Source organism: Paenibacillus sp. J31TS4, assembly GCF_018403265.1.
Lineage (GTDB): Bacteria > Bacillota > Bacilli > Paenibacillales > NBRC-103111 > J31TS4.
This window is the reverse complement of record NZ_BOSI01000003.1, coordinates 173,015-403,700: the sequence shown is the minus strand read 5'-3', so window position 1 is coordinate 403,700 and position 230,686 is coordinate 173,015. Positions and strand designations below refer to the sequence as shown.

At 59.1% G+C, this 230,686-nt stretch carries 203 protein-coding genes, 2 pseudogenes and 3 riboswitches (2 of these 208 cut by a window edge); of the genes and pseudogenes, 139 read left to right on the top strand and 66 right to left on the bottom strand.

The window, feature by feature from the left end:
- The 6 genes from KJS47_RS16730 to KJS47_RS16710 all read left to right on the top strand — a co-directional run.
- A protein-coding gene (locus KJS47_RS16730; RefSeq protein WP_213526202.1) for a lamin tail domain-containing protein crosses the window boundary here: on the top strand, positions 1-2,858 show its 3' portion. The gene continues 1,531 nt to the left of window position 1, outside the view; only the last 2,858 of its 4,389 coding nucleotides appear in the window; its start codon lies beyond the left edge, outside the window; it ends in the stop codon at positions 2,856-2,858.
- A 362-nt stretch (positions 2,859-3,220) separates the two neighbouring features.
- Positions 3,221-3,460 (top strand): zinc ribbon domain-containing protein, encoded by a 240-nt coding sequence (locus tag KJS47_RS16725; protein ID WP_213526345.1) that lies wholly within the window; start codon positions 3,221-3,223, stop codon positions 3,458-3,460.
- A gap of 84 nt (positions 3,461-3,544) precedes the next feature.
- Positions 3,545-3,670, top strand: coding sequence for a hypothetical protein (locus KJS47_RS24280; RefSeq protein WP_283772089.1), 126 nt, complete (start codon positions 3,545-3,547; stop codon positions 3,668-3,670).
- Positions 3,663-4,091, top strand: a complete 429-nt coding sequence (locus KJS47_RS16720; RefSeq protein WP_213526201.1) for a hypothetical protein — start codon at positions 3,663-3,665, stop codon at positions 4,089-4,091. Before KJS47_RS24280 ends, KJS47_RS16720 begins: the two co-directional genes overlap by 8 nt.
- 137 nt (positions 4,092-4,228) lie before the next feature.
- Positions 4,229-5,119: a phosphotransferase family protein gene (locus KJS47_RS16715; RefSeq protein WP_213526200.1), complete on the top strand. Its 891-nt coding sequence runs from the start codon at positions 4,229-4,231 to the stop codon at positions 5,117-5,119.
- A 163-nt stretch (positions 5,120-5,282) separates the two neighbouring features.
- On the top strand, positions 5,283-5,798 hold the full coding sequence (locus tag KJS47_RS16710) for an HIT family protein (protein ID WP_213526199.1): 516 nt from the start codon (positions 5,283-5,285) through the stop codon (positions 5,796-5,798).
- Between the two features lie 151 nt (positions 5,799-5,949).
- Here the strand turns inward: KJS47_RS16710 and KJS47_RS16705 are convergent, their stop codons facing one another.
- On the bottom strand, positions 5,950-6,306 hold the full coding sequence (locus tag KJS47_RS16705) for a spore coat protein (protein WP_213526198.1): 357 nt from the start codon (positions 6,304-6,306) through the stop codon (positions 5,950-5,952).
- A 14-nt stretch (positions 6,307-6,320) separates the two neighbouring features.
- Positions 6,321-6,671, bottom strand: a complete 351-nt coding sequence (locus tag KJS47_RS16700; protein ID WP_213526197.1) for a hypothetical protein — start codon at positions 6,669-6,671, stop codon at positions 6,321-6,323.
- Between the two features lie 354 nt (positions 6,672-7,025).
- On the opposite strand from KJS47_RS16700, the gene KJS47_RS16695 reads away from it, so the two are divergent.
- A complete protein-coding gene (locus KJS47_RS16695; protein ID WP_213526196.1) occupies positions 7,026-7,214 on the top strand; it encodes a hypothetical protein in 189 nt (62 codons plus the stop codon).
- Positions 7,215-7,488: 274 nt separating this feature from the next.
- Positions 7,489-8,463 (top strand): diaminopimelate dehydrogenase, encoded by a 975-nt coding sequence (locus KJS47_RS16690; RefSeq protein ID WP_213526195.1) that lies wholly within the window; start codon positions 7,489-7,491, stop codon positions 8,461-8,463.
- 427 nt (positions 8,464-8,890) lie between these two features.
- Here the strand turns inward: KJS47_RS16690 and KJS47_RS16685 are convergent.
- A pseudogene (locus tag KJS47_RS16685) lies at positions 8,891-9,833 on the bottom strand (MFS transporter).
- Between the two features lie 208 nt (positions 9,834-10,041).
- Between KJS47_RS16685 and KJS47_RS16680 the strand changes: the two are divergent.
- The 6 genes from KJS47_RS16680 (at position 10,042) to KJS47_RS16655 (ending at position 15,375) form a co-directional block, all read left to right on the top strand.
- Entirely contained in the window at positions 10,042-10,413 is a 372-nt protein-coding gene (locus KJS47_RS16680) for a winged helix-turn-helix transcriptional regulator (RefSeq protein ID WP_213526194.1), read from the top strand.
- A 259-nt stretch (positions 10,414-10,672) separates the two neighbouring features.
- The gene (locus KJS47_RS16675) at positions 10,673-11,278 is read left to right on the top strand and encodes a TetR/AcrR family transcriptional regulator (RefSeq protein ID WP_213526193.1); all 606 of its coding nucleotides are present in this window, start codon (positions 10,673-10,675) and stop codon (positions 11,276-11,278) included.
- Between the two features lie 48 nt (positions 11,279-11,326).
- Positions 11,327-13,549, top strand: a complete 2,223-nt coding sequence (locus KJS47_RS16670; RefSeq protein WP_213526192.1) for a YhgE/Pip domain-containing protein — start codon at positions 11,327-11,329, stop codon at positions 13,547-13,549.
- Positions 13,550-13,835: 286 nt separating this feature from the next.
- Positions 13,836-14,603 carry a sugar phosphate isomerase/epimerase family protein gene (locus tag KJS47_RS16665; protein ID WP_249716461.1) on the top strand — a complete coding sequence of 256 codons (768 nt, stop codon included), beginning with the start codon at positions 13,836-13,838 and terminating at the stop codon, positions 14,601-14,603.
- Positions 14,604-14,861: 258 nt separating this feature from the next.
- Positions 14,862-15,062 carry a cold-shock protein gene (locus tag KJS47_RS16660; protein WP_213526190.1) on the top strand — a complete coding sequence of 67 codons (201 nt, stop codon included), beginning with the start codon at positions 14,862-14,864 and terminating at the stop codon, positions 15,060-15,062.
- Between the two features lie 82 nt (positions 15,063-15,144).
- The gene (locus KJS47_RS16655) at positions 15,145-15,375 is read left to right on the top strand and encodes a cold-shock protein (protein ID WP_249716459.1); all 231 of its coding nucleotides are present in this window, start codon (positions 15,145-15,147) and stop codon (positions 15,373-15,375) included.
- A gap of 202 nt (positions 15,376-15,577) precedes the next feature.
- Here the strand turns inward: KJS47_RS16655 and KJS47_RS16650 are convergent, their stop codons facing one another.
- The 4 genes from KJS47_RS16650 to KJS47_RS16635 all read right to left on the bottom strand — a co-directional run bounded on the left by KJS47_RS16650 (position 15,578) and on the right by KJS47_RS16635 (position 19,330).
- The gene (locus tag KJS47_RS16650) at positions 15,578-16,024 is read right to left on the bottom strand and encodes a GyrI-like domain-containing protein (RefSeq protein ID WP_213526189.1); all 447 of its coding nucleotides are present in this window, start codon (positions 16,022-16,024) and stop codon (positions 15,578-15,580) included.
- A gap of 192 nt (positions 16,025-16,216) precedes the next feature.
- The gene (locus tag KJS47_RS16645) at positions 16,217-17,896 is read right to left on the bottom strand and encodes a CotH kinase family protein (RefSeq protein ID WP_213526188.1); all 1,680 of its coding nucleotides are present in this window, start codon (positions 17,894-17,896) and stop codon (positions 16,217-16,219) included.
- Positions 17,897-17,913: 17 nt separating this feature from the next.
- Positions 17,914-18,612 carry a DUF4956 domain-containing protein gene (locus KJS47_RS16640; RefSeq protein ID WP_213526187.1) on the bottom strand — a complete coding sequence of 233 codons (699 nt, stop codon included), beginning with the start codon at positions 18,610-18,612 and terminating at the stop codon, positions 17,914-17,916.
- Positions 18,613-18,616: 4 nt separating this feature from the next.
- Positions 18,617-19,330, bottom strand: a complete 714-nt coding sequence (locus KJS47_RS16635) for a polyphosphate polymerase domain-containing protein (RefSeq protein WP_213526186.1) — start codon at positions 19,328-19,330, stop codon at positions 18,617-18,619.
- 640 nt (positions 19,331-19,970) lie between these two features.
- Between KJS47_RS16635 and KJS47_RS16630 the strand changes: the two genes are divergently transcribed.
- The 5 genes from KJS47_RS16630 (at position 19,971) to KJS47_RS16610 (ending at position 24,989) form a co-directional block, all read left to right on the top strand.
- The gene (locus KJS47_RS16630) at positions 19,971-21,026 is read left to right on the top strand and encodes an ABC transporter substrate-binding protein (protein WP_213526185.1); all 1,056 of its coding nucleotides are present in this window, start codon (positions 19,971-19,973) and stop codon (positions 21,024-21,026) included.
- A 376-nt stretch (positions 21,027-21,402) separates the two neighbouring features.
- Complete coding sequence (locus tag KJS47_RS16625; RefSeq protein WP_213526184.1) at positions 21,403-22,341, top strand: ABC transporter permease; 939 nt, start codon at positions 21,403-21,405, stop codon at positions 22,339-22,341.
- Positions 22,341-23,135 (top strand): ABC transporter ATP-binding protein, encoded by a 795-nt coding sequence (locus KJS47_RS16620; protein WP_213526183.1) that lies wholly within the window; start codon positions 22,341-22,343, stop codon positions 23,133-23,135. Before KJS47_RS16625 ends, KJS47_RS16620 begins: the two co-directional genes overlap by 1 nt.
- A 161-nt stretch (positions 23,136-23,296) precedes the next feature.
- Entirely contained in the window at positions 23,297-23,848 is a 552-nt protein-coding gene (locus KJS47_RS16615; RefSeq protein ID WP_249716457.1) for an RNA polymerase sigma factor, read from the top strand.
- On the top strand, positions 23,835-24,989 hold the full coding sequence (locus KJS47_RS16610; RefSeq protein WP_213526182.1) for a hypothetical protein: 1,155 nt from the start codon (positions 23,835-23,837) through the stop codon (positions 24,987-24,989). Before KJS47_RS16615 ends, KJS47_RS16610 begins: the two co-directional genes overlap by 14 nt.
- Positions 24,990-25,085: 96 nt before the next feature.
- On the opposite strand, the gene KJS47_RS16605 is transcribed toward KJS47_RS16610, so the two are convergent.
- On the bottom strand, positions 25,086-25,946 hold the full coding sequence (locus tag KJS47_RS16605) for an EamA family transporter (protein WP_213526181.1): 861 nt from the start codon (positions 25,944-25,946) through the stop codon (positions 25,086-25,088).
- 255 nt (positions 25,947-26,201) lie between these two features.
- On the opposite strand from KJS47_RS16605, the gene KJS47_RS16600 reads away from it, so the two are divergent.
- From KJS47_RS16600 to KJS47_RS16580, 5 genes are all read left to right on the top strand, one after another.
- Complete coding sequence (locus tag KJS47_RS16600; protein ID WP_213526180.1) at positions 26,202-27,128, top strand: GNAT family N-acetyltransferase; 927 nt, start codon at positions 26,202-26,204, stop codon at positions 27,126-27,128.
- A gap of 146 nt (positions 27,129-27,274) precedes the next feature.
- Positions 27,275-27,619, top strand: coding sequence for a YojF family protein (locus KJS47_RS16595; protein WP_213526179.1), 345 nt, complete (start codon positions 27,275-27,277; stop codon positions 27,617-27,619).
- A 95-nt stretch (positions 27,620-27,714) separates the two neighbouring features.
- On the top strand, positions 27,715-28,371 hold the full coding sequence (bshB2, locus tag KJS47_RS16590; protein WP_213526178.1) for a bacillithiol biosynthesis deacetylase BshB2: 657 nt from the start codon (positions 27,715-27,717) through the stop codon (positions 28,369-28,371).
- A 278-nt stretch (positions 28,372-28,649) separates the two neighbouring features.
- Positions 28,650-29,366 (top strand): DsbA family oxidoreductase, encoded by a 717-nt coding sequence (locus KJS47_RS16585; RefSeq protein ID WP_213526177.1) that lies wholly within the window; start codon positions 28,650-28,652, stop codon positions 29,364-29,366.
- Positions 29,367-29,614: 248 nt separating this feature from the next.
- A complete protein-coding gene (locus KJS47_RS16580; protein WP_213526176.1) occupies positions 29,615-30,481 on the top strand; it encodes a metallophosphoesterase family protein in 867 nt (288 codons plus the stop codon).
- 307 nt (positions 30,482-30,788) lie between these two features.
- On the opposite strand, the gene KJS47_RS16575 is transcribed toward KJS47_RS16580, so the two are convergent.
- Entirely contained in the window at positions 30,789-32,855 is a 2,067-nt protein-coding gene (locus tag KJS47_RS16575; RefSeq protein WP_213526175.1) for a sensor histidine kinase, read from the bottom strand.
- Positions 32,836-33,525, bottom strand: coding sequence for a response regulator transcription factor (locus KJS47_RS16570; RefSeq protein WP_213526174.1), 690 nt, complete (start codon positions 33,523-33,525; stop codon positions 32,836-32,838). Before KJS47_RS16570 ends, KJS47_RS16575 begins: the two co-directional genes overlap by 20 nt.
- A 384-nt stretch (positions 33,526-33,909) precedes the next feature.
- On the opposite strand from KJS47_RS16570, the gene KJS47_RS16565 reads away from it, so the two are divergent.
- Positions 33,910-35,316: an MATE family efflux transporter gene (locus KJS47_RS16565; protein WP_213526173.1), complete on the top strand. Its 1,407-nt coding sequence runs from the start codon at positions 33,910-33,912 to the stop codon at positions 35,314-35,316.
- Positions 35,317-35,475: 159 nt separating this feature from the next.
- Entirely contained in the window at positions 35,476-36,522 is a 1,047-nt protein-coding gene (locus KJS47_RS16560; protein WP_213526172.1) for a DMT family transporter, read from the top strand.
- A 290-nt stretch (positions 36,523-36,812) separates the two neighbouring features.
- Here the strand turns inward: KJS47_RS16560 and KJS47_RS16555 are convergent, their stop codons facing one another.
- Both KJS47_RS16555 and KJS47_RS16550 read right to left on the bottom strand, forming a co-directional pair.
- Entirely contained in the window at positions 36,813-37,355 is a 543-nt protein-coding gene (locus KJS47_RS16555; protein WP_213526171.1) for a DoxX family membrane protein, read from the bottom strand.
- Between the two features lie 298 nt (positions 37,356-37,653).
- Complete coding sequence (locus KJS47_RS16550; RefSeq protein WP_249716455.1) at positions 37,654-38,124, bottom strand: CHRD domain-containing protein; 471 nt, start codon at positions 38,122-38,124, stop codon at positions 37,654-37,656.
- 340 nt (positions 38,125-38,464) lie between these two features.
- Between KJS47_RS16550 and msrA the strand changes: the two are divergent.
- The 5 genes and pseudogenes from msrA to KJS47_RS16525 form a co-directional block, all read left to right on the top strand.
- A pseudogene (gene msrA, locus KJS47_RS16545) lies at positions 38,465-38,974 on the top strand (peptide-methionine (S)-S-oxide reductase MsrA); the annotation flags it as partial.
- Positions 38,971-39,984, top strand: coding sequence for a TRM11 family SAM-dependent methyltransferase (locus KJS47_RS16540; RefSeq protein ID WP_249716453.1), 1,014 nt, complete (start codon positions 38,971-38,973; stop codon positions 39,982-39,984). The pseudogene msrA and the gene KJS47_RS16540, both read left to right, overlap by 4 nt.
- A 323-nt stretch (positions 39,985-40,307) precedes the next feature.
- Positions 40,308-42,176, top strand: coding sequence for a discoidin domain-containing protein (locus KJS47_RS16535; RefSeq protein ID WP_213526168.1), 1,869 nt, complete (start codon positions 40,308-40,310; stop codon positions 42,174-42,176).
- 110 nt (positions 42,177-42,286) lie between these two features.
- A complete protein-coding gene (locus KJS47_RS16530; protein WP_249716451.1) occupies positions 42,287-43,906 on the top strand; it encodes an extracellular solute-binding protein in 1,620 nt (539 codons plus the stop codon).
- Between the two features lie 161 nt (positions 43,907-44,067).
- Positions 44,068-46,434, top strand: a complete 2,367-nt coding sequence (locus KJS47_RS16525) for a helix-turn-helix domain-containing protein (protein ID WP_213526166.1) — start codon at positions 44,068-44,070, stop codon at positions 46,432-46,434.
- A 247-nt stretch (positions 46,435-46,681) separates the two neighbouring features.
- Here KJS47_RS16525 and KJS47_RS16520 read toward each other — a convergent pair whose 3' ends face one another.
- Positions 46,682-47,044 (bottom strand): helix-turn-helix domain-containing protein, encoded by a 363-nt coding sequence (locus KJS47_RS16520; protein WP_213526165.1) that lies wholly within the window; start codon positions 47,042-47,044, stop codon positions 46,682-46,684.
- A 1,047-nt stretch (positions 47,045-48,091) separates the two neighbouring features.
- On the opposite strand from KJS47_RS16520, the gene sipW reads away from it, so the two are divergent.
- The 10 genes from sipW to KJS47_RS16470 all read left to right on the top strand — a co-directional run bounded on the left by sipW (position 48,092) and on the right by KJS47_RS16470 (position 59,586).
- A complete protein-coding gene (gene sipW, locus KJS47_RS16515; RefSeq protein ID WP_213526164.1) occupies positions 48,092-48,667 on the top strand; it encodes a signal peptidase I SipW in 576 nt (191 codons plus the stop codon).
- A gap of 95 nt (positions 48,668-48,762) precedes the next feature.
- On the top strand, positions 48,763-49,278 hold the full coding sequence (locus tag KJS47_RS16510) for a TasA family protein (protein WP_213526163.1): 516 nt from the start codon (positions 48,763-48,765) through the stop codon (positions 49,276-49,278).
- Between the two features lie 98 nt (positions 49,279-49,376).
- Entirely contained in the window at positions 49,377-50,672 is a 1,296-nt protein-coding gene (locus KJS47_RS16505) for a M73 family metallopeptidase (RefSeq protein ID WP_213526162.1), read from the top strand.
- Positions 50,673-50,767: 95 nt separating this feature from the next.
- Positions 50,768-51,889 (top strand): M73 family metallopeptidase, encoded by a 1,122-nt coding sequence (locus KJS47_RS16500; protein WP_213526161.1) that lies wholly within the window; start codon positions 50,768-50,770, stop codon positions 51,887-51,889.
- 212 nt (positions 51,890-52,101) lie between these two features.
- Positions 52,102-52,269 (top strand): hypothetical protein, encoded by a 168-nt coding sequence (locus KJS47_RS16495; RefSeq protein ID WP_213526160.1) that lies wholly within the window; start codon positions 52,102-52,104, stop codon positions 52,267-52,269.
- 145 nt (positions 52,270-52,414) lie between these two features.
- Positions 52,415-52,604, top strand: a riboswitch (Lysine riboswitch).
- 122 nt (positions 52,605-52,726) lie between these two features.
- Positions 52,727-54,163, top strand: a complete 1,437-nt coding sequence (locus KJS47_RS16490) for an amino acid permease (protein WP_213526159.1) — start codon at positions 52,727-52,729, stop codon at positions 54,161-54,163.
- A 96-nt stretch (positions 54,164-54,259) separates the two neighbouring features.
- The gene (locus KJS47_RS16485; protein WP_213526158.1) at positions 54,260-55,093 is read left to right on the top strand and encodes a DMT family transporter; all 834 of its coding nucleotides are present in this window, start codon (positions 54,260-54,262) and stop codon (positions 55,091-55,093) included.
- Positions 55,094-55,614: 521 nt separating this feature from the next.
- Entirely contained in the window at positions 55,615-57,594 is a 1,980-nt protein-coding gene (locus KJS47_RS16480) for an LTA synthase family protein (RefSeq protein ID WP_213526157.1), read from the top strand.
- 190 nt (positions 57,595-57,784) lie between these two features.
- The gene (locus KJS47_RS16475) at positions 57,785-58,498 is read left to right on the top strand and encodes a PilZ domain-containing protein (protein WP_213526156.1); all 714 of its coding nucleotides are present in this window, start codon (positions 57,785-57,787) and stop codon (positions 58,496-58,498) included.
- Positions 58,499-58,761: 263 nt separating this feature from the next.
- Entirely contained in the window at positions 58,762-59,586 is an 825-nt protein-coding gene (locus tag KJS47_RS16470) for a methyltransferase domain-containing protein (RefSeq protein WP_213526155.1), read from the top strand.
- Between the two features lie 95 nt (positions 59,587-59,681).
- On the opposite strand, the gene KJS47_RS16465 is transcribed toward KJS47_RS16470, so the two are convergent.
- Positions 59,682-60,998, bottom strand: coding sequence for an S-layer homology domain-containing protein (locus KJS47_RS16465; RefSeq protein WP_213526154.1), 1,317 nt, complete (start codon positions 60,996-60,998; stop codon positions 59,682-59,684).
- A 207-nt stretch (positions 60,999-61,205) separates the two neighbouring features.
- Here KJS47_RS16465 and nagZ point away from each other — a divergent pair, with 207 nt between their 5' ends.
- Both nagZ and KJS47_RS16455 read left to right on the top strand, forming a co-directional pair.
- Positions 61,206-62,513 carry a beta-N-acetylhexosaminidase gene (nagZ, locus tag KJS47_RS16460; protein ID WP_213526153.1) on the top strand — a complete coding sequence of 436 codons (1,308 nt, stop codon included), beginning with the start codon at positions 61,206-61,208 and terminating at the stop codon, positions 62,511-62,513.
- Positions 62,514-62,739: 226 nt separating this feature from the next.
- Positions 62,740-64,986, top strand: a complete 2,247-nt coding sequence (locus tag KJS47_RS16455; protein WP_213526152.1) for a helix-turn-helix domain-containing protein — start codon at positions 62,740-62,742, stop codon at positions 64,984-64,986.
- Positions 64,987-65,008: 22 nt separating this feature from the next.
- On the opposite strand, the gene KJS47_RS16450 is transcribed toward KJS47_RS16455, so the two are convergent.
- The 4 genes from KJS47_RS16450 to KJS47_RS16435 all read right to left on the bottom strand — a co-directional run bounded on the left by KJS47_RS16450 (position 65,009) and on the right by KJS47_RS16435 (position 69,124).
- Positions 65,009-65,872, bottom strand: a complete 864-nt coding sequence (locus KJS47_RS16450; protein ID WP_213526151.1) for a carbohydrate ABC transporter permease — start codon at positions 65,870-65,872, stop codon at positions 65,009-65,011.
- A gap of 18 nt (positions 65,873-65,890) precedes the next feature.
- Positions 65,891-66,808 carry an ABC transporter permease gene (locus KJS47_RS16445; RefSeq protein WP_213526150.1) on the bottom strand — a complete coding sequence of 306 codons (918 nt, stop codon included), beginning with the start codon at positions 66,806-66,808 and terminating at the stop codon, positions 65,891-65,893.
- A 143-nt stretch (positions 66,809-66,951) separates the two neighbouring features.
- Complete coding sequence (locus tag KJS47_RS16440; protein WP_213526149.1) at positions 66,952-68,472, bottom strand: extracellular solute-binding protein; 1,521 nt, start codon at positions 68,470-68,472, stop codon at positions 66,952-66,954.
- Between the two features lie 337 nt (positions 68,473-68,809).
- Entirely contained in the window at positions 68,810-69,124 is a 315-nt protein-coding gene (locus tag KJS47_RS16435) for a hypothetical protein (protein WP_213526148.1), read from the bottom strand.
- A 214-nt stretch (positions 69,125-69,338) separates the two neighbouring features.
- On the opposite strand from KJS47_RS16435, the gene KJS47_RS16430 reads away from it, so the two are divergent.
- The gene (locus KJS47_RS16430; protein WP_249716449.1) at positions 69,339-69,623 is read left to right on the top strand and encodes a hypothetical protein; all 285 of its coding nucleotides are present in this window, start codon (positions 69,339-69,341) and stop codon (positions 69,621-69,623) included.
- Positions 69,620-69,967 (top strand): spore coat protein, encoded by a 348-nt coding sequence (locus tag KJS47_RS16425; RefSeq protein WP_213526147.1) that lies wholly within the window; start codon positions 69,620-69,622, stop codon positions 69,965-69,967. Before KJS47_RS16430 ends, KJS47_RS16425 begins: the two co-directional genes overlap by 4 nt.
- Before the next feature lie 251 nt (positions 69,968-70,218).
- On the opposite strand, the gene KJS47_RS16420 is transcribed toward KJS47_RS16425, so the two are convergent.
- Entirely contained in the window at positions 70,219-70,983 is a 765-nt protein-coding gene (locus tag KJS47_RS16420) for a tryptophan-rich sensory protein (RefSeq protein WP_213526146.1), read from the bottom strand.
- Between the two features lie 210 nt (positions 70,984-71,193).
- Here KJS47_RS16420 and KJS47_RS16415 point away from each other — a divergent pair, with 210 nt between their 5' ends.
- Together KJS47_RS16415 and KJS47_RS16410 are read left to right on the top strand one after the other, a co-directional pair.
- Complete coding sequence (locus tag KJS47_RS16415; protein WP_213526145.1) at positions 71,194-73,674, top strand: EAL domain-containing protein; 2,481 nt, start codon at positions 71,194-71,196, stop codon at positions 73,672-73,674.
- Between the two features lie 161 nt (positions 73,675-73,835).
- On the top strand, positions 73,836-74,516 hold the full coding sequence (locus tag KJS47_RS16410) for a uracil-DNA glycosylase (protein WP_213526144.1): 681 nt from the start codon (positions 73,836-73,838) through the stop codon (positions 74,514-74,516).
- Here the strand turns inward: KJS47_RS16410 and KJS47_RS16405 are convergent.
- Together KJS47_RS16405 and KJS47_RS16400 are read right to left on the bottom strand one after the other, a co-directional pair.
- Positions 74,513-75,514, bottom strand: coding sequence for an SPL family radical SAM protein (locus tag KJS47_RS16405; protein WP_213526143.1), 1,002 nt, complete (start codon positions 75,512-75,514; stop codon positions 74,513-74,515). The genes KJS47_RS16410 and KJS47_RS16405 overlap by 4 nt on opposite strands.
- Positions 75,515-75,826: 312 nt before the next feature.
- A complete protein-coding gene (locus tag KJS47_RS16400) occupies positions 75,827-77,200 on the bottom strand; it encodes a hypothetical protein (protein WP_213526142.1) in 1,374 nt (457 codons plus the stop codon).
- Between the two features lie 319 nt (positions 77,201-77,519).
- Between KJS47_RS16400 and KJS47_RS16395 the strand changes: the two genes are divergently transcribed.
- The 3 genes from KJS47_RS16395 to KJS47_RS16385 all read left to right on the top strand — a co-directional run bounded on the left by KJS47_RS16395 (position 77,520) and on the right by KJS47_RS16385 (position 80,027).
- Complete coding sequence (locus KJS47_RS16395; RefSeq protein WP_213526141.1) at positions 77,520-78,197, top strand: phosphatase PAP2 family protein; 678 nt, start codon at positions 77,520-77,522, stop codon at positions 78,195-78,197.
- Positions 78,198-78,398: 201 nt separating this feature from the next.
- Positions 78,399-78,713, top strand: a complete 315-nt coding sequence (locus tag KJS47_RS16390; protein ID WP_213526140.1) for a hypothetical protein — start codon at positions 78,399-78,401, stop codon at positions 78,711-78,713.
- Between the two features lie 354 nt (positions 78,714-79,067).
- The gene (locus KJS47_RS16385) at positions 79,068-80,027 is read left to right on the top strand and encodes an MraY family glycosyltransferase (protein ID WP_213526139.1); all 960 of its coding nucleotides are present in this window, start codon (positions 79,068-79,070) and stop codon (positions 80,025-80,027) included.
- A 123-nt stretch (positions 80,028-80,150) separates the two neighbouring features.
- Here the strand turns inward: KJS47_RS16385 and KJS47_RS16380 are convergent, their stop codons facing one another.
- A complete protein-coding gene (locus KJS47_RS16380; RefSeq protein ID WP_213526138.1) occupies positions 80,151-80,984 on the bottom strand; it encodes an HD domain-containing protein in 834 nt (277 codons plus the stop codon).
- A 107-nt stretch (positions 80,985-81,091) separates the two neighbouring features.
- Between KJS47_RS16380 and KJS47_RS16375 the strand changes: the two genes are divergently transcribed.
- The 5 genes from KJS47_RS16375 (at position 81,092) to KJS47_RS16355 (ending at position 86,525) form a co-directional block, all read left to right on the top strand.
- Entirely contained in the window at positions 81,092-81,706 is a 615-nt protein-coding gene (locus tag KJS47_RS16375) for a DUF2238 domain-containing protein (protein ID WP_213526137.1), read from the top strand.
- An 84-nt stretch (positions 81,707-81,790) separates the two neighbouring features.
- Positions 81,791-82,999, top strand: coding sequence for an MFS transporter (locus KJS47_RS16370; RefSeq protein ID WP_213526136.1), 1,209 nt, complete (start codon positions 81,791-81,793; stop codon positions 82,997-82,999).
- Positions 83,000-83,340: 341 nt separating this feature from the next.
- A complete protein-coding gene (locus KJS47_RS16365; RefSeq protein WP_213526135.1) occupies positions 83,341-84,555 on the top strand; it encodes an HD-GYP domain-containing protein in 1,215 nt (404 codons plus the stop codon).
- 177 nt (positions 84,556-84,732) lie between these two features.
- Positions 84,733-85,959, top strand: coding sequence for a hypothetical protein (locus KJS47_RS16360; protein WP_213526134.1), 1,227 nt, complete (start codon positions 84,733-84,735; stop codon positions 85,957-85,959).
- A gap of 128 nt (positions 85,960-86,087) precedes the next feature.
- Positions 86,088-86,525 (top strand): hypothetical protein, encoded by a 438-nt coding sequence (locus KJS47_RS16355; RefSeq protein WP_213526133.1) that lies wholly within the window; start codon positions 86,088-86,090, stop codon positions 86,523-86,525.
- A 243-nt stretch (positions 86,526-86,768) separates the two neighbouring features.
- Here the strand turns inward: KJS47_RS16355 and KJS47_RS16350 are convergent, their stop codons facing one another.
- The gene (locus KJS47_RS16350; RefSeq protein ID WP_213526132.1) at positions 86,769-86,990 is read right to left on the bottom strand and encodes a DUF378 domain-containing protein; all 222 of its coding nucleotides are present in this window, start codon (positions 86,988-86,990) and stop codon (positions 86,769-86,771) included.
- 141 nt (positions 86,991-87,131) lie between these two features.
- On the bottom strand, positions 87,132-88,877 hold the full coding sequence (locus KJS47_RS16345) for an ABC transporter ATP-binding protein (protein WP_213526340.1): 1,746 nt from the start codon (positions 88,875-88,877) through the stop codon (positions 87,132-87,134).
- 358 nt (positions 88,878-89,235) lie between these two features.
- Here KJS47_RS16345 and KJS47_RS16340 point away from each other — a divergent pair, with 358 nt between their 5' ends.
- Positions 89,236-89,733, top strand: coding sequence for an LURP-one-related/scramblase family protein (locus KJS47_RS16340; protein WP_249716447.1), 498 nt, complete (start codon positions 89,236-89,238; stop codon positions 89,731-89,733).
- Positions 89,734-89,831: 98 nt separating this feature from the next.
- On the opposite strand, the gene KJS47_RS16335 is transcribed toward KJS47_RS16340, so the two are convergent.
- The 3 genes from KJS47_RS16335 to KJS47_RS16325 form a co-directional block, all read right to left on the bottom strand.
- Positions 89,832-90,020 (bottom strand): hypothetical protein, encoded by a 189-nt coding sequence (locus tag KJS47_RS16335; RefSeq protein WP_213526131.1) that lies wholly within the window; start codon positions 90,018-90,020, stop codon positions 89,832-89,834.
- Between the two features lie 237 nt (positions 90,021-90,257).
- Positions 90,258-90,395 carry a hypothetical protein gene (locus KJS47_RS16330; RefSeq protein WP_213526130.1) on the bottom strand — a complete coding sequence of 46 codons (138 nt, stop codon included), beginning with the start codon at positions 90,393-90,395 and terminating at the stop codon, positions 90,258-90,260.
- Positions 90,396-90,410: 15 nt separating this feature from the next.
- Complete coding sequence (locus KJS47_RS16325; RefSeq protein WP_213526129.1) at positions 90,411-90,647, bottom strand: hypothetical protein; 237 nt, start codon at positions 90,645-90,647, stop codon at positions 90,411-90,413.
- Positions 90,648-90,991: 344 nt separating this feature from the next.
- Between KJS47_RS16325 and KJS47_RS16320 the strand changes: the two genes are divergently transcribed.
- Positions 90,992-92,008 carry a cation diffusion facilitator family transporter gene (locus KJS47_RS16320; RefSeq protein WP_213526128.1) on the top strand — a complete coding sequence of 339 codons (1,017 nt, stop codon included), beginning with the start codon at positions 90,992-90,994 and terminating at the stop codon, positions 92,006-92,008.
- A gap of 128 nt (positions 92,009-92,136) precedes the next feature.
- On the opposite strand, the gene KJS47_RS16315 is transcribed toward KJS47_RS16320, so the two are convergent.
- From KJS47_RS16315 to KJS47_RS16305, 3 genes are all read right to left on the bottom strand, one after another.
- Positions 92,137-93,438: a nucleobase:cation symporter-2 family protein gene (locus KJS47_RS16315; protein ID WP_213526127.1), complete on the bottom strand. Its 1,302-nt coding sequence runs from the start codon at positions 93,436-93,438 to the stop codon at positions 92,137-92,139.
- A gap of 110 nt (positions 93,439-93,548) precedes the next feature.
- Positions 93,549-94,151: a xanthine phosphoribosyltransferase gene (locus tag KJS47_RS16310; RefSeq protein ID WP_213526126.1), complete on the bottom strand. Its 603-nt coding sequence runs from the start codon at positions 94,149-94,151 to the stop codon at positions 93,549-93,551.
- A gap of 163 nt (positions 94,152-94,314) precedes the next feature.
- Positions 94,315-94,414: riboswitch (purine riboswitch) on the bottom strand.
- Positions 94,415-94,592: 178 nt separating this feature from the next.
- Entirely contained in the window at positions 94,593-95,354 is a 762-nt protein-coding gene (locus tag KJS47_RS16305; protein ID WP_213526125.1) for an IclR family transcriptional regulator, read from the bottom strand.
- 208 nt (positions 95,355-95,562) lie between these two features.
- On the opposite strand from KJS47_RS16305, the gene KJS47_RS16300 reads away from it, so the two are divergent.
- The 13 genes from KJS47_RS16300 (at position 95,563) to KJS47_RS16240 (ending at position 110,808) form a co-directional block, all read left to right on the top strand.
- Complete coding sequence (locus KJS47_RS16300; RefSeq protein WP_213526124.1) at positions 95,563-96,672, top strand: ABC transporter substrate-binding protein; 1,110 nt, start codon at positions 95,563-95,565, stop codon at positions 96,670-96,672.
- A gap of 11 nt (positions 96,673-96,683) precedes the next feature.
- The gene (locus KJS47_RS16295; protein ID WP_213526123.1) at positions 96,684-97,778 is read left to right on the top strand and encodes an ABC transporter ATP-binding protein; all 1,095 of its coding nucleotides are present in this window, start codon (positions 96,684-96,686) and stop codon (positions 97,776-97,778) included.
- A 4-nt stretch (positions 97,779-97,782) separates the two neighbouring features.
- The gene (locus KJS47_RS16290; RefSeq protein WP_213526122.1) at positions 97,783-98,652 is read left to right on the top strand and encodes an ABC transporter permease; all 870 of its coding nucleotides are present in this window, start codon (positions 97,783-97,785) and stop codon (positions 98,650-98,652) included.
- Positions 98,649-99,452 carry an ABC transporter permease gene (locus tag KJS47_RS16285; RefSeq protein WP_213526121.1) on the top strand — a complete coding sequence of 268 codons (804 nt, stop codon included), beginning with the start codon at positions 98,649-98,651 and terminating at the stop codon, positions 99,450-99,452. The genes KJS47_RS16290 and KJS47_RS16285 overlap by 4 nt, the downstream gene beginning before the upstream one ends.
- 15 nt (positions 99,453-99,467) lie before the next feature.
- On the top strand, positions 99,468-100,610 hold the full coding sequence (locus KJS47_RS16280) for a M20 family metallopeptidase (RefSeq protein ID WP_213526120.1): 1,143 nt from the start codon (positions 99,468-99,470) through the stop codon (positions 100,608-100,610).
- A gap of 403 nt (positions 100,611-101,013) precedes the next feature.
- On the top strand, positions 101,014-101,715 hold the full coding sequence (locus tag KJS47_RS16275; protein WP_213526119.1) for a GntR family transcriptional regulator: 702 nt from the start codon (positions 101,014-101,016) through the stop codon (positions 101,713-101,715).
- A gap of 62 nt (positions 101,716-101,777) precedes the next feature.
- Positions 101,778-102,488 (top strand): HoxN/HupN/NixA family nickel/cobalt transporter, encoded by a 711-nt coding sequence (locus tag KJS47_RS16270; protein WP_213526118.1) that lies wholly within the window; start codon positions 101,778-101,780, stop codon positions 102,486-102,488.
- 358 nt (positions 102,489-102,846) lie between these two features.
- Positions 102,847-103,641: a gluconate 2-dehydrogenase subunit 3 family protein gene (locus KJS47_RS16265; RefSeq protein ID WP_213526117.1), complete on the top strand. Its 795-nt coding sequence runs from the start codon at positions 102,847-102,849 to the stop codon at positions 103,639-103,641.
- A gap of 14 nt (positions 103,642-103,655) precedes the next feature.
- Positions 103,656-105,380: a GMC family oxidoreductase gene (locus KJS47_RS16260; RefSeq protein WP_213526116.1), complete on the top strand. Its 1,725-nt coding sequence runs from the start codon at positions 103,656-103,658 to the stop codon at positions 105,378-105,380.
- A gap of 37 nt (positions 105,381-105,417) precedes the next feature.
- Positions 105,418-106,167, top strand: coding sequence for a twin-arginine translocase subunit TatC (gene tatC, locus KJS47_RS16255; protein WP_213526115.1), 750 nt, complete (start codon positions 105,418-105,420; stop codon positions 106,165-106,167).
- A gap of 19 nt (positions 106,168-106,186) precedes the next feature.
- On the top strand, positions 106,187-106,381 hold the full coding sequence (gene tatA / locus KJS47_RS16250) for a twin-arginine translocase TatA/TatE family subunit (protein ID WP_213526114.1): 195 nt from the start codon (positions 106,187-106,189) through the stop codon (positions 106,379-106,381).
- A 184-nt stretch (positions 106,382-106,565) separates the two neighbouring features.
- Positions 106,566-109,934, top strand: coding sequence for an efflux RND transporter permease subunit (locus KJS47_RS16245; protein WP_213526113.1), 3,369 nt, complete (start codon positions 106,566-106,568; stop codon positions 109,932-109,934).
- Complete coding sequence (locus tag KJS47_RS16240) at positions 109,927-110,808, top strand: TetR/AcrR family transcriptional regulator (protein ID WP_213526112.1); 882 nt, start codon at positions 109,927-109,929, stop codon at positions 110,806-110,808. The genes KJS47_RS16245 and KJS47_RS16240 overlap by 8 nt, the downstream gene beginning before the upstream one ends.
- A gap of 463 nt (positions 110,809-111,271) precedes the next feature.
- On the opposite strand, the gene KJS47_RS16235 is transcribed toward KJS47_RS16240, so the two are convergent.
- The 3 genes from KJS47_RS16235 to KJS47_RS16225 form a co-directional block, all read right to left on the bottom strand.
- Complete coding sequence (locus KJS47_RS16235) at positions 111,272-112,132, bottom strand: MetQ/NlpA family ABC transporter substrate-binding protein (RefSeq protein WP_213526111.1); 861 nt, start codon at positions 112,130-112,132, stop codon at positions 111,272-111,274.
- A 434-nt stretch (positions 112,133-112,566) separates the two neighbouring features.
- A complete protein-coding gene (locus KJS47_RS16230; RefSeq protein ID WP_213526110.1) occupies positions 112,567-113,235 on the bottom strand; it encodes a methionine ABC transporter permease in 669 nt (222 codons plus the stop codon).
- 1 nt (position 113,236) lies between these two features.
- Positions 113,237-114,268, bottom strand: a complete 1,032-nt coding sequence (locus KJS47_RS16225; protein WP_213526109.1) for a methionine ABC transporter ATP-binding protein — start codon at positions 114,266-114,268, stop codon at positions 113,237-113,239.
- A gap of 200 nt (positions 114,269-114,468) precedes the next feature.
- Positions 114,469-114,591, bottom strand: a riboswitch (SAM riboswitch).
- A 205-nt stretch (positions 114,592-114,796) separates the two neighbouring features.
- On the opposite strand from KJS47_RS16225, the gene KJS47_RS16220 reads away from it, so the two are divergent.
- The 7 genes from KJS47_RS16220 (at position 114,797) to egtB (ending at position 123,778) form a co-directional block, all read left to right on the top strand.
- Positions 114,797-116,659, top strand: a complete 1,863-nt coding sequence (locus KJS47_RS16220; RefSeq protein WP_213526108.1) for a sigma-54-dependent Fis family transcriptional regulator — start codon at positions 114,797-114,799, stop codon at positions 116,657-116,659.
- Positions 116,660-117,112: 453 nt separating this feature from the next.
- The gene (locus KJS47_RS16215; RefSeq protein WP_213526107.1) at positions 117,113-118,087 is read left to right on the top strand and encodes a 2-keto-3-deoxygluconate permease; all 975 of its coding nucleotides are present in this window, start codon (positions 117,113-117,115) and stop codon (positions 118,085-118,087) included.
- Positions 118,088-118,170: 83 nt separating this feature from the next.
- Positions 118,171-119,481: a four-carbon acid sugar kinase family protein gene (locus KJS47_RS16210; RefSeq protein WP_213526106.1), complete on the top strand. Its 1,311-nt coding sequence runs from the start codon at positions 118,171-118,173 to the stop codon at positions 119,479-119,481.
- Positions 119,471-120,475, top strand: coding sequence for a 4-hydroxythreonine-4-phosphate dehydrogenase PdxA (pdxA, locus tag KJS47_RS16205; RefSeq protein ID WP_213526105.1), 1,005 nt, complete (start codon positions 119,471-119,473; stop codon positions 120,473-120,475). Before KJS47_RS16210 ends, pdxA begins: the two co-directional genes overlap by 11 nt.
- Positions 120,476-120,575: 100 nt before the next feature.
- Positions 120,576-120,824: a hypothetical protein gene (locus tag KJS47_RS16200; RefSeq protein WP_213526355.1), complete on the top strand. Its 249-nt coding sequence runs from the start codon at positions 120,576-120,578 to the stop codon at positions 120,822-120,824.
- Between the two features lie 472 nt (positions 120,825-121,296).
- Positions 121,297-122,319 carry an FUSC family protein gene (locus tag KJS47_RS16195; RefSeq protein WP_213526104.1) on the top strand — a complete coding sequence of 341 codons (1,023 nt, stop codon included), beginning with the start codon at positions 121,297-121,299 and terminating at the stop codon, positions 122,317-122,319.
- 178 nt (positions 122,320-122,497) lie between these two features.
- Positions 122,498-123,778 (top strand): ergothioneine biosynthesis protein EgtB, encoded by a 1,281-nt coding sequence (gene egtB / locus KJS47_RS16190; RefSeq protein ID WP_213526103.1) that lies wholly within the window; start codon positions 122,498-122,500, stop codon positions 123,776-123,778.
- Between the two features lie 218 nt (positions 123,779-123,996).
- Here the strand turns inward: egtB and KJS47_RS16185 are convergent, their stop codons facing one another.
- Positions 123,997-125,448, bottom strand: a complete 1,452-nt coding sequence (locus KJS47_RS16185) for an NAD-dependent succinate-semialdehyde dehydrogenase (protein WP_213526102.1) — start codon at positions 125,446-125,448, stop codon at positions 123,997-123,999.
- 241 nt (positions 125,449-125,689) lie between these two features.
- Here KJS47_RS16185 and KJS47_RS16180 point away from each other — a divergent pair, with 241 nt between their 5' ends.
- From KJS47_RS16180 to KJS47_RS16145, 8 genes are all read left to right on the top strand, one after another.
- Complete coding sequence (locus tag KJS47_RS16180; protein ID WP_213526101.1) at positions 125,690-127,063, top strand: hydroxysqualene dehydroxylase; 1,374 nt, start codon at positions 125,690-125,692, stop codon at positions 127,061-127,063.
- A gap of 105 nt (positions 127,064-127,168) precedes the next feature.
- Positions 127,169-127,588, top strand: a complete 420-nt coding sequence (locus KJS47_RS16175) for a YflT domain-containing protein (RefSeq protein WP_213526100.1) — start codon at positions 127,169-127,171, stop codon at positions 127,586-127,588.
- A 232-nt stretch (positions 127,589-127,820) separates the two neighbouring features.
- A complete protein-coding gene (locus KJS47_RS16170; RefSeq protein ID WP_213526099.1) occupies positions 127,821-128,021 on the top strand; it encodes a cold-shock protein in 201 nt (66 codons plus the stop codon).
- Positions 128,022-128,397: 376 nt separating this feature from the next.
- Positions 128,398-129,555: a SpoIIE family protein phosphatase gene (locus KJS47_RS16165; RefSeq protein ID WP_213526098.1), complete on the top strand. Its 1,158-nt coding sequence runs from the start codon at positions 128,398-128,400 to the stop codon at positions 129,553-129,555.
- 24 nt (positions 129,556-129,579) lie between these two features.
- On the top strand, positions 129,580-133,257 hold the full coding sequence (locus KJS47_RS16160) for a response regulator (RefSeq protein WP_213526097.1): 3,678 nt from the start codon (positions 129,580-129,582) through the stop codon (positions 133,255-133,257).
- A gap of 15 nt (positions 133,258-133,272) precedes the next feature.
- A complete protein-coding gene (locus tag KJS47_RS16155; protein ID WP_374707042.1) occupies positions 133,273-134,136 on the top strand; it encodes a CheR family methyltransferase in 864 nt (287 codons plus the stop codon).
- Between the two features lie 23 nt (positions 134,137-134,159).
- Complete coding sequence (locus tag KJS47_RS16150; RefSeq protein ID WP_213526096.1) at positions 134,160-136,223, top strand: hybrid sensor histidine kinase/response regulator; 2,064 nt, start codon at positions 134,160-134,162, stop codon at positions 136,221-136,223.
- A gap of 288 nt (positions 136,224-136,511) precedes the next feature.
- Positions 136,512-137,048: a YflT domain-containing protein gene (locus KJS47_RS16145; protein WP_213526095.1), complete on the top strand. Its 537-nt coding sequence runs from the start codon at positions 136,512-136,514 to the stop codon at positions 137,046-137,048.
- A gap of 117 nt (positions 137,049-137,165) precedes the next feature.
- On the opposite strand, the gene KJS47_RS16140 is transcribed toward KJS47_RS16145, so the two are convergent.
- Positions 137,166-138,692 carry a hypothetical protein gene (locus tag KJS47_RS16140; RefSeq protein WP_213526094.1) on the bottom strand — a complete coding sequence of 509 codons (1,527 nt, stop codon included), beginning with the start codon at positions 138,690-138,692 and terminating at the stop codon, positions 137,166-137,168.
- 421 nt (positions 138,693-139,113) lie between these two features.
- Between KJS47_RS16140 and KJS47_RS16135 the strand changes: the two genes are divergently transcribed.
- Positions 139,114-140,313 (top strand): glucose-1-phosphate adenylyltransferase, encoded by a 1,200-nt coding sequence (locus KJS47_RS16135; RefSeq protein ID WP_213526093.1) that lies wholly within the window; start codon positions 139,114-139,116, stop codon positions 140,311-140,313.
- Between the two features lie 210 nt (positions 140,314-140,523).
- On the opposite strand, the gene KJS47_RS16130 is transcribed toward KJS47_RS16135, so the two are convergent.
- Complete coding sequence (locus KJS47_RS16130; protein WP_213526092.1) at positions 140,524-141,336, bottom strand: SDR family oxidoreductase; 813 nt, start codon at positions 141,334-141,336, stop codon at positions 140,524-140,526.
- A 246-nt stretch (positions 141,337-141,582) separates the two neighbouring features.
- Here KJS47_RS16130 and KJS47_RS16125 point away from each other — a divergent pair, with 246 nt between their 5' ends.
- A complete protein-coding gene (locus tag KJS47_RS16125; protein WP_213526091.1) occupies positions 141,583-141,837 on the top strand; it encodes a GlsB/YeaQ/YmgE family stress response membrane protein in 255 nt (84 codons plus the stop codon).
- A 40-nt stretch (positions 141,838-141,877) separates the two neighbouring features.
- Entirely contained in the window at positions 141,878-142,465 is a 588-nt protein-coding gene (locus KJS47_RS16120; protein ID WP_213526090.1) for a hypothetical protein, read from the top strand.
- 219 nt (positions 142,466-142,684) lie between these two features.
- On the opposite strand, the gene KJS47_RS16115 is transcribed toward KJS47_RS16120, so the two are convergent.
- The gene (locus KJS47_RS16115; RefSeq protein WP_213526089.1) at positions 142,685-142,849 is read right to left on the bottom strand and encodes a hypothetical protein; all 165 of its coding nucleotides are present in this window, start codon (positions 142,847-142,849) and stop codon (positions 142,685-142,687) included.
- 235 nt (positions 142,850-143,084) lie between these two features.
- Between KJS47_RS16115 and KJS47_RS16110 the strand changes: the two genes are divergently transcribed.
- Genes KJS47_RS16110 through KJS47_RS16100 form a run of 3 tightly spaced genes read left to right on the top strand, consistent with a single transcriptional unit; the run spans position 143,085 to position 145,284 of the window.
- Positions 143,085-143,435, top strand: a complete 351-nt coding sequence (locus KJS47_RS16110; RefSeq protein ID WP_213526088.1) for an STAS domain-containing protein — start codon at positions 143,085-143,087, stop codon at positions 143,433-143,435.
- Positions 143,432-143,869 (top strand): anti-sigma B factor RsbW, encoded by a 438-nt coding sequence (gene rsbW, locus KJS47_RS16105; protein WP_213526087.1) that lies wholly within the window; start codon positions 143,432-143,434, stop codon positions 143,867-143,869. Before KJS47_RS16110 ends, rsbW (KJS47_RS16105) begins: the two co-directional genes overlap by 4 nt.
- Before the next feature lie 23 nt (positions 143,870-143,892).
- Positions 143,893-145,284: a class II fumarate hydratase gene (locus KJS47_RS16100; RefSeq protein WP_213526086.1), complete on the top strand. Its 1,392-nt coding sequence runs from the start codon at positions 143,893-143,895 to the stop codon at positions 145,282-145,284.
- A gap of 232 nt (positions 145,285-145,516) precedes the next feature.
- Here KJS47_RS16100 and KJS47_RS16095 read toward each other — a convergent pair whose 3' ends face one another.
- Positions 145,517-145,993 carry a Dps family protein gene (locus KJS47_RS16095; RefSeq protein WP_213526085.1) on the bottom strand — a complete coding sequence of 159 codons (477 nt, stop codon included), beginning with the start codon at positions 145,991-145,993 and terminating at the stop codon, positions 145,517-145,519.
- Positions 145,994-146,208: 215 nt separating this feature from the next.
- Between KJS47_RS16095 and KJS47_RS16090 the strand changes: the two genes are divergently transcribed.
- From KJS47_RS16090 to KJS47_RS16070, 5 genes are all read left to right on the top strand, one after another.
- Positions 146,209-146,667 (top strand): DUF948 domain-containing protein, encoded by a 459-nt coding sequence (locus KJS47_RS16090; protein ID WP_213526084.1) that lies wholly within the window; start codon positions 146,209-146,211, stop codon positions 146,665-146,667.
- A gap of 220 nt (positions 146,668-146,887) precedes the next feature.
- Positions 146,888-147,238, top strand: a complete 351-nt coding sequence (locus tag KJS47_RS16085) for an STAS domain-containing protein (RefSeq protein WP_213526083.1) — start codon at positions 146,888-146,890, stop codon at positions 147,236-147,238.
- The gene (rsbW, locus tag KJS47_RS16080) at positions 147,235-147,687 is read left to right on the top strand and encodes an anti-sigma B factor RsbW (protein ID WP_213526082.1); all 453 of its coding nucleotides are present in this window, start codon (positions 147,235-147,237) and stop codon (positions 147,685-147,687) included. Before KJS47_RS16085 ends, rsbW (KJS47_RS16080) begins: the two co-directional genes overlap by 4 nt.
- Positions 147,684-148,460, top strand: a complete 777-nt coding sequence (locus KJS47_RS16075) for a sigma-70 family RNA polymerase sigma factor (RefSeq protein WP_213526081.1) — start codon at positions 147,684-147,686, stop codon at positions 148,458-148,460. The genes rsbW (KJS47_RS16080) and KJS47_RS16075 overlap by 4 nt, the downstream gene beginning before the upstream one ends.
- Before the next feature lie 217 nt (positions 148,461-148,677).
- Positions 148,678-148,995 carry a hypothetical protein gene (locus KJS47_RS16070; protein WP_213526080.1) on the top strand — a complete coding sequence of 106 codons (318 nt, stop codon included), beginning with the start codon at positions 148,678-148,680 and terminating at the stop codon, positions 148,993-148,995.
- A 664-nt stretch (positions 148,996-149,659) separates the two neighbouring features.
- On the opposite strand, the gene KJS47_RS16065 is transcribed toward KJS47_RS16070, so the two are convergent.
- Together KJS47_RS16065 and KJS47_RS16060 are read right to left on the bottom strand one after the other, a co-directional pair.
- On the bottom strand, positions 149,660-150,067 hold the full coding sequence (locus KJS47_RS16065; RefSeq protein ID WP_213526079.1) for a YtxH domain-containing protein: 408 nt from the start codon (positions 150,065-150,067) through the stop codon (positions 149,660-149,662).
- 69 nt (positions 150,068-150,136) lie between these two features.
- The gene (locus KJS47_RS16060; protein ID WP_213526078.1) at positions 150,137-150,400 is read right to left on the bottom strand and encodes a GlsB/YeaQ/YmgE family stress response membrane protein; all 264 of its coding nucleotides are present in this window, start codon (positions 150,398-150,400) and stop codon (positions 150,137-150,139) included.
- Positions 150,401-150,661: 261 nt separating this feature from the next.
- Here KJS47_RS16060 and cls (KJS47_RS16055) point away from each other — a divergent pair, with 261 nt between their 5' ends.
- Both cls (KJS47_RS16055) and KJS47_RS16050 read left to right on the top strand, forming a co-directional pair.
- Positions 150,662-152,092, top strand: a complete 1,431-nt coding sequence (gene cls / locus KJS47_RS16055; protein ID WP_213526077.1) for a cardiolipin synthase — start codon at positions 150,662-150,664, stop codon at positions 152,090-152,092.
- A gap of 135 nt (positions 152,093-152,227) precedes the next feature.
- Positions 152,228-152,515 carry a hypothetical protein gene (locus KJS47_RS16050; protein WP_249716445.1) on the top strand — a complete coding sequence of 96 codons (288 nt, stop codon included), beginning with the start codon at positions 152,228-152,230 and terminating at the stop codon, positions 152,513-152,515.
- Positions 152,516-152,580: 65 nt separating this feature from the next.
- On the opposite strand, the gene KJS47_RS16045 is transcribed toward KJS47_RS16050, so the two are convergent.
- Entirely contained in the window at positions 152,581-153,243 is a 663-nt protein-coding gene (locus KJS47_RS16045) for a thiamine diphosphokinase (RefSeq protein ID WP_213526075.1), read from the bottom strand.
- A gap of 309 nt (positions 153,244-153,552) precedes the next feature.
- Here KJS47_RS16045 and dgoD point away from each other — a divergent pair, with 309 nt between their 5' ends.
- The 3 genes from dgoD (at position 153,553) to KJS47_RS16030 (ending at position 157,002) form a co-directional block, all read left to right on the top strand.
- Complete coding sequence (dgoD, locus tag KJS47_RS16040; RefSeq protein ID WP_213526074.1) at positions 153,553-154,701, top strand: galactonate dehydratase; 1,149 nt, start codon at positions 153,553-153,555, stop codon at positions 154,699-154,701.
- A 194-nt stretch (positions 154,702-154,895) separates the two neighbouring features.
- Positions 154,896-155,423, top strand: coding sequence for an NfeD family protein (locus KJS47_RS16035; RefSeq protein ID WP_213526073.1), 528 nt, complete (start codon positions 154,896-154,898; stop codon positions 155,421-155,423).
- Positions 155,424-155,451: 28 nt separating this feature from the next.
- Positions 155,452-157,002 (top strand): flotillin lipid rafts scaffold protein FloT, encoded by a 1,551-nt coding sequence (locus KJS47_RS16030; protein ID WP_283772087.1) that lies wholly within the window; start codon positions 155,452-155,454, stop codon positions 157,000-157,002.
- Between the two features lie 261 nt (positions 157,003-157,263).
- Here the strand turns inward: KJS47_RS16030 and KJS47_RS16025 are convergent, their stop codons facing one another.
- Positions 157,264-157,941, bottom strand: coding sequence for an oxidoreductase (locus tag KJS47_RS16025; RefSeq protein ID WP_213526072.1), 678 nt, complete (start codon positions 157,939-157,941; stop codon positions 157,264-157,266).
- Positions 157,942-158,125: 184 nt separating this feature from the next.
- Here KJS47_RS16025 and KJS47_RS16020 point away from each other — a divergent pair, with 184 nt between their 5' ends.
- A complete protein-coding gene (locus tag KJS47_RS16020; RefSeq protein WP_249716487.1) occupies positions 158,126-160,009 on the top strand; it encodes an ATP-binding protein in 1,884 nt (627 codons plus the stop codon).
- Between the two features lie 120 nt (positions 160,010-160,129).
- The gene (locus KJS47_RS16015) at positions 160,130-160,708 is read left to right on the top strand and encodes a TetR/AcrR family transcriptional regulator (RefSeq protein WP_213526336.1); all 579 of its coding nucleotides are present in this window, start codon (positions 160,130-160,132) and stop codon (positions 160,706-160,708) included.
- A 55-nt stretch (positions 160,709-160,763) separates the two neighbouring features.
- Here KJS47_RS16015 and KJS47_RS16010 read toward each other — a convergent pair whose 3' ends face one another.
- From KJS47_RS16010 to KJS47_RS15990, 5 genes are all read right to left on the bottom strand, one after another.
- On the bottom strand, positions 160,764-161,444 hold the full coding sequence (locus KJS47_RS16010; protein WP_213526070.1) for a hypothetical protein: 681 nt from the start codon (positions 161,442-161,444) through the stop codon (positions 160,764-160,766).
- A gap of 124 nt (positions 161,445-161,568) precedes the next feature.
- Positions 161,569-162,339, bottom strand: coding sequence for an ABC transporter permease (locus tag KJS47_RS16005; protein ID WP_213526069.1), 771 nt, complete (start codon positions 162,337-162,339; stop codon positions 161,569-161,571).
- On the bottom strand, positions 162,339-163,262 hold the full coding sequence (locus KJS47_RS16000; RefSeq protein WP_249716444.1) for an ABC transporter ATP-binding protein: 924 nt from the start codon (positions 163,260-163,262) through the stop codon (positions 162,339-162,341). Before KJS47_RS16000 ends, KJS47_RS16005 begins: the two co-directional genes overlap by 1 nt.
- A gap of 262 nt (positions 163,263-163,524) precedes the next feature.
- Positions 163,525-165,144: a polysaccharide deacetylase family protein gene (locus KJS47_RS15995; protein WP_249716443.1), complete on the bottom strand. Its 1,620-nt coding sequence runs from the start codon at positions 165,142-165,144 to the stop codon at positions 163,525-163,527.
- 27 nt (positions 165,145-165,171) lie between these two features.
- Positions 165,172-166,383 carry an MGDG synthase family glycosyltransferase gene (locus KJS47_RS15990; protein ID WP_249716438.1) on the bottom strand — a complete coding sequence of 404 codons (1,212 nt, stop codon included), beginning with the start codon at positions 166,381-166,383 and terminating at the stop codon, positions 165,172-165,174.
- 638 nt (positions 166,384-167,021) lie between these two features.
- On the opposite strand from KJS47_RS15990, the gene KJS47_RS15985 reads away from it, so the two are divergent.
- Entirely contained in the window at positions 167,022-168,182 is a 1,161-nt protein-coding gene (locus KJS47_RS15985; protein ID WP_213526067.1) for a Gfo/Idh/MocA family protein, read from the top strand.
- 182 nt (positions 168,183-168,364) lie between these two features.
- Here KJS47_RS15985 and KJS47_RS24275 read toward each other — a convergent pair whose 3' ends face one another.
- Positions 168,365-169,156, bottom strand: coding sequence for a hypothetical protein (locus KJS47_RS24275; RefSeq protein WP_213526066.1), 792 nt, complete (start codon positions 169,154-169,156; stop codon positions 168,365-168,367).
- 336 nt (positions 169,157-169,492) lie between these two features.
- On the bottom strand, positions 169,493-170,620 hold the full coding sequence (locus KJS47_RS15975) for an MGDG synthase family glycosyltransferase (RefSeq protein ID WP_213526065.1): 1,128 nt from the start codon (positions 170,618-170,620) through the stop codon (positions 169,493-169,495).
- Positions 170,621-171,063: 443 nt separating this feature from the next.
- Here KJS47_RS15975 and KJS47_RS15970 point away from each other — a divergent pair, with 443 nt between their 5' ends.
- From KJS47_RS15970 to KJS47_RS15960, 3 genes are all read left to right on the top strand, one after another.
- Positions 171,064-172,134: a glycoside hydrolase family 15 protein gene (locus KJS47_RS15970; RefSeq protein ID WP_213526064.1), complete on the top strand. Its 1,071-nt coding sequence runs from the start codon at positions 171,064-171,066 to the stop codon at positions 172,132-172,134.
- Positions 172,135-172,333: 199 nt separating this feature from the next.
- Entirely contained in the window at positions 172,334-173,524 is a 1,191-nt protein-coding gene (locus KJS47_RS15965) for a YhcN/YlaJ family sporulation lipoprotein (protein WP_213526063.1), read from the top strand.
- Positions 173,525-173,888: 364 nt separating this feature from the next.
- Positions 173,889-175,109, top strand: a complete 1,221-nt coding sequence (locus tag KJS47_RS15960) for an MFS transporter (protein WP_213526062.1) — start codon at positions 173,889-173,891, stop codon at positions 175,107-175,109.
- Between the two features lie 164 nt (positions 175,110-175,273).
- Here KJS47_RS15960 and KJS47_RS15955 read toward each other — a convergent pair whose 3' ends face one another.
- From KJS47_RS15955 to KJS47_RS15945, 3 genes are read right to left on the bottom strand one after another with little or no spacing between them, the layout of a single operon-like run.
- Positions 175,274-176,020, bottom strand: coding sequence for an ABC transporter ATP-binding protein (locus KJS47_RS15955; RefSeq protein ID WP_213526061.1), 747 nt, complete (start codon positions 176,018-176,020; stop codon positions 175,274-175,276).
- Position 176,021: 1 nt separating this feature from the next.
- Positions 176,022-176,867, bottom strand: a complete 846-nt coding sequence (locus KJS47_RS15950; protein WP_213526060.1) for an ABC transporter permease — start codon at positions 176,865-176,867, stop codon at positions 176,022-176,024.
- 18 nt (positions 176,868-176,885) lie between these two features.
- Positions 176,886-177,962: an ABC transporter substrate-binding protein gene (locus KJS47_RS15945; protein WP_213526059.1), complete on the bottom strand. Its 1,077-nt coding sequence runs from the start codon at positions 177,960-177,962 to the stop codon at positions 176,886-176,888.
- Between the two features lie 249 nt (positions 177,963-178,211).
- Here KJS47_RS15945 and KJS47_RS15940 point away from each other — a divergent pair, with 249 nt between their 5' ends.
- Positions 178,212-179,420, top strand: a complete 1,209-nt coding sequence (locus KJS47_RS15940; RefSeq protein ID WP_213526058.1) for a class I SAM-dependent methyltransferase — start codon at positions 178,212-178,214, stop codon at positions 179,418-179,420.
- Positions 179,421-179,522: 102 nt separating this feature from the next.
- On the opposite strand, the gene KJS47_RS15935 is transcribed toward KJS47_RS15940, so the two are convergent.
- From KJS47_RS15935 to KJS47_RS15910, 6 genes are all read right to left on the bottom strand, one after another.
- Positions 179,523-180,218, bottom strand: coding sequence for a response regulator transcription factor (locus tag KJS47_RS15935; RefSeq protein WP_213526057.1), 696 nt, complete (start codon positions 180,216-180,218; stop codon positions 179,523-179,525).
- Positions 180,215-181,492 carry a sensor histidine kinase gene (locus tag KJS47_RS15930; protein WP_213526056.1) on the bottom strand — a complete coding sequence of 426 codons (1,278 nt, stop codon included), beginning with the start codon at positions 181,490-181,492 and terminating at the stop codon, positions 180,215-180,217. Before KJS47_RS15930 ends, KJS47_RS15935 begins: the two co-directional genes overlap by 4 nt.
- 111 nt (positions 181,493-181,603) lie before the next feature.
- Positions 181,604-183,292, bottom strand: coding sequence for a GerAB/ArcD/ProY family transporter (locus KJS47_RS15925; protein WP_213526055.1), 1,689 nt, complete (start codon positions 183,290-183,292; stop codon positions 181,604-181,606).
- Entirely contained in the window at positions 183,273-183,524 is a 252-nt protein-coding gene (locus KJS47_RS15920; RefSeq protein WP_213526054.1) for a hypothetical protein, read from the bottom strand. Before KJS47_RS15920 ends, KJS47_RS15925 begins: the two co-directional genes overlap by 20 nt.
- A 6-nt stretch (positions 183,525-183,530) precedes the next feature.
- On the bottom strand, positions 183,531-184,715 hold the full coding sequence (locus KJS47_RS15915; protein WP_213526053.1) for a Ger(x)C family spore germination protein: 1,185 nt from the start codon (positions 184,713-184,715) through the stop codon (positions 183,531-183,533).
- 2 nt (positions 184,716-184,717) lie between these two features.
- Positions 184,718-186,343: a spore germination protein gene (locus KJS47_RS15910; protein ID WP_249716436.1), complete on the bottom strand. Its 1,626-nt coding sequence runs from the start codon at positions 186,341-186,343 to the stop codon at positions 184,718-184,720.
- 126 nt (positions 186,344-186,469) lie between these two features.
- Between KJS47_RS15910 and cls (KJS47_RS15905) the strand changes: the two genes are divergently transcribed.
- The gene (gene cls / locus KJS47_RS15905; RefSeq protein WP_213526052.1) at positions 186,470-187,885 is read left to right on the top strand and encodes a cardiolipin synthase; all 1,416 of its coding nucleotides are present in this window, start codon (positions 186,470-186,472) and stop codon (positions 187,883-187,885) included.
- Between the two features lie 203 nt (positions 187,886-188,088).
- Here the strand turns inward: cls (KJS47_RS15905) and ligD are convergent, their stop codons facing one another.
- From ligD to ku, 3 genes are read right to left on the bottom strand one after another with little or no spacing between them, the layout of a single operon-like run.
- On the bottom strand, positions 188,089-188,973 hold the full coding sequence (ligD, locus tag KJS47_RS15900; RefSeq protein WP_213526051.1) for a non-homologous end-joining DNA ligase: 885 nt from the start codon (positions 188,971-188,973) through the stop codon (positions 188,089-188,091).
- Entirely contained in the window at positions 188,970-189,899 is a 930-nt protein-coding gene (locus KJS47_RS15895) for an ATP-dependent DNA ligase (RefSeq protein ID WP_213526050.1), read from the bottom strand. The genes ligD and KJS47_RS15895 overlap by 4 nt, the downstream gene beginning before the upstream one ends.
- Before the next feature lies 1 nt (position 189,900).
- Positions 189,901-190,743: a non-homologous end joining protein Ku gene (gene ku, locus KJS47_RS15890; RefSeq protein WP_213526049.1), complete on the bottom strand. Its 843-nt coding sequence runs from the start codon at positions 190,741-190,743 to the stop codon at positions 189,901-189,903.
- Between the two features lie 225 nt (positions 190,744-190,968).
- Between ku and KJS47_RS15885 the strand changes: the two genes are divergently transcribed.
- The 7 genes from KJS47_RS15885 to tsaD all read left to right on the top strand — a co-directional run bounded on the left by KJS47_RS15885 (position 190,969) and on the right by tsaD (position 196,380).
- The gene (locus KJS47_RS15885; protein WP_213526048.1) at positions 190,969-191,163 is read left to right on the top strand and encodes a hypothetical protein; all 195 of its coding nucleotides are present in this window, start codon (positions 190,969-190,971) and stop codon (positions 191,161-191,163) included.
- A 185-nt stretch (positions 191,164-191,348) separates the two neighbouring features.
- Complete coding sequence (locus tag KJS47_RS15880) at positions 191,349-192,137, top strand: class I SAM-dependent methyltransferase (protein ID WP_213526047.1); 789 nt, start codon at positions 191,349-191,351, stop codon at positions 192,135-192,137.
- Between the two features lie 57 nt (positions 192,138-192,194).
- Positions 192,195-193,340, top strand: a complete 1,146-nt coding sequence (thiL, locus tag KJS47_RS15875) for a thiamine-phosphate kinase (RefSeq protein ID WP_213526046.1) — start codon at positions 192,195-192,197, stop codon at positions 193,338-193,340.
- A gap of 19 nt (positions 193,341-193,359) precedes the next feature.
- Positions 193,360-193,845: a tRNA (adenosine(37)-N6)-threonylcarbamoyltransferase complex ATPase subunit type 1 TsaE gene (gene tsaE / locus KJS47_RS15870; RefSeq protein WP_213526045.1), complete on the top strand. Its 486-nt coding sequence runs from the start codon at positions 193,360-193,362 to the stop codon at positions 193,843-193,845.
- On the top strand, positions 193,842-194,777 hold the full coding sequence (gene tsaB / locus KJS47_RS15865) for a tRNA (adenosine(37)-N6)-threonylcarbamoyltransferase complex dimerization subunit type 1 TsaB (RefSeq protein WP_213526044.1): 936 nt from the start codon (positions 193,842-193,844) through the stop codon (positions 194,775-194,777). Before tsaE ends, tsaB begins: the two co-directional genes overlap by 4 nt.
- A complete protein-coding gene (gene rimI / locus KJS47_RS15860) occupies positions 194,774-195,271 on the top strand; it encodes a ribosomal protein S18-alanine N-acetyltransferase (RefSeq protein WP_283772086.1) in 498 nt (165 codons plus the stop codon). Before tsaB ends, rimI begins: the two co-directional genes overlap by 4 nt.
- A 17-nt stretch (positions 195,272-195,288) precedes the next feature.
- Entirely contained in the window at positions 195,289-196,380 is a 1,092-nt protein-coding gene (tsaD, locus tag KJS47_RS15855; protein WP_213526043.1) for a tRNA (adenosine(37)-N6)-threonylcarbamoyltransferase complex transferase subunit TsaD, read from the top strand.
- A gap of 697 nt (positions 196,381-197,077) precedes the next feature.
- On the opposite strand, the gene KJS47_RS15850 is transcribed toward tsaD, so the two are convergent.
- Positions 197,078-199,054 (bottom strand): ABC-F family ATP-binding cassette domain-containing protein, encoded by a 1,977-nt coding sequence (locus KJS47_RS15850; RefSeq protein WP_213526042.1) that lies wholly within the window; start codon positions 199,052-199,054, stop codon positions 197,078-197,080.
- 256 nt (positions 199,055-199,310) lie between these two features.
- Here KJS47_RS15850 and KJS47_RS15845 point away from each other — a divergent pair, with 256 nt between their 5' ends.
- The 9 genes from KJS47_RS15845 (at position 199,311) to KJS47_RS15805 (ending at position 207,707) form a co-directional block, all read left to right on the top strand.
- On the top strand, positions 199,311-199,964 hold the full coding sequence (locus KJS47_RS15845; RefSeq protein ID WP_213526041.1) for a 5-formyltetrahydrofolate cyclo-ligase: 654 nt from the start codon (positions 199,311-199,313) through the stop codon (positions 199,962-199,964).
- A complete protein-coding gene (gene moaC / locus KJS47_RS15840) occupies positions 199,961-200,449 on the top strand; it encodes a cyclic pyranopterin monophosphate synthase MoaC (protein WP_213526040.1) in 489 nt (162 codons plus the stop codon). Before KJS47_RS15845 ends, moaC begins: the two co-directional genes overlap by 4 nt.
- 76 nt (positions 200,450-200,525) lie before the next feature.
- Positions 200,526-201,017: a MogA/MoaB family molybdenum cofactor biosynthesis protein gene (locus KJS47_RS15835; RefSeq protein WP_213526039.1), complete on the top strand. Its 492-nt coding sequence runs from the start codon at positions 200,526-200,528 to the stop codon at positions 201,015-201,017.
- Positions 201,014-202,039: a molybdopterin-binding protein gene (locus KJS47_RS15830; protein WP_213526038.1), complete on the top strand. Its 1,026-nt coding sequence runs from the start codon at positions 201,014-201,016 to the stop codon at positions 202,037-202,039. Before KJS47_RS15835 ends, KJS47_RS15830 begins: the two co-directional genes overlap by 4 nt.
- Before the next feature lie 70 nt (positions 202,040-202,109).
- Positions 202,110-202,346 (top strand): twin-arginine translocase TatA/TatE family subunit, encoded by a 237-nt coding sequence (locus tag KJS47_RS15825; RefSeq protein WP_213526037.1) that lies wholly within the window; start codon positions 202,110-202,112, stop codon positions 202,344-202,346.
- 50 nt (positions 202,347-202,396) lie between these two features.
- On the top strand, positions 202,397-203,152 hold the full coding sequence (gene tatC / locus KJS47_RS15820) for a twin-arginine translocase subunit TatC (RefSeq protein WP_213526036.1): 756 nt from the start codon (positions 202,397-202,399) through the stop codon (positions 203,150-203,152).
- A gap of 259 nt (positions 203,153-203,411) precedes the next feature.
- Positions 203,412-203,696 carry a co-chaperone GroES gene (groES, locus tag KJS47_RS15815; protein ID WP_213526035.1) on the top strand — a complete coding sequence of 95 codons (285 nt, stop codon included), beginning with the start codon at positions 203,412-203,414 and terminating at the stop codon, positions 203,694-203,696.
- Positions 203,697-203,787: 91 nt separating this feature from the next.
- Entirely contained in the window at positions 203,788-205,416 is a 1,629-nt protein-coding gene (gene groL / locus KJS47_RS15810) for a chaperonin GroEL (protein ID WP_213526034.1), read from the top strand.
- Positions 205,417-205,847: 431 nt separating this feature from the next.
- Positions 205,848-207,707: a beta-galactosidase gene (locus KJS47_RS15805; RefSeq protein WP_213526033.1), complete on the top strand. Its 1,860-nt coding sequence runs from the start codon at positions 205,848-205,850 to the stop codon at positions 207,705-207,707.
- A gap of 64 nt (positions 207,708-207,771) precedes the next feature.
- Here KJS47_RS15805 and KJS47_RS15800 read toward each other — a convergent pair whose 3' ends face one another.
- Both KJS47_RS15800 and aroC read right to left on the bottom strand, forming a co-directional pair.
- A complete protein-coding gene (locus KJS47_RS15800) occupies positions 207,772-207,954 on the bottom strand; it encodes an IS3 family transposase (RefSeq protein WP_213526032.1) in 183 nt (60 codons plus the stop codon).
- A 49-nt stretch (positions 207,955-208,003) separates the two neighbouring features.
- Complete coding sequence (gene aroC, locus KJS47_RS15795; protein ID WP_213526031.1) at positions 208,004-209,062, bottom strand: chorismate synthase; 1,059 nt, start codon at positions 209,060-209,062, stop codon at positions 208,004-208,006.
- Positions 209,063-209,299: 237 nt separating this feature from the next.
- Between aroC and KJS47_RS15790 the strand changes: the two genes are divergently transcribed.
- The 7 genes from KJS47_RS15790 (at position 209,300) to KJS47_RS15760 (ending at position 217,820) form a co-directional block, all read left to right on the top strand.
- Positions 209,300-210,064, top strand: coding sequence for a tyrosine-protein phosphatase (locus KJS47_RS15790; RefSeq protein ID WP_213526030.1), 765 nt, complete (start codon positions 209,300-209,302; stop codon positions 210,062-210,064).
- Between the two features lie 132 nt (positions 210,065-210,196).
- The gene (locus tag KJS47_RS15785; RefSeq protein WP_213526029.1) at positions 210,197-212,590 is read left to right on the top strand and encodes an S-layer homology domain-containing protein; all 2,394 of its coding nucleotides are present in this window, start codon (positions 210,197-210,199) and stop codon (positions 212,588-212,590) included.
- Between the two features lie 82 nt (positions 212,591-212,672).
- The gene (locus tag KJS47_RS15780; protein WP_213526028.1) at positions 212,673-213,425 is read left to right on the top strand and encodes a YveK family protein; all 753 of its coding nucleotides are present in this window, start codon (positions 212,673-212,675) and stop codon (positions 213,423-213,425) included.
- Positions 213,409-214,098, top strand: a complete 690-nt coding sequence (locus KJS47_RS15775; RefSeq protein ID WP_213526027.1) for a CpsD/CapB family tyrosine-protein kinase — start codon at positions 213,409-213,411, stop codon at positions 214,096-214,098. The genes KJS47_RS15780 and KJS47_RS15775 overlap by 17 nt, the downstream gene beginning before the upstream one ends.
- A gap of 29 nt (positions 214,099-214,127) precedes the next feature.
- Complete coding sequence (locus KJS47_RS15770; protein ID WP_213526026.1) at positions 214,128-215,948, top strand: polysaccharide biosynthesis protein; 1,821 nt, start codon at positions 214,128-214,130, stop codon at positions 215,946-215,948.
- A 53-nt stretch (positions 215,949-216,001) separates the two neighbouring features.
- Positions 216,002-216,721, top strand: a complete 720-nt coding sequence (locus KJS47_RS15765) for a hypothetical protein (protein ID WP_213526025.1) — start codon at positions 216,002-216,004, stop codon at positions 216,719-216,721.
- 52 nt (positions 216,722-216,773) lie between these two features.
- A complete protein-coding gene (locus KJS47_RS15760) occupies positions 216,774-217,820 on the top strand; it encodes a copper amine oxidase N-terminal domain-containing protein (protein ID WP_213526024.1) in 1,047 nt (348 codons plus the stop codon).
- A gap of 151 nt (positions 217,821-217,971) precedes the next feature.
- On the opposite strand, the gene KJS47_RS15755 is transcribed toward KJS47_RS15760, so the two are convergent.
- Both KJS47_RS15755 and KJS47_RS15750 read right to left on the bottom strand, forming a co-directional pair.
- The gene (locus KJS47_RS15755) at positions 217,972-219,576 is read right to left on the bottom strand and encodes an S-layer homology domain-containing protein (protein ID WP_213526023.1); all 1,605 of its coding nucleotides are present in this window, start codon (positions 219,574-219,576) and stop codon (positions 217,972-217,974) included.
- A 126-nt stretch (positions 219,577-219,702) separates the two neighbouring features.
- A complete protein-coding gene (locus KJS47_RS15750; RefSeq protein WP_213526022.1) occupies positions 219,703-222,180 on the bottom strand; it encodes an O-antigen ligase family protein in 2,478 nt (825 codons plus the stop codon).
- A 161-nt stretch (positions 222,181-222,341) separates the two neighbouring features.
- Here KJS47_RS15750 and KJS47_RS15745 point away from each other — a divergent pair, with 161 nt between their 5' ends.
- From KJS47_RS15745 to rfbC, 7 genes are all read left to right on the top strand, one after another.
- Positions 222,342-223,127, top strand: coding sequence for an ABC transporter permease (locus tag KJS47_RS15745; RefSeq protein WP_213526021.1), 786 nt, complete (start codon positions 222,342-222,344; stop codon positions 223,125-223,127).
- On the top strand, positions 223,117-224,346 hold the full coding sequence (locus KJS47_RS15740) for an ABC transporter ATP-binding protein (RefSeq protein WP_213526020.1): 1,230 nt from the start codon (positions 223,117-223,119) through the stop codon (positions 224,344-224,346). The genes KJS47_RS15745 and KJS47_RS15740 overlap by 11 nt, the downstream gene beginning before the upstream one ends.
- Positions 224,336-225,835, top strand: coding sequence for a class I SAM-dependent methyltransferase (locus KJS47_RS15735; RefSeq protein ID WP_213526019.1), 1,500 nt, complete (start codon positions 224,336-224,338; stop codon positions 225,833-225,835). The genes KJS47_RS15740 and KJS47_RS15735 overlap by 11 nt, the downstream gene beginning before the upstream one ends.
- Positions 225,836-225,859: 24 nt before the next feature.
- Positions 225,860-228,169 carry a glycosyltransferase gene (locus KJS47_RS15730; RefSeq protein ID WP_213526018.1) on the top strand — a complete coding sequence of 770 codons (2,310 nt, stop codon included), beginning with the start codon at positions 225,860-225,862 and terminating at the stop codon, positions 228,167-228,169.
- Complete coding sequence (locus tag KJS47_RS15725) at positions 228,162-229,193, top strand: glycosyltransferase family 2 protein (protein WP_213526017.1); 1,032 nt, start codon at positions 228,162-228,164, stop codon at positions 229,191-229,193. The genes KJS47_RS15730 and KJS47_RS15725 overlap by 8 nt, the downstream gene beginning before the upstream one ends.
- 257 nt (positions 229,194-229,450) lie before the next feature.
- On the top strand, positions 229,451-230,194 hold the full coding sequence (locus tag KJS47_RS15720; RefSeq protein WP_213526016.1) for a sugar phosphate nucleotidyltransferase: 744 nt from the start codon (positions 229,451-229,453) through the stop codon (positions 230,192-230,194).
- Positions 230,195-230,211: 17 nt separating this feature from the next.
- A protein-coding gene (gene rfbC, locus KJS47_RS15715; protein WP_213526015.1) for a dTDP-4-dehydrorhamnose 3,5-epimerase crosses the window boundary here: on the top strand, positions 230,212-230,686 show its 5' portion. Its footprint extends 71 nt past the window's final position; 475 of the gene's 546 nt are visible here — the first part of the coding sequence; its start codon is at positions 230,212-230,214; its stop codon lies off the right edge, out of view.

Below are 230,686 nucleotides of genomic sequence, written 5' to 3'. Positions count from 1 at the left end.
AGATCGTCGCGCCGGACGGCGCCGTGCTCAGCTCGGCTGCCTATGAGCCCGGGGATATCGGCGAAAGCATCAGCGCGAACTTCATCCCGGACCGTGCGAACGGGCCGGTCTCCGAAGAGCGGTTCAGCATGCCGACGAATCCCGGCTATCTGTATCCGGTGCAGCGCGCGGCCGACCCGGCGGATACCGAAGCGCCGGCTGTCCCTGCGAGTGTGCAGGTAACGGCGGGTGTCGGCGGCGTGAAGGTCAACTGGAGCGAGGCGCTCGAGGAAGACGTCGCTTACGTGAACGTCTACGTGAACGGCGCGGTCGCCAAGAAGCTGCTCATGCCGGCCCATGAAGCCGTTATCGAGGGGCTTGCGAACGGAGCGGCGGTGACCGTTCAGGTCAGCGCCATCGACACGGCCGGCCGGGAATCGGCGCTTTCCTCTCCGATCGAGGTGACACCGACCGAGGATGCGATTCCGGCTCTCCTCATTACCGAAGTGATTCCGGACACGTGGAATTCCGAGCCGCTTGATGCGCGCGACGTCTACGACGCGTTCGAATATATCGAGATTTACAACCCGAGATCGCAGCCGGTTGACCTGAACGGCAAGACGATCCGCTTCACCCAGCCGGACGACGCGACCAAGAGCTGGGAGTGGACCTTCCGCGAGCCGACCGTGCTGGAGCCGAAGAAGACGCTGCTCTTCTGGGTGCGTCCTAACGGGCTCAGCTATCTGGAGAAGGACGGCTTCAACTACTCGTACAGCGGCTTCCAGACAGATAAATACGTGCCCGAGTCTTCCATTATCCTCGGGGACGGTGCCGGCGGCCTGAACAACAGCGGCGGCATCATCGATATCGTGGAGCCGAACGGCACGGTGACCGTTTCCGCCTCCTATACGGCTGGCCAGTTCCTGGAGAAGAAAGGCATCTCCTACGCCTACCCGATGTTCGGCGGCCATGACATGCGGCAAGTCGGACTGAAGCAGACGGCAACTCCCGGCGTCGTGGACGCAGCCCAGGTTCCTCCTGTGGCCAAGGCCGACGAGGCAGCGCCGTCCGTACCGGCAGGTATTCAAGCGAAAGCAGGTGCAGGCGAAGCGACGATCCAGTGGCAGCCGAACAAGGAAGCCGATCTCGCCGGGTACCGGCTGTATATGAACGGCCAGTTCGAGCTGACGCTTCCGGCCACACAGACGTCCTACACGATGCCGGCCCTGCCTGGCAAAGTAAAGGTGACGTTCGAAGTAAGCGCCGTAGACAAGTCCGGCAACGAGTCGGCACGTGTGTCGGTCGCCGTGACACCGGACTACGCCGTGATGACCCAGACGGAGCGCAAGCCCAGCCCCGCGAACGCCTTGACGGAATCCCGCTTCCAGGAGGCGTGGAACGTCGGGGAGAAGGGACCGATCATTCCGGGCCTCGTGCAGGGCCACGTGCCGCAGGGCATGGCCTATTACGCCGATCAGGAACGCGAGTGGATGCTCATGGCAGCTTACCACTACTCCGGCGATCCGAGCACGATGGCGGTAGTTGACGCCAAGACGGGCGAGCTGGTGAAGTACGTCCATCTGAAAAACAGCGACGGCTCGCTGTATACCGGCCACGCAGGCGGCGTAGCGGTAAGCAAGAACAACGTCTGGCTGTCCTCCGGCAAGCAGATGTACCGGCTGCCGATTCAGTCGCTGATCAACGCCCAGAACGGCGGCTTCGCCCAGTTCGCGGATTCGTTCGGCGTGGTGACGAACTCGTCCTTTGCCGCCTATGAGGACGGCGTCCTGTGGGTAGGCGAGTACAGCAACCCGCCGTCGTACACGGTGAACCCCGCGCATACGCTGACGAATCGGGACGGGGAGACGCAATTGTCCTGGATCGCCGGGTACAAGCTGAATGAGGATGACCTTATGCCGGCGGACAAGCCGTCCTTCCAGGAAGAGAATATGAAGAAGGTCATTCCGGATTACGTGCTCAGCATCGGGGACAAGATCCAGGGTATCGCATTCCATCAAGGCGAAGTGCTGATGACGTATAACTACGGGCGGCCGTACAACGAGATCGTGCGCCACACGATGCCGAACGTGACGGATTCGGCGACGAAGGATACCGAGGTGACGGTAGGCGGAGCAGCGGTTCCGGTCTGGTTCCTCGACGGCGTCAACCGGACCGGGGAGACGACCGTACCGACTGCGGCAGAGAACATGTTCATCCGCACGGAGAACGGCGAGGACTATGTGTACGTCAACTTCGAGTCGGGAGCGAACCATATGCGGTTCATGTCCTCCTACTCGATGGATCGTCTGCTCAAGCTGAATCTTAAGCAGATGCGGGCCTACGACAGCCGTACGCTGACCGGTATTCCCGATGGACTGAAGGTAGGCGAGGAGACGCAGGCCGCCGTTCTTGCCGACCGCGGCAAGGCCGAGGCCGAGAACGTGACCGGCAGCTATACCTGGACGAGCAGCAACCCTGACGCGGTCCAGGTGACCGCGGACGGCAAGGTCCGGGGCATCCAGCAGGGCGAAGCGACGATAACCGGCCGGGCAGGAGAGAGTGTCTTGCAGGCGACGGTGAAGGTAGCTGCGCCGGATTCGCTGGAGGCCGTCCTCCCTCCGGACGGACGTCTGACCGAGGGAACGACGTTCCAGTTGGGGCTCCAGGCGGTTTATGCCGACGGGACTAAGTACATGGTTCCGACGGGTGCCGTCTATACGGTGAAGAGCGGCTCGGGAGCGATCCGGGTGAGCGAGTCGGGGCTCGTGACTGCCGTGAAGCCAGGCGCTACGTTCGTAACCGTGGCATACGGCGGGCAGAAAACGGAAATCAAACTGAATGTAAGACCGGCAGAAGCCGGCGGACATCCGAAGTCGTAGCAGCAGGAGATTCCGCGGCACCAAAGCGGCCCGTTCCTCTTAGAGAGGAATGGGCTTCTTTGGCTTCCGCCAGTTTTGCAGGATGGCAGGAAAACGGGACGGGCATCTAGAAAAGTTTGGGAAAGGAAACGAACGCAGGCTCATGGAGACGCGCTTTGCCGCCATAAGCTCAAGGAAAGGCAGAGCACCCAATTCTTGAAGGGAGGCAGTGCGGCGTGGAATGTCCCTGGTGCCACAAAGAGGGGAACGTGAAGACAGGAAGGTGCCCGTCCTGCGGGAATCGGCTGTACGAGGTGACGGAGGAGGACTTTCTGCCCGGCTCAGCCCAAGGAGAGCCGGACGATACGGCGGACGTCGACGACATCCGGGCGGCGATCCAAAGCAGGTTCCGGTGCCGCAAATGCAGGAATGACGACTGCCGCATCAAAGAGGTGGCGATGACGGGCACGGGGCTGAGCAAGCTGCTGGACATCCAGCATAACCATTACTTGTTTGTCTCCTGTTCCGGCTGCGGATACGTGGAGGTTTACGATCCCGAGGTGCTGGAAGGCCACAAGCCGGGGAAGCTGGGCTCGGTGCTGGACCTTTTGTTCGGAAGGTAGCCAGGGGCTAGGGAGCAAGCTCTGGCGACGGGGGAGTCGGTCCGCTGGACGGCGTTTCGGCTGGAGTCAGAAAGGAGGAGAGCGATGAAAAGAATCCGATGGGCAGCCGCGGTGCTGCTTATGCTTGGCGTGGGACTCTCCTTCTTTCCGCCGGAGCGTGCATTTGCGTGCAGCTGCGCCGAAGCGGGCGTCCAGGAGAATTGTGTTTGAAGGGAAGGCGGTCGCGCGGGGAGGGACGAGAGATTCGGACGGTATGCGGCTGCGGGCGTATACCTTTGAGGTGAACCGCGTGTGGAAAGGAAGGGACGACCGAGAGGTTAAGGTGTACAGCTACGATAGGGGCCAGGACTCCTGTGGATTTACGTTTGAAACGGGGCAGACCTATTTGGTATATGCCTCCCTGGGGCAGGACAAGTTGCTGAAGACCAATCTGTGCAGCGGGAATCTGCCTGTCTCGGAGGCACAGCGGGATTTGATCCAACTGGGGACCGGACAATCCGTCAATCCGACCGCGGGAACAGAGAAGGACGGCAAAGACTGGACCAGCTTGCTCTGGCTCGCCGGGGGCATCCTGCTCGTTTCGGCAGCCTGGCTGACGGGGAACGTGTATCGGACCAGACGCCGACGCTAATCCAGGCAGGAGACTGCCCCTGCCGGCCGGGGGCGGGTAGACCGGATCAGCTAATTGAGACGAGCCTTCATCCGGTCCGCAGGCAAACATCGGTGCTGTTGGAGCGGCTGAGGCTTGGCGGAAGGAGGAGACAAGACATGGACCGGGTGCTATTCGAACGGCTCCTTCAGGAAGTGGTGGACGAGGTGTGGGTGCTGGACCCGGGCTATTCGGGTCATGCCAGCGACGTATGGCTCGTCAAGACCGCCTCCCGGGAGGTGGTCGTCCGCTCTTCCCGGCTGCAGAAAGAGCCGGACCGTGAGTTTTGGTGGGGCTGCAAGGCTCTGTTCGGCATCGACCCGAGGGAGATGGTTTACTTTGAGACCAGCAGTAAGCTGCTGAATGCGATCGCGGGGGTGCCAGCGCCCCGGATTCTGGCGAAGGCCGAGCTGGAAGGCCGCGAGGCTCTCGTCGTGGAGCGAATGACGGGAGACGTGCTGCCGTCTTTTGCCGGCCAGTCCCCAGAGCTGCTGGTTCAATTGGGCGAATGGCTGGCCCGTGTGCACAGCCAGAGATGCGCCTATTACGGCAACCTCGTCGGAACGAAGAGAGAGTCCGGCGAGCGGTTCCATCAAGAGCTGGCGGACGTGATGACACAGCTGGTAGAGCGGGACTATGGCGAGGAGCCGAACATCCGGGATCGTCTGCCGGAGATTCTGGTCGAATTGAGTGCACTTCCAGCCCCGTCCCATCTCTGTCCCATCCTAATGGATCTTGACCCGTCCCAGTTCTTGGCGGAGCAGGGCAGGCTGTCCGCCATCGTCGATATAGAAGCCTATGTCGCAGCTCCGCGTGAGCTGGATTTCATCGGGCTGGAATATCTACTGAAGGAAGAAGACCTCCGTCCTTTCCTCGCAGGCTATACGGCCATTCTGCCTATACCGGAGCTGTCGGCCTGCCGAAAGGTGTACAGGTACTTGTATCGACTTCTTGGCGTCCAAGGATCGGTCGATCTGGAGGAATGGCTGGCGCAGCCGGAGCTATTTTGAGAATGATGGGGGCCGGAATCCGACGCCGTCAGTAGAGAGACGGATTAAGCGGGAGGGAGCAGGAAACCAGCTTCCTTTCGACAAGGATTACCGAGTAATTCTAAGTAACACCGATCATCGACAAAATGGGTCGATTCTTTGGCTTATAGAAAGAGGTGACGTGATGCCGAGAACAATAACATTGGCCGACGGCCGAGCGGTAGAGGTGGACTGCCTCAGCTGCGCTTTGACGAGCGGTCTAGTGCCGGCCACGGGCGGCGTCATTTACGAATCCGAGCGGTTTCATGTCCACCAGGACGTCGCTTATCCAATCCGGGGTCTCGTCATTCTGGCGTCCAAACGGCACCTCTATGCCATGGACGAGCTGACGGACGAGGAGGCTGCCGAATACATCTCCCTAATTCGGCGCATTCGCCACGCGCAGCGCACTTTGCTCGGCATTGAGCATGTCTATTACTTTTACAATGAGGACACGACGCATCACTTCCATCTGTGGATGGTGCCCCGCTACGACTGGATGGCCGCCTTCGGCCGTTCGGTGGAATCTCTCCGGCCCGTGCTCTTGCATGCGCGGCGGGAAAGGAACGACGAAGCCAACATGGAGAGCGTGCTGGAGGGGATTCGCATCTTGCGAGAGGGGCTCTCCGGCGTGCATAGCCCTTCAGCGTACAATCCTTGACGAAGGGGAAGAGGCGATCGGACAAACCACATCGATGCCCTTGATAACCTCCAAACAGACCAAAGGCGCCTTTCCGAAGGCGCCTTTTGGTCGTTGCATCCGCTGCCGGCAAATCCTGCTTCGTCGGCGCGGGCCCGTTCCTCTGCCTGGCTTATTGCTGCATACCGTTGTTCGGATAGGGGAACTGGGAGGAGTAGTTGCTGAACTGCTGGTACGCCTGATCCAGCTTCTGCTGCTGCTCGGCTTCAAGCTTATAATGCCCCTTGCGGAACATGAGCTCGAACAGCTCGTACTGGCATTGATGCGTCTCGGTCAGAATGGTGAGCATATCCTGGTGCAGGGCGGGATGGCTTGCTTCGCGAGTGGCGGTGTTGAAGCTGTCCGTCATATATTTCTCGGTTGCCAGCACGTCGTTGAGCCGGTCCCGGTCGTTCATCTCCGGCCCTTTCACCTGCGGCTCATAGGATGGCTTCGGGTTTTGGATCGTTTGGTTTTGGGATTGGTTCATCGAGTCTTCGCCTCCTAATGCTGCGGCTGCTGCTGCATTTGTTGCTGTTGCTGCTGTTGCATTTGCATTTGCATTTGTTGTTGTTGCTGCTGGAGCTGCGGAACGTTCTGCATCATTTGCGTATTGTTGTTTTGCAGATGTTTCAGCAGCATATTGTAGTGGCGCTGGTGCATCTGGCCTGCGCGGTTGATCGCCTGAGCGATGTCCGGATCGGAGCATTGCTGGGCGTAGGCATGGCATTTTTTCATGGCGAGCAGCTCCCAGGACAGCTCATCCTTCAAATAGAGGCAATCCTTGTCGGTCACAACCTGGGGCGGTACCTGCATGAGCGGCTGCTGCTGCTGTTGTTGCATTTGGTTCTGCATGATGGAGTCTCCTTTGGCTGGATAGTTACCCGCTTAGGTTGCCGCATTTCCCGGAAAGTATAACCTTTTTGCATTGTTGGGGACGCACTGGGCACAGAACGGGCTGGGGAGCGGGCGAGCCGGAAGCCTTCCAAAGGGCAGTAATTAATTCCAGTAATTGGTAAAAACCGGGCGCATCCGGAGGAAAAGAGGAGAATCGGGAGCATCCGCCAGCATTTCTCCGAACTGTCCGGGGCTCGGAGCCGGGAGCAGAGCTGGGTCCCGATAGAAGGAGCTAAGCGCGGCATATGGCGCTTTGCCCAGGTAAAGCCGTTCGGTATACTTAGACAAACGAAGACTGGAGGGTCTATTCTTTTGAGTTATGTAGAGATGCTGAACAGACGAAACAAGATTATGAAGAAGCATGTGGAACGAATGATATTGAAGGATAATCAGACAGGTCTCAGCTACCAGGAGGACAACCTGTACCAGATGATGCTCCGGGAGCTGTACCAGAATGAGAGCGAGCTGAACGCGGCCCGCCGGGAAGACGCGGACGTATAGACGGGGGCTTCCTGCCTGCCGCCTTGGAGATAGGAAGCATACGTCTTTCACCGGGATGCCTATCGAAGCGAGCCATGCTCGCCGTCCCGGCAACGCGAAGCGCCGACCGCAGGTCGGCGCTTCTTTCGTTTTGCCCGCCGCTTCTTCGATGCTTCGGAGGATCTACTCCAGCGGGCGGAGGCTGGCGGTAAGGCAGATTTGGGGGAAGGCATGGCTAACATCGTATGGTATACTATGATTCTGGAATCATTCCTAAATGATGGAGGGACTAGCGTTGCAAAAGATACAAGTAGGGATAGTCGGATATGGAAACTTGGGACGCGGGGTGGAGCAGGCCATCCGGCAAAATCCGGACATGGAGCTGGCCGGCATCTTCACCCGCCGGCAGCCGGATCACGTCTCTTCGGGAAGCAAGCTGATTCATCTATCGGAGATCGAATCCTACATAGGCAAGATCGACGTCATGATTCTGTGCGGCGGCTCGGCTACCGATCTGCCGGAGCAGGGGCCGCAATTGGCCGCTATGTTCCATACCGTCGACAGCTTCGACCGGCATGCTAAGATCCCCGAATATTTCGAAGCGGTGGATGCTGCAGCTAAAAAAAGCGGTCACGCCAGCGTCATCTCGACGGGCTGGGATCCGGGCCTCTTCTCGCTTAACCGGCTTCTGGCCGAGGCAGTGCTGCCAGAGGGCAAGGAATACACCTTCTGGGGCAAAGGCGTGAGCCAGGGCCACTCCGATGCGATCCGCCGCATCGCGGGCGTGAAGAATGCGGTTCAGTACACTATACCGATCGAAGAGGCTGTGAACCAAGTGCGCGGCGGACAAGACCCCGACCTCGCCACGCGCGACAAGCATCTGCGGGATTGCTACGTTGTAGCGGAGCCGGGAGAGGACCTCGCGCGCATCGAGCAGGAAATCAAGACGATGCCGAACTACTTCGCCGATTACGAGACGACGGTGACCTTCATCAGCGAGGAGGAGCTGAAGGACAAGCACGGCCTTATGCCGCATGGCGGCGTCGTGCTGAGAAGCGGCCGGACCGGACAGGCCACCAAGCAAATTGTCGAGTTCAGCCTGAAGCTCGAGAGCAATCCCGAATTTACGGGAAGCGTCCTGGTCGCGTACGCGCGCGCCATCGTCAAGTTCGCCAAGGAAGGCTTCTCGGGCGCGAAGACGCCGTTCGACATTCCGCTCGGCTACTTGAGCCACAAGTCGCCGGAGCAGCTGCGCCGCGAGCTGCTGTAACGAACGGGCGGAAGCCGCCGGCCCTTCCATCGGAAGGGCGAACGGACAGACGCTTGCCAAAAGGGCCAGCCGCACGATTGCGGCTGGCCCTTTTGGGCTGTCTGCGCCGGGAACCCGGACTTCGGATGACGAGCCGGCGCTAGGCCGCCCCGCTGCCCACTGCCGGTGGACTTCGCGCCTAACGAACTAGCACCAAGCATCCCACAGCCTCCGTCATCGAGGTGACCGGCACGGCGCCTCCAGTGGTCCTTCACATGGCGAATGGTTATGCCCGTGAATGGTTCATGCCGGAAAGGACGCCGAACGGATCGCTAGAAACGATGGAATTCACCGAATGGGGCTTTCCCCTATCCCAAAAAGACGTTCCCCGCTCATCGGGAAACGTCTTTTTTTGTTAGTGGGCCTAAGAACCGTCCCTAAGGATGGATTAGCTCTCTTGGGTCAGCGCCCCTGCCGTTTTGTTGTCCTTTCGCTCAAGGAGACGAATCCAGCCGGTCAGGAAAACGGCTGCCAATACCATGAGGGATCCGATCCAAGTGGTATGAATCAGCCCGATGGAATCCGTAATCACGCCGCCCAGGTACGACCCGAAGGCAATGCCGATGTTAAAAGCAGCAATATTAATGGCGGAAGCTACATCAACCGCAGTCGGTACGAACCGCTCCGCTAATTGGACGACATAGACCTGCAGACCAGGGACATTCATAAAGGCAAGAAGGCCCATCAAGAAGACGGTAATCAAGCCTGCAACTTTAGAAGGTGCGGTATACAGGAAGAGAAAGAGAACGGCTGCTTGTACAATAAACATATAGAATAAGGCGTTTGCTGTTCGCGATCAGGGCAACGATCCCGACGGCCACAATGAGAAGGAACGCCATTCTCCAGCCAAAATGCTGTCCAACAAACGTGCCGAGCGGAACACCGGTAACGGTAGCGACCGTAAGGCCGGAAAACATGATGGAGATCGCGCTTGCCCTGCGATCCTCAGGCACCAAATCGGCCGCAATCGTGGAACCTATCGACATAAACAGACCGTGGGAAAGGGCGGAAATGACACGCGCGGCAAGCAGCACCCCAATACTCGAAGCACTTGCCGCCAAGCTATTGCCGGCGATAAACACGATCATGATCGAAAGCAATAACGTTTTCCGGGACACGGTGGACGTGAGTGACGTTAAGACAGGAGCCCCGAAGGTAACTCCAAGTGCATATAGGGAAACGGTAAGACCGGCTGTTGTCACTGGGACTTGCAAATCGCCGGCTATTAACGGCAATAACCCTACGCTAATAAATTCGGTCGTTCCTATGGCGAATGCACTTACGGCAAGAGCCAGAAGCGCAAACGTGCTTCGCTTTTTATCTATAGACATGTTGCCCTCCTGTAATGATGTAAATTTGGATGAAGAACCTTGAGGAATGGAAAGGATAGACAGGGGATTTCCTATCCCCATTTTTGCCGACAGATGCTATTATGGGAGCTGGCATACGATATAGGAAGTACGCACTTATAAGTGACATAGGAACCTTAAAGTAATGTAGGTACTTTTTTGTGCCTATACGGTCAGGAGGAGCAAAAGGATGAAAAACAAGAAATACAACATATCCGTGGAAGCGACCTTGGAGGTGATCGGGGGAAAATGGAAATGCGTGATTTTATGCCATCTGACCCACGGCAAAAAACGGACGAGCGAGCTAAAACGGCTGATGCCGGATATTACGCAAAAGATGCTGACCCAGCAATTACGCGAATTAGAGGAAGACGGGGTTATTAATCGAAACGTCTATCAGCAAATTCCCCCGAAGGTAGAGTACGAGCTCAGTGAGTATGGCTGGAGCCTGCAGGGGATCTTGGATTCCCTATGTGCCTGGGGAGAGAAGCATATTACTCGAGTATATGGGGATAAATTTACGGTACTGGAGAAGAATGTTTTAAACGAACAGCTGAAGTGATTTTGCCTCCGCGGCAGAAGACATATGCCCCTTTCGCGCGGCGCGCGGCCCCGCCTCTTTCCGAGACGGGGCTCTTTCTGTTGCCAACAACGCCATACGAAGGCGGGAGGACGTTCGAGAGAACGGGGTCACCCCCGCGTTTTATTTTTTTTGAACAGAAGGTCTTGCGGGCGGGAACCGGGCGTGGTACTATAACTACAGCCCAAAAATGACCGAATGAATAAAATGGTCATTAGGTTCTGTTAGAGGGGGTGAAGGGGTGTCAATCGACCGCAGGCAGCTGATCGTCGAGGCTGCGGCCAAGTCGTTCGCCCTGTTTGGCTACAAGGCGACGACGATGGAGCAGATCGCCAAGCTGGCTAACGTTGGCAAAGGGACCATCTATACTTTTTTTACGAACAAGGAAGAACTGTTTCAGGAAGTGCTGGACCGGCTCATCCGGGAGATGAAGCAGGTGGCCGAGGAGACGTTCGACCCGGACCGGCGGTTCTTCGATAACCTCTACCTCGTGCTCGACCGGCTGCTGGATTACCGGGAGCGCCACGAGCTGGTGCTCAAGCTGAGCCAGGAAGTCCGGGAGACCAATGTCCAGATGGCACTCGGCGCGATTCGGAGAATCGAGCAGGAGATCGTCGGGTACACGCGCATGCAGGTGCAGCGGGCGATGGACAAGGGAGAGATCAAGCCGTGCGATCCGGAGATCACGAGCTTCGTCATTTTGAAGCTGTTCCTCGCGCTGACGGCCGATTGGACAAAATTCCACGAGCCGCTGGGCAAAGAGAGAATCGCCGAGCTGCTGCGCATGTATTTGCAGGAGGGATTGGCCCCTGTGCAGCCGGAGGCCTTTTTTTATTCCATGGATTGACCGAATGACCATTATAGTCAATAAGTAGAAACAGGAGTGGAGAATACAATGAGGAAGAGCCTGAAGCAATTCGGGATGGAGCTGGCCTCGATCGCCCGCAACCGCAAGGTGCTGATCTCGGTCATCGCCGTCCTGATGGTCCCGGTGCTGTACACCGCGATGTTCCTGGAAGCATTCTGGGATCCGTACGCGAAGATGGACACGCTGCCGGTGGCGGTCGTCAACACCGACCGGGGGACCGAATTTAACGGCAAGTCGCTTACGGTCGGCAAGCAGTTCGTCGACAAGCTGAAGGAGGACCCCCAGTTCGACTGGCGGTTCGTCAGCGAAGAGGAAGCCCTGCAGGGCATGAAGGACAACAAGTATTACATGACGATCAAGATTCCGGAGGACTTCTCCGAGAAGACGACGACGCTCACGTCGGATCATCCGTCGCCTGCACAGCTGGCGTATCTGCCGAACGAGAGCTTGAACTTCCTGGCTTCGCAGATCGGCAATACCGCCGTCGAAAAGATGAAGGAAGCCCTCAACAAGGAAGTGACGGAGGTCTATGCCCGCACCGTGTTCGAGCAGATGGAGCAGCTCGTAGACGGCATCGGGCAGGCGTCCGAGGGCGCCGGCAAGCTCGCCGACGGAACGGCCAAGGCCAAGGACGGAGCTGTTCAGATCGAAGAAAATCTCAGCAAGCTCGTGGCCGGCTCCCTGACGCTGAAGGACGGCGTCGGCATGCTGGAAGCGGGCGGCGGTAAGCTCGATCAGGGTGGCGCGGAGCTGAACGCAGGCGCCGGCAAGCTCGCCGACGGCCTGAAGCAGCTGACGGCGGCCCAGCAGGAGCTCGGAGCCGGCGTCGCCTCGCTCGGCCAGGGTGCCCAATCGGTGCATACCGGGGCGCAGAGCCTGAGCGGCGGCCTGTCTCAGCTCGCGCAGGGCGGCCAGCAGCTCGCCGGCAGCTCGACCCAGGCGGAGCAGGCGGCCAAGAAGCTCGCCGCCGGCCTCGGCCAATCGGCCGCCGGCGCCGCCCAGCTGGAAGAGAAGGCCGCCCAGCTGTCGCAGGGTCTGCAGGGGCTCGCGCAGAAGAACGCCGAGCTGGCCCAGGACCCGGACTTCCAGGCGCTGCTCGCGGGCAGCAAGCAGCTGGCCGGCGGCATGAGCCAGGCCAAGGCGGCGCAGACCGAGCTCAGCAAGGGCGCAGGCCAGCTGTCGCAGGGCATGACGCAGCTGAGCGGCGGGCTGTCGACCATCGGCGGCAAGCTAAGCGAAGCGGCCGCCGGCGGCAGCCAGCTGGCCGCAGGGAGCCAGCAGGTCGCTGATGGCGCCGGCAAAGTATCTGCCGGCATGACGCAGTTCGGCGCCAAGCTGGCCGAAGCGAGGGATGGCGGCGTTGCCCTAGCGGGAGGCGCTCAGCAGTTGGCCGGAGGCGCCAAGGAGCTGCACCAGGGCCTTAGCCAGCTGCGGGCGAGCATCGATCCGTTCGTCTCGGGCTCGCAGCAGCTGAAGGACGGGGCGCAGCAGGTCGCCTCGGGACTGCTGCAGCTGAACGACGGCTCGCAGGAGCTGTCCGGCAAGCTGAGCGAGGCGACGGACAAAACATCCGGCCTGAAGGTGTCCGACCCGATGTACGACATGTTCGCCGCACCGGTTCAGTCCGATGTGCAGAAGGTGAACGAAGTGCCGAACTACGGCACCGGCTTCGCGCCGTACTTCCTGTCGCTCGGTCTGTATGTAGGTGCGCTCGTCCTGACCATCGTCTATTCGGTTCGCGAGCCGGCCGTGCGCCCGACAAGCGGCTGGAGCTGGTTCTGGAGCAAGGCGCTGACGCTGGTAACCGCAGGGACGATCCAGGCGTTGGTCGCAGATGCCGCGCTGCTCTTCCTGCTTGATCTGCATGTATCCAGCGTGCCGATGTTCCTGCTGTTCTCGGTCGTGACCAGCATCACGTTCATGATGCTGATCCAGTTCCTGGTGACGACACTGCAGAATCCGGGCCGCTTCCTGGCCATCGTCATTCTCATCTTCCAGCTGACCAGCTCGGCCGGAACGTTCCCGCTGGAGCTCATTCCGAGCTGGCTGCAGAAATTCACGCCGTGGCTCCCGATGACCTACTCGGTGGCCGGGCTGAAGGCGGTCATCTCGAGCGGCGATACCGACGCCATGTGGAAGTACATGGGCATCCTGGGCGTGTTCGCGGTCATCTTCGCCGCGATTACGCTCACCTACTTCCTCGTCGTACATCGCAAAACAAAGCCGAACAAGCAAACGGCCATCGCCTAACCGCTGGCGGAGAAACGGGGCGGAAGCGTGCCGCGGCCAAGGAAAGCCCTTGGATCGGCTCCTTCCGTCACTTCCCAAGCCCTGTCGTCCATTTTGGACGACAGGGCTTTTTTTGTCTTTCAGGCGGGAGAAGGGAGATGGACCCTGAGTCGGGAAAGAACGGCTAACCCTCTGGCTGGGCAGCAGGAGATCGGCCTCGGCTAGCGAAATTTAGGAAGACGGACATTCGCTTGTGCTCATCCCCGGTCCGTTGACTACATAATCCAAACGCGAAGGAGTGGTAGCTGTGAGAGCAGCGGCGCAGCTGTATACGTTGCGGGACTATCTGAAGACGCCGGAGGACGTGGAAGCAACGCTGAAGAGAGTGAAGGAGATTGGCTACCGGGCCGTTCAAGTGTCCGGACTCGGGCCGATCGATCCGCACCGGCTCAAGGAGATGGCCGACCGGGAAGGGCTCACCATCTGCGCGACCCATATCGGCTTCGGAGAGCTGACGGACAAGCTGGACGAGGTGATTGCCCAGCACCGGCTGTGGGACTGCCGCTACGTCGGGCTCGGCGGCATGCCGATGGAGTACCGGTCGAACGAGGAGGGCTACCGGACGTTCGCCTCGATTGCTACGGAGATCGGGCGGAAGCTGCGCGACGCGGGGCTGACGTTCGTGTACCACAACCACGATTTCGAATTCGCCAAGTGGGGAGAGCGCACCGGGCTGCAGCTCCTGCTCGAGGAGACGGAGCCCGAAGCGGTCAACTTCGAGCTGGACGTCTACTGGGTGCAGGAAGGAGGCGGCGATCCGGTCGAATGGATTCGCAAGGTGGAGGGCCGGATGAAGGTGGTCCATCTGAAGGATATGCTCATCACGGCCGATCGGGAGAAACGGTTCGCCGAGGTGGGCGAGGGCAATCTCAATTTTGTGCGCATTCTGGAGGCGTGCCGCGAGACGGGCGTCGAGTGGGGCGCCGTCGAGCAGGACCAGTGCTACGGTCGCGATCCGTTCGCCTGCCTCGAAACCAGCCTGCGCCATCTGGACCGGCTGGGGCTGGACCGCTAGCCGCGCTTCGCGCCCCTTCTCGGCAGGAAGGAGAGGGGCGCGATCCGTTCGGGAACTTCCCGGACGGGAGACATCGCTTTTGTTTGCTATTTTCCAGCGGATGTGGTATAGTTTAGATAATCGAAATAAGACCTGACCTGAATTCACATATTGCAGAGGGTTATTGTTTTGGAATAGGTAACCTTGTGCAATATGTGAATTATTTATTTTCTGGTGAAATAAAGAGGTCATGTATAAACCAAATTGGAGGTAACACACATGCAAACAGGTACAGTGAAATGGTTTAACGCAGAGAAAGGCTTTGGCTTCATCGAGGTAGAAGGCGGAAGCGACGTATTCGTACACTTCTCCGCTATCGTTGGCGACGGCTTCAAATCGCTGGACGAAGGCCAACGCGTTGAGTTCAACGTGGTACAAGGCAACCGCGGCCCGCAAGCCGAAAACGTAGTTAAGCTGTAAGAAGCAACATTCTCTTCAGCGAGCGTAAACTGTCCTTAACCTGGGTTAAGGACAGTTTTTTCTTTAGGAAGGAGGCGGAGGAATGATGTTTTCCCGCAAAAGGACGGAAGAGGAACTGCAGGAGGTAGAGACTGCCATTTGGTCTTGCTCCAACGATACGTGCAAAGGCTGGATGCGTGCCGACTTTGCATTCGAGGACACGCCGACCTGCCACATTTGCCAGTCCTCCATGGCCCCCGGAACCAGGATGCTGCCGCCGCTCGATAATACCAGCAGCACGAGCAGGCCTAAGCGCAAGGACGTGAATGCCTAACCCCTTGTCCGCAGCCGCCTAAAGCGTCAGCCGAAGTGACGACGGGAGAACAAGCCGCCCCCAACCGACAGGTTGATGGGCGGCTTGTTCGCGTTCCTGTGTCCGGCCGCAGGTTCCGCCCGGCTATGGCGGGCTGGAGAGGGCCGCAGGAAGAGCAGGGCGGGCTCCCGCACCGGATCGGCAGAGGTCCGTCCTCGTCCGGTTAGCCAAGCAGCGGGACGTACACGTCCGTTTCGGCGGGCCATTCCGGGTTCGCGAACGAGTAAACCTCAAGGGCGAGGCTTTTGGGGTCCGCTTGTAGGCCGTTTGCCCGCAAATAATTGTGAATGACGAGGTAAGGGTCGGTCGGGGACTTCGTCCCCACATAGCGACGTGCCGGGACAGTGAAGCCGAGCATGCCTTCGGGGATGGCGGACAGCTCGGACACCTCCATGCAGATCAAGTAAGTAAAGAGGACGCTGGTGCTGAAGTGCGGGCTGATGTAGCGATCGGGATGGAGTGGATTCGGGATTTCGCCGCGGCGCTCGAAAAACTCCCGCTTCATCGCCGCCACCCGGTCCGGATCGTGCCGGGAATGGACCGACGTAACGGAGAGGCCGATCAGATGCAGCTCGGGCAGCTCGACAATGGCGGGTTCCTGACTAGGCATAGGGCAGCTTCCTTCCTTAAGGGGAGTGGTTTCCTGCCGAGGGCAGTCCGCGGCATGCCGCGGGGCTGTCCCCGGCTAGTCCCGTACCTAATTCGCGGGGGAGGGCGGCAACTCCTTGCGCAAACGGCGGACGGCGTAACAAAAAGGCCGCGGAGCCCGCGGCCTGTTGAAGGAGGGAAGGAAGTGCGGCGGCTAGAGGCGCTTCCTGCGGAACAACGCCACGAACACGCAGGCGAGCAGCAGGACGAGCAGCGAGACGCCGGCGGTGACCGCTTCCGGGACGCTGCCCTGGCTCTGGGCAGCGGTTTGCCCGCCGAAGCCGCCCGGCCCGCCGCGGTCGCCGCCCGGGGGCAGCATGCCGCCCATGCCGCCGAAGCCGCCCTGCGCGTTGGCGGGCGCCTGAGCGCCGGGCGCAGCGATGCCGCCTTGGGCGCTGGCGCCGCCCTGCGCATCGGCGGGCGCCTGAGCGCCGGGTGCGGCGATGCCGCCCTGGGCGTTGGCACCGCCCTGCACGGGGGCCTGGCCGCGATTGCCGCGCCCGCCGCCCATGCCGCCGGGGCCCATGCCCCCGCCGCTGCCGGAGCCGTCGCCCGACGATGGCGACTTCCCGTCCAGCTGCTTGGCAATCGCCTGCACCGCCGTCGTATTGATCGTTACCAGCTGCTTCACCGCCTGCTGGTACTGCTCATAGGTGTAGAAAGCGGTTGGATCGTTCTCGACCGATGCCGAGATCAGCTTCGACAGCCGGTCGACGCTGGCTTGGAACGCATCGCTTGCTAGGAAGCCCTCTATCGCTTCCTTTAGGATCGTGTGGTACTTCTCCTTATAGGTATCCACGGCCAACAGCTTCGCAACGAGCGGGCGGTCCGCCACCGCACCCTGGGTAGGCTCGTCGATCAGGAGGCTGTAGCCGCCGCCACCGCCCAGCCCGCCGAACGCCATATTGTAGTCCCAGGGGAGGACGGAGAACACACCTTTGTTCTCGTAGAGGTAATAGTTCTGCTTGTTGCCCCCGATATAGCTGTCCGTGTTGTTGGTGAGCACGTTCAGCGCGACATACTTGAGCGCTCCCTCCACATCGAGCACCTTCTCGTAATCGCCGCCGTTGTTCAGCTCCTCGATCATTTGCAGCAATTCGTCGTTCTTGTTGCCCTTCGATTTTTTCTTCAGGCCAGTGTACAAGCTGAAGTCGTCGCCGAGCCACTTCAGGTCGCTGCCGCTGCCCGTCATGACACCCTTGTAGAGGGCCCCCACAGCATTCCCGAAATACCGCTCCAGATAGGACTCCCCCACCTGCTCGACCGCCAGATAGCAGCCGCGCAGCTCGCCGTTCACGTACAGGTTGACGAACGAATGCTTGGGCACCGGCAGTCCCATCTTCTCCGCCAGCTCGTAGCTTAGAAATTCGCGCATATAGGTGGCGTCGCTGTAATTGTTGTTCAGATTGATCTTGCTGAGGCCGCCGATCGTCTGGTTCACGTACTCGTCGAATGACAGCTTGAAGCTGTAACGGTCCGAATCCGGCATGCTGACGACGCTGCGCAGGCTCAGATTGCCTTTGGTCCGGATCGCAATATTGTCAAAGTGCTGGCCGTTGTAATCGACCGACGCCTGCTTGAACTCCTCGGCGCTTGCATTGTCCAGCATATCCTGAAAATCGGCAGGATCGAGCGTCACCTTCACGTCGATAACCTTGTCCTCGGGGAATACCTGCTCGTCCAGCTGCTTCTCCTCTGCAGAGGCGGCCGCCGGGGACGACCCGCCGGTGCCGGTGCCCGAGGCGGCCGGGGAGGCATCTCCGCAGCCGGCAAGCCCTGCGGCCAGCAGCAGGCACAGGAGCCCGGCGAGCAGCCTCGCGCGTCTCGTTTTCATCTCGTTTCTCCCCTCCTTTAGGATACATAGTCGCCGTTGTAGCTGATGAGCACGGCGTTCCTTACCCCGGCGAGAGCGGACAGGTTGTTGACGAAGCCGCCCTCCTGATCACGCAGCCGCAGCTCGAGCGTCAGCTCGATATTGCCGGCCGAGACGGTTTTTTGCTTGACGTTGTAGCGCTTGACGGTCTTGTCGAGCTGCGCGTGCACCTCGCGCTCGGTGACGTCGCTGTCGCAGTTCACCACGAGCAGGTATGGCGTTTCGACGGACACCCGCTTGATGAAAAAGAACAGGATGAGGCCGACGACGACGGAGCCGATCGCGGCGAGGGTGAAGAAGCCCGCACCCGTCACGATCCCTGCGGCCGCCGCCCAGAACAGGAAGATGAGATCGGTCGGATCCTTGATCGGCGTCCGGAACCGGACGATGGACAGTGCGCCGACCATCCCGAGCGACAGGACGAGGTTGGAGTTTATGGCGATGATGACCATGGCGGTGACCATCGTCATGCCGATCAGAGAGACGTTGAAGCTTTTGGAATACAGCACGCCGCTGAAGACGCGCCTGTACAGGATGAAGATGAACAGCCCGATGACGAAGGCGACGGCGAAGGTGAGCAGCATCTTCGTCAGGCTGATGTCGGAGTTGAAATTGCTCAGCACCGACTTGCGGATAAGATCCGAAAAATTGGTGGTGTCCGTAGTGGTCGTATTCATTGAATCAATAATCCTCCCATGTATTCGTTTTTAAGTATTTGCGGCAGATGACGTACTTGGACGCGAACTGCCGGCTCAGTCCCTCCAGCTGGAGCGCGGCCCGGATCGCCTCGGGCAAGTATTCGTCGTACTTGACCTCCAGAATGATGAGGTTGTGGTCGATCGCCTGCACCGGCTTCAGCTGCCGGTCGAACATATCGACGGCGTGCAGCCCGGTGCGCAGCTCCTTGTCGAAGGTAATCCGCACATTGCCGTATCGGCTCACATACGGCTCGCGGACGTAATCCACGATGACCTTGGGACGGAGAAGCTTGTGCTTCACCTCCCCGTAGATTTCCGCGAGGAGCGGGTTTCCCGACTCCCGGAGGCCGTCGTAGCGGCCCGCCAGAATGTCCTCGTACAGGGCGCGGGAGATCGAGGCCTTCTCTTTGGCGATGAAGTCGCGGTGCTTGATTTTTTTCTCGAAGTGGATGACGTTGTCCTGACCGTTGTAGATTCGGATCCGGTACTTGATCCGGTCGCGGATGCCGCCGAGCTTCTCGTGCAGCGCCTTGTTGTCGATGTCGTCGAAGTACAGGCTCCGGATGTGGTAATCGCCCGAGGGGCCGGCGTTATGATCCTGCTGAACCAGATGCTTCAGCCGCTGGCGGATAATGGCGTACTGGTGCCGGTTGACGAAGAATTTGAGCTCGTGGCGGAATTTCAGCCTGCTGTTCATGGCACACCTCTTTTCTTTGATAGACTGCCGGCGGTAGGGCCGGCGTTCGGGACAGGCATAGGAAAGAAGGGACGCAGTGTCCGATCCGATCGCTTATCGGCTTGCTTTCTCAGAATAGAGATCCCGGCTGATTTCCCGCTGAGCGAAGCCTGAAGGAAACCTGAAAGTTTTACAATTCCTTAAAACGGGGAGCATGCGGAACAAAACGGGGAGCCATTCGCGGAACTACAAGAAGGCGACCGGTTCTGCCCGTTCGGGCATGCGCTGCCGGCCCAGGCGACGCTCTGCAGGCATGACGAGAGTGAGCAGAGACGGTCTGCGGGCCTATCCCGCGGACGGAGAGAGGGCAGCGATGGCCGGCCGGGCTTGTCCCGCGGACGGAGAGGAAGACGCTGAGATTCCGTTGAAAGCACACCGAGATCGTGCTAAAAGAACGCCGAAAGCACGCCCCACGCGGCTAACCAACGGTCGATTTAAATATTAACAATTGACGGATAAAGGCGAAGAGCCTTAAACTAGAGGGTACTAGCATGCGAATTCATTCGGCCGGGAGGCCTGTTTGTGCGGCCCTACACTTTGGCGCGCAAAAGCGTTAAATCTGTTCCACATTAATCAAAATGCTTGCGAAGGGGTTTTGTATGTGAAAAAGGGGAAAATCGGACTATCGCTGCTTCTCTCGGCCGTTCTGTTGACGGCGGCGGGCTGCGGCAATAAGGGAGCGGCACCGGAGGGCGGCACCAGCCCATCCACATCGCCATCGGCATCGGCAGGGGCGAGTGACAAGTCATACAGCATCGCCATCTCGCAAATCGTGGAACACGCGTCGCTCGACGCCACGCGCAAGGGCTTCCTGGACGCCCTCAAGGATGCGGGGATCAAGGAAGGCGACAACCTCAAGGTCGACTATAACAACGCACAGGGCGAGCAGCCGAACAACCAGTCGATCGCCCAGAAGATCGCTTCCAAGAAATACGACCTCGTGCTCGGCATCGCGACGCCATCGGCGCTGGCACTCGCCCAGCAGGTGAAGAATTCGCCGATCCTGTTCGCGGCCGTCACCGACCCGGTTGATGCCAAGCTGGTCACGAGCATGGACAAGCCTGGCGGCAACATCTCGGGCGCTTCGGACACGAACCCCGAGGCGATCAAGCAGCTGATGGAGTTCATCGCCGGCAACTTCCCGAAGGTGAAGACGGTCGGCGTCGTCATCAACGAAGGCGAACCGAACGCGGTGCTGATGACCAAGAAGGCCGAGGAAACGCTTAGCGCCAAGGGCATCAAGGTCGTCAAGGCGCCAGTGACGAATACGTCCGAGGTGAAGCAGGCCGCCGAGTCGCTCGTCGGCCGCGCGGACGCCATCTACATTACGCTGGACAACACGGTCGTGAACGGCGTCGATTCGATCATTCAGGTCGCGAATAAAAACAAGATCCCGTTCTTCTCTGCGGACCGCGACACGGTAGAGAAGGGCGCGTTCGCCACGGTCGGATTCAAGTATTACGACCACGGCTACCAGGCTGGCCAGATGGCGGTAGAGGTGCTGAAGAACGGCAAGAAGCCGGGTGATCTTAAGGTCACAATCCCGGATAAGCTCGATCTCATCCTCAACCTGAAGGCGGCGGCCAACCTCGGCATTACGGTTACGGATGCGATGAAGAACCAGGTCAAGGACAAGGCGACCAACATCATCCAATAACAGAATGAGCGGGCGGCCCGCCCGCTGCTGCGGAGTGAACGCTCCAAACCGTTCACTCCGTTTTTGTTTCCCGGACGCCGGGCCCGCAGACGGCGCCGCACATCGCCGGTTCCCGAAGGCCGCACCGCACAGCCGGCTTTCCTCAGCGGCGTTCCGCGGTCTGAAAACGATCCGGCTTGGCTGACAGACTGGGAGCCTCGGCCAGGCTTCCCCGCTCCACTTCCCGACACCCTAGATAACATTCACAGACAGCGGCTTTCAACAATGGGGTTCATGAACCGCCTAGCGGAACTGCGGTTCGCGGACCGCCACTTGCAGCCGGAAGCGAATTCCCCGGACAGCTCTTGCTGTTCCGATGGAGAATGGAGGTAGACTTATGCTGGATTCCTTGACCGGCGCCATCATCCTGGGCTTGCTCTATGCCTTCATGGCGCTCGGCGTTTACATTACGTTTCGGATTCTCGACTTTCCCGACCTGACCGTCGACGGCAGCTTTACGACGGGGGCGGGCATTACGGCCATTCTGATCTCGCACGGCTATTCCCCCCTGCTGGCAACGCTCGCCGGCTTCCTCGGCGGGATGGCGGCAGGAGCGTGCACGGGGCTTCTTCATACGAAAGGGAAGATCAACGGTCTCCTGTCGGGTATTCTGATGATGATCGCCCTGTATTCGATCAACATGCGGATTATGGGCAAGCCGAACATCTCGCTTCTCGGCGTGGACACGGTCGTCTCCTCGCTGACGAACCCGTGGGCGATGATCGCCGTCATGGCCGTCGTCGTGTTCATCATCAAGCTGCTGCTTGACGGCTTCTTTCATACCGACCTGGGCCTCGCGCTTCGCGCGACAGGCGACAACGCCCGCATGATCCGCAGCCTGGGCGCCAACACCGATTCGACCAAGATGATCGGCATCAGCCTGTCGAACGGGCTCGTGGCGCTGTCGGGATCGCTGATCGCGCAGCAGACCGGATTCGCGGACATCTCGATGGGCATCGGCATGATCGTCATCGGCCTCGCATCGGTCATTATCGGGGAAGCGATTCTGGGCGCCCGGACGATCTTCTTCGCGACGCTGGCGGCGGTGGTCGGCTCGATCCTCTACCGGATCGTCGTCGCGTTTGCGCTTCGGGCCGAGTGGCTCAAGCTTGAGACATCGGACCTTAAGCTCATTACCGCGCTGATCGTTATCATCGCACTCGTCGTGCCGACGACGCGCCGCGCGTGGAAGCAGAGGAACATGGCGAAGCGACGGACGTCGGAGCTGACCGCGTCTCTCGCAGGTGCTTCGTCCAAGAGAGGAGGGAGCCTCTAATGCTGGAGCTATCGCGAGTATCCCGCCTGTTCAACCCGGGGACCCCCGATGAAAAGGTCGCCCTCATGAACATCACGCTGCGCCTGAATCCCGGCGATTTCGTCACGGTTATCGGGAGCAACGGCGCCGGCAAATCGACGCTGATGAACATCATCTCCGGCGTCATGAAGCCGGACGCCGGCGACGTCCTGATCGACGGCAAGGCGATTCACCATCTGCCGGAGCACAAGCGGAGCCGCTGGATCGGCCGGGTGTTTCAGGACCCGATGGCCGGAACGGCGCCGCATATGACGATCGAAGAGAACCTGGCCATGGCGTACGCCCGGGGCAAGTCCCGCGGCCTCGGCCTCGGCGTGAACGGAGCCAAGCGAAGCCTGTTCCGCGAGCAGCTTGCCAAGCTCGGCATCGGGCTCGAGAACCGGCTGCGGGCCAAGGTCGGCCTGCTGTCCGGCGGAGAGCGGCAGGCGCTCAGCCTGCTGATGGCGACGTTCACCAAGCCGCAGATTCTGCTGCTCGACGAGCATACGGCCGCGCTTGACCCGGCCCGCGCCGAGCTGATCACCAAGCTGACGCGGGATATCGTGCAGGAGATGAATCTGACGACGCTCATGGTCACGCACAACATGGAGCAGGCGATCCGCCTCGGCAACCGGCTCATCATGATGGACAAAGGCCGGATCATCCTCGACATTCCTCAGGAACGTAAGCATGACCTGACCGTCGAGCGGCTGCTCGGCGAATTCGAGCAGATCAGCGGCCACAAGCTGGCCGACGACCGAGTGGTTTTGGGCTGATCGGACGGACTCAGGTGGCAAAGAAGCCGCCGCAGAGCATTCTGCGGCGGCTTTTTTATGCGCTTGGGTCTGGAGCCTCCGCCTCCGGGGCGCTCCCGGAAACTTTTTGAGAATGGGAACCGATTAGCGGCTCAGGTGTCTAATCTTGTAGAGGTGAGGGGATGAAGCGAATTGAGAAAGGAGCGGGGCAGGCGGCACCGCCGGGAGAGAATGTGTTCCGGCAGCTGATGGAGACGCATGGCCAGGATGTGTGGAACTATCTGTTCGTGCTCACTCGGCGGAGAGACGCGGCAGACGACCTCGCGCAGGATGTCTTCCTGAGAGCTTACGAGAAGTGGGCGACGTTCCGGGGAGACGCGTCCGTCAAAACCTGGCTGTTCGCCATTGCCCGTCATAGGGCGTTCAATTACAAGCGGTCGGCGCTGTTTCACAGAGTGGTGCTGCTCGGCGGGATGAGGGAGGAGGGACACTCTCCGTCCGCCGAGCGGGAGGCGATGGCGGGTCTCCTGGCCGACGAGCTGTGGGAGGCGGTGCTGCGGCTGCCCGACAAGTACCGCGAAGTGCTACTGCTCGATGCGAGGTATCAGATGCCGGTTAAGGAAATGGCCGCCTTGCTAGGCATCCCCGAGGGGACGGTCAAGTCGCGCATCAGCCGCGCCCGGGCGAAGCTGGCCAAAGAGTGGAAGGAGGGATCGGCCTATGATACCGTCTAGACCCGATTGGTATGACCGTCTGACTGGAGGGCCGCTAAAGCGGCCGGCTTTTACGGAGGAGACGATCCGGGAAGTAGAGGCGCGTCTGAGGAGGCTTACGGAGACGGGGAAGCCCGGCGAGCAGCGCCATGCAAGACGATTCCGTCGCTGGGCGGCGGGTGCCTCAGCTGCGCTTCTGCTGCTCGTGCTGGCGGGCGTCTTCCTCGCCCAGCTCGGGCTGCCGGTCCAGACCGGCAAGCCGCTTACGCCGGACGCTCACTTGTACGATCCCGCCACCATCCGGACGGGAGACCGGGCGGCGGAAATGACGGTTCTCCGGAAGGAAGAAGGCGTCTATGGCAGCGGCTCGGTCGCAACGACCTTCGAGGGAGAGGTGAAGCTGACAGGCTCCTACACCTATCTGTACAACGGCCAGCTCGTGTTCCAGCCCGACGAGGCGTCAGCCGGCAAGCTTCCACGTGCGGAAGGGCTGGCGAACCGGCCGCCTAGGCTGGTTCTGCGCTTCGGGAGCTCGGACGCAGAGGCGCTGTTCGGCCAGCCGGGATCGCTGGGCACAGCCGAACTGGTGGTCTCGGAATATACCGATGTCTTTGCTGATCGGATTGAGGGGGTCCCCAACAGCGGGCAAGTAGCGGAGCTGGAACGGATCGCCGCCTACCCGCCGCTGCAGCCGGCGGCCGCCGCTCTCGATCTGCAGTCGTTTCCCGTTCTCCGGTTCACGGCGTCCGAGGACGAGCGAGGCCAGGCGCAGAAGGCTGCCGACTGGCTGCAGGAGGTGGTACGGATTGCCGCAGCCGGCGTTTCTCCGGGCAAGCTCAGCGAAGCCGAACGGGAGAGCGTGGAGCGTTGGCTTCGCCAGGTGTTCACGGCTGAGCGGGCGGAGGCGCTGCTGTACCGGAACGCTGCCAAGACGCAAGACGGCTACCTCATCTCGTTCGCTCTCGTGAACCCTCCCCTGATGATCACCCAGGAGCCTGCGGAGAGAACGCCCAGCCTGGAAAAGCTGCCGAATGACGGGTATCTCTATTCGGCATCGGTGCGGATCGGCGGCAAGGAAACGTATCGGGAGACGTACCGGCTGGTTCTGTCGGACGGGGGCTGGCGGATCGACGAGTACAGCTGGACACTGGCCGCCCCTTGAAGGGCTTTTTTGGCGGAGAGAACCTGCACCGGAAAGCTCAGCCGCCTTCGTCGCGGCGGATGCTTCCCTCATGTTCCCCGGCTTTCCCCACCTTGTTCACAACACGAGCAGGAGGGTTCCGGATGTGAGCAGAATCAACCCTATGCAAGATTTCACGGACAGCTTTTCTTTGAAGACAAAATACGCGAAGAGGACCGTGACCAGTATGCTCAGCTTGTCGATCGGCACGACGATACTGGCCTGCCCCTCCTTCAGAGCCCGAAAATAAAACAACCAGGACAAGCCGGTCGCCAAGCCGGACAAGGTGATGAATGTCCAGCTTTTCTTATCCATTTGTTTCATTTCGCCTTGTTTTTTTGTCGCGAATACAATGAGCCAAGCCAGGATCAGGATGACAATGGTTCGGATAGCGGTGCCTAAATTGGAATCCACGTCCTCGATCCCCACTTTTCCCAGGATGGCGGTTAGCGCGGCGAAAATAGCCGATAGCCCGGCGTACAAAATCGATTGCCTCTGGTTAGAAGCAGACGCTGCACCATCTTTTTTTGGGATCATTAGATACGTGCCGATCCCAATCAAGATCATGCTGCTTACCTTTAATAGGGTAAAGGACTCCCCCAGCAGGAGGATCGCGAGGAGCATCGTGAGCACGGTGCTCGATTTATCGATCGGGACGACAACGTTCACATTCCCCACTTGAAGGGCACGGAAGTAAAACATCCAGGAAGCGCCGGTCGTGATTCCCGACAAAACGAGGAAGAGAAGAGATTTGGAACTGATGTCGAGCAGGCTATGCTGAACGTCTCCCACAAAGACGACAATCCAAGCAAAAAGGACAACGATGCCGGTCCGAAGAGCGGTGGCCAGGTTGGAATCTATTTTTTGGATTCCGATTTTAGCAAGAATAGAAGTGATGCCGGCAAACAGAGCGGCACAAAAAGCGTAAACAACCCACATGGCAACCCCTCCAAGAAGCTTCGAATGATCCCGTTTCTTTATTAAAGTATGGCGAAATCCGATTCCTCTAAACTTACCCTCGCCGCTCTCCGTTCCTGCATGGTTAACATGGTGAAAAGTTTATCATAGAAAACTAGCGGCAGGAGCAGAAGACGCGGCATCTGCTAAAGCGGCGGAAAAACGTCTTGCCCCCGGTTTACGCGGCTGCTGGCATCTTGTATGCTTCAAGAATATGGAAGCAAAGGAGGGGGACGCATGAGCCCAGCGGATGACGCCGTAACGATTCGTCCGTACACCCCGTCGGACGCCGAGACGATCGCCGCCCTGACGAACCGCGAGCCGTTCCACCTGCTGAACGGCATCACGGGTGCGGCATTTGACCGCATGCTGGACGAGCCCGGCGAACGCATTCGGGAGCACACCTATGTGGCGGAGTTCGGACGGGCTGCCGTCGGCTACTGCTGCCTGTGCTTCGTGGAACGGGAGGACCATCTCGCGGTCTTTTGCTACGGGGCGGTCGACCCGGCCTGGCGCCGGCGCGGAGTCGGCAGCGCGCTGTTCCGGTTTCTCTTTGCCCTTCTGGAAGAGACGGCCAGCCGGGAGAACAAGCCCATCCGCTTCCTTCACCGAGCGGTCAGCCGTATCCCGGGAGAAGCCGAGCTTGCGGCCGCCTTCGGCATGCAGGAGCAGAACCGGCTCGAGGTGCTTTGTCTGCCCGATCTGAGCGGCCTGTCTTTCCCTGACCCGCCGGGCGGCTTGGGGTTTCGTTCTCCGGCGCTCTCAGATGCGGCGGAATGGGCGGCGCTGTACAACGATGCCTTCGGAGGCGGCAAGACGGCGAAGAGTGTCGCGCATGAGTTCCAGGGAGAGGGCTTCTCTCCCGACCGCTATCTCTTCTGCACGGATACGGCGGGGACGGCCGTCGGGCTTTTGTGTGCTACGAGAAAAGGAAGGCACGCGCGCATTCCGACGCTCGCCGTCCGCACGGATTGGCAGCGGCGCGGAGTGGGTACGGCGCTTCTTGCCGAAATTCTGAAGAGGCTGAAGGAAGCGGGAATGGCGGACGTCCGTCTGTCGGTGGACAGCCGCAACCAGGCGGCGAAGACGCTGTACCGCCGGTTCGGATTCCGGCCCGATTACGAGCGGATTCATTACGCGGCTGAGTTTGGCGGAGCTTTCTGACAAAAATGGGCACCGCCGAGCTGGAGAAGCCGCCGGGAAACTGCGTTTCCCAGTACCGCTCCCGGGCGGAGTGGATTATAATGTACAGACGGGGGATGAGTCGAACGTCCCTGTTTGCAGCTTTTTTTCAATATGGAGGTAATCCTATGCAGCCTATCCAGACCAACGCGGTTCAGCAGGTGCTGGACCAGCTTAAGGGGTTCGATCTCTATATCCATCTGGAGATTACGAACGGCGCTTATACGTCCCATCGGGACAAGTCGAGATTGACGGTTGCGAATTTTCTTCGCAACGTCGTCATTCGCTATACGCACGGAACCATATCCGGCACCGGCCCTTACCGGGTCGGGCTCAAGCTGCCGAACGGCTGGGTCTTCACCGAAGGGCTGACCCACTGGGAAGAGAACGAGCCGGGCCGCCTCGTACTGGCGGGGCTCGATAGCGACGGCCGCCTGAACGTGGCACTTCAGCTCAGTCCGGAGCCGTTCTAACACGAGGCAGGACAAGAACAGCCGCCCCGGAAGGCAGGGCCAGCAAGAGGCGCTTGCATCCGGCGCGGCCGACAGAGAAGGGAGACAAGGGAGCAATGGAGGATCAGCACATTCTAGTGGTGCTTCCGCACCCGGACGACGAAGCCTTCGGGCTGTCCGGCACGCTTGCCAAGCACATCGAAAACGGAGCCGCCGTGACATACGCCTGCCTGACCCTCGGCGAGATGGGCCGCAATATGGGCAACCCGCCGTTCGCCAGCCGGATTTCGCTTCCGAAAATCCGGCTCGAGGAGCTGCAGGAATCGTGCCGGGTGATCGGGATTCAGGATCTGCGCACGATGGGCTTTCACGATAAAATGATCGAATTCGAAGACCAGGACGAGCTGGACCGCCGCCTCCGCGAGCTGCTTGACGAGCTGAAGCCCGGCCTCGTGTACACGTTCTATCCGGGCTATGCCGTGCATCCCGACCACGATGCGACGGGAGCGGCCGTCGTCCGTGTCATCGGCGCGCTGCCGGAGGAGACCCGGCCCGTCGTCCGCTGCCTGGCGTTCGCGCCGGGCTGCGAGCAGGCGCTGGGGGCGCCGGACGTCGAGGTGGACGTCTCGGCGTTCCTGAAGCAGAAGACCGGCTCGATCCGGGCGCATCGCTCGCAGTTCCGCTTCGACGCCATGCTCGAGAGCAACAGCCCGGAAGATCGGCAGATGATCGAGCGGCTCGGCAAGGAACGGTTCTGGACCTGGCAATACTAAGCGGCAGCGGAGCTGTCTGGCCGGCGTGCCGTCCTGAGGCCGGGCCGGCAGGCGAAGAACGCCGTAGCCGGATGTGTGACGTCCGGCGAAGGAAGAAGCAGCCAGAGCCTGGCAGCCGGGACAAGGCTTCCTCTCCGCCAGAGAGGAAGCCTTTTTTGGCTGGTATCCACTCGCGGCGGCTCGCTTGCCCGGAGGAGCCCGGCGCGGTACAATACCCTATAGGGTAACAAGGCGGCAGATGATCGCCCAGATTCGAAAATCGAAGGAGGGGAAGATTCATGAGAGTAGATATTTGGTCCGATTTTATGTGCCCATTCTGTTATATAGGCAAACGGCGGTTCGAGGAGGCGCTGTCCCGCTTCCCGCACAAGGATAAGGTGGAGGTCGTTTTCCGGAGCTTCGAGCTGGATCCGGGGGCGAAGCGCAGCACCGGCCAGTCGATGGACGAGCTGCTTGCGGCCAAGTACGGCATGACGGTGGAGCAGGCGCGGGAGGCGAACGAGAACGTGACCCGCCAGGCCCAGAGCGTCGGGCTGGAGTACCATCTCGACACGAGCGTGCCGACGAACTCGTTCGATGCCCACCGGCTGACGCATCTGGCCGCCCAGCATAACAAAGGCTACGAGATGGCCGAGCGGCTGTTCCGCGCTCACTTCACGGAGTCTCGCGACCTCGGCGACCGCACCGTGCTGACCGGTCTTGCGGCCGAGCTGGGCATTCCCGAGGAGGAAGCATCCGCGGCGCTGGAGAGCGGCGAGTTCACCTCGCAGGTGCGTTCCGACGAGGCGGAGGCGGCATCGCTCGGCATCCGCGGCGTGCCCTTCTTCGTGCTGAACAACAAGTTCGCCGTGTCTGGCGCGCAGCCGGTTGAGCTGTTCCTCGAAGCGCTGAACAAGGCACAGGAGGACGAAAAGCCACTTGTCGTCATGGGCGACCAGGAGGGCGGAGACGCCGCCTGCGTGGACGGCTCCTGCCAGATTCCCGAATCCAAATAACACTGGGCGAAAGTGAGTGCCCGGCCGCCCGCAGCCGGGCGCCGGAGCAGTCAAGACGCCCGTGAACCCCGGCCGGGATACCGGCTGGGGTTTTTGCGCGAGCGGCGGTTTGCCGCCGGCGTTTTTTGGGGACAAGCCGCCGATAGGCGCGGGAACGGCATGTACAGATGTCAGGAAACCAGGTAATCTGGAAGTACAGACAGCAGGGTTTGCGGAGGATAGACCAATAGGGAAGCGGGGAGAACACATTGACACGGTTTTTGTTTATCACCGACACCCACATCGGGGCGAGTCCGGTCGGCTTTCAGAGGCAGCCGGCCTATCCGGAGCGAGGCGAGGCGCTGCTCGCCGAGCTTCGTGACGTGATCGAGCACGAACGGATCGACTTCGTGCTGCACGGCGGGGATCTGATCGACAAATGCACGCCGGAGCAGATTCGGGAGGCGAGGCGCCTCCTGGATTATCCCGTGCCGGTGCATCTGTCTATAGGCAATCACGACCTGGACCGGCCGGATGCTGCGCAGCTGTGGCTGGCGGAGGCACCGGACCTGTTCGCGGACGGCTCGCTCCAGTACACCGTACGCTACCCGGATTTCATTCTGCATGTCGTCCCCAACCAATGGGAGCCGGGCGTCCCTTACTTCTGGCGGACGAAGCAGGAGCCGTTCTTCCTTGAGGAGCAGCTCCCGAGGCTCGAGGAGGAACTGCGGCGCGAGCCGAACGCCGTACATCTTCTCGCCATCCATAACCCGCTCTTCGGCGTCCCTATGGAGCAGAGCGGGCTCGACCGGATCGTGCACGAGATCGCGCCCCGCTTCCGGGAGACGGTGCTGGATGTCGTCCGGCGCTATCCGCAGGTCAAGGCGGTCTTCTCGGGGCACAACCACATCAATACGCTCCTCCGTACGAAGGAGGGCGTCTTCCTGAGCGGCAGCTCCTTCGTCGAGACGCCGTTCGAGTACAAGCTCGTCGAGGTGACGAAGAGCGGAATGCGAATCGAGACGCGCCGTCTCGACGCAGACCGGCTTGCCTTCACGCCCGAGTATGACGAGAAGGTGGCGTTCGTGCAGGGCCGGGAGCAGGACCGCAGCATCGAGCTTACGTTCGGCGAGTGAGAGCAGGGCTGCTGCCTACAGGAGGGAGCATACGAAGCGGCGGACCCGGGACATGGCCGGCGGGAACGGAAGCGTTGCCCAGCCGGATGGCAGTTGGGTGCTCTGTGAGGGCACCGCACCGGATCATTCGGTGCGACTCCGACCCGGCGCCGGGCAGGCACCAGCGATGATAGACAAAAAGGGAGTGCCGAATGGCACTCCCTTTTTGTCGTAAGGCGCAGGGCCGAGGGGCGCAAGCTCCGCTTCCGTCCTCCGGCCCTTCCACGCTATATCTCTTGCTCCCCGCCGAAAGCTCCGCTCCGGCCGCCTAGGCAGGAGCGGACTTGGCGAATGTCACGGTCACCTGGAACAGATCGCCGTTCAGCTCGATCTCCAGCCGGCCGCCCTGCATCTCGACGATGCTCTTGGCGATCGCAAGTCCGAGCCCGGAGCCGTCGGTATGCCGGGACTGGTCGCCCCGCTTGAATCGCTCGAACAGCTCCTCGGCGGCAAAATCGATCTCGTACGCCGAGACGTTCTTGATCGTCAGCACGACGCGTCCCGGCTCCTCGAACAGGTCGATGTAGACCCGGGAATGGGGCAGCGAATAGTTGAGCGCATTGCCGATCAGGTTCTCGAACACGCGCCACGTCTGCTTGCCGTCGAGCGGGGCCGTCACGGACGGATTCGCGACGTGCACCCGGAAGGTGAGGGAGGATTCGGCAATCCGGTCGTTGAACTCGGCGAGCGCCTGGTTGAGTAGATCCGCCACGTTGACCGTCTCGATCTTCAGCTCCACATTGCCACTCGCCATCTTGGAGGCGTCGAACAGGTCCTCGATGAGCGTTTTGAGACGCTGCGTTTTGCGGTCCAGCACGTCGACGTAGCTGTGAATCTGCTCGGGGGTCAGCTCCTTCTGCTTGAGCAGATCGACATAGTTGATGATCGACGTGAGCGGCGTCTTGAGATCGTGGGATACGTTCGTAATGAGCTCGGACTTGAGCCGTTCGCTCTTCATCTGGCTTTCGAGCGACAGCTTGAACCCCTGCTTCATGTTGTTCATGTGGGACGCCAGCTCGCGCAAGTTGCCCCGTCCCGTCTCCCGAATGGTGAAATCCAGATTGCCCGAGGCAGCCTCCGAGGCGCCCTGCTTGATCTCGGTAAGCAGCCGGAAACGCCGGATGAGATAGGGCAGCACCGTCACTCCGTAGAACAATGTATAGAGCACCCCTACCAACAGCAGCTCCCTATAACGATCGGAGAGGCCGAGGAGCCCGCACAGAGCAGCGATGCCGAGCCCTCCGGTCAGAAAGAACACGAGCCCCGCCTTGAAGGCGATCGACCGGCTGCCGAGGTTGCGTTGGAACAGGGTACGGATGCGGACGAGTAGGGAGCGCTGCCACTCCTCGCGCAGCCGGTCGGGCCGGCGGATGAACTGGGCCGCGTCCAGCAGGCAGAGAACGGCGTAGGCCGTTAGCAGCGCGAGCAGGACGAACCCAGCGACCTGGGAGACGCGAGGCGGCAGCCTAAAAAAAACGGTGCTGCTCCCGACCGTCAGTACGATGAGCACGGCTAGCAGCGCGGCAGCCCATCGCAGGTCGAGCGGGATCCGGCGGATCACCGAGCCCGCCGCTCCCTCTTGAAGCGGCCGCCAGGCACCTGTTCTCACGAAGTAGAAGACCAGACCGGCCGCCGCGGCGAGCGAGAGGCCGAGCAGGACCGCTTCCTTGATGAGCCGGTCCCGGATGCTCTGGTAATAGGCGTAATCGTTGTAGACCTGGCTGTAGCCGTCAGCCGCCTTCGGAACGATCAGATAGCCGGCGAGCTGGTTATTCTGGAAATACTGGTTGATCTGCTGAAACCAGCCGTTCTGCAGATAGGGCTGCGGGAACCTGAGGCTGTAAAAGGCTTCTTCCTCCAAATACCGGTCGTTGGGCGTCTGGGGCAGATTGGTGTAAACGTCGTTGGCCCGCGAATCGACGATATAGTAGGCGAAAATGCCTTTGCGCGCCTCCAGACTCCTCTTGACGTTGGCGTATTCGCTGTCTCGGTACGCGATATAGTCGGCGGACTGCTTCTTCAAATACTCGGCGGTCTGCTCCTCGGTCAACTTTTGAGGCGCGATGGCCCGCTTCCAGGCCTCCAGCCTGCTGCTAACCTTCTCCTCGGGAGTCATGGCCGGGTAGCCTTTGTTGTCTATGTGCACGTAACGAACCAGGTTGAAGCTCATCTGCATTTGCTCATAGAACGGCAGACTCCGGAAGTAGGCGTCCTTGGAGAAGTTCTCGCGGTTCTTCACGAGATCGACCGCCGCCAGCACCGAGAAGCAGACGAGACAGCATAGCAGGATGCCCGCCACGAGCGCCTGCCACCGGTTAATCGACTTTGTATCCAATGCCCCATACCACCTTCAAATATTTTGGTTCGCGCGGATTGATCTCGATTTTCTCGCGGATGCGGCGAATATGGACGGCGACCGTATTCTCCGCGTTCAGGTACGGCTCCTTCCATACCTTCTCGTAAATTTCCTGAATGGAGAACAGCCGTCCTTTGTGCTGCATGAGCAGCTCGAGAATTTTGTATTCCGTTGCCGTCAGGCGGACCTCCTCGCCGTCGACCAGCACCTGCTTGGACGTCTGGTTGAGGGAGAGGCCGCGGATCTGGATCTCGTCCTCTGTTTCTTTGTAATTGCCGAGATTCGTATACCGCCTCAGCTGCGATTTGGCTCTCGCGACGAGCTCCATCGGGTTGAACGGCTTGCTGACATAATCGTCGGCGCCTACATTGAGGCCGAGGATCTTGTCGGTATCCTCCGACTTGGCGGAAAGCATGATGATCGGGATGTTCCGGCTTTCGCGGATGAGGAACGTCGTCTTGATCCCGTCAAGCTCGGGCATCATGATGTCCAGAATGATGAGGTGAATGTCCTCCTTGTCCAGAGTGGCGAGCGCCTCCCGGCCGTTGTTTGCTTTGAACACCTTCATCTGCTCGTTGGTCAGATAGATCTCGATGGCGTCCTGAATTTCTTGTTCGTCGTCGACGACTAGTACGTTGTAAGAAGTCATAACATCTTCTCCTATAGAAATGGTGAGAGGCCGGGGTCTAATGCCCAGTCTCTATCCTAGCTCAGACTGTTAACGGATAAGTCTATAAAAACCTTACAACTTTCTTACAGATTCCGGCAAGAAGCGAGAAAGGGGAAATTTCGGCAAACAAGGCGCAGTCTGGCACCGAAAGGATGAGGTTCCGTTGGAAAATAGCGCACGCGGAGGGAGACGGAACGGGGAAGTGGGGGAGAAAACGCAGGTGGAGGCCTCGTATAGGCGAAGAAGCGGGCGAGAGGCATGCGTGAAAACCGTTGGAATTTTCCGTGATTTTCGCGTTCGTTTGTGCTACGATAGCTATATTTTGAATCCTCATTATTCAACAGAAAGGTTGCATTCTACATCATGAGTTCCTCAGCTGCAGACCGGAATGCGGAGCAGGCGGACGCCCGCTCATTCTCCCTTCTCCATCTCACCTGGCCTATCTTCCTCGAAGTGTTCCTGTTCATGCTAATGGGCAGTGTCGATATCTTCATGCTCAGTGCCGTCTCGGACGACGCCGTCTCGGCGGTGGGAGGCGCGAATCAGCTCATCTCCATCGCAATTCTCATTCTGGAAATCATCGGCAACGGGGCCGCGATCGTCATCGCGCAGTATCTGGGGGCCCGCCGGCTGGCGGAAGCAAGCCGCATCTCCGCCCTGTCGATTACGCTGAATCTGGCGGTCGGGCTCATCATGAGCGCGGCGTTCCTCGTGTTCGGCGGCAGCCTGCTCCGGACCATCCATCTCGAGGGGGACATTCTCGCCTACGCGAACACGTACCTCGGCGTCGTCGGAGGAGCGATCTTCCTGCAGGCGCTCATCAATATCGTGGCTGCCATCATCCGCACCTACGGGTATACCCGGCAGACGATGCTCGTTTCGCTCGGGATGAACATTTTTCACGTGGTGTTTAACTACCTGCTTATCTTCGGTCATCTCGGCTTCCCCGAGCTCGGGGTCCAGGGCGCGGCCATCTCGACGGTGGCCAGCCGGGCGATCAGCCTGCTCGTCTTCTTCTGGCTGCTGTACAAGGTTATGGAGGTCAAGGTCGGGCTGCGGGATTACATCCGCTGGTCCCGCGAGTACGTCGGCAAAATTCTCAAGATCGGCATTCCGTCGGCGGTTGAGCAGATCACCTACCAGGCATGCCAGCTCGTGTTCTTCTATTATGCGACGTTTTTGGGAACGACCGTGCTCGCTTCGCGGCAATACGCGATGAACATCTCGGCGTACGTCTACCTGTTCAGCATGGCGACCGGCATCGGCACCGCGATCCTGGTCGGCCGCTATGTCGGGGCACGCAGGAAAGAGGCCGCCTATCGGCAGGTCTGGAGCAGCGTGCGCTGGGCCGTCGCCGTGACGGTCGCCGTCGATCTCGTCGTCATCGCGCTGCGGGAGCCGCTCTTGCGCATCTTCACGGATAACCCGGAGATCATCCGCATCGGCTCCCAGGTGATCGTGCTCAGCTTGCTTCTGGAGACCGGGCGGACGTTCAATCTCGTCATCATCAACTCGCTGCGGGCGGCGGGCGATGCCAAGTTTCCCGTCTACATGGGTCTTTTGTCCATGGTCTGCATGAGCCTTCCGCTCGGCTATGTGCTCGTCTTCGAACTGAACCTCGGCCTGGCCGGCATATGGCTCGCTATCGCGGCGGACGAATGGCTGCGCGCGATGATCATGTTCTTCCGCTGGCGCAGCCGGACCTGGGAGAAGCACGCGCTCGTCGGCGAGCCGCAGGAGCAGGCGCCGGCCCCTTCGCCTGCGGTGTAGCCCCGGCAGTGCTGCCCGGCTAGGGCGGGCAAACACCGGATAAGAGGCACGCTCTTCCTCTAGTAGAGAGCCGGCTGCAGGCATGCCGCCGGACAGCCAGATGATCGACACCTTGCGGTGAGGAGCCGCAAGGTGTTTTTTTGCTGGAGAAGGGCTAATATGCCTACAGAGGGAGGGGAGGGAGGGGGAGCCGCCGCTTCGTGTCGGGCGGGAGGCGGGCCGGAAGCGGAGCCGCCGCTTCGTGTCGAGGCAGGCGGTGAGTCGAGAGGCGGAGCAGGCGAGATTGTCGTTGACCTTGGGCGGGAGAGGCTCTATTCTGAGGACGAAGCTTACTGTTCCGGAAAGAAGGTCTGCCACTTGGCTGCTTTTCTGCTTGTCCTCTGCTCGGGTCTCGCCCACGCACTGTGGAATCTATTCACCAAGAAGAGCCGCAATAAGAACGCATTTCTCTGGCTCATCCATGTCACATCGTTCCTTCTCCTCCTGCCGCTGTTCGTCCGGGAGCTGGCGAACGCCTCGCTCCCGCCTGCGGCCTACGGATTCCTGGCGCTGTCGATGGCGTTCCAGATGGGCTACTGTCTCCTGCTGCCGGTCGTCTACGAGCGGGGGGACATGTCGCAGAGCTACCCGGTGATGCGGGGCACCGGCGCGCTGCTCGTACCGCTGTTCAGCATCTGGCTGTACCAAGAGACGCTGTCGCTCGCCGGCTGGGCGGGCATCGGCTGCATCGTGCTCGGCCTGTTCGCGATCAGCGGGACGTTCAGCCGCCGGCTGGACCGGGCGGCGCTGCGGCCGCTCGTCCCGGCGTTCGCGGTCGGCCTGTGCATTACCGGATACGTCCTGACGGACAAAACGGCGCTGACCTGGCTTTCGCCGGTCGCCATGATCGAACTGAGCAACCTGGCTTACCTGCTTGTGCTGACGCCGACCGTGCTGGGCCGCGGGCTGATCGGCAGCGAGTGGAAGGCGAACTGGCGGACGATCGCGCTCGGCAGCGTCTTCTCGCCGGGCTCGTATCTGCTCTTCCTGCTGGCGGTGCAGCTTGCGCCGCTGTCGCATCTCGCCCCCGTGCGGGAGGTCGGGACGGTGTTCGGCACGCTGCTCGGCGTCCTGCTGCTCAAGGAGGCGCAGCCGATCCGGCGGGTGGTGCTGTCGTTCGTCATCACGGCCGGCGTGATCTCGGTCGGGCTATGGGGGAACGGGTAGGATACTACGCGCCCGCGCACAAAAAAACCGCCTCCCCACGGCCGGGCGGCCGGGAAGGCGGTCCCCCTCGGAGGGGGCGGGCGGAGGGAGAAGTGCGGATCGCTTGACCATCCACGCGGAGCGGGAGGGCCGGATTGACCGGATCCGGCTTGTCGCTGCCGGGTGATTCGTTGACGACTGACGGCCAAGCAGGCGGCTTGCTGTCTGTTCGGGCGACGCTTGAGGCGTCGAACCGCGGGGATCGAGAATGTTATGGATGCTGCGCTATCCGATTCCAGGATGGCTAAGCGTTACGCGTGGGCCGGGGTACCTTTGCCGGCGGGCTTGCCACCTTCGTCCTTGGCGTGGGTCAGCTTGCGCCATACGGTCTTCAGGTAAGGCATCAGGTAGAAGTCGACGCCGAATTTGCCTGCGTTCATGCCGGCCATGAAGACGATACCGCCGAGGAGGACGAGCCAAGGGTTCGTGCTTACGGTGCCTGCGAACAGGAACATGAAGTTCATCAGGAGCCCGAAGAAGGCGGCCGCGGCGGTCAGACAGCCGAGGAGAAGGCCGAGTCCGACGAGGAATTCACCGAGCGGGATCAGGAAGTTGAAGAGCTTGGCGTTCGGCAGGGCGAATGTTTCCAGGAACGCGTGGAAGGTCGGGTAGACGAGTTCTTTCGTCGCCTTATCGGCGACCGGGTTGGCTACAGCGTTTTTCAGGAAGCCGGTGGCGTCGAAGCCTCCGGTCAATTTATGCCAGCCGGCGGTCATCCATTCGTAACCGAGGTACAGTCTTACGAACAGCAGCAGCCCGGCCGCGTAGCGGTTTTCTCTCAGCCATTTTATCATTTTAACCATCTCCTTGTTTGATTCGGACAACGTCTTTCTGCCGGTACCGCGCGCTCTTCCGGTTAGAGGCGGGATCTTGGCGAGTCCGGATGGTGCTCCGCTTGCTTCGGGTCCCTCACAGCCCGATCCAATCGTGGACTTGGTGAATGTTTTCACATGTTGTAGAGCGTCTAGGAAAGTCGTTGTCTTCCATGTCTTTACTATATAGGAAGTCTGCTCCCTGTGCTGTGATAAAAATCACAAGCGTGAAAAAAAGAAAATGCAGCCTACCGAAAGGCTGCATCCTCCCGTCACGCCGTCAGCAGAAGATGAATGGCTTCGGGAAGCCGTGAGGCTTGTGCCGGAAGTGAGGAGGCAGCGCTCGGACGAGCTGGCCGCGGATTTCGCCGTTCGGATGCCGGACCGTAGCCACGTCCACATAAGCGTTACCTTTCTCGATCTGAGTGACGAGAGCCTGGATGGTCTTGCCCTTGAGCGGGCCGGTCAGATCTTTGGCGGTCAAGGTGCCTTCGACGACGCCGTGTTTGACGGAGATGCCGAACTTGCTCGGGCCGAACAAGGTGGCGACGATGGGTCCGTTTTGGCCGAGCCGGCCGAGGTGGATATGGGCTTTGGTCATTTTGCGGATATTCCGTACCACCAGGCGGAAGAAGATCTTCTTGCCGTCACGGCTGACGCGCAGCACCACCTTGCCGGTGGCCAGCGTCTGGACGGGAGGCACCACCTCCTGTCCGACCAAAAAAGCGCCGAATCGTTTCAAGCGTCTCACTCCTTCTGAAAGAGATGGTCCAGTGTATGTAGGCGGACGAGACAAGGTGTGGCTGTCCGCCCAGCCGCATCCACCCATTTTGGACGGCAGCGGTCGCGCGGGACCGGTTGAGGAGAGGACGGGCGTGCGCTATCATTAAGGAACTAGCTTAACGGAAGAAGGATGACGGATGAACGAAGAGACACAGCGGCAGGCCGCGGAGACGGCGGCCCAGACAGAACATCAGGAAGAGCGCGCGCTCCAGGCGCGGAATGGAGAAAAGGCTTCTGCCCAGGCGGTTCGAGAGACGGAGCCGCAAGCGGCGAGAGGCACGGTCGGAGAAGCGGACGAGAGCCGGCTCGCGACGTTCGCGGGAGGCTGCTTTTGGTGCATGGTGACCCCGTTCGAGGAGCTGCCCGGCATTGTCTCAATCGTATCGGGCTATACCGGCGGGCAAACGGAGAACCCGACATATCAGGAGGTGAAGAGCGGCGCGACGGGGCATGCCGAGGCGGTCCAAATCCGCTACCAGCCGGAGCTGTTCCCGTATGAGCGGCTGCTGGAGCTGTACTGGCAGCAGATCGATCCGACGGACGCCGGCGGCCAGTTTCAGGACCGGGGCAGCCAGTACAGGACCGGAATCTTTTATCACAACGAGGAGCAGCGGGAGCTCGCGGAGCGCTCCAAGCGGGAGCTGGCCGCAAGCGAACGGTTCACGGAGCCGATCGTTACGGAGATCGTGCCGGCAGGTGTGTTCTATCCGGCGGAGGAGTACCATCAGGATTATCATAAGAAGAATCCCGCGCATTACAAGGAAGACCGCAAGCAGTCCGGCCGCGACGACTTCATCGAGGCGCATTGGCACGAATGATGACGGAGCGGAGGGAAGGGCTTAGGGACGATCCGCCGGCTGTGTCCGGATTTGCGGAAGCGGCGCAGGCAGCCGTGACGGCCGGGACGCCTGCCGGCTGGCTGTACAGCTACGCCTGCCACGAAGAAGAGCGGGAGCTGTGCCGGCTGGAGCTGCGCACGCTGCTCGCCTGCGAGCCCGGAGACCGGTATTGCGAGAGCGGAGTCCGGCTCGATCCGAGCCGGAGCCCGTTCCTCAAGGAGCGGATCGACCCGCTCTGCGAGGCGGAGACGGCGGAGGAGCTGGCCCGGCTCGTGGAGGCGATGCGGCTGGACGGGGGCTTGTTCAAGGTCCGCTTCGTGCCGACCGGGTACCCGGTCGACTATGCGGGCCGGAGGGAGGCGGAGCGCCTCATCGGTGGACGCATCCGGGGCCAGGCGGAGATGCGCCGGCCGGACCGGCTGTTCGCGGTGACGCGGACGGAGGAGCGGTGGGTGTTCGGCACCTGCACGGAGGCGGAGCCGGTCTGGCTGCGGCACAAGGACAAGCCGCAGCAGTACTCCACCGCACTCGGCACCCGTGTGGCGCGGGCCGTCGCCAATCTGGCGGTGCCCCGTCCGGAGGGCGTCCGCGCGGTCGATCCGTGCTGCGGAATCGGGACCGTCCTCATCGAGGCGCTCTCCATGGGCATCGCGATTGTCGGATATGACCGGAACCCGCTCGCAGTAGCCGGCGCCCGCCGCAACCTGGCACACTTCGGCATGCCGGATGTGGTGCGGCTGGCGGACATGCGGACGCTGACCGGCCGCTACGACGCAGCTGTGCTCGATCTGCCCTACAATCTCTGCTCCCGCCTGCCGGACGAGGAACGGCTGGAGCTGCTGACGAGCGCCCGCCGCCTCGCCGTCCGCGCGGTCATCGTCACGACCGAGCCGATCGACGAGGCGATCCGCGCGGCGGGCTTCCGCATCGAGGACTGCTGCTCGGTCCGCAAAGGCACGTTCGAACGGCAGATTCTTGTCTGCAGCTGAAGCTGTGCGGCAGTTCAAGGAGATTCTCCCTGGGCGGCCGCTTTGCTGATTTGGTCTGCTTCCTGTTTCTTCGGCAGCTGCAGGCAAGCGAACAGCCGTATGGCGGGCGAGTCACATGCAAGGCGCGGACAACAAATAAAGGGCCGTCTTTCGGGACGGCTCCTCTTTATTTGTCCGGCGCTGCCGGGATGTAAAGAATTGCAGATCGAGGACCGGAGAGCCGATGGACGGCGGGCTTCTTGGGTCGTTATAGTGGAGCCAATTGGGATGGAGCCCGGACGACTAGCGGCCCGGTTCCGTCCTCATGAGAAGGAGGAGAGACTATGGAAGGCGGGAAATTCGGAAAACGGTTCATGCTTCATCTTGTTAACGCTTCCCTGCTGCTTGCTTTGTTCGGGGGAGCCGGTGCAGCTGCCGAGCAGCCGGAAGCGGTCGTCGGGAAGGGGAAAGAGAACAATACGGTAACCTTTCGAGTGTATGCCAACGAAACAGGCTCCAAGCAGCAAACGTATCGGACGGAACTGGTGTGCAGCGGCGATACAAAAGCACAAGTCGTCCTCTCTTATCCAAGCAATGCGGAGCACACCGTTTTCTACCATGCACCGGAGGGGCAGCTTTGTCATATTGCGATAACGGCCAATGGACAAGCCCGGCTAGGAGACGAGCTTCAGCTTACGGTTCGTCAAGGGGACGATGTTGTGGCCCGCGGCACCCGCTATCCGGATGGAGCCCATGCCGTATCCCCCGATTTTCTGCTGCCAGGGGGGCCGCTGACGGTGGAAGCTTCCCAGGAATTTACCAACGCGCCTCTCGGGACACAGCTCCGCACCATGGTCTGGAATTTATGGGGAGGGGGAAGAGAAGCGGGCGGGGAAGAGAATGTCCGTCAGATCGTTGACGTCATCCGGCACGAGGATCCGGATATTATGTTCACGATCGAGACTTATCAGTCCGGCGCGACCATACTGGCAGGTTTGAACGAGGGACAAGAGGAGAGCAGACGCTACACCGCTTTTCAGGTAACGAGAGATCCGGTCCACCAGCCGCTCAATGACAATTTGTGGATCTATACCCGCTATCCCATTGTGAAGGAGTACCCGATCCGGAAGCACCCCGGGCTGATGAACGACTTTCATTTCGGCGGAGTGAAGGTTCAGCTGCCGGATGGCCAGCAGGTGAATGTGTTCAATACGTGGCTGTACCATGAAGGCGGGGCCATGGGCTTAACGAATCAGACGGTGGGCGAGGTGACGTATGGGCTGCCGCGCACCTATACCGATGCCGAGATTTTGGCGACGGATCTGGAGCCCCGCCGCATCAAGATGATTCGGGCGATTCTAAACGAAGATCTGCCGGCGCTGCTGGGGGACGATTCCTCCCCTATCCTTATGGCCGGCGACTTCAACACCCTGTCCAGTGAAGACTGGAGCAGCAGGTTCGCCTCTGCACCCGGACATGCCGGACTCGTGCTGCCCTGGCCGGTGACGGGGCTAATGAAGGAAGCGGGCTTCACGGATACCTATCGGTGGGCCAACCCCGACGCCGCGCTGCATCCGGGCAGCACCTGGAGTCCTTATTACGGCTACGGGATGTCTCCCGGCAGAATTGACTACATCTGGACAAAGGGCAAGAAGGTGCGCGTACTTGAATCCCACGTAAGGAACACCAAGCTGCCGGAACATGCCGGCAAGACGCAGGCCTTCTATTCCGATCATGCGGCGGTCATTACCGATCTGATGATCCGGAACTTGCCGGATGAACCGCAGCCGGTGGAGCGCATCCTTCCTTACCAGCAGATGAAGGCGGTTGCCACAAGCCAGCATACCGGTTACGAAGCCTCCAAAGCGATAGACGGCAACTTGAAGACGATGTGGCATTCGGAGTGGTCGCCGCTTCCTCCGCTTCCCCAGTCAATCACGCTTGATCTGGGAGGGACGTACCATGTCACCGGACTGGATTACCGGACAAGGACGGATTTCAAGCCGGACGGTCTCATTACCGGCTATGCCATCTATGCCAGCGAGGACGGGCAGGCATTCACGAAGGTGACCGAGGGCGTATGGAAGCAGGACTATCATTTGCAAACCGCAGCGTTCGATGCCCAGGGAGTACGCTACCTGCGCCTCGAAGCAACATCATCGAGCGGGAACGTGGCGGCAGCGTCCGAGATCAGCGTCCGCTACATTCCTTAGCAAGAACCGGGTGAGCAGAACGCTGCCCGGCGGTAGAAAGAACAAGCGAGCGGCACAGAAAACCTATGGCTCGGCTAGGAAGCACAGAGAGAGATGGGGGAGTGTTGAGATTGAAGAATAAGAAAAAACAAATAGCCTTGCTCGGCCTGACGGCGGCTATCGCGATGACTGCGGCCTGCGGGAAGCAGGAGGAGCAGGGCAACGGCGGGACGACGGGACAGCAGGGGAACGAATCGTCTGTTGCGAAAACCGGATTTCCGATCGTAAAGGAGCCGGTTAAACTGAAATTCATTGCCGGAAAAGCGGCCTCCACGGCTCCAAATTGGAACGACATTATGCTGTTCAACAAGTATGAAGAGATGACCGGCATCGATATTGAATGGCAGATGATCGGAACGGAAGTATTGAGCGAACAGAGAAACTTGATATTGGCAAGCGGGGAATTGCCGGATGCCTTCTACGGAGCCTTGATTCCCGACCGCGATGTCATGAGGTACGGAGAGCAGGGTACCTTTATCAAGCTGAACGATCTGATCGACCAATATGCCCCGAATATTAAGAAGCTGCTTGAAGACAATCCGGATGTGAAGAAGGGGCTGACGATGCCGGACGGCAATATCTACTCCATTCCGCGCATCTACGACCCGAGCTTCGACTCGGTCCTGATCAACCCGAAGCAGTGGATCAACAAGGAATGGATGGACAAGCTCGGCCTCACGGCGCCGCAGACGACGGAAGAGCTGTATCAATTTCTGAAAGCGATCAAGGGACAGGATTTGAACGGCAACGGAAAGGCCGATGAGGTTCCCTTCGGAACCGATAATATCGGCAAATTAATGAAGTACTTGTACGGGGCCTGGAATTTGCAGAACAAGGGCTCCCGGCACGATTATGTAGACGTGGATCCCGCCACGAATAAGCTGAGATTCTTCCCGGCCGACGAACGATACAAGGAAGTGCTTCAATACGTCAACCGCTTATATCAGGAGAAGCTGATCGACCAAGACCTCTTCACGATCAACGCAACGGAGTTTCTGGCCCGGACACAAGGAAACGTCTACGGCATGTACAGCGGCTGGGATCCGATATCCTGGGCGAATCTGTCCCATTACACGGGCGCGCCGGCCCTGGCGGGACCGCACGGAGACAAGACGGTTGTCAAAAATTCCAGCCTCGTCAGTCTGGGCAATTTCGTCATCACGAGCGCGAACAAACATCCGGAGGCGACGATGCGGTGGATCGATCACTTCTTCAGTGACGAGGGCAGCAAGATGTTTTTCATGGGCTTCGAAGGCATTACTTATAAGCAGAACAGCGACGGCTCGGTGGACTATGTGGACGAGATTACGAAGAACCCAAAGGGTCTGACGATTGATCAAGCCGTCATTCAATATCTGGTCTGGCCTGGAGGAGGAGCACCGGGAATCGTGTCCGAAAAGTATTTCCGCGGGGGAGAAACGCTGCCGGCTTCTCTCGAAACGGCGAAGCAGCTCGCTCCTTTTGCAAAGGGAGAAGCATGGCCCCCGTTCTCTTATACCAATGAGGAGAACGCCAGAATGTCCGCGCTCGCTTCCGATTTGTCCACCTATATCAAGGAGATGCAGGCCAAATTCATTACCGGCAAAGCTCTGTTCTCCGAATGGGACGCTTATGTAAAGACGCTTAAGAAAATGGGAATGGACGAATACATGGAGTTCTATCAGGCGGCCTACGAACGCTATAAAAAATAGGACAGAGTTGGAATCTCCATTCTACCTATGTTACGATTGTTTGTAATAGGAAGAATTGTATTTCATTCCCTGTGTTGGGGTGCCGCAGGTGGAGAGCCAATCTCCGCCTGCTGCAGTTTTAGCTGCCGCTCGGATGACGGAAGGTGGGGCGAGCTTTCCATATGAGGCTTTACATAAAAGGACTGATCCGGGAACGGTGGGGGTCCAGACGGTTTTTCCGGTTTTTATTTTCTTACATAGTGCTCGTCATCATGCTGCTTACTATCGTGAGCAGTGTGATCTACGGGTCTTTTCTGTCCGTTCTGGAAAAGGAAGTGGAAGGGGCCACCTTATCGACCCTGTCGCAGGTTAGGGAAACGGTAGACGCAAGATTGAGAGAGATTAACAGAATGGCCATGCAGATAGCAGCGGACCCATTGCTTACCCCGTTCATGATCGCGGAAGGAGGCTATGAGAAATACCAGTCCGTTAGTGAATTGAAGAAGTACAGGTCAGCCAACGAATTTGTTGAGGATATCGTCATCCATTATCACGCCAAAGATCCTTCGCTCCTCTATGCAGCCAGCGGGACCTACCAAATCGATAATTATTTTGAGAAGGTGTTTCCTTTCCGGGACTGGGGCAAGGAGCAATTTCTGTCGATGGCATCGTCGCTGGAATCCGCCAAGATCAAGCCGCTCAAAAGGGGCGGGCCGGACGGCCAGAAGTCCTCCCCCTACATGGTCTACTTCTATCCGCTTTCAGAGGGAACGGCGCTATTTCTGATCAACGAGAATGCCCTCAGCAAGATGATCCGTCCTGTCCTGCAGGAGTACAGCGGGTTCGTCTTTGTCCTGGATGAACAGGAAGCCGTGATGACTCAGGTGATGCAAAGCGTACCTAAGGAAGATGCGGCCCCTATCTTGGAAGCGGTTACGGGTGGGTCTCCCGGGAAAGCTAGCAAGGAATCCCTGGCTGTTCGTCAAGAGCAGTATTCCCTGATGCGCCTCGAATCGGACACCAGCGGCTGGACTTATTTGGCGGCTATGCCGGCAGAACAGGTTTGGAAGAAGGTGAACGAAACCCGCAGGCTGTTTCATTATACGCTGGCCGCCGTTCTTCTGCTTGGAATCGGGATGGCGTGTGCCTTTGCGGTCAGGAACTACGAGCCGATCTGGAGATTGGCGGGTTCGCTGAGGAAGCAGCAGGGGGCATCCAAACGTGTCGACGAGCTGACCCTTATCTCGGAAGCGATCCATGAGGCCGACCGAGAGAACGAGGCGCTGCTGCATAAGCTAAAAACCCAGGCAAGCCTGCTGAGGGAGACGTACTTGCAGGCCTGGCTGGGAGGGAAGCTGAGAACAGAGGAAGACTGGTGCCAGGCTAACGAAGTGCTGGACATGGACAGCGGCCGCTCACAGTACCGGGTCTTTCTCTTCCTGGTGGATGAGTACGACCGCTTCTTTCGGGAGAACACCAAGACGATACAGGATCTGATTTGGTACAGCTTCATGAAGGCGGCCGAACAGCTCGCGGGTACGGCCGGAGCCGGCTATGCGGCAGAGTACAGGGAAGGCAAGGGAATGGTGCTTGTCCTCCGGGCTGCGGCAGGGAATGAAGACAGGGCCGAGGAACTGGCGAACAGCGCCAACGCGTTGTTCCAGCAGCATTACAAGATGACCTTGACCATCGGAATCGGGCAGGCGGTTGGCAGCCCGGACGCGGTGCCGGATTCCTATGCACAAGCCATCCAGGCGTCCCGCTACAGACTGATCCAGGGAGGGGACCGCGCGATTCTCTACAGCCGGATCCGGCCGGCGATTGACAGCAAGCTGTGGTATCCGCTTGAGAAAGAGAGAGATCTCGTCAAGGCGATCCGCCAAGGAAATAAGGCCGCCATGCAGCAAATCCTGGAGGACATGATGGCGAGTGTGATTGCTCAGCCGATCTTGCTGGAACAGATTGAGTTCATCTGCTTCGATATAGTCAACACCGTCATGAAGACGCTCGTAGAGATGGAGATCACGCTGCCTGATGCCGATGAGGTTGTGGAAAAGCTTTTCGTATCGGATGTGGAGACGGTGGAGGAATGGGCAGCCAGGATGCTTGCGTTCTGCAGGCAGGTCTGCCACTCGGTAGAGCAGAATAAGGAAAGCAAGAATACGGCCCTGCTGGAGCAGCTTCAGGACTATGTGAACGGCCATTACCAAAATCCGAGCATTCATCTGGAACAAATTGCGGATGAGTTCGGCTTCTCTCCATCCTACCTGACGCGGTATTTCAAGAATCAAACAGGCCAATCCCTTATGCAGCATATCGATTCCTTGCGGATGGAGAAAGCCAAGAAGCTGCTCGTCGAGACGGATCTAACGCTTGGCGAGATGCTGCAGCAGGTCGGGTACATTGATGCCACCAATTTCATCCGGAAATTCAAGAAGGCGGAAGGCGTCACTCCCATGCAATATCGAAGCATCGTGCAGGGGGGCGGTCCGTCTCCAAGCGAAGCGAAGGCCGAGTCCCGGCCTCCGCTACGGCCCGATCCCGTATAGGAAGAAAGAACATCGGGCAGGCCCGAGCTTTCCTGACCCCAAAAAGAAGAAGAACCTTGAGTCCTCGGCGGACAACAAGGTTCTTCTTTTTTTGCGAGGAAGCCAGGAGCGGCAGGCACTCGTTCGAGCGAAGCGGATTAGCTTGCGGCGAATGGGCTGCGGGGCCTTCAAGCTTCCTCTGCTCAGTCCGTTCACGCTCCTCAGAATGTGCGGGTGTGGAAGGAAAAAAGTATAGCGCCGGTTCTTCTTAAAAGCCTTTGGCAGATGCGCTGCCGGCGTTTCCCAGAAACAGCCGGAACTCCTCCTTCGTAACCCCCTGGAGCCGCGCCTGCCGGACCAGCTCCAGCCATTCCGGATCTAGGCCGTTTTCTGCCGGTCTCTCACCGGCCGAGCCAGGCGCGGGAGCCGATCCAGCCGAATCGACGAGGCCCAGCAGATCGATATGAAGGACGCTTGAGAGCCGTTCCATAACCTGAAGGGAAGGATTTTTCTGCAGGTCTCTTTCAATGGTGCTCAAGTACGATTTGGCAACGGCCGCCTGCTCGGCCAGCTCGGTGAGCGTCAGTCCCCGGCTTCTGCGGATTTCTTGGATCCTTCTCCCCAGCGTCATCCGACCCCCACCCCTATGTGTTCGTTATAACGATTATACCTACAAAGCCATATTCTTTAAAACGAACAATAATCTATGATAACGAACGAAAACAGGGGGAAACGCCGGAAAAACGTTCGTTATATCGGAAAAATGGAGCAATTTGGGAATTCCCTTTGAAAGGCCTGTTGCCTATACTCAGAGTTGTGATTCGCAATAACGAACGACAACGAAAGTTTGAGCGAACGGATAGAGAGGTGTGGCCGTGCGGCAAAAGCGCTCAGCAAAGTTGGGAGCGCTAAAGCATGAGAAGCGTTTTCTCCCCTCCGGTATTTCCGAGATTGTCTTTCTATTACTTCGAACATCCCTCCGCACTCAAGTATTCGTTCTTTTCGGACGCTGCGGAAATATCCTGTTCCTGGGAAATGATTGAAGAATACCACCAAAGAACGGAGTGAACTTGCCCATGCGTTCTAAGCGTTCTTCAAAACATAAGGCAAAAAGGCGACCATTCGTTCTAATATCCGGTTATCTGACCATCGTAATGGCAGCTGGGATTCATACTGTGCCTACCTACTCGTTATTCGAGGCAAGCACTTTCAGTTCTGTCCCTATGAGAGCAGCTGCATCGTTTTGCGGGAGGTCGGTAACGAATAACGTTTATTCTCCCTACTCAGTGACCGATAGCGTCTACGGCAGCGCTGATTCTAACTATTCAGTAACGGATAGTGTCTACGGGAGCGTTGCAGCAGATCCTCCAGAGAGCTCCGTTTTCTCGAACGAGTATGGAAGTTCAGAGAACAATTCAGTCACTGCTAGTGTGTATAGCAATCAAGAAAATACAGGATCCGCCAACGTCTACCGTGCTCCTAACGTCTGCAGTGAAGTAACGAACGATAATACGGTAACCGCTGGTGTCTACAACGCATCTGACTTACCCAATGACTCTGGTACCAGCAGTGTAACCACAAGCGTGTATGGTGTCCTGAATGAAATCATTGCTCCGCCTAACAGCACAGTAACCACTAGCGTTTACGGCAAACCAAATTAAAGAAACAGGTGACGAAAATGGCTGTAATGAAATGGATCAATCGAGTGACAAGTGTGCTATTAACGATACTATTTTTGACCACACTTGCCCTTTCGATATCTTCCAAACTATCGGGTGGTGCACCAAAGATGTTTGGCTACGAGATGATGAACGTTCTATCTGGGTCGATGGAGCCATCCATCCACACCGGTTCGGTCATATTTATAAAAGCCGTTGAACCTGCCGTTCCTTTGGCAGTTGGAGATGTGATTACGTTTAAATCCGACGATCCCAACATCATCATTACGCACAGGATAACAGAAGTTCAAAAGCAAGGGGAGACGGTTAGTTACATGACCAAAGGTGATGCGAATGACACACAAGATCCATCGCCTGTACCTATAGCAAACGTAATAGGCAAATACGCCGGTGTTACGATTCCGTTCCTTGGGCATATCCTTACCTTTATTAAATCCAAGGCGGGTATTGTTACCTTCATGATCATTCCCGGTGCCCTATTGATTCTATGGCAGATGATTAGCATCTGGAGATATATATCCAAGATGGAAAATCGTCCGGTCAACCAGCCTGTAGCAGAAGAAGTACAATCGTAATTCCCTTATCACCGTATTGAATTACCCCTTAAAGTGAGTAACTTCCCGCTTGATAGGTGGTATTCAAAATATAATTTTTCAGGAGGAATACAAAAATGGGTATTAAGAAAAGACTTGGTCTTGCAATGGCTACTACTGCTCTTGGCGCAACTCTTCTCGCAGGTGGGTCCTTCGCACTCTTCACTTCTTCTGCAACTAACGAAGGCAATACATTCACATCGGGTACCGTAATCATCACGGATAAGACGGTTGGCTCCTTGGTTTCCCAAGACGTTAATTTTAACAACCTGGCTCCTGGCGATACCAAAGTTTTGACGATGACTGTTAAGAACGAAGGAACCCTTGAAGAATGGGTTCGCATTGACAGCGCCGCTACAATTGCCTCGAAAACCGGTGCTCTGTTCGCAGGTGCTACTCCTGTAAGTCTGACCTTGGATCCGAAAGTCGTAAAATTAGCACCGGGTGAAACTACTACATTTGATGTAACGTACCTGTTCCCTCTGGCAGCTGACAACACATACCAAAATGCAACTGGCTCCTTCAAGGTAATTGTCAATGCTGTTCAAGCTCGCAACAATACTACAGGAAACGGACCAACAACTTGGCAATAAAAATGAACCGGGCATAAGGACTACATAAATCTTAAAAATAATGAGGGTGGCGGTAGTCCACCCTCATTTTTTAAAATCCTTTCCTTAGGAGAATGTGAATGAACAGAAAAAAACTTGGTATGATGGTTCTTTCCTTATCCATGACGGTCGTGTTTACATTCGGCGGAGCTACGATGGCCCTATTTACCGGTTCCGCGCAGAACAGCAATACAGCTACAGCGGGAACCATCAACCTTGATGCCAAAAGGGATCATGGAGATTATACCCCTGGCCCTATGTTCTACCCGGACAGCTTGGATCCAGTCGGAAACCATCCATATGATACATCAAAAACGAACCCTAGCGGCGAATCCCTTGGTGGGTGGGCTCCGGGTGACACGGTTCAACGGACGATGATTCTGACGAATAACGGATCATTGGATGCAAAACTAAAAGGTGTTAAAGCAACGGTAAGAGATAGCTACACACAAAACCTTCCGACGAATCCGGCTAGTTCTAGAACCGTAACCGGATTGACTAGCGGAGCAGCCTACGACGAATTTATTCAGAAGGCTAACGTAAAAGTAATGGTCCCTGACACAAATACTCTACTTTATAATGGGTCGTTAAGTTCACTGCTGGTATCCGGATATGCGCCATTACAAAATGAACCTGTCCTTACAGGTACCCGCCCTCCATTTGCACCAGGTCCGCTAAACGTGACCTTCGAAGTAAAGCTGGATCAGTCTGCTTCCAATGAAATCCAAGGGAAATCGTTTATCTTTGATTTTAGCTTCTATTCGGAGCAAGCAAGGAATAATGGTCCTGCCAATAATAACAGCGTCTATCGCCCTGCTACTCAAATACCATTCTCGTTCACAGATATAAGCCAGGACGGTGGAACTTATATTCCAAATAGTAACCAGGATGACACCGCATTCGAAATTAACTCACCCTTCGCTATTAATTTCTACGGCCAATCCTTTGACAAGTTATATGTAAGCACCAATGGGCTGATTACCTTTAACGGTCCCAATAGCGCGTTTGGGAATACTCCGATGGCGCAAGCACCTGATAACAGCATCGCGGTATTTTGGGATGACTTAATTAGAGGCAGTATCTATTACAAAGGGTACACGGTTAATGCCAATGCCGCTGATCCTTATTTAGCGATCCAGTGGAGCGGCTACGAGCACTATCCTAGCTCGCCTTCAACCGTTATATTCCAAACAAAGCTTTACAAAAGCGGCAAGATTGAGATGCTGTATAATGATATGACTTTCGGAGGCCCTGCTGGAGCGAATAATGGAAGCAGCGCAACGGTTGGAGTCAGAAAAGACGCTAACACCTTCCAGCAATACTCGTATAACCAAAACGTCATCACTTCAAATTCTGCTATTCAATTCGCATACTAATGTGACAAACCTGCCACAGCACTATTCTGTGGCAGGTTTATTAAGGAGTTCACTATAAGGGATAGGTTAAAAATCCTTTACTTAGGAGAATGATAATGAACAGAAAAAAACTTGGCGTGATGGTGCTTTCCTTAACCATGACGGTCGTGTTTACATTCGGCGGAGCTACGATGGCTCTTTATACAAGCTCAGCGCAGAACACTAGTACAGCTGCAGCAGGAACCATCAACCTGGATGCCAAAAGGAATCATGGAGATTATACCCCTGGGCCTATGTTCTACCCGAACAGCTTGGATCCAGACGGAAACCATCCGTATGATACGTCAAAAGTTAACCCAAGCGGCGAATCCCTTGGGGGATGGGCTCCGGGAGACACGGTTCAACGTGCGATGATTCTGACGAATAAAGGATCGCTGGATGCAAAACTAAAAGGTCTTAAAGCAACGGTAAGAGATACTTATACCCAAGACCTTCCGACCGGCGGATCTCGTACAGCCACCGGTTTGACTAGCGGAGCAGCCTACGACGAATTTATCCAAAAGGCTAACGTAAAAGTAATGATCCCCGACACAAATGTACAACTTTTTAATGGGCCATTAAGTTCGCTGCTGGTATCCGGATATGCACCATTACAAAATGAACCTGTCCTGATGGGTACCCGTCCTCCATTCACGCCAGGTCCGCTAAACGTGACCTTCGAAGTCACGCTGGATCCGTCAGCTTCCAACGAGATCCAAGGGAAATCCTTTATCTTTGATTTTGGCTTCTACTCAGAGCAAGCAAGGAATAATGGGGCCAATACTCCGTTCGGAGATCAGGCTTGGCTTGCTGCTGGTCCAGGGAATCCATCCGTAACGAAGATAGATTCGAACACGATCCAATTCAATTATGACACGCGAGAAAGTTTTTCAGGGGAATGGACTTATGCTACGAATACGCTAGCCACAAAAACAGAAACCATTACCTTTGATTACGAATACTCGGGATTACATTCCTGGTTTGATGCGCGTGCACACGCCAGAGCGTTCGCCGATGGCCCTGACGGCAGGGTCTACTACGAGCTCTGGGATTCAGTGGTCTATGATCAGTTCCAACATAGCGGGACAGCTTCCATCAACGTTACAGCAGGATACAACTATGGATTCATTCTTGACGGATCGAATTATGATTACTCTCAGATCTTGCAAGGAACCTTTAAAGCTTCTCGGATTAATTGAGTTCCTGAGGGTCAGATCCCCTTTAAGTAGAACAGTGTGAAGAAGTCTACACGACTGTTCTACTTAAAGGGGAATTTTTTTATGGGTGAACGGTCCGACACTGGATTGTCGTCCGTTTCCAACCGCCGCTCATCCCCCGCATAAGGAATCCTTGTAAGGACCATGCTACCAAGGGGGACCACGAGACTTAATCTATGCAAGGAGGCGAGACCATGACCTCAAGCAGAAACCACCAGGAAGCGCACGGCATCGGCCAGATCGAGGAGCAGCTTGCCCGCCAGGCGGAAGCCGCGGAAGCAATCCAGGGTCTGAACGAAGCCGACGAAGACATTCTCGAGGCGGCGAGCCGCGAGGAGACCGAGCTGGACGAGCTCGTCTAGTAGTTAGCGCACGCACGGAGAGAGGACTGAGAGGTCCTCTCTTTCTCGTGTCGAAATTTGGCATTGAGTTTTTGACCGGGGTTCTATAAAATAGTAGGGTGAAAAACTAGAAACTGAAAAAGCAAGCTGCACCTCATCGCCATTCCGGTGAGGTAGAGGTCGCGGCTGCCAGAGAATCCGGAGGAGGCCCAGAGAGGCCGGCGATGACGGGTGACGGGGCAGCCGCCGAAGACCGGCCCGCGTCTCTGCGCGGCCGGTCTGGGGCCGTATCCGGACAGGAACGGAACTGTCACGCCCTGGCGTATCCCTCGCCGGCGTGTTGAGCTATCTTCAAAGGAGAGGACGATGGGGCATGCGGTTCGACGAGCCGTCCGGAATCCCGGACGGCTGAGGCCATTTCCCCTATTCTCTCAATCGGCAGCATGCGGGATGATCAGGCTGGAAGGGAGAATGAAAAATGGCAGCGGAGCAATTGAACAGAGGGCTGAAGGCCCGCCATATGACGATGATCTCCCTCGGGGGCTCGATCGGAACCGGCTTGTTCCTGGCGAGCGGGGGAGCGATTCATACGGCGGGACCGGGGGGCGCTCTTTTTGCCTATGCAGTTATCGGTCTCATGGTCTATTTCCTGGTGACCAGTCTCGGAGAGATGGCCACTTATATGCCGGTATCCGGCACATTCAGCACGTACGCAACGAGGTTCGTGGATCCGTCGCTCGGCTTCGCTCTCGGCTGGAATTATTGGTACAACTGGTCGATTACGATCGCGGCGGAGCTGTCGGCGGCCACCCTCATTATGAAGTTCTGGTACCCGGACAGCTCCTCGTTCCTCTGGAGCGCCCTGTTCCTGATCCTGATGGTGGGGCTGAACCTGCTCTCCGTCAAAGGATTCGGGGAATCGGAATACTGGTTCGCACTCATCAAGGTTGTAACGGTTATCCTCTTCATCGGAGTCGGCATTCTGATGATCATCGGCATCTGGTCGACGGATGCGGTAGGCTTCTCCAACTGGACGACCGGGGACGCGCCGTTCCACGGCGGGTTCCTCGCCGCGCTCGGCGTCTTCATGGCCGCCGGCTTCTCGTTCCAGGGCACCGAGCTCGTCGGGGTCGCCGCGGGGGAGAGCGAGAATCCGCGCCAGAACGTGCCGCGGGCGATCCGTACCGTCTTTTGGCGGATTCTGCTGTTCTACCTGCTCGCGATTCTCGTGATCGGCTTGCTCATTCCGTATACGAACGAGAACCTGGCGAGCGACAGCGTCATGAGGAGCCCGTTCACAATGGTGTTCGAAAAGGCGGGCCTCAGCTTCGCCGCTTCGGTCATGAACGCGGTTATCCTGACGTCGGTGCTATCCGCCGGCAACTCCGGCATGTACGCCTCCACGCGGATTTTGTGGGTACTGGCCAAGGAGGGCAAGGCGCCCCGTTTCTTCGGCAAGCTGACCTCGCACGGGGTTCCGGTATTCGCGCTTCTGGCCACGGCGGCACTCGGCCTGTTCGCCTTCCTGTCCTCTACGTTCGGGGACGGCGTCGTTTACCTATGGCTTTTGAACGCATCGGGCATGTCCGGCTTCATCGCCTGGATGGGCATCGCCATCAGCCATTACCGGTTCCGAAAAGCCTATGTCGCCCAGGGCAAATCGCTCCGCGACCTGCCTTACCGGGCGAAGCTGTTCCCGTTCGGCCCGGTGCTGGCGGCCGTGCTCTGCGGGATCGTCATTGTCGGCCAATGCCTCGGCGGGATCGAGAACGGCCAGGTGGACTGGGCGTACCTGTTCGCTTCCTATATCGGCATTCCGCTGTTCCTGGCCTTATGGCTTGGCTATAAGTGGAAGTACAAGACGAAGGTAATGAAGCTGGAGGAATGCGTCTTCGACGAGGACCTCGCGAAGTAAACCGGTTCGAACCGGTTAGACATCACGACAGTCGGCGGCACCGCAGACAATCGGGCGGGCGCCGTCTTAATCATCAAGGGAATGAAGGGATCAGTCATGTGGTTTGCGGCCGCGGTCGGTACGGCCTTGTGCTTCGGTGTCAACAACTCCTTGTTCAAATGGGGGACAACCCGCCACCTGTCCAAAATCGGGGTCCAGTTCTTCTTCTACGGCATCGCCTTCCTGCTGATGCTGCTCTATGGGCTTGTGACGCATTCGTTTCATGAAAGCCTGTTCTCGCTCGTCATCGGGGGGCTCATCGGCATCCTGAATACGAACGGCAACATCCAGATGGGCAAAGCGTTCGAGAAAGGGCCGGCGAGCATCACCTCCACGCTGATCGCCATGAACGTGCTGATCCCGATCGCGCTCGGAGCCGTCTTCTTCCCGGAGACCATCGCGCTGCTCCAATGGTTAGGCATTGCCCTGATGGTAGGCGCCGCGGTCGTGGTCCAGTACCGGCCCGGAGGAGGAGGCCAGCCGGCGGATTACCGGCAGTGGGTCTTCCGGATTGCTCTGGCACTTCTGTCGATCGGGGCGGTCGGCTTCCTGATGAAGGTCGCCTCCTCCGCCGGCGTGTCTCTCGTGGACATCATGACGGCGATGTATGGCGGCGGTCTTGCCTATCTGGGCGTCCTGATGCTCCGGGAGCGCGCCCACCTGCAGGAGCTCAAGGTCGGGAGTGTCGTCGGCCTGCTGAGCGTGTGCGGATACGGCTTCTATATGTACGCCCTGCAGCACGGGCCGGCGAGCGTCGTATTCCCGGTTATCAGCCTAAATTGCCTGGTCGTCATGGTGGCCGGCGTGTTTCTCTACAAAGAGCGGTTGAAGCTGTACCAGCTGTTCGGCCTGGCGGTTGCCCTTGCCGGCATCGTCTTAGCCAGACTTTAACCCTTGCGGCAATTCGCCGGCACCCTCTCCTCCCGGGACTGTTTCCGAGAGGAGGGGGTGTTCTTTTTTTTGTTCCGATAGCCGGTATTCTCTCTGTCTGGAGGGCCCAAAAAACAGGACGGCGACCGGATTGAACCGGATTTCGGAAGAGCATGCTATAGCCAGCGGATTGGCGGGCGGATAGCTACCGGGCAAGCCTGAGAGGCTGTACCGGCTTGCTGATCCAAGCAATTTATCCGAGTGGAGGAACCTTGTGTCCGAAAGCCTCTTGTTTCAAATGGCTGCCTGCCGGCTTAAAGGGATAGGCAGGCACGGGTCCCTGCTCCGGGACGTTTTTTCCAAATGTTCACAAAACCTTAAGCTAAATTTAAGATTTTCGGGGTATTTCATAGGAAATTATGGAAATCTTCAGCTTACATTAATGTTCACGACTTAGAATAGGCCTCAATTGTTAACTTTGCGTAAATAAAGTTTCACGAAGGAAACATTTTGCGACAACGGAGAAGAAGGAGGGAGCGACGATGCGGTTGAAACCGGACGGCGAAGGGACCAAGCAGCGCAAGCATTGGACCTACAGCAGCGGCCGAAAGACAAAGGCGACGCCTGTGCTCGCGCTGCTGGCCATACTCGTCCTATCCGCTGTACTGAGCTTCGGCGTGGAATGGATTCAGAGAGGAACCTTGGGGGAAGCGTGGACCTGGCTGACCCAAAACCCAAGACTTGCTTGGGTGAACTATGTCTTGAATACGCTCGTAGTTCTGCTTGTCTTTAGTGTGTTAGGCTCTTTTTTCGTGTCTGCGGGCATCAGTGCCATCCTGCTGTTTGGCGTGGCGCTCATCAGCTATTTCAAAGGAAAAATGATCGGGAACCCTCTCTTGCCGTGGGATCTTGCCCTTAAGAAGGAGGGCGCCGATATCGTATCGGCGGTGGCCACGCCCGGCGCTCTGCTTCGTCTGGGCATCGTACTGGCTATTGCGGTCAGCTTCTTCCTGCTGAAGTTCGTGCTGCCCCGCATGCGGATGCCGCTCATCGGGCGGCTGGCGCTCGGGTTGATGGCGTGCTTTGCCCTGTACGGCTTCGGCGTGAACTCGGGCTGGGCGGCCAAGATGGCGTACCAGGCGGGTTTTGCCGAGATTACGTGGGACCAGAAGCAGAATTATACGAATAATGGGCTGGCACTCGCGTTCACGATGAACGTGAAGCATACGATCGTGCCGAAGCCGGACGGCTACAGCGAGCCGGCGATGGCGGAGCTTGCCCAAACGATCAACGAGCAGCGGACGCAGCCGGTGTCGGTCGCCACAGTCGGCAAGCCGACCGGCAAAAAACCGAACGTCATCTTCGTCATGAACGAGGCGTTCTGGGATCCGACTCTGCTGCCGAACACGACCTTCAGCGAGGATCCGCTGCCGAACGTGCACAAGCTGCATCAGCAGAACGGGGCCCAATACATGCTGTCTCCGCAATTCGGCGGCGGCACGAGCAACGTGGAGTTCGAGGTGCTGAGCGGGACGTCGATGAGCTTCCTGCCCGGCGGCTCGGTTCCGTATCAGCAGTACATCAGCCGGCCGGTGCCGAGTCTGGCCAGCTTCTTCGAGGACCAGGGGTACAAGAGCATGGCGATCCATTCGTATGACGGCTGGTTCTGGAACCGGGAGAACGTCTACGAGAAAATGGGCTTTGAGGCGTTCAAGAGCAAGGAGCATTTTGACAATCCTACCTACGCCGGACCGTTCATCTCGGACGACGAGGTCGCGAACAGCATTATCGACGAGGTCGATAAGAGCGACCGGCCGATGTTCATCTATGCCGTCACGATGCAGAACCACGGCGGCTACGAAGGGAACCGGTATCCGGAGAACCCTATTAAAGTAACGGGGAACTTCACGCCGTCCGCCCAGGAAATCATCGACAATTATACGCACGGAGCCAAGGATGCCGACGCCATGCTGGGGAAACTCGTCTCGCATTTCGAGCAAACCGGGGAGCCGACGGTCGTCGTCTTCTACGGCGACCATCTGCCGATGCTCGGTCTCGGCTACGACGTCTACAAGCAGGCGGGCTTCATCCAGTCCGAGGATACGGCCCAGTGGACGCCAGAAGAACTGAAGAAGATGCGCAGCGTGCCGCTGGCGATCTGGTCCAACACCGAGCTGACGGACAATCCGGTACCGACCATCAGCGCGTCTTTCCTTGGCGGCTACGTGCTGGACCGGATGAATATGAAGATGCCGGCGCCGTTCGCTTACGGCAGCGAGCTGTCCAAGAAGCTCCCGGGCCTGCTGTCCAATCTGGTCATCGACGCGAACCAGCAGCTGCATACCTCCGTGCCGGAGGAGCTGAAGCCGGACGTCGAGCGTTACCGCGAGCTGCAGTACGACACCTTGTTCGGGAAGCAGTACCTGTCCAAATATATCGACGAAGACTTTTTGACGAAGAACGTCCTGCCGAACTACAACGAGCAGTTCCGGCAGACGCCGGTGCAGGGAAGCGCCAGCTAGAAGCGCCAGCTAGAAGCGTTCCTTCGTCCTACCGTCCTGCAAGTCCCGGGAGCATCTTCCCGGGACTTTTTTTGGCGGAAGAGGGTGCTCCGCCGCCCCGCTTCCCGTATCGGGCGTGAGCCTTTTGTGGTAAACTGGTAGCAACGCGATTCGGCATTGAAGGAGAGAAACCCCGTTTCAGGGGATGCCTATGGGAACACCCAAATATGCGGAGACGGCCTGGCTCGATTGCCTCGCCGTCGTCCACGCTTCCGGCTCGTCCATAACCGGAACGATCGTTCATCTGGAAGGCGAGCTGCTTGAAATCCGCTTCACGAGCGAGCCTGGCTTTGCTTTGGCCGAGGAAGTGACCGTCTCGGTCTATGCCCGCGAGGGGCTGGTCACGTTCGAGACGTACGTCATCGGGAAGCTGCCGAAGCGGCTGATGCTCATTCTGCCGGAGAAGGTCCAGCTCCGGCTGTTCAACCGACGCAAGGAGCTGCGACTGCCGTTGGAAGGCGTGACGGGGCTGCTGAAGGCCTACACGAACGGCAAACGGGGGGCGCGGACGGAGTTCGAGCAGCCGGTCGAGGTCGAAGTGAGCGATCTCAGCCTGTCCGGGACCAAGCTGCGGATTCCATTCCCGCTGCTGCTCACGCCGGGCGACGTGCTCGACGTCGTCCTGCATCTGGATACGGCCGCCGAGGTCCGGGTGGATGTCAAGCACAAGGGACCTGCAGGCGAAGGGGCCATCCAGGCGGGGGGGCAGTTCCTGAGCCCGGAGCCCGCCGTCCAGTCCAGCCTGCGCGCCTACATGCTGAAGCGGCAGGCGATCCGCCGCCCGGCCCAGCTCCGCGAGCAGGAGGAGCTGGAAAAGTCTAAAGAAGCCGGGACTCCTCCGAAGGAGGAAGACGAGCATAGTTAGTCCTTCGCTTGGGTAGGAGATGGCGATTCTGCTCGGCGTCAGCTTCATACGCAGTAGATCCCCCGTTCACGGAACGGGGGCTTTTTTGTGTATCCATACAAGGACGACCACACGATAACCGATCCTCGGATAATCGCGGGCAGGCCCGCCTTTCTTTCTAGGTTCAACCGGTAGTTGAATAGGAGAAAAACTCAAATACGAAGTTATTGTTCCTGCCAGGTGCGGTCCCATAGAATGGGGATACCGGAAGGAGCGTGAGGGAAGTGACCAAGGAAACATTAGCAAGAAACATAAGCATCTCCCGCAAAGAGAAAGGACTTACACAAGAAGAGCTTGCCGGGCTGCTGGGGATTTCCTTTCAAGCCGTCTCCAAATGGGAAAATGCGCAAACCATGCCCGACAGTTCACTGCTTCCTAAGTTGTCGGGAATTTTGGGAGTCAGCATCGACAAACTGTTCGGGTACGCCGCCCAAGACAGACCGATTACGATCTATGAGGAAGAATACAAAATCCAAGATTATTACTGGGGGACCGAGCCCAATAAAGCTTGTTATCAGGTCCTGCAGCTGATGCCGCCAACCAGACATTTGAAATTATTAGACGTTGGCTGCGGCGAGGGGAAAGACGCCGTATTCTTTGCTCGGAATGGTTATGATGTCACCGCATTTGACGTTTCGGATGCGGGGATTGAGAAAACAAGACGACTTGCTGATCAACTTGGCGTTTCCATTCATGTTTTTAAGGCCGACCTGTTAGACTATCGCTTGGATACTCCTTTTGACATTATCTTCTCAAGTGGTGTGCTTCATTACATAAAACCGGACTACCGGAAAGAGATCTTGGACAATTATAAGCGGTTTACCAATGACAAAGGCCTGCACGTGTTGAATGTGTTCGTCCAAAAACCGTTTCTTGCTCCGCCTCCTGAAAAAGAACCCAACGCCTATAAGTGGCACTCGGGCGAGCTTCTCACCCATTATCACGACTGGTTGATTAAAGATAGCTCCGAGATTGTCTTCGACTGCAATTCGTCCGGTATCCCGCACAAACATGCCATGACCAAGCTGATCGCACAAAAGATACGTTGAGCTGAAGACGCTGCATTAAGTCATCAAAAAAGAGGGGGCCGCCCCTCTTTTTGTTTTTGCTGATAGGAAGGACCTTTCCTTTCGCACGGCTGCACTCAGTCGAGCAGCGAAGCGTGGGCGAGCATCCGCCGCAGCACGACAACGGCCTCCGAACGCGTGGCGGTGCCGGACGGCGCCAGCCGGTCGCCCGTTACGCCGCTCAGGAGCCCGGCGGCGACGGCTTCGGCGAGCGGCCGGTGCGCCCACGCGAGCTCGCCGGCATCGCGGAACCGGCCGAGATCGGCCTCGCCGGGCTCGGGAGCGCCTGCGTAACGGAGCGCGCGCAGCGCGAGGACGGCGAGCTCCCCGCGGCGGATCGTCTGCTCGGGCCGGAAGGTGCCGTCCTCGTAGCCGTCCACGAGGCCGGCTCTCGCGGCGGCCGCGACGGCGCCGCTGTACCAGGCCCGCGGCGGGACGTCGGAGAAGCCCGGCGCATTCCCGGCAGGCAGCAGGCCGAGCGCCCGGACGGCGAGCGCGGCGAATTCCGCTCGCGTGATGGGCCGGTCGGGCGCGAATGTGGTCGGCGTTACGCCGTCCGCGATCAGCTTCCCGGCGAGCAGCTCGATCTCCGGCCTTGCCCAATGCGAGGTCGTATCCCGGAAGCGGACGGCATGGTCCAGCAGCAGATAGAGGCCGGTTCCTCTGGCGAGAATGGTCGCCGCGGAGGTGCCGTCGGCTTGCGGAGCGAAGGAGGCGGGAGCATAGGTCAGCCGGTCGCCTGTCTCGTCGTAACGGGCTGCCGTCAGCCGGCGGGGATCAGCCGACCGGAGACTTACCATGACGTGGGAGACCGGCTTGGGTCCTAGATCCAGAGCAGCTGCCCGGCCGTTCGCCGCGCGCGCTTCGAGCCGGAATTCGACGGCGCTGCTGACGACCGTCCCGCCGATCCTCGCGGCCGCTGCGAAGGCGGCGTCGGACAGGGGACCCGGATCCAGCTGGATCGTCACGCTGACGGAGAGAGCGCCGGGCGTCGTGCCGAGCGCCTCCGCCAGTGCTTCAACATCGAGAGCGGAGACGGGGAGGGAGGTGCTGCCAAGCGCGTTGTACACCGTCAGCATAGCGCCGGGATTCACGCCGCGCAGGGCGGAAGCCGGCAAATAGGCGGTTGTGCCCGTCATCCGGATCATGACGCGGCTGCTGGCCGAGAGAGCGGCGCGGAGCGCGGCGGAATCAACCAGGCCGTCCCTGTCCGCCGTCATTGCGGCGGAGGACGAGGCGATGGCGGGGGATACGGGAGAACGGCCGTCGGAATAAGCGGTAAGTAGATGGGCGGAGCGGTCCGCTTCCGCCTGAGCGGCTGCGGAGAGAGGGGCGGGAAGGAGCCAGGCGGCCATCAAGGTGCCCGCGGCCGCCGCAATCAGCTTGGTTCTCATGAAACGAATGGTCTCTCCTTTGTCGAACGCAGGAACGGAATCGGGGCCGATTGTCGGTCTGCGGCAGAATCTGTCTCCAGTATACCATTTTGTGGAAGGCTGGCGATTCCCCGTCTTTTGTTATAATAGGGCAAAGGCCGGGGAACGCTCTGCAGGAAGGGGCGTTCTGCTCCGACCGGCTTTGTTAGACGAAAGAGAGGGATCCGCATGACCGATTGGATAGTCCGAACGAACAGGCTCCGCCGGTGGGCCGGAGGCCTGCTTGCGCTCGGCCTACTGGCGGGCTGCGGTGCGGGGGGAGGCGCCTCCCAGGCGTCACCGGGACCAAGCGCGGGGAACTCTCCGCAGGCTTCCCTGTCGGGCTCCCCTGCTCCGTCGGGAACTCCGGAGCCCAAGCCGACACCTGCGCCGGACCCGATCCAGACGCGCGTCGCTGCGATGACGCTGGACGAGAAGCTCGGCCAGATGCTGCTTGTCGGCATCGACGGCCAGACTATGGACGAGAATGCGAAGAAGCTCGTCGCCACCCACCGGGTAGGCGGAATTATTCTGTACAAGCCGAACATTGCGAACGCTTCGCAGACTTATGGGCTGTTGAACGCGCTCAAGGAAGCGAACAAGGAAGGCAAGGCGCCGCTTTTCCTTAGCGTCGATCAGGAGGGCGGCAAGGTGAGCCGCATGCCGGAGGAGTTCGCCAAGCTCCCGGGCGCCGCCGAAGTGGGCTGTTCGAACGACGCCGGCTACGCCCGTCGGATTGGCGCAAGTCTGGGCGAAGAAGTGAAGACGCTCGGCTTCAATATGAATTTTGCGCCTGTGCTCGACATCAACAGCAATCCGGCCAACCCGGTCATCGGGGAACGCTCGCTCGGCAGCAAAGCGGAGCTGGTCGGCCGGCTCGGCATCGCCGAGATGAAAGGGCTGCAGGAGACCGGGGTCGTGCCTGTCGTGAAGCATTTTCCGGGGCACGGGGATACGAGCGTCGATTCCCACCTCGAGCTGCCGGTCGTGGCCAAGTCGCTTGAGGAGCTGAAGGCGCTCGAGCTGCAGCCGTTCCGGGAGGCCGTAAAGGAAGGGGCGGACGCCGTCATGATCGCCCATATTCTGCTTCCCAAGCTCGATCCGGACCATCCGTCCTCCTTTTCCCGCCGGATCATCACGGGCCTTCTGCGCGAGGAGCTTGGCTATAAGGGTGTCGTGATTACCGACGATATGACGATGGGGGCGATTATCGGCCATTACGATCTCGGTCAGGCGGCGGTTCAATCCGTGCAGGCGGGCACGGACATTCTGCTGGTCGCTCACGAATACGCCAAAGCCACCGCTGTCCTGGACGCGCTCAAGCAGGCGGTCGCGCAGGGTAAGCTGGACGAAGCGCGCATAGACGAGAGCGTCGCCCGCATCTTGCGGCTGAAGGACAAGTACCGGCTGACCGACGCCAAAGCGCCGGCTCCGGAAGTAGAGCGTGTCAACGCAAGCGTGCGCGAGGTCCTGTCCGGGGGCGCCGGGGCCAAGTAACGAGCCGATCCGGGCGGCAGCCGAAGACGCAGCAGCTCAATTAAAAAAACGGGAGGCCGCAATGGCTTCCCGTTTTTTGCCGTTGTGCTACCCGCCGTTGTGCCTTCCGCAGCTGTGCCGCCCCCACAACAGGCATTGTCACTTTTTGCCTGTAATGGGTTCTTCCTACCGTGCAATTCGTTTACAATGAAGGGAAGAAAGCGCTGTCTGCAAAGGAGCACACCCGATGACTTTTCCTTCCCTGCGGTGGAAGCCGAATTCGCTGTTTTTCAAGATCTTTCTCTATTTTCTCGGCGTGATTCTGCTTCTGGCCTCTTATAATATCTGGTCGCTCTCCTTTTACACCCGCAACATCCAGCAGGAGACGATTAAGTATAACCAAACGATTCTGCGGGACATGACGGAGGCGTTCGAGACGCAGTTCCGGTCCTGGAAGGGGCTCCTCCTGAACCTCGCCTACGACGACCGTTTCCGCATGCTCCAGCGCCAGGCCGCCGCGGGCGGCAAGCCGGAGCTGAACTACTTGTTGATGAACGAGATGCTGCTCGAGATCCGCGGCAACGTCTATAACCCGTTTTACGCATTCGATAACCTGCTGCTGTATTTCCGCCCGGAGGGCCAGCCGTACTTCGTCCTGGAGAAGGACGGCATCGTCGATACCGACCGGATGTTCAACCGCTTTTATCCGAACGACCGGTATCCCCAGTCGTTCTGGGACGAGCTTGAGCCGTCGTCGGCGCTGACCGTCTACCCGAGTACCCGGTTTGGCCCACAGGGCGGCCGGCTGCTGCTGCCGATCGTCGCCAAGCTGTCGGTGTCCTCCAGCTACACGGCGGCGTTCGTCGATCTGGACAAATGGTTCCAAGCCTACCGAGGTACCCCGGACTCGCAATTCTGGCTGCTCGGGCCGGACCGTACCGTGCTGTTCCAGTCCAAAGGCGCGACCGACGCGAGCGCGCTGCCGTCTAGCGGCGGGACGGAGCAGTGGCAGCTGAAGGGCGACACCTACTACTTCTATGAGCGCGGTGCCGAGTCGGGGCTGACGTATGTGACCGTTATCCCCGACCGGGCGATGAATCTCAAGGTCCGGGAGATGACCTGGCTCGCCGTCCTGCTGTTCGTGATTACGATACTGGCGGGACTCTTCGCTTCGTTCCTGTTCAGCCGCAACATCGACCGCCCGCTCAAGCGGATTCTGGCTGGACTTCGCAAGGAGGAGCCGGACGAGTACCGGAGCACCATCGCCGAGTTCGACGATATCCACCGGATGCTCAGGGATTTGAAGGCCGAACGCCTTGAGGCGGACGAGCAGCTCAGAAGCAGCCGCTCCCTGCTGACCAACTACGAATACATGACCCGGTTCAAGCGCATCTCCGCCGACCGGCGTAAAAACCGCGACTGGCTCATCGCCGAAGGGGCGTTCACGCTCGTCTGCTTCTCCGTCCGTTTCCGCGAATCGGCGATGGAGCGGATGAACGTCGGCGCGGAGGAGATGGCCGTGCACATTAGAGAGGTCATCCATCTCTATATCAGCAAAGCATTCTCCGTCTCGCATACGTTCCAGATGGAGAGCGACCAGTTCCTGTCTGTCGTCTACTCAAGCTCCTGCGCCGAGGAGCTGAAGAAGTGCCTCGGCAAGCTGAAGCTTCTGTTCGACCACGACCATCCGTTCTACCTCGTCACCGTCGCCGTAAGTCCGCTGTTCGCGGAGACCGGGGATTTTGACCGGGCGTACGAGGAGACGCTGCAGCTGATCCATCAGGCCAAGCCGCTCGAGGAGACGCAGATCATTTGGGAGCGCGAGCCGCTGGACGAGGACTTTCAGTTCGATGCGGAGGAGGAGCACGCCTTTTACGTTCATTTGCAGGCCGGCAACATATCGGCATGCCGGACACTTCTCACGCGCAAGTTCGAGCGGCTGGAGGAGGGCAGCGCCTCGGCTGCCCAGCTGGGGCTGTTCGTCGACAGCGTCGTCCGCAAGACCCGCAAGACGCTCGAGCTGCTGAAGCTGGATTGGCCTGCGGCCGAGCGGGAGAGAGAGCCGTTCGCCGACTGCATCACGACCGACCAATACCGGCAGGAGCTCGTCGGTCTGCTTGAGGAGGCGGCCGGCGCGATCCGCAGGAAGCGCGAGGAATCGTATGAGATCGTCGACTTCCTGCTGTCGTTCCTCGAGACGCATTGTCACGAGGACATCTCGCTCGAGCTGCTCGCGGACAAGCTGAACATGTCGCCGACCTATCTGTCCGGCTACATCAAGGACAAGACGGGACGAAATTTCAGCGATCATCTCAGCGAGATCCGGCTTGCCAAGGCGAAGCAGCTGCTGGAGGAGACCGATCTGACCGTCCAGGAGGTCGGGCAGCGCGTCGGGTACCGCAACGGCACCTCCTTCATCCGCATGTTCAAAAAAAGCACAGGCGTCCCTCCCGGCGATTACCGCAAATCGGTCATTCGCAAGAGAGAAGCCTGAGCTGCATAGACAAAGGGCGGGATTATCCTTTGACGGACCCGATCAGGGCGCCCTTTACAAAATACTTCTGAATGAACGGATAGACGCAGAGGATCGGCAGCGTCGACACGAGAATGGTCGCGAACTTGAGCGCGTCCCCCACGATCTGCAGGTCGGACGAAGCCGAGGCTTCCCCGTTCATCAGCTCGCCGGATAGGACGATGTTCCGAAGAAACACCTGCAGCGGAAACAGGCTCTGGCTCCGCAGGTAGAGCAGCGGGCCCATGAAGTTGTTCCAGATGCCGACGGCGTAGTAGAGGCCGATCGTCGCAAGCACCGGCTTGGACAAGGGCAGCACGATCCGGAAGAAGATGCCGATCTCCGACAGGCCGTCGATTTTGCCTGACTCCTCGAGCTCGCTCGGAAGTCCGGAGAAGAACGTCCGCATGATAAGCAGGTTCCAGGTGCCGATTGCACCTGGGAGCACCATCGCCCAGATCGTGTTGACGAGCCCAAGCGACTTGACGACGAGGAACGTCGGGATCATGCCGCCCCCGAAGAACATGGTGAAGACGATCATCAGCATGATCTGCTTTTGGAACACCATGGTCTTCTTGGACAGGGCGTAAGCGCCGAGCGCCGTGAGGATAAGCGAGGTGGAGGTACCAAGCACGACGTACAGGATCGTGTTGCGGTAGCCCTTCATGACGCGTCCGTCCTCGAAGACATAGCGGTAATTGTCCAGATTAAAGTTGACCGGCCATAGCCAGACCTCGCCTTTGGCGATGGCGATCTTGTCGCTCAGCGAGACGGCCAGCATGTACACGAATGGGTACAGACAGGCAACCGATACGATGAGCAGCACAACGATATTGATGATGTCGAAGGCTTGCAGACGTTGTTTCATCGTTCCAACCTCTCTTTGCTACCAGATGCTGTGCTCGCTCAGCTTCTTGCTGATGGTGTTGGCCGTGATGACGAATAGGAAGCTGATGATGCCGGTGAACAGGTCGACTGCCGTCGCCAGGCTGTAATTGCCGTGGGAAAGACCGACCCGGTAGACGTATGTGCTGATGATATCGGCCGTCGAATAGGTGACCGGCGTCGCCAGCAGATAGACCTTTTCGAAGCCGACCTCGAGAATCTTGCCGATGTCGAGCAGCAGGATGATCATGATGGCCGGCACGATGCCCGGCAGCGTAATGTGGATCAGCTGTCTCCACCTGCTCGCACCGTCGATGCGGGCCGCCTCGTACAGCACCGGATCGATCGCGGTGAGCGCGGCCAAGTAGATAATCGTGCCCCAGCCGATGTGCTGCCAGATATCGGTGGAGATGTAGATGGTTCGAAACCAGGAGGGCTCGACCATAAAGGTGATCCGGTCAAAGCCGAGAGCGCCAATAATCTGGTTCACGAGCCCGGTCGTAGGGGACAGGAACATGACCGCGATTCCCGCCACCACGACGTTCGAGATGAAGTGGGGCAGGTAGCTGACCGTCTGCACGAACCGCTTGAAGAACGCCTGGCGCACTTCGTTCAGAAGCAAAGCCAGGATGATCGGCGCCGGGAAGCCAAAGACGAGCCGGTACAAGCCGAGCAGGAACGTGTTGCGGATGATGGGCCAAAAATCCGGACCTTCGATGAACATCTTGAAGTATCGGAGGCCGACCCAGTCGCTGGCCCAGACACCCTTGAACAGGCTGTAGTTTTTGAAGGCGATGACGATGCCGAAGATCGGCACATATTTGAACACGATGTAATACAGCACGCAGGGCAGAACGAGGAGGAGCAGATATTTGTCCCGGGCGATTCTGCGGGCGAGCGTGTTGCGGGAGGACGGCATGCGCTTTAGTTCGCTCCTTTCCAGGTGGGTTGCTGGCCGCCGGCCGAGACCGCGCCCGGACCCGCCCGGCGGACGCCCTGGCAAGGACTTGCCTCACCGGAGCGCTCCGCCCGGGCCGGCTCCGAGGGCCGTCTGCGGTCGGCTTATTTTTGCTGCACGTATTTCAGCGTGCGCTCGTAAGCCGTTTTGTTAATGTCCAGCACCTTCTGGACGCCCAGCTTCTTGAATTCGGCGACATAGGCATCCCATTCGCTGAGCGGGCGCTGGCCGAGGATGAACTTGGCCACCTGCTCCTCCTTGTATTTGCTGATGCTGTCATTCAGCGTGCTAAGCTGCTCGTTCTCGGCGTCGGTATAGGCGACGCGGGGCTGCATCTTGGCTTCGTACTTGTCGAAGTCCTTGAGCGCGGCCTGCATCTTCGGCGAGAAGGTCGAGAAGAAACCCTCCATATCAAGAACGGCGTAGGTGCCGTAGGTGGCGAAGCCGTACTTCTGCCTCATTTTCGTGAAATCTCCGATCTCGGGCTTGAACTTCTTCTTGCCGTTCTCCACGGTGTACGTCTCGCCCTCCTTACCCCAGCTCGCAATTTCGATGCCCTCCGGCGAATAGAGGAAGTCCATGAAGCGGAAGGCGGCATCCTGCTTTTTGCTGTTGGAGGAGATGGCGAAGCCGGTCGTGATGAAGCCGTTGTTCAAGTTTTTGGCGACGCCGCTGGGCCCGCCCTTCGGAGGAATCATAAAGTTCAGGTTAAAGTCCTTGTTGTCACTGACGATCTCGTCGATCGACCCGATATAGTCATTGCCGATGAACGCCTTGTTCTGCGTGAAGAGGTCCTGCCACTGCTTGCGCTTGAGCGCCATGAAGTCCGGCGGTACGAGCCCCTCCTTGTAAAACTTGTTCATGTACGTGACGAGCTCCTTGTATGTATCCTCGATCGGCCCGTACCGCCATTCCTTCTTGTCAAAGTCGTAGTAAGTCGTGTTGGCGGTGCCGAAACCGTAGGTCATGTTGTTCAGCGGGCCCAGATTGTCGAAAATACCGATCGGGAAGCTGTCGGGATACAGCTCCTTGAGCTTCTTGGCGACCGTATAGAGCTCATCATAGGTGGTCGGCGGCTTAAGCCCGTGCTTGGCGAAGATGTCTTCCCGGTAGATCCACGAACGGCGGGATTGCTTATCGAGACCGTAGACGGGGAACAGGTAGCTCTTGCCGTCCGCCGACAGCACCGTCTCCTTCACCTCGGGGTGCTGGTCCAAAAACTTCTTGTAGTTGGGCAGTTTATCGAGATGGTCGAGAATGTTGACGAAGGCACCGGCGTTTCCGTATTTGTTGGCCGTCGTGAGGCCGGTTACGTTCATCAGGTCAGGCAGCGAGCCGGACGAGATGGCGAGGTTGACTGCCGTCGTGTAGTCGTTAGGCGGCGCTTCGATTTTGAATTCGACGTTCGTTTTTTCCTTGTACCACTTGAAGATGCCCCAATCTTCTTTATAAGGCCAGCTGTTGTGCGTAGCGATCATCATGCTCAGCGTCACCGGCTCGTTCGTTCCGCCGCCTGTGCCCGAAGCGGCCGGCGGGTTGTCCTGGCCTCCGCAGGCGGCGAGCAGACTGCCTGCGAGCACGAGTGTCGTGCCGGCTCTCGCGGATGACTTCCAACGATTCTTCATTCCTTTTTTCCCTCTCCTCGTACGATGATTAACGGGCAACCGCTTTCATCTGCGCTCGGTCCAACTGGACCAGCCGCGGAGGCTGCCTGTTGTGTCAGTGTATCCGCTATACGTCGGGCTAGCTACTGCCAATCCTTCGGGTTGCTGTCTTCTCCTGCGAACCGGAAAAAATGACAGCAAACAGAACATCGGCAAGCTCGCTCCCGGCCGCAAGGAAAGACAGCTATCGGAAGAACAGCAAGCCTCCCGGCGATGGGGATGCTGCCCGTACCCAAGCGAAACAGGCGCAAATCTATCGATCCGCACCTGTCGCGTTGCCTTTCTCCTGAGGGAGCTTCTATTGCAGATAGCCTTGGGAGGCGTCCTTCTGCTGAAGCGTCTGCAGCTGCTGGACAGTTTGCTGCAGCAGCTGCTCGGTTTGGCTCAGCTGGCGCTGCTGGGCGCTCATTTGCATCTCCAGCTGGTTACGGGCTTGCTGCAGCTCTGCCTGCACCTTCTGAAATTGCAGGTAGACCTGCTGCATCTGCTGGGAATGGGTATCGGCTCCCGACTGAAGGATCGCTTGCTGAGCCTGGGCCTGCTGCTGGGAACGGGTCGTCTGCATCATCTGTTGGTATTTCTGGTAGCTGGGGGGCTGCTGGTTCGTCGACATGGCATGATCTCCTTTGCTGGAATGTGGCTGCGGGCCGCTCGCGAGGCGGACATTGCAAGGCCGCATCCTTCTTCGGCGGCACTTGAGCCGCGCTTGCTAGTAGCATGCCCAGCCGAACGCCAGAGCTTGCGTGATATGCCAGCGATTCCCGGCAGTGATACATAAAAAAGAGGCGCTCGGGGGACCTTATTCCTGAACTGGAAGGAGGTGCCGTATGCCGTCATCGTTTCTCATTCAGCTTCAGCAAGCCTTGGCCGCGACGCCGCTCGAGCCGCTCGCCGAAGGAGAGCTGCAGGCTCTCGCAGATGCTCTCGAACGGGAGGACCAGCTGATTAAGCAAACCGCCTCCTTGGCCGCGGCCGCCGCGAGTCCGGAGACGGACCGCTTGTGCCGCCGGTTCCTCGGCCTGCACCAGCAGCACTACCAGGCGTTGATGAACACGCTCCAGCAGCACCAGGCGCTGGCTCTCGGCGGGCTCGCCGGGGAGGGAGAGGCATGAGCGGCGTCCCCGTTTCCCCGCACCAAGACCGCGAAGGACTGACACACCTGCTAGAAGAGCTGAAGCGTACGACCCTCGCCTACACGACCGCAGCTGCCGATTCACATGGCCCTGCCGTCCGCCGGCTGTTCGGCCATCTGCTCGCCAGCACGCTGGAGCTTCATAGCGAGCTGCACGCTTTTCTCGTGGCAGAACGGCTCCTCGCTTCTCCTCCACCGGCGGAGAAGGCGGAGATCAGCAGACTGGTCAAGCACCACCAAAGGAGCGAGCAGGAGACGCTGCTTCTCGTGGAGCGTTCTCTGAACGGACCCGATTCGGTCGAGGATGGCTGCTACCCGTCCTGATCCGCCACCGGTGGACCATCTGTCGGGTCTACGCTTGCGGGAAGTAGGATCTGTCCAGTCCCGCCTGCGGGAAGAATTCATGTGAAACAGGCCCCTCGGAGAGAGGCCTGTTTGGCGTGGACGGTACAAAGAAGGCTACCCGCGAGAATGGACTGCTGGTATGAGGAGCATAAAAGCAGGCCCTTCGCGAGAGGGGCCTGTTTGGTGTGAAGGCGCACAGGTCCGCATAGCTTGACGGCATTCCGCTATCGTTACCGGGCTGCCTCCTGCCCGTGTCCCGTCAGCAGCAGACGGAGGGCGTACAACGCTACCAGACCGGACAAGAAATAAGCGGCCATCGGCACGGGCGGATAGGCCTGCTGCTTCACGCCAATGCCGATATAGGCCCAGAGGAAGACGAGCAGGAACGCGACATCCCGGTAGGGGGTCGCCTGGGCGAAGGCGATCGCCAGGCCGAGCGCGAGCACGAAGACGGCCCATGCCTCCGGCTGGATGCCGAACCCGTCCCAGCCGAGATTGTACAGGACGATGGAGATATTCTCGATCGTCGCTATGCAAATCCAGGCCAGGTAAACGCGGAAGGGGAGCTGCAGCAGCCAGAAGCCGGCGGCGTCTCCTTCGTCTGCATCCGCATGAACCCGGCGGTACAGGACGACCAGGCTGGCGAGCAGGGCGATCATGGCCGGCAGAGACAGATTGATGAAGCCGTAATGCCACAGCAGCAGCCAGCCGATGTTGCAGAGACAGGTCAGCAGGAATAGGCCGTCGGTACCCAGTACGTCCGGATTGTCCTGCTGCGAAGGCAGCGCCTGGTAGATGGCGAAGCCGATGAGCAGCACATAGATGAGCGACCAGATCAGGAAGACATAGCCGGCGGGGATGACGAGCACCGGAAACTGGTCGGCGATCTCACCCGTCGATTTGCCGCCGAGCGGCAGCAGGTTCGCGAGCACGTTCATGAGCAGGACGGCAACCACTCCTACCGGATTCAGCCATCTGTAAACGGATCGTGCCATCTTCCTTCCTCCTTTCCTCTTCTAAGGGAGTTTCCCTTTATTACCACGCTCGATTCCCTGATAAGCAGGGACAGACCGTTCTCCTCCCGCTCGGGAGAAAGGGATCGGGAGAAGGCAGAATTTGTAACATTTTGCCGATCCCCTGCCGATATAGAAGTGAGGTCTGTCAACCGGATCCCGTACTCATATCAAGGAATTGAGGATTGTCGAATGGAGCACTTGCACGGAACGTACAGTCCATCCCTGGTTGCTCTGTCTTATGCAATCGCCGTCGCCGCGTCTTACGCCTCGCTCGTCTTGGGAGGCAGGGTATCGGCGGCCAGCGGGAAGGCTCGGATCATTTGGCTCATTTGCGGCGGCGCCGCGATGGGAACCGGCATTTGGTCGATGCACTTTGTAGCTATGCTGGCCTTTCATTTGGGGGTCTCGGTCCACTTTGATACCGGCAAGGTCCTCCTGTCGCTGCTGGTCGCCATCACCGCGGCGGCCATCGGCTTGTGGATCATCAGCCGCAGCCGCGTGCGTACCCGCGATTTTCTGCTTGGCGGGCTGGTGATGGGCTCCGGCATCGCCGCTATGCACTACATAGGAATGGCCGCCATGCTCATGGACGCCACCATCGCCTACGAGCCCATCCGCCTGTGGCTGTCCGTCGCTATCGCCATCCTGGTCGCGTATGCGGCGCTGCGCCTTACCTTTTACTTCCGCAAAGAGAGCGGGAAAGGGATGCTGCTCCGCAAGCTGTTCTGCGCCCTCGTCATGGGAGGGGGGATCGCGGCCATGCATTACACCGGGATGGCCGCGGCGGTGTTCTACCCGCACGCAACGCAGGGTTGGGATTCGCTCATGCCGATGTCGAATCGGCTGCTTGCCTACGAGGTGGCTCTCGCCACGCTGGCGGTGCTCGGCTTTGTCTTCGTCACCGTCATGCTGGACAAGCGGCTGTCCTCCAAGGCCGCCGAGCTGGTCGAGAGCGAGCAGTATTACCGTTCGCTGTTCGATAACAACATCGACGCCGTCTTCTCGCTCACGCTGGACGGAACGATTCTCCGGGTCAATCCGGCCGTCGAGCGCATCACCGGTTACCCGGCGGCCGAATTGGTCGGCGAGCCCCTCGACTCTCTGTTCCCCGACCAGGCAGAGCAGGGGAAGCTCCACTTTCTCCGTTCGGTGCGCGGCAAGGTCGGCCAGTTCAAGCTCGTTCTGCCGCACCGCAGCGGCCGCCCGATCGAGCTGCAGGTGAAGAGCGTGCCGATCTCCCTCGGGGAGCGGACGGCCGGCGTCTACTTCATCGCGCACGACGTGACGGAATCGAGGAAGAAAGAGCAGCAGATTCACTACCTCGCCTATCACGACGACCTGACGGGGCTGCCGAACCGGCGCGGGTACATGGAGCAGCTCGGACACAGGCTGGAGGAGGCCAAGGCTGCAGGGACGGAGCTTGTTCTCTGCTGGCTGAACATCGACCGCTTCAAGGCGATTAACGATTCGGCCGGGCACACTGTCGGCGACATGCTGCTCCGGCAGTTCTCCGAGCGGGTTAATCAGTGGCTCGCGGAGCAGCACTGCACGGGCGGGCTCATCGGCCGGATTAGCGGAGACAGCTACGCGCTGCTCCTTCCCCGTCACGGCGGCAACCATCCCGAGCTGTCGCTCGCCAAGAGCTTGACCGAGACGATCGAGCGCCCCTTTTCGATTCTAGGCTACGAGCTGCATCTGACCGCCTGTGTGGGAGCGGCCTACTTCCCTCTCCATGGAGAGGACCGCGAGACGCTGATCAACAAGGCCGAGACGGCGCTCTTTTATGCCAAGAAGCAGGGCAAGGGTTGTGTCGTCGTCTATGACGACCGAATGGAGGAGCACTCGCTGCAAAAGCTGGAGATGGAGACCGGGCTCCGCCGGGCATTGGCGCGGCGGGAGTTCGAGCTGTACTTCCAGCCGCAGGTCGATATGGACACGGGCGTGATTATCGGGGCCGAAGCGCTGATCCGCTGGAACCATGAGAGCAAGGGCCTTATGTCGCCGGCGCTATTCATTCCGCTGGCCGAGGAGACCGGCCTCATCAAGCCGATCGGGGAATGGGTGCTGCGCGAAGCCTGCCGGAAGAACAAGAGCTGGCAGGTCGCGGGGCATCCGCCCATCGTTGTCTCCGTCAACCTATCGATGAAGCAGTTCGAGCAGAAGGATCTGGCCGAGACAGTCGGGGCCATTTTGAAGGAAACGGGACTGGCTCCCGGTTACCTGGAGCTGGAGATTACCGAGAGCATGGCGATGGACGTCGAGCGGGCCAGGGACACGCTTCGCGAGCTCAAGGAGCTCGGCGTGAAGATCAGCATCGACGATTTTGGCACCGGCTACAGCTCGCTGAGCTACCTCAAGCAATTTCCGATCGACAAGCTCAAGATCGACCGGTCGTTCGTTCGGGATATGGAGCTTGACACGAACGATACGGCTCTTGTTTCGACCATCGTGGCCATGGCCCACAATCTCAAGCTCAAGGTGATCGCCGAGGGAGTCGAGACGGCCCAGCAGATCGAGTTTCTCCGGAGCCAGAAGTGCGACCAGCTGCAGGGCTACTATTACAGTCCGCCTATCGAGGCGGACCGGTTCGTGAAGCTGCTGGAGCAGAAGGAAGGGCTGTCGCAGACGCCCGCTCCTCTCCCGGAGGAGGACGAAAAGAGCCCGGTCTGAACGGGCGGCGGCAGGCAAGATCGTTTTAGGAGCTGCAAAAGAGGAGCGTGTTCCGGCATTCGCCGGGAGGCGCTCCTCTTTTTTGGGCCGGCCGGCCGGTGTGCTATACTTTTTTTATGGGGTGGATAGTTAACTGGATGAAGAAAGGGGGCTCCGCTCGAATGGGGAAACCGACCAACGATTGGCAGCCGCTGCTGGAGGACGAGTTCGATAAACCGTATTACCACGAGCTCCGCGCGTTTCTGGCGGAGGAGTACCGGACGCGGACCGTCTATCCGCCGATGGAGGACATCTTTAATGCGCTTCATTATACGCCCTATCAACAAGTGAGGGCCGTTATTCTCGGGCAGGATCCGTATCATGGGCCGGGGCAGGCCCACGGGCTGAGCTTCTCCGTCCGTCCGGGCGTTCGGATCCCGCCGTCGCTGCAAAATATGTTCAAGGAGCTGCACGCCGATCTCGGCCTGCCGATCCCGGACAACGGCTGCCTGACGCCGTGGGCCGAGCAGGGGGTACTGCTGCTCAACAATGTGCTGACGGTCCGCCAGGGAGAGGCGAATTCGCATCACGGCCACGGGTGGGAGAGATTCACCGACCGGATCGTCGAGCTGCTGAACGAACGGGAGACGCCCGTAGTTTTTTTGCTGTGGGGCCGGCATGCGCAGGAAAAAGCCCAGCTCATCACGGACAGCCGCCACATCCTGCTCCGCGCGCCGCATCCGAGTCCGTTCTCGGCGAACCGGGGGTTCTTCGGCAGCCGTCCGTTCTCCAAGACGAACGAGGCGCTCGTACGGCTCGGGCAGCCTCCGATCGACTGGAGGCTGCCCGACCTGGGAAGCTAGAAGGTGAAGCTAAGCTGGACCGGAGCCCCGTCCGGAGGCAGCGCCGGGTCTGCCGCAGCCTCGGCAGGAGCTTCGCTGCCGGTCTGGCAGGGCGGGCTCGCCTGGCCGGCCGCCCGGTTCTCGTCGCCGGACCGTTCCTCCCGGAGGCCGTACTCCTTCAGCAGCGACCGGATGAAGGCGAGCTTGGGCTTGCGATACTCCTCGGCGGCGTAACCGGACTGGCGGTACAGCCGGGCATAGGTCGGCACGAGAGAGGGGTACGCCTGCTCCAGCGTCTGAAAGAACCAGACCTTAACCTCCTGCGTGCTGAGGCGCAGATAGGAGGGCATAACGAATCGGGCGCCATGGCCGACCGCCGCCTCCATCAGATCTCTCAGCCGCTCCTCGCTGTCCGTAAGCACGGGGAGGACGGGGGCGAGGAACAGCCCGGCGCGGATTCCCGCCTCGCCCAGCTCGCGCACCGTCTCGAGGCGCTTGAGCGGGAACGGCGTCGCCGGCTCTGTCGCCCGCCAGACGGCGCGGTCGAGCGTGCTGCAGCTGATGTTGACCGTCACCGAGGGCAGCCGCTTGAGCACGTCTACGTCCCGCAGCACGAGCGGCGAACGCGTCGTGATGCTTGCCGGCACGCCATAATCGGCCAGCACTTCAAGGCAGCCGCGGGTCAGCCGCTGTTTGGCCTCGACCGGCTGGTACGGATCGGTCGCCGTGCCGATCGCGACCCGGCCGAGGGGCGCCAGGCCGCGGGAGGAACGCGCCCGCCGCTCCAGCTGCGCACGCAGCACCTCGGGCGCGCCTTCCTTCAGGAAGATATGGGTGCGGAACGCGTCGTCCGCGCTCTCGCCGAGGTAGGAGTGGGTGCTTCTCGCGTAGCAGAAGCTGCAGCCGTGCTGGCAGCCCCGGTAAGGATTGACGGAGAAGGAAAACGGCATGGACGGTGCCTTGACCGGGTTCAACACGGATTTGGCACCAATCGGCTCGTAGGAAATGCGGGTCTTCATACAATCACCTCTCGGTTTCGAAGTTGCGGCCGCTGAGAAGAAACGGAACGTCTTGTCTCTAGTGAAAGCCACCCGGCTGCTGCTGACACAACAGAGGATGGAATATCGAATATACGTTCGTATTTTTCTGGATGGCTATAGTGTACCAAAGCAGGCTCGCTCCTACAATCGGCAAATAGAGGAACTGCGGTTCGGCGGGAGGGTGAGGAAATGGCCTAGCCGGCGTCGCGTGCCGAATGCCAAAAAGCCCGGCTCCCTTCAAAGGGAGCCGGGCTTTGCCGGTTCGGAAGCGGCTCGGCCGTCCGGTTGGTTCTATTGCTTGTCCTCTTCGGAAGCGGCAGCCTCCTCAGATGCGGCGGCCTCCGTCGACTCGCCGTTCTCTTCCTGCTCGCCGTCTTCCGCTTGGGCGGACGGGTCGCTGATGAGGATCGGACGCTCAAGCCACTTCATCTTGATCTCCGCTGCGCCCTCGAGCGCCGGCAGCTGAAGCGGCCAGGAGCCCTGCATGCTCTCGATGACGTTCTTGATTAGGTGAAGCAGCGCGAGGCCCCACTCGTCGAGACCGTTGTCGAGGGAAGGCGTCCGCGGATAGTAGTACAGATAGGCCTCAAGGAGAATGTACTCGGCCGTCGTGATAACGGACGGCGGCAGCGACGCCTCGATCTCCTTGATCTTGTCCGCATACGCTTCGCGGTTGCCGCTCGCGTAATCCGCCAGCTCCGGCTGTTCGGCTTTGCCGGTCACGAGACCGAGCAGCAGAACGGTCCAATGCCAGATGGTCTGGTATTCCGGCTGCAGCGTCAGGGCGAGGCCCGGGGACGGCTTGGCGACGTCGATAACGAACGAATCGTCGAATTTGTTAAGCTTAACGTTGCCGCTCAGCCCGGCCCAATGCATCGCGAGCAGCGACTTGGTCTTGAGGCGGGGCGCCACGTCGTCGCGGCGGCACAAGCGGCGCAGCCATACCTCGCCGCGCGGGCTCGGATAGAACGCCAGGAGACGAATGCCCGCTTCGAGCAGATGGGGCACGTCGCTGACCGATTCGATCCGCGAGAAGATCTCCTCCTCGCTGTGCGTCACGAGAAAATCGAGCTGCATCGGCATCTGGGCGATCTGCTCGAGCGACGGCGGTCCTTCCGGCTGGGTCTCGGCCGCATCGCCGGCTTCCTCGCCTTGTGCTGCCTCGTCGGCAGCACCCTCTTGCGCATCGCCTGCCGGTTCTTCGCCTGCCGGAGCTTCGCCGTCAGCCGGTTGAGCGGAAGCTTCGCCTTCCGCAGCCTCGGAGGAAGCGGCCGCCTTCTTGGCCTCCTCCTTGCGGAGCATCTCTTCGAGCTCTCCGAGCACCTGGCGGATGACTCCCTTGTCGTCCTCCGGAACGTCCGGCAGCTCGAGCTGGATGTTCAGCCATTCGGACAGCGCTTTCGGATTGTACTTGTAGGCTTCGAGTGCCGAGCCGATAACTTCCTTGACGAACGGCATCCGCTGAAGCGCGTAGCGGGCGAGCAGAATCTGCTGGTCGCCGCCTTCCTTCATGACGCCGAGTCCGAAGATGAGACTGACCCAAGAACGGCTTTGCGCCGGATCCGAAAGCAACGCTTGATAAAAGTAATTGTTGGCGGCGCCAAGAGCCCCGCGCTTAACGGTAGCTAACGCATGGTTGAATAATTGATCTGCCTGAGACTCCAAAATCGGTTCCTCCTAAGCCATATTAAAAAAGGACATAGCCTAACTGTACCAGAACTGCCGGAATCGGGCAAAGAAAAACGTGAAAGGAGAAGGAATTGCTGTCATTAAATGGTAATTTATATAATAGAAGAGAGACAATCTCCAAGTAGAGGAAGCTTCTCTTTCGGAAGCCCGAGTTCGGGCGGAGCGGGCGTGCTAGGACGATACGGACAAAGGGAAAGCCGCCGGCGGCCGGCACCTGCTAGTCTAAAGAGGGAAACCGGTCCGCTGCGATCGGTCCGAAGCCCGGGAGAAGCATGGAAGAAAGCGGGGAAGAAGGTTGAACGAGAGATTGGTAAGAGCGAAGACGGGGACGGCCGGCCCCGGTGCAGCCGGGCGGCGGGCGCCTATGCTGCACGGATACGGCCCGGCGCTAGCGCTGGCGGCAGCGTTCGCGCTGGTTGCCGCCCTGATACAATTACCCGCCGTACAGGCGTGGGATGTGCGGATGTCGGAGACGCTGGCCGGACGAGCACCGCAAGGCGTGCTGGCGGCGGCCAAAGCCGTGACGGAGCTCGGCTCCACCAAGGTGTTCGCAGGCGTGCTGGCCATGGCCGGCGGGGCGCTCCTGCTGCGGCGCCGTTACCCGGACGCAGGGCTGCTGGTCGCCAGCCTCCTCGGCGGCTGGGGCCTCAACACCCTGCTCAAGGAGCTATTCCGGCGAGCCAGACCGGCCGGCGAGCATCTGGTCGAAGCCTCGGGATACAGCTTTCCGAGCGGGAACGCGATGCTGGCCATCGCCGTGTACGGTCTGCTCGGCTGCTGGCTGTGGCGGGCGGTCGGTTGCCGCGCCTACGTCATCTGGCTGACCGGCGCTTTGACGGCCGCCGTCGGTTTCAGCCGGGTGCTGCTTGGCGTCCATTACCCGCTCGATATCGCCGCCGGCTATCTGGCCGGGGGCGCGTGGCTGGCGCTGCTCGTCCGTTGGCCGGGGCTGACACGCCGCGCCCGGAGCTGACCGGATGGACCGCGAACCGAGTATCTCGGGGCGCGGTTTTTTTTGTTGTCCGGGTCTAGCGGCAGACGGGAAGAATAGCCGCCGCCGGAGCCGGCCCAGTTTCAAGCCGCTCTCTCGGTGGTAAATGCTATCAGACGAAACCCACCTGAAAGGCCAGGGAGACAAAGTTATCCAATTCTTTCAAAAAGGCGGTGTTTTGCGATGACATTGGCTATTCTTTTGATCGCCGCGGCCGTGATCGGCTTCTTCGTCTGGAGATCCCAGACGGCTTGGACGACGCTTGCCGTAGCATCCGGCACGCAGTCCGAGGACATTCAATACAAATACAATCTGCTGAAGGACAATGGGGTCCGTACCAAACTCAAATCGTCGGAGGCGGCAGGTAACGTCGCCACGTCCGCTCCCCTGATGGACGAACATGCTCAGGCAGGCGTGCAGTATACGCTGGTCGTGCACAAGGATGATGAAGAGAAGGCCCGTTCGGTGCTGGAGCATCAAGCGGAGACAGTGATTTAATCGCCGGGAAACCGGTACAATTGGCTGCCGGGCTTGCGGAGCGGCTCCCGGGAGGGGGCCGGCCGCGAGGGGCTGGCAGCAAGGTGGGGAACGCAACGGACCGGCAGGCGCCGGCCGGAAGCACACGGCGGCCGGAGGCAGAGGCGAGAGACGCCCGCCCCCGCCGTTTGGAACCGAGTGCTCGCGCGGAGGCGCGAGGACTCGGTTTTTTTGCGGAACGATGTCGAACCGTTCGAACGGGATTGTCACGCCGTGGGCGACCTGCTATATTTGGAACTGTTTAGGGAGATTTGGAGAATTGGCGAAGAGCCCCGTTCGATTGAGACAAGGACAGGAAGAAGGGGAGGGGAACCCATGCGCTACGCGGCTGCATTCGCGGTAGCTCTGCTTATCGTCTATCTGTTGATTCCTCTGCTGCGCCGGACGGCGCTGCGCATTGGATTTGTGGACAAGCCGTCACCCGACAAGGAACGCAAGCTGCATAAAGAACCGGTGCCGCTGGCGGCCGGAATCGCCATTTTTGCCGGTGTCGCGGTTTCGTATGCGCTGTTCGTGTCGGGCTACGGCCGGGAAACTTGGGGAACGCTGACGGGCGCCCTGCTGATCCTCGGGATCGGCACGGTGGACGATTGGTTCAAGACGCAGGGCAGGGAATTCCCGGCGCTGCCCAAGATGTTGATTCAGGTGCTCGCTGCGGTGGTGGTCTACGCGTCGGGCATCGTATTCGTCGGCTTCGTCAATCCGTTCACTCACGAGATGGTCATTCTGCCGACAGTGGTCCAGTTCCTGCTGACGGTGCTGTGGATCTTCGGCGTCACGACAGTCATTAACTTCTCGGACGGCATGGACGGGCTGGCAGGCGGCCTGTCGGCGATTTCCGCCATGACTCTGTTCGTGGTCGCGCTGGCGAAGGGCCAGAGCGACTCGGCGCTTGTCGCTATCATGCTCGTCGGAGCGGCGATCGGCTACCTCAAGTACAACAAGCCCCCGGCCAAGATCTATATGGGCGATGCGGGAGCTACATTCCTCGGCTTCATGCTGGCCGTCATCGCGCTGGACGGCGCCTTCAAGCAGGCGACCGTGCTGTCGCTGTTCATCCCGATTCTGGCGCTTGGCGTGCCAATCTTCGACAATCTGTTCGTCGTGGTCCGCCGGCTGCTGGCGGGCAAGCCGATCTACCAGGCGGACGCAACCCAGGTGCACTATCGGCTGCTGTCGGCAGGGCTCAATCCGAAGCAGGTTCTGGCCGTGCTCTGTCTCGTCAGCGTCTGCTTCAGCCTGTCGTCGATCATTCTGCTGCTGCTCCCGGTTTAGCCGGACCGGATAGCCGCGCCCTATAGGCTGTGCCCTATATAGAGAAGCCCCGGAGCATTCCGGGGCTTCTGCCGTTCGGCGTGCATACTTCGGCGGCCGCCGGAAGGAGCCGGTTAGCGGAGCTCAGCTGCGGCCTTCCCATTCGTCGAGGAAGCGGTTCGCGTACTCTTCGAGGAAGCGGTGCCGATCCCCGGCGATGCGCCGGGCGGCTGCGGTATTCATCCGGTCCTTGAGGAGGAGGAGCTTGGCCGCAAAATGCGCAATCGCTCCGTCTAATTCTCCGGAGGCGGCCAGAATTCGGCCGCGGACCTCCTCGGAGGCGAGCGGGCCGCCGGACGAAGCGGCTTCCCTCCGCCCGCCATCGCCAGCCGGCGTGCCTGCCTCTCCGTCCGGGTAAGAGGCCGCCCCCTCGCCGGCGGTTGGCGCCCCTGCGGTCTCGCCTCCGGAAGGCACCCCGGCGGGCACGGCCTCATGTCCGGCGCCGTCTTCGGCAGGAACGTGAAGCGGCCGTCCGGACCAGCCGGAATAGGCGAATACGCGCGCGACGCCAATGGCTCCGATCGCGTCGAGCCGGTCCGCGTCCTGAACGATACTGCCTTCCGGCGTGCGCATCGGCGGCCGGTTCCCGCTGCCAAAGGAAAGCGTCGCGATGATCTCGAGGACATGCTCGGCGTCCTTGTCTCCGGCACCCCAGTCGCGGAGGAGCCGGCCCAGCTCGTCCCGCGCGGCGGCGGGGTCATCCACGAGCTTGGCGTCCGCGACATCGTGAAGCAGCGCGGCCAGCTCCACGACGAACGGATCGGCCTGCTCTTCCCGGGCGAGGCGCAGCGCCATCCGGCGGACGCGGTCGACATGCCACCAGTCATGGCCGCTCGTGTCGCCGCCGAGCCGCTCGCGGGACAGTTTCTCAGCCGCTGCAAGGATATGGCTCCGGTCCTGTTCGTTCCTGCTATTCATGCGCAGCTCCTCCATTCGTTTTTTCCTGATCCAACCCATAGGCAAGCGAACAGGGAATAGTTTACACTTGGAAGGTCAAAAAGAGAAGGACAGGGAGGGGAACCATTATGACGGGAACAAGAGGGCATCTCGGCCTGCTCGGCCTGTTCGCCGCCGCGCTGTCATGGTCGGCCGTTCGTCCGCACGACCCGTTCACCTGGATGCTGGAAGTGCTGCCGGCGGTGCTGGGAGCGGCGGTGCTCGTGCTGCTGTACCCCCGCTTCCGGTTCACGACGTTCGTTTACGGCTGGATTCTCGTTCACGCGTTGATCCTGGTCGTAGGCGGCCACTACACCTACGCGGAGGTGCCTCTGTTCAACTGGATCCGGGACGAGTTCGGCCTCGCCCGCAATTATTACGACCGGGTCGGCCATTTTGCCCAAGGCTTCGTGCCGGCGGTTATTGTCCGCGAACTGCTGCTGAGGAGAACGCCGCTGACGCGCGGAGGCTGGCTGGCCACGCTGACCGTCTGCGTCTGCTTGGCAATCAGCGCGGCCTACGAGCTGCTGGAATTCGCGGTCGCCCGGCTGACTGGGACGGCCGCCGACGCGTTCCTCGGCACGCAAGGGGATGTCTGGGATACCCAATGGGATATGCTGCTTGCCTTGATCGGCGCCGTCTGTGCGCTGCTGCTGCTGAGCCGGACGCACGACCGGGCGCTGGCGAAGCTGGAGCGCCGGTAAGCACGGACGCGCCTGTTCAAGCGGCCGGGGATATACTAACGGCAGGAAGGACCGACTAGAGACACGGAAGTGAGGAGAGGAACGATGAGAACGACATCGCAGAAGGAGGCCGCCGCACCAGGGCCGACCTATCGAAGAGTATTTTGGGCAGCCGGCTTCGGCTGGATGTTCGACGCCATGGATGTGGGGCTGCTGTCCTTCATCCTGGTCGCCCTGCGGAGCGAGTGGGGATTATCGGCCGAACAGGCGGGGCTGCTCGGCACGGCGAATCTGATCGGAATGGCCGCCGGCGCGGCGCTGGGAGGCTATCTGGCGGACCGGATCGGCCGCCGGCCGGTCTTCCTCTCGACCTTGATCCTGTTTGGGGCCTCGAGTCTGGCAAGCGCATTCGCGGCCGGCTTCGGCAGCATGCTCATCCTGCGCATGCTGATGGGCCTGGGCCTCGGCGCGGAGCTGCCGGTTGCCTCGACGCTTGTGAACGAGGTCGCGCCGGAGCACAAGAAGGGACGGACCGTCGTGCTGCTCGAGAGTTTTTGGGCGGTCGGCTGGATTCTCGCCGCCGTCCTGTCGTATTTTGTCATCCCGGAGTACGGCTGGCGGGTCGCCGTCATTGCTGGCTCGGTCCCGATTGTCTACGCGCTGTTCATCCGGCGGAGCGTTCCGGAATCGGCCCAGTTCCGTTCGGCCGGCCGCCAGCGGGGCAGCCTTAAGGAGCTCTTGACGGCCCACGGACGGAATACCGCCGTTCTCTGGGTCGTCTGGTTCGCCATATCGTTTTCGTACTACGGCATGTTTCTGTGGCTGCCCTCGGTGCTGGTCGACAAGGGTTTTCCGATGATCAAGAGCTTCGGCTACGTGCTGCTCATGACGCTGGCCCAGCTGCCCGGTTATTTTGCCGCCGCCTATCTGGTGGAGCGGTGGGGGAGAAAGCCTACGCTCACGCTGTTTCTCTTCATGACCGGCGTCATGGCGCTGGTGTTCGGCTACAGCACAGGCAGCGCGATGCTGCTCGGCAGCGGGGCGCTCCTGTCTTTCTTCAACCTCGGTGCCTGGGGAGCGCTGTACGCCTATACGCCGGAGAATTACCCGGCGCCTCTGCGGGGCTCCGGGTCGGGCTTCGCCGCAGGCTTCGGGCGGATCGGGAGCATAGTCGCTCCCTATTTGGTCGCGGTGCTTACGACGGCGCATTACGGCTACGGGAGCATCTTCGGCATGTTCACCGTCGCGCTGGTCGTCGGGGCCGCCGTCCTGCTGGGCTTCGGGCGGGAGACGGCTCGCCGGCCGCAAGCCTAAGGACAGCGGCGTCCTAGAAAAAAAGACCCGGTAGGGGGCCCCATGGCCCCTCGGGTGATTCATAGACGCAAAAATAGGGTAATTTTAGCTAGAAATCTCTAAAAAAACCATTCCAAAGAACGGTACCATCTGTTCACGGATAGGGATATAGTAGTATAATAAGTGGAAAGATTGACCACTTGCATCTTGTTTATACGGAATGGGAGAAGCCGGATTCGACAGGATTCCGCTCCATGACGCGATTATTCTCCTTTCGGGACAAGCCCGTAGGAGGAATTTCTTGCCTTCTTGTTGAAGGTATGGAGACGCTTCTCATCTAACTCGAGTGGGGTACATCAGACATGCAAAAGGGATTCCTAGGATCCGCACTTATCAATGAAGAAAAACGAGCAGCAAAGCTTTTCCTTGTTTTGTTCTACAGCATCAACCTCGGCTACGATTTTATTTACTACTACCTGTTTCCGCTGTTTATTCGAAGCGACAAGTTCGGGTTCGCCTACTACAATGTGCCGCTTAACTTGGTCATGTACAGCGTGCAGGCTCTCATCCTTCTATCTTCCATCTTTCTTCTCAGAGCTAACAAACCCCAATTGATCAAATACGTCCTGTTCTACACGTATACGATTACCAATATCATCATCGACAGCACGTTCTATCTGATCGATACGGGCGCGGATTACCGGAGCGGCAACATTGTGGAGATGTTCCTGGTGCTTTTATCGCCGATCTTCATCAACCGGAAATTCTTCTGGACGGTTACGCTCGGAACACTGGCCAAGTATCTTATGATCGGTCTGGTCATCCGGAACCCCGATGTTTTGCTGCCAGCCTTTATCGTCGCCGGCCTGTCGGTCATCGCCTTTATTCTGCTAGGCAGGATTCAGGGCTATGTGCGTGCCATTCAGGATTCGTATACGAACCAGCTCGAAGGTATCGTGAAGGGGATTATCGCTACGCTGGAGCTGAAGGACCCTTACACACGCGGACACAGCCAGCGGGTAGCGCAGTACTCTCTTCTGTTCGCCCGCAAGTACGGAGGCTTCACCGAGGAGGAGCTGCGCAGCTTCTACTACGCTTGTCTCCTGCACGACGTGGGCAAGGTGAACATCCCCGACTATATTCTGATGAAGCCGTCGAATCTGACGAACGAGGAATACGAGATTATCAAGACGCATCCTTCCGTCGGCGCGAATGCCGTGCAGGACATCGAAGGGCTCCAGGACAGCATCGACGTGATTCGCTACCATCACGAGAGATGGGACGGCAAGGGCTATCCCGAGCAGCTCAAGGGAACGGACATCCCGCTCAAGGCCCGGATTACGGCCATTGCGGACGCGTTCGATGCCATGACGACCCAGCGCTCCTACCGGCCGGCGATGCCGCTCGAGATCGCCTACCAGAGAATACTGCAAGGCAAGGGCTCGCAGTTCGATCCGGATTTGGTGGATGCTTTCGTTTCGGTGTATCCGCTATGGGCTTCCTATCACGATTCCAACTGGAAGGATAACACCCCTCCGGTCGATCTCATCAAGCTGCGACGAAAGGAGGTGAAATGAATGAAAATCCGGAAACTCTCCAAAGTTAAAGCAACTTGCTGGTGGTGCATTTTTATCTAAGCAATGCCAAGATGCTTCTCGAGGAGAAGCATCTTTTTTTATACACGGAGCCGGCGACTGGCCGGACAGGGCGCCGGCGCGAAAGGCCCGCCGGCGGAACGAGAAGGGGGAACGGTTATGAAGGTGACACCGGCCAGCCGGCTAACGCTGCGCCCGCTCGTCATTCACGAGAAGCGCAAGCATTACATCGTCGAAGAGCCGGCGAGCGGGGAGTTCTACGAGATGCCGCAGGTTTGCATCGATGCGATCGAGCGGATTCGAGCCGGGGAGACGCTTGAGGAGGCCGAGGGAGAGCTGAAGCAGGCATACCCGGACGAGGAGGTAGACATGCTCGCCTTCGCCGATCAGCTGCTCGAGCTTGAGCTGGTGGCGGAGGTAGATGGAGCATCCGTCGGGGCCACCGTGCCAGCAGCGGAGAGTCGGAGAGCGGACAGCAGCCGAAGAGAAGAAGGCGCCGCGGGCGGAGGAGCCGGCGCGCTGGGCCGGCTGCTGTTCCACCGGCGCTTGCTGCCGGTCTATGCGCTGCTGGCGGCGGCGAACGTGCTGCTCTTCGTCCTGGTGCCGGCGCTGCGGCCGCATTACCGGGATCCGGCCGTCTTCCCGTCCATGACGGCGAATACGCTCCTCTGGCTCGCGCTGACGCTCGGCATCCTGCTGTTTCACGAATGGGGCCATCTGCTCGCGGTGCGCGCGGAAGGGCTGTCCTCCCGGCTCGGCATCGGACACCGGCTCTTTCTGGTCGTATTCGAGATGGACATGACCGGCGTCTGGCGGCTGCCTGCGAGACGCCGGTATGTGCCTTTTTTGGGCGGTCTCTGCTTTGACATGCTCCTATTGTTCGCGATTCAGACCGTTCGGCTCTTCTGGGGGGAGGCCTTCCCGCTAGCGGACAATATTCTGGGTGCCGCTGTCTATGCCATTCTGTTGACCGTGTTCTACCAAGCACTGTTCTATATGAAGACCGACCTCTACTATGTAATTGAGAACGCCACCGGCGTCTACAATTTGATGGAGACGAGCCGCAGCTGGCTGGCCCGCCGTCTGCGGCGGGCGGGGGCTGGGGAGGTTATCTTCGAGGGGGAGGAGCGGATCGTCCGGCGGTACGCCTGGTTCTATCTGGCGGGTGTCGCGCTCAGTCTCCTCATCGGTCTGTTCTATCTGCTGCCAGTGCTGGTTTACATGGTCGCCGTCTCGGTGCCGAAGCTCGCCGAGCCGCCCGGCTCGCTCGGGTTTTGGGACGCTGTCGTCTTCCTCGCGGAGCTTGTGCTGATGGGGGCGCTGCTGCTCTATTCCTGGACGCGCGGCCGGGCCGAGGCGCGGCATGGCCGGGACCGGGCCGCCTGAGTCCGGCCTGCCCGCGCACCGTTCGAACGGACGATTCTCCCTTGCCTGCTTGTTAGAGGCGGACCGAATTGGGTTAATACATCAGTAAGACCGATGCGACAGCTCAATCAGGGAGAGGAGAATGGCCTATGACGAAGAAATTGCAAGCGTATTTTTGCTCGGAGGACGAAGCGCTGGCCGCCCAGACGAAGCTGCAGACGTTCGCGACGCCGATGCTGGAGGTTGGCGAGCTGCCTGGCCCGATCGGCTCCGATCTGCCGATCCTGGCGCCCTATGCGCCGATCTCGGAGGCGGACGGCGTCTTCCTCGCCGGCACCGGGGACGGCTCGATGGGCGGAGGCCGCGGACTCGGGGCGGTGGCGGCATTCCGGGAGCTCGACCGGATGGACCACCGGGACACCGAGGAGCGCAAGGGCCAGGTAGTGGCGGGGACGGAAGAGGACCGTGACTGGGATCCGGACGACTTCCGCTACGTGCTCTCGTGCGAGGTGGCGGACGAGGACTATGACGAGATCGTCGAGGTGCTGCGGCAGAACCGCGGCTACGTGGAGGTCTTCAAGGGGTAAGCAGGCCTATGAGCCTGCTGCCTGTGCAAAAGAGGCATGGCGTCCCGCGGCGCCATGCCTTTTTTTGCTTGTTCGAGCCAAACACGCCGTCCTTCTCGTGATGGGGACAAGAAAAAACCTTCGAACCGGGAAAAGTCCGAAGGGAAGGGGCCGCGCGGGATAGGACCCGCCGGCGAAGCCGTGCCGTCCATCGGCCGCCTCGGTCGGGGGCCGGGGAGCGGCAGGGGAGGAGCGCTAATCGGGCTAAGCGCGATCGGCGGTCCGTTGATCGCTGCCGATATCGTTGAACATCGTCAGCGCATAGATCGCGGCCAGGCCGACGATCACATAGATGGTACGGGCGAACCCGCTGTCCATGCCGCCGAACAGCCCGCCGACGAGATCCCATTTGAACAAGCCGACGAGGAGCCAGTTCAGGCCGCCGATCACGAGCAGAATCAAAGACAGAACCTTCAAGCCTCTCATGTCCGTTTCCTCCTTCTTTGCCGGATTTCGTGACGGGCGAGTGCCCGCACGTACCCGGTGGGGCGGGAACCGGGTACCTCTTAGCATGGGAAGAAACTGGTGAGATTATGCAGGGTGGCCAAACGAATGGAATCCCGGACTTTATGCCGGCGTATGGTTCAGCGTCTGAACATTGAACAGCTTGGCATACAGTCCGTCTAGCTCCATCAGCTCGTCGTGGCAGCCGATCTCCTTGATCTGCCCGTGCTCGATGAGCACGATTCGGTCGGCGTGAGTAATTGTGGACAGCCGGTGGGCGACGATGATCGTCGTCCGGCTGCGGGCCAGCTGCTCGATCGCCTGCTGGATCAGATGCTCCGACTCCAGGTCAAGCGCGGAGGTGGCTTCGTCCAGCACAAGGATGCGCGGGTTCTTCAGGAAGACCCGGGCGATGGCGATCCGCTGCTTCTGTCCGCCGGACAGCTTGACGCCGCGCTCACCGATCTCGGTATCGTAGCCCTTGGGCAGGCTCTCGATGAAGTCATGGGCGTTCGCGTGAGCGGCCGCCTCCTGGATCTCACCCTCGGTTGCGTCCGGACGACCGAGCAGGATATTCTCCCGGACCGAGCCGCTGAACAGTATCGGGTCCTGCAGCACCATGCCGATCTGCTCCCGCAGGCTCTCCTGGGTAACTCCGCGTATATCCTGCCCGTCGATCCGGATTGCGCCCTCCTGGATGTCGTAGAAGCGAGGGATGAGCGAGATGAGCGACGATTTGCCTCCGCCGCTCATGCCGACGAGTGCAACCGTCTCCCCGGCGCGGATCGTCAGGTCGATTTCCTTCAGCACGAACGCCTGCTTGTCGTTATAGCGGAAGGAAACACGGTCGAAGGAGATCTCTCCCTGAACTGGCTGCAGCACCTTGGCACCGGGCGCATCCTCGATGTCATACGGCACGTTCATGAACTCGAGGACGCGGTCCAGCGAAGCGGAAGCCTGGGTAAGCGTCGTCGACGAGTTGACCAGACGGCGCAGCGGGCTGTACAGCCGGTCCAGATAGCCGAAGAAGGCGACGAACGAGCCGACCGTCAGGTTGCCCCGGAGCACTTCATAGCCGCCGTAGGCGATGACGAGGAGCGGGGCGATGTCCGTCAGCGTATTGATGATCGAGAACGTCATCGCGTTCCAGCGGGTTTGGGCGAGCGCCTTGTTCAGGTACTTGGTGTTCTTGATGCCGAATTTGGCCTCGTCATAGCGCTCCAAGGTGAAGCTGCGGATGACCGGGATGCCCTGGAGCCGCTCGTGCAGGTAGCCCTGAATCTCGGCCAGTGCCTGAGACCGCTCTTTGGTGAGCGTCCGGAGCCGCTTGTACAGAATTTTGACCGCAAGGCCGTAGAAGGGGAAGATGAGAACCGAGACCAGCGTCAGCATCGGGTTCAAAAAGGCCATGACGATCAGCACGAGCACGAGCGTGAAAAGGTCGAGCCAGACGTTCATCATTCCGGTCTCGACAAGGTTGCGCGTCTGCTCCACATCGTTGATGAAGCGGGAGATGACCTCGCCCACCTTGTGGTTATGGAAGTAGCGCAGCGAAAGCTTCTGGATATGCGCGTACAGCCGGCTGCGGATGTCGTACAGAATCTTGCTTGTCACCAGCTGGGCGAAATATTGGCGGTAATATTCGACCGGCCCTCGGACGACTACGAACAGGACGAAGGCGCCGCCGAGCACCAGCAGAAGTGAGCGAAGCCGCTCCTCGATCGGCGCGTCGCCCAGCAGCAGATTGTCGACGACATATTTCATGATGAGCGGAAGCGTCAGCGGGATCGCGAATTTGAGCATCCCGATGAGCAGCGTCAGCACGATCAGCTTCCAATAAGGTTTGACGAATTGAAAGTAGACTCTCATATTGGACACGGGCAGAATCTCCTTAAGTAGGGCTAAGTTTTGTCGGGCGCGAATGGCGTCCTTCCATTATAGCACCGCAAACCAGGCATGGCACCGCAAAACCGGGATTGCACTGCAAGTCAGGTAGAGTACCGCAAAGCCTGGTATAGCACCAGACCAGGTATAGCTGCGTAAGCCAGTATAGCACCGCAAACCCGGCGGCCATCCGCGTGCTCCGGCTTGGCCGGCGAAACTCCGCGCGGGGGTGAACGTATATACAGCCAAAAGGACGGCCGACCGGACGGGCGGAGAACCTTCGCATCTTTCGGAGACCATGGGTCTCGGCACGCACCGGGACCGGACGAAAGGGGAGAGACGCATGAACGGAATGACCGTATATTTTCGCGATTCCTTCTGGTCGATGGGCACGACCGAGATCTATGACGAGCAGGAGAAGGTAGTCGGCACGCTGGACCTGAAGAGCATGATGACCGAAGGGATCGACGTCTACGACGAACAGGGCCGCCTCCAGGCGAGCGGCAAATTCCCGTTTCTGTCCAACCGCTGGATCGTAAAAGACGGAAACGGGGAAGAGAGAGGCGTCCTCCGGGCGCGATTCGGATTCTTGGCCAAACGGTACGAATACGACAGCCTGCGGGGCACCTATCGCATCACATCCCCCGCTTTCTCGCGCGAATATGAAGTGACGGACGACTCAGACAATGTCGTGCTAACTTTTCGGCAGGTCAACCGGTTCTGGGGAGCCGGAGCGTTCGAGCTGGAGAATACGACCGGACTGCCGACGGAGGAATGGGTCGCCGTCATCATGGGCGTCCACGGGATCCAGAAGCGGATGAACCAGGCGGCTGCTACCTGATCTCTAGGGGCCGCTGTCCCGGACAAGGCTATATCGCAAAAAAAGCATCCCGGCTGCGCCAGTAGGCCCGGGATGCTTCGTTAGCATGCTTAAGTTCGTTACGCGGTCGGCACGTTCAGTCGGTTCAGCTCCATCCGGACCAACCGGGTCAATTCTTCTTCATACCCGCCGGATACCCGGTATTTGCGCATGAACGTTTTGACGAATTTGACGGGATCCGTCGGTTGATAGATACGGGTCAGCTCCGACAGACTCTGCTTCACTTCGTTTGTTCCGCTTTTTGCCATGGCGAAATCCCTCCCATTGATCCGATTAGTACAGCATACACAGCTGTGTTTAGGTTTAGTCCATTGGTATGAGAACGTTTCCTCGAACGGCCGGTGCCAGCTTGCTAAATCATTAACCGTTTCGCGCGCGGTTCAAACAGGAAAGGAGTGGTAGGCGGGGAAGCGTAAAGCTCCGGAAGCTGGATCCTTAAGAACTTAAGAAACGGCATCCGGAAGAGGCCGGATGCCGCTTGGCGATTAGTGCTTCCGTTGATCAAGCCGGTCGGCCTCCGCCTGCTTTCGGCTGGCCGCATCCTTGCCGCGGCCGGTCCGGTCCGCCTCGGACTGCGCCCGGCGGGCTTCGATCTGGCGGCCGGACGGTTGTTCACCCGACATGCGATTCCCTCCTCTCTACTTGTCTCCGCGCACGGCGTGCCGGCGCAGCTTGCCGTCATCGTCCTCGTTCGCGAAGGCGTCGTGTTCCGCCCCGTATTCCACCAGCTCCCACTCCGTGGAGCCGAGGACCGGATCGGCAGGGAAGATATCGCCCCGCGACAGCTGCTCTTGGCGGCCCCATTCGGTTTCGTAGACGCCGTCGACCTCGACCGGCTCACCCGACATCGGATTCATCTGCTTGTTTTCGGACATGACGCAATCCCTCCTTTTGAAGGCTCTTCCTAATATGTCCCGGGCGGGCCTGTCTCATGAGCGGGGCGGGAAGGATCTTGAAAAGGACGAGCCGTCCGCTGCGGGACGTCCGGGCGGCGGGTGAATAACAACGTCATGTGATGCCGAACACTGGGCTGGGAGTTTTGTGGGGTGTACGCTGGTTGGGTTCGGGGAACGGCGGGTAAAACGCATTAGCGGCCAAGCGAGCGGGTGAGGCAGCGGCTTCGAAACCGTGGGCATACTGATGCGTAAGACATTTCGTTCCTGTCCGCCGCGAGAGAAGCAGCCGGGACAGGCAATTCGAACGGCAAGGGGGAATCTGGGTGAATCCGGACCAGAGTAAGGAAGGGACCAGGGAAGAGAAGGAGTCGTTATTCAGTCTGATCAAACGGGGGAATACGTCCTCCGGCACAGCGGCACTCGGCAACGTGCTCATCTCCATCATCAAGGGCATCGCGGCCGCATTGACTGGAAGCGGAGCGATGTTCGCCTCGACGATGCATTCGATCGCGGACGCCGTCAACCAGGGCTTCGTCTTCACCGGCAGCGTCCTGGCGGAGCGGCGGCCAACCCGGCGCTTTCCGACGGGGTTTGGGCGGCTCATCAACATTTTTTGCATGATCGCAGTCATCGTCGTAACGATTATGGCCTATGAGACGATTAAGGAGGGCTTCCACTTCCTCATGCATCCCGCGGAGGCGCACGGCTTCTGGCTGAACTTCTCCGTGCTCCTCGTCTCGCTCGTCGTCGACGGGTTCGTTCTCGTCAAGGCGATGAAGGAGATCGCACACGAAGCCCGCGTGGAGGCCAAAGGGTGGGGGCTCATGGGAACGGCGTTCAGCAACGTCGGAAGAGCCGCACCACCGACCCGCCTCGTTTTCTATGAGGACCTGGTCGCCACGACCGGAGCCTTCCTCGCGCTGGTGGCGGTCGTCGTCACTTCGCTGACGTCGTTCAAGCTGCTCGACGGCATCGCATCCATCCTGATCGGGCTCCTCATGATCGGCGTGGCGTTCCGTGTCGGCTATGACAACATGGTCGGGCTGATCGGAGTCGCCGCGCCCACCGATGTGGAGGCGCGCATCGCATCCATCATCCTGGACGATCCGGATACCGCCGATATCAACAAGATGCGCATCGTCCAGGAGGGCCGGTTCTACCATGTAGAGGGCTACATCGAGCTGCGGGCCGGTCTTACGCTCGCGGAAGCCGACGACATCAAGTTCCGCATTCGCGACCGGCTGCTCCAAGAGGCGGATATCGCGGACGTCACGCTCGGCATTATCGAGGACAACGGCATCCGGAATTGGGGGCCGCAGAGCGGGGAAGTGGCCCGATAGCCCGCCTGTTCGTCTCCTGGCATCGCGGGAGTTTCCGCCTGACTTCCTCCCAGAACGAAAAAAACAAGCTGCTCGCCAGCGAGCAGCTTGTTTTGTCGTGGCTGGATTGTTCGAGGATCGCCGCCGGATCAGGCCGCCTGGCTGCCGGCCGCCGAAGCGTCCGTGGCCGCCGCTTTGCTGCGGCCGAAGTTGAACAGCATGTTAAGCGCGATGGCGGTGATGCTGCCGGCGACGATGCCGTTGCTGGTCAGAATCTGCACGGTGGTCGGCAGATGGTTGAACAGGTCCGGCGCTACCGTAACGCCGAGTCCCATGCCGACGGAGCAGGCAATGATGAGCAGGTTCTCCTGGCGGTTCATATCGACGCCTCCGAGCATCTTGATGCCCGACGAGACGACCATGCCGAACATGGCGATGCTCGCGCCTCCGAGCACCGGTGTCGGGATGAGGGTCGTCAGAGCGGCGATCTTCGGCACGAGGCCGAGGACGACGAGCAGGAAGCCGGCGATGACGATTACCTTGCTCGACTTCACCTTGGTGAGCTGAACGAGCCCGACGTTCTGCGAGTAAGTCGTGTACGGGAAGGCGTTGAAGAAGCCGCCCAGCAGGGAGGCAATGCCTTCGGACCGGTAGCCGCGCGCCAGGTCGGCGGGCGTCAGTTCCTTGTCGACGATCTTGCCGAGTGCTAGGAAGACACCGGTCGATTCAATCATGCTGACGATGGCGACGAGCGTCATCGTCAGAATCGCCGAGATAGGAAATGTCGGTGTGCCGAAGTAGAGCGGCTGTACCATATGGACCAGCGCGGCGTCGCTGACGGGCGCAAAATCGACGCGGCCCATGAACGTGGCGGCTACGGTGCCGGCGATGATGCCGAGTAGAATCGAGATCGCCTGGAAGAACCCGGTGAGATACCGGTTCAGGATAAGGATAAGCAGCAGGACGCCGAACGACAGCAGCAGGTTCGGCAGGCTGCCGAAGTCGTCTCCGGAGCCGCCCATATCCTTGATCGCCACCGGGATGAGCGTCAGGCCGATGATCGTGACGACCGATCCGGTCACGACCGGGGGGAAGAACCGCAGTAGCTTGCCGAAGAACGAGGCGATCAGGAAGACGATGAGGCCGGAGACGAGAATCGAGCCGTAAATAGCGGACATGCCGTATTCCTGGCCTATGGCGATCATGGGGCCGACTGCGGTGAACGTACAGCCGAGGACGACCGGGAGACCGATGCCGAACACCTTGTTCTTCCAGACCTGAAGCAGCGTGGCGACGCCGCAGGTCAGCAGATCGATCGAGACGAGATAGGCGAGCTGTGTCTGGGTCAGATTGAGGGCTTTGCCGACAATGAGTGGCACGATGACGGCGCCCGCGTACATGGCGAGCACGTGCTGAAGGCCGAGCGAGAACAATTTGGCTTGTTTGCGCATGGGTAGGTCTCCTTAGGATAGGGTAGGGAAGCCCGTGACGGGCTTGAACGGACGACGAGTCGTTTCGAATCGTTTCAAAAGGCTGGGAGTGCCCCGCCTGGCCGGGCTGTTTAGGAGCGGCAGGTCAGCGAAGGGTCGGCCGGCTCGTCCTCGAACACGACGGAGCCTTCGAGAGACCGGATGCGGGCCAGCGATTCCACCCGGTAGCCGGCTTCCTGAAGCCGTGTAGCGCCCTGCTGGAACGCCTTCTCGATCACGATGCCGATGCCGGCGACCCGCGCACCCGCCTGCTCCACGATGCGGGCCAGGCCGAGCGCCGCTTCGCCGTGGGCGAGGAAGTCGTCGATGATCATCACGGTATCGCCAGGCACGATGTAGCGGCGGGATACCGTCACTTCGTTCGTGACCTGCTTTGTAAAGGAATGGACCTTCTCGACGAAGACGTCGTCGCGCAGCGTCAGCGATTTTTGCTTGCGGGCGAAGATCAGGGGCACGTCCAGCTCCAGTGCGGTCATAAGGCCCGGACCGATGCCGGACGATTCGATCGTCAGAACCTTGGTTATCGGTTCGTCCGAGAAGCGGCGGGTGAATTCCCGGCCGATGGCCTGCATCAGCTTGGGGTCGACCTGGTGGTTCAGGAACGAATCGACCTTGAGTACCTGGCCCGAGAGGACGATGCCTTCGCTAGCGATTTTGTCTTTGAGTAGCTTCATGGAAACCTCCCGTATTGGTAAGAATGGACGGCAGTGCATGCCGCGATCGCCCTGTAAACGACAAAAACCCGCCGGAACCGAATAACGATTCGCATGGCGAGTGAATGGAAAAAGAGGCGGCCTCCCTCCGCGGGCCGAAAGCAAAGGCTTCTCGCGCCGGGGGAGAGGGCGGGCATTCACTCGTAGTCCGGCCATTCCGGTGGCCGGGTAGAGACTGGCAGGCCGATTCCTGCGATTATACGAGTCGGACGACTATTTAGATGTTCCTAGTATAGCGGATGGAGGGCTGTTAGGGAAGAGGAAATTATGAGAAAAACGAACATTCTTGCAAGTTAATCTCTTATTATTCGTGTTTTACTGGGAACCTTACGAGAAATCCAGGGAATAGAGGAAGGAGACCCCTCTTTTTCGCTGTGTTGCGGCAGTGCAGAGAGCCAGCCGCTACAAGCCGGATCGCCAGCCAAGCTCCGAGGAGATGGCTTGGGTCGTCGCCTTTACCCGCACGAGATACGAATCAAGATTGGGCTGCATGCGGTCCGACGGCCCGATGAGGCTGACCGAAGCGACGACCTGGCCGGCCGCGTCATGGATCGGGGACGCGATGCCGGTCACTCCTACATTGCGGAGGTTGGAGCTGACCTCGTAGCCGTTCTCGCGAATGCGCAGGATACGCTTCTTCATCTCGGCCGGATCGGTGACCGAATGCTTGGTGAACGCCCGGATGCCGCCCGCGAGCACGCGGTCGATCGTCTCCTCGGGCTGGTACGCGAGGATCGCCCGCGAGGCGCTCGTCGCATAGAGCGGGAACTTGCGGTAGGCGTCGACGTTGAAGCGGATCGGGTGGACCGATTCGATCTTGTCCACGTAGATGGCCTCCTCGCCGTCCAGCAGACACAGGCAGGCAAGCTCAGTCGTCGATTCGGCGAGCTTCTGCAGATAGGAATGGGCGAAGTCGACGAGACTGTGCGTCTTCAGCACCTGCATGCCCAGCTCGAGGAGGGAGAACCCCAGCGAGTACTGCTTGTTCGTCTCGTTCTGTCGGATGAAGCCTTCGCTCTCCAGCGTGGCGAGCAGCTTGTGGACCGCTCCCTTGGATAGATCCAGCTGGCGGCTCAGCTCGGTGACGCCCCATTCCCGGGCGGGGCCGAGGAACAGCTTAAGCAGCCGGCAGCCGTTTTTGACGGAAGAAAGATGGTGCTCCATGGTTACCTTCCTTATCTAATAGAAATGGTGGGGCAAGACACGCCAGTTCTTACACCCGATGATAGCCGAAAAATAGTTAAAAAAATATGAAATATTTTCGTTGAATCTGATAGTTTAGCGTGCTAAAATTCAGCTATACAAATTCACGTATAGTGAACATCGTTCTCTATGCGTGAACAATATATCATGATTTGGCGGGAGGAACAAGATGAAGAAGAAGGTTTTTGCTGTTCTGACAGGGATTGCGTTGACAGGCTCGCTGCTGGCGGGATGTGGAGGTAAGAGTGAACCGGCACCGGCGGCGTCGCCGGCAGCAGGCGGCCAGACCGCTGCGGTACAGCCGGAGAAGACACTTGTTGTGGCCGGGAACGGGGCAACGGTGGAAACCCTCATGAAGGACGAGATCTTCAAGAAGTTCAACGAGAAGTATCCCGACGTCAAGCTGAGCTACGTTAGCGGCGTTTCTACTGAAATCGTTGCCAAAGTAAAGGCGCAGAAGAGCTCCCCTCAGATCGACGTAACCATCATCGAGGGCGGCGAGCAGGAAGCGGGCCGCAAGGAAGGACTCTGGGAGCAGCTTAGCGACGCCAAAATTCCGAATATGAAGAAAGTGCTCGGCGACCTGAAGGTGTCCGAGAACAGCGGGGTAGCCGTCAACTATACGCCGATGGGCATTTCTTACAATGTCGACGAGGTGAAGGCGAAGAACCTGCCGGTGCCGACGTCCTGGAACGACCTGGCCAAGCCGGAGATGAAGGGCAAGCTTACGCTGAGCGAGATCTCGAGCAATTTCGGCCGCAGTGCCCTGATCATGCTCGCGTACGCGAACGGCGGCAGCGAGAAGCAGATGGACCCAGGTTTCGAGAAGCTGAAAACGATTGCAGGTTACATGCCGACATTCGCGAAGAGTGCAGCCCAGCTCCAGCAGAACCTGCAGGACAAGACGGCGCTGTACACCGCTTGGACGCAGGCGCGCAGCATTGTGCAGGCGGACGCCGGTCTGAAGCTTGAATTCGTCATTCCGAAGGAAGGCTCGCCGGTCGTTCCGAACGTAGCCACCATCGTCAAAGGAGCCGCTCACCCGAACGCGTCGAACCTGTTCATCGACTTCCTGCTGAGCGACGAGATCCAGCAGCTGTATGGCTCGAAGCTGTACTACAACCCGGCCGTCTCCGTGAAGCTGCCGGACGACATCGCCAAGAAGCTCGCATTCGATAAGGCCAAAATCGTGAAGACCGACTATCAAGTGATCAGCGACAACACAGCCGCTTGGATCGACCGCTTCAACAAAGAAATCGCACCACTGACAGGAAAATAGGTGATCTATCCATGAAAGCGCTAGACGTAGAACTGATTCATATTCAAAAGAAGTTCGGCAACAACATCGTCGTCGACGACTTCAACCTGCAGGTGGAGCAGGGGGAATGCATCTCCTTCCTCGGCCCGTCGGGCTGCGGCAAGACGACGACGCTCAACATGATCGCCGGCTTCCTCGAGCCGGACGGCGGGGAGCTCAAGATCAAAGGCAAGCTGATGAACAACGTGCCGTCGAACAAGCGTGAGCTTGGTATGGTATTCCAAACGTACTCCTTGTTTCCGCATATGACGGTCGCTGAGAACGTCGCCTACGGCCTCAAGCTCCGCAAGGTGCCGAAGGCGGAGATCAAGCAGCGCGTCGCCAAGGTGCTCGAGACGGTCCGGCTGCCCCAGGTGGCCGACCGGTACCCGAAGCAACTGTCGGGCGGCCAGCGTCAGCGGATCGCCATCGCGCGGGCGCTCGTCACCGAGCCGTCGCTGCTCCTGCTTGACGAGCCGCTCAGCAATCTCGACGCCAAGCTGCGCGAGGAGCTGCGCGATGAACTCAAGCGGCTGCACAAGGAAATCGGCGTGACGACTATCTTCGTTACGCACGACCAGGAAGAAGCGCTGTATCTGTCCGACCGGATTGTCGTGCTGAGCCACGGCAAGATCGAGCAGATCGGCACGCCGTGGGAGATCTACAACGAACCGGCGACCGAGTTCGTCCATACGTTCATCGGCAAGTCCAACAAGCTGACGGGCGAGGTGCTCCGTGCCGAAGGCGACCGCCTTCTCGTCCAGCTGGACAGCGGCTCGACAATCGAGGCGCCGCTGCGCGGCAAATCGTTCTCCGGCGGCGAGGCGGTTTCGGTATACATCCGCCCCGAGCATTTGAGCGTGTCCGAGGGAGCGGCTGCTGCAGCCGGCGGTTCCCAGCTGACCGGGAAGGTCCATCTGTCGTCCTTTCTCGGCTCGTTCACCGAATTCGAGGTCGCGACCGGACAGGAGACGATGACCGTTCGTCTGCCCGCCATGGACCGGCTCCGGGGGCTCGAATCCGGCGAAACGGTCACCGTAAGCTGGAATCCGGAGCACGCCTTCGTGTTCCCGCGGAAGGAGGGCTAACGGTATGTCCGCTCCCGCAACCCGGGCGAAGCGCGCCGCCTACCAGGCGGCCTTGCTGCTGCTCGTTCCCGCGTTTATCATTCTGCTCGGCGTGTTCGTTATCCCGATGCTCTATATCTTCCTGATGAGCTTCCAGGACGCCAAGGAGCAGTTCACGTTCGACAACTACATTCTGTTCGTCAAGGATCCGTACTACATCGGCATTCTGTGGAGGACGGTCAAGGTAAGCCTGCTCACCGTGCTGTGCTGCCTCTTGCTGGGCTATCCGGTCGCGCTGTTTCTGTCCAAAGCCTCCGGCAAGATGCGCGGGTTCGTCACGTTCCTGATTATCTCGCCTCACCTGATCAGCGTCGTCATCCGGAACTTCGGCTGGGTCGTCATTCTGGGAGACAAGGGATGGATCAATACGATTCTGATGAACCTCGGCCTGATCGAGAAGCCGCTGCGCCTGCTCTACAACGAGCTCGGCGTCGTCATCGGCCTCACCGACGCGTTCATCGTCTACATGGTGCTGTCGATCTCGACCAGCCTCTACGCGGTCGACTCGTCGCTGTTCAAGGCCGCCGGCATCCTCGGCGCCTCCAAGTGGACGATGTTCCGCACGATCACACTGCCGCTCAGCCTGCCGGGCATTCTTGCCGGCACGACGCTGGTATTCAGCCTGTCGATGAGCGCGTTCGTTACGCCTGCTCTGATGGGCGGCACCTCGGTCAAGGTGCTGCCGGTCATTACGTACGAGAAGATCATGGCCACGCTCAACTGGCCGCTCGGAGCCGCGCTCGCATTCCTGCTGCTCGCCTCCACGGTCGTCCTGGTCACCGTCTTCTCCAAGCTGGTGGAGACCAAACGGTATAAAGAGGTGTTTGCATCATGAAAATCCGCATCCCTTGGCTCGGGGTGATCACCACCCTGGTCTGCCTGATGGTTATCTCCCCGTTCCTGGTCATCGTTCCGGTCTCGTTCACCTCGGCCCGGTATCTGTCGTTCCCGCCGCAGGGCTTCTCGCTGCAGTGGTACCAGAAGATTCTGGACCGGCCGGAATTTACCGACGCGTTCCTGTTCAGCCTTCAGCTCGCCGCCGTGACCGCGGTGGTCGCGACGCTGATCGGGACGCTGGCGGCGCTGGCCATTCACAAGTACAACGTGCCCGGTAAAGGCTTCGTGACGACGCTGCTCATGTCGCCGCTCACCGTCCCGAGCATCATCATTGGGATCGCGGCGCTGCTGTTTTTCACGAGAATCGGGCTCGGCGGCTCGTTCGCCGGCCTGCTGCTGGCGCATATTCTGATCGCGGTGCCGTACGTCGTGCGGCTGACGCTGACCGGCCTCAGCTCGTTCGACTACACGCTGGAACGGGCGGCCTACATTATGGGAGCGAAGCCGTTCAACGTATTCTGGGACATAACGCTCCCGCTGCTGCGCCCCGCGATTTTATCCGGACTTATTTTCTCGTTCCTGACATCGTTCGATAACGTGACGGTCTCGCTGTTCCTGGTGGCGCCGGACACGACAACGCTGCCGCTTGCTATCTTCAGCTACATGCAGGAGACGCTCGATCCACTCGTCGCATCGATTTCGTCTGTCGTCATCCTGCTCAGTCTGGTATTCATCTTCCTGCTTGAGCGGGTATACGGCCTCGATCGTTTGTTCGGGACGAATACCCAATCGCACTAGGGAGTGGCTGTCGTTATGTCATCATCGTTACTTGATCGTATTCATCAATCGCTTCCCGAGCTGCTGCGGCTGCTCGAGGAGAGCGTCAACCAGGACTCCCCTTCCGCGAACAAAAAGCTGGGCGACGCCATGGCCGACTGGTTCGCGGACACATTCGTCCGCCTGACCGGGGGACGGGTGACGCGCATTCCGAACGAAACGTACGGCGACCCGCTCGTCTGCGAGCTTGGAAACGGGCCGAACCGCATTCTGCTCGTCGGGCATTACGACACCGTCTGGCCGGAGGGAGAAGCGGCGAAGCGGCCGTTCGAGATCCGCGACGGCCTCGCTTACGGCCCCGGCGTCTACGATATGAAGGCCGGCGTGCTGCAGGCGATGATCGCGCTGAAGGTACTGCAAGAGGAGGGCCGGCTGCCGGCCGACAAGACGATCGCCCTGTTCCTCAACAGCGACGAGGAAGCGGGCAGCCCGTCCTCCCGCGAGGTCATCCAGCGGGAGGCCGCCAAGGCGAAGGCCGCCTTTGTCCTCGAGCCGCCGATGGAGCCGCACGGCTTTCTCAAGACGTCGCGCAAGGGCAGCGGCCGGTTCAAGCTGATCGTCGAAGGCGTCTCCGCTCATGCGGGCGTCAACCCGGAGAAAGGCGTATCGGCGATCGAGGAGATGGCCAACCAGATCCTCCGCCTGCATGCGCTCACCGATCTCGCGCGGGGGACGACGGTCAACGTCGGCATCGTCCGGGGCGGCATCGGCACCAATGTGGTAGCCGACCGCGCCGAGGCGGAGATCGACGTCCGCGTCGCGACCGCCGAGGAGCAGAAGCGGGTGGAGCAGGCGATCCGCGGGCTCGCGCCCGTCCTGCCCGGCGCGCGGCTGACCGTCACCGGCGGAATGATGCGCCCGCCGATGGTGCGGACCGACGCGACCGCGGCGCTGTACGGGCTCGCGCGCGAGCTCGGGCGCACCGAGCTCAGCCTCGCGGTCGGCGAGACGGCGACCGGCGGCGTGAGTGACGGCAACCTGATCGCCGCTTGCGGTACGCCGACGCTTGACGGTCTCGGCGCCCGAGGCGATTACGCGCACTCGCCGCGCGAATATGTGCGGATCGACGAGATTCCGCTCCGCACGGCGCTGCTCGCGCATATGATCGAGAGCTGCTGACCGGCTGCCGGCCTTGTGCCGGCACAGCATATGGCCGGAGCATCCGGAAGAAGCCCCCGCTTGGCGGGGGCTTCTTTGTGCTGCGCGGAAGAGGGAGCGGCCGGCATGCCACAGCTCTCCTCGACGTCCATAAGAGCTCGCGGTCGGCGAACGTCGGTTCCTTTGTTTTGCCGAATGTTGGCGTCCCGTTAATGCTTAAGGAGGCGAATCGTTAAGGGAGCGGCTGATTCGCTGCCTTAATCAACCGAGCGAGAAGGGGGGGCTTAGGACGCGCGGGGAGCAGTTCCTCGTTGACAGGTATACTTGTATACAGGTATACTGATGTAGAAAAGAGGCGCCTATTTGGCCGGAATGCATACCGGGCAGTCCGGCGCGTAAGGATGGAGTTAGGAGGCGATGAGCTATGTGGAATCCCGCCATGCCGCTGGCTGCGGGCAAATCGCTGGGCGAGCAGGCGTACGAGACGATCCGAGATGCGATCATCACGCTGGAGCTGGCGCCCGGCACGCTGATCTATGAGAACGAGATGGCCGAGCAGCTGGGCATCAGCCGCACGCCGGTGCGCGACGCGTTCAACCGGCTCATCGCGGAGCAGCTTGTGGACGTGCTGCCGCAGCGCAACCGGCGCGTGGCGTACCTATCGGAGGACAAAGTCCGCGAGAGCGGCTTCGTCCGGCTCAGTCTGGAGAGCCGGGCCTTTCGCGCCGTCGCCGGCCGATGGGACGGCTCCGAGCCGTTTCGCCGCGCCGAGCGGGAGATCGGGCTGCTGCTCGAGCAGCAGGCTGAGGCGGCGCGTGAGCAGGACGCCGTCCGCTTCCTGCGGCTGGACGAAGCGTTCCACGTCTGCATCCTCGGGCTGGCGGGCAACCGCACGCTCCTGGATGTGGTCGGGCAGATGCGCGGCCACTTGAACCGGGTGCGGCTTTTGGCAATGAAGGAGCTGGAGCAGACGGCGAACCTCGTGCAGGAGCACGCCGAGCTGTTCGAGCGGCTCCGGACCGGGGACGCCGAGGCGGTCGGCCGGCTGCTGGAGGCCCATCTCGGCAAGCTGGAGGAGGAGCTGCCGGCGATTAAGGAGAAGTGTCCGGAGATGTTCCGGAATTAACGGACCGGCCGGCCGGGGCAGCGTTCGCCTGGCTGGCGACAAAAGAATGGGGGGAAAGGGTAGTGGAAGCAAGCTTGCTGTCTATTTTGGCGCTGGGCTTCGTGCTCGGCATCAAGCATGCGATCGAGCCGGATCACGTCATCGCAGTTTCGACGATCGCAAGCCGCAGCAAACAGCTGTGGCGGTCTTCGCTCGCCGGCGTCTTCTGGGGCATCGGCCATACGGCGACGCTGTTCGTCGTCGGGACGGCGCTCATCCTGATGAAGGACGAGATCCCGGACAAGTGGGCGATGTCGCTCGAATTCCTCGTGGGGATCATGCTGGTCTATCTGGGCGTCACGACTTTCACGTCGCTCAGCCGGCTGAGACTGCGCCGCCACGAGCACGAAGGAAGCGTACATAAACATGTTCTGGCCGCTGGCCCCGGCGGATCCGAGCCGCATCGCCATACCGGGTTCTCCTACTGGAAGTCGCTGGCGATCGGGTTCATCCATGGGCTCGCGGGCAGCGGAGCGATGGTGCTCCTGACGATGAGCACGGTGAATGGCGTCGGACAGGGCATCGTCTATATTCTCATCTTCGGCGCGGGCACCGTCGTCGGGATGCTGCTCTTCACGACGCTGCTCGGCATCCCGTTCGTGCTCAGCTCCGGCCGGCTGACACTCAACGCGATGCTCACCCGGGCGACCGGCGTGATCAGCGTCGGATTCGGCTTGTATTATATGTACAATCTGGGAGTGAACGAGGGGCTGTTCCAGCTCTGGTTCTCCTGACGGAGGAGCGGGTGGAGAGGCTTCTCCTCCCGGATGCTCCGGGCCGCCGTCAGCGAACGGCCCGCGTCTTGGCTCGGGCGAGAACAGGCCGAACGTCTGTTCCGCCATGGTTAACGAGAGAACTTCATACAAGCATGGGCTTTGTTGCGCCGGCAGACCGTTACGGCTTGCGGGCAGCAGACCGCAGCCCGGCCGGCTTTCGGCTGAGGCTCCAACCCGCGAACCCGCGTTCTGCGGGTTTTTTGGCATGTTCAGACTAGGAATAAACCTCCAGATAAGGGTGATACTGAGGAATATCATTCGCGTCCCGGCAGCATCGCCTCCTAGGCAGGAGCTGCCGCGCAGAGGGGGTAGCAGGATGGCAGAAGAGGAAAAGGACCAGCAGCCCAAGCAGCCGAATGGACCGCAGGACGAGTCCAGACGGAAATTTCTGAAGGTATCGGGTGCCGCGCTTGGTGGAGTCGTCGTCGGCGGCGTGGTGGGCGGCCTGATCGGCCGCAATATGAACCAGCCGAAACAAACGCAGCCGGGTACGCCGGCGAAGCCCGGTCAGCAAACCAAGGATTTCAACCAGGCGCTCATGTATATGAACGCCGAGCAGTTCACGCTGACGGAGGCGCTCGCGGAGCGGATCTTTCCGGAGGACGAGCTCGGACCGGGGGCCAAGGCGCTCGGCGTCGCGTTCTTCATCGACCACCAGCTGGCGGGCCAGTGGGGCACGAACGGCCGCGACTATATGATGGGGCCGTTCCAAAAGGCCGAGGCGACCCAGGGTTACCAGGCGATCTTCAAGCGCCACGAGCTGTTCTCGACCGGCCTGCAGGCCGTCAAAAACTACGCTCAGCAGAAATACCAAAAGGGCGTGCCCGATCTGACGCCGGAGCAGCTGGACGAGCTGCTGACCGTCTTTGAGAAGGGACAGGAAGTGCAGATTAACGGGCTGCCGAGCAGCGTGTTCTTTAACCTGCTGCGCTCTTCGACGCTCGAGGGTGCCTATTCGGACCCGCTGTATGGCGGCAATAAGGATATGCAGGGCTGGCGCATGAAGAAGTATCCCGGCAACCAGATGACCTACATGGACATCATCGAGAAGGAAGAGTTCGTCACCTACGAGCCGGCCAGTCTGTCCGATCACATGACGCAACACGGATAAGGAGGGGACTATTCATGGCAACGAAATTACCCAAAGTGCCGGTCGTCATCGTCGGAATGGGCTGGATGGGCGGCATTATCGCGGCGGAGCTGGCCAAGGCGGGCATCAAGACCGTCGGTCTCGAGCGGGGCAAACGGCGCAAGACCGAGGATTACTTCATGGTCCATGACGAGCTGCGCTATGCGCTCCGTTACGATCTGATGCAGGATTTGTCCCGGGAGTCGATCACCTTCCGGAATACGTCCAAAATGACGGCGCTGCCGATGCGCACACACGGCTCGTTCTTGCTTGGAGAGGGTGTCGGAGGTTCCGGCGTGCACTGGAACGGACAGAATTACCGGTTCCTGCCGTACGACTTCCAGATCCGGACCAAGACGATCGAGCGGTACGGCGCCAAGAAAATCCCCGATGGGATGCAGCTGCAGGACTGGGGAATCACCTACGACGAGCTGGAGCCGTACTTCGACAAGTACGAGAAGATGGCGGGCATCAGCGGCGACAAGGGCCAGAATCCGATGGTCGGCAAGCGGTCGGCGGATTTTCCGGTCGGGCCGATGAAGAAGACGCCGGGCATCAAGCTGTTCGAGGAAGCGGCCAAGAAGCTAGGCTACCACCCGTACATGGTTCCCTCGGCGAACCTTGCCGACAATTATACAAATCCCGACGGCATCTCCCGGGCCGCCTGCCAATACTGTGGCTTCTGCGAACGGTTCGGCTGCGAGTACGGAGCCAAGTCAGACCCGGTTGTAACGGTTCTGCCCGTCGCGGAGAAAACAGGCAATTTCGAGCTGCGCGACCTGAGCAATGTGATGGAGGTGCTGCATACCGGCGGGCGAGCGACCGGGGTCCGGTATATCAACACGCTGACCGGCGAGGAGTTCGAGCAGCCGGCCGACGTCGTCGTCTTGACCAGCTACGCGCTGCACAACGTCCGTCTCCTGCTCTTGTCCAAGCTGGGCAAGCCGTACGACCCGTCCACGGGCACGGGGGTCATCGGCCGGAACTATGCGTACCAGGTCAACGGAGGCGGGGCGCAGGCGATCTACGAGGACCGCGAATTCAATCTGTTCGCGGGCGCGGGCGCGCTCGGGAGCTGTATCGACGATTTCAACGGCGATAACTTCGACCACTCGAATCTGCCGTTCCTTCACGGGGCGAACATCCGGTATACGCAGGCCGGCTTCCGGCCGATCCAGACGAATCCGACGCCCGCGGGCACGCCCAAGTGGGGCAAGGAGTTCAAGAAGCAGTCGCTCCATTACTACAACCGCATCCTGACCATCGGCGTGCAGGGCTCGAGTCTGCCGTGGCGCCACCATTACCTCGACCTGGACCCGACCTACAAGGATGTCTACGGGCGGCCGCTGCTGCGGATCACGTACGACTTCGAGGATCAGGACCGGGAGATGATCAAGTTCATGGCGACCAAGACGATCGCCATCGCCAACGAGATGAAGGCCACCAAGACGCAGGCCTCCAATACGATCAGCAACTACGACATCGTGCCGTACCAATCGACCCACAACACGGGCGGCGCCGTCATGGGCACAGACCCCGGCAATTCGGCCACGAACACGCACATGCAGATGTGGGACGCGGAGAACGTATTCGTAATCGGGGCGAACGCCTTCACGCACAACAGCGGCTACAACCCTACGGGCACGCTCGGTGCGCTCGCCTACCGAGCGGCCGAAGGCATCACCAAGTATATGCAGCAGGGCAAGGGCATGATCGGCTGACTAAGCAGATGGGCATAAGGAAGGGAGGAGAAGCCGCATGGAAGGGACGCAGGCAAACGAGACGCTGGAGGAAGCCGTCCGTCACCTCGGAGAACTGCGCGGCAGGCTGATCAAGGTCGCACTATGGTTTCTGGTGCTGCTCGCGGCGGGGCTCTACGCGGCACCGGATCTTCTTCTGCTGCTCAAGGGGCACCCGTTCGCGGTGCCCGTCGTCTGGAACGTTTTTTCGCTCACCGACGGCCTGTTTATCTACATGCGGTGCGCGTTCCTCGTGGCGGCGGTCGGCACGCTGCCCGTCCTGCTGTACCAGATCTGGGCATTCGTCCGCCCGGGACTGACGCCGGACGAGGCGCGGGGCTCGCTGCTGTATGTCCCGGTCTCGTTCGCGCTCTTCATTGTGGGACTTGCCTTCGGCTACTTCGGCGTCTTCCCGATGATGGTCGGCTTCCTGCAAAAGATGAACCTGTCGATAGGAGCTGTAGAGACGTACGGCATCGATCGGTATTTCAGCTTCCTCTTCAACGTCGTCATCCCGGTCGCGGTCGCCTTCGAGATGCCACTCGTGGCCGTCTTCCTGACCCGGATCGGGGTGCTGACGCCGGAGAGGCTGCGCCGGACGCGCAAGTACGCCTACCTGGCGCTTGCTATTACAGGCTCTTGCATCTCGCCGCCGGACTTCGTCTCCCACCTGTCGGTCACCGTCCCGCTCATTTTGCTGTTCGAGATCAGCGTGTTCGTCTCGGCCAAGTATTACGGCAGACGGCTCGCGCCCGCCGCGGGCCGCTGACCGGAAAGGAGGGCGTCCCATGTTCAACAATATTGGCGTATCCGGCTTGATCATCATTCTCGCCATCGCGCTCATCGTCTTCGGGCCGGCCAAGCTGCCGCTGCTCGGACGGGCGTTCGGCGACACGCTTCGCGAATTCAAGAACTCCACCCGGGGAGTAATCGAGGATGGCAGAGAAGAGCTGCCGCCGGGCAAGGAAGAGCCGCGCGCGTAGCCGGATTGGCGGTTAAGACACTCCATTTCGGAGTGTCTTTTTTTGTGGGAAAAGGGGACGGAGATAGGGGGAAAGAGGGGGGAAGAGGGTTCGAAACACGTTCAGTTGAAATTTGAACGCTGTTCGATTAATCTTACCATAGGTCGAATTTTCGCCAAACTACGACAAGAACGGAAGTGAACCAGTGAAGGGCATCATTCGATTTTCTCTGAACAACAAGTTCGCCATCTTCCTGATGACCGTCATCGTGACGGTTTCCGGGCTGTACGCGGGCATGACGATGAAACAGGAGACGATTCCGGATATCGAGGTACCGATTCTGACCGTCAGCACCGTCTACCCGGGCGCCGCGCCGGAGGAAGTGCTCGAAAAGGTGACCAAGCCGCTCGAGCAGCGATTCAAGAATGTAGGCGGGGTCGACTCCGTCAACTCCACTTCGATGGAGAACGTCTCGTCGATCACGATGCAGTACGATTACGGCCAGAATATGGACAAGGCCGAAACCGAGCTGACCCAGGCGATGAAGGGATTTGCGCTGCCGGAAGGCGCGCAGGAGCCCAAAATCTCGCGGATCAGCCTGAACGCCTTCCCGGTCGTCTCGCTCAGCGTGTCGGGCGAGGGCAAGCCGCTTGAGGAGATCACCAAGCTCGTCGAGACCGACATCAAGCCGGCGCTCGAAGCTATCGAGGGCGTCGGCACCGTTTCGGTGTCCGGTCAGCAGATGAAGGAGGTCCGTCTGACGTATGACGACGCCAAGCTCAAGTCGCTCGGACTGAGTCGCGAGACCGTCGAAGGCGTAATCAAGGGCTCTGCCGTCAAAGCGCCGCTCGGTCTGTTCGAGCTCGGCCACGAGGAGAACACGATCGTCGTGGACGGGCGCGTGACGACCGTCGACGATCTCAAGAAGCTGGCCATTCCCGTTATCCCGTCGGGAAGCGGGCAGGCGGCGGCAGGCGGCGCGACCGGACAAGCCGGAGCCGCAGGCATGCCAGCGGGCGCGGCTGATGCGGCTGCCGCAGCCGGCGCCCAGGGCCAGTCTCCGGGAGCGGCTGGCGACATGCCAGCGGCAGCCATTCCGGCAGTGACAGGCATCCCGGTCGTTCCGCTGTCCGACATCGCCAAGGTCGAGCTGGTGGCCAAGGCGGACTCGGTTTCGCGGACGAACGGCAACCTGTCGGTTGGTCTGAACATTACTAAGGCCGCCGACGCCAATACGGTCGACGTGGTCAACCAGGTGAAGAAGGAAGCCGAGCGCATTGAGAAGGACAATCCCGGCGTCCAGGCGATCGTGCTGCTCGACCAGGGCAAGCCGATCCAGGATTCGGTCAAGACGATGCTGACCAAGGCCGTCTTCGGCGCCCTGTTCGCCGTTATCGTCATCCTGCTGTTCCTGCGGAACTTCCGGACGACCGTCATCTCGATCGTCTCGATTCCGCTGTCGCTCGTCATCGGCATTCTCATCCTCCGGGGACTGGACATTACGCTGAACATCATGACGCTCGGCGCGATGACGGTCGCGATCGGACGCGTCGTCGACGATTCGATCGTCGTCATCGAGAACATCTATCGGCGCATGTCGCTGAAGTCCGAGAAGCTGTCGGGCAAAGCACTCGTCATCTCGGCCACCCGGGAGATGTTCCTGCCGATTCTCTCGTCGACGCTCGTGACGATCGCCGTCTTCCTGCCGCTCGCGCTTGTCAGCGGTCCGATCGGCCAGCTGTTCAACCCGTTCGCGCTCACGATGGTGTTCTCGCTGCTCGCTTCGCTTCTCGTCGCGATTACGGTCGTACCGGCGATGGCGCATGCCATGTTCCGCAGCCGGCTGAAGCCCCGCGCGGCACAGCGGGAGCGGCTGCAGCCAGCAGCCGAGGAGCCGGCGGTAGGCGGGGACTCGGCCTACCGCGAAGGACTGCGTCAGGGGCTGCAGACGCCGAAGCGCGCTGAGCGCAAAGCCCCGCGCTCCCACGACGACGAGCATACCGGCAAGCTCGCGGTCAAGTACCGGCAGCTGCTGAACTGGTCGCTGAATCACAAGGCCGTCACCTCGATCATCGCCATCGTGCTGCTGGCGGGGAGCCTCGCGCTCGTGAAGCCGGTCGGCGTCAGCTTCCTTCCCGAGGAAGAGCAGAAGTACGTGCTCGTAACCTATAATCCGGGCCCGGGCATCCTGCTTGAGGATGTCGAGAAGACGGCGCTCGAGGCCGAGAAGCAGATTCTCGCCCGTCCGGACGTTACCAATCTCCAGTATTCGATCGGCGGCGGAGGCAATCCGTTCGGCGGAGGCAACGACAAGTCCGGCCTGTTTTATATCGAATACAAGGAGGATACCAAGGGCTTCGCCGAGGAGAAGAAGAACCTGATCGCTGACCTCGCCAAGCTGGACGAGAAGGGCAAATGGAGCACGATGGATATGGGCGGCGGCCTCGGCGGCGGCTCGCTGAGCCTGCTCGTCTACGGAGACAGCATGGACGAGGTGACTCCCGCGGTCCAGAAGGTCCAGGCACTTATGGAGAACAAGGACACGCTCGAGAAAGTGTCGAGCAGCTTGTCCCAGACGTACGCCCAGTACACGCTGGTCGCCGACCAGCAGAAGCTGAGCCGGTACGGACTCACCGCAGGCCAGATAGCGATGGCGCTCAGCCCTGTGAGGAAGGAGCCCGTGCTGACGCAGGTGAAGGCGGACGGCAAATCGTATGACGTCGTCGTCCATGTGGACGCCGAGAAGTACGGCAGCATCGCGGATATCGAGAACAAGACGATCGCTTCCCCGCTCGGCGTGCAGATCCCGCTGAAGGATGTCGTGACGGTCGAAAAAGGGACGTCCCCTAACACCGTCACCCAGAAAAACGGCAAGCTGTATGCAGAGGTAAAGGCGAACGTCAAGTCCAAGGACGTGGGCAGCGTCTCGACCGAGCTGCAGGACGAAGTGAAGAAGCTGGATCTCCCCGAATCGGTCAAGGTCGAATTCGGCGGGGTAACGGAGCAGATCAACGATACGTTCACCCAGCTGGGCCTTGCCATGGCGGCAGCTGTAGCCATCGTCTATCTGCTGCTCGTCATTACGTTCGGCGGGGCGCTCACCCCGTTCGCGATCCTGTTCTCGCTTCCGTTCATCGTCATCGGCGCTTTGCTCGGCCTGTTCGTAGCCGGAGAGACGATCAGCGCCTCGGCGCTTATGGGCGCGCTGATGCTGATCGGAATTGTCGTGACGAACGCGATCGTGCTGCTCGACCGGGTCCATCGCAAGGAACTGGAAGGCCTGAGCACGAGAGAAGCGCTGCTTGAGGCCGGCGGCACGCGGCTGCGTCCGATTCTGATGACCGCTCTTGCCACCGTCGGCGCTCTGCTGCCGCTCGCCCTCGGGTTCGAGAGCACCAGCGGCAGCCTCATCTCCAAAGGGCTGGGTGTGACGGTCATCGGCGGCCTGATCAGCTCGACGCTGCTCACGCTGCTCATTGTGCCGATCGTCTACGAGGCGCTGGTCAAGTTCCGCCGCAAGCCGCTGGCGGAGCCGGATGAGGAGCTGTCGGGAGAGGAAAGCAGACATGGATAGAAGAAGGCAAATCATGGAGGCAGCTGCAGCCTGCTTCGCGGAAAAAGGATACAACACGACCTCCATTCAAGACATCGCGGACCGGTTGGAGATGGCAAAGGGCTCGCTCTACTTCTACTTCCGGTCCAAGGAGGACCTTCTGGTCGCCATCTGCAAGCATTACATTGGCTTGTTCACCAAAGCGTTCCGGGAAATGACCAGCGACCCGAAGCTATCTCCGCGCGAGCGGTTGAAGCGGCAGGTGGAGCTGAACCTCGCGCAGTATGCGGAGCACCGAGACTTCATTACGCTGTTCATGAAGGAGCGCTTCGAGATCAACGAGGAGATCCGCCGGTTGATGCTGGAGATGCATGCCGAGACGATCCGGTGGAACCAGCAGCTGATGGTCGCGCAGTACGGAGAGGAGACGCGGCCGTATTCGTACGATGCCGCCGTCCTCTTCCAGGCGATGACCCAGGGCTACCTCGGAATGGCCATGCTGCATGAGGAACTGTTCGAGACCGAACCGCTGGCGGATTATCTGCTCGAGCGGCTCGACGATTTGGTCGCCGGCATGAAGCGCCGCGAAGTCCGGCCGGTGCTGGGTGCCGACAAGATGGAACGTCTCTTGACGGACGGCTGCTTTTTCGGCCGGCCGCCCTACGGCGAGGCGATTGCCGAGCTGGAGCGGCTGCGCGGACTGCTGGATGGACTGGAGGCAGATGAAGCCCTGCACATGGAACTGGAGGACGCACTCGCCCTGCTGGAGGAGGAATTCGCCAAGAAGGATCCCCAGCCCGTCGTGATCAAGGGCATTATCGCCTTCCTGCGAGGCAAGAAGCTTCGGGGGTGGAAGAGACCGCTTGACCAGCTCGAAACGCACTTATCTCCATAAAAGCAGGCGGACTATCAGATAGGCGGAGGACGGACGTCCTCCGCTTTTTTTGTTCGTTGCACGCGAGGCTTGACAGTCGGTGTCCGTTATTATGTAAAAATAGTTTGACATTTTGAAGCTATAGTAAAATGTAAAGAAAGTAGCACAGCGACAAGTCTGCCGTGCTCGCGTTTCAGTTTTTTACATTAGCGCTGCTGGTCTGGTCTCTGGTAGACTTCTTTCGGACAGGCCGGACCGGGATCGAATTCGATATCCTGCTGGTTGGGGTGGCGATTTACTTCTGGTCGCGGGTGTATTATAAGCGCAAGTCGAGATAGCGGCGGTCTATAGGCTTGGCCTCAGCTAATGGGGACTTGCCTTGCCAGGCCGTTTAACGCCCATAAAAAAAGGAACAGCCCGGCTCCCAGGGGAGCGGCTGTTCCTTTTTTATGGCATACCCTTCCCGGCGTGCCGGGACTGCGGATTAGAACGCCGGCAGAACTTCGCCTTTGTACTTCTCCTCGATGAATTTCTTCGTCTCGGAGGAAGTCAGCGCGGCGGCGAGCTTCTTCATCGCTTCGGAGTCCTTGTTGTCCTCACGGGAGACGAGAATGTTCACGTAAGGGGAGTCGGACTTCTCCATGAAGAGGGCGTCCTTCGTCGGCTGCAGGTTCGCGTTCAGGGCAAAGTTGGTGTTGATGATGGCCAGGTCGAATTCGTCGATGACGCGAGGCAGCAGAGCGGCCTCCAGTTCTTTCACTTCCAGCTTTTTCGGGTTGTCGACGATGTCTTTGATCGTAGCGCTGGAGCCGACGCCTTCTTTAAGCTTCAGCAGTCCGTTTTGCTCAAGCAGCCCGAGCGCGCGGCCGGCATTCGTCACATCGTTCGGGATGGCGACCTTGGCGCCATCCTTCAGCTCGGAGATGGCCTTGATCTTCTTGGAGTAAGCGCCGAGCGGCTCAATATGCACGCCGACCACCTTCACCAGCTTGGTCTTGCGATCTTTGTTGAACTGGTCGAGGTACTGCTGGTGCTGGAAGAAGTTCGCGTCGAGCTCCTTGTCGTTCAGCTGCACGTTCGGCTGGACGTAGTCGGTGTATTCCTTCACCTCGAGCTGAACGCCTTGCTTTTCCAGCTGGGGCTTGAGGAAATTGAGGATTTCGGCGTGCGGGCGGGCGGTAGCGCCGACCTTCAGCTTAACGGGAGCGGCGGAGCCGCCAGCGGATGCGGACGGCGACGGCGATGTGCCGGCGCTGCCGGAGTCGTTCGATTTGGAGCCGCAGCCGGCCAGAACCAGCGACAGCGAGAAGACGAGTGTGAATACGAGAAGCAGGGACTTTTTCATGGATGAGAAACCTCCTTGTTGAGTTGGCTCCCGCTTGAGCGGGGCGTCTATATAGCTTCGGCGGGCTGAAAGTCCGCTTGGTCTAAGGAAGAAATCGGCGGAGCGCGAGCAAGCTATCGCAGCTTCACTCCTGCGGAGGGGCTAGCTCGCCGGAAGAGCCTGCGTCCGCCTTTGAAACCGGAATGGCACCGAAATTAGTTATTCCCCTATTCCGAATTCAACAGCGGCTGGAGGCCAAGACCCGGAGAGCTGCACTACGGAGGGCCACCAGCTATCGCCTGCGTTACTTCAGCGGAGGGGCTTGCTCACCGGAAGAGCTTGCGTCCGCCTTTGAAGACGGAATGGCACCGAGAAAAGACCATTCAACCATTCCGGATTCAACAGCGGCTGTAGGGAGCAAGGCCCGCAGCGTTGCACTACTTCGACGCAGGGGCTTACCTCCGGCTGAAATGCCGCACGAGCCGGTCGCCGGCCATCTGCAGCACCTGCACGAGGATCAAGAGCAGCACGACGGTGACGATCATCACCTCGGTCTCGAACCGCATGTAACCGTAGCGGATCGCGAGGTCGCCAAGGCCGCCGCCGCCGATCGTGCCGGACATCGCCGTATAGGACACGAGCGTCACCGTCGTAATGGTGATGCCGGCGATAAGGCCCGGCCGCGATTCCGGCAGCAGCACGCGCCAGATGATCTGGCCGTTCGAGGCGCCCATCGCCTGGGCGGCCTCGATGACGCCTCGGTCGACCTCGCGCAGCGACGTCTCCACCAGACGCGCGAAGAACGGAGCGGCCGCGATGACGAGCGGCGGGATCGAGCCGCGCACGCCGATCGACGTCTGCACGATGACTTTGGTTAGCGGGATGACGACGATCATCAGGATGATGAACGGCACGGAGCGCAGCACGTTGACGACGAACGACAGAATCAGATAGACGATCCGATTCTGCAGCAGCTGGCCCTTCGACGAGAGGAACAGCCAGATGCCGAGCGGAAGGCCGATCAGAACGGTGAACAGGGTGGAGAGGCCGAGCATCGTCAGCGTATCCTGAAGCGCTTGGCCGATCTCGGACCAGTCAATCTCCGACCAGGGGGACGAGTTCATCTTAGAGCACCTCCACTTCAAGGCCGCGCTCGCGCAGTGCCGCCAGCGTACGGTCGACGGCCGCGGGCTCGCCGTCCAGCTCCACGACGAGCTGGCCATACGGCACATCCTTCATGCGCGAGATCGTGCCTTGCAGAATAATAAACGAAACGTCGGCGTCCCGCGTCGCCTCGAACAGAATCGGCTCGTAGGTCTGATTGCCGAGGAAAGTGACGCGGACGATCTGGCGGCGCAGGCCGTCATCGGCAGGGCTGCCGGTACGGGCGAGGGAGGCCGCCGCCCGCAGGTCGACCGGATCGGAGACCTGCTCGACGAATTCCCGGGTCGTCGGATGCTGGGGCTTCAGAAACAACTCGGCCACCGGACCGCTTTCGACGATCCGGCCCCCGTCGATGACGGCGACCCGGTCGCAGATCGACCGGATGACCTGCATCTCATGGGTGATCAGTACGATGGTGATGCCGAGCTTCCGGTTGATAGATAGCAGCAGCTGCAGAATGGCGCCAGTTGTCTGCGGGTCGAGCGCCGAGGTGGCCTCGTCGCACAGCAGCACGTCCGGATCGCTGGCCAGGGCGCGGGCGATGCCGACGCGCTGCTTCTGGCCGCCGGAGAGAGCCGACGGGAACTTGTCCCGGTGCGCCTCGAGCCCGACGAGGCTGAGCAGCTCGTTCACCTTGGCCGCAATCTGCTCCTTCGGCCGCCGGGCGAGCTTGAGCGGGAAGGCGATGTTGTCATAGACGGTCGCCGACGCGAGCAGGTTGAAATGCTGAAAAATCATGCCGATGGAGCGGCGGGCCGTCTGGAGCCGGGCTCCCCGCAGCGCGGTCAGCTCAACGCCATTCACCGTCACCTTGCCGCTGGTCGGCCTCTCCAGCAGGTTGATGGAGCGCAGCAGCGTGCTTTTTCCGGCGCCGGAATGACCGATGATGCCGAAGATTTCGCCTTTGGCTACCGACAGGCTGATGTCCGAGAGCGCCGTCACGCTCTGCTGGCCGGTGCCATAGGTTTTGGACAGATCCTCAATGCGGATCATGGGCCGTCGCCTCCTTACAAGTGGAATGGTGGGGCAGGGACCAGGCAATTCTCCTGGCGAACATGGACCAACGGATAATAGACTAGCCGAGCTTGCCCGACGCGGGCTTGCCTCTTCACGGGCCAAGTGCCCGGAGAACGAAAAGAACCCCCTCGGACAGCGCGAAAGAGGGGGTTCAAAAACCTATTCGGGAACACCCTTTCTCATCTGTCAGAACCGATCGTTCTGTAGGAATTGGCACCATGGCGTCCGGAAGATATGTCGTCTTCCGAACCGGTTGCCGGGCATCACAGGGCCTGTCCCTCCGCCTCTCTGGATAAGAAAGAAAATGATCATATGCAATTGAAAAAGCAGTTGAAAAGCTACATCGGAGTATATACCATCTGACAGCCTTCGTCAATGCGAAGTTGATTCCCAGTTACAGGGAGCGGCTTCTTCGGGGCGGCCGGCCGATAGCAATGCGGGGGATGATCGGCTATAATGACGCTAATGATTCATTTTGCAACAGGGAAAAAGGAGGGAAAACGGATGGGCGTTAAGGTGATGGCGATCGCTCCCTATCCGGGGCTGAAGGAGCTGATCCTGGAGATGGCGAGGGAGCTGCCGCACTTTGAGGTGCGCGCCGAGGTCGGCGATTTGACCGAGGGGGTCCGCCTGGCGCGCCAAGCGGAGGCAGAAGGCTGCGATCTGATAATCAGCCGGGGCGGCACGGCGAACCTGATCCGCTCAGCCGTCTCGCTGCCTGTCGTCGACATCGGCATCTCGGGCTACGACCTGCTGCGCGTATTCACACTCGTCAAGGAATCGGCGAGCCGCGTTGGGATCGTCGGATTCCCGAATATTTGCAACGGCGCCCGGCTCATCGGCTCGCTGCTCGACCTCAACGTGCCGATGTACGAGCTGGGGAGCGAGGACGAGGTCGTCCCGGTGGTGCGCCGCGCCGTCGGAGACGGCGTGCAGCTCGTGCTGGGGGACGCCGTCAGTGTCCGGACCGCGCAGCGGCTCGGCTATCACGGCGTGCTCATCACCTCGGGCCGGGAGTCGATCGAAAAGGCGTTCGAGGACGCCTGGAGCCTCTACCAGGCGATAGAACGGGAGAAGGAGCAAAGCCGGCTGCTCGAAGCTGCACTTGGCGCGAGCGGAGAAGGGCTGGTGGTGGCGGAGGCCGGCGGCGCCGTCCGCTACGCCAATCCGGCCGCATGCGAGCTGCTCGGCCTGGGTACAGAGAAGCCGGAGAGCGTCCGGCTGCCGGAGCGGATCGCCGGCTGGGCCGAGCAATGGCCGGGCGGCCTGCCGGAGCCGGGACCTGGGCGGATCGTCCGGCTGAACGGGCGGAGCCTCACCATTCGGGCGGAGCGTCTGCCGGCTGCCGGGCGGAGCGGCGCCGTCGTGCTGGCCATCCGTCCGGCACCCGCCGGCGCTGAAGACGCGCGGGAGGCAGTGGAGGCCGCGGCCGAGAGCCGGGCGCTGCCGGCGACGTTCGGCCAGATTCTCGGCCATGCCCCCGCCATTCGCGCCGCGGTGGATCGGGCGCGGAGCTACGCGCTCTCCGACGCGAACCTGTGGCTCGACGGAGAGCCAGGCACGGGACGGCTCCTGTTCGCCCGCGCCATTCATTCGGCCAGCGCACGGAGCACGGGACCGTTCGTCGCGGTCTGCTGCTCCTCCCCCGCCTGGAGGGACGACTGGTTCGGCCGGGACGGAGGGGCATCCGCTCCCGAACGGGCCAGAGGCGGCACACTCTATTTGGCAGGGGTTGAAGAGGCTCCGGACGAGCTGCTCGCGGAGGCGCGGCGGCTGATGGAAGAGCCAGGACGTCCGGTGCGGGTCATAGGCAGCACGGAAGGCGCAGGCGGGGCGCGGAGAGCACGCGGAGAGCGGGGCGCGTTCCTGGAGCGGCTCGGGGAGCTGTACCTGCCGCTGCCTCCGCTGCGGGAGCGCAAGGAGGACATTCCGGAGCTGTGCCGGGTATTCATCGCGCAGGCGAACGAAGCGTTCGGCCGCCAGGTTGTCGGCGTACGCGAGGAGGCGCTTCGGCTGCTTGCCGGGCTTCCGTGGCCGCGCAACGTCAGCGGGCTCAAGCGGGCGGTGGAGGAGCTCGTGCTGGGTTCGGGAGACTTTTATATCGAAGAGGAACAGGCGAGGGAGCTGGCCGTCCGCCTCGGCGCGGAGCCGAAGAGAGGGGGACAGGAACGGGCAGGCGGAGCCGGGGCGGAGGACGCCTTCGTGCTGTCCGTCCCCCGGGAGGCTACGCTGTCCGAGCTGGAGCGCCTCATCATCGAGCGGGTGCTGGAGGAAGAGGGCGGCAACCAGTCGAGGGCGGCCAAGCGGCTCGGGATCAACCGGACGACGCTCTGGCGCAAGGCCAAGGAAGCGGAGCCGGGAGAATAGAAGCGAGAGCCGTGAACGCGCGGATGTATAAGATGTAGGATAGCGGACGGCGGAAGTGCAAACGCACGAAGCCTAGAGCGGGCGGAAGTCCGCCATACCGCGGAGCTGAAGCGTAGCCAGACGCGGTACGTGGTTGAGGCAGGTCGGAAGCTTTGCGGGAAAAAGACGGTCGGGAGTCACCCGGCCGTCTTTTTTGGTATGACGACAGAATTCTCCCGACCGGGTCTGCCTGCATAGTGGGATACCGAAAAGTGGATGCTAGGGAAAACTTTGATTCCATATTGTTGCATATAACAACATGAAAACAGGAGTTACAGGGAGAATGGTATTTTCATTCATTTTCATTTCTAACATCTGTTGTAATTTACGTCATAATCCTCTATAGTGGAAGTGTTGAAACCGGTATCTTCAACCAATATGATTAATATTGCAACATAATGAGGAGGCACTACCATGAGGATCAAAGCATCCATCGAAAAAATTCCCGGCGGGATGATGATCGTTCCGCTGCTTATCGGTGCATTGATTAACACGCTCTTCCCTACCTTCGGCAAGACGTTCGGTTCGTTCAGCGGCGCGCTGCTGTCCGGCTCTATGTCCATTCTGGCCGTTTTCTACGTCTGCATGGGCTCGACCATAGACTTCAAGGCAACGCCATATATTCTGAAGAAAGGCGGCTCCCTGCTGCTGACCAAAATCCTGATCGCCGCACTGGCGGGCGTCATCGCCGCCAAGCTGCTGCCGGAAGGCCAGGTGACGGCGGGACTGCTGTCCGGCCTGTCGGTCGTCGCGATCGTCGCGGCCATGAACGATACGAACGGCGGCCTTTATATGGCGCTGATGGGACAGTTTGGACGCAAGGAGGACGTCGGCGCCTACTCGATCATGACGCTTGAATCCGGTCCGTTCCTGACGATGGTGACGCTCGGCGTCGCCGGTCTCGGCACCTTCCCGTGGCAGACGCTCGTGGGCGCCATTCTGCCGCTGCTCGTGGGCATGATTCTAGGCAACCTGGACAAAGAGCTTCGCGCTTTCTTCAGCAAAGCGGTTCCGGTTCTCGTTCCGTTCTTCTCGCTGGCGCTCGGCGCCGGACTCAGCCTCGGCAACGTCGCCAAGGCGGGTCTGCTCGGCATTCTGCTCGGCATCGCCGTCGTCGCCGTGACGGGAACCGCGCTGTTCTTCGTGGACCGGCTGACCGGAGGCAACGGCGTCGCCGGCCTGGCGGCCGCCTCGACGGCCGGCAACGCGGCAGGCGTGCCTGCGGCAGTCGCCGCCGCCAACATCGGCTATGCGCCGTTCGTGGAGACAGCCACGACGCTGGTCGCCGCGGCTGTTATCGTCACGGCCATTCTCGTGCCGATCGTCACCGCCTGGTGGGCGAACAAGATCGGCGTCGTGAAGCGGACCGCCGAGGAACTCGAAGCCTGACGCACGATAGTCGTTACCGTGAGGCGCATAGCCCGGTCCCTCCTGGGGCCGGCTTTGCCGCCGTTTAGGGACAGGAGGAAGCCATGAAGCAGCTAGCCATTATCGCCGACGACTTGACCGGGGCGACCGATTCGGGCGTTCAGTTCGCCCGGGCGGGCCTCTCCGCCTCGGTTATTTTCGACCTGGCGAATCTCGATACATTGACCAATGACGTTACCGTTGTAGATACCGATACACGTGCCGTTGCCAGAGACGCGGCTTACCGCAAAACGAAGGAGGCGGCCGAAGCCGTCCGCGCGGCGGGCTGCCCCCATCTGTTTAAAAAAGTAGACTCCACTCTCCGCGGCAACGTGGGGACGGAGCTGGACGCTATGCTGGACGCTCGTCCCGATGTTCTCGCTGTCGTGGCTCCGGCGTTTCCGCAGGCGGGCCGGACGACGCGCGATGGCGTTCATTATTTGAAGGGACAGCCCGTCCACGAGACGGAGGTCGGACGGGATCCGAAGACGCCGGTGCCGACGTCCCGCATCCGCGAGCTGCTCGCGGGGCAGATGGAGAAGCCGGTCGCGGAGCTCTCGCTCGCTGTAGTAAGAGGCGGGCGCGAGGCGCTCGCTGGGCGGCTCGCTTCTCTCCGCAGCGAAGGCGTGCGCGCCGTCGTATGCGACGCGGAGACGCCTGAGGACCTGCGCGCCATTGCGGACGCAGGCGCTGCGCTCGAGGGCGGCGTGCTGTGGGTCGGCTCGGCTGGACTGGCCGAGGCGATCCCCGCTGCGCTCGGTCTCGCGCCAAGCGCTGCCGTGGCTGACGCGGACGGAGGTCCGTCCGGCCGCCCGGTGCTGCTCGTCGCGGGCAGCCTCTCGGGCGTCACCCGCGGCCAGGTGGCGCACCTGCTCGGCAGCGCTCCGCTGCACCGCGTCGAGCTCGACCCGGCCGCCGCGGCCGCAGGCGGCGAGGCGGCCGCCCAAGAGGGCGAGCGCTGCCGCCGCGAGCTGGCGCAGGCGCTGGACGCGGGCGAGGACGCCGCGTTCGTCGCCGGCACGTCGACGGAGCAGGTGAAGGAAGCTCTCCAGGCGGGAGTCGCAGCAGGGCTGTCGGCGGTGGAGGTGGCGGACCGCATTGCCGGCGCGCTCGGCGAGATCGCTGCGGGGCTCATCGCCGATAAGCCGCTGCAGGGCGTCGTGCTCACCGGCGGAGATACCGCCAAGAGCGTCTGCCGCCACGGCGGCTACACCGGCCTCACGCTGCTCCGCGAGGTGGAGGCGGGCATCCCGCTCGGCCGCCTCGTCGGGCCGCGGCCGCTGCTCGCCGTCACCAAGGCGGGCGCGTTCGGAACAGAGGAAGCGTTAGCCAAAGCTTTTGCCATGTTGAAAGGAGAGAACCATCATGAAGCATAGACCGGTTATCGGCATTACGATGGGCGACGCTGCGGGCGTCGGCCCCGAGATTATTCTGAAGTCGCTGAAGGATGCGGCCGTCTACGACAGCTGCCGTCCCTTCGTGATCGGAGACGCCAAAATGCTGGAGCGCGTCGAGCCGGTCCTCCAGACAGGACTCGCCGTCCGGCGCATCGCGTCGCTGAATGAGGCCGCGTTCGAGCTGGGCACGGTCGACTGCCTGGATCTCGATCTGCTGCCTGCTGATCTGCCGTTCGGCCAAGTGGACGCTCGTGCCGGCAACGCCGCCTTCCGCTATCTGGAGAAGGCGATCGAGCTGGCGAACGCCGGGGAGATCGATGCCATCTGCACGGCTCCGCTGAACAAGGAGGCGCTCCACAAGGGCGGCCACCTCTATCCCGGCCATACCGAGATTCTGGCAGAGCTGACAGGCACCAAAGATTACTCCATGATGCTGTCGTCGCCCAAGCTCAAAGTCATTCATGTGACGACGCATATCGGACTCATTGACGCGGTCAAGCAGATCAACCCGGAGCGCGTTTACACCGTACTGAAGCTTGCCCACGAGACGCTGCAGCGCGCCGGCACCTCGAGTCCGCGCATTGCCGTCTGCGGTATCAATCCCCATGCCGGGGAGAACGGCCTGTTCGGCTACGGCGAGGAAGAGGAGAAGATCATTCCGGCCGTCGAACGCGCCCGCGCCGAGGGCATCGAAGCGATCGGGCCGCTGCCGGCCGACACGCTGTTCTTCCGGGCGGTGCGCGGCGATTTTGATATCGTCGTCGCGATGTACCACGACCAGGGCCACGGGCCGATCAAGGTGCTCGGCCTGGAAGCCGGCGTCAACATCACGGTCGGCCTGCCGATCATCCGCACGAGCGTGGACCACGGCACCGCGTTCGACATTGCGGGCAAAGGCATCGCCGACGAGCTCAGCCTGAAGGAAGCGATCCGCCAGGCGGTGGAGCTGGCGCCCCGTCCGGCCGAAAGCTGAGCCGGCCCGCCTAGGGTGCGGCCCTCGCGCCGATTCTACTTTCCGCGTTTCGGGTAAAAGGACTACGTAACCCCGATACGAACCGAGGAGAGTGGAGCCGATGGCCGAACGCAAAACGTACAACAACGAGGATCTGAAGACGGTCGCCCGCCACGAGGCGAATGACCGGCTGCGGGGAAGCGAGAAAGACATAAGCAACGTCGTGAACGGCTCGATGGCCCCCGATCTCGAAGAGATGCGGGAGCTGGGCCAGGACATGGACGGGATGAGCACGAACAGCACGCTGAAGAAAGAGGGGCTCGTCTCCGATCCGCAGCAGGACGAGGCGGACCGGCAGGCGGGGAGTTGACGACAAGTCAGCGCGTTTCGCTTAGGGAGCCCCGCATACAGCGGGGGAACGCTCGAGGGAAGTTGCGCCGTTTGGAACGCCGTCTATCCGTTCGGGAGGGGGACGGCAAGTTGCAAGCGGGCGGTGGATGCCGGCACTGGGCGCATGCTGAATGGCGCTGCCAGCCCGGGAGCGATCATGCCGATCCCCTAACCGTCCGCCTTTCTTCTGCGGGCCCTTGCCCCGTCCCGGCGGCCGCCGGACCGTCAATTGTGAGCGCAGCCTGCGTTAGGTTGCGCTTGCTTTCTTTTGGGCGGTCACGGTATAGTGGTCGCAGCCGGTGCGGGAGCTTCGGCTTGGCGGACCGGCCCCGCGCGGGAGGCCGCATCGTCCGAAGTCCGGCGCCCGCGCCCGGAGGGCGGGGAATGTCCCGCCCCCAGCGAGTACGAAGTTCGAACCCGCAGCGATGCGGATTAAGAATAGGAGGACGTTCATGAAGTTTGGTGCCAGAGTTCTGAAAACCGGCGTCGCCGTCACGCTGGCGCTCTATCTTTGCGCGCTGTTCGAGCTCAAGCCGCCGATTATCGCGGCGGTGGCGGCGATCTTCACGATGCTGCCGTCCATCTATCGGTCCTGGCGGCATATTCTCGATCAAGTCCAGACCAATGCGCTGGGAGCGATTCTGGCGCTGCTGGCAAGCCAATTTTTCAGCAGCGAGCCGATCGCGATCGGGCTGGTCTGCATTATGGTCATCATGATCTGTCTTGCCCTCAAGATGGAATCGACGATCGGGCTGACGCTCGTCACCGTTATTGCAATTATGGATGCGCCGGGTCATTGGACGTTCGCGCTCAACCGGTTCCTGATCATCTTGATCGGCATCTTCTCCGCCTTCGTCGTCAATCTGGTGTTCCTGCCGCCCAAGCACGAGGAGACATTCCACCAGCAGCTCGGCGAGGTATTCACCAAGCTGTCGCTTCTGCTGCGCACGTCGATATCCGACGAGATGAAGGAATCCGTCTTCCGGGAGCAGCAGGAGGAGCTCCACAGCTCGATCTCCAAGCTGGAGGAGAAGTTCGGCATCTTTGAGGAGGAGCAGAAAAAGCTTCGTAAGTTGACGTTCCAGCGCATCCGCCGGCTCGTCGTCTACAAGCAGATGCTGCGCACGTTGAGGCAGGGGATCGACATCCTGGACGTCATCGACCGCCACTACTTTGCGGCCGTGCCGACGAAGGAGATGGACCGCCGGTTCGATGCTCATATCGAGCATCTGATCCACTGCCACGAGCTGGTGCTGCTCAAGTACAACGGCCAGCTGAAGCCAGACGCGGTTTGCCCGGAGGAGACGGAGAGCGAGATGGAGGAATTCCTGCGCGAGCTAGTGCAGGAATTGCGGGACGACGAGGAGCGGCTGCCTCATCTGCTTGCCGTCGGCTCGGCGATGTACGATTACGGCTACCAGTTGCACCGCCTCGACCGGCTGGTCGCCAATTATATCCAGCATCAGGACAAATAGCGGCGGCTCGGCCGGGGCCGGAGCCAAGCAGAACGGACGGCGGTCTCCTGGCGGAGGCGGCCGTTTGTTGTTTCAGCCGGAACTTCTGAGGGTAAAAAACGGAGGATGCTCTGTTTAATCGGAAAAGAAGGATAGCATAGACAATTTTGCCCGCTGGAGGGCAGAAAGGGAGCGAGACATGTCGGTAGGGTCATGGATTCGGATCGAGGAGCAGTGGAACCGGCTGCTGCAGGAGGACATTCTGGCGGTGCGCGGATTCACCCGCCTTCTCGCGGCTCCGCTGGAGCCGGAGGACATGATGGTCCATGAGGAGGACGGCTGCCCGCCCAAATGGCATCTCGCCCATACGAGCTGGTATTTGGAGGACCGGATCCTGCTTCGGTACGACGCTTCTTACAGTCCGTTCAACCGTGCCTACGACGGGCTGTTCGACGAACCGCGCCCGTTTCGCGGGCTGTTGTCCCGTCCGTCAACCCGGGAGATCTACGCGTACCGGGATCACGTCGACGAGCGGCTGCTTGCGCTGCTCGATTCCCCGGGGGAGGAGCTGGCAGGGGGCTTCCGGACCGCCCTGGAATGGGGCCTGCATCACGAGCGGCTCCACCAGGAGGAGCTGCTGGCCGACATCAAGGCGAATCTGGCGGCGCATCCGCTCCGGCCCATCTACCGGGAGCGCAGGGAGCGGCAGCTTCATGTGCCGCCGTATTTGACCTGGCACCGGTTCGAGGAACGGCTTGCGGAGATCGGCTCCGACGGGCCAGGCTTCGTCACCGATGCGGAGCGCCCGCGCCACAAGGCCTGGGTACACGGCTTCCGCCTCGCCTCCCAGCCGGTGACGAACGGGGAATACTTGCAGTTTGTCGAGGACGGAGGCTACCGGAGGGCGGGGCTGTGGCTGCCGGAGGGCTGGCGCGAGGTCGAGGCGAACGGGTGGCAGGCTCCCCGCTACTGGGAACAGCAGGGAGGCGTCTGGCATGCCTTCACGCTTTCTGGGCTGCGTGAGCTTGAGCTGGACGAGCCGGTATGCCACGTCAGCTACTACGAAGCGGATGCATTCGCCCGCTGGGCGGGCAAACGGCTGCCGACCGAAGCGGAGTGGGAGGTGGCCTTCCCGCAGCCGGCCGAGGGGGCGAACTTCGCGGATAGCGGCGCCTATCATCCGGCCGCCTGCTGCAGCGCGAACGGCGAGCTGCTCCAGCAGGGCTACGGGGACGTGTGGGAATGGACATGCAGCCCGTTCACGCCGTATCCGGGCAGCCGGAACGCGCAGACGAGGACCGGGGGCGGGGCGGGCATCCACCCGCACCCGTTCGCGGTTGGCTTCGGCGGCGGGATGGTGCTCCGCGGCGGCTCGTGCGCCACGCCGGCGGCTCTCTTGCGGCCGAGCTACCGGCACGCGCTGCCGCCCGCCATGCGGCGGCAGTTCACCGGCTTTCGCCTGGCCGAGGATCTGGCCTAGGCGAAAGCCGCACCGCCCCGCCGCAGGCGCCCCGGCAGCGCGCGGCGAAACCCCGGTGGGCGGCAGCGTCCGGGCCATGCGCGGCGCCGGGCGCATCGGGCGCGCCGGCAAACAGCAAAAGACCCTGCGAGTTCGCAGGGTCTTTTGCTGTTTGGGCCGCCGTCCGCCGAGGCGCAGCCGCAGACGAGCCCAGGCGCTGGCCCGGTGCCGGGCTCCCTTCAGCCAAGGCCGAGGGAGATGTACTTGGTCTCGAGGTATTCCTCGATGCCCTGCCGGCCTCCCTCGCGCCCGAGGCCGCTCTCCTTGAAGCCGCCGAACGGCGCCTGCGCCGTCGAAGGCGCTCCGTCGTTGACGCCGACGATCCCGTACTCGAGCCCTTCCGCGGCACGGACAGCCCGGTTCACGTTTGTAGTGAACAGGTAGGCGGCGAGGCCGTACACCGAATCGTTGGCCATCCGGACCGCCTCCTCGTCCGTGCGGAAGGGGATGAGGGGCGCGACCGGCCCGAATGTCTCCTCCCGCATAATCTGCATGTCGGGCGTCACACCGGTAAGCAGCGTCGGCTCATAGAAGAAGCCGCGGCGGCTTCCCTCCGGCTCCGCCGTACGTCCGCCGACGACTGCCTTCGCCCCGCGGGCGACCGCTTCCTCGACCTGCCGCTTCACCTTGTCCAGCCCGCTCTCGTCGATCAGAGGGCCGATGGCGACTCCTTCGTCCAGGCCATATCCGACGCGCAGCCCGGCGATTTTGTCCGCCAGCCGCCGCTCAAAGGCGTCATGCACGCTCTCGTGGACGTAGATGCGGTTCGCACAGACGCACGTCTGGCCTGCGTTCCGGAACTTGGAGATGGCCGTCTGCTCGGCCGCCAGCTCCAGGTCGGCGTCGTCGAAGACGATGACGGGCGCGTGGCCGCCGAGCTCGAGCGAGATCTTCTTCATCGTATCCGCGGCGCCTCGCATAATCTCTTTGCCCACCTCCGTGGAGCCGGTGAACGTAACCTTGCGGACCCGCCCGTCGGCCATCAGCCTGCCGGCGATCGTCTTGGCGTCCCCCGTGATGACGTTGAGCACGCCGGCCGGAATCCCGGCCTTCTCGGCCATTTCGGCGAGGAGCAGGGCGGTCAGCGGCGTCTGCTCGGCGGGCTTGACGACGATCGTGCAGCCGGCCGCGAGAGCGGGTCCCGCCTTGCGGGTGATCATCGCCGCCGGGAAGTTCCACGGCGTAATCGCCCCCACGACGCCGACCGCCTGCCGGATCACGAAGAGCCGCTTGCCTGCGGTCGTGGCAGGGATGATCTCGCCGTACACCCGCTTGGCCTCCTCGGCGTACCACTGGATGAAGCTGGCGGCATAGGCCACCTCCGTCCGTGCCTCGGGCAGCGGCTTGCCCTGCTCCATCGTCATCGTCCGTGCAATCTCTTCCTGGTGCAGCATGATCTGCTCGTACCAGCGCATGAGCAGCGCCGCCCTCTCGTAGGCCGACGCCTCTCTCCACGCCGGCAGCGCGCTGGAGGCAGCGTCGACCGCCTGTGCAGCCTCGTCATCGCCCGCATCGGGGACGGTGGCGAGCTTCTCGAGCGTCGCCGGGTTGAAGACGTCGATCGTGCCGCCTCGGACCGCCTCCTTCCACTCGCCGCCTATATAGATTCCCTTGGTGATCGGTTCTCCCATGGGTCGCCCTCCTTTACTTGTTACCTCTTAGGATTCTTGTTCTCTTTTAGTTTAGCAAGACTAGTCTTTGCTGCGCAAAGTGCCCCGATTCCTCTTATTTACCCGCATCACCCGCCGCCGACCCGCTATCGGTTCAGCTGACCGTTCTCCGGGTAAGGCAGTAGGAGGAAACAAGAGAACGGCGCGGCTGTTTGAGAGAGTGAGCGGACGCTGCGGCCGAAGCGGAGGGGGAGTGACGAACGTGGATGCCGATGTTCTGATTGTAGGCGGCGGCCTGGCCGGCCTGGGCTGCGGTCTTATTCTTGCCGAGCAGGGGAAGCGGGTAACGGTGCTGGAAGCGAGAGACGTGCTCGGAGGACGGACGTCCTCGTGGGAGGAGAACGGCATGCTGGTGGAATCCGGCTTTCATAAGGTTATTGGGTATTACAAAGTGTTACCGGAGCTCCTGAGCCGGGCCGGAGTCTCGCTGGACGAGATCGTGGCGTGGGAGACGTCGATGGAGATTCGGCTGCCGGACGGGGAGGGGGAGGGGAAATTCGGCATCGCGCCCGGCAAGGCTCCGTTCCGTACCGTTGCCGGCATGCTCGGGAACAACGACTTTTTGCCGCCGGGAGCCAAGGCATCTCTCGTGCCCTTCTTCGCGGCGGGCTTCCGGGATCTGGACGAGCGGCCGGACGAGCTGGACCGGATCTCGGTCGCCGCTTATGCGCGCCGCCACGAGGTGACGAAGGAGGCGGTGGAGCGCCTGCTGGTTCCGCTGACGGCGGGGATCCTGTTCCTGCCTCCGGAGCATTATTCGGCGCGCGTCTTCTTCTCGATTTTCTCGCCAGGTCTGTCGCGGTTCGCGGAGATGAAAGTAGGCGCGTTCAAGGGCGGCATGACCGAGGTGATGGCGCTCCCGCTTGCGGGCGCCATCGTTCGGATGGGCGGCACGGTGCGAACGGGCGCGCCTGTCCGGTCGCTGCTTGGCGGCGAAGCCGGCATCGAGGGCGTGCAGCTGGAGGACGGCAGCCAGCTGCGGGCCTCGCATACCGTTGTAGCCGTACCGGTCCGCGCCGCGCAGCGGCTCATCGGGGAGCAGCTCGGCGGCCACGACTGGTTCGCCCCGATGCTCCGGCTCGAGACAATGGAGGACTGCACGTTCCAGGCGGAGCTGAACGAACCGCTCCTGCCCAAGGATCGGACGACCTTCGGTCCAGGCACATGCCTCGGCAGCTTCTCGGAGCAGTCGCGCACCACGTTCCGGCATGTCCCGGGCCGCATCTCCGCCATTCTGACGCCGCCCGGCCCGCTGCGGGGCCTGCCGCCCGAGGAGGCATTCGCGCGCATCGCTGGCGAAGCCGCCCGTCTGGGGCTGCCGCTCGATTCCCATACGGTGCGCTGGCGGATCGTCTCGCGGGAAGCCGATTTTGCGAGCGTCCAGCCGGGACAGGCTGCTCTGCGTCCGTCGCAGGCGACGCCGGTACCGGGACTGTCGCTCGCGGGCGACTATACCGACCAGCCGATGTTTTATACGATGGAGGGCGCGGCCATCTCCGGCGTTCGGGCGGCAGAAGCGGTGCTCGGCCGCTGTCTCGGCTCCCTGAGTATGGCTCCGGGAGGCACGGCGGGATAGATGCCGCTCGGCGTCTTCGAATATTTTTCTCGCTCTTATGTTTCAATCCCGCGCAGGCAGGGTAAACAAGAAAAGAGAGAGATGACCAAGAGGAGGGAATCCGACATGAGAACACAAGTGAAATTGGCAGCAGGCGTGGAGGAAGTCCGCCAGGCGGTCTCTTCCTTTACCCGGGACGGGTACAGCAAATCGATAATCTTCGTGCTGGCGCACGAAAAGGATCGCACCGAGCGGATCTCGGAGGAAACCGAGGCGAGCACGATCGGCATTGAGGACGAGGGCGTCCTGAACGCTATCGCGAATCTGTTCCGGTCCAAGGGCGATGAGCTTCGCGCCAAGATGCGCTCCATGGGCATCGGGGAGCGGGAGGCGGCCCACCTCGAGCAGGAGCTCGATAAGGGCAAGATCGCCGTTATCGCCTGGGGCGGCAATATGAGCTATAACGCCGACAAAGCCGATCCCGATGTCGTATACGATCCTACGCTGCCGTTCTCGAATCCAACTTGGAACAATACTGTGCTCTGACAGACCGCGTTCGGCGGGATGCATCCGCCGGACGCCTTATGATACCTAGAATTCACCATTGCAAAGGGGAAACGCAGCGTCCGGGACCTCCCCTCTCCGGACGTTGCCGCCTTGCTTCCCCGGAAGCCCCCTTTGCAATGTGTGAATTTGTTTGCCCGGAGCCGAGACCCGGGGAATAGAGGATCCAGATTACCTAAATTTCTCTTTACAAGAGTCGCAGGAGGGTTTATTCATGCAAACAGGAACAGTAAAGTGGTTCAACGCGGAAAAGGGCTTTGGCTTCATCGAGGTGGAAGGCGGCGCAGACGTATTCGTGCACTTCTCCGCCATTAACGAGGAAGGCTACAAGTCGCTGGACGAAGGCCAGCGCGTCCAATTCGAGGTTGTGCAGGGCCAGCGCGGTCCGCAGGCCGAAAACGTAACCAAACTGTAAATTCGCCGAGATTCTCGGCATCAATCGTGCCGGAGCAGGACGGCAGACGAGATGGAACGATTTCCCGCTTGTCCGCCCTTATCCGGCACTCCGAACTGCCCTGTCTATGCCGGGGCAGTTTTTCCTGTTTTGCGGCCTTTCCGAGATTGGCATTTTACATAAGGGACAAGCTGCCCGGATAGGACGGAATTGGCTGCGGAGGGGGGAATTAGTCGCCTCTCCCGCATGGACGAATAGGGGGGACTGCGCTAAACTGGATAGTGGACTCCCACGCCTAAGTATGGACAATCTGCACAAAGAAGAGGGGCAGTGAAGAAACCCGGGGCGAATTTTTGCGGCCGGAGGGGCTCTATAAGCAAAGGAGATCTAGAGAATTATGAGCATACTTATCGTCGACGACAATCCCGTCAATCTGATCATTATAGAGAAAATCCTCAAAAACGAAGGCTACACGGACACGGTCAAGGCGAATTCCGCCTACGAGCTGTTCGACTACCTGAAGATCGACTCGCCGGACGCGGCCGACGTATCGGCCGACCTCATCCTGCTCGACATGATGATGCCGGAGATCGACGGTCTCGAGGTGTGCCGCCGGATCCAGCAGGTGGAGCGGCTCCGGGACATCCCGATCATCATCGTCACCGCGCTCGGCGACTCCAACAAGCTGGCGGAGGCGCTCGACATGGGCGCGAGCGATTACGTCATGAAGCCGATCAACAAGGTGGAGCTGATGGCCCGCATCCGCGTGGCGCTGCGGCTCAAGGAGGAGAAAGACTGGCACATCGAGCGCGACCGCAAGATCCGCTACGAGCTCGATCTGGCGAGACAGGTGCAGCGCAGCGTGCTGAGCCAGCCGGTCGACAATGCCAGCATCTCTATCTGCGCCAACTACTACCCTTCCTCCGAGCTTGCCGGCGACATGTATTCGTGGTATCAGATCGACGAGCACCGTTATGGCGTGATTCTGCTCGACACGATGGGACACGGCATCTCCTCCTCGCTCGTCTGCATGTTCATTTCCTCTGCCCTGCAGGACACGATCACGGCGCTGGTCGACCCCGAGCTGGTCATGCAGGAGTTGAACCGCTATATGAGCCAGCTCTATAACAAAGAGCACTTCATGCACTATTATTTCACCGCCATTTATTTGGTGATCGATACGAGAGAGAAGACGATTGAGTACGTCAACGCCGGGCATCCGCCGGCCGTCGCCTATCTGGACGACGGAGAGGTGCAGATGCTCGACAAAGGCTGCTGCGCCATCGGCTTCTTCGAGAAGATAGAGATTCAGAAGGAAACGATCCGCTACCGCGACTCGGCGCGGCTGTTCCTGTATACGGACGGCCTGGCCGAAGCGATGGTAGAGGAGAAGGATGAGATCGAGGGCATGGGCCGGCTGGTCGAGGTGCTCGCGGACTTCCGGGACGAGATGTGCACCGATGTGGTCGAGAGGATCGTGCCGGAAGAGCGGCGCCGCAACCAGCAGGACGACATGTGTCTCGTCATGCTTCATACCAAGCGCGAGGAAGACTAGATTGCTAGAGGGGAGAAACGTAGGGTGAAAATCCGCACAAAGCTGTTCCTGGGGTTCGGGGCCCTGATCTTTCTCATGTTCGCCCTGGCGGGCGTCGGCATCAGCCGGATGACCTCGCTGGACGACAATATCAAGGAGCTGTACGGAAACCGGTATACCAAGGTCAAGCTGGCCCTGAACACCCGGACGGAAGTCTATGAAATATCGAAAAGCCTCGTCGACCTGATAAACGCGTCAGGTGACAAAACCAAGATCAATGAAGAGATCAAATCGCGCTCGGACAGCGCAACCGACATGTTTTCCGATCTGTACAAAATGACGCAGGAAACGACCGACAACACGGAGGAGCAGCTCGTTCAGAACATCGTGAAGTCGGGCGAGAAATATCTCCAGTACCGCGACGACGTCGTCCGGCTGGTCGGAGAGGGGCGGTCCTCGGAGGCAAACCAGTTAAGACAGACAACGGGACTAACCATCCAGGAGACGGTCCACGGTCAGCTCGAGGATCTCGCCAAATACGAGGAACGGATGATGGACAAGGAAGTGAAGGCGTCCCAGGACAACAACCAGAGCAGCCTGATGGGGACCTTCGCAATCAGCATCATCGGCCTCTTGATCGGTCTTGCGATCATGTTCTGGATCATCTACAGCATCACCGGCGGCCTGTCGACCGTCTCGCGGATGATCAGCAGCTTCGCCCACGGGCTGGTGGATGCCCGAGAGCTCGCCAAGGTGAAGACCAAGGACGAGATCGGAGAGGTGGCCGCGGCGTTCACGACGATGGCGATTGACCTGCAGGAGAAGACCCGCCGCGAGCGGGAGCTGAACCGCGTGAACGAGGAGCAGAACTGGCTGAAGACCAATCTCGTCCAGATCAATACGCAGCTGCAGGGCGTGAACGATCTAGACAAGGTGTGCCAGCGCTTCGTCAGCGAGGTTACGCCGATGGTCGGCGCCAGCTACGGCGCGATCTACTTGCTCGACAATGAACAGGACGACGGCCTGCTGACGCTGACCGGCTCCTACGCCTACAAGGACGGGATCCGGCTGAACCGCTCGTTCCGCGTCGGAGAAGGTCTGGTCGGCCAAAGCGTGCTCGACAACGAGACGATTCTCCTGAGCGACGTTCCGTCCGATTACATCAAGATCAACTCGGGACTTGGCGAGATCAGTCCGGTCAGCCTCATTGTCCATCCGATCCGGTATGAGGAAGAGATTATCGGGGTCGTGGAGGTTGCGTCGCTGAACGAGTTCAACCCGCTGCAGCTCCATTTGCTCGATCAGCTGTGCGACAACGTCGGCATTATGCTGAACAACCTGATCGGCCGCAAGCGGGTCGAGAACCTGCTGCAAATTTCTCAGAACCTGACCGAGGAGCTCCAGACCCAGTCGGAGGAGCTTCTGTCCCAGCAGGAGGAGCTGCGGGCGTCCAACGAGAAGCTCGAGGAGAAGACCAAGTCGCTTCAGCGCTCGGAGGAGATGCTCCAGCGGCAGCAGGAGGAGCTCGAGCAGAGCAACGACGAGCTGATGAAGAAGACACAGCTGCTGGAACGCCATATTTGGGAGACCGAGGAGGTCAACCGGCAGATTCAGAAGACCAAGTCCGAGCTCGAACGGCAGACGCTGCAGCTCGCCCTTACGTCCAAATACAAATCCGAATTCATGGCCAACATGTCGCATGAGCTGCGGACGCCGCTGAACAGCCTGCTCATCCTGTCCCAGCTGTTAGCTGACAACAAGGAGGGCAACCTGACACCCAAGCAGGTCGAATTCGCGGGCACCATTCATTCGTCCGGCTCGGACCTCCTCCGTCTCATCGACGAGATTCTCGATCTGTCCAAGGTCGAAGCCGGCAAGATGGAGGTGCATCCGGAGGAGTTCCCACTTCGCGAGATTGAGCCGTTCCTCCGGCGGAACTTCATGCCGATCGCCAAGAAGAGCGGCGTCAAGTTCCGGGTCCTGTTCGACGAGAATGTCCCGCATCGGTTTTACACCGACCGCCATCGTCTGGAGCAGGTGCTTCGGAACCTGCTGTCGAACGCCTTCAAGTTCACCAAGAGCGGCAGCGTAACGGTGCACGCCCGTATGACTGCCGATCACCCGCTCGAAGAAGCGCAGGGAACCGAGGCGCTCGCCATTTCCGTTATCGACACCGGAATCGGCATTCCCGAAGACAAGCGTATGCTGATCTTCGAGGCGTTCCAGCAGGCGGACGGCACGACGAGCCGCAAATACGGAGGCACGGGCCTCGGCCTGTCGATCAGCCGGGAACTGGCCCGTCTCCTCGGCGGTACGATTGCGCTCGAGAGCGAGGAAGGCAAGGGCAGCAGCTTCACCCTCTTCCTGCCGTCGCGTCCGTCCCCGCAAGAGGCGGAGCAGCAGGTTTGGAAGGAGGTCGCGGCGAACCAGGATCTGGTGGAGCCGGCCGACCTGTCCCAGGAAATTATCATTCCGCGCATGAATTTGTCGGATCCGACACTGCTTGTGCCTTCCGAGGTGGAGGACGACCGGTATGCGATCGAGCCTAAGGATAAAGTGCTGCTGATCATCGAGGACGACGTCCACTTCGCCAAGGTGATTCTGGAGATGGCGCAGCCTCGCGGCTTCAAGGTGCTGGTCGCGACCCAGGGCGACAAGGGGCTCGCGCTCGCGCAGAAGTACAAGCCGGACGCTATCATTCTCGATATTCAGCTGCCGGTTCTCGACGGCTGGTCGATTCTGCATCATCTCAAGCAGAATCCAGATACCCGCCACATCCCGGTGCATGTCATGTCGGTCATCGACGACACGCAGCAGGGGCTCAATATGGGCGCGTTCGCCTATCTGCGCAAGCCGGCGAGCCGGGAGAACCTCGACGATGCGTTCGCCCATATCCAATCGTTCCTCGACCGCAGCATGAAGAAACTGCTGATTGTCGAGGACGACGAGGAGCTGCTGCACAGCCTCGTCGAGCTGATCGGCCACGAGGACGTGCATATTACGGCGCTTACTAAGGGAAGAGAGGCGCTCCGTGAGCTGAAGCATCATCATTACGACTGCATGGTGCTCGATCTCGGCCTCTCGGATATCGGCGGGTTCGACCTGCTCGAGACGATCCGGGAAGACGAGAACCTCAAGGAGCTGCCGATCATCATCTACACTGGCCGCGACCTCGACAAGAACGAGGAGCGCAAACTGAAAAAATACGCCGAATCTATTATTATTAAGAATGTGAAGTCTCCGGAGCGGCTGTTCGACGAGACGGCGCTCTTCCTCCACCGCGTGGAAGCCAACCTGCCGGAAGAGAAGCGGCAGATCCTCGAGAAGCTGTACAGCAAGGAAGCCAGCTTCGAAGGCAAGAGCCTGCTCCTTGTGGACGACGATATCCGCAACGTGTTCGCTCTCTCGAGTGTGCTCGAGCAGTACGGCATGAAAGTCACGTTTGCGGAGAACGGTGTCGAGGCGCTGCAGCTGCTCGAATCGCAGCAGGATATCGATCTTATCCTGATGGATATCATGATGCCCGAGATGGACGGCTACGAGACGATGCGGCGCATCCGCGAGATGCCGGATTGGGAGCGGATCCCGATTATCGCCCTCACCGCCAAGGCGATGAAGGAGGATCGGAACAAGTGCATTGAGGCCGGCGCGTCCGACTACATCACGAAACCGATCAACACGGACCAGCTGCTGTCGCTGTTAAAGGTTTGGCTCTATAAATAAGGGTGGTGACTGCCTATTTTCCCGCAGAACTTTCTTGACCTACCGGGGACGCCTGACCCGGAGAATGAACGCGAGCGCATTGAGATCGAGCTGCTGCTCGAGGGCATCTACCGGCTGTACGGCTTCGATTTCCGCGATTATTCGTACAATTCCATCCGCCGGCGGCTGTGGCACCGGGCGCACGCGCTCAAGCTCAAGTCGATCTCGGCGCTGCAAGAGAAGGTGCTGCACAGCGACAAAGAGATGCATCTACTCGTGAACGACATCATTATCAACGTAACGGAGATGTTCCGGGACCCGGCCCTGTTCCTGACGTTTCGGACCAAGGTCGTCCCTCTCCTGCGTACGTATCCGTTCATCCGGATCTGGCATGCGGGCTGCTCGACCGGAGAAGAAGTGTTCTCGATGGCTATCCTGCTGCATGAGGAAGGGCTGTACAGCAAGACTCGGATCTACGCGACCGACATCAGCGAAAACATCATCAACCAGGCGAGAGAAGGCTCGTTCTCCATCCGCCGGATGCAGGAATATACCCGCAATTATCAGCTGGCGGGGGGGACGGGCGCGTTCTCTCAGTATTACACCGCCTCGCGGGAGACGGTCACGTTCCATCCGTTTTTGAAGGAAAACATCGTGTTCGCCCAGCATAATCTGGTCACGGACCGATCTTTTAACGAGTTTCATGTTATTTTTTGCCGAAATGTGTTGATTTACTTTAATAAGAAACTCCAGGACCATGTCCACGACCTGTTCTACGAGAGCCTGACACGCTTCGGCGTGCTGGCGCTCGGGAACCGGGAGTCGATCAATTTTTCCAAGCATGCCGACAGCTACGAGGCCATGGATCCGAGAGAGAAGCTGTATCGCAAAGTGAAATAATAATTCAGGACAGGAGCATGGCTATGGATTCCCCTTATCCCATCAATATCCTGCTTGTGGATGACCACCCCGAGAACCTGCTGGCTCTGGAAGCTGTCCTGGCGGAAGAAAACTACAATCTCGTCAGGGCGAACTCCGGGGAAGAGGCGCTTCGCTGTCTGCTCAAGCTGGAATTTGCCGTGATTGTGATGGACGTACAGATGCCCGGGATGGACGGATTCGAGACGGCCAGGTTCATCAAGGCCAGGGACCGGTCCAAGGACATTCCGATTATCTTCATAACCGCGACGAGCAAGGAAGCCGAGCATTTCTTCACCGGCTATTCCGTCGGCGCGATCGACTATATGGTGAAGCCGTTCGTCCCGCAGACGCTGAAGTCCAAGATCGAAGGCTTCGTCAATTTATATATCAGCAACAAGACGCTTCAGCGGCAGACCGAGCTGCTCGAGGAGAAGACCCGCCAGCTTGAGCAGGCGAACAAGGAGCTGCTTCTGACGACGCTCAGCCTAAGCAAGGCGGAGGCGCAGGCGCGCGTTATTCGCGAGACGTCGATCGACGCGATGATCACCTTCAACGCGGACGGCGTCATCCTGACAGTCAACCCCGCGGCGACGCGCATGTTCGGCTTCTCCGAGGAAGAGCTGCGCGGGCAGAAGATGACGCTCCTGATTCCGGACCTCAACTGCCTGGAGAACGGCGGGGCGAGGGACGGCGGAGAGGCTCCGGTTGTCAGTCGGTATATTACCGGCAAGCTGTCCGAGATGACGCTGCCCCGCAAGGACGGCGCGCTGTTTCCGGCCGAGCTGCAGATCGGCGAGGCGTATATCGGAGAGGACCATCTCTTCGCCTGCACGGTCAGCGATATTACGGAGCGCAAGAAGGCCGAGCAAGAACTGTTGCAGGCCAAGGAAGCGGCGGAGAGCGCGTCCAAGGTGAAATCCGAATTTCTGGCGACGATGAGCCACGAGATCCGGACGCCGATGAACGGCGTCATCGGCATGACCGATTTGCTGCTCGAGACGGGCCTGAACGACGAGCAGCGCGAGCTGGCCGAGGTGATCCGCAAGAGCGGCGACGCGCTGCTCGCGGTCATCAACGACATCCTCGACTTCTCCAAGATCGAGAGCGGCAAGATGGAGCTCGACGAGGAGCCGTTCGAGCTGACCGCCTGCATCGAGGAGACGTTCGATCTGTTCAAGGCGAGCCGGTCGCCCGATCTCGAGATGGAATACTATCTCGATCCTCATCTACCGGCCTATGTCATCGGTGATGTGACCCGGCTGCGGCAGGTGCTCATCAATCTGGTAGGCAACGCCATCAAGTTCACCGACAAGGGCGGCGTCTACGTCGTCGTCAGCAAGCAGGCTGAGGTGGAGGGCGACATCGTGATCGAATTCGCCGTCAAGGATACGGGAATCGGCATCGACGAGAGCAAGCGGAGCCATCTGTTCAAGCCGTTCTCCCAGCTCGATTCGTCCATGAACCGCAAGTACGGCGGAACGGGGCTGGGACTCGCCATCTGCAAAAACCTAGTTGAGCTGATGGGCGGGCATATCCGCCTGGACCGCTCGAACGAGGAGAAGGGGGCGACCTTTGTCTTTACGATTCGGGTCGCGCCGTTCCACTGGGACCCGAGCAAGTCCAAGCAGGAGGGAACCTCAGACCAGGAGGATGCCGGGCAAGCGGGTAAAGGGGAAGGCCCGGATTCCGGCATCCGTAACATTCTGATCGCAGAGGACAATGCCGTCAATCAGAAGCTGCTGCTCCGCGTGCTTGAGACGCTCGGTCACCGGGCCGATGTCGCGCTGAACGGCCGCGAAGTACTGGAGGCCGTCTCGCGCAAGCGGTACGACCTCATCTTCATGGATATTCAAATGCCGGAGATGGATGGCCTGGAGGCGACGAAGCGCATTCTCGCCTCGCTGCCGCCGGAGGAGCGTCCCGCTATCGTTGCGATGACGGCCAATGTGATGAGTGAGGACAAGGAACGCTGCATCCGGACCGGCATGGCCGATTTCATCCCGAAGCCGATCCGGATCGAGCGGGTGAAGACTGTCATGGAACGCTACCTGGTCCCTACGGCCTGACCGCATCACCTATATCTGCAAGACAAGTCCTGGCGATGCCGTCAGGTGTTCGGTGCAAGGAAGCCGGCAGCCGCTCCGAAGACGTTCGGATGGCTGCCGGCTTTTTTGTTTGCGCATTTCCTGCGGACAAGGGGAGGATGGTCGGCACGGTCTCTGGGACTTGGGTCCTGAGCGGGTAGGCGGAGAGGAGGAGGCGCCGCCTGTTTAACGGGGAAGGGGCTTGGGTAAGAAACTAGTAGCAACAAGGAGAGAGCAGAAGCCGCTAGATACGTTTAAGGAGGGAATTCGATGGCAACGGAAAAGAAAGTGGTAGGCGTATTCGAGACAGAAGAAGAAGCGATTCGCGCGATTGACGATCTCAAGGCGCAAGGGTACAGCTCGGATGACATCTCCGTCGTCGCCAAAAACCGCGACAATCTGGACCGTGTAGAATCGGAAACCGGAACGGAAGCGGAAGAGGGCGCAGCTACGGGCGCTGCGACCGGCGGCGTCGTGGGCGGCGTCACCGGCCTCCTGGCAGGCATCGGGGCACTCGCGATTCCGGGCGTCGGCCCGATTATCGCCGCCGGTCCGATCATCGCGACGCTGTCGGGCGCGGCTGTAGGTGCCGGTGCCGGCGGTCTGGTCGGCGGCCTGATCGGCATGGGCGTCTCCAAGTCCGAGGCGGAGGAGTACAGCGGCTATGTGGACGAAGGCCGCATTCTCGTCCTCGTCGATGCGGATGCCGACCGCTACGGCCGGGTGACCGATACGTTCCGCACCCACCGTTCGCTGACCGGGTCCCGCTACGATGCGGATCCGAGCCGCCCGGACTCGATCAACTGACCGGCATACGCTCCCGCGCGAACCCCAGCGACGGACAAGCTCAAAAAACCCCCGTTCGAGGAACGGGGGTTTTTTTGTGCCCTTCGGGCCGTCCGGCGGCGTCGCCGCAGGCGGACGTCAGCGGCCGCCGAGCAGCCGGTCGAATGCCTGCATCCGATCGGCCAGCTCGGCCGCCGTATCCCGGCCGACCGACAGGCGGAGCGCGCATGCGTCCGGGCGGTCCGGGTCTTCGACCGCGTTGATCCGCATCGTATCGAAGCCGAAGCTGCCCCCGAAGTGAACGTGCTGCGAAGGCCGGCACGCCTGCTCCCAGGCAAAGGCCAGCTGCTCGTAATCCGTGTAGGACACCGCTCCCGGCAGCTGGAGATAAAGGAGAGAGCCGATCCAGGGCGTGCTGCCGATCCGGTAGCCCCGGGCGGCCGGTATGGATGTATGGACGCGGATCACGCGTCCCTCGCTTTGCAGCCGGGAAAAGAACGCCGCGAGCTCGCCCGCATTGCGCGCCATGCGGGCCAGCCGGCGCTCGGTCCGTTCCCAGGACGGGCGAGGCAGCCGTTCGATCAGGGCGGGGTCGGGATTGCCGGACAGCAGGTTCAGCCAGCCGCGCAGCCGCTCTTCCGTCTCGCGGACCTGCAGGCCGCGTCGGTAGACGGCGAGGAAGCCGAGGTGGGTCAGCTCCAAGCCGTACTGGTAGTATTTGATCCCGCTTTCGACCACGATGAGCGTCACCTGCTCGGGCAGCCGCTCTGCGTAGTGGGAGAGTGACGGGTCGGCGATGGCCGACAGCGTCCGGTCGACGATCACCGTCACCGGCCCGGCCTCCCTCCGGCGGCGGGCAAGGGCGGCGAACAGCCGCTCTGGCTCTGCGGGCTCGCGGATCGGCCACGTCTGACCGGGCTCGACCAGCACGCAGTGGTTGCCCGGCTCTTCCTCAAGCAGCCGATAGAGCTCGGAGGCGGACCGGATCTCGGCCTCCGGCACAAGCTCTCGGAGCAGCTCGACGCCTTCGAGGTAATAGCCCGCTTGCACCGTCACGCGGACGGGCGCGGCAGATCCGCGTCTAGCCAAGAGCAGCGCCGCCTCCAGCGCCTTCATGCCCGAGACGGTGACGGCGCGGGCCGTGTGGCGGAGGACGGGCTCGGGAGCCGGGAAATAGGCGCAGAAAAACGCCTCCTCATAATCGCCGACGTCCAGACTGCCGCCCGTGCGCAGGTAGACGTTGCGCTCGAGCTGGCCAAAGCCGGCCTCCGGGACGGGGCTGCGCGTAAACGAAGGCGACTGCCAATCGCTGCCCGACAAGAGGCCGGCGAGCTGCTTGAGCAGCAGCCGGATCTCATATTTGATCTCGAGGAATCGCTCGAACCGGAGGTCCCCGCTTGCGCGGCAGTCATCCAGCTCGGCCTGCAGCGCCGCCAGCCTCTCCTGGCAAAAGCCGAGGGGCACGAGCTCCTCCCGTTCGCGGGAGGCCGCACGTAGCTCCTCATACTTGCTGCGGCATTCCTCCAGCAGCCAGGCGGCCTCCTCCCAGTCCTCCCTGCGCTCACGGCGGATCTGTTCGTCCGAGAACGACAAACAGCCGGCCGAATTCGTACCGGGACCAGGCAGTGGGCCGGTTTCCCGGCCGTTGCGTTCGTCTTTTGTCATGGAAATCCCTCGTTTTCGTGGAAAGTCCTGTTAGCTAAGGCAGTCCTACTTTAAACAAAATGCGTCCGATCGAAACGCATTTTTGTTTCTATATTTTTCCTTAAGGCGTGTTTCACTCCACAGCGGCCGGGTTAAATAGATAAGGACCGCATAAACCGGGACCTTGTTCTCTTTTTTTGCGGCTAACGAACAATCGGAACCTATCACGAGGCGGCAGCTTCCTTGGCAAGACGGGCGTACAGCCTGTCCTCATTCCGGCGAATCGGTAGGTTTCCCCGCAGAGCGATAAAAAAGCCATCGCGGGGGGATAGTAAGGAGGGCGAATCCAAGCCGCTCCTTCCGACGCCGGAGAGCAAGCATCCACATACTCGTATTGCCAACATACTTAACCAACCATACTTCTAGAGGAAAGGTGATATAAATGCGAAAAACGGAATGCGTGGCTATGCTGTTGGCGGGTGGAGAAGGCAGAAGGCTGGGAGCCTTGACCTCGAATTTGGCCAAACCGGCCGTGCCGTTCGGCGGCAAATATAGAATCATCGATTTTACGCTCAGCAATTGCACCAATTCGGGAATCGAGACGGTAGGCGTGCTGACCCAATATCAGCCGCATGCGCTGCATCAGCATGTCGCGACCGGAGAGGCGTGGAAGCTGAACCATCCAGAGGGCGGCGTCGCGCTGCTGTCTCCACCGTCCGGCCGAGGGGGCATCAGCCCGTACACCGGTACGGCGAACGCTGTCTACCAGAACATGAAATTCATGGAGAAGTACAACCCCGAATATGTTCTCATCATCTCGGGGGACCACATATACAATATGGATTACAACAAGATGCTCAAATTCCACAAGGAAAAGAACGCGGACGTCACCATCTCGGTCATTGAGGTGGATTGGGCGGAGGCAAGCCGCTTCGGCATCATGAGCACAGGGGATGACAACCGGATTACCCGGTTCGCCGAGAAGCCGGCCAAGCCCGAGAGCAACCTGGCCTCCATGGGCATCTATATCTTCAGCTGGAAGGCTCTTAAGGAGTGCCTGGAGGAGGACGAGCGCAATCCGGAATCCAGCCATGATTTTGGCAAGGACGTCATTCCGTGCCTGCTCCGCAAAGGCTCTCAGCTGTACGCTTATCCGTTCCAGGGCTACTGGAAGGATGTCGGCACCATCGAGAGCCTCTGGGAGGCTCACATGGATCTGCTCGACGAGAGCCCGGAGTTCGAGATCAACGAAGAGGAATGGCCGGTGTATACCAACATCGCGCAGACCGCGCCTCAGTATGTTGCGCCAAGCGCCAGCATCACCCGCTCGCTCGTGAGCGAGGGCTGCACCGTCTATGGACGCGTTCACCATTCGGTGCTGTTCCATGGCGCCGAGGTAGCCAAAGGGAGCGTCATCAAGGACAGCATCATCATGCCGAATGTGAAGATCGGCTCCAATGTGGCCATCTACAACGCTATCATCGGCGAGGGCAGCGTCATCCGCGAGGGCAGCGTCATCGGCAACCCGGATGCCAACGAAATTACGGTCATCGGGGACCATGAAGTCGTCTACCGCGAAGGCGAGAAAATGCCGAAAATCTTTCTGCAGCGCAGCAAGCTTGCCTTGGAAAAGATTGGATAACCCTTCCTTATTTATTCTATAACCATGCCCGGCCGGCCTGAATCGGCCGGTTTTTTTTGCTGTATGCGGCTAGCATCGGCTTCGCCTCGTCGCGCCTGTTCGGCGGGAGGGGCGGACTTGGACTGGTCTGTACAGACGGGAGCAGGCGAACAAAAGAAGCCTCTCCCAAGGGAGAGGCAAAAGACAGTGCCAATGTGAGTGCACAGACGTTCAGAGCAGCGACTCGGCGCCGTCGATGTAGACCGAGGTCCCGGTAATATGACTGGCGTCCGGACTCGCCAGGAAGGTGACGAGCTCGGCGACCTGCTCGGGAGAGCCGGGCCCTTGCTCGAGCGGCTGCTGTCCCTTGGGGTATTCGACGGGGATCACAATCTCGTCGAGCTCCGGGGATTTGAACGTGCTGTCGTCGATATTGGTCTGGATAGCGCCGGGGCATATCGCATTGACCCGGATTTTGTACTGGGCAAGCTCCAGAGCGGCCATCTTCATGAAGGCGACCTGTCCGGCCTTCGACGTGCTGTAGGCCGAGAAGCCGAAGCTCTTGAAGTACCGGTTGCCGTTGATGGAGCTGGTGATGATGATGCTCCCGCCGCGTTCCTTCAAATGAGGGACCGCATATTTGACCGTCAGGAATGTGCCGTTCAGATTCGTGCTCAGCGTGTGGTTCCACTCCTCCTCGGTCAGGTGCTCGATCGGGGCGACCTTGCCGTTGATGCCCGCGTTCGCGAAGACAATGTCGAGCCGGCCCCAGCGGTCGACCGTCCGCCGGACCGCTTCCTCGACCTCGCTGCCGTGCGAGATATCGGCCTCGGCGACGAATGCCTCCCCGCCGGCCCTCTCGATTTCCTCGCGGACGTCCGCGGCATGCTCCTCTTTCAGGTCCACCAGACATACGCGGGCCCCTTCCCGGGCCAGCCGGAGAGCGGCGGCCCGGCCGATGCCCGAGCCGGCTCCGGTGACGAGCGCGGTCATTCCTTTGACCCGCTGCGCGCGGTCCTCAGCGTGCTGCTTCGTATCTGCCATCTGCATATAGCCTCCTTCAATATGTATAGTCCCATCGATACTTTCCAACATAGTTTACCCAAAGGGAGTTTTTTCTGAATCAAGTGAGCAAGCATATCGGTGCCGGCCGCACCGAAAGCGGAGCAAGAGGGCAGGCGGTTTCCGTTTTTTGGGGATTTTCTGGTTCACGCGGGGCGGCAAAAGGGTAAAGAAAGATAAGTCAATCGACGGAAGGCATCAAGATTTAACTTATGAGCAGGTGGTAACATGACAACATTCTTAATGTTGATTACGGTAGCGCTAGTTGTTGGGTATATCGGGCATTACCTGATTAAGGACAACATTCCCGGGGGGCTGGCCGGATCGTTCGTCACCGGATTCGCAGGCGCCTGGCTCGGCTATTATATACTCGGCAAATGGGGGCCTACTCTCTTCGATTTTCCCATCGCAGCCTCGTTCATCGGCGCCATTCTGTTCACGCTCATCCTATCCGTCCTGTCGAAGCTTACGCTCTCGGCCTAGGGCTAGCAGCTAGGGCGACGCAAAAGGAGGACCAACACCTATGAAAAAGATCGCACTCGGCGTTATGTTGTTCGGCAGCCTGCTGCTGGCGGGTCAGCCTGTAGAGAAGGGGGCTGCCCCGAAGCAGGAGCCCCCTGCCGCGGCGAATGGCTCGGCCGTGATCACTGACGACGGCGCGGCCTCCCGCTCCGAGGGGATGGCGCAAGCCCGTCACGCCGACCTCCGTTACGAACAGGAGGAGCCGGCCCGGGGGCAGGTGCTGCGATCGGTGAACGGAGTGGATCTCTCGGACGACAAGCAGACGGTGCTGCGCAAGCTGGGCGCTCCGGTCGATACGGTATCCGATCCTTTGTTCCGGGGACAGGAGATCCTGATCTACCCGGAGATGGAGGTCGCGTTTGACAGCGGGTCCATCGCGTATATCGGGATCTCTCCGAATGCGGCGTCGTTCGAGCTCGACGGAGTTTCGCTGCCCAATCGGCTCGGACCCCTGCTGAAGCGGCTCGGCCAGCCGGACTTCAAGGCGGAGGACGGGCTTGTGTATAAGACCGAGTGGACGGCGCTCAAGCTGTATACAGATGGGGACAAGCTGAAGACGATTCATCTCTTCGCCCGCTCGGGCGAGTAACAACGAGGGGGGGACCGGGTCTGCCCGGCGCCCTCTATATGAGCCCAACCAGCCCGCTGCGCAAGCAGCGGGCTGGTTGCTTTATTCCCGATTGCTGCATCCGGATGAACGGCGCGGGCAAACTAGCCATAGCGAAGCGGGCGGCTGCCGCCGCCGGACATGCCGCGAGACCGGCTGCTCGTATGCGCCGGTCTCTCGTCGGGACGGGCCCGTCCGCTTTTAGAACATCGGGAAGACGTATTTGACGAGGAAGTACAGCGCCCCAAAGAAGATAATGCAGTAAGCCAGATACTTGATGAAGGTAGAGGCCACGGCGCTGGAATCGGATTTACGCTCCACGTTCGTGTGGCGCTCGTCGACTTCGATATCTTTTCTTTGGTCCAAGAGGATCCCCTCCTTTCCGGATCGTTCGTCTGAGGTGCTCCTTCTTAGAAAGTATTAACCGGGAACCGGACTCGTGAAACCGTTTTCCGGCGGCTTCCCTATTCGGTAATTGCGGCTTTCCTTCCCGCGCCCGGCATTGTATGATGAATAGAGGAAATAAGAGCGGCTTCCTTTTAACAAGGAAGTTAGCCCCGGAAATGGCCGGGGACAATAATGTGAGTTTGAGGTGGTAGGCATGACTCCCAAAACATTCCAAGTCCACTACCAGGAGACGAAGGACCGGATGATCTTCTCCTTGTCCGGCGAACTCGATCTGGCGGTGGCTCCTTATTTGCGCTCTTCGCTCGAGGCGGCTCTGCCGCGGAAGGAGAAGACGCTTGTCCTGGATCTTGGCCAGTTGAAATACATTGACAGCACCGGCATGGGGATTTTGATCTCCATCCTGAAATACCGCGCGGAGGTGGACGGTGCGCTATCCGTCGAGAACGTACCTTCGAAGATCAAGCGTCTGCTGGACATGACCGGCATCAGCCAGTTTCTGCTGGCTCCGTCGGGCCAGCCAGGCGGGAGCGGAGGGACGGCATGAACGAGGATTACCAAGTTACGTTGACGATTCCCGCAGAGGCCGATTACCTGGATTTGGTCCGGCTGTCGCTGTACGGCTTTGCTCATCGGCTGGGCTATTCGTACGAGGAGATCGAAGACATGAAAGTGGCGGTATCCGAGGCTTGCACGAATGCCGTGCTGCACGCTTATCCGGGAGAGCGCGATGGACGGATCACGATCAGCTACGAGAAGCGGCCGAACGAACTGGAGATCCGGATCAAGGACAGAGGGGCGGGCTTCGCCGAGGCGGTTCCGCAGCTGTCGCAAGTCCGGCTTCCCGAGCGTCCCGCCTCGATCCATGAGTGGGAACCGGGGGGAATGGGTATCTATTTAATGAGAGCGTTGATGGATGATGTCGAGATTGCCCAGGAAGAAGGGACCGAGATCATTCTGAAGAAGCGCCTTCCCAATTAAACAGACCCGAAGGAGGGATCCGGATGAACGACGGACCGTACCGCACGTCGAGGGACTCCCTCGGCGACGTCCATGTGCCCGAGGAGGCCTATTACGGCCCCCAGACCCAACGCGCCGTTCAGAATTTCCCGATCAGCGGCCTGCGCCTGCCGCGCCGCTTTATCAAAGCCCAGGGCCAGATCAAGGGGGCGGCGGCTTATGCCCACGCGAAGCTAGGCGTCCTGGACGAGCGCCTAGCCCAGGCGATCGGACAGGCGGCAGAGGAGGTGGCCGAAGGGAGATGGGATGCCCAGTTCGTCGTCGACGTGTACCAGGCGGGCGCCGGCACGTCGCAGAACATGAACGCCAACGAGGTTATCGCCAACCGGGCGCTTGAGCTGCTGGGCGAGCCCAAGGACAAGAAGGACGTCATCCATCCGAACGACCACGTCAACAAGAGCCAGTCGACTAACGATACGATTCCGACGGCCATCTACTTGTCGGCTTACGACGCGCTGGAGGAGGAGCTGCTGCCCTCGCTCAAGCGTCTAATCGAAGCGCTGCGGGAGAAGGCCAAGGAGTTCCATCCGATCGTCAAGAGTGGACGGACGCATCTGCAGGATGCCGTACCGATCCGTCTCGGCCAGGAATTCTCCGGATATGTTCACACGTTAGAGCCGATCGTAGGCCAGGTGGAGCAGGTGCAGGACCGGCTGCTGGCGATCGGAATCGGAGGCAATGCCGTCGGCACGGGCGTTAATCTGCCGCCCGGCTACATTCCCGCGTTTCTGGAAGAGCTGCGGCGGCTGACGGGCAGAGGCTGGCGCCAGCCCGCCAGCCGGTTCGCCTTCATGCAGAACCCGTCCGGGGCGCTGGAGGCGAGCAGCGTACTGCGCAATCTCGCCGTCCACCTGATGAAGATCACGAGCGATCTGCGCCTGCTGGCCTCGGGGCCGAATACGGGACTGGCCGAGATTGTGCTGCCGGCCGTCCAGCCGGGCTCCTCCATCATGCCCGGCAAGGTGAACCCGGTGCTGCCCGAGATGATGTACATGGTCGGCAGTCAGGTGATCGGCAACGATACGGCCATTCAGACGGCGATGCTGGGCAGCCAGCTCGAGATCAACGTCATGATGCCGGTCATCGCGCACAACCTCCTGCAATCCGTTACCATTCTTGCGAACGCCATGGACGCGTTCTCGTCCAAGTGCGTTCAGGGCATCCAGGCAAACGAGGAGAAGTGCGCCTACTGGATGGAGCAGAGCCTGTCGCTTGTCACGATGCTCAACCCGGTCATCGGCTACGACCGGGCCGCCGAGCTGGCCAAGCAGGCGGTGAAGACGGGACGCCCGCTCAAGGAGATCGTCCTCGAAGCCGGTGTCGTGACACCTGAGCAGTGGCAGGAACTGATCGACCGCTCGACCGAGGAGCACTGACGGCACTGGCTGCACCCTTCAAGAAGACCCTATCGCTACTGCCTGGACCGGCGGGGCGATAGGGTCTTTTGTCATAGAGGCGGGCCGGGAGTTCTTGCTGCGGCCTCCGTGCTGCGGCACACTGGCTTCTGTCTGCCGGCTGGGGTATGCCCGCATCGGCAGACAAAAAAAAAAGCCCCTCCGGCACGAGGCCGGACGGGGCCAGCGGAGCTCATATTCTGGAGAGCTCCCCTTATTTGTTCAAGAACGCCTCAAGCATCCATTTGTGCTTCTCGAGCGAGGTCTGAATCTGGGTCAGCATGTCGGCTGTCCGCTCGTCGCCGTTCTCCGACGCGATCTCGACGCCCTCCTGCATCTCTTGAATGAAGGTGCCGAAGTCGTCGACGACCTGCTGCACCATCTCGTTGGCGTCCTCCTTGTTCGTCGCTTCCTTGATGGAGGACAGCTCCAGACATTCCTTCATCGTCGCGACTGGCTTGCCGTTCAGCGCCAGCATGCGCTCGGCCAGCTCGTCCAGGTACTGTCCCGCCTCGGTGTAGAATTCCTCCAGCTTGACATGAAGCGTGAAGAAGTTCTCACCGCTGACATACCAATGATAGTTATGCAGCTTCATATACATAACGGACCAGTTCGCTACCTGCTTGTTCAATACTTCAATCACCGGTTTATTCGTCTTGCTGCCGGATTTGGATGCAGTCGATTGTGCCATGGTTAAAACCCTCCCTAGCTTGATTATCCTACCTCCTTCTTTTACCCGAATCGTCCCGGTTTTAAACGGAAAGTCCCGGCGGGCCGCCCGGGCAGGGGGCGGGGATGGCACGGACGAGAGCGTTTGTTTCACCCCGCGGACGAGCGGTTAACTATTGATAAGACGGACGGCCGCCTGGCCGGTTCCACATCTTAGACAAAGGAGAGGGTTCCCCTATGATATGGCAGATCGGTGTCCTCATAATTGCGCTGGCTTTTGCCGCTTTGGTCTTTTTCCTTATCAAAACGCTTCGGACGGTAGAGACCTCGCTCCAGCAGACGAACGAGACGATCACCCAGCTGAAGGACGACCTGAACGACGTGAGCGGCGAGGTCAAAGGTCTCTTGCGCAGCACGAACCAGATCACAATGGACATTCGCGGCAAGATGCGGTCGCTCGACTCCCTGTTCGGCACGGTAGAGAATGTAGGCGATACGCTGGAAGGGGTAACCTCCTCCATCAAGACGGCCTCCCAGTCGTTCATGACGAACGTGCGCCACAACAACCAGCTGGTCGAGGCGGCCCCGCCGAACAAAAAAGTCTACAAGGCGATCAACTGGTTCAGCTCGCTGTACGACATTTGGCAGCGGATCAAGATTCATCGCATGACCGACGACGCGCGCGCCCGCCACTAACGCGGACATGTCTCTCGCGAGCCGGCTCCGGAACCGAACCGGGGCCGGTTCTTTGCTGCACATAACGGGACCAAAGTCCTGGGATTTCCATTCGTTTCCTGGGAAGAAAGTTGTTTCAGGGCAGACCTCCATGGGTAATGTCTATATTAGTTACCCGTAGCACTGAACCCCAGCACGGAAGCAGTTGGGCGAATTTAATTACCAGTGGGAGGATTCCGCAATGAATGACAAGAAGTTTACGATTCAAAAGGAAGTCATGGCCGACGAGGTTATCGTCTACCTAAGCGGAGAGCTTGACCTATCGGCGGCTACCGAAATGCGGGAAGATCTCGAGCCCTTCGTCAATCAGACCAACCGAGCGTTAACCTTGAATCTGAAGGATCTCAAATATATCGATAGCACAGGCATCGGCATTATTGTTTCGATTCTCAAAACAAGGACCGCCGCGGGCGCGGCGTTCGGCGTGGAAGACATCCCGGCCAAGATCAAGCGGCTGTTCGATATTACCGGCATTACCCAATACTTAAGACCATCAAATGGGTCCGCAGAAAGGAAAGAAGATATCGTATGAACCTTCAAGAGAGTCAATTCGTCAGTGTACGTGTCCCGGCCGAAGCAGAGTTCGTCGACATCGTCCGTCTTACGCTGTATGGCATTGCGTCCAAGTGGGGGTTTTCTTACGAGGAAATAGAGGATATGAAGGTTGCGGTAGCGGAGGCGTGTAACAATGCCGTGCTGCATGCGTATGAAGGGATGGAGAAAGGCTTCGTCGAGGTTAAGTTCGAGATGAATGACGGGGGCATTCGCATCACCGTCAAGGACGAAGGCAGCAGCTTCGATTATGCTCACAAGGAAGCCAAGGCGGAATCGCTGCACAACAAGGATCTGAGCGAGATCAACGCCGGCGGGCTGGGCATCTTCATGATGCAGGCATTGATGGATGACGTGGAAGTGCACACCAACGCGGGAACCGAAGTCATCCTTACCAAGTTTCTCCAAAGGAATGAGGAATTGGCATGAAACCGGATCAAGCAACACATGACCCCAATGATATGATTGGCGCTATCCTTCTCTATCAGCAATCTAGCGATAATGAGGTGGCAACGTCCCTGCTGCTTCATTATGAGCCGATCGTGAAAATGGCCGCGGGCAAAATGTCCCGGAACCGCCCTGATCTGTACGAGGACTTGTATCAGGTCGGCCAAATGTCGTTGCTTCGATTATTCAAACAGTTCGACAGCACCTTGGGGATCCAATTCGAAGCTTATGCGATGAAGAGCTTGATCGGCCATATGAAGAATTACCTGCGGGACAAGTCCTGGTACATCCAGGTGCCGCGCCGGATTAAGGAGAAGGGCCTGCTCATTCAGCAGGCGATCGACGACCTGACCATGCGCCTCGAGCGCTCGCCCAATGTCGATGAGATTGCCGACTATCTCGGCCTGTCGACGGAGGAGACGATCGAGGTGCTGGCGGGACGCGAGTGCTATAACTATGTCTCTCTGGACACCCCCCTTTCGAACGACGAGGGCAGCGCGACGATCGGCGATCTGATCGGCAGCGAGGCGGACGACTTTTCTACGATTGAGAAGAGACTGGACCTGCAGGAGGCGTTCGTTCACCTCAAAGAAGAGGAGAAGAAGGTACTCATGCTGGCTTACCAGGAAGGGCAGTCTCAGCGCAATATCGCGCAGGTGCTCGGCATCTCGCAGATGAGCGTCTCCCGGATTCAGAAGCGGGCGATCGAGAAGCTGAAGAAGCTGCTCACGGAACAAAAGGCAAAGGAAGCATGAACAGGACCACGCTGGCATCGGTCGACGCCGCAAAGCGTGGTCCTTTCCTATTGCCCGGTTATTGCCGGGGGCACTCCCGACTTCCATTTTGTGGGATTTTACAATTGATTCAAACATCGGCAGGAAGTGTAAACATACATACAAGGAAATTTCCTTCTTCTTCAACGCTATTTTGCTCTCGTGAGCAGACCAATCCAGAAAGAGAGAGGTGTTCAATATGGTGACCAACAAGCAACGCATTCCCTGTTTCGACAGCGAGGTTCTGGTGAATGATGTGGGAGGCGGAACCTATGAACTGGCCATACAAGCGGGCACCAATCCTCTCGGCAAGGGCAACCGGCTGGAAGCGTTTCCGACGCTGGAGCAGGCGCTCCAGGCTGCCGAGCAATTCTGTCAGCTGTACGCTGTTGCAAGGGAGCGCGGGTATTATTTGAAGGAGAACGCATTCGTCAAGCCGGACCGGGCTTCGGTGCCGATCAAGGAATGTCTGACCGAGCGGTTCGGCGTGGAGCAGCTGCAGGCCAAGCTCGAATAAAATAGAGAAGAGCAAGAGCCCATTTCGGGCTCTTTTTTTGTACGGGCATGCGGGGTGTCGTAGGCTGCCAAATGAGACTCGGCCCGCAGGCGAGCCGGTATTCGAGCTAAAGGCGGGAGATGGGAGAGAGGGTGGCGTATGGCAGCCAGGCAAACCTCTCGGCCTCTTCGCCGCCCCGTAACGAAACCGGCTACTGGCATGGGAAGACGCAGGCGAACGGCAGCAAAGGGGCTTAGGAAGATGAGGGAGAGCTAGGAGCGGCAGGATAGGGAAAAGGCGTAAGCGGGCTGGAAGCGTGAAGGGCATAGGAAGGTACGGGAGAGCTGAGCGAGAGAGACAGGAGGGGGCCCGGACAAGCTGGAGCAGCGGGGGGGAAGGAGAAGCCGCTGACCTTTAGCTGGGAGGGAAGCTGAGCCTTACGGGCCCGGGTCATAGCCCTTGCGGAACGGATGCTTGCCTCCTAGAGGGCAGGCCTGGGAGCGCAAGGGCGGCGGCACTCCTATCGCCAGCCCGATCCGGCCAGCCGGCTTCCCGCCCTGTTAGGCTCGTGCATCCGGGAGCTTCCGCTTAAGCTTAACTCACCGCCAGTGCCCCTACCCGAAAAAGCGCGCAAAAAAAGAACCGGCGAACCGGTTCTTTGTTACGAAGCATTGGCACCGACGTTTTAGGAATGCGTCGGGTTCGAACGAATCCCTGTATTATGCGTCGTCGAATCGTAGGAAGATTGGGAAGAAGAGGATCCGGTCGTGCTGCCGCTTCCGGATTCGTTCACGGCTTCTGCAGCTGTCTCCGCTACATCGCTCTTCCAGCTCTTCACTTCGCTCATGACGCCTTGGGTTGCGTCCTTGGCCATCCCTACGATGCCGCTCGTTTGCGAGCCGATGTTTTTGGCGAGCTCGGAGGTACGTTGGCCGACGTCGGCAGCCACGCTCTTCGTCTTGTCGCTCATGGTGCTGAGACGTTCCGCCAGATCCTTCCGCATCTCGGGCCCCGTCTTCGGTGCCAGAAGAAGTGCTCCGACTGCTCCAATTGCTCCGCCTACGACGACTCCTGTCAACATGCCTTTTGCCATGCCAATCCACTCCTTTAGATGATATTGAGATTGTCACTCCTGCGGCTGCACCGAGGCGCTAGTCCCTGGTTAGGCCGCACGATTGCGGCCGATGCCGCGGAAGACCAATCCGACTAGGAACACGAACAGGGCTGCTCCGATAATAGCCGGGAAGATGGCGAAGCCGCCGATCGTCGGTCCCCAGCTGCCCAGAAGCAGGTTGCCGATCCAGGCACCCACAAATCCGGCGATCATGGAACCGATGACGCCCCCTGGCATATCGCTCCGCACCAGGGCGTCGCCGATAAACCCGATAATGATCGCCATAATGATGCTGATAAGCACACTCATCATAGCCGTCAGCTCCTTCTTGCTGTAGGTTCGTCTGCCATATCTATATGTAACCTTGTCCCCAACGCTTGAAACAAAAGGGCAAATGTGGTAAGAAGGGCGTGAATTGCTGTATTCAGAGCTTGAGGATTGCGGGTACTATGTAAGAAGAACCAGTCTTCGGCACGAAGCGAAGGAATATAGGGACCGGCCATCGCCCGGGCGGGTCGGCCGGCCTATGAACAAAGGCTTGCCGAGGCCGAGCCATAGAGGAGGACGCCTGCTATGATCTGGATTGCGCTTGCCATGCTGTTATTTATCCTGCAAATCGGATTCGTTCTATTAATGGAATTCCGCAATCCATCGAAGACGACCGCCTGGCTGCTGATCCTGTTCTTGTTTCCGGGGCTAGGCTTCCTGCTGTACTTCTTCCTGGCCAAGGAATACCGCAAGAGGCGGATGATCCGCCGAAGGGGTAAAAAGGTCTCGTACAAGCTCCCGGCCCCTATCTTCAAGCGGATTCAAATCGCGAGCCGGTCCAGCCAGCTCCACTCCAAGAACATCGTCCAGCAGCAGCGGCTGCTCGGCCTGCTGCGCAGCATGCCGGAGTCGCCCATTACGATGTGCAACCGGACCGAGATTTACGCCAACGGCATCGATACCTTCGAAGCGATGAAGCAGACGCTCCGGGAGGCGAAGGATCATATTCATTTTCAGTTCTTCATTATCCATGACGACGGGATCGGCAGAGAGCTGCAGCAGATTCTGATCGAGAAGGCACAGGAGGGAGTCGAGGTCCGGGTGCTGTACGACGGGATGGGCAGCTATTCCCTGCCGGCCCGGTATGTACGGGAGCTCCAGGAGGCGGGAGCGGAGGTCCACTGCTTCCTGCCGCTGCGCTATTCGTTCTTCAAGAAAAGCTTGAACTACCGCAACCACCGCAAGATCGTCGTCGTCGACGGCTTGATCGGCTATCTCGGCGGCATCAATGTAGGGGACGAGTATCTCGGCCGAAGCGAACGGTTCGGCTTCTGGCGCGATACCCATATGAAGCTCGAAGGAGATGCCGTCTACTTCCTGCAGCATACGTTCGTCAACGATTGGGCGTTCGTGACAGGGGAGAAGCTGAACGAGGAGCATTATTTCCCCGAGCACGGCTGCATGGGGGAGGAGCATGTGCAGATCATCGCGAGCGGCCCGGACGCGCATTGGGACAACATCCTGGAGATGTATTTCGGCTCGATCAGCACGGCCCAGAAGCGGATTTCCATCGTCACGCCCTACTTCATTCCCGACCCGAGCATTCTGATGGCGATCAAGACTGCGGCGCTGAGCGGCGTCGAGGTGAAGATCATCCTGCCCGGCATCACGGACCACTTCATCGTCAAATGGGGCTCGCTGTCCTATCTGGAGGAGCTGATGCATGCCGGCGTCCGCTTTTACCTCTATCGCAAAGGATTCATTCATGCGAAAATACTGATCGTGGACGAAACGATTGCGTCGGTCGGCACGGCGAATCTGGACATGCGGAGCTTCTTCGATAATTTCGAGCTGAATGCGGCGATGTTCGACGAGGAGACGATTCGGCGTCTCGTGGAGGATTTTGAAGAGGACTTGGCCGAGAGCGAGGAGATTCTCCTCTCCGAGTTCCGGAAGCGGTCCCGCTGGCAGCGGGGAAAAGAAGTGTTGGCCCGCATGCTGTCGCCGCTGTTATAATGCTTGGTAAGGCCGGCAGGGTGCTTAAATCCGGGCAAACTGGTTAAGAATGGGAATAGGCTCCGCTTCTCTCCGGTCCTCGCGCGTCCGGTCCGGACGGCGGAAGCGAATGGGAAAGGAATGAGAGCGGTGGGTGTGAAATTCGGAAGAGAATACGAGGACATCATTCACGATTTATCGATGGCGATGGCCGACCTGGGCAATTGCCATGAATTTTTTGAGATGAGCGGAGACGACTGGGGACAGCTGGAGGAAGAGGAGCGCAAGGATTGCATCGCGACGCTCGCCGACGACGTCTTCTACGGACTCGGCGCGGAGCCGACGATGTCGCTGGGCGCCTGCCAGTTCCACTATGACCGGCAGAATCACCTGATCAAGATCTTCTCCGAAGAAAAAGTCATTCACATGGTCCGCCTCGTGTAGGCGGCCCTTTTTTTTGTGTGCGGGCTCGTCCGCCGGGTTCCCCGCCGGGATTAGGGCTCCGTCGTCTAGACGGAGCTCGGCTCGTCTCCCGACTCGATCACCAGCAGGAGGCCGCTGCGGATCCGGATGCGCCCCCGCTCGGCCTCGAGCACGTTGCTGATGCCGAGCGACTGGCCCAGCGCGAGCGTCGCCTCGCGGAGCGGGTAGCGGAACCCTTCCAGCGTGACGCCCGTAACGGGGGCCCCCAGGGGGAGAAGAGAGACGTGCGCGTACGCCGAACGCGCCATCTCCAGCTCCCCGTCCGTCAGCCGGAGGCGGTTGCGGTCGTCCACGATGGAGCAGCGGACGCCGGCGGCCAGCGCGAGTGCGAGCAGCTGGATATTGGCGAGCGAGTGATCGACGCGCGAGCCGAGCACGCCGGTCAGGATGAGCTCGTCCGGCCGCTGCTCCAGCGCCCAGCGGAACGCAAGCTCCGTATCGGTGTAGTCCTTGTCCACCGGGTCGCAGGAGCGGAATTCCCGGCTCGCCTGCCGGATCTGCTCCTGCTCCTCGGGGGACACGGAGTCGAAGTCGCCGACCGCGAGGTCGGGACGAACGCCGTGCCGGACGAGGAAGAGTGCGCCGCGATCGGCGCCCACGGCAAGCGCTCCGCCCCCAAGCAGGCCCAGTGCCCATTCGCCGAGCCGGCCTCCGCTGAAGATAACGATTCGTTGCTGTCTTTCGTTCATACTGTCTGCTCCCTGCTTTCCGTGTCGTTCGTTGTCCCTAACTTAGCATACCGGCCGTTGAAAAGAAATGAAGGACGCAGGGAAGCCGGCTGTGCCACCTCCTTTTGGAACAATCGGCGGCGGCAATGGCTGCTTTCGGCCGCTGTTGCAGCCCATAAAGAGCGGCTCTCCTTGAATCCCGGTCATCATCTTCAGAACCGGTTATGTTCGTTCGGGGCAACCTTTTTTATAATAGAAGATAGGTAGCATCCGGCGGAGAGCAGGTCTGCCGTCCGCCGCCGAGTTCACCGCGTAAAGGAGCATTCACCGATGAAAATCAAAAGCTTGGAGCTGTTCAAGGTTCCGCCCCGCTGGCTTTTTCTGAAGATCGAAACCGACGAGGGCATCACCGGGTGGGGGGAGCCGGTCGTTGAGGGCAAGGCCGATACCGTGAAGGCGGCGGTCGAGGAAATGAGCGATTATTTGATCGGGAAGGACCCGATGCGCATAGAGGATATCTGGCAAGTGCTGTACCGCGGCGGGTTCTATCGCGGCGGTCCTATTCTGTCAAGCGCGATATCGGGCATCGAGCAGGCGCTATGGGACATCAAGGGGAAGTTCTATAACGCGCCGGTATACGATCTGCTCGGCGGCGCGTGCCGCGACCGGATCCGCGTCTATTCCTGGATCGGCGGCGACCGTCCGGCCGATGCGGGCGAAGCGGCTAAGCGCCAGGTCGAGGCAGGCTTCACGGCCGTGAAGATGAATGCGACCGAGGAGATGCATTACATCGACTCGCACTCCAAGGTGGAAGCGTCGCTCGCGCGCATCGCGGCCGTCCGCGAAGCGGTCGGCTGGGAGATCGGCGTCGGCATGGACTTCCACGGCCGCGTCCACAAGTCGATGGCCAAAATTCTGGCCAAGGAGCTCGAGCAGTTCCGCCCGATGTTTATTGAGGAGCCGGTGCTTCCCGAGAACAACGAAGCGCTGCGCGAGATCGCCAAATATACGTCGACGCCAATCGCTACAGGCGAGCGCATGTATACCCGCTGGGGCTTTAAGGAGCTGCTCCAGCAGGGCATCGTCGACATCATCCAGCCGGATCTGTCGCACGCGGGCGGCATTCTCGAGACGCGCAAAATCGCCGCTATGGCGGAAGCGTACGATGTGTCCGTAGCGCCGCACTGCCCGCTCGGTCCGATCGCACTCGCTGCCTGCCTCCACTTGGACGCCTGCTCGCCGAACGCGTTCATCCAGGAGCAGAGTCTCGGCATTCACTACAACGAGGGCAGCGATCTGCTCGACTACCTCGTCGACAAGACAGTGTTCGAGTACAAGGACGGCTTCGTCGACATTCCGAAGCGCCCGGGTCTCGGCATCGAGGTCAACGAAGCGAAGGTCCGCGAAATGGCGGCCATCGGCCACAACTGGAAGAATCCCGTTTGGCGCCAAGCCGACGGCACGGTTGCCGAATGGTAAATACCGGCCGGACTGCATAATGGACAAGGATTGACAAGAAGCCATGCTGGAGCATGGCTTCTTTTTTATGGAAAAGGAGGACGCCGATCGAAAATTGTTATAATATTTGGAACATAAGGAAGCGCAATCCGTATGTAAAGGTAGAAGGTTCTCCAGTGCAGCAGGAGAAGCGAAAGGGGAAGGAGGCTGCGCTCATGCTTGGTTGGTTCTGGGGCTGTCTGGTCTTCGGCGTCTTGTTCGCGCTGGTCACGGTGCTGGTCGGTGACCTCTTGGGAGACGCGCTCGGCGGCCTGTTCGACTTCCTGTCCGCCGATGCGTTCCAGCCGATGGTGCTGACGGGAGCGGTGACCGTGTTCGGCGGCGCCGGCATTCTGCTCACGCGGTATACGGCGCTGGCACCGGGATCCGTCGTGCTCGGCGCCGGAGCGGCGGGAGTATTGAGCGGCGTGGCTATCGTCTATGGCTACGTCAAGCCGATGCGCCGGATGGAGACGTCGGTCGGCTACTCGCTCGCCGATCTCAAGGGCCGCATCGGCGAGGTGCTCGTGCCGGTCCCGGCAGCGGGCTACGGCGAGGTGCTCATCCGTGCGGGAGGGGGCGTAACGAACCAGATTGCCGCCAGCCTCGAGCAGGAGGAGCTTCCGTCGGGAACCCGAGTCGTCGTCGTGGAGGTGAAGGAAGGAACGCTGCTCGTTTCCAAGCTCGAAGAGCTGGACAGCTAATCAATCTATTGGAGAGGTGTGGATTTGAATGGATGCAGTGCCGGACTTTTTGCTCATTCCTGCTATTGTGGTAGGCGTAATTGTAGTGCTGGGGCTGGCGTTCTGGGCGCGCTACAAGACGGTAGGCCCGGATCAAGCGATGATCGTTAACGGCTCGTTCCTCGGCGCGCGCAACACCCAGACGGACGAGACGGGGCGCAAGATGAAGATCGTGAGAGGGGGAGGGTCCTTCATCTGGCCGATCTTCCAGCAGGCCGAGTTCCTCTCCCTCCTGTCGCACAAGCTCGACGTGTCGACGCCGGAGGTCTATACCGAGCAGGGTGTTCCCGTTATTGCAGACGGCGTCGCGATCATCAAGATCGGCAGCGCGATCGAGGATGTGGCGACGGCCGCCGAGCAGTATATGGGCAAGCCGATCGAGGCGCTTAAGGGCGAGGCCCAAGAGGTGCTGGAGGGCCATCTGCGGGCGATCCTCGGCACGATGACCGTCGAGGAGGTTTACCGGAACCGCGACAAATTCGCGCAGGAGGTGCAGGGAGTCGCAGCCAAGGATCTGAAGAAGATGGGCCTGCAGATCGTCTCGTTCACCATCAAGGATCTGCGCGATAAGCACGGCTACCTCGAGGCGCTCGGCAAGCCCCGGATCGCCGCGGTCAAGCGGGACGCGGACATCGCCGAGGCGGAAGCGATCCGGGATTCCCGGATCCAGAAGGCGCGTGCGTCCGAGGAAGGCCAGAAGGCGGAGCTGCTGCGCGATACGAACATCGCCGAGGCCGAGAAAGAGCGCGATTTGAAGGTAGCCTCCTTTAAGAAGGAGCAGGACACGGCCAAGGCGGAAGCGGACCAGGCGTATCACATCCAGGAGGCGCGTGCGAAGCAGACGGTCGTGGAGGAGCAGATGAAAGTCGAGCTCGTCCGCAAGGACAAGGAGATCGACCTGCAGGAGCGGGAGATTCAGGTCCGGCAGAAGCAGTACGATGCGGAAGTGAAGAAGAAGGCGGACGCCGACCGGTACGCCGTCGTCCAGTCGGCCGAGGCGGAGAAGTCGCGGAAGATGCTGGAGGCGGAAGCGCATCAATACCGGATCGAGGCGGAAGCCAAGGCTAACGCCGAGCAGAAGCGGCTCGAGGGTCTTGCGATCGCCGACGCTGAGCGGGCGAAGGGTACGGCGGAGGCGGAGGTCATCCGGCTGCGCGGTCTCGCGGAGGCGGAGGCCAAGGAGAAGCTGGCCGAAGCGTTCCAGAAGTTCGGCGAGGCCGCGGTGCTCGACATCATCGTCAAGATGCTGCCGGAGCTGGCCGGCAAGGTAGCGGAGCCGCTCAAGAATATCGACAAACTGACGGTGGTCGATACCGGCAACGGAGCCGGAGCCGCCCGGGTCAGCAACTACGTGACCGAGCTGATGGCGACCGCTCCCGAGATGCTGAAGGACGTGTCCGGCATCGATCTGCAGAAGCTGGTGAAGACGCTGACGGACAAGGCGCCGGCGGCCGTTCTTCCCGCCTCCGCGTTCGCCGCTGCAGCCAAGGATAGCAGAGAGAAAGAAGCGGCGGGCCCAGCGCCCGCAGTCGCGGAATAGATGAGGATGCCCCGCTTCCTCGCGGATAGACGGGAGAAATAACGGCGAAAAGGCACAGCATTCGCCGCATTATTTCCCGGGAAGTAATTTCTTGTCGAACGGATGGATCCATGCCGAGAAGCTACTGCACCTGAGACCGCGAGTGAACGGAGAACCGGCAAAAGCCGGCTTCCCTTCGGGGGAGCCGGCTTTCTTTGTGCCTTTCGTGAGCGGCTGGGGCTCTGCCTGCGGCTGCCGATACCAGGTCGGCAGTTGCGCCGTTCAGCCGCGGAGCGAACCGGCCAGACGGAACAGAGCGTCCGACTCATGGACCTGCACACCTTCCGCCTCCAAGAGAGCAGCGGCGCGCATGGCCGCGCCTACAACGTTCGCCGGGACGGGGCGGTATTTGGCCAGCGGCCCCTTCCATACAAACGGAAGGGCTCGAGACACAGCCGCCGCCGCCCGCTCGCCGGTCCGGAATTCCTCCCGCTGGCCAAGCAGGAGAGAGGGGCGGATCAAATGCAGGGAAGGGAAACCTAGCGCCCCCAGCTCTTCTTCCAAGCGCCCTTTGACCCGGCTGTAGAAAAAGCGGGAGCGGGTGTCGGCTCCCATCGCCGTCACGATGACGAAGCGGCGGACGCCGGCCGCAAGCGCAAGCTGTCCCGCCTCCAGCGGATAGAGGCGGTCGACCCGGTCGAACGCTTCCTGGCTGCCCGCCTGTTTGATTGTCGTGCCGAGGCAGCAGAAGACCGTATCCGTCCGAAAAGCGTCGGTGGCTTCGGACAGCCGGTCAAAGGAGACAATCCGCTCGGTCAGCTTTGGGTGAGAGAGGCCGAGCGGGCGGCGGACGAGAATGACGACAGCAGTGTAAGCGGGATCGTGCAGCAGCTGCTCGAGCAGCTGGCGGCCGACCAGGCCGCTTGCTCCGAGGAGCAGGGCTTGACGGGAAGCGGGCATGACAGGGCTCCTTTCCTGGATAGAAATTGCGAATTGAAGTGCTCTCGCGAGTCTTGACGCAAGGAAGAAAAAGTTTATGATAAGAAGGTCGAATTAAGAAGGAAATTGTGAGAATATGTCGAAATTTTTTTGAACATAGGTAAAGTTCAACGGAGTCTCTCCAGAAGGGCAGCATAGGGTGATCATGAAACATTGGAACGGAGTATGGAAGACGATAACCTTGCTGGCGGTCATCCTGTCCGTCGGACTTGCGTTATGGCTGAGCATGGCGGCGGAGAAATTGAACCGGGGCATGCCCATTACGATCTGGGAATATCATTGGGGCGACGCCCTGGACGATCCGGGCATGAGCGGGCATCTATACGATTCCTCTGTCTGGACGCCGACTGCCAAGCCGCTCAATCCGCCGGGCCGGGACGGCAACCCAGTGCTCTGGCTGCGAACGAAGCTGCCTCCTTCGGAATGGCAGGAGCCGAGCATCCTCGTTCGGATCGATCAGTCGTTCCGGGTTTACGAGAATTATAACTTAATCTACCAATTCGGCAAGTTCGACGCGAATGGGGAGAGCCGCTACCAGGGGACGCCCCCTCGGCTTATTCCGCTCGGCTCGTTTCGGATGGGGGAGCAGATCTACTTCCGGGTTTATTCCGACGGACCGAACATAGGCATGAGCGAGTGGCCGATGGTCGGCTCGCGTTCGGACTTTTTGCTCGCCTCGCTGCGGCAGCAGGCGATTCCGTTCACACTCGGCTGCTTCTACATCTTGATGGGCGGTCTTTCGCTGTATCCGTTCAGCCGGCTCCGGCAGCTCCCGTTTCTGTCGTTCGGGTGCTTCGCCTTTCTGTTCGGCGTCTATTGCTTGTGCCGGACCGCGCTAGTCTATCTATTTTACGACAATCCTCCGTTCTGGATGTATACCGAGCTCATCTCCCTGATCGGCGGGTGCGCGGCTATCATGGCGCTGGTCGCCCAGCTGTTCGCCGCCAAGGACTGGCTCGGCAGGGTCATGATGCTTCTGTGGAAGCTGCATCTGCTCTACGGCGCGGTGTATCTGACGACGGCGGCCTTCGGGTGGGTGAAGGTGCTGGACGGGCTGCGGCTCTACCAGCTGCTCTTGCTGCCGAGCATCGGCCTCAGCCTGTTCTATATGCTCAAATTCGCCTGGAAGGGCAACGGAGAGGCGCAGACACTGACGGGCGGGATGGTGGCGTTCTCGTTCACGGCGCTGATCGACATCTGGGACAATATCTTTCTTCCGGACTTCGACCTGCCGTCGGTGACGTATCTAGGAATGCTGTACCTCGTCTTGTCGCTCATCGTCGTCCTGATCGGAAGGGCCAAGGAGGTGCTGAACCGGCTGCGCTCGTCCGAGAAGCTATCCATCGCCGGACAGCTGGCGGCAGGCATCGCTCACGAAATCCGCAATCCGATGACCGTCATCTCCGGCAATCTCCAGCTCATGCTGATGCGCAAGGAGCAGGAGAGCAGCGTTCGTCTCATGCTGTCGGAGGTAAACCGCATTAACGAGATCATGAACGAGTTTTTGGTCCTCGCGCGGCCGAATGCGCCCCAGTTTGTGGATTGCGACGTCGGGCGGTCTCTGCAGGATGTGCTCGATCTGTTCCGGAACCAGGCAGACACGCGCGGCATTACGTTCGATTACAATCGGGTCGGCCTGCCCTGCGTACTGAGGGGCGATCCGAACCAGCTGAAGCAGGTGTTCATTAATATCGTGAAGAATGCGATCGAGGCGATGCCGAACGGGGGACGGATCTGTGTTCGGATTGTCAAAAAGAGCCGGGACCGGTTCCTGATCCGGATCGCCGACGAAGGAACAGGCATCGACGAGAAGGATTTGGCCAAGCTGAGCACGCCCTTCTTCACGACCAAGGAGAACGGGACAGGGCTCGGGCTGTCGATCAGCCGCAAGATCGTCGAGGAGCATGGGGGCACGCTTCGCTGGAAGGCAGCCTATCCGAAGGGCACCGTCGTCGAGATCGAACTGCCTGTCCGGGTCAAATGGTGGGCGCCGGTCAGGGAGCAGGAGCCATCCGAGGCCGGCTTGTGAGGAAGACGGTCGGCGGGTATACTGGAAAACGAGAAGCGAATGGCGAGTGCCCGGAACGAATGGAAACGGATTTCGCAAGATGGGGACCAGAAGGCGGGCAATGAGGGAGGCAAGAAGGACGTGAGCGTGGATCGCAGGAAGATGATCGTGGAAGCGGCGGGTAAGTCGTTTTCGCTGTTCGGCTACAAAGCGACGACGATGGACCAGGTGGCGAAGATCGCCAACGTCGGCAAAGGCACGATCTATACGTTTTTTTCCAACAAGGAAGAGCTGTTCGATGAGATCATGCGGAATTTCATTGCGGAAATGAAGGATATTGCGGAGCGGAAAATCGAGCAGGGTGCCCCGTTTTTGGACAACCTGAACCGGGTGCTGTTCGAGATGCTGGATTTTCGGAAGACGCACGAGCTGACGATCAAGCTGTCCCACGAGGTCATGGAGCTCGGCACGCCGGCCGCCCAGGATGGGATGCGTAAGGTCGAGCAGGCGATCCTTGCCTACTTGAGAGGGTATATTGAAGAAGCGGTCGCCCAAGGGGATCTGCGGGCGTGCGATCCGGAGAAAACAGCCTTTGTCATGCTCAAGCTGTACATCGCGCTCGTATACGACTGGGAGCGTTCCCACTCTCCGCTGTCCAAGCAGGAGATTGCGGAGCTGTTCCAGCTTTATCTGATAGAAGGCTTGGCACCCGCCCGATAAACAGGCGGGTGTTTTTTTATGGGAGCCAAGCCCCGTCTCCCAGCCGACGCCTCGTCTAGCGAAGCGCAGCCAGCCCCAAGCGGTCCGCCGTCTCACGGACGACGGCGGCGAGCGGCTGCCGCACGACCGGCTCGCCGGCGGCCGCGTTCACCAGCTCCGCCGCCGGCGCCATGGAGAGCTGCGCCGCACAGACGGAGCGGTCCGGCTGGCTGCGGAGGAGCCGCTCCAGCCCGTCCCGGACGGCGGCCCGATAAGCGTCGGCGCGCCCTTGCATCAGCAGCGGGAACGTATCCGGCAGCAGTACGGCCTCGGCTGCCGGAGCAGGGAGCCCGCGTGCTTCGGCTTCGGCGGCAAGCCGCTCCATCGTGCCCTGGACGGTGGCGGGGTTCGTAAAAACGAGCGTGAGCGGCGTCCGTTCTCCGCACAGCTCGGCGAAGAAGGGCGCGTCGATCGTTATGACCGGCGTCTCCGTGCTGCTGTCAGCTTCGGGCGGGAGGTAGGCCGCGAACAGCGTGCAGGTGACGAGGACGCCGTCGGCGCCGGAGCCAGCTATCCAGCCGAGCCTGTCGGCGACCTGGTGCCGGATGGCGGCGGAAGAGAAGCCGGGGTCGGATTTGCGGCGGTCGAAGCCGGGATCGACGTAATGCACCAGCTCCACGGCGTGCGAGGCGAAGCCGGCCTCCACAAGAGGGATATTGGAATGATGAGCATGCAGACAAGCGAGCGTGCGGGTCAAGGAACCGTCTCCTTTCGGCCAGTTGGTTTATCGGGTGAATCATTCCCCATAGGAAGGATCGAACAGAACGACCCGCTGCCGAGTCCGTGGACTAGAGCGGGTCGTTTTTGCTGGATAGGGACGGCTATCTTACGTCCCGCTTGGCGAAGACGAGCATCGAGAGGCCGAGCAGCAGGGCGATGTAGGCGGCGATGACCGTGAGCGAGAGGCCGAGCGTGAAGCCGGCCGGCGGCATGCCGCCCCCGCTGACGAGCGGGTCCGGATCGTAGACGGCCAGATCGGTATGACGGAAGATCAGCAGCTTGGACCAGCGGTATTTGCTCACCATCATGCTGACGAGGCCCCCGACAAAATAGGCGATGAGCGAGACACTGAGAGCCAGCCCGATCCCGCGCAGCGCAACGCCGAGGAAGAACGAGAGCGACGTTAGAAACACCATGCGGGGCAGATCGTACACCGCCGTTTTGATGAGCACGAGAGCCGGGGGCGTATCCGCCTGAATGCCGAACAGCCCCGTTCCGATCAAGAGGCCGCCGGCGACGATCAGCGCGTCTGCCGCCAGCAGCACGAGCAGCACTGCGACGAACTTGGACAGGAGGATGGAGGTGCGGCTCGACGGGCGGATGAGCAGCTGCTTGATCGTGCCGTCCCGGTATTCCTCGGAGACCGATTGGGCGCCGATGGCGAGTGCGAAGACGGTCACGAACAGGCTGAGCCCCGCGTACATATTCGAGGCAAAATCCATCTGGTCGATGCGGGCGGCCGTCTCGGGAGCGCCGAACCGGAAGACGAACCCCGCTCCCAGCAGTACGATGATCAGGAACAAATAAAAATAGCGCGTCTGGCGCTTGCTGTGCAGCTTCATCAGCTCGTTGCGGACCAAGGCGAAGAACATCAGACACCGCCTCCTTTCGTTAGCTCCAGGAACGTGTCCTCAAGAGAAGGGGCCAGTGTCCGGATCTGGTACAGCCGCAGTCCGCCCTCTGTCAGTACGGTCACGAGCTCGGGAATTTCCTCGCGTCCGAGCTCGACGGTCACCTGGTTGCCCTCAATCAGCACCCCGGCGAACGCCTGCAGCAGGACGGCGGCCCGGGCGCCGTCGCTCACCTCGAAGCGGACCGGCAGCCGCCGGTCCTCGCTCTCCCCTCCGGGATGCACGAGACGCTCGTCCACCAAGCGGCCCTCCTGAATAATGAGCACCCGGTCGCACATCAGCTCGATCTCGCTCAGCAGGTGGCTCGAGACGATGATGGCGAGCCGTTCCGTTCGGGCGAGCAGGCGCAGATAATCCCGCAGCTGGCGGATGCCGGCAGGGTCCAAGCCGTTCGTCGGCTCGTCCAGGATCAGGATGGAAGGGTGGTGCAGAAGCGCTTGGGCGATGCCGAGCCGCTGCTTCATGCCGAGCGAGTAGGTGCGCACCTTCTTGTCAATCGCATGCTCCAGATCGACGAGCCGAACGACCTCCGCCATCCTCTCGGCGGAGACCGGGGTGGGGCTCATGCGGGCAAAATGCAGCAGGTTCTTCCGGCCGCTCATATAGCCGTAGAGCTCCGGATTCTCAACGATGGCGCCGACATGGGCCATCGCCTTGCCGCGCTCCTTGCGGATATCGTGGCCGGCTATCGTAATCGTTCCCTTGGTCATCGAGATGAGGCCGACCATCATGCGGATCGTCGTCGTCTTGCCCGAGCCGTTCGGCCCGAGAAAACCGTATATTTCTCCGCGTTTGACGGAAAAGGACAGGTTGCGGATGATCTCGGCGCCGCCGATCGTCTTGGAGACGTTCTCGAGACGGACCACCGTTTCTTCGGTTGGCACTAGACTTCCTCCTTGGGGCCGGAGCCCAAATTTGTTCCCTACCATCATAGGAGATTCCGCGTCAAAAAACAAAGGGGCACTCCGAAACGGGGAGCTGGCGGGCAATAAGCCGGTAAGGAAGAGGAGGGGAAAGAGCGGACAAAATCGGAGGAGATTCGGAGTGGGCGTGCGAGAACGTAAGAGGCTGGCCGGATGCCAGAGAAGGGACGGACACGCCGTCCCTTCTCCCAGTTCCTGTTCCCCTTCCCGCCTCTCGGGTTTCCTAGCCCGTTGAAGGGGCGGGAGGCGTTTGCCCGGCGAACAGCCCCTCCTCGTCGCTCTCTCTCGGCGGACACTCTGCCCGCTCTCTGCGTTCCCCTCTGTCCGGGGGGAGAGGGTACTTCGCGGTAAGCCGGGAGGCCGGCATCGTAATCAGCTTGGGGACGAGGAGCTCCGTCCGCACATGCAGCCGTTTCCGGCCTTCGGGGTGAAGCACGGTCAGAAGAAAACGAAGGTAGGCCTGCGTCAGCCGAGTCGTCCAGCCGGGAGGCAGGTCCTGGACCGTGAAGCCGAGCCGGCGGGCTCCCCGGTGAATGATGCTGATGCCGTATAAGCCTTTGACGCTGCGGAAGGCCGGGTTGGTCTGAAGCAGTCTGCTAAGCGACGGCAGCAGGCTGCCCGTCCGGTGGGCCAGCTGAAGAGCGAGCTGGACCTGGCTGCCGGTCTGGCGGCTGAGCCTGAGCAGCTCGGCGTTGTCGAAGTGCAGCTCCGCGACGGTATCGCCGGGGAGGAGCTGCTCCCCGTCCGAATAGACAATCGGCTCGCCTTTGTAGGAACGCACGCGCAGCTTGAGCAGCGGGTCGGTGGGGTCGACCGGCCGGATGCGGAACAAGAGCAGGAACAGCCGCTCCCAGCCCATCCAAAGGCCGACGAACGCCCGCTTTGCCCATCCTTTGGACGGGACGCCGGACGGCGCATCCGGCGTAGAAGCAGCCGCCGCCATGGAGTTCCCGGCTGTGGCCGTTCCGGCGGCAGGCCCGCCTGCGGCTGGCGCGGGATGCCCATCGCCGGATGCGTCTCGTAACCGGGTGCCTCGGCCGGGTGCAGCCGTGGATTCAGCCTGCGGCTCTTGGGCGACAGCCGCCTGGAACGCGGCCGCTTCCTGCCAGCGGAACGCCGGCTGAGAGCCGCCCGCGGCCGTGGACGGCATGAATTCGTCGAGCCGCACGAACCGGAGCGGTCCCCGGTTCCACTCCTCCAGCGCTCCTTCGAGAGCGAGCAGCATCTGCTGGGGAGCGTCGGGATCGGCCCCGAGCGTGGCCCCGCTGTCATGCAGGAGGACGACGGAGCCTCCTTTGACGCGCCGGAGCAAGCGCAAGCGGAGCGTGTCCGCGCCGGGCCGGCTGTTCCAGTCCCGGATCATGACGGACCAGAGCACAATCGGATTGCGCCGGGTGAGCAGCAGGTCTCCGAGATTGAGCACGCCCCAGGGAGGCCGGTAATAGAACGGACGGACGCCCGTGATGCTCTCGACGATGGCGGCCGTCCGGTCGATCTGGCGCTTGCGGACGGAGGACGCCCGCAGCAGCCAGTTCGAGACATGGCGGTAATTGTGAATGCCGATCAGATGGCCCTCTTCCTGAATCCGGCGGATCAGGTCGGGATGGGCCTCTGCTTTGTGTCCCAATACGAAAAAAGTAGCCCGTATCCCATGCTTCCCGAGCAAATCGAGCAGGCGTGGGGTATAGGCCGGGTCGGGGCCGTCGTCAAACGTCAGGGCAACCGTATCGGGGATGCGGCCTTTGCGGATCACCCTCCAGCCGAACACGCGTGTGAGCAGCCAGGGGGTGGCCATGTACAGCCCGACGTAGGCGAGGACGGCATAACCAGCGTAGTACAGCACAGCACCGTTCCTCCTTCGATCCCATGGTTAGCGGGCGGCAAAGGCTGCCCGGGTTTTGCGGAGAGCTTTCGCCGGCATCCGGACGATCGGACTCTGTCCGCTATCGGCGCTCGCCTGCAGCACGGCCCGGAGCGTCTTGAAGGCAGCGTTGCGCGTCCGCAGCATGCTGGCTCTCGCCCGCATCGCCTCCAGCTCCTCTGGATGGGCCAGCAGACGGCCGAGCAGGGCCGACGGTGCCTCTCCGGGAGCCGCCTGGACGGCCAGGCCGGCGCGGTTCAGGTAGGCGGCATTGTCCTGTTCTTGGCCGGGCAGCGGCTTGACGAGCAGCATCGGCAGCTTCATCGCCGTCGCTTCTGCCGTAGAGAGACCGCCCGGCTTGGTGATCATCACATCAGCCGTAGCCATCAGCTCGTGGATCTCCTCCACGTAGCCGGTTACTACCAGCTTATGCCGGCATTGCCCGGCTCTTGCCTCCAGCTGCCGCTTCAGCTTGTCGTTGCGGCCGCAGACGATTACGAATTGAACGAGCCGCCCGCCGTAATCGGCAGCCAGCATATCGTCCAGGCCGCGTCCGAACATGCCGAGACCGCCTCCCATGACGAGCACCACCTTGGCCTTCCGGTCGAGGCCGTACTTGTCGCGGAGGGCCGCCCCATCCTGCCGGACGGCGAATTGGGGGCGGATCGGAATGCCGGTCACCGAGACGTCCGACGGCTGCACGCCTTGGCGGACCAGCAGGTCGCGGACCTGCTGCGAGCCGACGGCATACCGGTCGGTGCCCGGATGGACCCAGTAGCTGTGATCGGTATGATCCGTGATGACCGTGACGGTCGGCACCGTCGTTAGCCCGTGTGTCTTCAGCACAGACATGGCTGCGGCCGCCGACGGAAACGTGCTGACGACGACGCTCGGCCGAACCGTCAGGAGCAGCTCCAGCATGCGGCCCAGCTGGAACAGGCGGATCCGCTTGAACAGCTGCGAATAGGTATTATCTGTTCTTGTCAGGCGGAACAGGTAGCCGTACAGAGAAGGAAAATGCTTGATCCACTGCAGGTAGCAGTATTTGCCGAGCTGATGAATACGCGGATGCGTCCATTCCATGAAGTCGACCACCTCGACTTCTGCCTCGGAATCATAGTGGCCGCTTGCTTCGAGAAGCGCCTGCGCCGCCTGCTTGTGCCCGTCTCCGAGACTTCCGGTGAGGATCAGGACTTTCGGTTTTTGCAAGGTTGGAAGCAAGGTCGTACCCCCCTTAAACACATTGTGATTCGTCTCTTTAAAGTTTAGCCGGCTTGCCGGAGCCCCGGTATCGTCCGGGGACGGTGCCGGCACCTGGACTTTGGTCCGGGACTTGACCAGACCTGAACGGTTGTCCATTCTCGCCCTTGCCGTCTCTCTTTATCATAAGCGAGATTCCTTACTAAATTTCTTGGGAAATCATAAAGATTTTCTTAACAGTTCTGCGCTTCCCAAGCTTGGCGATCTAAATCCGGCTTGGCTGCTCCAGGAAAACATCCGCGCGCAGCGATGGATGGCCGCCATGCGAAGCGAGAAGGCACCCCGCGCTGGAGCACGCGAGGGCGCGTAAAGGCGCTTCCCCAAGCTTGGCGTCAAGGCATCACATCCGGGAAGCACTGCGCCAAAAGCGCATAAAGACGCGTCCCGAGCGGCCCGGCAGCGGGCCAGGCGAGCGCGGACTGTGTCCCCCGAGTTCCTAACCCGAGCCAGCAGGGCCTGTTGTCTTTCCGACAGGAGGACAGCAAGTTCTTTTCTTTCTTATTGTATACCCCATTTTCAGCAGAAGGAAAGTGGTCATAGGACCTGGTCACTGCCTTACGTTATACTGAAAGCGATGTCACAACTCTCGGGAGGGCCATATGGACAAAGTGAAGCTCGGGATCATCGGAATCGGCAATATGGGCACCAGCCATTCGGGCTACCTGGCGGCCGGCGAAGTAGACGGCGCCGTGCTGGCGGCAGTATGCGACGAACGCGAAGACCGGCTCGCATGGGCGCAGGAGCGGATGGGAGAAGGTGTCAAGAGGTTTGCGAGCGCGGACGAGCTGATGAGGTCCGGCGAAGTGGACGCGGTGCTGATCGCGACGCCCCATTACGACCATCCGCCGCTTGCGGTTCAGGCGTTCCGCCACGGGCTGCATGTGCTGACGGAGAAGCCGGCGGGCGTCTATACGAAGCAGGTGAGGGAGATGAACGAAGCGGCCCGGGCGAGCGGCAAAGTATTCGGGATCATGTACAACCAGCGGACCAATCCGCTGTACGCCAAGCTTCGGGAGCTCGTCACCTCGGGGGAGCTCGGAGAGATTCGCCGCACCAACTGGATCATTACAAATTGGTACCGGCCCCAGAGCTATTACGATTCCGGCGGCTGGCGGGCGACGTGGGCCGGCGAGGGCGGCGGTGTGCTGCTCAACCAGGACCCGCATCAGCTTGATCTGTGGCAGTGGACGGTGGAGATGATGCCCAAGCGGGTGCGGGCATTCTGCGCGTTCGGCAAGTATCACACGATCGAGGTAGAGGACGACGTGACCGCGTATGTCGAGTACGAGAACGGGGCGACCGGCCTGTTCGTCACGACGACCGGAGAGGCGCCGGGCACGAACCGGTATGAGGTCTCGGGGGACCGCGGCAAAATCGTCATCGAGGACGGCCGGCTTGTCTTTTGGCGGCTGCGCGAATCGGAGCGCGCGTTCAACGCTCGGTACACGGGAGGCTTCGGCCAGCCGGAATGCTGGCGCTGCGATATCCCCATTGCCGGCAAGGAGACAGGACATAAAGGCATTACGCAAAACTTCGTGGACGCGATCCGCAAGGGAACGCCTCTGTTGGCGCCGGGGGAGGAAGGCATCAAAGGGCTGACTCTCTCGAATGCGATGCACTTGTCCGCGTGGACCGACGGGTGGGTGGACCTGCCGTTGGATGAGGAGCTGTATTATAGCAAGCTGCAGGAGAAAATCCAGACTTCCACGTTTCGGAAGGAGACGGCGGAGCGGACGATGTCAACCGAAGGCACGTATTAAAGGCATCCGGCGAAGCGGCCGTGGAAGGAGTCCTTAGGCGCGCTCGGCACCACCGTTCGGCGCCGGAAGCCCCTTTGGCCGGGGGCGCTCGGATGCCAAGCCAAGCAATAACGCCATAGAGCCTGCGCAATCCGCGCAGGCTTTTTTGGGCTGCGCGGATTGCGCAGCCTGCCGGTCTCCGGTCAGTTCGTCTCTCCGGTCGCTGGATCGACCGGCGGGATCGAGCCGGGAGCCGCGGGCCGCCCAAGCGGCGGTGTGGAACCGGCGGAGGGGCTCGCATCCGCCAGCGGCTCCGTGCCGGAGGCCGGGCCCGCACCGGGGAAGGCGGGAGCCGGCCCGGGATCGGCGGGCGTCCCGCCGGGCGGCAAAGCGGCCGCGGACGGACGCGCGCCCGCAGGCGACGCCGTGCCAGCGGGCGGGCCGTCGCCGGGGAAGGCGGGAGCCGGACCGGGATCGGCCGGAACCGCCAGCTGTCCCGCGGTGCGGTTGCTCACCGAAACCGAATCCCGCGGCGCCGCCTCGCCCGACCGGTCCGCCTCGCCGAATAGCGCCCGGCTCAGCTTGGACAGCTTCTCCATCAGCTTGCCGGAGCCTAAGCCGGTAAGGAACGACAGCCCCATCTTGCCCTCAAGCGAATCGGACAGCTTCAGCAGGAACAGGCCGCTGTCGAGGAGCAGGATGAGAAAGACGGCTGTACAGGCGCACAGCCAGGGGCGGGACAAATACCAGTACGTCCAGCGCAGCCCCGTCGTACCGTCGAAGAACCGATGCAGGTTGCGGAGGGCGTAAATCGTGCCGCCCAGCGCTCCGCTCAGTCCGAACAGCCCGGTGTCCCGCAGCTGGACGAGCCCCAATCCATGCCAGTCCCCCGCCGGACTCATGGCGAGCAGCAGCAGCGTGGCTGCCATACCGCCCAGCAGCCACCCGCCGAGATACAGGAAGATGATGCGGCGCCGCCTCTGTTCCTCCGCCATGTTCTCACTTCCTTTGCGCATAGTGGGTGATACAGTGTATGCGCGGGAGTCAAGCGGGTATGAGCAGCTGCTCGGCCAAGCAAAAAAGGGCGGGGCGCGGCAGAGGACCGGATTCGAGGAGCGGCGGGCTTGCGGCCTAAGCCGTTGTTCGGCGCTGACGGCCGGCCGCTGGGGAACCAGGGTTCCGCCTAACCCAACCGGTCGGGTCCCTTTCGAAGGATGGTTGACCCACCAAGGGGCTTCGCCGCGAGCGAAACAGGGAAGCCGCTCTCGGGGAGGCGTGCGGGCAGCAAAAAAGCGCTCCGCCTGGCCGGTAAGTCCGGACAAACGCGAGCGCTACAGCGGATGGGATTCCAAATAGTCCAATAATTTCTGCGAACCGATATGAGGGCTCTCGGGCTTCTGGATGCCGCGCATCCATGCCCGTCTGCGTTCGAACTCGTCGCGGTGGCGGACGAGCCGCTCAAACCAGCGGTCGATCGTAGAACGTGAGACGATCTCCTCGGCATAGCCGTTTTCGAGGAAGTATAGGCTGTTCTCTTCTTCCTGCCCGGGAATCTGGTTATAGAACAGCATGGGCAGGCCTTTGGCCAGCGCCTCGGTGCTCGTCATGCCCCCGGGCTTGGTAACGAGCAAATCGGCTGCATCCATCAGTCGGTCCACCTGCTTGGTGAAGCCGAGCAGACGGATGTTCGGATGGGCCAGAGCGGGCTCGCTCTCCATCTGCTCACGCAGCTTGTCGTTGCTGCCCGTGCAGAAGACGAGCTGCAGCCGGTCCCTCCATTCCGTCATGTAGCGGATCAACGCCTCGTCGCCCAGCAGTCCCCATCCTCCTCCCATGACGAGGACGGTCGGCAGGTCGCGCAGACCAAGCTCCTCCCGCGCGGCCTGCTGGTCGCGGGTGATCCAGAAGTCCGGGTGAACCGGAATACCCGTCACCTCAACGCGTTCTTCGCTTACGCCGTGCGCGAGCAGCTTGCCGCGCACCTCGGGCGTCGAGACGAAGTACCGATTGACCTCGGGATCGATCCAGGTGCCGTGCGCGTCGTAATCCGTAATGACGGTAATGAGCGGCACCTGCAGCCCCGCCCGCTTGAGCCGCGAGACGACCACATTGGGGAACGGGTGCGTGCAGACGATCAAGTCGGGGCGGAGCTGACGGATGATGGCCGCGGTGCGCCCGTAGAAGATGCGGTGCAGCGCGAGCTGGGTGAGCTTGTTTAGAGACTTTTTGTATTGATACCGGTAGAGCATCCCGTACAGCTTGGGCTGGCTCATAACCGCCTTGCGGTAGGCGGAAAAAATCCACGGCGCGATCGTCGGATGCTGGAACGCTCCCAGCTCCAGCACACGGGTCAGCACGTTCGGAGACAGGCTGCGCAGTCCCACCGAGAGGGCGTGGGCCGCTTGCGTATGGCCGGAGCCGAAGCCCTCGGAGAGTAGGAGAACGCGTTTTTTCTTCACGAAATTTCACCTGTCCTCATCGAGCCCGACAAGGTGCCGGCCTGGCCGGATCGGGCAAACTAATCGTCTTTCTATTATACGGGAAGGATTTGCTCTTATGAAAGCCGATGACAAGCGTGTTACATCATACCACGAGAAGGGAGAGAAAACCAAGAATCCGTGTGCCCGAGACCGGCCGTGCAAGATTAGCCGGGCGCCGGCGCAGGCTTGCGTTCGAGCGGCTCAGGGAGTCAGGCGGGGAACGTGCCCCGGTCGTTCTTTTTTTATTCTTCGTACCGGTTCGATTGGGCACGCCATTTGGGACGCTCGTTCATATACTGAACTATATACGCCGTGTAACATAGGGCGGCAGCCTTTGCGGGTTTAAGACATGGAGCCGCCGTCAACACTGGGAGGGAGAGGCCGGCTGCTTGACAGCCGCGATGAATGAAGGAGGGGTAACGATGTTGGCTGACAGCTATCGTGTTCTGGATAAGCTTCGCTTGCCCAATGGCCTGTATCTGGCCAGTCTTTCGTCGGATTACCGCTACATCTGGATACGGGACTGCGTCTACATGTCCTTGCCCTATCTGGACCATTCGGGGGGACTCTATGAGCAGACCTATTACCGGCTGTTCGATCTGTTCCTCGAATACGAATGGAAGCTGGATATTTTGTGCCGGCATAAGCCAACCTGGGAATGGGAATATCTGCATGCCCGCTATTCCGGTGACGTCCGCGAGATTCACGACCAAAACTGGGGCCATGTGCAGCATGACATGATCGGGGCGTTCCTGTTTGGAGTAGGGGAGGGGCTCGCGAGAGGCAAGGCAATGCTCCGCGGCGAGGCAGACCGGCGAATCCTCCAGAAGCTGGTCACCTACCTGGCGAACGTGGAATACTGGCACGACCCGGATAACGGCATGTGGGAGGAATGGCGGGAGGTCCACGCTTCTTCGGTGGGTGCCTGCGCCGCCGGGCTGCGAGCGGTGAGGACGTACGTCCATGTTCCCGACGGCCTGATCGACAACGGTCTCGCCGCGCTGCTTCGCCTCTATCCGCGCGAAAGCGCCGACAAACCCGCCGATCTCGCCCAGCTGTCGTTAGTGTACCCCTATCGGGTGCTGACCGGTCTTCCCGGAGAACGAATCGTTGAGCAGATCGAGCGGCGGCTCCTCCGGGAGCGAGGCGTCATCCGCTACGAGGGGGACAGCTATTACAGTACGCTGGAGCGGGAGCACGGCAGAGGTAAACCGCTTTCGTTCTACTACGGCACCGAGGCGGAGTGGACCTTTGGGCTGCCCTGGCTGGCGCTGTGTCACTTCGAGCTTGGGCGCCGCGAGGAAGCGCAAGCGTACGTAAAGCGGACGGAGGAGCTTATGGTGGAGCCCGGCGTATTGCCCGAGCTGTACTACAGCGGGCGGGCTGAGCCGAACCCGAATACGCCGCTCGGCTGGAGCAGCGCCATGTACATTCTGGCGAAGGAAGCGGTGTGCGGGATCCGCTATAGGCAGCCGGAGGCGGATGCAGGTTAGTAGGGGGGGCGGCGCGGAGCCGCCTCCCTTCGCGTTTGACCAGGGCAGGTTCTTTTGAAGATAATCCGACGAGGCTAATCGTCGGGTTTTTTTGGCTGCCCAGATAAATAACGGGGGGCATATTTGGCGGCGAGGCGCGGATGCTATAGCAAGGACTACTTTATCTGAATCCGTTCTGCGAACATAAGGAGGGGTAGGAATGAACAAGCAAACGCGCCGTCCCCGGACGCTGCTGCAGGCGGCAACCGTCTCGGCGCTCACGGTCTGCCTGCTTGCCGGCTGCGGCACGCAGCAGCAGGGAGCGGCGGGAGGCAAGAGCGGGATGCGTTCCACGTCGCTCCCCGGAGGCGGGACCACAGGTGGCGGCGGAGGCGGCGGGACAGGCGGAGCGGGGGGGCGCAGCTACGGCCTTGATACGCTCGGCACGCACCGCAATACGCGAATGGAGTGGAGTCCGTACCTGGCCCGCAAGCTCGAGGAGGTGCCCGGCGTCCAGAAGGCCAAGGCACTTGTGACCGACAGCAACGTCTACGTAGCCGTCAAGTTGTCGGATGAGGTTACCCGGACCGATCAGACGCCGCCCGGCATGTCCGTCGGCTTATCGGACAAGCGCATCGACCGGCCGGCGCCGACCAGCGTGCCGAACATCCGATCGGGCATCGTGGGCAATTCGTACGACGTGCATAACGGAGGCATGCAGTCTTACAATCACGACGACGATCTGTCGGACATGCCCCGGGCGTACAAGCTCCATCTGGTCGAAAAGGTGCATTCGCTGAGCAGTCCGGCGCTGCAGCATGTCTATGTGTCGGGGAAAGAAGAATTCATGAAGCAGATGGACCGCCTGGAGACCCGAATGGCCGAGGCGGAGGCTAGAAGCCGGGCAAAAGGTGCTTCCGAGCCCGCAGGACAGCCCGAGGGCAGCCCGCAGCAACAGCCGCCGGGCCCCGTTCGGGAGAAGGGTATCCCGAACCGCGAGGGTGTGGGCATACCGCGCAAGACGAACGATACCGGAACGGCGGGCGGCAGCGTCGAAGGCCAGCCGGCGCCCCATTCCGGCGAAAGCCAGCTGCGCGATGCAGGCCTGAAGGATGCGACTCGTCCCGGCTCGCTCCCTTCAGGCTCGGCAAGCCAGCCCGGCGACGGAGGTGTGGGAAGCGGCAAGACCGGTCCGACGCTGCATTCGAACTGGGGCTCGGCTTCGGGTCCCGGAGGCCCCACGATGGCGGACCTCGTGAACGACTTCAACCTGCTTGCCCAAAAAGTGTTTCCAACGACGGACGGCACCGGCTCGTATGGCGGCAGCACAAGCAGCAGCCAGCTCGCGAATCCGCGCGGCAGCTCCACCGATATGATGCGCAGCCGCCGCGACGGCATCCGTCAGCGGTAAAAGTAAGAAAAACGGAGCAAATCACTTTCCCAAGGACGGGTCCACCAGGGCCCGTTCTTTTTTTGCGGTCTGACGAGTGGGGAAGGGATCGGATCCTCACCGTGAACCTTCCGGCGCGTTGGTGTACGGGGTCGCCTGATCGTGGCAGCTTGGAAATGGCAACCTGAACTATAGGCAACCCGGACAATCGTTTACTTGGTTAATAATCAATCCCGACAATGGTCTCTCGCTGTTCCGCCTGCCGCATTCCTCTTCAAATTGCTGTCCCCTCCGGCCTGCGGATTGTGTTAAGATATCCATTATTCGCCAGATGGGCGGCGTCCGCCGTCTTGTCCGAAACCGGATGAAGAAGGGAACCGAACAGATGAACTCAGGAAAACGCCAGGTGGTCCTTATTTCGCTCATTACGGCCGCGTGCCTGCTGGGAGACTCCATGCTGTACATCGTCCTTCCCCTGCACTATTCGGAAGTAGGCTTGCAATCATTGTGGGAGGTCGGGGTGTTATTGTCGGTCAACCGGTTCGTCCGGCTGCCGCTTGCGCCGCTGGTCGGCTGGTTTTACAAAACGTTCCGCGCCCGGACCGGCATCACCATCGCCGTGCTGCTGGCGGCCGTTACGACGTTCTGCTACGGGCTCGATTACGGCTTTCCTTTTCTCCTGGCCGCCCGCTGCCTGTGGGGAGTGGCCTGGACGCTGCTGCGGCTGGGCGCCTTCTACTTGATTATCGATCTGTCTGACGCAGGCAATCGGGGCTACCTGATGGGAACGTACAACGGGCTGTACCGCCTCGGCAGTCTCGGCGGCATGCTGGCGGGCGGGCTGCTTGCCGACGCCTACGGTCTGCCCTTCGTCGCCACCGTATTCGCTGCAGTCAGTCTGGTGGCATTGCCCGCCGCCTGGCTCTCCGTCTCCGAGGCGTTGGGGGAGTCGGCCGGACGGGAGGGTGCACCTGCCGCCCGGGCATTGACGATGCGATGGAACGCGACCTGGCTGAAGGCGCTTGGGACCGGCCTGCTGATCGCCATGGTGTACCAGGGCATCTTCACGGCGACGCTCAGTCACCTAACCGAGGAGGCGGCCGGAACAATCCCGATCGCGGGCTTCGTGCTTGGCTCCGCCGCGCTCGCCGGCATTCTTCAGGCGATCCGCTGGGGCTGGGAGCCGCTCCTTGCTCCCTGGGTCGGCAAGCAGTCCGACGGACGATGGGGAAGGGACCGGCTGCTGGGCGTCAGCCTACTGGCGGGGGCGCTCCTCTATGCGGCGCTTCCGCTCCCGATGCCTCTAGCCGTCTGGCTAGCCGTCGTGCTCGGCGTGCAGCTGACGGCCACGGTGCTGACGACCGTCGCCGATACGGTCGCCACCGATTTGGCCGCGGCCGACGGCAAATCCGTCATGACGACGTACAGCCTGGCGACCGACCTGGGAGCGGCTCTCGGCCCGTTCCTCGGGTACACGGTGATCGAAGGCTTCAGCACCGGTACACTCTACCTGGGGACGGCTGCTGTTCTGCTGGTCATGGCGGTGCTGTGGTCGCCATTGGCCCGGGGCCGGCGGGTCCACTATAGGCAGGAGCAGACACCCTGACAAGCAAAAGAGGAGCAGACGGATCAACCGTCTGCTCCTCTACTTGTTTGGAAAACACTGCGAATGATTACTTATAGGTCCCTTAACGGGGTTAAGGGAGTCGGGGCCCCCGTAAAGTAATCGGACTAAGCAGCGGAGCATCCTCTTCACTTTCTGGGGATTACTTATATACTGTAGGTGCCGATGTCCAGACTGTCCATAATCTGCTGCCGCAGGTCGACGAACGCCTGGCTATTGCGGGCGCGCGGCCGGGGCATGTCGGCCGTCAGCTTTTGGATGATCCGTCCCGGCCGGGGGCTCATCACGTAAATCGAGTCGGCCAGATAGACCGCTTCGTCGATGTCGTGCGTGATGAGCACCATCGTCTTGCCGGTGCCGCGCCACAGCTTGATCAACTCGTTCTGCATCTGCAGGCGCGTTATCGCGTCCAGCGCGCCGTACGGCTCGTCGAGCAGCAGCACCTCAGGATCGACAACGAGCGCGCGGGCGATGGCGACGCGCTGCCGCATGCCGCCGGAGAGCTGATGCGGATAGTAGCGCTGGAAGCCGTCGAGGCCGACTTTGTCCAGCACGGCGTTCACCCGCGCGCGCTTCTCCTTCTTGTCGACGCCGGCCAGCTCGAGGCCGAAGCCGACATTGGCCTCGACCGTACGCCACGGATAGAGCGCGTGCTCCTGAAAGATCATGACGCGCTGCGGGTCCGGGCCGGCGATCGGCTTGCCGTCCGCCAGCACTTCGCCGGTCGTGGCGGTCTCCAGCCCGGCGAACATGCGCAGCGCCGTGCTCTTGCCGCAGCCGGAATGGCCGACGATGACGGCGAATTCGCCTTTTTCCACCTTCAGATTGATGTCCGAGAGCACCTGAAGGGATCCGAACGACTTGTTCACCTGTTTAAGCTCTAGACTCTGCATGTTATTGATCCCCTCCCGATACGTAACGCCAGTGGAGCAGACGGCGCTTGAGCTTCTCGAGCAGGACGAGATCGATGACGGCCGCGATCGTGCCGATCACGATGATGCTGAGGAGAACGCCCTGCATATCCGCGATCTCCGACCGGTAGCTCAGGTAGCGGCCGAGACCGACGCTGGCGCCGCCGACCATCTCGGCGGAGATGAGGGAACGCCAGGCGTTGCCGAACGAAACCTGAGCGCCGGTAACGAAGGCGGGAAGCGACTCGGGTGCGAACACCTTCGTCAGCAGCTGGCCGCGGCTCGCGCCGAGCGTTCTTGCCACCTCGAGATGGGTCCGGTTGACGCCCTCGGTGCCGTTCAGCACGGACAGCGCCATCGGGAAGAAGCTGGCGATCGTGATAATCGTAATGACGGTCAAATCCCCGAAGCCGAGCAGGATCATGAAGAACGGAACCCACGTGATCGGCGGGATCGACTGCAGGATCGAGATCAGGCTGCGCAGGTAGACCGCGAACGTCTTGGAGACGCCGCCGAGCAGACCGAGCAGGGCTCCGAGCAGGCAGGCGAGCGGGTAGCCGAGCGCCAGCCGGTAGAGGCTCTTGAAGAAGCCTGTGGTGAATTCTTCATTGGTAAAGATACGGGCAAGCCGGGGCATCACGTCGACGACCCCGGGAAGCAGGAACGGCTTGCCGATTGCCGTAGCTGCGAGCTGCCAGATGGCGAGCAGGCTGCCGACGGCGGCCAGATACGGCCATGTTTTCGCCCAAAGGCGCGGCCGGCGCCTCACAGCGCCGGCCTTGTTGTTCGTTGGCTGAGGGGCGGGTGCAGGGCTTGCTGGCTGAGTCATCTCGCAATCGCCTCCCGCTTAAGGCTTGAGCTTCTGCTGCCAGCTCAGATCAAGGACGTCTTCCACCTTGACTGGCTTGGACAGAGAGCCCTGAGCCTGCATAATATCCGCGATCTCCTGCATCCGTTTTATCTGATCGGGTGTCACTTCCCATGTGAACACCTGCGAATCGATGGACTCCTTAATGATGCTCGTCGAGGTGACTTTGCCGCTCGGCGTATCGAGCGAGTCGCCTTCGATGAAACGCTTGGTGATGAGCTCTGCAGCTTTCTGTGAATCCTTCTGCAGCATCTCGATCGCCTGCTTCTGGGCGTCCAGCATCCGGTTCACGAGTTCGCGGTCCCGCTTCAGCACATCGCCCGAGGTGATGACGACCATGCACGGGAACGGCCACGATTTGCCGATTTCATAAATCTGCTTCGCGCCGAACTGCTTCTGCGCGATTTTATCGAACGGCTCGAACACGAATGCGGCGTCGACCTGGTTCGCCTGCAGCGCCTGGATGGCGTTGGCCGGCTCGACGTATTTCATGTCGAGATCCTTGTTCGACAGGTTCGCATTCTTCAGAATGACGCCGTTCAGCACGACGTCGGCGGTGCTGCCGGGCTTCTGCGAAGCGAGCTTCTTGCCCTTCAGGTCTTCGACGGACTTGATGGAGCTGTCCTTGTTGACGAGGATGCTGTGAAAGCCGAGCTGCGCGCCGCCGACGACCTTCACGTCCGCGCCCTGGGATGCCCAGGTGAGCGCGTTGGTGAAGCCGAGCACGCCGGCGTCGACCTGTCCGCCGACAATCGCCTTGACGAGGTCGGTGCCGCTCGAGAACAGCTTGAGGTCTACATCGAGTCCCGCTTGTTTATAGAGGCCGGCATCGTACGCCAGAATCGCTTGTGCGTCATCCATGACGTTCAAATAGCCGATCGTAATCTTCTTCGCTTCCTTGACCGCTCCGGGAGAGGCCGAGGAGCCGGTGGCGCTGGGAGACGCCGAGCCTGACAGCACCCCTCCGGGCTGTTCGTTGCTGCAGGCCGAAGCCGTAACAGCGAGCAGGAGCGCCATGCCTGCGACTGCCGTGCGTATCCATCCGCGTTGATTCATGGTTAATCGTATCCCCCAATTCGTCCGGTTGACCGGTCCGAGTAGCTAACCGAATCAATACCAAGTAATCTTATAGGGTTATTATAGGGACGTAGACCTAGATCGTCAAGGCTTTTTCACAGTAAAAACGTCGGATTAAGCAGAATGGGCTCGTCCGCGATATCCCGGCAGCCGGCAGGGAACATTTGGGGACGGCCGGGGATTCCGATATAATGAAGGGATCCTAGAACAGAAATGGAGCAGGAAAGCATGGAACAAATCAAGCAACTGATCGGGGAGCTGGTGGCCGCCGGAAGCCTCCGCCAGGCGACCCTCAGCAACCCGAGGCATAAGGACCCCGGGCAAGCCTCCAAGGTGACCGTCCGGCCGGTGCTGCTGAAGGAGCGGCAGGTGTACCAGTTCGCCTACCAGGTCGGTCCCAAAGTGCTGCACGACAATCTCGAACCGGCGGAGGCGGCAGAGAAGCTGGGAAGCCTGCTGGCCGGCACGTTCAAGCAGGGGCTGCTGCAGGCCGAAGGGACCGACTACCAGGTTCTGGTGAACAAGAAAGGGAAGGCAACCGTGCTCAAGAAGGAGGGACGCGCGTCGAAGGGAGGAACGGCCGTCCAGTCGCACAACCGGAAAAAGAACTACCTACTGGAGGAAGGGACGCCGGTTCCGTTTCTCGTGGAGCTGGGGGTCATGACGCCAGAGGGCAAGGTCGTCGCCGCCAAGTACGATAAGTTCCGGCAGATCAACCGGTTCCTGGAGCTGATCGACGATGTAGTTGCGCATCTGCCCAAAGACCGTCCGGTGCGGGTCATCGACTTCGGCTGCGGCAAGTCTTATCTGACCTTCGCGCTGCACCATCTGCTTCAAGGCCGGCTTCCTTATCCGCCCCGGATCGAGGGGCTGGACCTGAAGGAGGATGTCATCGCCCACTGCTCGCTACTTGCGGAGAAGCTAGGCTGCGAGGGGCTCCGGTTCCAGGTCGGAGACATCGGCCGCTACGAAGAGACGGACGCCGTCGACCTCGTCGTCACGCTCCATGCGTGCGACACGGCTACCGACGCCGCGCTCGAGAAAGCCGTGCGCTGGGGGGCGAAGGTCATTCTGTCCGTGCCGTGCTGCCAGCATGAGCTGTTCGCCCAGGTGAGCAGCGAGGCGCTGGCGCCTCTGCTCCGCCACGGCATTCTGAAGGAGCGGTTCGCCTCTCTCGCCACCGATGCCGCCCGGGCGCAGCTGCTGGAGCTGTCGGGCTACCGGACGCAGCTGGTGGAGTTCATCGATCTGGAGCATACGCCCAAAAATCTGCTCATCCGCGCCGTTTATCAGGGGCTGCCCGACGATTCGCAGCGGAGCCGGCTGGAAGACGACTACCGCTCTTACCGTGACGCGCTCCACATCCGGCCTTATCTGGAGCGGGCCCTCGCAGACCGGCTACCAGCCGGATGGACGGGGCCGGAGGAATCCCGCTAACCGCACAGCGAGAAGAAGGAGCCCGTGTTAGACAACAGCGCCCCGGCCTGCCGTTCCATTCGGAACGTTAGGCCGGGGCGCTGTTTTGCTTGCCTAAATCCGCTAGATGACGCCTTCGTCATGCGCCTTGCGGGACGCCTGCATCCGGTCGCGCACCTCCATCTTGGAGTAGATGCTGGAGATATAGTTTTTGACGGTGCCCTCGGAGAGAAACAGCTTCTCGGCGATTTCCCGGTTGCTGAGCCCGTCCGACAGGCAGTGGAGCACTTCCAGCTCCCGCTCGCTCAGCCCGTAGGGCGGCGATTTCGGAGGCTCGTAGGGTTTGGCCGGCGGCAGTCCGTCGGAGGAGGCTCCCGTCTCGCCGGTCTCGCCGCCTCCCCGGATCTGGGTAATCAAGAGCCGGGCGATGTCCTGGGGGATGAGCGTGCCGCCCCCATGCACCCATTTGATGCCTGCGGCGAGATCCTTCGGGTGGATGGCCTTGAGCAGATACCCCTCCGCGCCGGCGGTCAGCGCGTCGACGACGTACGAGACCTCCTGGAACGTCGTCAGGATGATGATCCGGACTTGGGGGAACCGGCTCTTGATCTGCTTGGTCGCCTCGACGCCGTCCATCTCGGGCATGTGGACGTCCATCAGAATGACGTCGGGCTGCAGCTTTTCGCACTGCTCGACAGCCACCCGGCCGTTCTCGGCCAGCCCGCAGACTTCGATGTCGGGGTCCATGTCGAGCACGATGTGCAAACTTTCGCGAATCAAATCCTGATCGTCGACCAGGAGGAGCTTGAGCGGATTCATGGCTTGGCATCTCCTTTCAATGCTTGGAAGGGCGGTTCCCCGTCCTTAAGCGTACCCGGGACCGGTACGGTGCAGACGACCGTCGTTCCGGCTCCCGGCTCCGACTGCGCATGCAGCTGGCCACCGAGCGCCGCCAGCCGTTCCTTCATGGACGCGAGGCCGAAGCCGCTTCTCAGCTCGTCCGTGCCGATCCCGTCGTCTTGGACGAGCAGCCGGACGACCGAGGGGAGGAATTCGAGCTGAATGCGGACCGCGTTCGCCTGGCCGTGGCGCTTGGCGTTCGTCAGCGATTCCTGCAGGCAGCGGATGAAGGTCAGCTTGACGGGGTTCGGCAGCTCTTCCTCTACGCCGTACTGGTCGATCCGCACCTCAGTCCCCGTGTGCAGCTCGAATTCGCCTGCGAGCCTGGCCACCTGGCGCGAGAGGGGAAGCTTGCCGTCCTCCGGCGCGATCTGGTGGATGCTTTTGCGCACTTCCTCGAGCCCCCGCCGGGTGACGTTGCGCAGCACCTCCAGCTTCTCTCTCGCCTTCTCGGGCGAGTTCTCCATCAGGATGGCGACCGCGTCCATGCCCATGATGACCGAGGTGAACGTGTGGCCCACCGTATCGTGCAGCTCCTTGGCGAGCCGGTTGCGCTCCTCCGTCACCGTCAGATTCTCGACCTGCCGGGCGTACTGCTCTAGCGCTCCGTTCTGCTGGCGGATCAGCTCATACTGCCTGACGTTCTCCTCGAGCAGCCGCTTCGTCTTCTGGTGGGATTGGTGGACCCGCCGGATGCCGTAACCAAGGCCGAAGAAGATGGCGCTGACAAGAATCAGCTGCGTCGTCGTGTTGATCTTGAACGCTTCCTCGGCATCGACGAACGTATAGGAGAGCAGGGGAACGCCAAGCAGAAACACCGGGAGCGTCCACCAAAGCGTGGAGCGGTGGGATAGAAACCCGACAACCACCAGCGGGAACAGCAGTAGGTTGAACGGCTCGCCGGACCGCCAGGTCAGATACAGCTGGGCGCCTCCGATCGTCACCAGAATGATGACCGGGAACCAGCCGAGATGGACATAGCCCGGGCGCCAGACAGCGAGCGGCAGCAGGTTGCACAGCGCGATATAGGCGAAGATGTAGGGCAGGGACAGGCTCGCGCCGGACATGGGCGGCCAAACCATGTAGCTGATGAGCCCAAGCCAGATCCAAGAGGTGAAGACGCCGAACAGCGACCAGTCGATCCAGTGCCATTGTCGTTTTTGCAGCAGCATGACGGCACCCATTTCTCTCATCGATTTTCCCTCATTGTACCGGAAAAGAGGGGGGCGGAGTAGTGAAATCGGTCATATGGAGATGTGACTTTGCCCCATCGGCAAGACAGGGCAAACAAAAACAGCGGAGTCCTAGTCGGACTCCACTGCCATAAGCTCTTGCTTGGAGGAAATGTAGAGGGCCAGCATGGTAAGGAAGAAGCCTAGACTGCAAATCCGGGCGATCCCCTGGTAGGAATAGCTGATGGAAAATCCGACGACCAGGAACACGAGAGCCAGGACGACCAAAAGCGTCGTGCGCCGGGTATAGACGCGGAGCGGCTTTTTGGCCCGGAGCCATCCCCCGCCGGGCGCTCCGCCGGAACGCTGTCCGGAGGAGCCGCCTTGGCCGTAAGGCGCGGCTCCGGGGCCGCCTGCGCCAAATTTCTCGTTCCCGCCACCTTCTAGCCCGCTTCGGTCGGGGCCGGCATCGGGCGCACCCGCGCCCCGGTTCTCCGACGCGAGGACGCCGGGCTCGCCGCTGTAAGAGCCGGCGTCGGCCCCCCCACTGGCATGGATCTCCTCAGCAGGCCGGCCTCCTGCCGCCGAGGAGGCCGTTTCCGACACGCCCCCGGCTCCGCCGGCGGTTTGCTGGCTGCTTCCCTCGCCGCCGCCTCCGCCGCTCTGTCCCAGCCCGCCCTGCTTGTCGGGATCGTTCCCGGTTTTTGTCGCATATGCCTCCGGCGGGAGCGCCCGCTGCCCTTTTTTCTGCCGGACGGCCGCCAGCAGCAAGACGAGCAGGTAATAGAGGGGATGCAGCAGGAGGACAAAGAGCGGAAAGCTGTAATCGGTAAACCGATAGCCCTCCGCGTTGTTGCGGAACGCAAAGTACACCGTGGGGATGATCAGCCATCCGGCCGCCTTGCTGTACAGGCGGTAATCCTTCTTCTGGGTGAAGCTGGCGATGCCGATGAGTATGGCGATGAACGACAACGCTGTATTCAGAATGAAGGCGGGGAAGAATATAGCGAATTCGAACAACTCCACCCGGTCCAGAAAGTCGGTAATATGGACTTGGGCAACGGCCTGATAGGTTGGATAGTTCTGAATCGAGACCAGCTTGCTGCCGAAGACGGCGATGCTGGTCATCATAACATACATCAGCACGACCGCCGACTGGATGAATCCGTGGCGGATCGCCGTCTTCAGCTGAAGCTGATTGGCCACCGTATGCAGGAAGAAGCCGGCGACGAGAAAATCGCCGAGGTAGCTCGCTCCGGCGGGAATGGTGAAGAAGAGATCACCGAGAGGGGCGCTGAAGAACGGCTCGAGCAGCCGGATCGAAATCTCGTTGGCGAGCAGGAACGGAACAGTGATGAGAAGGAGAAGCAAAAGCGGGAGAAGCAGCTCGTTCACCCGCGCCGTCACCTCAATGCCGGCCTGTCCGTAATAGATGAGCACGATTACGAAGAGGAAGAGAAGGATTTCCTCGGGTGTCCGGGGCAAGAGGGTCGTCTTCAGCAAAAAGGTGAAATAGCGGACATCCCGCGTCAGAATGAACCAGATGTTCAGCAGAAGAACCAGATTCAGCACGCTGCCGAACAATCGGCCCGCCAGCTGCAAATTGATGTCGAACAGGTTTTTGCCGGGAAACCGGCGGGCCAGGTAGAAGAACAGACTGCAGATTAGCAGACCGTAGATGATCGGGAAGATCTGGAACAGCCAGGCGTCGCTCCCCGCCACCCGTGTCAGCAGCTGGGGAACGGTGAGCATGGCCGTCGTAATGATGTAGGTCGTCAGCAGCCAGGCCAGCTGGCGGGGGCTAATCAGTTGTTTCTGCATAGTAAACCCCTCCCAGAATCGCTTCCCCGATCGGCCCAAGTAACAAGTTCAGCAAATGCGTAGGCATGTACAGACGAATGTTGAACACCATGCAGAGGAGAAAGACGGCCGTGACCCCGTACAGGATGCCCATCACGCCGCGCGAGACGGTGCGGCTCTTCATTCTCTTCCAGTCACGCAGCAGCAGCAGGACGAATCCCAGGCTGTATAATGTGACGAAGACTCCGTTCATGGCCGTTCACCTCCTACTAATATTTTCGGTCGTCAGGCCCGTCTGCACGATATCGGCTCTCACGTTCACCGTATAAGCGGCTTCGCGTAGCAGCTGGTCCCAGCTGCCTCTGGCCTGCTCCCACTGCTTGGGGTTATGGCGCTTCAGCTGCAGGCCGAAGCCGGGAAAATCCGCGCCGTGTTTGCGGACCGGCTCCAGCGCCTGTAGAATCTGCCGCTTGACCGCATCGGCGGTCTTGTTCTGCAGCATGGACAGCGTACTCGTCTCCGACACCGAAAGTGAGGACAGGTTCTCCCCGACGGCTCCCTTCACGACGGAGTTGATCGTGACGGACAGCCGCCCGTCGGCACCTCTCTCGACATGGGTCGTGGTGGACCCGCGCAGCATGTTGATGGCGAATTGTCCTTCTTCGGTCGAGATCGAGATGAAATACTGGCCGTTCAACCGATCCTCCTTGAGCCATCCGACCCCTTTGGCGCTCTCTCCCTCCAGCAGATCGACCATTTTGAAGCCTTTGAAGATCGCGTAGCCGCTCATCTGGATTTCGCTGTAGGCGTCCTGCTGGCTTTTCTTCTTCACCTCGGCCAGACACGGGATGATCGGATCGGTTCCCGTCTGCATTAGCGCCTGCGCCACATCCTTCAGGTTAATCGTCGCCACACTGTACGTTTTGACCATCTCCCGCGCCGCCTCCGCGGAGAACCGCTCGAGCTGTGGTTCGGCCCGCAGCACGGAATCGGCGCTGCCCTTGGTGACGATCAGGTACGCGGACAGCCGGTTCTCGGGGCTGCGGGCGATGACGTCCATCACATCGCGCAGGCCGACCTGGCGGGCCATATCCTCACCGATCATGAGCACGCGCCGGTGGTTCAGGATGAGGCGGCGCGACATGCGAGACTGCAGCTTGTCGAGAGAGATGTTAATCGTAGGGCCGGTGTCCGAATCGATAAAGAACGGCTTGTCCCCGCCGCTCCCTCCGCCGCCGCCCTTGCCGCCGCCCAGCTTGCCGGCAAGTGGAACACCGATCGAGACGCGGTACTGGCCGTTCGGCTCATAATCGATGGCCGAGGCAAGAACAAAGGCCGTGTCGTTCACCTCACGCCGGTCCCAGCATCCGGCGGTTAGGAGAAGCAGAGGAATGGCTAGCAGGACGCCCGCCCGTTTTGCGATCCGTGTCGGTTTGATGCTCATTGCTAGGACCCTCCTTCCTCCTGGCCGCCGTTCGGATCGGAATTTTCCGGATGCTCGATCCGTTTGCCCTTCTGGCCGTTCTGCTCCATGATCTCTCTCGGCAGCCGGTTCCCCATCTTCACCGCATCCTGGGTGTACGTGTAAGAGGGGCGGGTCTGAATGTCCCAGAGCGGCGGACGAAAGAAGACGTGCTTGGCGTCCTTCCACTTCATGGGAGTCATCGGTGCGAGGAACGGAACGCCGAACGAGCGCAGGCCGGCCATATGCCCGATGATAATCATTAATCCCGCAAGAATGCCGTAGAGGCCGAACATCGAGCCGATCAGAATGAGCGGGAAGCGCAGCATGCGCACCGCTATCGCGCCGTTGAAATGCGGAATGGCGAACGAGGCGATGCCCGTCATCGAAACGACGATCACGATCGGAGCGGAGACAATGCCCGCCTCGACGGCGGCAGATCCGATGACGAGAGCGCCCAGAATTCCGACCGCGGAGCCGACTGCCTTGGGGAGCCGGATGCCGGCCTCCCGGAGCGCCTCGAACACGACCTCCATGAGCAGCGTCTCGATAACCGCGGGGAACGGAATTTGCTCCCGCGCTCCCGCGATGCTTAGCAGCAGGCTGGTCGGGATCATCTCCTGATGGAACGTCGTCACCGCCACATAGACGGCGGGAGTCAGCAAGGAAGCGAACAGAAGCAAATACCGGAGCCAGCGAAGCAAGGTGCCGATCTGGAACCGCTCGTTGAAGTCCTCGGACGCTTGCATGAAGTTGATGAAGACCGTAGGGACGAGCAGCACGAAAGGCGTTCCGTCGATCATGATGGCGAGCCGCCCGGTCATGACGGCCTGCGCCACCACCTCCGGCCGTTCCGTGTACTGAATCTGGGGAAACGGGGAGTAGGCGCTGTCCTGAATAAATTCCTCGAGGTAGCCGGACTCCAGAATCGAATCGATGTGGATGCGGCTGATCCGCTCCTCCGCCTCCTGGATGAGAGCCGGATTCGTAATGCCCTCCATGTAGCAGAGCACGACGTTCGTGTTGCTGTGAAGGCCGACGACCATCGGCTTCATCTTAAGCCGGGGCGACTTGATCTTGCGGCGGATCAGCGACGTATTCGTCCGAAGATTCTCAATGAAGCCCTCCCGCGGCCCACGGATGACCGACTCGGTTTCCGGCTCGCTGACCGAGCGTGTATTGGGGCCGCGGATGCCCATCAGAATCGCCTGGTCGTTGCCCTCGACGAGCACCCCGGTGTCTCCGCCGAGAATACCGAGCAGGAACGGGCCGTATTCCTTCGTCATGGACGTCTGGGTAACGGGAAGCGTCCGGTCAACGATTCTCTGGACATCCACCTCTCCGCCTTCGAGAATCATCAGACATTTCATCGCCTGCTCGACGTCGTCCGTCTTGGCGAGGCCGTCAACGAAGATGGCGGCGGCGGGTATTCCCTTTTCGATATCGAACGACCGGATGACGACATCCGAGCAGTCCCTGAACATCTCCCGGATGACCTCCAGGTTGCGTTCGAGCGACCGGTCGATCGGTTCGTTGTCGAGGTCCTTGAGGAATTCGTAATCGATAGCCGGCGGGCGGTCTTTTTTAGGCTTGCGTTTTTTTGGGTACACTGGGAACACCACCCTTATCGGTAAGATTCGGAGCGCCCGCCGTCCGGAGGCCCGGCGCGCGCCTGGACCCGCCGCGTGGGCCTCACTCATGAGCCGAAAGCGAAGGATCAAGGAGGTGAGCTTCGGTTGAACGGGTGTCTGCTTCTCCTGGTGCTGGTTGTCCTGCAAGGCTTGACCGTCATCCTTCTTGAATTCCGGTATCCTTCCAAAACCGTGGCATGGCTGCTGGTTTTGTTTATTTTCCCCATCCTTGGGTTCATTATGTATGTCCTGCTCGGACGACGTTTCGCCCACGGCCTGCAGAGACGCCGCCGGCAGAAGGCGGAGAAAGCCTACGAGGAGAGCGGGGGGACCGGAGAATCGGTAGACGCGGCCGGAAGCGGCCGGCCGGAGGGCGATCCCCGGCTGCTGCGCCTGCTCGCCAGACTCCCGGGCAGCCGGGCGGTGCCCGGCAACGACGTGCGCATCCTGACGAATGCAGAGGAGACGTACGGCGCCATTCTGGAGGCGATGGAGCAGGCCCGCGACCATATTCATCTCGAATACTACACCGTCCGGGATGACGGGATCGGCCGGGTGTTTCTCTCGCTGCTTGAGCGTAAAGCGAGGGAGGGAGTTCGCGTCCGCCTCCTCTACGACGGCATCGGCAGCCACACGCTGAGCCGTTCCTCTCTTGCCAAGCTCAGCGAGGCCGGGGCGGAGATCGGCTGTTTTTTGCCGCCACTGCTCGCCTTCGTGGACAGCCGGATCAATTACCGCAACCATCGCAAGCTCGTGGTGGTCGACGGGCGTATCGGCTTCCTCGGCGGCATCAATATCGGGGACGAGTATTTGGGCAAGGATCCGAAGCTTGGCTTTTGGCGGGACACTCACATGCAGCTGCGGGGACATGCGGTCCGTGAGCTCCAGAGGACGTTCCTGATCGACTGGGCATTCGTCCGCCGGGAACCGCTGACCGGAGGCGGCTTCTTCCCGGAGCCGGATAGAGCCGGCTCCCAGTGGGTCCAGATGATCACGAGCGGGCCGGACGGCCGTTGGGACCCGATTCTCGAGGCGGTGGTCGCCGCCATCCATACGGCCCGCCGCCGCGTGCTGATCGCCACGCCGTACTTCAGCGCGGACAACGGGCTTCTGATGGCGCTCAAGCTGGCGGCGCTGAGTGGAGTGGAGGTCACCGTACTTCTGCCGGGCAGACCGGATTCGCGCATTGTCTACTGTGCCACGCTGTCCTATCTCAAGGAGCTGCTGCAGGCGGGCGTCCGGTTCTACCGGTACCAAAAAGGGTTTCTGCACGCCAAGGTAATGGTTGTCGACGACAGCTTCGCCTCCGTCGGCACGGCCAACATGGACATGCGGAGCTTCTATACCAACTTTGAGATGAACGCGGTCATTTTTGACCGGGGGACGGTCGACCGGCTGATGAAGGATTTTGAGGACGATTTGGAGAACAGCGAAGAAATCGAGCGCGAGGTCTTCCTTGCCCGCCCCCGCTGGCAGCGGGGCAAGGAGCTGCTGTGCCGGCTGATCTCCCCGCTTCTCTAGCGGGGGACGGCCGGTTTTTTTTTGCGCGAGGTGGTTTGGACGGCAACCGGACGGACGGCGATCGTCGGGTGATGGATGAGACGGCGAGGCCGAACAGACGGCGGATCGCTGATCGGAACGAACGGCGATCCGCCGGCGATGGATGAGACGGCGAGGACGAATAGACGGCGGAGGCAGGCAAGGCCGGGCGGCGAGAAGGGGCGTCAGCGGATAATGCGGAGAACGTGGTCAAGCGACTGGGGCGGGCATTGCTCGATCAAGTCGCCGACCTGCCGCAGCCGCTCCCCTATCGTGAATTGGTTGAACTGATGGATCTGAACGCCGGCCGCTACCTCCTCCCAGCGGAGTGGAGTCGAGACGGTAGCCTCCTTGCGGGCTCGTGTCGTATAGGGAGCGGACAGCGTTTTGCCGGTCCAGTGCTGGAGATAATCGACGTAGATGAGATCGCCGCGGTTTTTTTTAAGCCGCTCGATCGTGAACAGGTCAGGATATTTTTGCACCAGATACCGGCCGAGGAACTCTCCGATCGACCGCAGCTCGGCGAACGAATACCCCGGCACGATCGGCACGATAATCTGCACGCCCGAGGCGCCCGACGTCTTGGGCACGGACCGGATTTTCATCACATCGAGCACCTCCCCGATCAGGCGGACCGCCTCCATGATGCGCGGCTCCTCGTCCCGCGACGGGTCGATATCGATTACCCATTCGGCGGGCGCCTCGGTGCCGATGAGGTGGAAGGACGAGTGAAACTCGAGGCAGGCCAGGTTGCCGAGCCAGACGAGCGTCGCGACCGAGTCCAGGTTGACGTAGCGGATGCCCTGGTAGACGGCGGTGCGGACGAAAGGAGGGATCGGCTCGGGCGCATTCTTCTGGTAGAACGATTTGTCGTGGATGCCGTGCGGGTACCGGATCGTCGTCAGGTAGCGGTTGGCGCAGTAGCGGAGCAGGTAGGGCGAGAGGGTGAGCAGGTTCTGCAAATACATCAGCTTCGTGATTCCGGCCTCCGGCCACAGAGGTTTCTCGGGATTGGTTACCGTCAGCTCGTGCCCGTCAATTTCGACGGTTCCTTTGGCAGCCTGCTTCATGGGCGGGTCCCCTTTCCGAACGACAAAATTTTGGGATGGCGAAGGACGCCCGCCTCGGTCAGCTCCAGGCCGGTGACGGTGCAGGAGAAGGGGGTGTCCAACCAGACGATCCGGTCCTGCTTGAGATCGGCCGGCAGAACGGAGAATGGAGACGACCCGCGAATGCCGGTGTCGGTCGCGTAATCCAGGATGAGGGCCTTTCGCTCCTCGTTCAGACCGAGCGACACCTTGCCGAGGAACTGTCCGTTCTCCGTCATGACGAGACTGGCCAGCCGGCCCTCCCGGATCGTGATGCCGACGATCTCGACCTCGAGGCGGACCTCGGTTTTCTTCTTGAACCAATCCTTATGCTTCTTGCCCTCGCGGTAAGGGGCCGTGAGCCGCTTGGCTACCACGCCTTCCCAGCCGCGTTCCTCCACCCACTTCCATAGTGCCTCCCCGTCTTCAAATTGCTCGGTCACCATGAGGGGGCCTTCGGGAGCGGGAAACCGCTCCGTCAGCAACCGATGCCGCTCGGAGTAGGGGAGAGGCGCAAGGTCGCGGCCTCCGGCATGGAGCAGATCGAACAGGACGTACTGAACGGGGAGACTGGAGGTGGCCCGGGCGATGCCGGACGGCAGCTTGAGCCGCTCCCGCTGGAGCACCTTCTGAAAGACGGGGCGCTGCTTGACGGGATCGAAGACGATCGCTTCGCCGTCCAGCACGAGCCGTTCGGGATGCTTGGCGGACCATGCCGCCAGCGCCTTGGCCAGCTCGGGGTACACCGTCAGCTTGGGGAGCATCCGTTTCGAATACAGGCTCACTTCCCCGCTGTCGAGAAGAGCGATGATGCGGACACCGTCCCATTTGAGCTGGTACACCCAGTCCCCGCCGTCCGGCAGCTCGTCCGTCAGCAGAGGGGACATGGGAGTGAAGGGAGGCAGCATGTCAGGAGACCGTCTCCTTCACCTTGCCGCGGCCCCGGCCCTTGCCGGCCGTCTTGCCTCCCTTGCCTTCGGCCTTCGGCTTGACCGCGTCGAGGCTGGCCTGGAGCGCGGACATGAGGTCGATGACGTTGGTGCGCTGCACCTCGGGCGCCGCCTTGACCTCCTTGCCGGCGATTTTCTGCTCGATCGCCTCCATGAGCGCCGCGCGGTATTCGTCGGTATATTTCTCGGGCTCGAACGGTCCCGACAGCTGGTCGATCAGCATTTTGGCCATCGTCAGCTCCTTGTCGTTTACCTGGACGTTCTCCGGCAGGTTCGGCACCTGCTTGACCGAGCGAATCTCATCGGGATAAAATATCGTCTCCATCGCGATGCAGCCGTCAACGATCCGAATCGCGGCGAGCGTGCTCTTGGACCGGAGCGTGACGGTGGCGATGCCGATCTTGCCGGTCTGGCGGAGCGATTCGAGCAGCAGGTTGTACGCATTGGAGCCGGTATCGCCAGGCGACAGGTAATAGGTTTTTTGAAAGTAGATCGGGTCGATGTCGGTCAGATCGACGAAATCGAGAATTTTGATTTCTTTGGTCGCTTCCGTATTGAGGCGCTCCAGCTCTTCCTTCTCGAAGATGACGTAATGGCCTGGCTCGTATTCGTAGCCCTTTGCGATTTCTTCCCACGGCACCTCGCGCTCGCAATTGTTGCACTTCTTGACATAGGACAGCGAAGAGCCGCACTCCTTGTGGATGTATTTCATATGAATGTCTTTTTCCTCGGTGGCGGCGAACATTTTGATCGGGACGTTGACGAGTCCGAAGCTTATGGCGCCTTTCCAGAGCGTATGCATGAACAGAGACCTCCCCTAGTTTCGTTTCTCTTCCCAGTATGGTCATTTCCACCCGTTTCTATGAATGGATAGGCTCGATTGTTGTCCACAATAGGACGGAACCGGACGACGGCACCGTATGCCGCGGGAGGCAGGGCGCGTGGTCCTGCTCGGGAGCGGGAAGCCAACCGCAGGACGGGCCTGTACGGGCGGCAAAACAAGTACGACCGACGGGAGGGACGGTAGATGAGTACGCTGGATGACGAACGCCACCAAGGGCGCGAGGAGATGTTCATGGATATCGACCGGATGATCAACGAAGGGCTGGGCGGGGGCAATGTGACCATCGACAATGGCATGATCGGCCCGACCACCACCGACACGATGCTGGACCCGGATTCGATTCTGGAGGAAGTCAGAGAAGCGAGAGAAGACGAGTAGCCCGCGAAACGCGGTGGAACGTTAGCTAACGCCAGTCCGTTCCCGGTGGGAACGGGCTTTTTTTCGGTTTAGGCGGAGCCGAACAGGGCAAAAAGAAGTCTTTACAAGAAAGAGAGGGAGGAATAAAATGGAGATAATTATGAAACTTAGTTCCGCATAGTGAAACAATAACGGGAGGGATTGCGTTGGAAGACCGGAGCAAGAGCACGAAGGAATTGGCAATGCAGCAGTTCGGGGCCCATGCCGGCCACTATGTCACAAGCGCGCTGCACGCACAGGGGCCCGATCTCAAGTGGCTGGTCGAGCAGGCTGCACTGTCCGGTACCGAGCGGCTGCTCGATGTGGCGACGGGCGGCGGACATGTGGTCAATGCGCTGGCGCCTCTCGTCCGGGAGGCCGTCGCCTGCGATTTGACGCCCGAGATGCTGGAGGCTGCACGCGGCCTGCTGGCAGCGAACGGAAGAACGAACGTCACGTTCGCCGAGGGCGACGCGGAGGCTCTCCCGTTCGGGGAGGCGGCCTTCGATCTTGTGACTTGCCGGATTGCGGCGCACCATTTTCCGGACCCGAACGCCTTCGTACGCGAGTGCCGTCGTGTGCTCCGGCCAGACGGCCGCCTGCTCCTGGTCGACAACGTCTGCCCCGAGGAGCCGGACGCCGACGCGCTCTACAATGAGGTGGAGCAGACCCGGGACCCGAGCCACTTCCGTGCCTGGACCAAAGCCGAGTGGATCGCGCGGCTGGAGGGTGCCGGCCTGAAGGTGCACTCGCTGGAGGCATTCCCCAAGACATTCCGGTTCCAGGACTGGTGCGAGCGGATGGGAGTGGAACCGGCCGTCCGGGAGCATCTGGAGAGGAAGCTGCTGGACGCTCCCGAGCCGCTCCGCCGGCGGCTCGGCGTGCAGGAAGAGGCCGGCAGGCTGGTCAGCTTCGCAGGCGAATCAGTGTTGATCGCCGCTTCGCCGAGGGCTTGACCGAGCCACGTGTCTCTTAGAGGCGCAGGTTGCGGCCATCGCCGCCGGAGGGCTATAATGGGGGGAAACACGACGGAGGGGACCGCTCGCATGGAGGAATTCGCGCTGATCCGCCTGCTCAAGGAAGCGGGCGAAGCCGCACAGGCCGGGGTTCCCCGGCAGCCAGGCGAGGGCGAGTCAGTGGAAGCGACTGGAGCAGGCAGCGGCGTAGTGGTCGGCATCGGCGACGACGCGGCCGTCTGCGAAGTCTCGCCCGGCCGGCAGCTTGTCCTAGCCTGCGACACGATGGTGGAGACGATCCACTTTCACGAACGGACGATGCGCCCGGCGGATATCGGGCACAAGGCAATGGTATCGAACCTGAGCGATCTCGCCGCAATGGGGGCGGAGCCCCGTTATGCGCTAGTGGCGCTCAGCGCGCCCGCCTCGGCCGATGCCTCCTGGCTCGGGCAGCTGTATGAAGGGCTCTACGCCTGCGCGGCCCGCTATGGCGCCGCCATCGTCGGCGGCGACACGACCGCTTCGCCCGGCGGGCTCACGATCACGGTAACCGTGATCGGCGAGGTCGAACCGGGGCGGGCGCTTCTGCGCTCCGGCGCGCAGCCCGGGGACCGGGTGTTCGTCACCGGGTACCCGGGCTGCTCGGCGGCGGGGTTGCACCGCCTGTTGCGAAGCGGGCCGGCGTCACGGGCGGAGGCCGCCGGGGCTGAGCCGGCCGACGCGGATGCAGCGGCGGCGGACGGTTCGCCACCGGAGGGCGCGTGGGCCGCGCTCGTCCGCGCCCACCGGCGCCCGGAGCCGCGCGTTGCCGCCGGTCGGCTGCTCCAGCGCTCGGGCGCCTGCCGGTCGCTGAACGACGTCAGCGACGGCGTCGCCAGCGAGGCTTGGGAGATCGCCGAGGCGTCCGGCTGCCGGTTCGTACTGCGCGAGGCGGCGTTCCCGGTGCATGCGGAGCTGCGCGCTTACGCGGACGAGACGGGGCAGGACCCGCTCGATTGGGCGCTGTACGGCGGCGAGGATTACGAGCTGCTCGGCACGGCAGCCGCCGGCGAGGCGGAGCGGGTCGAGGCGTTATTCCGCGAAGCAGGGATTCCCTTTCATTATATAGGGGAGACGGTGGCCGGGGAGCCGGGCGTCGAGCTCCTCCGCGTGGACGGGCGCAGGGAGCCGGTCGGCAAGCGGGGCTATAATCATTTTGCATAACAGTCAGGAGGAACGCAGGATGGAGAACGCACGCGCGTACCGGTTCTCTTCAAGGAACGAAGCCGAGACGGGCAGGCTGGCGGGGGCTCTAGCCCAACACGCGGATCCGGGCTCGGTGCTGGCGCTCGACGGCGACCTGGGAGCGGGGAAGACGACCTTCTCTCAATCGTTCGCACGGGCACTGGGGGTGCGGGCGGTCGTGAACAGTCCGACCTTCACCATTATCAAGGAATACGAGGGAAGCGAGCTTCCCTTCTATCATATGGATGTATACCGGCTGTCGCAGGAAGAAGCGGACGAGCTGGGGCTGGACGAGTATTTTTACGGGTCCGGGGTGACGGTCGTCGAATGGGCGAGCCTGATCCCGGATCTGCTGCCCGCCGAGCGTCTCACAATCTATATCGAGACGGGCGCAGACGGCGAGCGGCAGTTTTGTCTTACCCCGAGCGGGGAACGCTACGAGCGATGGTGCATAGGTTTACGAGAAAATGGGGTATTGGCATGAGGGACGCAGAAGCGAACCAACCGAATAAAGGACCGTGGCTGGCTATGGATACGGCGACCGCCGCGATGTCCGTCGCGGTCGTGCAGGACGGCCGGCTGCTGGGCAAGATCGAGTCGCGGGCGGAGCGGAACCATTCGCTCTATCTGGTGCCGCATATCCAGCAGCTATTGGCGGATTGCGGGCTGAGGCCAGCCGACCTGGCCGGCTTCGCGGTCGGGCAGGGACCCGGCTCATACACCGGCGTCCGCATCGGCGTGACCGTCGCCAAGACGATGGCCTGGACGCTGAAGCGTCCGGCCTTAGCCGTTTCGAGCCTGGAGGCGATCGCGCTCGGCGCTTCGGACCGGCTGCTGGGCCTGGAGCTGGAAGCGGGAGGCGAGACGGCGGAGGCGCCTCTCCCGGAGTCGGCAGCGAGCGGACGGCAGGATCGGGAGGCCTCGTACGAGGCCGAAGCTGCGGGGACGAGCGGCGCCAAAACCGGGGGCGATGCCGCCGATTGGCCGGCAGCCGAGCGGGTCTGGTACGTGCCGCTGATGGATGCGCGCCGCGGCCAGGTGTACACCGGCTTGTTCGAGCGGGGACCCGGCGGCTGGCGCCGCCTGGCGGAGGACCGGATCGTGCTGTTCGAGCGCTGGCTGGACGAGCTGGCGGAGCGCCTAGCCGAGGCGGACGAGCCTCCGGCCGCCCTCTGCCTGACGGGGGAAGCCGACGCCTACGCCGAGCCGGCAGGACGTCTGGCGGCTTCCTCGTGGGGCGGCCGGCTCGTGCCGCTGGCGCACGACGTGCACGCGTACGAAGTCGGAAGGCTGGCCGAACGTCTGGCGGCCCGGGGAGCCGATGGCAGCGACGTCCACAGCCTCGTGCCCAACTACACGCAGCTGGCGGAGGCCGAAGTGAACCTGCTGGCCAAGACGGGAGGTGCCAAGCGGTGAACGAGCCGACCGATCGGAACGAAACGTCCCCGTCGCTGGAATTCCGGGCGATGCGGGTGGACGACATCGAGGCGATCTGCGCGATCGAGAAGGAGGCGTTCCTGACTCCCTGGACGCCGGGCGCCTTTTATAATGAACTAACGAACAATCATTTCGCCAAATATATGGTCATGGAGCGGCGCGGCGAGGTGGCCGGCTACGGCGGGATGTGGCTCATCATGGATGAGGCGCATGTGACGAACATCGCCGTGGACCACCGTTACCGCGGCCAGGGGCTGGGCGAACGGCTCGTCACGGAGATGATGCGCACGGCCCGGTTTCTCGGCGCGGTCCGCATGACTCTGGAGGTCAGAGCCTCCAATTTCGTCGCGCAGAAGCTGTATCGAAAACTGGGCTTTGCCGAAGCCGGCGTCCGCAAGGGCTATTACACGGACAACCAGGAGGATGCCTACATCATGTGGGCCGAGCTGGTGCCGGCCGCGGGCAGAGCCTGAGAACAGGGGACGACACCATGGAGAACGAACAGGGGCTGCGGAAGCAGCCTGTTTATTTACTGGCGATCGAGACGAGCTGCGATGAGACGTCGGTCGCCGTCATCGAGGACGGAACCGTCATCCGGTCGAACGTCGTCTCGAGCCAGATCGAGACGCATAAGAGGTTCGGAGGCGTCGTGCCGGAGGTTGCCTCCCGCAAGCACGTAGAGACGATGACCCGGATTATCGAGGAGGCGGTGGAGCAGGCGGGGGTCCAGCTGACCGACCTGTCGGCGATCGCCGTCACGCAGGGGCCCGGCCTCGTCGGCGCCCTCCTTATCGGCGTCGTTGCCGCCAAGGCGCTCGCGATGACGCTTGGGCTGCCACTCATCGGCGTGCACCATATCGCGGGGCACATCTATGCGAACAAGCTTGTGCAGCCGCTCGACTATCCGCTGCTCGCCCTTGTCGTGTCCGGCGGGCATACGGAGATCGTGTCGGTCGAGCGGGAGGGGAGCTTCCGCATTCTCGGACAGACGCGGGACGACGCGGTCGGCGAGGCGTACGACAAGGTAGCCCGTGCACTTGGCCTGCCGTATCCAGGCGGTCCGCACATCGACCGGCTCGCACGGGAAGCCGAGGAGGCGATCCCGCTTCCGCGTGCTTGGCTCGAGCCGGAGTCTTACGACTTTAGCTTCAGCGGGCTGAAGTCGGCCGTCCTGGCGGCACTGAACCAGGCGCGGATGAAGGGACGGGAGCTCGACCCGGGCGCGGTCGCCCGCGGCTTCCAGGAATCCGTCGTCGAGGTGCTCGTCGAGAAGGCGGTGCGCGCCGCCCGCGCCACGGGCGCCAAGCAGCTGCTGCTGGCCGGCGGCGTGGCGGCCAACCGCGGCCTGCGGGACGCGCTCGCCGAGCGCTGCGCCGCCGAGGGCGTCCCGCTGCTCGTGCCGCCGCTCTCGCTCTGCACGGACAACGCCGCGATGATCGGCGCCGCCGGCTACTTGAAGTACCGGAACGGCGAGTACGAGACGCTGTCCATGACGGCCTCGCCGACGTTGTCGCTTGAGGCATGGTCGCTCGCGGACTCCGCCGGAAGGACGGACGGAGACGCAGAGAGCGAGCGGGCGTAGAGAGGCAGCGCCGCTGCCTGAGGTGATCATATGTTAACTAGCCGTTCGTCGGCCCGTAGGGGCTGGCCGAACGGCTTTTTTGCATGCAGGCACAGGCGCCGCATTGGGAGCGGATGTGAGCATCGTTCACGCCGTCTGGATGGGAATTCACAGACGGGAAGGGGACCGACTGCCAGCCGGCTTGTGGACATGCTTATCCACAGTTTCTGTGGACAATGTGCATAAACAAGAAAAAAGCCAGCAACAAAGGCACTTTGAAAAAACCGGGACTTCCGGATAGTTTTTGAGGGGGAATCTGTGGATAATGTGCATAAGTCTGTTGATGAATCGAGAAACAAGCGGAAATTCTCGTGATTTTTATCCAGAATGCTGTGGATAGTGATGTGAATAGATTTGGGAATTCGGAGAAAGGCAAGAAACCGTTTCCGTTATCCACATGGAAGACGATGTGCAGTTCCTTACCACCGTTTGTGGGTTTTGCACCATTTTCTCGCGGGTTCTCTTCTCTGCCTGCACGAAAAAACCGCCGTTGAAAACGGCGGTGGATTCGGATCTATTAGGGAGAGGAACGTGGTGGCGGAGACACGGAACAAGGGGAGGGAGACAGCGTGGCCTCCTGGTTCCCGACTTGTTTGCCGTCGTTACTTATTTACGGGACTGATGATCAACAGGGCGAAGTTTTCCGGACAGCCAAGCATCAGCCCTCCATCAGCGTCTCCCACTCGGCATAGAGGGCTTCAAGCTCGCCCTTCGTCCGGGCCAGCTCGTCGCTCTTCTCCTGCACGAGCACATAGTCGTTGAAGACGTCGGGACTCGCCAGCGCTTCCTCCAGGGTGCCCACAGTTTCTTCCCGCATGGCAATGTCCTGCTCGAGCTGCTCGATTCGGCGCTGCCGTGCACGCTCCTCGCGCTTGGCCTGCTTGTTCGCCTCATAGCTCGTCGCCTTGGCTTCGGCTGTATTGTCGCTCGCGGCCGACTGGCCGCCCGCGCCGGCTTCCTTTGCAGAGGCGCGCCCGGATGCTGCCAGCTCCGCCGCCCGCTCGGCCTGCAGCTCAGCCAGCTCTTGTTTTTTCTCGAGGTAATCGTCGTAGTTGCCGAGGTACTCCGTTATGCCGTCCGGCGCCAGCTCGAGGATGCGCTCCGCCATTTTGTTCAGGAAATAGCGGTCGTGGGAGATGAACAGCAGCGTGCCCTCATAGTCGATGAGAGAAGCCTCCAGCACCTCCTTGCTGTACAGGTCCAGATGGTTCGTCGGCTCGTCGAGGATGAGGACGTTCGCGTTCTGCAGCATGAGCTTGGCCAGTGAGACGCGGGCTTTCTCCCCGCCGCTCAGCGCACGAATTTTTTTGAATACATCCTCGCCGCTGAACAGAAAGTTCCCCAGCACGGTCCGGATTCTCGCTTCCTCGAGATGGGGATAGGCGCTCCACAGCTCTTCCATGACCGTGTTGTCCAGATTCAGATTGGACTGCTCCTGGTCGTAAAAGCCGATGGCTACGTTCGTTCCCCACATGTAGCTCCCGGCATCCGGTTCCCGCTGCCCGGTCAGCACCTTGAGCAGCGTCGACTTGCCGATGCCGTTCGGACCGATCAGCGCGGCGGTTTCTCCTCTCGTCAGGTCGAAGCCGGCGCCTCGGAACAGCGGCTTGCCCGCCTCGAAGGCGACCGCGAGACGCTCCGCGTGCAGCACGTCGCGTCCCGTCATCCGCTCGATCTCGAACGAAAAGGACGCTCGCTTGAGGTCGCCGAGCGGCTTGTCGATGCGCTCCATCTTTTCCAGCGCCTTGCGCCGGCTCTGCGCCCGCTTCGTCGTCGAGGCGCGGACAAGGTTCCGCTGCACGAACTCCTCCATGCGGGCGATCTCGTCCTGCTGCTTCTCGTAATGCTTCATTTGAATTTCGTATTCGGCGGCCTTGGTGTCTACGTAACGGGAATAGTTGCCCGTGTAGCGGCGGGACGTATGCCGCTCGATCTCGTAGATCGTCTGCACGAGCGCGTCCAGGAAGTAACGGTCGTGCGAGACGACGAGGATCGCGCCGGGATACCCGCGCAAATAATCCTCAAGCCAGGTCAGCGTCTCGATGTCCAGATGGTTGGTCGGCTCGTCCAGCATGAGCAGATCGGGCTCCTGGAGCAGCATGCGGGCGAGCGCGAGCCTTGTTTTTTGGCCTCCGCTCAGCGTATTGACCACCGTATCGGGCGGAAAATCGCCGAATCCCATGCCGTGCAGCACGCCCCGGATCTTCGCCTCCATCGCGTAGCCGCCGCGCTCGCGGAACCATTCCTGCCGGGCGGCATAGCGGTTCATCGTCTCCTCGTAGCGCTTTTCGTCCGCGTGCAGCGCGGGGTCGGCCATGGCGGCCTCCAGCTCGCGCAGCTCCTGCTCGACAGCGAGCAGCGGAGCGAACACGTCGCGCATCTCCTCCTGAATGGTCCGGTCCGTGTTGAGCCCGCTGTTTTGGGCCAGATAGCCGACCCGCGTCTCTTTTGCCTTGTGGATCGTGCCTCCGTCGTAGGACAGTTCGCCTGCGAGAATCTGGAGCAGCGTCGATTTGCCCGCTCCGTTCACGCCGACGAGCCCGACACGCTCCCGTTCCTGAATTTGCAGAGATATATTAGATAGGACGGTGGTGACACCGTAATGTTTGCTGATTTGGGAAGCTTGCAGCAGCATAAGTCCGTTCGACCTCCGAATCTTGACTGATAGCGGCCGTGCCCGTCCAAAGCGGGGAACCACTACCAATAGTGTACTCGATTGCCCGGGAAGACTCTAGTAGCGTCTCTCGTCGGCGTGCGGGCGATAGGCAAGCGAACCGGCGGCGAACGGCCATTCGGTATTTTCTCCTACTTGCTTTTTCAATAGGCATGCATGTGCTACAATGAAGGCAACTAGACAAAACAAGCCGAAAAAGTGAGGCTGTTCGAGCATAATGGCCGCAAATGAAGAAAAATCGGCTCTCCGCCGCGAGGCGGAGAGGCTCCGCGGGCTGCTGCCGGCGGAGGAGAGACAGCGGCTGTCGGCCGCCATCTGTGCACGCACGGCCGCTTACTTGTCCCGGCAGGAGGGAAGGGCCGGATGGCCCGGCGTGCTGCTGGCCTACTTGCCGGTGCGCTCGGAGCTCGATCTCACGCCACTCTATGAGTGGGCGTGGGAGCAGGGCCTCCCCATCGCCGCTCCGCGCGTCGTGCCAGGGACGAAGCGCATGCAGGCGCACCGCCTGCGGTCGCTGGCGGAGACGGAGACGGGGCGGTGGGGGCTGCGGGAACCGCGGCCCGACTGCCCGGTCGCCGCTCCGGCGGAGATCGGCTGCGTACTGATGCCTGGGCTTGCCTTCGACCGTGAGGGCGGAAGGCTGGGCTACGGCGGGGGTTACTACGACCGCTATCTCGCGGCGCTGCGCCTAGAGATGGGCCGGCTGCCGCTGCTCATTGCCCCGGCGTTTGAGGTGCAGCTGCTGGAGCGGGTCCCGATGGAGGAGCACGATATCCGGCTGGACGCCGTGCTGACCGAGTCTGCTCTTTATGAGCTGACCGAGTCCGCTCTTTATGAGCGGAGGCATAGGACGAGAGAGGTGGAGCGATGAGCGAGTCTACGGGCTTTACCCATTTCAATCCGGAAGGAAGAGCCCGGATGGTGGACGTCTCGGAGAAGACGGTCACCAAGCGGACAGCGACAGCGAGGACAACGGTTCGAATGCGCCCGGAGACGCTTGGGGCCATTCTAGGCGGCCGGGTAGCCAAGGGAGACGTGCTGGCGGTCGCTCAGGTGGCCGGCATCATGGCCGCCAAGCAGACGTGGCAGTGGATCCCGATGTGCCATCCGCTGCCGCTGACCGGCATCGACCTTTCCTTCTCGGACAATGGAGCTGACGAGCTCTATCTGGAAGCGACCGTCCGGACGACGGGACGGACCGGGGTCGAGATGGAGGCGCTCACCGCCGTATCCGCCGCGGCGCTTACCGTCTACGACATGTGCAAAGCACTGCAAAAGGATATGGCGATCGGCCCAACCGAACTGACGGCCAAGTCCGGCGGCGTGTCGGGAGATTACACGGCCGAGCCGAAATGAGAATAGAGGGCCTTCGTCTGGAGGACGAGGGCCAAAGAAGACATAACGGTAGAGCAGGGATGGAGGAGGAGCTAGCATGGGCTGGAAGGTTGCGATTCTCACCGCCAGCGACAAGGGATCGCGGGGGGAACGGGAAGATACAAGCGCCCAGGTCATCCGGGAATTGGTGGAGGAAGAGATTCACGGGGAGATTATCGAGTACCGGATCGTGCCCGATGAGATGAAGGAAATCATGGCCTCGCTCATCGAGATGACGGATTATTACCGGGCGGATCTCATCTTTACGACCGGAGGTACGGGCCTGGCGCCGCGCGACGTGACGCCAGAAGCGACCATGCAGGTGATCGACCGGGTCGTGCCGGGGCTGGCCGAAGCGATGCGCATGACGGCGATGCAAAAGACGCCTCAGGCGATGCTGTCGCGGGGCGTGTGCGGCATTCGCGGCACGACTCTGATCATTAACCTGCCTGGCAGCCCCAAGGGCGTCCACGAGAACCTGGCGGCTATCATGGATCAGCTGCCGCACGCCCTGCAGGTGCTGAGCGGCCAATACAAGGAGCACGCATGAGCGGGGGACAACAGCCGCCACTCCTGCGCGAGGTTCGCGTCGAGGATGCAATCGGGCTCGTGCTGGCCCACGATTTGACCCAAATCGTGCCCGGCCGGTTCAAGGGCCGGCTGTTCCGCAAAGGCCATGTGCTGCAGGAGGAGGACATTCCCGCTCTGCTGGACATCGGCAAGGAGCATATTTATGTGCTTGAGCTTCGGGACGGGTTTCTCCACGAGAACGACGCCGCCGCCCGAATCGCCGCGGCGGCATGCGGGCCGAACCTGGAGCTGACCGAGCCGCATGAGGGCAAGATCACGCTGAAGTCCGCCATCCACGGACTGGCCCGGGTCAGCCGGGGGTTCGTGGATGAGGTGAACGGGATCGACCGGATGGTGCTGTCGACGATCCCCGACCGGACGGTTGTCCGTCCCGGTCAGGCGGTGGCGGCCACCCGCGTCATTCCGCTCGTCATCGAGACGGAAAGCATTGTACAGATCGAGCAATTGACGGTATTATGGAGGGAGAAAGACGAGTCGTCTCCTCTATTGACCGTCAAGCCGTTTCGCCCGCTTCGGGTCGGACTTATTACGACCGGGAGCGAGGTGTACAAGGGACGGATAACCGACAAGTTCGGCCCCGTGGTCCGGGACAAGGTAAGCGCCCTGGGCTCGGAGGTAGTCGAGCAGCGTCTCTCTCCCGACGACAGCGAGACGATCGTTAGCGAGATCCGCTATTTTCAGAACAGCGGAGTCGATCTGATCCTCCTGACAGGAGGGATGTCCGTCGATCCCGACGACCGCACGCCCGGAGCGATTCGCCGCGCCGGTGCCCGAGTTGTCAGCTACGGGACACCTATGCTGCCGGGCTCCATGCTGATGATGGCTTATCTGGGAGACATCCCCGTCATGGGGCTCCCGGGCTGCGTCATGCATGATCCCTATACATCGTTCGATGTGCTGCTGCCGCGCATATGTGCAGGGGAGACCATCGAGCGCGCCGACATTACCGCACTTGGTTACGGCGGACTAGGCGGGTGCTAGCGCGATCCGCCGGCCCGCCTGAGTCACAACGTGTTTACCCTTTATCCACATCCAAGAGGAGGAAATCGCAATGCCGAACATTGGAGCACCCGGGTTTATCCTGATCATTCTGGTGGCCCTGCTTCTCTTTGGGCCAAGTAAGCTTCCCGAGCTGGGACGCGCCTTCGGCAAGACGCTCCGCGAGTTCAAGAACGGAGCCAAGGACATCATGTCCGACGACGAGCCGCAGCCGACCCGCAAGGAAGTGCAGGGAGAGAACGTCCAGCCGACGATCAAGCAGGAAGAAACCAAGCGGCTGCCGGAGTAAGCGGGCGCAAGGAGCCGCCTTCTACTCATACATGTTAGGTTGGTGAAGCCATGCAGGAAGAACCGATGACCCTGGTCGAGCACTTGTCGGAACTCCGCAAGCGCTTGGTCTGGGTCCTTGTTGTGTTTGTACTCGCGATGATCGGCGGCTTTTTCGCCGCCAATCCGCTGCTGAACTATTTGAAGCATGTTCCGCCGGCTTCGACGGTAGCCTGGAACGCCTTCGCGCTCTGGGATGGGATCAAGATCTACGTCCAGTTCGCCTTCATGATCTCACTGGTCATTACGATGCCTTTCATTCTGTACCAGCTGTGGGCGTTCATCAAGCCGGGCCTCCGGCAGGAGGAGCAGCGGGCGGCGCTGCGGTATATTCCCTTCGCCATCGGGTTGTTCCTCATCGGACTGGCCTTTGCTTATTTCGTCGTCTTTCAGATGGCGTTCTACTTCACTTCCAGCATCAACAAGGGGCTGGAGCTGACCGAAACGTACGGCATTACGCAGTATTTTACCTTCATGTTCAACATCCTGCTGCCGGTCTCGCTGCTCTTTGAGATGCCGGTGCTCGTCATGTTTCTGACGAAGCTGCGCATTCTCAATCCGATTCGGCTCAAGAAGCTGCGCCGGTATGCGTATCTCGTCATGATTGTCATCGGAACCGTCGTTACTCCCCCGGACTTCATCTCGGATATTCTGGTCGCGATACCGCTGATCGGGTTATACGAGTTCAGTGTCATGCTGTCGGCCGTGATCTACCGCAAGCAGCTTGCCCGGGACCAGGAGTGGGAGGCCGAGTACGGGCCCAAGTAAGGCGGCCCGCTGATTGAGCGGCAGTGAGGTTCCACGCCGCCGGTCCATCCTTTCGCCACCGCATCGGCCTGCGCCGGTCGGTGGTTTTTTCTTGTTCGGAAGCCCGGACAATTTCCCGGGATTTTTGCTCGAGAAGCACTTGCAAATTGGGAACGTTTTGATTATCATAAAAAGTGTTATTAGCACTTGCATAGATCGAGTGCTAACAGCAGGGCTACATACCCCGCCAGAGTTAAATCTAAAAGGAGGCTATTTTTCCATGATCAGACCGTTGGGAGATCGCGTAGTAATCGAAGCCATTGCTAAGGAGGAGACGACTGCGAGCGGAATCGTGCTGCCGGATACGGCGAAGGAGAAGCCGCAGGAAGGCAAAGTCGTAGCAGTTGGCGGCGGCGCTGTGAATAAAGACGGCGAGCGGATCCCGTTCGAAGTCAAGGAAGGCGACCGCGTCATTTTCTCCAAATACGCTGGAACCGAAGTGAAATTCGAAGGCCGCGAGCTTCTGATTATGCGCGAAAGCGACATTCTTGCCGTTCTGTCCTAATTGGGCCTGCACCCGGATTGCCGGGGCGCTGAAGACGGTACGACCATATGAAAACAACAAATACCGACTATATTAGGAGGTTTCTATAACGATGGCAAAAGAAATTATGTTCAGCGAAGACGCACGTCGTGCAATGCTCCGCGGTGTGGACGCACTTGCTAACGCCGTGAAGGTAACCCTCGGCCCGAAAGGCCGCAACGTGGTGCTGGAGAAGAAATTCGGCAGCCCGCTCATCACGAACGACGGCGTGACCATCGCTAAGGAAATCGAACTGGAAGATGCTTTCGAGAACATGGGCGCACAGCTCGTGAAGGAAGTAGCGACCAAGACGAACGACGTAGCCGGCGACGGCACGACGACCGCTACCGTACTGGCTCAAGCGATGATCCGCGAAGGCCTGAAGAACGTAACGGCCGGCGCTAACCCGATGGTTGTCCGCAAGGGCATCGACAAAGCCGTTCGCGCTGCGGTTCAAGAGCTCCAGAACATTGCGAAGCCGATCGAAAGCAAGCAAAGCATCGCGCAAGTAGCGGCTATCTCCGCTGCGGACGACGAAGTCGGCGAGCTGATCGCTGACGCTATGGAGAAGGTCGGCAAGGACGGCGTAATCACCGTCGAGGAATCCAAAGGCTTCGCGACCGAGCTCGAAGTGGTAGAAGGCATGCAGTTCGACCGCGGCTACATCTCCCCGTACATGATTACCGATACGGACAAGATGGAAGCGGTTCTTGACAACCCGTACATCCTCATCACCGACAAGAAGATCTCGAACATCCAAGAGATTCTGCCGGTTCTTGAGAAAGTCGTTCAGCAGGGCAAGCAGCTTCTGATCATCGCCGAGGACGTAGAAGGCGAAGCCCAAGCTACCCTCGTCGTGAACAAACTGCGCGGCACCTTCACTTGCGTAGCCGTCAAAGCTCCTGGCTTCGGCGACCGCCGCAAGGCTATGCTGCAAGACCTGGCCGCTCTTACCGGCGGACAAGTGATTACCGAAGAGCTCGGCCTTGAGCTGAAATCGACGACGCTGCAGCAGCTGGGTACCGCTCGCCAAGTACGCGTCACCAAAGAAAACACGATCGTCGTGGACGGCGCAGGTGCTAAGGAAGACATCCAGGCCCGCGTGAACCAAATCCGCGCTCAGCTGGAAGAAACCACTTCCGAGTTCGACAAAGAGAAGCTCCAAGAGCGTCTCGCGAAGCTGGCCGGCGGCGTAGCCGTCATCAAAGTTGGCGCAGCAACCGAAACCGAGCTGAAAGAGCGCAAGCTGCGCATCGAAGACGCCCTGAACGCAACCCGCGCTGCGGTTGAAGAAGGCATCGTCTCCGGCGGCGGTACTGCCCTCGTGAATGTATTCCACGCCGTATCTTCCGTACAGGCGGAAGGCGACGAGAAGACCGGCATCAACATCGTGCTGCGCGCTCTCGAAGAGCCGATCCGCACGATCGCCGCTAACGCAGGCCAAGAAGGCTCCGTGATCGTCGAGCGCCTGAAGAAAGAATCCGCTGGCAATGGCTACAACGCCGCTACCGGCGAGTGGGTGAACATGATCGAAGCGGGGATCGTCGATCCGGCGAAAGTAACCCGTTCCGCTCTGCAGAACGCTGCTTCCGTTGCGGCTATGTTCCTGACCACCGAAGCGGTAATCGCCGACAAGCCGGAGAAAGACAAGCCAGCGATGCCGGATATGGGCGGCATGGGCGGTATGGGCGGCATGATGTAAGACAATCCGGTCCCCGCGCGGGACTTGGGTGAACGATAAATGATCGGCCGCTAGTAACCGGTCATCATACAAGAGAGGCTCCTCCGAGGTTCATTGACCTTCGGAGGAGCCTCTCTTTTTTAAGTTTGTTTGAGTCATTCCATGCAAAAGGGATTTCTTCCCGAATAATCACTATCTACCAAAAGGGGATTATCAAAACACTTTCTACTGTAAACGAGTCACTTTCAAATAGATTTTTACCAAGAACGGGAAGTATAGGTGGAAATTAATAATATGGATTATTGATAATCTGCTAACTGTCGTCACATTAATTGAAATTGTTTATGGTATATTCAAAATGTTTATTGCGTATTATATTCAGGTACTATATTCTATATAATAGATTCTATGCTTGATCTGTCACTAAATTATATCAAGAAAGGGTTGATAAAATGTACAAAAAACTATGCTGCCTTCTTTCTGCAATCTTCATACTACCGCTTATCACTCTTTCTTGTAGCCACGCCCCTACAAACAGTCTGTCAAAAGGTTTGCCTAATCGTCAGCCATTTCTAATTACTCCGCTAGTGGATGGAATAAATTATTGCGAGGAAGCGACAAACCACGAGCCAGCCTTTGAGACGGAATCAGAAGCAACAATTTGGTGTAAGGCTAACGGGTATAACGGAGCATCACTGCTTAGTAAGACTCTTGATAAGTTTGAACCTGGTGGTGCCCGTGGTAAGGTTCAGGTTGGATATGAAATAGGTATTTCTCTATTAGATATCTATAAAAAAACAAATGGTTCATGGATCATTGATGATGCCCTTGTTAAATCATATTTCGATATAATAACAGAGGTGGAGCGACCAGTAGTAATCTACCTGATGGCAGATCATTTCGTTGCTAAAGGCGCCCTGCCCGAGGAACTAAGTAAAGATAAACAAAATCTAATGTTACTCAAGGACGGAAAGGCACCTTTTGACAATTACTTCGGAAACTCAGTAATACCATATACGCTCTTGACGGATGAGGATATTCCTGTAAATCACTATAGATTCGAAGCATTACGATATATCGCAAAGAAAATAAATGAGTTACCTAAAGAAGTCCAAAATCGCATAGCCGGAATTACTATGGCTGGCGAAGTGCATCATATGTATCCTGATTTCACGAACGGAGCAGGGGAGTACGACAAAGTACAGGTCACGGATTATAGTCCACGTTCTATAGAAGGTTTTCAACAATGGATTGAAAAGAAGTACGGGACCATCGATAAACTTAACCAGGCTATAGGCAGTAGCTTTGGTCAAATCAGTGAGGTACTGCCGCCATCCAAGAATATCAATACAGAGAGACTGTCATCATTTACTGAGCATTATGATGCATACGCAGCTGGTACGATACCGATATCAGGATGGATTTATGATCCCGATTCAGTAATAGAGAAATTAAAACTTTATGTGGATGGGAAACAGATTGGTGATATTACACGCGGTTTTGGGCGCCTTGACGTTTATCGAGACGTGGAGGAAATTGACGATCCAAATACTGGATTTAGGTACGAACTCGATTACCGAAACATCACTCCTGGGCGTCACTTGGCTCAGGTTGTGGCTGAGTCTAAAGGCATTTCCTACCTAATTGCCGATTCCGAGTTTGTAGTTGTACCGCACGACCAAGGGCCAGCTACGCCTCTTCCAGAGATTCGAAATGATTTTCAAAATGTAGATAAGTTAAAAAATGTCCGTTCATGGCTTGACCTGCCTAAGCCTTTAGTTGCTGCTTACTATAATCCCTTGGCACGTGAATGGGAAGAGTATAGAGGCATACAAGTTGCCGAATTTTTAAATTATTTTTGGAAAGCGTCAGTGGATTCTGGACTTCCAACTGAAAAATTATTCTCTCACCAAATATACCCAAGAATTAACTCGACATGGAACCCTATGTTGTTCGCTGTTGATCAGTCAGTAGGTAAAGATGTCCGTTATAAAATTGGCATAAATCTTTACGGCGGGGCAACTAATAATGACGTTATGAGAGATTTCTTCAAAGAACGAAAGGCAACAGAATATGGAGTGCCTGAGTATCATACGCAACAATGGAAGCAGCCTAATGTAGCTTACGATTCATTGCTCGCTCAATATCGTGATGGCGCCAAGTTTATCAGCCCTCATTATATCTCCATAGTTCCAGATTCATTGAAATCAAGGGAGGGGGAATCTCTTAACAAGTTCAATATTAGAGCGGACAATAAATTGGAAGGATCCGACCTGTTATATCAGGCAATTATTAAGTTCGCAGAAAATTAAATGAGGTGTCTTTTCTGGAGACTGACCCCTGTTTATGAGACAGGGATAAAAACACTAAGCGAGCTTAAGCAGCCAGTTGCCGATAATGAATAGGCGACTGGTTGTTTAGTTTTGCTTCAATGTGAATTGAGTTGTAGTGAGTAATGTAGTCTCGAACGGTCTGTTCGACGATCACTGCCGTCGTACAGGTTAAACCTTGGAGATAGAACGGTTTTTGATTTGTCTCATGCTTAAGGGTCAGTCCCAATTATTGACCTTGGAGAAGCCTCTCTTTTTTGGTTGTGCCTATGCCGCCGCTATTCGTCCAGCAAAGCGGCCTGCCGTTTGTAGTGATCCTCGATGACCATGCACGCCATGGCTTCGATGACAGGGACAACGCGGGGACAAATGCACGGATCGTGCCTTCCTATTGTTCTGATCTCTCGTTCGTTGCCGCTTGTATCCATAGTCTGCTGCGGAACGGAGATGGAGGAGGTCGGCTTGACCACAACTCGAAACATAATGTCCTCTCCGGTGCTGATGCCTCCGAGGATCCCACCGGCGTGATTCGTCCGAAATCCGCTAGCCCCCATCTGGTCGTTGTGCTCGCTTCCCCGCATCGAGGCACCGCGGAAGCCGGTTCCGAATTCAATGCCCTTTATGGCGCCAATGGAAAGCATCGCTTTTGCCAATTCCGCATCCAGCTTATCGAATACAGGCTCCCCCAGTCCTGGCGCGATTCCGTGGATCCGGCATTCCACAATGCCGCCGCAGCTGTCACCCTCCGCGGCCAGCTGTTCAATGAGGGAGATCATGCGCTCTGCAGCCGAGGGGTCGCAGGCACGGACGTCATTGCGTTCGATCGCATCGGCGTCAAAGGATTCGCAGCGAATTCCGCCAACTTCCGTCGTATAAGCCAGAATCGAGACGCCTCTTCGTTCCAATAGCTTGCGGGCTACGGCGCCGGCGGCCACTCGTGCCGCTGTCTCCCTGCCGGACGCTCTGCCGCTGCCCCGGTAATCGCGAATCCCATATTTTCGTTCATAGGGGAAATCGGCATGGCCGGGGCGGTACATGGATTTGATTTCGTCGTAGGCGGAGGGGCGCATATCCGTGTTGTTCAACAGGATACAAATAGGAGTTCCTGTTGTTCTTCCTTCAAATAGACCGGATACAATGCGAATTTTATCGTACTCTTTACGCGGAGTCGTGATAGAGGATTGCCCCGGTTTTCTACGATCCATTTGCTTCTGAATCTCTTTCTCTTCCAGTTCGACCCCAGGCGTGACCCCTTCCAAGATGACGCCTACCGCCTCTCCATGCGATTCCCCGAAGGTAGTCATTTTTAATCGTTCTCCGAATGTGCTTCCCGCCATTTGTCTGCCTCCTATTGCTTTAATATCTTCTTCCCAGTTTAAGGAAACTCCCGCCATAAAGGAAATTGAAATATTGAAGATTATCCATAGATGCCGTCTATATAGAGATAGCGAGGGAGGGTAGACTCTAGCAGACGCCCTTTCCCATATGAGGGAGAGGTCCTATTGTGAGGACGGGCCAAAAGCACTAAAATAAACGGTGTGTCACATTATGGAAATTTAGGAGTTTAGCGCGAGATGATAGATATTCATAGTCACATTCTTCCGGGCATCGACGATGGCTGCCAGACGCTGGACAACGCTCTGGCTATGGCGAGAATGGCGGTCGCCGACGGGATTAGCACCATAATTGCTACCCCTCATCATGCCAGCGGGCGGTTTTGGAACGAGGCTCCCTTGGTCTGTGAGAGGGTTGCTCTCTTGAATATGGAGCTGGAGAAGGAGGCTCTTCCGGTTACGATAGCCGCCGGGCAGGAAGTGCGAGTCTATGACGACCTGTTAAACGACCTGGCGGCAGGCAAGCTGCAGACGCTGAACGGTTCCCGCTATTTGCTGGTGGAATTTCCGTCAGGCAAGGTGCCTCCCCGGTTTCACGAGACGATTCACGAGCTGAGGCTGCTTGGCCTAATCCCGGTAATCGCTCATCCCGAGCGTAACGTGGAGCTGGCCTCTTCGCCGGACAAGCTGCAGGAGCTGGTCGAGGCCGGCGCGCTGGCGCAAGTGACCACCCACTCTCTGCTGGGCTCGTTTGGGCGCAAAATCCAACAGCTGTCTATTACAATGTGTGAGCGCAATCTGATTCACTTCGTAGCCTCGGATGCTCACGACTGCCGACACCGGGCGATCGGCTTGAGGGAAGCGGGTCGGGTTATCGAAGCCAAGCTGGGTGAATCCTACTGGTCCTATTGTCAGAGGAATGCCCAATTGCTGCTAGAAAATGAGTCGATAGAAGGAAGGTTTCCAACAAAGTCTACTAAGAAATGGTATACGTTTTGGAGATAAAGTCGATCAAGTAGGAAAATAGTCGTTGTACGTAAAATTTTGGTATGGTAATATTTGAGAGTCTGCATCTAGTGATGCATAGAAGAAGAGATTCGCAGTTCTTCCAAGTATAGAAAGGGGATAGATTAAGAAATGAGTTTGAAGAAGAAAATACTGGTTTCTTCCTTGGCTGTCAGCGTGTCCGCCGCTTCTCTGGCCACGCTCCCGCTGAGCGCGAACGGCTTCCTGGAGAAGCTGGGCGTACATAACACGGCATTCGCAGCGGAGTCCTTAGGCAAGGAATATAGCCAACTATTGATCGATGTAATGACTGAGTTGATTAAGGACGAGGAAGGTGTAGAAGCGGTCCTTCAATTCAAAAACAACCTGAAGGTATTGGATACCGAAGCTTTTGCACCGATTTTTCAGAGAGTACTTGTGGCGGACAGTGAGAATACCCTATCGAAGCAGGACCTAGAGACGATCACAAGTAAGATTATTTTGTCGATTGCAGATGCTCCCTTACTTCCCCCCACTGCGGGTCTTCAAGAGCTGAAGAGTGATCCGGAAGTAAGGAGAGTTCTCGGCGACATAGCAAGAATTGCTGGTTTTAAGAATCCGCGTAATGATCTGACCACTCAAGATATCGTCTTATTTCAGGATGCAGTCAGAGCGGAACTGTTAGACCAATTCGTTGCAAAAAAAGATGAATTGGTGGCTGTTACTTCTTCTGAGCAGGAAACCAAGAAGATCGTTAAAGAGGCTTTTGAAGGCATGTATCAGAAAGTAATACTGAATCAATCCCTTAAAGTTAGCCAGTTGTTCAGAAATTTGGACATCAAAGTTGAGGATGTTTTAAAGGTTTGGGCATCTGTGTCTGCCCAAAATAGTTACACACAAGACGCTACAGCCGCCCTGTTCATGGCAACAGTACGGACACAAGCTAAACCGCAGTTCACATCGTCTGATCAGGGCAGAACAAATACCCCTGTTATTACCATTGAGGGTACTGCAGTGCCGAGTGAGCTAGTTACATGGAAAGTAGTATCTAAATCAAGCGATATCGTTACGAACGGAAAAGTCTTTACCTTGTCTTCCTCAGTAAAATCTGCTAGTGCTGATATTCAGGCAATCATTAACATTGGCAAGAAAGAGTTACTGCTCTACTCCGGTAAACTGAACATGAGTTACTCCGGGTCGGCTACCGGCGGTGGCGGCGGTGGTTCCTCCACTCCAGACATCAAGCTGCCTAGCGTGGCGGAAGGCAAGAATCACGTCAACAAGATTGTCGGAGAGCTGGACAGCCTGCTGAAGGTGTTGACGACGAACGAAGGCCAGAGCAAGGCGCGTCAGGCGGTCGAGGAAGCAATTCGCCAGGCGGGCAAGATCGATGTGAGCGGCACGGTGAAGATAGAGAAGGATGTGGCTACCGCATCGTTCGACGTGAACAAGCTGGCGGAAGGCTTCAAGTCGATCAAGGAAATCGCCGATCAGGCAGCCAAAGCCCTTAAGGAAAAGGTGCCGAACGCTGCGGCTCCGAAGGTCGTAGCTCTGCTGGATCTGGGCACGGTCAAAGCTGGCACGGTAAAAATTCCGCTCCTGAAGGACCTGGCCGCCAAAGCGAAGGAATACGGTATCGACGCGATTGCGGTTCAAGTAAACGGCGTATCGCTGACACTCAGCGTAGCGGAGCTCACTCAGGACACGACGATCACGCTGCGCAAGGAAGAAGCATCCGTTACCTCGCAGGCAGTCGCCTCCGACGTGTACGACTTCACCTTCGAGGCGGGCGGCAAAGCCATCGAATCGTTCTCTTCGCCGGTTGAAGTTCGTCTTCCGGTCACCAATGCTTCCGCTGACAAAGATCTTCTCGTTTTCGCTAAGATTGAGGGCGGCAAGCTGACCTTCAAGGGCGGAAGCTACGACGCGGGCAAGCAAGTGTTCCTCGTGAACAACAAGTCGTTCTCTACCTATGCGGTTGTAGAGAACAAGGTTACCTTCCAGGATCTGAAGGACGTCCAGCAGTGGGCAGGCCGTCAAATCGCGGTAGCCGCAGCGAAGGGCATCCTCGAAGGACGGGCCGAGCAGCAGTTCGTTCCGCAAGCCAACGTCACGCGTGCCGAGTTCGCCAAGATGATCGTGAAGGCGTTCGGTCTCGAGGACGCGGCCGCTTCGGAATCGTTCACGGACGTTAATGATTCCGACTGGTTCAAGCCGTATGTAGCCGCTGCTGCAAAAGCCGGCATTATCAACGGCCGGACCGATACGCTCTTTGCTCCGAATGCGAATATTTCCCGTGCCGAGATGGCGACCATGGCCTCCCGTGCCTTGGAAAAAGCAGAAGGGTACAAAGTGCCGAAGGATCTCGCCGCATCGCTCAAGGTCTTCCGCGACGCCGACGCCATCAACGAAACGCTTAAAGCCGGTGTCTCGCTGGCGGCTGAAGAAGGAATCGTCGTGGGTGAAGAGAACAGCGAGTTCCACCCGAACGCGGATTCGACCCGTGCACAGGCTGCTGTTGTCATCTATCGGTTGCTGAACAAATAAGTCAGGCCTTAAGTCATGATGAATTCCTCCTCTTTTCTAAGAGGAGGAATTCTCACTTGTCATCAGAAGCTGGAGGGAACTAATGGAACTCGATTTGAAGGATTATCTGCGGATTATCCAAAAACGCATTTGGCTTATACTGTGCATTGTTGTATTTGCTTGTGTCAGCACCGGAGTCATCAGTTATTTTTTCATCCAGCCCGTGTACAGCGCCTCTACCAAATTAATCGTAAACAAATCGAATGAACGGGTAGGCATCGACCAAATCGACATCAACTCGATCAATACGAATTTACGATTGATCGATACCTATAAAGAAATCATCAAAACGCCGGCGATCATGGATGTGGTAGTGCGGGATTTCCCCCAATTTGCTTTGACGGCGGAGGAGCTCATCGAGAAGGTCAAGGTCAGCTCGGTCAACAATACCCAGGTCATGACCCTGCAGGTGCAGGACCGCTCCTATGACAAGGCCGTTCAAATGGTGAATGCCGTTTCCAAGGTGTTCCAAAAGGAAATTTCCACCATTATGAAAGTGGACAATGTTTCGCTTCTCAATGAAGCGAAGCCGATGGCCCATCCGGTTCCGGTCAAGCCGAATCCGATGCTGAACATAGCGATAAGCTTCGTCGTCTCGTTGATGGCCGCCTTGGGGCTGGCCTTCCTGCTGGAGTACTTGGACGATACCATCAAGTCGGAAGCGGATGTCGAGGCGTATCTTGGACTGCCTACGCTCTCCTTGATCTCCAAGATGAAGGAAGAGGATCTCGCCGTCCAGAAGTCGACCAGACAAAACCAACAGGTAGGAGAGAGCAAGCATGCCACGATCAACTGAGAAACGACCGATTATTACCGACATCAATCCGAAATCTCCGATCTCGGAAGCTTACCGGACGCTTCGGACGAATATCGAATTCTCGGCGGTCGACGAGCAGTTGAAGGTGATCATGCTGACCTCCGCCGGACCGGGCGAAGGCAAATCGACCACGGCAACAAACCTGGCGGTGGCCTATGCTCAAACGAATAAAAAAGTCCTCATCATGGATGCCGACCTTCGGAAGTCGACCATGCATCATACTTTTTTGAAGACGAACCGGTCCGGCTTGACCAACATTTTGGTGGGTCAGATGACATGGGAGCAGGCGGTACAGCCGACCGACATTCCCAATCTCGATCTGCTGACGGCCGGGCCCGTGCCGCCCAATCCTTCGGAGCTGCTCGCCTCCCAGCGCATGAGTGCGCTCTTGGAGGAACTGAAGGGCCATTACGATATCGTGATCGTCGATACGCCGCCCGTCCTTGTCGTCACCGACGCCCAGGTGCTCTCCACCAAATGCGACGGCGTGGTTCTGGTCATTGACTCGGGCAAAGTGAAGCGGGAAGTAGCGATGAAGGCCAAGAGCAATCTTGACCATGTGAAGGTGAGAATATTGGGAGTCGTGCTGAATAATTTGGACCGCAAAAACGGCGGGTCTTACTATTACTACTATTATGGCGGTGACCGGTAACCGGAAGCTCGGGTTGGAGGCTTAACAGTATGACGGTCCGCACGAAGGTTTTGCTTCTTGTCGGCGTGGATATAGTCTTGGTGTGGTTGAGTATCCTCACCTCTTATTTATTAAAATTCAACGGGACGGTTCCGGCATATTACCAAAGCCAGCTGCTGCTGTTCGGTATCGTCGGTTCTCTGGGCTGTACGGCCGCCATGATCGGCTGGAAGCTGTACCGCCGCGTCTGGCAATACGCTAGCGTAGGAGAACTGCTGGCGCTTTTCAAGGCGGTTACGTTCGCTATGCTGGCCGCTTATTGCCTGACTCTTCTGCTGACGCAGAAAGCAGTTCCTTTATCCGTCTTCCTTCGTTCTTATGAAACCTCCCTGCTGCTGATGGGGGGCCTTCGTTTCTTGTGGAGAATCTACCGGCACTCAGGTATGAAGCGAGAACAGGCCGGTCGGCCGTCTCTCGTTATCGGGGCGGGGGATTGCGGGACGCTGATCGTGAAGGAAATGAAGCAGAATGTGGCCAGCACGTATTATCCTGTAGCGTTCATTGATGACGATCGGAACAAGCAGCGCCAGCAAATCTACGGCGTGCCTGTGCTTGGGGGGAGAGAGGCCATCCATCAGGCGGTGGTTGAGCATGGCATCGAGGATATTATTATCGCGATGCCCTCCGTATCCAAGAAGGTGGTTTCGGAGCTTATAGCGATATGCCGGCAGACCTCCGCCAAGGTGAAGATCATTCCCGATCTCGACGATCTCATCCAAGGGAAGCTGTCGATGAAGGCGATTCGGGACGTACGCGTAGAGGACCTGCTGGGCCGGGAGCCGGTACAGGTCGATCTCGAGGGGATCATGGATTACGTACATAGGAAGCGGGTGCTGGTTACCGGTGCCGGCGGTTCCATTGGCTCAGAGCTGTGTCGACAACTGGGACGCTTCCGCCCCGATTGCCTGGTACTGGTAGGCCATGGTGAGAACAGTATTTTTTCCATTGAGGGAGAGCTCAAACGGCTCTATCCCGAGCTTCGCCTGCATAGCGTCATCGCCGATATTCAGGACCGGAAGCGGATGGAGGAGGTCTTCTCACTTCATCGGCCGCAGGTCGTCTTTCATGCGGCTGCCCATAAGCATGTCCCTTTGATGGAGAGCAATCCGTCGGAGGCAATCAAGAACAACGTCTTCGGAACCCGGAATGTCGCCGAATGCGCAGATCGCTGGGGCGCCGAGCGGTTCGTGCTGATTTCCTCGGACAAAGCGGTGAATCCGACGAGCATCATGGGGGCGACCAAGCGGATTGCCGAGCAGGTGATCCAATCTCTGGACCGAGTCAGCGAGACCAAGTATGTCGCCGTCCGGTTCGGAAATGTGCTGGGGAGCCGGGGAAGCGTCATCCCGTTTTTTAAGCAGCAAATTGAGCAGGGCGGCCCGGTTACCGTTACCCATCCGGAGATGATCCGCTACTTCATGACCATTCCGGAGGCCGTGCAGCTTGTGCTGCAGGCGGGCTCCTTTGCCAAGGGCGGGGAGATCTTCATTCTCGACATGGGGGAACCCGTTAAAATTCTGACGCTTGCGGAAGAGCTGATCCGGTTATCCGGACTGAAGCCAGGCGAAGACATCGAAATCGCGTTTTCCGGCATTCGCCCCGGCGAAAAGTTGTATGAGGAGCTGCTTACGCAGGAGGAAGGGCTAACGTCGACCAGGCATAACCGGATCTTTGTCGGCAAGCCGTCAGGCATTCCGAAGGCAGAAGTGGATTTTGCCATCAAGACGCTTGAAAAGGCGCTAACCGCTGATGCCGGGCTTCTCCGTGAGGCCGTGAAGCACATTGTTCCCACCTACCAAAATGTGTCCTAGTCACCCGTTGTCCAGTCATTATGAGGAAAAAAGGTAGAGAGGCTGAAATCAATATGCGCAAACGTAAAGGGTTTCCGAAGAAGCTCGTCTTGGGAATCGGGATCGCCTTGGTGGTCCTTCTGCTGGCCGGATATCTGGCCATGGATCTTGCGGTGAAGCAGGTACTGAAGGCAGTGGCGGGCGATATGCCAGCTCTGCCGTCGACAACCGCCTCTCCCACGGGCAAGGTGGCGGGCAAGGGAGCCGAAGCAGGGGTAGGAGGGCAGCCAGGCATCGAAGCAGGGGGCCAGCCGACACCAAAAGGGAATGCTGCGGGGGGAGCGGGTTCTCCTTCGGGGCAGCCGGCGGAAGTGGGCCAGCAAAAGGCTGAGGCGGGCAGTGGAAGCTCATCCGGCGTTCCGGGCTCCGCTTCTCCCGCGTCTCCTACTCCTGGCTCGTCAGCCCCTTCGTCTCCACCCGGCTCTTCTTCGAGCGGTTATGACGGAACCGTCTCGACGGATAAGGCGGCCAAGGCGCAGGAGCAGATTAGTTTGAAGGAGAAGACGATGATCACGTCCGTCTTCTTGAAGCGGTTAAGCTCGGAGGATATGAAGCTGTTCATGCAGCTGGCGGGCGATGGGCTGTCGCTGGAAGAGAAGAAGGCGGCCAAGAAGATCATCCTTCAAAAGCTGACCGAAGACGAATACGATCAGCTGATCCAGATTGCCGCCAAGCTAGGATTAAGCCAGGGCAAAAGCTATCAGGACAGCAAAAAGCAAATGGGAATCCAGTAGGATTGATAACCGGCAAGTTGGACGAACCAGATGGAAGGGTGAAGAGGGATCCATGAAAAGAAATAAGTTTGTGCTGCTTCTGTTGGGCGTGCTGCTCCTATGCGGCTCGGCGCTCCCGGCTTCCGCCAACCAAACGAGCGTTGGCGTGGATGTCTATTATGCTCCGCTTCAATACAACTTTGACGGAAAGAAGCTGCAGCCGGAAGCTGGACAAGAGGGCATGATTTACGAGGGAACGACCTATGTGCCTCTCCGGTTTGCGGCCTATGCTTTGAACAAGGCGGTTGGCTGGGATCAAGAGACGTATACCGTTACACTGAAAGCGCCGACGGTGCTGGAAAAGAAGCAAATCGAGGAGTATCTCGTGAACCGGCTGGTAAACGGGACTAAGCCGGCACCGGCTTGGGACATGGTCCCTACCGCGCTGCAGGTCTACTGGGAGCCCATTCAATACGTAGTGGACGGAGTAGACAAAACGGGTGTTGGAAAGAAGCTGGGCTTCCTCTACAACGACACCCTGTATGTTCCGATTCGGTTTCTCTCCGAGCTGCTTGGGATGACCATTGCCTGGGACCAGGAGACTTTCGCCATTCGCGCCACGTCGGCACAGCTGCCGAAGGACGAAACCAAGCCTGTCGAGACCCAACCGGGAGGCACCAAGCCAGGCGATTCCCAAACGGCTCCGTCCCCGACTCCGACACCGAGCAATCCGGGTGCTTCATCCGGACCGGCAGGGGGAGGCTCAAGCGGTGGAGGTTCTTCTTCCGCCGGCGAGGGCAGCAAGCCTTCCTATGATAGCCTAGTTGGCCAGACTCAAGCGAATCTCCAGGCTCTGCAGGGACGAGCGGAAGCGGAGTTTCACTCGCTCTTGAGCCAATTCCAGAGTGCGGACAGCGGCAAAGAAAAGCTCGGCCTCATGGCGCAAGGGCAAGCCATGCTTTCGTCCTATGATAGCCAAGTGGCCAGCCTCTGCAGCGAACTGGAAGGCAAGCTCCTTTCCAGCGGCTATGACCCTTCGGTCGTCGAAGAGATAAAGGCGGGCTACGAGCAGATCAAATCGCAGCAAATGCAGCAGGTTCTGAGTTCCTTGTCCCAATAAACATCCAGCATTTGAACGATCGGGTATTCTAAACAAAGCCTCCCATCGGGAGGCTTTTCTTCGTAAAGACCACCTTGAGGTGCTTCCCAGACCCACTCAAGCACAAATCAAAAAAGCCTGTATCCCGAAGGATACAGGCTTTTGGTCAACCTTAGTTGATGAACCCGGCGTTACCCAGGAAGCGAGCCAGCAGAGCGGACGCTTGAGCACGAGTTGCGTTGGCGCGAGGCACCAGCGTCGTGTCCGTTACGCCGTCAACCAGTCCGGACTTCACGGCAGCAGCCAGTTCTTTTTGGCCCCATACGATGGCGCCGGCGTCTGTGAACTTAGCCAGGTAGGATTGAACTTCCCCTGCGGAGACAGTCACTTCCTTGCCTGCAAAGTCCAGAGCGCGAACGACCATGGCAGCCAGCTCTTCACGCGCAATGGGGGCGTTCGGACGGAACGTGCCGTCCTCGTAACCGTCTACGATACCGGTTTGGGCTGCCGCGGAGACGATGCCCGCATACCATTGACCGGCCGTTACGTCAGTGAAGTAAGTGGTGTCGGATACCGCAGCTTTCAGGCCAAGAGCGCGAGTCAGCAGGGCGGCAAATTCCGCACGCGTTACGTTACGCTCCGGACCGAAGGTTCCATCTTCGTAGCCATCGACAACCAGCTTGCTAGCAAGCAGTTGGATGTAGGACTTGCCCCAGTGGTTGGCGATGTCCGTGAAGGAGACCGACGATTCCACTGCTACATAGATGCTGGCACCCGTGCTTTGCATCGTCACTTCTTTCGCATCGAATGTCGACGGAACGAAGGAGAACGACTTGTTGGACTCGTCATACAGAGCGCCCGTCGTAGTAGCCGGAGTGATGGTCGTGCCGTCGCTCAGGGTGATGGTGCGCTGTGCATAAGAAGTACCGAACGAAGTGATGGCTGTCGTTTGGCCGTTGGCTTCTGCCGATAATTTGAAGTTGATAGCGTTCGAACGCAGGGTCTTGCCTTGTGCTTTCGCAGCATCCTGCAGAGCAACCAGACCGTCGCCGGTTACTTTCTTCAGCTCAACGCGGATCCACAGATCCTTGAGCTCGACGCCCATGGATTTCGCAAGCTCTTCCAGCTTGAGAGCTTTCAGAGGAAGCGTGAAGGAGGCGTCGTCGTTGTACACCTTCAGCGTTTCGCCATTCAGCAGCGCGGAAGCCGGCAGAAGAACGAAGTCGCTGACGATCTTGAGCTGAGCGTTAACGTTCGACTTCAGCAGGTCGGCGAGCTTTGTAGCGTCAGCCTTGCCGTTGGAGTCGATAATGTCGGTGGAGATACCACCACCGCCACCGCTTCCACCAGGGCCACCCGGGGTATCCGCTCTGTAGACAGAGCCGAGGACCGTGTCTTGGTAACGCAGTTCGATCCAGCTATAAGTGCTATCGAGTACTTTGGATACATTGTAGTAATACTTGTCGTTCAGGTAAGTGGCATATGTAGCACTTAAGGCGGATACCTTTTTGCCGTCATAGTAGACGTCCAGGGAAACCGGCTTGCCAGTGCCGTAAACATCTTTGCCTACGTCACCGTCAAAGTAAACTTGTCCCGTAACGGACTTGCCGTCAGTATCGAGCTTCAGGCCAGCCAGGCCAGAGCCGAGCGCTATGACTGGTGTCAGCATAGCGATGATCATCATGGCAGCCAGAATACCGGACATTTTTTTGAAAAATGTCTTGTTCAAGGCTAAATCTCTCCCTCTATTCTTTTGTTTTTGATGGTCTTGGTTCATTTTGTCAATTTCACCTCCTTTCCATGCCGGATGTGATAGAACAAAAATAGCACCTTTAATAGAAAACCATACAAATTATAGCAAGTCTCGTTGAAAAATGGTAGGTGTTTGTATATTTGTAAGAATTCAGGAACCGAGGGCAACGATTTTTTGCACTTCGGCAGGCTCCGTGCTGCTCTTAGCCGTTAATTTGCTCAGCCATGCCTGATCCGATTTGCCTTGCTTCTGGATGGAAGCCAAATACCATCTGGCAATTTGCAGATTCGTCGGATCGTCTAGATTGTCGTTAAGCTTAGAGGCCAGGGTGCTTGAGGCACTGGCGTAGTCACCCTTCAGGAAGGAGATTTGCCCCATAGCCAGCGTCATCGCGTTCGTTACCTGAAAGTCGCGTCCTTGCAGCTGCCCTTCCGGCAGATCAAGAAGCTCCTGCTGTTTGGTTACGACCGTTTGATAGAGTTCCTCGGCCTGCTTCCAATAGGCAGTGGCAGCCTGGGCATTTTTTTCCATCCTAGCAGTATTACCCAGCTCAAATAGAACTTGAATCTGCTTTTCATAAAGTTCAATGCTCCAGGGATAATTTTCTATCCCTTTAGTAAGGACGCTTGAAGCACCCGAAAGGTTGCGGGTTTGCAGAAAATCATTTAGCTCGGCGTAGAAGACGTCCTTGTTGTAAGGCTCCCGCTCTTTAAGTTCGGCCATTACGGCGTTTGCCTCGTTCCGGAGCGTTTCGTCCTTAAGCTGCTGGTAGACCTGATTCAGAACATTGTGCTTCAGCAGCAAGTAATCCGGGTGCGCCTGCTTGGCGATGGCCTGATCGGCCGTTTCAAGCACGCTTTGATACGGCTTGCCCTGCTGGGCTTCTGCCACGGCGACATTATACAAAGTGTTTCCGGAAAGCAAGCGAATCGAGAAAATAAGGAAGACCAAGCCGAGAATGCTGAGAACACCCGGATAGCCCCACTTCAGCAGAGACTGGGTTTTCGGAGCAGCGGCCGCTTTCCACTTCAGCTCCGGCGTAATAGCCGATGCCAATCCTCCCAGAGACAGGAAGAGCAGGATCGACAGATAGGCATAGCTTAAGTTAAAGTCAATCGTACTGTGAATGAGTAGGGTGACGACGAGCAGGAAATAGAAAAACCGGGAATCTCTCTCCTCCTCGTCACCCCTGATATACTGGCGAATATAGCCGATGAGGAGCAGAATCAGGAAGCCAAAGAGCAGGAGGAAGCCTATCAGCCCGACTTCGTTTAAATTTTGCAAGAAGTAATTGTGTGCCTGCCGGCTAGTGTATGGGTTGTTCTGGTATTTCTCGTAGAGAGCTGCCCACGCGCCTCCACCCGCGCCGAGAACCGGATAGTCCTCGAATAGCTTGAAGGAGTCCTTATAGAAGGTGACGCGTTCCAGGACGCTATGCTGCTGGAAGTTAATATTCTCAATCCGGGTACGGACATTGTCGGGAAGCAGCTTGGAGAGAAAAGTATCCCCAAACAGAAGGAATACGCCTATCGTACCGACCAGGATTGCCGCAACCGGTAAGATGGCGGAAGCAAACCGGCTGCGAATCCGGGGTTCGAGCTTGTTCTGCAGCCAAGGAGCAATATACCGCTCCGTCACCGTCACCAGGGCAGCTGTAGTCAGGGAAGCTGCCAGCAGCAAGCCCCAGCCTTTGGCGGACAAGGCAGAGTCGGCTTGCTTTTGGAGCTCCGCGCCATAAGAGGTGAGCTTGCTTAGAATAGCCAGCGTCGCAGCAGATCCGAGCACCAGATGAATCAGTGTCGTAATTTGTCGCTTCAACGAATAGAAGAAGAGAAGCAGAAGCAGCACCACGGGAAGGACCACCAGTCCTCCGCGGGAGAGCGTAAGGAAGAACGACAGCAGAATAGGCACGAGCATACTGGCATGCAAGGCTTTGCCGTACCATGTCCGGGAGCGCTGGATAAAGAAGAGCGAACCGAACAACAGAACAAGCAGGAATGCGGAATAGGTGTTGGCATACTGGAACACCGAGGTCAGCCGCAGGCCGTTGGAGTCGGACATAATCGCATGCTTATAGACGGGTTCCCCATTCAGATCGGTAAAGAGGCTGGCCATAAAATTGGCGGCCGACGTGTTGCCCAGCCAGTACAGCAGGCCGAACAGAACGATGCCGTATCCGCTGATCAGGACAATCTGTTGGAGGATTCGGTTCCCTCTCTGGTCCTGTGTCAGGTAGAAGCCGATCAGAAAGAGAGTAGCGAACATGACATAAAAAAAGACCATATTGGTTGCCGAGTATGTAGAAGCCGCCTGGGTCAAGGAGAGCAAGTAGCTCAAGGGAATGAGCCAGATCAGGAACGGAAAGACATCCCGTTTCTCCCGAAACTTATAGTGGTAGAATAGGTAAAAGGATAAGAGCAGGAGCAGGATGGAGGCCCAGATCAAGGAACTAAAAAGTGGGCGATCGAACGAATTGCTATAACCGTTAAAGAGGGCTCGCTGAAATGGGGCCCAGCAAAGAAAAACGCCGGTGATGCCGATGATTAGCCAGAATAGAACGGAATGCGAAGCTTGAGGGGCCTGCTTGGCTCTATCCCGAGCGTACTGCCCCTTCGGTGCTTTGTTCATAATTAACCATACTCCCTCATTTGACAGAATCGACCATATTCTATCATAGTTAGAGGGAGGAGGGAAACGAAGAGGTTGATTGAACGTGACTATTGGGTAGGGAAAAGGATTCATAAAATAGATATTTAACAAAGTCTTTACTTACAAGGGGAAATACTTTAATGAGGAATATTTGGAAGCATAGCGAACTAATAAAACAACTTGCGTTCAGAGACATAGCAACTAGATATAAAGGTTCATACTTAGGTGTACTATGGTCAGTGATAATTCCTTTTCTAATGCTGACCATTTACACCTTCGTTTTCAGTGTAGTATTTAATGCAAGATGGAACTCTGGAAGTACGAATAAAATAGAATTCGCATTGATTATTTTCAGCGGAATGATAGTTTATAATCTATTTTCAGAAGTAGCTAATCGCTCCCCAGGCTTAGTCGTTGGGAATGTTAATTATGTAAAAAAAGTTGTTTTCCCACTACATATACTCCCAGTCTCAGTGGTTCTTTCTACGATTATTAATATGTTGATTAGTGTAGCCATTTTAATCATAGGATTGTTAATCTTCGGGTTTGGATTACACTGGACAGCTTTGCTTTTTCCACTTGTGTTGTTACCATTAATTCTTTTCGTGCTAGGTCTATCGTGGATTTTGTCTTCACTTGGTGTTTACTTAAGAGATATTGGACATGTAGTAGGAGTGTTGACCAGCGCATTGATGTTTCTAAGTCCTATTTTTTACCCAGTCTCATCCATCCCCAATGAATTCCAATTTTTTTACAAGATTAATCCTATTAGCTATGTGGTTGAAGATACGAGGCAAATACTAATTTGGGGAAACCTACCGAATTATCAATGGATTGCAATCGGTACTTGCCTGGGACTTTTATTTTCATTTATCGGATACAAATGCTTTGAAAAAACGCGGAGGGGTTTCGCAGATGTCTTATAATAATGAATTTTCAATATCAATAGAAAATGTGAGTAAGTGTTATAAAATTTATAATAGACCACAAGATAGGTTAAAACAGGGTGTTTTTCCGAAAAGAAAATATTATCAAGAATTTTGGGCTTTGAAAGATGTGTCTTTTAAAGTGAAGAAAGGCGAAACAATTGGCATAATCGGAAGAAATGGTTCCGGAAAAAGTACAGTTCTTCAAATAATTACAAACACTTTGGAAGCGACAGAGGGAAATGTCAACATTAATGGAAGGATAGCTGCTTTGCTGGAACTTGGGAGCGGATTTAATCCAGAGTTCACTGGGAGAGAGAACGTCTATATGAACGGAGCGATTATGGGGCTATCTAAAAGAGAAATAGAAGATAGAATGGGCCAGATTGAAGAATTTGCCGACATAGGGATGTTTATCGACCAACCAGTAAAAGTTTACTCCTCAGGCATGTATGTTAGGTTGGCCTTTGCTTGTGCAATTAATGTCGATCCCGATATTCTTATCGTAGACGAAGCACTTGCCGTGGGGGATATGCAGTTTCAATTAAAATGTATTAATAGAATGAAGGAATTTAAAGAACAAGGCAAGACAATTTTGTTTGTAAGCCACGATACTTATTCAATAAGGAATTTCTGCGACCAAGTCATATGGATGATGGATGGAGAAGTGCATTTAAGAGGAGAAGTGAATCAAGTAACGCGTTTATATGAAGACTATATGAAGAGTGAAAAGGACATAGTAACAACGTTCGAACAACCGGTAAATGTGCCTGATGAACAAGTATTGACTATAGATTCTGTATCTACTGTAAATGCTGATCTTAGCTATAGAGACAACTTTCGGATGAGAGAAGATATATTAATTATGGTGGATTACACTCTTCACAAGAAAATGGAAGGTATTGTCGGAGGAGTGGCTATTTTTAATAATGAAAACATAAGTATTTGTGGCTTAAATACGAAACTGGATGCGTACCCTCTCCCCAATCACCCAGGTAAATACACATTGAGCATATCTTATGATGATTGTAACCTTCTCCCTGGTACATATTTTATAGATGTTGGTTTCTTTGAGAGTTCTGGTTTAGTAAGGTTAGATTACAAGGCGCGTATCGCGTCCTTTAGGATAAGTTCATCTGACTATATTGCAGAAGGTGTAGCATACCTTAAACATAAATGGACCTGTACGAATAGAGGTGCCGTAACGAATGAAATATAATATTAACCTAGATCTGTCTGTCATAAATTCACAGACAATAATACTTAAAGAGATCCAACCTAATTCAAAGGTGCTGGAATTTGGTCCGTCAACAGGCTACATGACGCGGTACATGAAACAACAGTTAAATTGCGATGTCACTTGCATAGAAATAGATCCGAAGTCTGCGATGTTAACAAAGGAATACTGTAATCAGATGATAGTTGGTGACGTAGATGAAATGAATTGGGTTAATGAACTCAATGAAAAGAAGTTTGATTATATAATTTTTGCGGATGTTCTCGAACATTTAAAAAATCCTTGGAAGGTATTAAAGGAATCTGCCCAATTACTAGAAAGTAAGGGGGTTGTTGTAACATCTATACCGAATATTACTCATAATGCGATCATTATGGAAATTATAAAAGGAGAATTTAACTATCAGCATACGGGACTTCTTGATAATACCCACTTAAGATTCTTTGGTAAAAAGAATATACGTGAATTGTTAATTAATGCAGGGTTGGCTCCAATTAAATGGTATACAACAATGCTTAGACCGGAAAACACAGAATTTAAACAAGATATCGAATCACTTCCTAAGGAGATTTACAATTATTTAAATAATAGAGAGGAGGGTAATGTATATCAATTCATAACTGTATCAATGAAGGCGAATGAGGTTGAAAAAGAAGTTGGTACTTTTATTGAGAAGAATGGTGAAGCAAAATTTTATATGGATGAAGAATATCTCCAAGTATTTTGGGGAGAAGACAAACAATATAGAGAAGAAAACTCGGTAAAGAAGACTTTAATTATAGATGGGAATTCAAATACATATGAATTAATGTTGCCTAAAGAGGCAAAAGGATATTTAAGAATAGATCCGGCAATTATCCCCTTATACGGGGAAATTGATTCCATATGTATAACCGAAGGAGATGAATATCCGAAGGTACTGGCTGAATGGTCAACGGCAAATAATTTCAATGGTTTAATAGGTTTAAATGACATAATAAGAATTAGCAGCAATAATGACAGATATTCATTTTTTAGTACTGGGTTAGATCCGCAGATTATTATTAACAACTATTATTTAGACGGAAAATCGGAAAAGAAAATCGTTATTACATGTCTATTCCAAAAGAATCAATCAAAAGTATTTAACCTCATTAGTGAGACTGTGAAAAAGCTTTTTTGTGAGATGAAGCAATGGAAGGACAGCAATTTATCGTTACAAGAGGAACTCAAAAAAATAAAGCTAGTAGCCAAAGACTTGTCGAACAAAATTGAGGAATTGAATAAGAAAAATGAAATTAAACAGATTAAACTGGATGTAAGCTTGCAAAATGAAGAAAAATTAATCAAGGATATAGATTTGTATACTAAAAAAATTCACACACTTGAGACAGGAATAGATACATTAAGTAATGAGATATCAAAAATGAAACAAACAAGGTCCTGGAAATATACCTATTTCCTAAGATGGCTATCGAACAAATTTAAATGAACTATTCAGAGTGGAGAATTCATAATGAATAAATTGATAGATATAATAATACCTGTTTATAACGCTATTGATGAGCTTATCCTTTGTATAAATTCTATAATCAATAAGACAGAAAAAAATACGTACAGAATAATTGCAATTAATGATTGTAGTCCCGATCCCCGAGTGGCTGACTATTTAAATACCTTGGAAGGGCACGATTCGATAGTTATCCTGGATAATAAGGTTAATTTGGGTTTTGTTGGTACAGTAAATAGGGGAATGAAATACTCGGATAATGATGTTGTTCTATTAAATAGTGATACAGAAGTAACTAGCGGATGGCTTTCTAAACTTGAGAGGGCAGCTTATCAAAACAGTTCGGTAGGTACTGTGACTCCTTTGACCAATAATGGAACGATCTGCTCAGTGCCTGTGTTTTTAGAAGATAACGAAATTCCCGAAGGATATAACGCTGATTCGTTCGCTAACTTCATTGAAAAGATTTCTTTGCGTAGATTTCCAGAAATACCAACAGCTGTTGGTTTTTGCATGTTTATTAAAAGAGCGGTAATTAAAGAAATAGGATACTTTGATGAAGAAACATTTGGGAAAGGATATGCAGAAGAAAATGATTTCTGCTGTCGTGTTATTGAAAGTGGATATATAAATATTATTGCAGATGATACATTCGTTTTTCACAAAGGTTCCATGTCCTTTCAGGGGGATAAATTAAAGTTATTAAACAAAAATATAGCTACTTTAAATAGGAGATATCCGTACTACGAAAAAAAAGTACACGATTTTATAGTTAATAATACGTTGAAAGATATTCATGATAATATTAATGCTTGGCTAAATATTGATAAGGAAACAAGGAAGTCTGATAAGAACATATTATTTATTCTTCATAACTTTTTTGATGAAAAATATAATCATCCTATAGGCGGTACCGAATATCATGTGAAAGATCTGGTTGAAGGTCTTGGAGAATTTAATTCCTATGTATTAGTCTCGAGTGGGAAAGAACTTGTGCTAAAGCACTTTATAACTAACCAATTGATAGAAAAGTATAGATTTCCTTTAAAGAATGAACTGTCCCTCACTCACTTTCATCATCAAGAATACTCCGAAATAGTTGAAAAGATTCTTATTACATTTGGGATTAATTTAGTTCATATACATCATTTGATTAAACATTCCTTCGATATTCCATATATCTCAAAAAAACACGACATTAAAGTAATTTATACATTGCATGATTACTACCTGCTTTGTCCAAAAGTTAATCTGATGGACCATAACAATGAGTATTGTAAAGATAAAAGAAGTGAAGAGAAGTGTAGAGAGTGCATGTTCCATACGCATGGTTTTCATACGCCATTCCTTTCAAAATGGAAACTTAAAGTTGAGGAAATGCTCGAATATGTCGATTTGTTCATTACTCCTTCAAATTACTCCAAAAATATTTTTGAAGAGGAGTACCCTCAGATACGGGGGCGTATTAAGGCGATACCACATGGGATTGATGTCTCCCAGAACAACAATTCTTTTATAAATAACCGGCGAGAGGATAATAAACCTTTATCTGTGGGTTTCTTAGGTGGGTTATCATCCAATAAAGGAAGCGAGATAATTCACAAGTTGATACTTAATTATCCGAAAAATAAAGCGGAATGGCACCTGATCGGTGCTTTAGGTGACCAAAGACTCAACTTAATCAACCAAGATAATGTCAGCATTCATGGGAACTATAATAGACAGGATATCGATAACATTCTCGGTTCGCTTGATTTAGATCTGATATGTTTACTATCCCCGTGGCCAGAGACCTTTTCCTATACACTATCCGAAGCGTGGCGTTGCAATATCCCGGTACTTGTAACTCCAATGGGAGCTTTGAAAGAAAGGGTACTACTAACCCAGGGGGGATGGATATCTGATTCAGTAAAAGTTGAAGATATTGCGAAAATGTTAGACTTTATATATAAAAATAGAGGGGATATAACTTCGAAAAGAAATAATATACTTGCTAATAAAGTAGAGACGATTCATGAAATGCAACGCAAATATCTACAGATTTATGCCGACAATATTGTTTTACAAAAGGGAGGAGGTGAGGGATTATCTCGTCAAGAATTATTGGCTTCCTTGCGATACTTCCAACCTGATGTTGTAAACGGGCAACATGATTATGAAATCGACCAACTAAAGAGCGAACTGTATGCAATACATTCAACTATAGGGTGGAAAGTGCTAAATAGATTGAGAACTAGAAACAAAACAGCTCTACGAATAGGCAAAAAGCTCATTTATTTAGTTTTAAAATACAGGAAGCGATACAAAAATGTCTGATATTAAAATAGATATATTGCTTGCCACATACAATGGTAGTAAGTATATTGTTGAATTAATTGAGAGTATATTATCTCAATCGTATGCAAATTATAAATTAATCATTTGTGATGATGCTTCAACAGACGGGACTTATGATTTGCTTACACGTTATGCAATTCAAGATGATAGAATTGAGCTTCATAAAAACAACGTTAATTTGGGTGTGGTCCGCAACTTTGAGAAATTGATGAAGTTATCTGATGCCAAGTATTTTATGTTGTGTGATCAGGATGATGTATGGCATAAGGATAAGGTGTTAAAGTCCCTGGAGCAAATTGTTGCCACTAATTCTTTGCTTGTCTACACTGATTTGAAGATTATTACATCTAGAGAGGAGAGTATATCTTATTGGAAGAGGGAGGGGATTAAGCCATTAAGCGGAAGCCCCTTTAAAACTCTTTTAGTACAAAACGTTATTACTGGTTGTACAATAATCGCTGATAAGAGAATTATTAATTTTGCTATCCCCATACCGAGCAAGTTTTGTTTGCACGACCAATGGTTGGGAATAGTTGCTTCAGTCTATGGCTCTATTTCTTACCTGGAAGAAACTTTAATAGATTATAGGCAACATGAAGGTAATGTTATCGGATCTAAAGGCTATTACAAAGTTATTAATACGGAAGCGGGTAAGCAAACTTCTTATTCAGAATATTTACTAGACAGGAAAACATTTATCGACAATCAGTATAATTTCTATAAATACTGTATTGATAGATTTTCTGAAAATCCTCCGAAAAACAAAAGTATTATAAAACAACTTCAACAATTATTAGAATTGTTTGAGACATTTAGGACGAAAAGCAATATTTTCGTTCGATTGAAGAATGGGCTTAAACTTAAAAGGTTGTTTCCTAGTCAAGGCGCGACAAGAAATGTTTATTGGGTTTGTTATTTTGTTTTCCCTATATTTGTGTTTGTCCCAATTAAGATTTCAAAATTTATAATTTATTCTCTAAAAAAACTGAATATTTACATATAGCAGATGAATCGGGCGGGGCTTATTCTGTTCATATGATTGTATGCCCGAGTCAGATGTTTATCATGTTTCATTTAAACTTAATACTGCTGGGTCTATGAAATTATCAATTTATTCATTTTGTTTCTGTCCCTATCTTTTCTATGAGTTATAGCGAGAATATATCGGATGGTTGGGGTTTAAAAGCAAACAAAGGGAGTAGAAAAGAGTCTTCCAAGAACGGATAATAAACAATTTTCTTATTAAGACGGAGGGAAATCATGAAGGGAATCATACTTGCGGGTGGCACAGGTACGCGACTGTATCCTCTTACCAAAATTACAAACAAGCATCTCTTGCCGGTTGGAAAGTATCCGATGATCTTCCACGCTATACATAAATTAAAGGAAGCAGCTGTTCAAGATATTCTCATTGTGACAGGCAAAGATCACATGGGAGACGTAGTGAATCTACTGGGCAGCGGAAAAGAATTTGACCTATCCTTTACCTATAAAGTACAAGACGAGGCGGGGGGCATCGCCCAGGCGCTGGGACTTGCTCAGCAGTTTGTAGGAAACGACCAAATGGTTGTTGTGCTAGGGGACAATGTATTCTCCGATACGATTGCCCCGTATGTCGACAATTTCCGCAAGCAAGGAACAGGGGCTAAAATCCTTGTTCAACAGGTTCATGATCCCCAGCGGTACGGCGTACCCGAGATGGATGAAGATAAGATTATTTCTATTGAAGAGAAGCCTTCCGCCCCCAAAAGCAATTACGCTGTCACTGGTATATACATGTACGATGCAAACGTGTTTGAAATTGTGAAAACGTTGAAGCCCTCCGGCCGAGGAGAGCTAGAGATCACGGACGTTAACAACGCCTATATCGCTCGCAATGAGCTTACCTATGATATTCTCAACGGCTGGTGGACGGATGCCGGAACCCACGCCTCTTTGGCTTATGCTAATGAGTTGGCGCGGGATATTGTGTTCGGTGAGGAATTTGGAAAGTTAAAACTGTAGAAGCAAGAGGAGGACCCATGAAAAAGATAGAAACAAAGCTCAGTGGAGCCTATATTCTTGAACCGGCTGTCCACGGAGACAACCGCGGCTTTTTTATGGAAAGCTATAATGAAAGCACCTTTAAAGATCTTGGTTTCTCCTATAAGTTCGTACAGGATAATCATTCGCTGTCTGCCGAGGCTGGGGTCATTCGGGGCTTGCACTACCAGTTGAATCCACATGCTCAGACCAAATTGGTTCGTGTCGTTGCCGGTGCTATCTACGATGTCATTGTCGATATTCGCAAAGACTCACCAACCTTCGGTCAATGGATCGGCGTTATCCTCAGTGCAAGCAACAAACGGCAATTGTTGGTCCCGCATGGCTTCGCACACGGCTTTTGTACGATCGTCCCCAACACCGAGGTCGTTTACAAAGTGGACGCCCTCTATTCCCCAGAATGCGATCGCGGCATTCTGTGGAATGATCCTGCGCTTGCCATTGATTGGCCGA

Coding starts and splice junctions, on each gene's coding strand:
- KJS47_RS24280 (WP_283772089.1), top strand. CDS start 3,545: ATGAAAAGAATCCGATGGGCAGCCGCGGTGCTGCTTATGCTTGGCGTG.
- KJS47_RS16715 (WP_213526200.1), top strand. CDS start 4,229: ATGGACCGGGTGCTATTCGAACGGCTCCTTCAGGAAGTGGTGGACGAG.
- KJS47_RS16710 (WP_213526199.1), top strand. CDS start 5,283: ATGCCGAGAACAATAACATTGGCCGACGGCCGAGCGGTAGAGGTGGAC.
- KJS47_RS16705 (WP_213526198.1), bottom strand. CDS start 6,306: ATGAACCAATCCCAAAACCAAACGATCCAAAACCCGAAGCCATCCTAT.
- KJS47_RS16700 (WP_213526197.1), bottom strand. CDS start 6,671: ATGCAGAACCAAATGCAACAACAGCAGCAGCAGCCGCTCATGCAGGTA.
- KJS47_RS16680 (WP_213526194.1), top strand. CDS start 10,042: ATGAAAAACAAGAAATACAACATATCCGTGGAAGCGACCTTGGAGGTG.
- KJS47_RS16670 (WP_213526192.1), top strand. CDS start 11,327: ATGAGGAAGAGCCTGAAGCAATTCGGGATGGAGCTGGCCTCGATCGCC.
- KJS47_RS16660 (WP_213526190.1), top strand. CDS start 14,862: ATGCAAACAGGTACAGTGAAATGGTTTAACGCAGAGAAAGGCTTTGGC.
- KJS47_RS16655 (WP_249716459.1), top strand. CDS start 15,145: ATGATGTTTTCCCGCAAAAGGACGGAAGAGGAACTGCAGGAGGTAGAG.
- KJS47_RS16650 (WP_213526189.1), bottom strand. CDS start 16,024: ATGCCTAGTCAGGAACCCGCCATTGTCGAGCTGCCCGAGCTGCATCTG.
- KJS47_RS16645 (WP_213526188.1), bottom strand. CDS start 17,896: ATGAAAACGAGACGCGCGAGGCTGCTCGCCGGGCTCCTGTGCCTGCTG.
- KJS47_RS16640 (WP_213526187.1), bottom strand. CDS start 18,612: ATGAATACGACCACTACGGACACCACCAATTTTTCGGATCTTATCCGC.
- KJS47_RS16635 (WP_213526186.1), bottom strand. CDS start 19,330: ATGAACAGCAGGCTGAAATTCCGCCACGAGCTCAAATTCTTCGTCAAC.
- KJS47_RS16625 (WP_213526184.1), top strand. CDS start 21,403: ATGCTGGATTCCTTGACCGGCGCCATCATCCTGGGCTTGCTCTATGCC.
- KJS47_RS16620 (WP_213526183.1), top strand. CDS start 22,341: ATGCTGGAGCTATCGCGAGTATCCCGCCTGTTCAACCCGGGGACCCCC.
- KJS47_RS16615 (WP_249716457.1), top strand. CDS start 23,297: ATGAAGCGAATTGAGAAAGGAGCGGGGCAGGCGGCACCGCCGGGAGAG.
- KJS47_RS16610 (WP_213526182.1), top strand. CDS start 23,835: ATGATACCGTCTAGACCCGATTGGTATGACCGTCTGACTGGAGGGCCG.
- KJS47_RS16605 (WP_213526181.1), bottom strand. CDS start 25,946: ATGTGGGTTGTTTACGCTTTTTGTGCCGCTCTGTTTGCCGGCATCACT.
- KJS47_RS16600 (WP_213526180.1), top strand. CDS start 26,202: ATGAGCCCAGCGGATGACGCCGTAACGATTCGTCCGTACACCCCGTCG.
- KJS47_RS16595 (WP_213526179.1), top strand. CDS start 27,275: ATGCAGCCTATCCAGACCAACGCGGTTCAGCAGGTGCTGGACCAGCTT.
- bshB2 (WP_213526178.1), top strand. CDS start 27,715: ATGGAGGATCAGCACATTCTAGTGGTGCTTCCGCACCCGGACGACGAA.
- KJS47_RS16585 (WP_213526177.1), top strand. CDS start 28,650: ATGAGAGTAGATATTTGGTCCGATTTTATGTGCCCATTCTGTTATATA.
- KJS47_RS16570 (WP_213526174.1), bottom strand. CDS start 33,525: ATGACTTCTTACAACGTACTAGTCGTCGACGACGAACAAGAAATTCAG.
- KJS47_RS16565 (WP_213526173.1), top strand. CDS start 33,910: ATGAGTTCCTCAGCTGCAGACCGGAATGCGGAGCAGGCGGACGCCCGC.
- KJS47_RS16560 (WP_213526172.1), top strand. CDS start 35,476: ATGCCTACAGAGGGAGGGGAGGGAGGGGGAGCCGCCGCTTCGTGTCGG.
- KJS47_RS16555 (WP_213526171.1), bottom strand. CDS start 37,355: ATGATAAAATGGCTGAGAGAAAACCGCTACGCGGCCGGGCTGCTGCTG.
- KJS47_RS16540 (WP_249716453.1), top strand. CDS start 38,971: ATGATGACGGAGCGGAGGGAAGGGCTTAGGGACGATCCGCCGGCTGTG.
- KJS47_RS16535 (WP_213526168.1), top strand. CDS start 40,308: ATGGAAGGCGGGAAATTCGGAAAACGGTTCATGCTTCATCTTGTTAAC.
- KJS47_RS16525 (WP_213526166.1), top strand. CDS start 44,068: ATGAGGCTTTACATAAAAGGACTGATCCGGGAACGGTGGGGGTCCAGA.
- KJS47_RS16520 (WP_213526165.1), bottom strand. CDS start 47,044: ATGACGCTGGGGAGAAGGATCCAAGAAATCCGCAGAAGCCGGGGACTG.
- sipW (WP_213526164.1), top strand. CDS start 48,092: ATGGCTGTAATGAAATGGATCAATCGAGTGACAAGTGTGCTATTAACG.
- KJS47_RS16510 (WP_213526163.1), top strand. CDS start 48,763: ATGGGTATTAAGAAAAGACTTGGTCTTGCAATGGCTACTACTGCTCTT.
- KJS47_RS16505 (WP_213526162.1), top strand. CDS start 49,377: ATGAACAGAAAAAAACTTGGTATGATGGTTCTTTCCTTATCCATGACG.
- KJS47_RS16500 (WP_213526161.1), top strand. CDS start 50,768: ATGAACAGAAAAAAACTTGGCGTGATGGTGCTTTCCTTAACCATGACG.
- KJS47_RS16495 (WP_213526160.1), top strand. CDS start 52,102: ATGACCTCAAGCAGAAACCACCAGGAAGCGCACGGCATCGGCCAGATC.
- KJS47_RS16490 (WP_213526159.1), top strand. CDS start 52,727: ATGGCAGCGGAGCAATTGAACAGAGGGCTGAAGGCCCGCCATATGACG.
- KJS47_RS16485 (WP_213526158.1), top strand. CDS start 54,260: ATGTGGTTTGCGGCCGCGGTCGGTACGGCCTTGTGCTTCGGTGTCAAC.
- KJS47_RS16480 (WP_213526157.1), top strand. CDS start 55,615: ATGCGGTTGAAACCGGACGGCGAAGGGACCAAGCAGCGCAAGCATTGG.
- KJS47_RS16475 (WP_213526156.1), top strand. CDS start 57,785: ATGGGAACACCCAAATATGCGGAGACGGCCTGGCTCGATTGCCTCGCC.
- KJS47_RS16465 (WP_213526154.1), bottom strand. CDS start 60,998: ATGAGAACCAAGCTGATTGCGGCGGCCGCGGGCACCTTGATGGCCGCC.
- nagZ (WP_213526153.1), top strand. CDS start 61,206: ATGACCGATTGGATAGTCCGAACGAACAGGCTCCGCCGGTGGGCCGGA.
- KJS47_RS16455 (WP_213526152.1), top strand. CDS start 62,740: ATGACTTTTCCTTCCCTGCGGTGGAAGCCGAATTCGCTGTTTTTCAAG.
- KJS47_RS16450 (WP_213526151.1), bottom strand. CDS start 65,872: ATGAAACAACGTCTGCAAGCCTTCGACATCATCAATATCGTTGTGCTG.
- KJS47_RS16445 (WP_213526150.1), bottom strand. CDS start 66,808: ATGCCGTCCTCCCGCAACACGCTCGCCCGCAGAATCGCCCGGGACAAA.
- KJS47_RS16440 (WP_213526149.1), bottom strand. CDS start 68,472: ATGAAGAATCGTTGGAAGTCATCCGCGAGAGCCGGCACGACACTCGTG.
- KJS47_RS16435 (WP_213526148.1), bottom strand. CDS start 69,124: ATGTCGACGAACCAGCAGCCCCCCAGCTACCAGAAATACCAACAGATG.
- KJS47_RS16430 (WP_249716449.1), top strand. CDS start 69,339: ATGCCGTCATCGTTTCTCATTCAGCTTCAGCAAGCCTTGGCCGCGACG.
- KJS47_RS16425 (WP_213526147.1), top strand. CDS start 69,620: ATGAGCGGCGTCCCCGTTTCCCCGCACCAAGACCGCGAAGGACTGACA.
- KJS47_RS16420 (WP_213526146.1), bottom strand. CDS start 70,983: ATGGCACGATCCGTTTACAGATGGCTGAATCCGGTAGGAGTGGTTGCC.
- KJS47_RS16415 (WP_213526145.1), top strand. CDS start 71,194: ATGGAGCACTTGCACGGAACGTACAGTCCATCCCTGGTTGCTCTGTCT.
- KJS47_RS16410 (WP_213526144.1), top strand. CDS start 73,836: ATGGGGAAACCGACCAACGATTGGCAGCCGCTGCTGGAGGACGAGTTC.
- KJS47_RS16405 (WP_213526143.1), bottom strand. CDS start 75,514: ATGAAGACCCGCATTTCCTACGAGCCGATTGGTGCCAAATCCGTGTTG.
- KJS47_RS16390 (WP_213526140.1), top strand. CDS start 78,399: ATGACATTGGCTATTCTTTTGATCGCCGCGGCCGTGATCGGCTTCTTC.
- KJS47_RS16385 (WP_213526139.1), top strand. CDS start 79,068: ATGCGCTACGCGGCTGCATTCGCGGTAGCTCTGCTTATCGTCTATCTG.
- KJS47_RS16380 (WP_213526138.1), bottom strand. CDS start 80,984: ATGAATAGCAGGAACGAACAGGACCGGAGCCATATCCTTGCAGCGGCT.
- KJS47_RS16375 (WP_213526137.1), top strand. CDS start 81,092: ATGACGGGAACAAGAGGGCATCTCGGCCTGCTCGGCCTGTTCGCCGCC.
- KJS47_RS16370 (WP_213526136.1), top strand. CDS start 81,791: ATGAGAACGACATCGCAGAAGGAGGCCGCCGCACCAGGGCCGACCTAT.
- KJS47_RS16365 (WP_213526135.1), top strand. CDS start 83,341: ATGCAAAAGGGATTCCTAGGATCCGCACTTATCAATGAAGAAAAACGA.
- KJS47_RS16360 (WP_213526134.1), top strand. CDS start 84,733: ATGAAGGTGACACCGGCCAGCCGGCTAACGCTGCGCCCGCTCGTCATT.
- KJS47_RS16355 (WP_213526133.1), top strand. CDS start 86,088: ATGACGAAGAAATTGCAAGCGTATTTTTGCTCGGAGGACGAAGCGCTG.
- KJS47_RS16350 (WP_213526132.1), bottom strand. CDS start 86,990: ATGAGAGGCTTGAAGGTTCTGTCTTTGATTCTGCTCGTGATCGGCGGC.
- KJS47_RS16345 (WP_213526340.1), bottom strand. CDS start 88,877: ATGAGAGTCTACTTTCAATTCGTCAAACCTTATTGGAAGCTGATCGTG.
- KJS47_RS16340 (WP_249716447.1), top strand. CDS start 89,236: ATGAACGGAATGACCGTATATTTTCGCGATTCCTTCTGGTCGATGGGC.
- KJS47_RS16335 (WP_213526131.1), bottom strand. CDS start 90,020: ATGGCAAAAAGCGGAACAAACGAAGTGAAGCAGAGTCTGTCGGAGCTG.
- KJS47_RS16330 (WP_213526130.1), bottom strand. CDS start 90,395: ATGTCGGGTGAACAACCGTCCGGCCGCCAGATCGAAGCCCGCCGGGCG.
- KJS47_RS16325 (WP_213526129.1), bottom strand. CDS start 90,647: ATGTCCGAAAACAAGCAGATGAATCCGATGTCGGGTGAGCCGGTCGAG.
- KJS47_RS16315 (WP_213526127.1), bottom strand. CDS start 93,438: ATGCGCAAACAAGCCAAATTGTTCTCGCTCGGCCTTCAGCACGTGCTC.
- KJS47_RS16310 (WP_213526126.1), bottom strand. CDS start 94,151: ATGAAGCTACTCAAAGACAAAATCGCTAGCGAAGGCATCGTCCTCTCG.
- KJS47_RS16305 (WP_213526125.1), bottom strand. CDS start 95,354: ATGGAGCACCATCTTTCTTCCGTCAAAAACGGCTGCCGGCTGCTTAAG.
- KJS47_RS16300 (WP_213526124.1), top strand. CDS start 95,563: ATGAAGAAGAAGGTTTTTGCTGTTCTGACAGGGATTGCGTTGACAGGC.
- KJS47_RS16295 (WP_213526123.1), top strand. CDS start 96,684: ATGAAAGCGCTAGACGTAGAACTGATTCATATTCAAAAGAAGTTCGGC.
- KJS47_RS16290 (WP_213526122.1), top strand. CDS start 97,783: ATGTCCGCTCCCGCAACCCGGGCGAAGCGCGCCGCCTACCAGGCGGCC.
- KJS47_RS16285 (WP_213526121.1), top strand. CDS start 98,649: ATGAAAATCCGCATCCCTTGGCTCGGGGTGATCACCACCCTGGTCTGC.
- KJS47_RS16280 (WP_213526120.1), top strand. CDS start 99,468: ATGTCATCATCGTTACTTGATCGTATTCATCAATCGCTTCCCGAGCTG.
- KJS47_RS16275 (WP_213526119.1), top strand. CDS start 101,014: ATGTGGAATCCCGCCATGCCGCTGGCTGCGGGCAAATCGCTGGGCGAG.
- KJS47_RS16265 (WP_213526117.1), top strand. CDS start 102,847: ATGGCAGAAGAGGAAAAGGACCAGCAGCCCAAGCAGCCGAATGGACCG.
- KJS47_RS16260 (WP_213526116.1), top strand. CDS start 103,656: ATGGCAACGAAATTACCCAAAGTGCCGGTCGTCATCGTCGGAATGGGC.
- tatC (WP_213526115.1), top strand. CDS start 105,418: ATGGAAGGGACGCAGGCAAACGAGACGCTGGAGGAAGCCGTCCGTCAC.
- tatA (WP_213526114.1), top strand. CDS start 106,187: ATGTTCAACAATATTGGCGTATCCGGCTTGATCATCATTCTCGCCATC.
- KJS47_RS16240 (WP_213526112.1), top strand. CDS start 109,927: ATGGATAGAAGAAGGCAAATCATGGAGGCAGCTGCAGCCTGCTTCGCG.
- KJS47_RS16235 (WP_213526111.1), bottom strand. CDS start 112,132: ATGAAAAAGTCCCTGCTTCTCGTATTCACACTCGTCTTCTCGCTGTCG.
- KJS47_RS16230 (WP_213526110.1), bottom strand. CDS start 113,235: ATGAACTCGTCCCCCTGGTCGGAGATTGACTGGTCCGAGATCGGCCAA.
- KJS47_RS16225 (WP_213526109.1), bottom strand. CDS start 114,268: ATGATCCGCATTGAGGATCTGTCCAAAACCTATGGCACCGGCCAGCAG.
- KJS47_RS16220 (WP_213526108.1), top strand. CDS start 114,797: ATGGGCGTTAAGGTGATGGCGATCGCTCCCTATCCGGGGCTGAAGGAG.
- KJS47_RS16215 (WP_213526107.1), top strand. CDS start 117,113: ATGAGGATCAAAGCATCCATCGAAAAAATTCCCGGCGGGATGATGATC.
- KJS47_RS16210 (WP_213526106.1), top strand. CDS start 118,171: ATGAAGCAGCTAGCCATTATCGCCGACGACTTGACCGGGGCGACCGAT.
- pdxA (WP_213526105.1), top strand. CDS start 119,471: ATGAAGCATAGACCGGTTATCGGCATTACGATGGGCGACGCTGCGGGC.
- KJS47_RS16200 (WP_213526355.1), top strand. CDS start 120,576: ATGGCCGAACGCAAAACGTACAACAACGAGGATCTGAAGACGGTCGCC.
- KJS47_RS16195 (WP_213526104.1), top strand. CDS start 121,297: ATGAAGTTTGGTGCCAGAGTTCTGAAAACCGGCGTCGCCGTCACGCTG.
- egtB (WP_213526103.1), top strand. CDS start 122,498: ATGTCGGTAGGGTCATGGATTCGGATCGAGGAGCAGTGGAACCGGCTG.
- KJS47_RS16185 (WP_213526102.1), bottom strand. CDS start 125,448: ATGGGAGAACCGATCACCAAGGGAATCTATATAGGCGGCGAGTGGAAG.
- KJS47_RS16175 (WP_213526100.1), top strand. CDS start 127,169: ATGAGAACACAAGTGAAATTGGCAGCAGGCGTGGAGGAAGTCCGCCAG.
- KJS47_RS16170 (WP_213526099.1), top strand. CDS start 127,821: ATGCAAACAGGAACAGTAAAGTGGTTCAACGCGGAAAAGGGCTTTGGC.
- KJS47_RS16165 (WP_213526098.1), top strand. CDS start 128,398: ATGAGCATACTTATCGTCGACGACAATCCCGTCAATCTGATCATTATA.
- KJS47_RS16150 (WP_213526096.1), top strand. CDS start 134,160: ATGGATTCCCCTTATCCCATCAATATCCTGCTTGTGGATGACCACCCC.
- KJS47_RS16145 (WP_213526095.1), top strand. CDS start 136,512: ATGGCAACGGAAAAGAAAGTGGTAGGCGTATTCGAGACAGAAGAAGAA.
- KJS47_RS16140 (WP_213526094.1), bottom strand. CDS start 138,692: ATGACAAAAGACGAACGCAACGGCCGGGAAACCGGCCCACTGCCTGGT.
- KJS47_RS16135 (WP_213526093.1), top strand. CDS start 139,114: ATGCGAAAAACGGAATGCGTGGCTATGCTGTTGGCGGGTGGAGAAGGC.
- KJS47_RS16130 (WP_213526092.1), bottom strand. CDS start 141,336: ATGGCAGATACGAAGCAGCACGCTGAGGACCGCGCGCAGCGGGTCAAA.
- KJS47_RS16125 (WP_213526091.1), top strand. CDS start 141,583: ATGACAACATTCTTAATGTTGATTACGGTAGCGCTAGTTGTTGGGTAT.
- KJS47_RS16120 (WP_213526090.1), top strand. CDS start 141,878: ATGAAAAAGATCGCACTCGGCGTTATGTTGTTCGGCAGCCTGCTGCTG.
- KJS47_RS16110 (WP_213526088.1), top strand. CDS start 143,085: ATGACTCCCAAAACATTCCAAGTCCACTACCAGGAGACGAAGGACCGG.
- rsbW (WP_213526087.1), top strand. CDS start 143,432: ATGAACGAGGATTACCAAGTTACGTTGACGATTCCCGCAGAGGCCGAT.
- KJS47_RS16100 (WP_213526086.1), top strand. CDS start 143,893: ATGAACGACGGACCGTACCGCACGTCGAGGGACTCCCTCGGCGACGTC.
- KJS47_RS16095 (WP_213526085.1), bottom strand. CDS start 145,993: ATGGCACAATCGACTGCATCCAAATCCGGCAGCAAGACGAATAAACCG.
- KJS47_RS16090 (WP_213526084.1), top strand. CDS start 146,209: ATGATATGGCAGATCGGTGTCCTCATAATTGCGCTGGCTTTTGCCGCT.
- KJS47_RS16085 (WP_213526083.1), top strand. CDS start 146,888: ATGAATGACAAGAAGTTTACGATTCAAAAGGAAGTCATGGCCGACGAG.
- rsbW (WP_213526082.1), top strand. CDS start 147,235: ATGAACCTTCAAGAGAGTCAATTCGTCAGTGTACGTGTCCCGGCCGAA.
- KJS47_RS16075 (WP_213526081.1), top strand. CDS start 147,684: ATGAAACCGGATCAAGCAACACATGACCCCAATGATATGATTGGCGCT.
- KJS47_RS16070 (WP_213526080.1), top strand. CDS start 148,678: ATGGTGACCAACAAGCAACGCATTCCCTGTTTCGACAGCGAGGTTCTG.
- KJS47_RS16065 (WP_213526079.1), bottom strand. CDS start 150,067: ATGGCAAAAGGCATGTTGACAGGAGTCGTCGTAGGCGGAGCAATTGGA.
- KJS47_RS16060 (WP_213526078.1), bottom strand. CDS start 150,400: ATGATGAGTGTGCTTATCAGCATCATTATGGCGATCATTATCGGGTTT.
- cls (WP_213526077.1), top strand. CDS start 150,662: ATGATCTGGATTGCGCTTGCCATGCTGTTATTTATCCTGCAAATCGGA.
- KJS47_RS16045 (WP_213526075.1), bottom strand. CDS start 153,243: ATGAACGAAAGACAGCAACGAATCGTTATCTTCAGCGGAGGCCGGCTC.
- dgoD (WP_213526074.1), top strand. CDS start 153,553: ATGAAAATCAAAAGCTTGGAGCTGTTCAAGGTTCCGCCCCGCTGGCTT.
- KJS47_RS16035 (WP_213526073.1), top strand. CDS start 154,896: ATGCTTGGTTGGTTCTGGGGCTGTCTGGTCTTCGGCGTCTTGTTCGCG.
- KJS47_RS16030 (WP_283772087.1), top strand. CDS start 155,452: ATGGATGCAGTGCCGGACTTTTTGCTCATTCCTGCTATTGTGGTAGGC.
- KJS47_RS16025 (WP_213526072.1), bottom strand. CDS start 157,941: ATGCCCGCTTCCCGTCAAGCCCTGCTCCTCGGAGCAAGCGGCCTGGTC.
- KJS47_RS16020 (WP_249716487.1), top strand. CDS start 158,126: ATGAAACATTGGAACGGAGTATGGAAGACGATAACCTTGCTGGCGGTC.
- KJS47_RS16005 (WP_213526069.1), bottom strand. CDS start 162,339: ATGTTCTTCGCCTTGGTCCGCAACGAGCTGATGAAGCTGCACAGCAAG.
- KJS47_RS15985 (WP_213526067.1), top strand. CDS start 167,022: ATGGACAAAGTGAAGCTCGGGATCATCGGAATCGGCAATATGGGCACC.
- KJS47_RS24275 (WP_213526066.1), bottom strand. CDS start 169,156: ATGGCGGAGGAACAGAGGCGGCGCCGCATCATCTTCCTGTATCTCGGC.
- KJS47_RS15970 (WP_213526064.1), top strand. CDS start 171,064: ATGTTGGCTGACAGCTATCGTGTTCTGGATAAGCTTCGCTTGCCCAAT.
- KJS47_RS15965 (WP_213526063.1), top strand. CDS start 172,334: ATGAACAAGCAAACGCGCCGTCCCCGGACGCTGCTGCAGGCGGCAACC.
- KJS47_RS15960 (WP_213526062.1), top strand. CDS start 173,889: ATGAACTCAGGAAAACGCCAGGTGGTCCTTATTTCGCTCATTACGGCC.
- KJS47_RS15955 (WP_213526061.1), bottom strand. CDS start 176,020: ATGCAGAGTCTAGAGCTTAAACAGGTGAACAAGTCGTTCGGATCCCTT.
- KJS47_RS15950 (WP_213526060.1), bottom strand. CDS start 176,867: ATGACTCAGCCAGCAAGCCCTGCACCCGCCCCTCAGCCAACGAACAAC.
- KJS47_RS15945 (WP_213526059.1), bottom strand. CDS start 177,962: ATGAATCAACGCGGATGGATACGCACGGCAGTCGCAGGCATGGCGCTC.
- KJS47_RS15940 (WP_213526058.1), top strand. CDS start 178,212: ATGGAACAAATCAAGCAACTGATCGGGGAGCTGGTGGCCGCCGGAAGC.
- KJS47_RS15935 (WP_213526057.1), bottom strand. CDS start 180,218: ATGAATCCGCTCAAGCTCCTCCTGGTCGACGATCAGGATTTGATTCGC.
- KJS47_RS15930 (WP_213526056.1), bottom strand. CDS start 181,492: ATGAGAGAAATGGGTGCCGTCATGCTGCTGCAAAAACGACAATGGCAC.
- KJS47_RS15925 (WP_213526055.1), bottom strand. CDS start 183,292: ATGCAGAAACAACTGATTAGCCCCCGCCAGCTGGCCTGGCTGCTGACG.
- KJS47_RS15920 (WP_213526054.1), bottom strand. CDS start 183,524: ATGAACGGAGTCTTCGTCACATTATACAGCCTGGGATTCGTCCTGCTG.
- KJS47_RS15915 (WP_213526053.1), bottom strand. CDS start 184,715: ATGAGCATCAAACCGACACGGATCGCAAAACGGGCGGGCGTCCTGCTA.
- ligD (WP_213526051.1), bottom strand. CDS start 188,973: ATGAAGCAGGCTGCCAAAGGAACCGTCGAAATTGACGGGCACGAGCTG.
- KJS47_RS15895 (WP_213526050.1), bottom strand. CDS start 189,899: ATGCTGCCTCCCTTCACTCCCATGTCCCCTCTGCTGACGGACGAGCTG.
- ku (WP_213526049.1), bottom strand. CDS start 190,743: ATGCATACGCTCTGGAAAGGCGCCATAAGCTTCGGACTCGTCAACGTC.
- KJS47_RS15885 (WP_213526048.1), top strand. CDS start 190,969: ATGAGTACGCTGGATGACGAACGCCACCAAGGGCGCGAGGAGATGTTC.
- thiL (WP_213526046.1), top strand. CDS start 192,195: ATGGGGGGAAACACGACGGAGGGGACCGCTCGCATGGAGGAATTCGCG.
- tsaE (WP_213526045.1), top strand. CDS start 193,360: ATGGAGAACGCACGCGCGTACCGGTTCTCTTCAAGGAACGAAGCCGAG.
- tsaB (WP_213526044.1), top strand. CDS start 193,842: ATGAGGGACGCAGAAGCGAACCAACCGAATAAAGGACCGTGGCTGGCT.
- tsaD (WP_213526043.1), top strand. CDS start 195,289: ATGGAGAACGAACAGGGGCTGCGGAAGCAGCCTGTTTATTTACTGGCG.
- KJS47_RS15850 (WP_213526042.1), bottom strand. CDS start 199,054: ATGCTGCTGCAAGCTTCCCAAATCAGCAAACATTACGGTGTCACCACC.
- KJS47_RS15845 (WP_213526041.1), top strand. CDS start 199,311: ATGGCCGCAAATGAAGAAAAATCGGCTCTCCGCCGCGAGGCGGAGAGG.
- moaC (WP_213526040.1), top strand. CDS start 199,961: ATGAGCGAGTCTACGGGCTTTACCCATTTCAATCCGGAAGGAAGAGCC.
- KJS47_RS15835 (WP_213526039.1), top strand. CDS start 200,526: ATGGGCTGGAAGGTTGCGATTCTCACCGCCAGCGACAAGGGATCGCGG.
- KJS47_RS15830 (WP_213526038.1), top strand. CDS start 201,014: ATGAGCGGGGGACAACAGCCGCCACTCCTGCGCGAGGTTCGCGTCGAG.
- KJS47_RS15825 (WP_213526037.1), top strand. CDS start 202,110: ATGCCGAACATTGGAGCACCCGGGTTTATCCTGATCATTCTGGTGGCC.
- tatC (WP_213526036.1), top strand. CDS start 202,397: ATGCAGGAAGAACCGATGACCCTGGTCGAGCACTTGTCGGAACTCCGC.
- groES (WP_213526035.1), top strand. CDS start 203,412: ATGATCAGACCGTTGGGAGATCGCGTAGTAATCGAAGCCATTGCTAAG.
- groL (WP_213526034.1), top strand. CDS start 203,788: ATGGCAAAAGAAATTATGTTCAGCGAAGACGCACGTCGTGCAATGCTC.
- KJS47_RS15805 (WP_213526033.1), top strand. CDS start 205,848: ATGTACAAAAAACTATGCTGCCTTCTTTCTGCAATCTTCATACTACCG.
- aroC (WP_213526031.1), bottom strand. CDS start 209,062: ATGGCGGGAAGCACATTCGGAGAACGATTAAAAATGACTACCTTCGGG.
- KJS47_RS15790 (WP_213526030.1), top strand. CDS start 209,300: ATGATAGATATTCATAGTCACATTCTTCCGGGCATCGACGATGGCTGC.
- KJS47_RS15785 (WP_213526029.1), top strand. CDS start 210,197: ATGAGTTTGAAGAAGAAAATACTGGTTTCTTCCTTGGCTGTCAGCGTG.
- KJS47_RS15780 (WP_213526028.1), top strand. CDS start 212,673: ATGGAACTCGATTTGAAGGATTATCTGCGGATTATCCAAAAACGCATT.
- KJS47_RS15775 (WP_213526027.1), top strand. CDS start 213,409: ATGCCACGATCAACTGAGAAACGACCGATTATTACCGACATCAATCCG.
- KJS47_RS15770 (WP_213526026.1), top strand. CDS start 214,128: ATGACGGTCCGCACGAAGGTTTTGCTTCTTGTCGGCGTGGATATAGTC.
- KJS47_RS15765 (WP_213526025.1), top strand. CDS start 216,002: ATGCGCAAACGTAAAGGGTTTCCGAAGAAGCTCGTCTTGGGAATCGGG.
- KJS47_RS15760 (WP_213526024.1), top strand. CDS start 216,774: ATGAAAAGAAATAAGTTTGTGCTGCTTCTGTTGGGCGTGCTGCTCCTA.
- KJS47_RS15755 (WP_213526023.1), bottom strand. CDS start 219,576: ATGAACCAAGACCATCAAAAACAAAAGAATAGAGGGAGAGATTTAGCC.
- KJS47_RS15750 (WP_213526022.1), bottom strand. CDS start 222,180: ATGAACAAAGCACCGAAGGGGCAGTACGCTCGGGATAGAGCCAAGCAG.
- KJS47_RS15745 (WP_213526021.1), top strand. CDS start 222,342: ATGAGGAATATTTGGAAGCATAGCGAACTAATAAAACAACTTGCGTTC.
- KJS47_RS15740 (WP_213526020.1), top strand. CDS start 223,117: ATGTCTTATAATAATGAATTTTCAATATCAATAGAAAATGTGAGTAAG.
- KJS47_RS15735 (WP_213526019.1), top strand. CDS start 224,336: ATGAAATATAATATTAACCTAGATCTGTCTGTCATAAATTCACAGACA.
- KJS47_RS15730 (WP_213526018.1), top strand. CDS start 225,860: ATGAATAAATTGATAGATATAATAATACCTGTTTATAACGCTATTGAT.
- KJS47_RS15725 (WP_213526017.1), top strand. CDS start 228,162: ATGTCTGATATTAAAATAGATATATTGCTTGCCACATACAATGGTAGT.
- KJS47_RS15720 (WP_213526016.1), top strand. CDS start 229,451: ATGAAGGGAATCATACTTGCGGGTGGCACAGGTACGCGACTGTATCCT.